This is a genomic window from Echinicola shivajiensis, assembly GCF_018642165.1.
GTDB classification, from domain to species: domain Bacteria; phylum Bacteroidota; class Bacteroidia; order Cytophagales; family Cyclobacteriaceae; genus Echinicola; species Echinicola shivajiensis.
On the sequence record NZ_JAHHZM010000005.1, the window covers coordinates 230,686 to 442,767 of the forward strand.

Genomic DNA, 212,082 nt, shown 5'->3' on the forward strand with positions numbered 1-212,082 from the left:
CTAGGGGGATGAAGCAAATAGCTGATTTTATCGAACCTTTTAGAAAAATGTGGGATGATCGTTTTAATAGTCTGGAGGCTGTAATGAAGAAACACCAATCAAAAAAATAGTAGATGATGGAACAAAAAACCAAAATTATAGCCCTGGAGGGCAAGCAAGAATTAACGATTACAAGAGAATTTGACCTTCCTGTTGATTTACTTTATAAAGCCTATACAGAAGCGGAGTTTGTAGCAGAGTGGATGGGTACTAAAGTCACAAAACTGGAAAATAACAATCATGGGAGTTACCAATTTGAAACTATTCATGATGGAAAAGTAGTGTTTAAAACCAATGGCACTATACATAAAGTTGTGCCCAATCTAGAAATAGTAAGAACCTTTGAAATGGAGAATATGTCCATTGGGGTACAATTGGAGTTCTTGAATTTTGAAAGCATTGGCAAGAACAAAAGTCAACTTACTATCCAAATCATCTACAAATCAGAGAAACATCGAGCAGAACAATTGAAAATGCCATTTGCCTATGGCTTAAATATGGCTCATGGCAGGCTCCAAGAAGTTTTATCCAAATTAAATTAAACAGCAATGACAAAAAGAAACAAAATTATCTATTGGGTGGCCACGGTATGGCTATCATTAGGGATGCTTTCAACCGGAATCGTCCAGTTAATAAACATGAAGGAAGAAGTAGCTACTATGAATATATTGGGGTACCCTACCTATTTGTTGACTATTCTAGGAATATGGAAAATTTTAGGTGTTTTAGCTATACTAACTCCTAAATTTCCACTTTTAAAGGAATGGGCTTATGCAGGTTTTTTCTTTGTAATGACGGGCGCAATAGTTTCTCATTTAGCCGTTGGGGATGAAATGGTGACTTTTTTTGGTCCCACTTTACTTGTAGTCCTGACAATTGTCTCTTGGTATTATAGACCAGCCAATAGAAAATCACATAAAAACAACGATGAAGGATTTTTTGCTGCGAATTGATGATAAGTTAATCTAGAATTTACTGGCTTATCAAGGTGTTTTTCTAAAGTTTATGGACAAGAGAAGGCGCTTTTGGAAGCGGAAAAACTGAAATTATATGGGTACAACCAGTATCATGAATTAATGGGATATTTATATGCCCAATCAAACACTTTTAAGGCAATTGAGCATTATGAAAACGCCGTTAAGCTCACTAAATTCAAAACAGGAAAGAGGACTTTGACAAAGGAAGTCAAACGTTTAATTGGTAAAATGCAAAATGATGCCGAGAAAAATGAGTAGTTTAAATGGGCTAAAAAAAGCAGTAATTACTTTATTGGAAAACTGATTTTTTGAGCTTCAATGAATATAATCTTTGTGAGTAGAGCCTATGGCAAATTTTGGAACTTTAGAAAGAATAGCTTTGGCATTTCCTGAGGTTACTTTAGAGCCTCATTTTGAGAAAATATCATTTCGAATAAAGAAGAAGATATTCGCTACTTATGATGAAAGGAATCATAGAGTTACGGTAAAATTATCGAAAGTTGATCAGGATGATTTTTCTTCACTAAGTTCAAGTATTTGTCAAGTAGACAGTAAATGGGGAAAACAAGGTTGGACATTAGTTGAACTGTGTGAAATTAGTGAAGAATTGCTGTCAGAAGTATTAAGAAAAGCATACCGAGAAGTAGCACCAAAAAAGCTTTCGGAATCAGTGCAAAAGAATGGAAAATGAATGGGAATTGACGGTATTATGTGAACAAGACCTGGACAATATTTGGCCTAATCTTGTTCACGGTAGTTTGAGCAGTTTAGACACATAAGCCGAAATCTAACCCTTCGATTTATATGTGTAGCTTCTTTAATTGATATCCCTTTCCTGTAAATTAAATACGGTTCCGGCGGGATCTTGAATCCAATGCATATTGTTTGGGAGTTCTTCAAGTTCGTCACATGTTTCCACACCATTTGCTTGCAAATAGTCGGTAGCTTCTTCTATGCCAGGAACCGTAAGTTGTAGCCAGGTTTCTGAGTGGGTATAGTTGTCGACGCAATCCAGCCAAATGGTATTATTGCCAAATTTTACCTCATGAGTTTTTGATACTGTTGGGTTGCTAATCGGTTTTTCTTCCACTTCCAGCTTCAGAATATCCCTGTAAAAAGTAACCGTCTTTTCATATTTGCTTTTTGGGATTTTTATTGCAATGTTAATTCCAGCTTCAAATTTCGCATCCATGATTGTCGTTTATTTTGAGTAATTATTGCTTTAGGTTGATTGCCTGTGTTTTAAAAATCAGTTTACAATTTCAGGGTTGAAAACGGGGCATCGGTAAACTTACCGCTAGCATCACCAGGGTTGGGCTTCGAAGCATTGGTGTTAATGCCACTAAGTTCAAAATGCCCTGATACCAGTCCTTCGATAATACCGTCTTCGTCTTTGGTGATGGACAGTTTTGTAATTGTCAGCGTGCCGCTTTTTGTATGAATGTCATTGTCCATACCTGCACCTGAATTAAGACCTCCCTTTGGCTCTGTTCCTCCAATCAATCCCGTTCCGACCCCTTTACATCCACCGGGATTGTCCAAGCAATCCATGTCTTCCGCAAATAATGCGATATGCACCAGGTTAAAGGTTTTTGGGGCCTCATCCAATGTTATATCCTGATCCGTGTAAAGAGTGAAGTCAGCAGTTGTTGACTGTGTATCTGGACCATCCAAGCTCATACTAATGGCGACACTGTACATTCCATCCTTATCTAGTGAAAGTTGATGTAGTGAAAAATAAACCTGCTCGGAAGGCCATTCATTGCGCTGACCACGAAAAGTAAGTTCGTAGCTTCCATAAGCTTCCTCTTCATAATCCCCATAATCCCCATAATCCTCTTCATCATAATCCTCCTCGATATAGTCTTCATCAATATATGCCTCTTCTGAATTTTCTTTTTGGTTTGAGGAGCAGGCGCTTATTCCGATGACCATTAGAAAAGCCCAGGCAATTGTTGAAATTATAGATTTTACATTATTCATTTTTATAGTTTTGTTTAGTTTACATCGAGAAAATTATTCGTCCCACATTCTGAGGATAATACATATCAGTTTGGTAGATAATAAATACATTTCTGATTCCATTTGTCGGTGAGTGATTTTCTGCCCCAATTTTACACTTCCTTGTCATTTAGAAATCTGCCCATTCATAATGAATCATTAACTACAAATACCAGTATTTCATTAGACCTGCTAAATCTTATATTATTAAACTTTCCATACTAAAAGTCTTCAAGCTTATTTTCCTTTCTGGAGTCAGGCAGAAAAATAAGTAGTCTGTTAAATTTGGGCTAAGCCATTACCTAATGATCATTTCCTTTCACCGTATATGGAATTAAGAAGGATTTTAATCCAAAATGAATTTTCAATCACTAGACGAAAAATCGATTAGAAAAATTACATGTTTTGCAAAATTAAATTTATTTATAATAAAACTATCATTAAATAAGGCTTATTTTAGTTATAAAATATCATAAAAAATAAATAAAATTCCTGTAAGATGAATTCGATTTTACTTATTTGAGTAAGTTGCTTAGGAGTAAAATGAATGTTTTCCCAAGTGATATGGTAGCTAAAAGGAAGGGGTAGCGAGAACATACAGCGAAAGTCCAATTTTTGTTTGATGGTTGCTCTTTATGTTCTTTTATTCAGTGTTAAGGTATTTTTTTATAGCCATCATGAATCATGTCACAATTTAGCTTTCGGGCTGCTGAAGCGGCCAAGAGTTTCCGGCACAAACACAGGTATTCCTGCTTTGCCCTCAATTATCCCGTTGCCACTTGGTCTTGATTGCCCTCAAGTTGTATTATGTACCATAATTAATTTCTAAGCATTAAATCGAAATATTATGGATATCAAGAACAGAAATATTGATACTGCTGATTTGGGAATTAAAAGAAAGATAATTGGTTCGATCTTCTCCGAAAATATCGTCTTTGACGGTAAGCAACATCGAATCGCTCCGGTGAACGAATTCTTTCGAGCTATCTATCAGATTAACAGTATGATAGCCTATAAAAAAAATAAGTCCAAAGTCGAAAAAATCAACTTTGGACCGAGTTGTTGACCCACTAGGGCTCGAACCTAGACTCTTCTGAACCAAAATCAGACGTGTTGCCAGTTACACCATGGGTCAGTAATTTGTTTGTTTAAGACCTCGTTTGCCTTAATTGTGGTACAAATGTAGGGGCTTTTTTCTTTAATGCAAACCCCCTTTAAAACTTTTTTAAAGACTTTTTTGTAAGTCCCTTGATTTCAGTAGAAAAACTTTACAAGGGACTTACAGGGTCTTTTAGCTTATTGATGTGAGGCAACCCAGTTTTTGGCATTGACAAATGCCTCAACCCATGGGCTGATTTCTTCAGCTTTTCTGTTGGCAGGATAATTTGGCCAGTTCCAAGGGAACAGGGCACGCTCAATATGTGGCATGATGGCTAAATGCCTTCCGTCTTGAGAAGCCAAGCCTGCTACTGCATAGTCAGAACCATTTGGATTTCCTGGATAGGCTTCATAGCTATAAGTCATACCAATATTATAAGCTTCTTTTTCCTTAGGTAATGAGAACTTACCTTCTCCATGGGCTACCCATACACCTAATCTTTGTCCTGCAAGGGAACCGAACATTACGGTATTGTTTTCAGGTATGTCTACATTCACAAAAGAAGACTCGAATTTATGGCTTTCATTGTGGAGCATTTTAGGTTTTACATCATGCTGGCGATTGATCAATCCCAATTCTACCATCAGCTGGCAACCATTACAAACTCCTAAGCTTAGGGTGTCAGGACGTGCATAGAAATTGTCCAATGCAGTCTTGGCCTTTTCATTATAAAGGAATGCTCCAGCCCAGCCTTTTGCTGAACCAAGAACATCAGAGTTAGAGAATCCACCCACAAAAACGATCATATTGACATCTTCAAGGTTTTCTCTGCCTGAGATCAAATCTGTCATATGAACATCTTTGACATCAAACCCTGCTAGCCATAAAGAGTAAGCCATTTCACGGTCTCCATTTACCCCTTTTTCACGGATAATGGCAGCCTTAATGCCTGAGTATCCTTTTCTGTATGGATTAAGCTTAAAGGCGTCAAATGAGCCTTCCCAATCTTTAGCAAAAGAGAAGGAAAGTGCTTGGTTTTTATAATTGTCAAAGCGGTCTTTGGCTAATTTGACCCCACTTTGTTTTTGATCTAATAGGAATGAAGATTTGAACCAGGTGTCTCTGTGTTCAGCAACATCCAAGATTAGGTCAATACCTTCTAGCTCTACTTTGCCATCAAGGGTAACAGTGGCAATATTTTTAAAGCTGATTCCTGCCGCTTCCAATTGCTGTGATACCTTAGCATGGTCTTTCACCTGAAGGACAACACCAGGATTTTCACTGAATAGTGCTTTTATCAAGTCTTTTTCTTCCAATTGCTCTGGCTGAACTTTCAATCCGCATTTTGTAGTAGGGAAGGCCATTTCCAATAGCACGGTAATCAAACCACCTGAAGAAATATCATGTCCTGCAAGGATATCACCTTTTTCGATCAATTGCTGAATAGCTGCAAAGGCTTTGGCAAAATAGGCACTGTCTTTTACAGTAGGAGGAGTATTGCCCACTTTATTAACTACCTGAGCAAAGCTACTACCGCCTAGTTGAGCGCTGTCTTTGGAGAAGTCAATGTAGATCAATTTACTGCCCTCTACAGGCTTTAAATCTGGGGTAACCGTTTTACGGATATCAGAACATTCTCCAACACTGGAGATGATTACAGTACCTGGAGAATATACCGTCTTTCCATCAGGATATTTCTGGGTCATGGAAAGTGAATCTTTACCAGTTGGGATGTTAATGCCCAAGTCGATGGCAAAATCACTTACTGCTTCTACTGCTCTATAAAGACGATCGTTCTCTCCTTCATTTTTGGCAGGCCACATCCAGTTGGCACTTAAGGAAACACCGCTCAATCCATCTTCAATTGGCGCCCAGATCAAATTGGTCAATGCCTCAGCAATAGCTAATTTTGAACCGGCTTCAGGATTGGCCAAAGCCGCTACAGGAGCATGCCCAATAGAAGTGGCGATACCTTTGGTTCCTGTATAGTCCATGGCCATTACAGCCACGTTGTTCAATGGAACCTGGATTTCTCCAGTGGTTTGCTGTGTAGCTACTCGTCCGGTTACAGATCTGTCTACTTTATTCGTCAACCAGTCTTTACAAGCGACAGCTTCCAATTGAAGTACTTCTTTAATGTATTTTCCAAGCTCAGCATTTTGATATACAGGCTCAGAGAAATTGCTGACACTTTTCTTATCGGTAAGAATAGTTTTTGGAGAACTTCCAAACATATGGGAAAGGTTCCAGTCAACTGGCTTCTCACCGGTTTTCATATTTTCAAACTTGAAGTGCATGTCTCCAGTAGTCTCGCCAACTACATAGAATGGGGCACGTTCACGTTCTGAGATTTTCTGTAAGGTATCTACATCCTTTTCCCCAATCACCAATCCCATTCTTTCCTGGGATTCATTTCCAATAATTTCCTTGGCAGATAGGGTAGGATCACCGACTGGTAATTTGTCTATATTAATGGTTCCTCCAGTTTCTTCTACCAATTCAGATAGACAGTTAAGGTGACCACCTGCTCCATGATCATGTATGGAAATAATAGGATTATGGTCATTTTCTGCCATGGCACGGATGACATTGGCTACTCTTTTTTGCATTTCTGGGTTAGAACGCTGGATCGCATTCAATTCGATGGAATTACTGAACTCTCCGGTGTTTACTGAAGAAACTGCGCTACCACCCATTCCGATACGGTAGTTGTCCCCCCCCATGATGACTACTTTGTCACCTTTTACTGGGGTGTTTTTAAGGCTGTAATTCTCTCTGGTAAATCCAATACCACCTGCCAACATGATCACTTTGTCAAAGCCATATTGCTTGTCGGCTTCTTCATGTTCAAAGGTCAGTACACTACCAGAGATCAATGGTTGGCCAAACTTATTACCGAAATCACTGGCTCCATTTGAAGCTTTTATCAGGATATCCATTGGTGTTTGGTACAACCAATTTCTCTCTTTTAGGTCTTTTTCCCAGCTTCTTCCAGCTTCACTCCTTGAATAAGAGGTCATATACACGGCCGTTCCTGCCAATGGAATGGAGGCCGTTCCACCTGCCAGCCTATCCCTGATTTCTCCACCAGAACCAGTGGCTGCGCCATTGAAAGGCTCTACAGTGGTAGGGAAATTATGGGTTTCAGCTTTTAGTGAAAGTACAGTGTCAATGGTTTCGGGCTGGAAGAAATCCGCCTTGTCCTGAGACTTTGGAGCGAACTGCTGCGCTTTAGGCCCTTTGACAAAAGCCACATTGTCCTTATAAGCCGAAACGATTTTATTAGGATGCTTAACGGAGGTTTTTTTGATCAATTGGAAAAGCGTATTTTCTTTTTCTTTTCCATCAATAATAAAAGTACCGTTGAAGATTTTATGTCTACAGTGTTCTGAGTTTACTTGGCTGAAACCAAATACCTCACTGTCTGTTAAAGGTCGGTTTAAGCTTTTGCTTACTCCTTCTAAGTATTCGATTTCCTCCTCACTAAGGGCAAGACCTTCCTTTTCATTATAAGATTTAATATCAGTAATGGATATTACTTTCTGAGGTTGAAGGTCGATGGTGAAGATGTGCTGATCAAGGCCATCATAACTGGCTTGTAGCATTGGGTCAATGCTGCTGTTCTCACCTTGAAGTGTGAATTCTTCAATTCTGATAATGCCCTGAATACCCATATTGGTAGCAATTTCTACTGCATTGGTAGACCAAGGGGTAATCATTTCTTTTCGAGGGCCCGCATATTTGCCTTCCACCTTTTCCTGACTTAGCTGTTGAGCTTCTCCAAATAGCCAGGAGAGCTTTTCAAGGTCAGTAGGAGCAACAGGTTGGTTGGCTTCTAAAGCGTAAATGGTATTCTTTTGAGGGGATTGGAAAAAGAGAATCATGTCCGTGTTTATTGGATGACCATAAATTAAGGAGCAAAGGTACACAAATGCTCGAAAAGAATAAATTAAATTTTATTTGGGAACAGTTTTTTTATTACCAAGGAAATAATTAGCTGTTTGGAATTTAGCTGCTCGTATAAAACACAATTATAAATTGATTTAATGGGGCTCTTTTTGAATGTATTAATAATAACAATTTGGCAGTTTCTTAAAAAAACACTCGTTAAAGTGTGAGGCTTTAGGTCGGTAAATAATAGGATCTGATTATCCGTTATGATGCCAGTAACCATAAATCCTTTGCTCAAGTGGTCGGAAGACTGAAGTAATTGATACTTTCATCAAAAGGATCGTTTCGATTCCTTTTTAACATTTACTGGTGCAATTGCGGATATACATATAATAGGATTAATTTTTGGGGTTTTAGTTATGTTGAAATAACTCAATTTATAATTAAGCGAATGGATAATATCAAAAAAATAACATCGAATAATTATAGTTTGGAGCTTGGGTTTTTTAATTTTGCCATGTCATTTGGTAGAAAGTGATGTATTGATCTGAGATTATTAGTGAATTTCAGAATTCCTTGCTCGATTTTGAACAGGTTTTGTTCGGTAATAATACACTTTGAGATCTAGTTTTTTTCTTATGTAGTTGAAAGTCAGTGTTTAATGAGTGAAGTAAGGTTTTTGTTAAGAAAGTTCTTGCCTTCAAAATTAAAACTCTGGAAACTTTGATCTTTCTTAAAGTTTCCAGAGTTTTGCATGGAATTAATAAAAAAGCCAGTTTGACTTGGAGACTAGAGATAAAATAATTGATGTAGCGAATGAACAGTTTATCCATTTAGGGGTAAGGTATGTGACCATGGATGATATTGCCCGAGCAGCAGGCGTATCAAAGAAGACTATATATCAAGAGTTTGATGATAAAGGACGCTTGGTTTATGAGTCTTTTAAGAGAAGTATGGATAGGGATAAGGCTTTTTTCGAGGACCTTCATAAAGAGGCAAGTTGTCCAATCGAGCATTTTGTCCTTGTATCCAAATATATCAGAACAAGGTTTTCCAAAATTAATCCATTGGTTTTTGGTGAAGTACAGCGGTATTATCCAGAGTCCTGGAGGCTGTTTCAGGATTTTAAGAATAACTGTGCTGTTAGAACCATCACGGAAGTGATTAACAATGGTAAAGAAAGAGGGTATTTCAGGAGTGAAATCAATGCAGATATACTAGCAATGATTAGGATGGATCAGATTTCCGGCATTTTTGATCCTAGCAGATTTTCTCCTTCGGAATATAATATTTTAGATGTACAAATGGCGGTAATGGACCATTTTATCCATGGTATACTTACCGATAAAGGACGGGAATTATTCTATAAAATAAATAATCAGGATTAACTCATGAGTAATAAAATCAGCATATCCCTTTTGGGAGCAATAATGACCTTGTTTCTAACAGGGAAAACTTTTGCACAAGAAGTCCTGGAGTTCTCCTTGGATGAAAGCATCCAGTATGCCTTGGAGAATAATGCAAATTCTAAGAATGCACTTTTAGGAACTTATGCGGCAAAGGCTTCAGTAGGTGAGAGGATTGCAGAAGGATTTCCTCAGATAAATGGCTCGATGGATTTTACCAAAAACATTTCGATTCCTGTGATGTTTTTACCCAATGAAGGTCCATTTGAGGATCCAGATAATCCTGCAGATGTAGTACCAGTTCAATTTGGTGTAAATTATCAAAGTGGGATTGCATTGAGGGTCGACCAGATGATTTTTGATGGATCTTATTTTGTAGGCTTAAAGGCTGCTAGAACTGTTAGGGAACTGAGTGAATATGATAAAGAGAAGACAGAGAATGATGTAATAGAATCGGTGAAAAAGGCCTACTTCACTGTTCTTGTAAACAAAGAGAGAAAGACTTTGGTAGAAGCCAATAAAGCAAGGATAGATACTTTGCTGAGGGATACCAAGGCGCTTTATGAAGAGGGCTTCGCGGAAAAACTCGATGTAACCAGAATCCAAGTTCAGCTGAACAATATAGAGACCCAGCTGGATAAGATCAATGCTTCTACAGAAATCAGTAAGCAGTTGCTGAAGATTCAAATGGGATTGCCTCTGGATACAGAGGTGGTGATTTCTGAAACCCTTCAGGAACTTAATCGTCCTCAGGAGATTCAAGGACTTTTGAATAATAATGGTTACAGAAGGGTAGAAGTTGATCAGCTACGGACCAACTGGGAATTGACACAGCTGGACTTAAAGAACAATACGGTTCAGTATCTGCCAACCCTCAATGCCAATTTAACTTATCAGAGGAATGGAGCTGGCCAGCACTTTAATACTGTTTGGGACAGCAACAATTGGTATACAGGTGCATTTCTGGGCTTTAGTTTGAACGTGCCAATTTTCGATGGATTGGCCAAAAGCAAAAGGATCCAGCAAAACAGGATCCAGCTAGAGCAAATAGAAAATCAAATGGTGATGTTGGAGGATAATATTGAAGTGGAGCGTTTTCAGGCAAGAACTACGCTTCGAAATAATCTGAAAACTCTTGAAGTACAAAGAGAGAATATGGAACTGGCCCTTGAGGTTTATAATATCACCAAGATAAAATATTCCGAAGGTGTCGGATCCAATTTAGAAGTGGTACAAGCTGATTCCGATTTGAAAGAAGCGGAAACCAATTATTATAGTGCGCTTTATGATGCACTGATTGCAAAAGTTGATTTAGAAAAAGCATTAGGAATTTTAAGATGAAAAAATACTATTACCTAAATAAAGATATGAAGACCTTTTCCAAATTATTATTGTCAGCAATGACATTACTTGCTTTTTCCTGTGGGGAACAGGAAATGGATCTTGCAGCAAAGAAAGCACAACTTGCTGAATTAAAGACCGCATATCAAGACCTAAAGGGGAAGATAAAGAATCTTGAGCTGGAAATAGCAGAGGAAGATACTGCATTTGCAAAAAGTAATAGGAAATCTATTTTGGTAACGACTACCAGTTCTCAAAACGAAGATTTTGAACATTTTGTAGAGGTTACAGGATCTGTTCTTTCCAAGAAAAATGTGAACATCAGTGCTGAGGTTTCTGGAAGAATCCAGGAAATTCCGGTAACCGAAGGCATGAGAGTTAAGAAAGGTGATGTATTAATGACGGTAGATGATGAATCTATCGAAAACAGTATAGCTGAGCTGGAAAAGCAATTGGAGCTGGCAACTATTTTATATGAAAAACAAAAGCGTCTTTGGGATAAGGAAATAGGTACTGAAGTACAATACCTGGAAAGCAAAAACAGGAAGGAAACCTTGGAGAAAAACCTAACTTCCCTTAAGACGCAGAAAAGCAAAGCAACTGTGACGGCACCATATACCGGAACAGTAGAGTCCTTGATGGTTCGTTTGGGAGAATTGGTTCAGCCCGGAATGCCTATGATCAACTTTGTTGGTGAAAGCGATCTGTATATTGAAGGTGAAATTTCAGAAGCCTATGTAGGCGTTTTGGATAAAGGTGATTCAGTAGAGGTTTATTTTCCTTCTTTAGATAGGGGGTACGCCAGTAAGGTGACCGCTATTGGAGCGATCATCAACCCGAATAACAGAACTTTTAAGGTAGAAGTAAATCTTCCAAAAGCAGACCATGTGAAGCCAAACATGGTGGCTGTGCTTAAAATCAAGGATTATGAGAGGAAGTCTGCTGTAACTGTTCCTACCAATCTTATTCAACGTGATAACAAGGGAGAATATGTTTATGTGGTGAATCAGGGAGAGGCTGACAAAAAGTATATAGATAAAGGTAAATCCTTCGGTAGGAAGACTGAGGTCATTGACGGACTTTCAGGAGGCGAGGCTTTGGTGGACAAAGGCTTCAGAGAAGTATCAATAGGTTCTAAATTAGAAATTGTTGAAGAATAATTATGTCAGATCAACAAGGAAATAAAAAGAAAGTTGTCAGGGAATTTGGTTTGTCCTCCAGCTCGGTGGACAATAAGACCAGTGTGATCATCCTAGCCCTGATCATTACTTTTATGGGCTTGAATGCCTATAATACTATGCCTAAGGAAAGTTTTCCTGAGATTGTTATCCCTACTGTGTACGTGGGGACCAGCTATCCAGGGAACTCACCTGTGGATATGGAAAACTTGATCACAAGGCCCATAGAAAAGGAATTAAAGTCCCTAAAGGATGTCAAGAAGATCAATTCCACATCGATTCAGGATTATTCGACCATTATTATTGAATTCAATCCGAATGTAGATATTTCGCGGGCCCTGCAAGATGTAAAGGATGCGGTGGATAAGTCCAAGAGTGAACTTCCAACAGATTTGGATCAAGATCCGAATATTTTTGAGATGGACTTTTCGGAGATGCCTATCATGTTTGTAAACCTTTCTGGGAATTATTCCCAAGAGGAGCTTAAAAATTATGGTGAGTACCTGGAAGATGAAATAGAAGGTTTGCCGGAGATTTCTAAGGCAGATTTGACGGGAACGATTGATCGTGAAATCAGGGTAGATGCGGACCTCTATAAAATGGAGGCCATGAAGGTCAGCTTCAGTGATATTTCTGATGCCATATCTTCTGAAAACGTAACTATTTCAGGTGGTAATATTCTGAGTGGAGATTTTAGAAGAGCCCTAAGGATCACAGGGGAATTTGCTGATCCTTCGGAGCTGAACAATATCATTGTAAAAAGTGAAGGGGGCAATATTGTTTATCTTAAAGATGTCGCAAGTGTTCGTGACACTTATAAGGAGAGAGAAAGTTATGCAAGGGCTTCAAAGCTTCCGGTAGTAACCATTAATGTGGTGAAGAGGGGAGGGGAAAACCTTTTGGATGCCAGTGATAAAATCAAGGAAATTATAGAAAAGGCAAAGGCCAATCGCTTCCCTTCAGACCTGAAAGTCAGCATTACCAATGACCAATCCAAGGTGACCAGAAGTATGGTTTCCAACTTGGAAAACAGTATTATTTCAGGTGTGATCCTGGTAGTAGTGGTTTTGATGTTTTTCCTAGGCTTTAGGAATGCACTCTTTGTGGGGATCGCCATACCGCTTTCCATGTTCATATCCTTTATGATCTTGAATGCTTTTGGTGTAACCCTAAACATGATGGTATTGTTCTCCATGATCCTTGCTTTGGGTATGTTGGTTGATAATGGTATTGTGGTAGTGGAGAATATATACAGGTTGATGCAGGAAGGAAAATCGCCTATTGTGGCAGCCAAAGAAGGGGTTGGAGAAGTGGCTTGGCCAATTATTACTTCAACTGCAACCACTGTGGCAGCCTTCGTTCCATTGGCCTTCTGGCAAGGAATCATGGGTGAGTTTATGAAATACTTGCCGATTACATTGATCATTGTATTGTCGTCTTCATTATTTGTGGGCTTGGTGATCAATCCAGTGGTGACATCTATGTTCATGAAAATTCAAGATTTGGAGAGGATCAAGCCGAAGAAGAAATCTTTTGCCATTGCGGGAGCGTTAATGACCATTGCCGTGATATGCTATTTGACAGGGGTTTATATAGTGGCCAATGTTATGGTATTGGCAACCATTATCACTTTGATGAATGCCTTGTTTATGAAAAATGCCATCAGGTGGTTCCAGGTAGTTTTCTTGGTGAAGTTGGAAGAGCTTTATGAAGCAACTTTGAAATATGCCTTGGGCGGTAAAAAACCATATTTGTTCTTTTTTGGGATGTTTGGTGTTTTGGTTTTCTCTTTGGTCTTGTTAGCGGTAAGGGCTCCGAAAGTAGAGTTTTTCCCAAGCAGTGATCCAAATTATGTCAATATCTTCATTGAGTATCCAATAGGAACAGATATAGAGGCTACCAATAGTTTTAGTAAGAAAGTGGAGAGTGAGATCTTAGAATTGATTGAACCACATAAGGATATAGTTGAGGCCTTTATTGCTCAGGTGGGTGAAGGTACCAGTGATCCTTCAGAAGGACCAAGCATGGGCGTGACGCCTCATAAGGCGATGCTGACAGTGAGTTTTGTGGAATACCAATATAGAAATGGTAAAAACACCTCAGACATTATGCAGGATCTCCGTGAAGCCATGGCAAAATATCCAGGTGTTCAGATTACCGTAGATAAAGAACAAAACGGGCCTCCTGTAGGTAAGCCTATTAATATTGAGGTAAGTGGAGAGAACTATGAAAGTCTTGTAAGTGAGGTGGAAAAAATTAGAGGTTTTATCAATGCATCGGGTATCCGTGGTATTGAGGAACTTAAAATGGATTTGGAAACAGGCAAGCCAGAGTTGATCGTAAATATTGATAGGGACAAGGCCAGAAGATTTGGTCTGTCTACCTATACCATTGCCAATGAATTGCGTACAGCCTTGTTTGGCCTGGAGGTTTCTAAATACAAAGAAGGTGAGGATGATTATCCAATTGAATTAAGGTTGTCAGATGAGTTCCGCTATGACGTTGATGCCTTGATCAATAAGAAAATCTACTTTATGGATAAGTTCGGTAATAAGAAACAAATTCCAATTACCTCAGTGGCCAATTTGGAATATAGTTCTACCTATGGTTCTGTGAAGCGTAAGGATTTGGATAAAGTGATTACCATTTATTCCAATGTGGAAGAAGGCTATAACGCTAACGAAATCAATGAAAGCATCAGGACTTTGTTAGCAGATTATGAATTACCAGATGATATAGATATTAAGTTTACAGGTGAGCAGGAAGAGCAGGCAAAATCAATGGCCTTTTTGATGAATGCCATGATCATTGCTGTAGCCGCGATATTCTTGATCATTGTAGCACAGTTTAACTCCTTGATGACGCCATTTATTATTATGTGTTCTGTTTTATTGAGTACCATTGGGGTATTCTTGGGACTTTCCATTTTCAATATGGATTTCGTAGTGATCATGACCGGTATTGGGATTATTTCTCTGGCTGGGGTAGTGGTGAACAATGCTATTGTGTTGATTGACTATACCAATTTGGTTAGGAAAAGAAAAAGAGCAGAATTACAGCTAAGTGAAGATGAACATTTACCGTATTCTGAGGTAGTAGGCAGTATTGTAGAAGGTGGTAAAACCCGTTTGAGGCCAGTGTTATTAACTGCCATTACGACCATTCTGGGCTTGATTCCAATGGCTATTGGGATGAACATTAACTTCTTCTCATTGCTGTCGTCATTTGATCCGCAGTTTTATGTAGGAGGGGATAATGCAGATTTTTGGGGTCCGATGGCATGGACTGTAATATTTGGGTTAACCTTTGCTACCTTTTTAACGTTAGTAATAGTACCTGTCATGTATTTATTGGCAGATAAGATCAATATAGCTATTCGCAAAAAATAGTTTATGTAGATTTATTTAAAGGTTGGTGGTTTTTTAAGTGTTAAAACCTCTGGGGCGTTGTCCCAGAGGTTTTTATTTTTCACTTATTTAGGTACAAAATCTGGCAATAAGTAGATTATCGGTAAGGAAAATAATGAATCAAGGAGTAGTTCTATGGGCAATTGATATTTGCTATGAATTTTGGATAGTTTATACAAGAAATAGGCAATGTTCCTCACTTCTCTGGACTAGCTTCTAATTAGACTTTTATTGCTTTGTTTTATGCGTTAGTATAATCAGTGCAATACCACTTGAAGCCCAGTCTTAATTTTTAACATATCAGGGCACAGCCCGTAGTATCACATTCCATAATTTTTCTTTATGTAGCTATTCAATTGACTTTTGCTTTAATCTGATAGCTGGCTATTTGATACCAGGTACTATGTCTCAGACCTCAAATTTTCCACATGATCGAAAGCAACTAATCTTCGAGTTTTTTATACTTCACCGAACAACCTTCAATACATACACTAGTCTTGGGGTTTAAGATCATATAATCTTTTTCAAAAATTACGGTATAGGTAAAAGGATTAATTTGATTTTCACCGAGATCTTCACAGGCATAGGTGAAGGTAAGTTCATCGGCAGTTAAAGTATAGGAGCCAGAATTGCAGGTGAAAGCCTCTGTTGCAGAAAAGCTGCCATCATTTTTAAAGGAAATGCTATGTCTATGTCCATTTTCTATTTCTTCAGTAATCGGCGGTCCGCCATAACTGTAAGTGTGTTCAACCGCTTCCCAAGTTCCTGGAAGTCCTTGAGGATTTTTCTGATATGAACTTTCTCCCCCAATAATATTACAGCTGAAGAAAGTGAATGCTAGCAGAATAAAGTATACGAGTTTCATAATTATCTAAGTTAAAAAGTTTGAAGTCAGTTTTCGTCTAGACGAGAAGATAGCTTATAATGAGACACCAATGTCATTGAGCCAAGTCGGATAAAAAACTAAAGGACAGATTTGATATGAAAATATATCAATGTTTAGCAATTCAATTTGTAGGAGAAAAAGTTGATTTCTTTCCTGGATGGAGATAAAAATGTTTGATGAAAAGAGATAAAAAAGAGGCTGTCTCAAATTTTGCCAATTCGACTTTAGGAGAAATCTCAAGATTTACTTTTGCTGTAAATCAATTTTTGAGATTCTTCCTTATGTCAGAATGACACAATAAACAGACAAATGAGACAGCCCCATTTTTTCATTGTATTTCTTCCGTCGAATTTTCGATAATGAATTTATTGTTTTCCCGATTGATGTCTGCCATCCTTTGGCTCGGGTCAATCTCTATACTTTTGATATCGCTAATGTCTTTTTCAAGGACCACTTCCGTAGTGATATTGGTCCATGGCCATCTTTGAGTTTTGATTCTTTTTGGCATTCCCGCTTCTTCGGGCTTGCTTCCCCTTTGGATGACCAAAGGTAGGTAAACCATTTCCTGAGAACCATTTTGATAAGTGATTACCAAGTCAACAGGCATTGGCATTAAACCATTTCTTTGAAGAGTAATTTGGGTATTCTTTCCAGCCTCTTCCACTGAGGTAATCGCATAATCGATGGTTTTTGTGCTGTTTACCCAGTACTCTTTATACCAGTCCAGTTCGAGTCCGCTTTGTTTTTCCATTACCCGAACGACATCATTTGTCTTTGGGTGCTTAAATTTCCACTGATTAAAATAGTTCAGCATGCCTTTATCACGATTCTCCTCACCGATGATATAACCCAATTGGACCAGGAATACGGCTCCTTTGGAATAGGCGGCAGATCCATATGCATAATTGCTGTGGTAATGATCCGCATGGGTGGTCATAGGTTCTTCTTTTCCTGATTTGGCCAATCTTTCATAACCAGCATAAGAACCTCTTTGAGGGAATTCAGAAGGAGTTTCTGAGAAAATATTGGCCATGGTCTCATTGGTGGCAAAAGTAGTGAAACCTTCATCCATCCATGGATAAAGCGCTTCATTGGAACCCAATACTCCTTGAAACCAACTGTGGGCCATTTCGTGAATCATTACGCCTACCAAGCTAGGTAAGGTTCTTTCACCAGTAATTAAAGTGGACATAGGATATTCCATGCCACCATCACCACCTTGGATCACTGAAAACTGCTGATAAGGATACTGGCCAAAGTGCTCACTAAGGTATTCCATGGACTTTGGTGTGTATTCCTTTAGTTTTTCCCAATTCTCAGCTGTTTTTCCATTTTTGATATATAAATGGTGAATGGTAATTCCATTATCCGTCAGAATTTTGTCGTGGGTGAATTTAGGATCTGCTGCCCACATGAAGTCGTGAACTTGTGGGGCTTTGAAATGCCATGTTAGATTTTTTCCTCTAGGCTGCTTTACTTTTTGACCTTTATCCTCATAGCCATAACCAATTTCATCTGGATTTTGCAAATAACCTGTTCCACCAAGTATGTAAGATTTGTCGATGGTGATTTTAACATCAAAGTCACCCCATATTCCATAAAACTCTCTCCCAATATATGGGTTGGCATGCCAACCTTGGTCATCGTAATTGGCCATTTTAGGATACCACTGGGACATGGAATAGCGGACACCTTCTTTATTGTCCCTGCCTGATCTTCTGATTTGTAAAGGCACTTGTCCTTTGAAATCCATTTCAAAGTTTACGGTGGTATTTGGGAGGATAGGCTCATCAAGTTTTACTTCCAGAATGGTACCTACATGTTCAAAATCCAATTTTTTGCCATCCATTTTTAGAGAATTGACCTTTAGGTAGCCTATCTCGTCTGGACTTAGTTTAGAAATTCTATCTTTTACCCTTCCATCAGGATCTTCGATGGTTCTGGATCTAATGTCCATCATGGAATTGGGCTGGAATGCATTATAGTATAGGTGATAGAAAACCTTATGAAGGGTGTCGGGTGAATTATTAGTGTATTCAAGGTTTTGCTGTCCCTCGTACTGGTTTTTTTCGACGTCCATTTCGACGTCCATTTCATATTTTACGGCTTGTTGCCATCGGCTGGTTTGGGCATTTGCCTCCAATAAGGAAAGGCAGCAGCTTCCTACCAAAGCAGTTAACAAAAATAATCTCATAGTTATAAATTTTTCCAAAAGTAAAATAAAAACTAGGAAAGACCTAAACCGCTTATCAAAGCTTTAAGAAAGGGAGTATGTTGATCCGTTCAAGGGATTATTCAGTGATTTCGCTGGTGTTTGGGTTGATTAGGGGCACCCTACTGAAGGTCGCTTTAATAGGGTAGTGGTCTGAATAATCAACTTCCTGTAGCGTGTTGAATTGTATTGGGGTGAGTGATTTAGAATAAAAGATGTTATCGATTCTGAGAAAAAATAAAACCCTGTTAAAGGTGAAACCAAACCCTCTCCCTACAGATTCGAAAGAATTTTCTAAAATGGATCTAAGGGTAAAATAGGTATAACTATAGGGGACATCATTAAAATCTCCCATTAAAATAACAGGGTAAGGACTTAGACTGATATGCTCTTTCAAAACATTGACTTGGGAGGCCCTGCTGACCATCCCCTTATTGAGTCTCCTCCAGGTTTCTTTGTAATTTTCCTTTATACCATCAATATTGTCCAGTTGATCAGCAGGTATGCTCATTGATTCCAAATGAACATTGTAAACCCGGATAGTATCTTTGTCTATTTTGAGGTCAACAAACATCGCCCCGTTATTTCTTTTATTATCGAATATTTTTCCCTCATTAATGATGGGATATTTGGAGAATATGGCGAGACCAAAAAACCTTTTTCCAGTCCTTCCGTCCACAGATTGGGTGGAATAGTGGTATTTCCCCTCATTACTGATCATTTTAAGTGCATTTCTGGCTGGAGTTGTATGATCTTGGAAGAATTCCTGGAAGCCCATGATATCAACATCCTGCTCTCTGATCCAGTTATATATGTTTGAGGTAGCCTTTGGATCATTGGCTTTGTACTTTTCATAAGTGAACATGTGGGCATTATAGCTCATAACAGTAATCCCTTCACCAGATTCGTTTTTTTCATTCATTTGAAAAGTGACGCCAAAAAACTTCCAACCAAGTAAAATAGCAATGAGCGGTAGAATAAATGTTTTTTTCTTGCTCAAGACCAATATCACCAGAAGGATAATATTCAGTAGAAGGACTAAAGGGATCAATACAGGTACAAGCCCTGCATAAGGCAACACTTCAGGTGAAATATTGACTCCGAAAAAGAGAATGATAGATACTGAAAAAAACAGAAATACCAGATAGCGCATAGCGTAAAGACACGTAAATGTTAGCGAAAATAGGAGATGATTAAGGGAATAACAAACATTTTAGCGCATGTATAAGCAATTTTGGTGCAAGTTTTTTTCGGTTTGTTCAATTGGGGAGGCTGTTTTGAACAAAGACTTTTTGAAATTTTGTTGATGAGAGAGAGTATATTAATTATTTGGGCAAAGTGAAATCTTTTTGGGATTAGGATAAGAATTTGAAAAAATGTTTAAATTCGTTTAAAATCAACGATAACTAATATATGAAAAAGTCTAATACTTTATTTTTAACGCTGTTTGCATTGGTTAGTGTCTTTTTGGTCAGTTGTGGAGCTAAGGAGGATAATAAAGAGTCGGATGGTCTTGATGGCGTAGAGGAAATGGCAATGGAAGAGGAAGAAAGGGCAAGTCCTTTGAAAAAGGATGAAGGCATGATAGGGGATAAAAAGATAAGTATTCAATATGGTGCTCCATCTGTCAAAGGCCGAGTGATTTGGGGGGATTTGGAAGCATATGGAGAAGTTTGGAGAACTGGAGCAAATGAAGCTACATATATTGAACTTCCTGAAGATGTAGTAGTGGAGGGACAGCCATTGGCCGCGGGAAAATATTCTTTGTTTACCATACCACAAAAAGAAGGGGATTGGACGGTGATTTTCAATTCAGAGTGGAATTTGGAACATGGCCATTATCAATACAAAGAGGAAAAAGATATTTTGCGGGTGCAGGTTAGTCCACAGTGGCTTGAAGAAAACCAGGAGCAGTTAAAAATTACAGTAGAAGAACCTGGATTAGTAGTAAGATGGGAGAAATTATTATTACCAATTGAGATAAAATGAAAATATGGAAATTAGATTTCAAGCCTTAAGTCATGGACTTAGGGCTTTTTTAATGCGCTAATATTTCAATTTTATCAGCTGATTTGATGGAATACTGCAAAAAAGAAGATTATATTAGAATTGTTAGTGATATATTAAAACCTAATAATTTGTAATGTGGAATATTACTATAATTCAATATTGTTTTCCCTTATTGATCTTTCCTACTTTTTCCATTGATGAAAAAGTAGGCAAAAAATCTAGGCTATGGAGCATTCTTCAAATTGTGTGAGTTTTGATTTCAACTAAGATTTATTTGCCTCAATTTGATTTTGTGCCAATTGCTGGAGCCTAAAAATGAGTGGATCTCGCTCGTATACTTCACGAGCTAACTCATTTTCTTAACCCCTCCATCAACTGTCTCAAAACCGAATACTCCAAAGGCCAATAATGAGGGATTTCGTTAAGTATTTGTCCCTTAAATACTACACGTGAAGTTCTGAAGACTTAATTTATTAATGGTAATACCAATCATTGGGTTAGGATCAAATCGAATCTCAATTAGTGATACAAACTATGAAGTATTTTGGCTTTTTAATAGTGTTTATTTTTACTTTGGTGTTAGCGGTAGGTCTTTCTATAAAGCTAGGTCCCGTTCCTCCTCTGGGCTATCTATTGGACCCGTATCATGGTTTTTGGCAAAATTCTTACAGCGAAGATGAGAAGGTTGATAAGAGTGTAAAACTTAAAGGCTTGAATGGAGCGGTGACAATTAATTACGACGAAAATCTTATTCCCCATATTTTTGCTGAAAATGAGCATGACCTAATGATGGCACAAGGCTATGTTACCGCAAAGCACAGACTTTGGCAAATGGAGTTTCAGACAAGGGCAGCAGCAGGCCGTATTTCGGAAATAGTGGGGCCAGTGGCCTTGGAGTTTGACCGTATGCAAAGAAGAAAAGGCTTAGTATATGGTGCTGAAGCAGGGTTGGAATATATAAAGGCCAATGATCCCCAGACGCTAAACTTGATACAGGCCTATGCATCTGGCGTGAACCAGTATATCGATCAGATGGATTTGGGTGAACTACCCGTAGAATATAAAATTCTTGACTACCGTCCAGAAGCCTGGACTCCATACAAAACTGTTTTATTGCTGAAGTATATGGCAGATATGCTTGTAGGTGATAAGGATATAGAGTATACCAACCTTAGAAAGGCACTAGGAAAAGCAGGGATGGACAAGCTTTTTCCAGACTATCCAGAAGACAATGATCCTGTGATAGAGATGGACAAAAAGTGGGCATTCACTCCCCTTGAAGTTCTTAGGCCAGAAGGCTTAGAGTATCCTGATTTTTCCATTTTAAAAGACCCAATTCCAGATCCTGAGCCAGGCATTGGTTCCAACAATTGGGCAGTTTCAGGAGCTAAGACCCAGAGTGGAAATCCAATTTTGGCCAATGATCCGCATTTGGGATTGAATTTGCCTAGTCTTTGGTTTGCACTTCAACTAAGGACCCCAGAATTCAAAGTAAAGGGAGCCTCTTTGCCAGGGGCGTTGGGGATAATAAGCGGATTCAATGAAGCAATTGCTTGGGGGGTGACTAATGCGACCAGGGATGTGAGGGATTGGTATTCTATAGAGTTTAAAGATGAAAATAGACTGGAATACCGCTATAATGATCAGTGGATTCAAAGCACTCATAGAATCGAAGAGATAGCTGTGCAGGGTGACTCTGCCTTTGTGGATACGGTGGTTTATACCCACTATGGCCCTGTAGTATATGACCACAGTTTCATGCCCAATAATCAAAAAGTGAATTTTGCCCTAAAATGGACCGCATTGGATGGATCGAATGAGCAAAGAACTTTTTTGGGCTTAAATAGAGCAAAGAACCATAATGATTATATTCAGGCACTGGATAGTTTTACTTCACCAGCCCAGAATTTTGTTTTTGCAAGTAAGGAGGGAGATATTGCTATGAAGGTTCAGGGTAAGTTTCCATTGAAATGGCCAGAGCAGGGGAAATACCTTATGGATGGTAATGATCCAAGATATGAATGGAAAGGTTATATTCCGAATGAGCAAAACCCTGCAACTTTAAACCCTAATAGAGGTTTTGTGAGTTCTGCAAACCAGTATTCGGTAGGGCCGGATTATCCCTACTATATATTTGACAATAGCTTTGAGGAATATAGAAACAGAAGGATTAACTCCAGATTGATGGGAATGCAAAATGTCTCTGTAGAGGATATAAAGAAGCTACAGTTTGACGATTATAATTTGCATGCTGCCGAGGTGCTTCCAGTTATGCTGAACTATTTGACAGCAGACACTAGTCAGGTCTTTGAAAGTCCGGCTAAGGAGATAATAGATACTTTATCCCGTTGGGATTTTTATGCTGATCCCGAAAAAACTGCACCAGTGCTATTTGATATTTGGTGGGAAAAACTTAGAAACAGTGTTTGGGATAAACTTTTAAAATTCAAAGGCACCATAGTTTTACCGGATAATTACCGTACAGTCAAATTTTTAGTAGATATGCCTAATGATACCATTTTTGATATTGCTTCAACAAGAGCTAGAATTGAAACTGCCAATGACCATATTGAAAGTACTTTCTATGAGACAGTGGAGGAATGGAATGAACTGAGGGAAGAAGACCAGGATTTGAATTGGTACCGATATAAGGGGACCAGTATATTGCATTTGGTGCCCAATTTTACAGCATTTAGTAAAACAAATATCAAAACTGGAGGAGGGAAAAGTATCATTAATGCCACGAGCAGTAGACATGGTGCCAGTTGGAGAATGGTGGTTGAGCTAGCTGATGAGATAAAAGCTTTTGGTGTTTACCCTGGAGGACAGTCGGGAAATCCAGGGAGTAAATTTTATGATAATATGATTCCACTTTGGGCAGAAGGAAAGTATCTTGATTTTGGGTTGAGAGAGGAAAATCAAGCTGAAGGTTTATTGTTTTCTACTAGATTGATTCCTAAAAATTAATAATATGAAGTTAGTAATATACTTAATAGCATTTGCTTTTGTAACAATGGTTTTGAGCCACCTATTAGGATATTGGCTGATGATGGTAGTCTGGGCAATATTGGGGGCAGTATTTGGAGGAGATGGCACACTTACATTTTTCTCGGCCGCACTTGGTGTAGGGCTGGCTTGGTTTGGACAGAGTGTATGGATCAGTCTTGGCACAGGCTCTCCTTTACCGGATATGATGGGAGAAATCATGCAACTTGGCGGAAGAGGGGTGGTGATGGCGCTTACTGGCCTTATTGGATTTTTGATAGGAGGTTTCAGTGCCTTGACTGGCAATCGATTTAGAAAGTTGTTTGAAAAGAAGAAGACTTATTATTTCAATTAATAATTATCCAATTACTTCCAGGAATTTCCTTGGTACATTGACCATCACTGTTTGGTGAATACTAGGTACTCGTATTATAAAGTAATCTTGGTTTCCTTTTTGGATACATTCCCCTTCAAATCCTTGAAGAGGTCCTCCCAAGATTTTGACTTTTTCCCCCTCTTGAATTTCAGAGCTGTCCACTTCCACGGCTACACCAGTATTTACTATCCTTTTGATAGCCTCGATTTCTTCTTCCCTCACCCTAGCATGGGTACCTGAAAAATTAACAAATTTTACCGCTCCCTGAACTTGCAAGGCCTCCCAGAGTTTGTTCTGTTCGATTTTTACAAAAATATAGCCATTAAAAAGAGGACGTTGGACTTTTTTCTTACGGTCACTCCATTGCCTAATTTCTTCTATAATAGGAAGGTATACTTCAATATTGTTTTCTTCCAGCCTTTTAGCTACTTTTTTTTCAGCTCTTGGGGCCGTGTACATCACAAACCAATTCTTTTCCGAATCCATATTGTCGCATTTTAAAAACACAAAAATACATAATAATAGGTTGTATCGACAAACATTTTTAGGCGCTTTATGATTTATCGTTGAAAGGAATTAACCAATTTATTATCTTTTTTAGATATAGGCTGTCTAGAGAGTCTTGTGCTTTAGCGGGAATTAATGGGCTCAATTGGCATGCTTTGCGGCTAAAGCGCTCAACTAAGGTGTTCCTGACCCCGGGATGAACCCGGGGTTAATATCTTTCAGCCCCTTCAGGGCTGTTTATGATTGTTTCTTATGGATTTAGGTAGCTGAAAATTCAGATCGGATATTTAATGATGGTATTAATACCCGAAAGGATTATGTTGATTAACATAATTAATGAGTTGGTATATAATTGAAACTTTGTTGACGGTAAATTGATTGAGAATCTTTATTTTAAGGTTTGCATTGCATTAACCCGAAATAAGCAATAGGATTTCTATTACGAACCGAAACCACTTTAAAATCAGTCGCTTTGCTTCTGTTTTCGACATCGACATAGCGGTGCTATGCCTCAGTCTCCAAACAGCCTGATTTTCTTGTGTTTTCAGCTCTTCCCGACAGTGGTCGGGACAGGCTATAACGAGTCCTATTGCTCAATTCAGGTTTTAATTTTGTATATGACTTTTGATTTCGGTGATTATGCAATTAATAAATGCTATTTTTAATTTCTAATTTGAACTGTTAAATATGAAGATTACTGTAGTAGGAACCGGTTATGTAGGCCTTGTCTCCGGGGCTTGTTTTGCTGATGTTGGGATTGAAGTTGTATGTGTAGATATTGATCAGAAGAAAATTGATAAACTGAAAAATGGGATAATGCCCATTTATGAGCCTGGATTGGAAGAAATCGTTGTGCGGAACTATGAAGGTGGGCGTTTGAAATTTTCCACCAATCTTGGAGAGGCCATTCAGGGATCAGATGTTGCTTTTATTGCAGTTGGGACCCCTCCGGGGGAAGATGGATCAGCGGATTTGAAATACGTGCTGGCTGTTGCTGATGAAATAGGTAAGACCATGTCTGACTATATAGTGGTGGCGACAAAAAGTACTGTGCCAGTCACTACAGGCTGTAAGGTGCAAAAAGCCATTCAGGATGCTTTGGATCAAAGAGGCAGTTCTTTGCCATTTGCTGTTGCTTCCAATCCAGAATTTTTAAAGGAGGGCGCAGCTGTTGAGGACTTTTTGAAGCCTGATAGGATCATTATCGGGGTAGAGGATGAAAGGGCAGAAGAGATTATGAGAAGGTTGTATAAACCATTTCAGTTGAGTGGTGATAGGATAATCTATATGGACATTCCCTCTGCAGAGATGACCAAATATACAGCCAATGCCATGTTGGCCACCAAGATCAGTTTTATGAATGATATAGCCAATCTTTGCGAGTTGGTGGGTGCCGATGCCAATATGGTTAGAGCTGGAATTGGTTCTGATCCAAGGATTGGTAATAAATTTATTTATCCCGGCGTTGGCTATGGAGGAAGTTGTTTTCCAAAAGACGTGAAGGCCATTGTCAGGACAGCCAAACAGTATGGTTATGATTTGAGAGTTTTGCAGGCAGTGGAGGATGTAAATGAAGATCAAAAGCATGTTTTGGTAAAGAAAGTCAAGCAGCATTTTGGTGATGATCTAAGCGGAAAAACCTTTGCCATGTGGGGCTTGAGTTTTAAACCAAATACTGATGATATGCGTGAGGCGCCAGCTTTGGTTATTATTGATGAGTTGAGGGCTGCTGGCGCAAAGGTGAAGGCCTTTGACCCAATTGCGATGGAAGAAGCCAAAGAGGTGTATATTGGAGATAAGGTCACCTATTGCAAAGATTCTTATGAGGCTTGTGTGGATGCTGATGCTTTGTTATTGGTGACAGAATGGTCCCAATTTAGAATTCCAAGTTGGAGTGCTTTGGGCAAGTTGCTGAATAATAAAGTGGTCTTTGACGGCAGGAATATATATGACCGCAAATACCTTAAGGAGTTAGGGTTTACTCATTATGGTATTGGGGTTTAAGAAGTCGAATCGTGGACTGGTGAATTGTCGAATTGTGGGGTTGTTGAATTGAGGAACTGTTGAAGTGTCGAGTTGTTTAACTGTTGTTTCTAAAAGCTAGTTTTATGAAATTTGATTCCTATTCATTAGAGAAGCTTGAAGTAGGGCAGTTAAGGAAAGAAGAGAACTCAATGTAGAATTATGAATTATTAATGAGGAATGGGTAAATATTAGGGCTGGAAAAAATGTAATTGTTGAGAAAACTTTTGCTTTCAGTGAGAAAATACTGGATATCTACTTTGAGCTCAGTAATTAGAAGCATTACCGTCTAGCGGAACAAATTGTGGGAGCAGGAACATCTGTTCTAAAACCGAATGCTCCAAAGGCAAAAAAAATGGATTGGGTTGGATATTTCGTATTTCTTAATGCAAGCATAAAGTTGCAGATAGAAAGGTGTTTTAAAATACATTTGTATTTAAATATAGAATATAGAAAATGGATATTAGTTCTCAACCGAGAATTTCAGGGAAAAAGATATTAGTTACTGGAGGAGCGGGATTTATAGGTTCCAACCTAGTAGATGAATTATTGCTACAGGGTAATGAGGTAGTTTGTTTGGATAATTTTTCTACCGGGAAAAGAGAGAATTTGGTTGAAGCCTTAAAGTCTAAGCAATTTACACTGATAGAAGGGGATATCAGAAACTATGAGGATTGCCAAGAGGCAGTAAAAGGTTGTGATTTAGTCTTTCATCAGGCAGCTTTGGGGTCCATCCCAAGATCCATCGCTGATCCGATGACCAGTACAGATGTGAATATCGGTGGTTTTGTTAAAATGCTGTTTGCATCTTATGAGGCTGGAATAAGGAGATTTATTTATGCGGCTAGTTCGTCGACTTATGGTGATCATCCTGATTTGCCCAAAGTAGAACATAAGATTGGCAATGCTTTGTCACCCTACGCCATTACTAAATATGTAGATGAATTATTTGCCACAAACTTTACTGATACCTATGGAATAGAAACAATCGGATTAAGGTATTTCAATGTTTTTGGGAGACGACAAGATCCAAATGGTGGGTATGCTGCGGCAATTCCCAAGTTTTTAAGTTTGTTGATCCAACATGAGTCTCCAAAAATCAATGGAGATGGGACTAATTCAAGGGATTTTACCTATATCGATAATGTTATTCAGGCCAATATTTTGGCAGCTGAAGTACCAAGAGAGCAATTGGTAGAAAGGCTTTCTGCTTATTATAGTTCAATTGGTCGTCATTTTAAGGGAACTAAGGGAATTTCAGAGGTATTCAATGTAGCCTTTGGAGAAAGGGAAAACCTGAATAATTTGGTAAACAATTTGAAAGCTAATTTGTCCTCCTTTGATCCAGAAATTGCTAGTGTTGAAATTGTTTATGGACCTAAGAGAAAAGGAGATATTCCCCATTCTCTAGCATCCATAAAGAAGGCTAGAGAAGTTTTAGGCTATCAGCCTTTATATAATTTGGAGCAAGGATTGTCCAATGCTTGTGATTGGTATTGGAATAATATTAAAGCAAGAATAGATGTTTAATGCTTTTTGTAAAAATAACTTTTTGGAAATATGAAGATTATTAATGTAGTATTATCGGGAGGTGTTGGAAGTAGATTATGGCCACTTTCAAGAAAGAGTTGCCCTAAGCAATATTTGCCGATTTTTGAGGGCAATACTTTATTCCAAAAAACTGTACAAAGGAACCAAGCTTTTTGTGAGGAATTGATGGTCGTTGGTAATAAAAATAACTATATGTTATCAAGAAAAGATTTGGAAGGTCTATCTATAACAAATTATATAGAAATTGTTGAAGCTTGTCGAAGAAATACTGCTGCAGCGATTGCTTTTGCTGCATTGTCCTCAGATGCTGAAGATATTCTTTTTGTAACTCCTTCCGATCATTTAATTGATACAGGAAAAGAATATTCCACTAGTGTGAAACGAGCAATTGAATTAGCCCAAGAGGATTATATTGTTACATTCGGGTTAAAACCAGACCATCCTGAAACCGGCTATGGATATATTGAATCTGAGGGTGAGGAAGTGAAAAGTTTTAGGGAAAAACCCAATTTGGATACGGCAGAAAGGTTTTTGAAAAAAGGAAATTTTCTATGGAACTCTGGGATGTTTTGTTTTAAGGCTGGAATATTTCTGGAAGAACTAGGAAGGTTTGAACCCAAGGTGTTGAAAAATTCCAAGATTGTAATTGAAAGTGCCAAAGATGTTTTCTTGGACTACGAAAAATCATTAAAAATCCCCTCTACATCAGTTGATTTTGCCGTGATGGAGCGTTCTACCAAAATTAAAGTGGTTCCTTCAGAATTTGCATGGTCAGATATGGGCTCATTCGAATCGGTTTTTGAGTATTTGGTCAATCATGGTTATCAATCTGATGAGAATGGCAATATGGTCATCGGTACGGAAATACATACAGAGTTTGTAGGAATGAAAGATACCATGTTTATCCAAACCAAGGATGCTATTTTAGTATTGCAGAAAGAAAAGGCGCAGGACGTGAAAAAAGTATTTGAGAAGTTGGAGAAAGAAAATCCTGATTTAGTGAATTAAATGAGGCTTAAAGCAGAATGCCGAAAGTCTAATGTCTAAAGGGATATTGCTATTCGACTTTTGTAAAGTCGAATGAGAAATAAAAGAGGATTTAAAATCCTCTTTATTATTATTTCCAGATTATAAATCTGGAAAAGCAAAGAGATTCTCTGCCTTCACTGATTAGGTTTGCTATAAGATGACGAATATTAATTCTCGATACTTCGGGGGGCTCAGCAATCGGAACTCTCTCTTATATCTACATTATCCTGATTCATCTTGGCGGATAAGTCGTAGAGGTCGTTTCGATGGTTGTGAGGAAAAGATTACTAGTATATATGTGATTTTTCAAATAGACTCTTCGCAAGGCTCAGAGTGACAAAATTGTTTTTTACAATTTAAAATTATTCAAATTACAGGATGAATTAATTTTAATGAAAGTGAGTATCCAATTTCTGAGATGGATTTATTGAAATAAAGGAATTTAAATGATGAATATAAATATAAAACAGCTCACGCAAATAGCCGTCAGGGCAGCCAAGGCTGCTGGAGAGGAGATTATGAAGGTCTATCAATCGGCTGATTTTGGATTGGAATATAAAGCCGACGTTTCACCTTTGACCAAAGCGGATAAGGCAGCCCATAAAGTGATCATGGAAGAGCTCGAAAGAACAGGTATTCCAGTTTTGTCTGAGGAGGGAAGGGATATTCCATATGAGGAACGCAAATCTTGGGAATATTTTTGGATGGTGGATCCTTTAGATGGAACTAAAGAGTTTGTCAAAAGGAATGGAGAGTTTACGGTTAATATCGCTTTGATCCATAAGGGGATGCCTATCATTGGTGTCTTATATGCACCGGTATTAAAATGGATGTATTGGGGGAACAGCATAGAGGGAGCATGGAAGCAAGAAGGGGAGAATATGCCGTCTAAATTAGAATTAGATAAGGAGGCAGAAGTAAAAACCATTGTGGTGAGTTTGTCCCATCAAAGTCAGGAGACCAAAGCGTTTTTAGAAGATTACCCTGATGTAGATGTAATCAATATGGGTAGCTCCTTAAAGTTTATGTTATTGGCAGAAAACAAAGCTCAGATTTATCCCCGCTTTGCTCCAACCATGGAATGGGATACGGCAGCTGCACATGCGATCCTTTTGTCTCTCGGAGCGGATGTTTGTAGAATACCCGAAAAAGATAGCTTGGTGTATAATAAAGAAAATCTATTGAATCCATTTTTTATCGCAAGGGTCAGATAGAGTTAATAGGAAGTGGGAGGCGAGAAGGAGAGATTCCAAAAGAGAGTTTAGAGACTCCTATAAAATTCTAGGTCCAAGTCAATGTTGGATAGAGACTTGACTGCTTGAGGAGTAGGGGATTGGGGTTTGAATATTTGTGAATGCTTATTGCTTTATGGCTCATCTAGATGCCGAAGGTTTAAAGTTTAAACCTATTCGACTTTTGCAAAGTCGAACAATAATAAAAGAGGATTTTAAATCCTCTTTTATTATTGTTTCCAGATTATAAATCTGGAAAAGCATGGCATTACAAATGCCCAATATTTAAAGGTCCGCATTGCAAATGCGGAGCAGCTTATTTAAAGATTTAGATCAGCACGGAGATCCTTCACTTCTTTCAGGATGACAAGGGTAATTATTCCAAAAACAATTTTTTGTTTATATATCATGCTCATTTATTGGTGAGATCAGTTTTTATTAATATTGCAATCAGGCTGTGAAAATATTACCATCTAGCGATTTTAAACGGAGTTTAATAAAAATATAGAAAAAGTTTGGTGCTTTTGAAAGCACTGAGTACTTTTGGTGCTCATTACGGGAGAGCTTTCTTTTTATGCTAGATTCTTTAATTACTTCCAAGACCAGATTGCGACTTTTGGTAAAGTTTTTTATCAATGCAGACAACCATAGCCATCTCCGTGGTTTGGCGGAAGAATTTGGAGAATCTACCAATGCCATAAGAAAAGAATTGAATAATTTGTCCGAAGCAGGTTACCTGCAAAAAGAGTCTGAAAAGAACCGGATCAGCTATAGCGCCAATACCCAACATCCCTTATTCGGGTCCTTGCAGGATATTATCCGTAAGTATTTGGGCTTGGACACCTTGGTGGAGGAGGTGCTCGATAGGATGGGAGATGTGAGCAAGGTAGTCTTGACGGGTGATTATGCCAATGGTTTGGACACCGGTACCATTGATATCGTGATTCAAGGTAATGCAATGAATGAGGAATACCTCGACAGTTTGGGTAATCGCATAGCCGACCTGATCAATCGTAAAGTTAATTTTACGGTTTTGGCAGAAGATTATCAAACTGGCATAGTTTTATATAATAAAGCAGCCGAGTAAGGAAGAATATTTCCCTGCTCTTTTTTATTGCCCTTTTTGCTAAGCACAGGATGTGACTGACCGGGCGAAGCTGTGGGTGGAGGGGAAAGCGCAAGGCTAAAAGCCGAATGCCGAATGCCTGAAGAAAGGAGTCTAAAGCTGAAGGGCGAAGGCTAATAGAGAAGGCCGAATGCCGAAAGATTAAGGCTAAATACTCATAAATCTAAAATAATATAAATGTACTTGATTAATGAGTGAGCGGCATTTTAATTTTAAAGAGCTTAGGGTTTGGCAGAAATCAATGAATTTGGCTGAATATTGTATAGAGCTTGTTGAAGGGTTGAATACTCCAGGAAAGCATTTTAGATTAATTGAACAGTTCGAATCTTGTTCGGCTTCTGTTCCACAAAATATTGCAGAGGGGAAAGGTAGAAATACAGATAAGGAATTTAAGCAATTCCTCTATTATAGTCGCGGATCATTATATGAAATGGTGACACTTGCTAATCTTTTCCACAGACGAAATTGGATTACAACAGCGCAACTCAATAGAATAGAATCGGAAGGGTTGGAGATAGCCTCAATGCTAAAAGCGCTTATAAATGCAATCTAAACGAGCCTTTCATCTTCGCTTATATTTCAATTATAGTAACAGGCTTTCGGCCTTAGGCCTTTGTCATTAGACTGTTTTACAATTTAACAGTCCTCCAATTCGACAGTTCGACAATAACACCATTCCTAATTATACATTTAACATTCATCATTCCTAATTAACAAGGTATGCTCACATATATCAAATCATTATTTTTAATTTTTGCCCTAATTCTGTTAGCGAGCACGCTACACGCCCAATCCCTATCCAATATCCAAAATATCAAAGTAGATGAGCTTTCTGATGCTCAGATAACTGCTTTGGTACAAAGGGCGGAGGAACAGGGGATCTCTAAGTCCCAGATACCTACTTTGGCTCAAGAAAGAGGTTTGTCTGCTATGGAGGCCAATAAATTGGCTACTCGGATAAGCCAGTTGAACGGAGGTGGAAAATTATTGGAAAATGAAGGATTACCCGGATCAATTACCCAGCGGGAATTTATTGCTCCATTGGGACAGGAGGAGAACTTAGCTAATGCTAAGTTAACAGAAGAGCAAAAGAAAATATTTGGCTTTGGTTTGTTCCATAATAAGCAATTGAACTTTTCTCCAAATCTAAATATTCCTACCCCTCAATCTTATGTAATTGGAACTGGAGATCAGTTATTGATAGATGTATATGGGGATTCCCAACAGTCTTATAGTTTGACGGTGAATCCAGAGGGAAGGGTGTATATTCCTAATGTAGGTCCAATTGCTGTAGGAGGAGCTAGTATATCAGCGGCTAAGGCAAGAATCAAGAAGGAATTGAGTAGTATTTATTCAGATTTGAACAGTTCCAATCCTCGCACTTTCCTGCAGATCCGCTTAGGGAATATCCGTTCCATTCAGGTGTCCATGACTGGGGAATTGGCGCATCCTGGTACTTATACCTTGCCTTCTTTTGCTTCGGTATTTAATGCCTTATATGCCGCAGGAGGGCCCAATGAGGAAGGTTCCTTTAGAAATATCAAAGTATACAGGGATTCCCGTCAGGTAGCTGAAGTGGATGTATATGAGTTTTTGATGAATGGAAATCAAGAACAGAATATCCGCTTACAGGATAATGACGTGATTATTGTACCTGCTGCGCAGACTAGGGTAGAAGTTCAGGGACCGGTAAGAAGACCAGGTTTATTTGAAATCCAGCCGGATGAGGATATTAGGGATTTGATCAACTATGCAGGAGGCTTTAAAAGCCAGGCTTATACTCAACGTATCGGGGTGAGAAGGCTTTCTGATGATGCTAGAAAGGTGGCCGATGTAGCCCAAGAGCAGTTTGAAAGCTTTAAGGTGCAGGATGGAGATATTTATTTGGTCGGAGAAAAACTGAACCGTTTTGAAAATCGGGTACAGATATCCGGTGCGGTTTATCATCCAGGGGAATTTGCCTTAATAGAGGGCATGACGGTTAAAGATTTGATCGAAAAAGCAGAGGGTTTAAGAGGCGAGGCATTTCTAAATAGGGCTACCCTATATAGAACCCAAGATGATATGACTTTGGAAATTGTCCCAGTGGATGTCAATGCAGTAGTTAACGGTACGGCTCAGGATATTCAATTGCAAAGGGAAGATGTATTGCATATCCCCAGCAAATATGATATGAATGAAGAGTATTATGTAAAGATTTCCGGTGAGATCAATCGACCTGGGGCCTTTGCTTTTGCGGAGAATATGACTGTGGAGGATTTGGTATTGAAAGCAGGGGGATTTAAGGAATCCGCTTCTGACGCTTATATTGAGGTGGCCAGAAGAGTAAAGGATAGAACCGATGGACAGATCGCGGAAATTTTTACGATTGATATTGATAAAAATCTGGAGATCAATGACGCAGATAAGGAAGTGGTTTTGCATCCTTTCGATCATGTGATCATTAGAAAAAGTCCGGGTTTTCAAAGGGAGCAACTGGTAAGGGTTGAGGGAGAGGTGAACTATCCAGGCCAGTACACTATTTCCACTGCCACAGAACGTATTTCTGATCTATTAAAAAGGGCAGGAGGGATTAATCAATTTGCCTATACCAAAGGAGCTACTTTGATTAGGCGTACGGAGTTTTATCGTCCTCAAAGTGATAATGAGATCAAATCAGCCGAATTAAGGGAAGTGAAAAATAATTTGATTAAAGAGGATGGTAAGAATACGGAGGCAGAAAATAATATTCTTTCAAGGATCGATGAGAAAATAGGAGAAAGAGGAGGGGACTTGGCCAATCAAAAAGGCTTAGCCTCAGGAGAGTTTAAAATTAATAGAGTTAGGGAAGTAGCTGAATCTGATAGTTCCAGGGTGGCTGAGGTAGAGTTTAGGACGCAGGAATTGATTGGCATCGATTTGAATTATATTATGGAGCATCCCGATTCAGATCAAGATCTGATTTTACAGGAAGGGGATGTGCTAAGTATTCCTAAGGAATTGCAGACTGTAAGAATGCGAGGAGAAGTATTATTCCCCACCTCATCTCGATATGTCAAAGGTGATGCTTTTAAAGCATATATTTCCAAAGCTGGTGGATTTACCGATAATGCCCGAAAAGGGAAGGCCTATGTAGTCTATGCCAATGGGGATGTGGCTAGGACCAAAGGATTCTTGTTCTTTAAAAATTATCCAAATATAGAACCAGGAGCAGAAATTATAATTCCGCAAAAGCCAGAAAGAGAAGGAATGTCAGCCACTAATTGGATCGGTTTGGCTTCCAGTATGGCGACTTTGGCGATTTTGATTGATCGGTTGGCGCAGTAGCCACACGTCACTCCGAGGCTTTTGGATAGTGGCGAGAGGAGAAAGCCGTGGGAGTCTCGTATTTGGGATAGTGATTCGAGTACTCGATAATTGTGATTTGGGATTCGAATAATAGAGATTAGAATAATAGGAATCTGGTATTTGAGCAATCCGGATTTGTGATTGGAGATTTGGGGATTGAGATTTGAATAATGGAGTATGGTTTTCCAATTAATAATTAACAAGGAATAAATATGGGGTCTTATACATCGTTTGAAGAATTGAAATGCTGGCAGGCATGTGATGAACTCAAGCGGTATATAAGAGAGGAAGTATTAACAAAATTGCCTAAGCATGAACGATATGAATTGTTCAGTCAATTATTAAGAGCTAGTAGATCAGCTACGGCAAATATAGCAGAAGGCTGGGGTAGGTATCATTTTAAAGAAAATATTAAATTTTTATTGAATGCCCGGGGATCTGTAGCTGAAATTTTAGATCATGCTTTGGAAGCCAAATCTTGGGATTATATCGATGATGTAATTTTAATCCAAATTAGAAAAGACTGTGAAAAGTGCCTTCAATTAATCAATGGATATATTCGATATTTAAGAAATCAAAATGAAAGACAGTGACTCATTGGGATTGGAGTAATTGATATTGGGGATTGGAGTAATCGGGGATTGAACGCCGAATCCCGAATAGCAAATCTCGAATAACATTAACAATAACCTTGTCATAAGAATATTATCATAAAATATGAATAACGATTCAAATAATAACACCGCTCCGCCAGCTGACGACGAAATCGACCTACTTGCCTTAGCCAAAACCGTTTGGAATCAACGGAAGCTCGTTTTCCGTATCGTGGGACTTTTTGTAATCCTGGGTTTGCTGGTGGCCCTACTTTCTCCTAAGGAATATACAGCTAGTGGAACCTATTTACCCCAAACTTCTGAAGGAGGAAAAGGGGGAGGCTCTTTGTCTGGTTTAGCCTCCTTGGCTGGAATTAATTTAACTAATATTAATGGTGCTGAAATTCCACCCAGCCTTTATCCTAAGATAATATCAAGTATTCCTTTTAAAAAAGAAATGTTAAAGGCTCCTTTAAAGTTTGTGGGAATTGATCATTCAGTGACTTATCAGGAATATTACGAAGACCATTATTCGCCAGGTATTGTGGGTTTAATAAGGCAGTATACTCTTGGTTTACCAGGATTGCTCGTTAAAGCCATTAAGGGAACGGAAGAAAGGAATATAGCTAGTGAGGTTGAAGGCGAACAAATCATTAAAGTTACTCAGAGAGAATTAGACCATTTTAAAAGGTTGGGAGAGCAGCTCAGCATATCTTTTAATGATCAAGAAGGTTTTGTTCAGCTATCAGCCATAATGCCTGAGGCAAAGGCTTCTGCTCAATTAGCTAAGTATGCTGAATACTTATTGCAGAAAGAAATAATTAATTTTAAAATTAAAAATGCATATGAGCAATTAAAGTTTACAGAGGAGCGCTATGAAGAAAAGAAAAAGGAGTTTGAAGCTATACAAGCTAAATTAGCCCAGTTTAGGGATAGGAATCAAAATATAAGTAGCGCAGTAGCGCTTAATCAATTGGAAAAATTGGAAGCAGAATATAATTTGGCCTTTTCTGTCTATTCTGAATTGGCCAAACAACTGGAACAGGCTAAGCTTCAAGTAAGCAAGGATACACCGATCTTTTCTGTTATCCAGCCTATTAGCATACCAGCGGAGAAGTCTGCTCCAAGAAGGCCGTTGATTTTAGTGGTCTTTACTGTTGTAGGAGCAGTTTTGGGCTTAGGGATAGTGTTCGGTTCAGAATATTTGTCTAGTATTAAAGAGGAGTGGGAAAACGTTTAATATATTAACTAATCCTCTGTAAAACAGTCTGATAAGTTTGTTATTTACTTAGTTGGAAATAAGATTATAAAAAAACACCGATAATTGATAGAATATATGAATACACCACTTTTACCTTTAAATCAATCTAAAATAGCCGTGATTGGTTTGGGCTATGTAGGTTTGCCTTTGGCCGTAGAGCTGGCAAAGCATTACCCTACTGTGGGCTATGATATTTCTCCCAAAAGGATTAAGGGATTAGAAGAAGGGCATGATTTTACCTTGGAGGTAGAGGATGAAAAGTTACAAACTTCTTTGGTGAAGTCTTCGATTGATTTGGATCAAAAAGGGAAAGGTTTTTTACCTGCTAATGCCATTACAGCCATTTCATCCTGCAATATCTATATTGTAACGGTACCTACCCCAATCAATGAACATAAGACTCCCGATCTTCAGCCATTGATATCAGCCAGTACTATGTTAGGGAAGGTACTGAAAAAAGGAGATGTGGTGATTTATGAATCTACTACTTATCCGGGTTGTACAGAAGAAGATTGTGTCCCAGTATTGGAAAGGGAATCAGGATTACGGTTTAATGAGGATTTCTATTGTGGATATTCTCCTGAGCGAATTAATCCTGGCGATAAGGTGAATACTTTGACCAAAATCACAAAGGTAACCTCAGGTTCAACTCCTGAAGTAGCTGATTATGTAAATGAGCTATATGCCTCTATTATCGAAGCCGGTACTTATAAAGCTTCATGTATTAAAGTTGCCGAAGCTTCTAAAGCGATAGAAAATGCCCAAAGGGATGTTAATATTTCTTTTGTCAATGAATTAGCCTTGATATTTGACCGTCTGGGCATAGATACCAATGAAGTTTTGGAAGCTGCTGGAACCAAATGGAATTTCTTAAAATATAAGCCCGGCTTAGTAGGAGGACATTGTATAGGTGTAGACCCCTATTATTTAGCCCATAAAGCAGAACAAACAGGATATCATCCAGCAGTAATTCTTTCTGGTAGAAGGGTGAATGATAATATGGGGATGTTTGTAGCCAATAAGGTGGTGAAATTAATGATCCATAAGGGAAAGACCATTAAAGGAAGTAAGGCCTTGATATTGGGATTTACCTTTAAAGAAAATTGTCCTGATATCCGTAATACAAGGGTAATCGATATATACAAAGAACTTAGCCAGTTTGGCTTGGAAGTGGATGTATATGATCCATGGGCTTCCAATGAAGAGGTCCAGGAAGAATATGGGGTGTCATTAACAATTAAAGAAAATCTAGCTAAGTACGATACCATTATTTTAGCGGTAGGACATAAGGAATTTTGTGATATGGATTTGGAAAGCATCAAATCCAACGGCCGTACGGTACTATATGATACAAAAGCTTTTTATGCGAAAGAGTTGGTTGATGGCAGATTGTAAAAACTAAAATATTAAGAAAAAACAATAAGATGATGTTAAATAATAAATCGATTTTAATTACAGGAGGAACGGGGTCTTTAGGAAAAGCTTTAACGAAGCATATTTTTACTAAATATCCAGATGTAAAAAGGGTAGTCATTTATTCTAGAGATGAGCAAAAGCAGTTTCAAATGGCTCAGGAATATCCGAATCACATATACCCTCAAATTCGCTTCTTTATAGGAGATGTAAGGGATAAAGAAAGACTGGTAAGGGCATTTCAAGGTATTGATTATGTAATTCATGCAGCTGCGATGAAGCATGTTCCTATCGCTGAGTATAATCCCGATGAATGTGTAAAAACGAATATCGGAGGCGCTGAAAATGTAATCCATGCAGCGTTGGAAACAGGGGTTCAGAGAGTGGTCGCTTTGTCAACAGATAAGGCTTGCGCTCCTATCAATTTGTATGGAGCAACAAAGCTTACTTCTGACAAGCTGTTTATAGCAGCAAATAATATAAAGGGAAACAACCCTATTAAATTTTCTGTTGTTAGGTATGGTAATGTGATGGGATCCAATGGATCTGTAATCCCTTTCTTTATCAAGAAACGTAGTGAAGGGAAATTGCCTATTACTGATGTGAATATGACTAGATTCAATATTTCTCTACAGGGGGGAGTGGATATGGTCATGCATGCCATGGAACATGCGTGGGGCGGAGAATTATTTGTTCCAAAAATACCTTCCTATAAAATCCTAGATGTTGCAGAAGCGATTGGACCTGAGTGTGAAAAACCCGTGGTTGGAATTCGTCCCGGAGAAAAGGTGCATGAAGAAATGATTACAGCTTCGGATTCATTTTATACCTATGACTTGGGGAAATACTATGCCATTATTCCATCGACTCCAAAGTGGGAAGTAGATGAGTTCGTTAAAACGTTTGATGCCAAAAAGGTACCGCTTGGATTTAGGTATAATTCTGGAGAAAATGAGGAGTGGGAAACAGTAGAGTCTTTGAGAGAACTCATAACTGAACATGTTGATCCAACTTTCTCTGTTGAATTAAAGGAAGCTTAAGGAAATAGGTGAAATTCTTTTAGATAATTATTATGAGTCAGATCATTCCTTATGGAAAGCAGTTTATAACTGATGAAGATATTCAGGCGGTGGTAGAAACCTTGAAGTCTGATTACCTTACTCAGGGACCGAAAATTGCAGCCTTTGAACAAGCATTTGCGGAATATGTAGGAGCTAAGTATGCAGTGGCTGTTTCAAACGGGACAGCTGCTTTGCATCTAAATGCTATAGCCTTAGATATTCAACCTGGAGATAAGGTAATTACTACTCCCATTACCTTTGCTGCAAGTGCAAATTGTGTTCGCTATTGCGGAGGAGAGGTTGTTTTTGCAGACATAGATCCGGAGACCTATTTGCTGGACATAAAATCAGTAAAACATTTACTTGAAAACTCGCCAAAAGGAACCTTTAAGGGAATCATCCCTGTGGATTTTGCGGGTAGGTCTGTCAATTTGGAAGAATTCCGAGGACTATGTGATGAATACGGTCTATGGTTAATGGAAGATGCCTGTCATGCTCCTGGGGGGTACTTTGTGGACTCAAATGGAGTGAAACAATCTTGTGGAAATGGAAAATTCGCAGATTTGGCCATATTTTCCTTCCATCCTGTAAAACATATTGCCGCAGGTGAGGGGGGGATGATAACCACTAATGATGAGAAGCTTTACCAAAAATTATTGGCGCTTCGTACCCACGGTATTGTTAAGAATGATAGTTTATATACCAATAGCATTGAGTTTTCCGGAGGGAAAGACAACTATCCGCTTTGGTATATGGAGATGCAGGAGTTGGGGTATAATTACCGTCTAACTGATTTTCAGGCAGCACTAGGTCTAAGTCAACTTGGTCGTGCCAATGAAGGCGTGGAAAAGAGAAGACAAATTGCAGAAAGATATTATGAGGCCTTCAAAAATGCTTCCTTTTTGATTGGACAATCAGGGGTAGTGGAAGGGCACGCCTACCACCTGTATGTGATAGAGGTGGAGGATAGGCTTGGTCTATATAACCATTTGAGAGAAAAGCAGGTCTTTGCACAAATCCACTATATTCCTACTCACTTAATGCCATACTACAAACAGTTTGGATGGAAGGAAGGGGATATGCCCAATGCTGAGCGATACTACAGGAACTGTTTGTCCCTTCCAATGTTTCCATCTTTATCTTTAAAGGATCAGGAAAAAGTAATTGGAGCAATTGATGAATATTATGGTTCATAAATTAGCAATTGGGACTGTTCAGTTTGGTCTTGATTATGGGATCTCAAATAAAAGAGGAAGAACAAGTTTGAATGAAGTTCGGGAAATTCTCTCTTACTGCGATGAAATTGGGATTAACACATTGGATACCGCATCAGCTTATGGGGATGCGGAATCTATATTAGGAAAAATAGGAATAGGAAAGTTTAAATTAATATCTAAGTTTTTATTTAATAATAGCTCCGAAGAGTTCAAAAATCAATTAAAAACTACATTGTTTAAGTTAAAAGCCTCTCACCTATATGGGTATCTGTTTCATAGGCCCCTTTCTGCTTTGGAAAATAATTGGGAGTGGGACGAGCTACAAGCCTCAAAAGATGCAGGACTAATTGAGAAAATTGGTTTTTCTTTTAATGAACCGTTGGAGTTGGAAAAAATTATGGATAAGGGATTTCTACCTGATTTAATTCAAGTTCCGTATAGTTATTTGGATAGAAGGTTTGAAAAATATATGATTGCCTTAAAGGAGAAAGAAGTAGAAGTTCATACCAGGTCATGCTTTTTGCAAGGGTTGTTTTTTATGGATCCCGATTTTTTGCCTACTTTTTTTAACCCGTTATATAAATTTCTTTCAGAGTTTAAAGACAGTGCGTATAATCATGGAAGTTTATTGAAATTTGTTGTTGAAAGCCCGTACGTAGACAAAGTTGTTCTTGGAATTGAAAATAAGAGGCAATTACAAGAAAATATTGAATCTATGCTTAAAGCTAAAGTTCCAGATCTTTTAGTTCCAAATCTAACTAATGATATATTAATGCCTTCGAGGTGGCCAAATACAAAATAATGATTAAAACATTCGATTTATCGGGAAAAGTGATTCTCTTTACTGGGGGATATGGGTATTTAGGTAAAGCTGCTGTAGATTCCCTTGCATTTCATGGTGCAAAGGTTTATGTGTTAGGTCGTAATGAGGAAACTTTTTTAAATAGGTTCTCCTCTAAGGAACAGGTTCTTTTTGAACAAGCAGATATTTCAAGTACCAAGTCAATAAGCGAGGCTTTTCTGAATATTCATAATGCTGAAGGTAAGATAGATATTCTGGTAAACAATGCATTTTATTTATCTGGGCAGTCACCTGAAGAAATGGAGGATAAGGAATTTTCGGATGGGATTGAGGGAACTTTGAATAGCGTTTTTAAATGTATACGTGAAATAATTCCCTATTTTAAAAAGGCAATAGGAGGGAAAATAATCAATGTTTCCTCAATGTATGGAATGGTTGCTCCAGATTTTGAAGTTTATGAGCACTTTCCTGAATTCCTAAACCCTCCTCATTATGGTGCAGCAAAAGCAGGGGTAATTCAGCTAACTAAGTATTATGCTTCCTATTTAGGGAAATTAGGAATTAATGTAAATGCTATAACACCTGGCCCCTTTCCTTCAGAAAAAGTCCAAGTTAATGAAGGATTTGTTAGGGAGTTGGAAAACAGGACCTTACTAAGGAGAATTGGAACTCCTGAAGATTTAGCAGGCGCATTTGTGTTTTTATCATCGGATGCATCAAATTATATAACAGGACAAAATATTGTTGTTGATGGTGGATGGACTTCTAAATAATATGAATATTGGTTTTGTCATCCAAGCTCGGATGAAATCCACAAGATTGCCACATAAAGTTTTAATGCCACTTCCTTTTCCTGATGGAAAACCAGTATTGTCTCATATTTTAGATGCTATTGGAGCAGAGTTTGGAAAGAATCAAATAACTGTTGCTACCTCTGTAAATGAGTCAAATTTGATTTTAGAGCAGTTTTGTGAAAAACTTAATATAAAATGTTTTAGAGGCAGTGAACACAATGTATTGAGTCGTTTTATTCGCATACAAGAATGTGAACAATATGATCATATTGTTCGTTTAACTGCCGATAATCCTATTGTTGATGGTCAGGAGCTAAAACGAATTGTATTATGGCATATTAAGGAAAACAATGATTATTCAAATACAGTGGGGCTCCCTTTGGGAATGAATTTTGAAATATTTAAGGGGCAGGCTATAATTGATTCTCAAAAATATGTGCAAAATCAATTTGAAGAGGAGCACGTAACTCCTATTCTTAAAACTCATGATTGTTTTAAGTCGGGGAGTCTTATTTGCGATAATGATCTTGTTCATCATAGAGCAACAATTGACACTGTAAATGACTTTATGCAAATGAATTTAATCGTTCAAATTGGTAATTCCCAGAAATTAAGAGGGTTAGAATTAATCAGGTATGTAGGTGAAAAACACCCATGGGTTTTCGAGGGAAATAAATTTGTTTTTCAGAAAAATGGAAATTCTGATATAAATCAAGAATTATCCTCAGCAATAGATTTGCTCAAAAAGTTGGAGTATAATAGAACTATAGAGATTCTAGAAAGAATAAATAGAATCTAATTGGGATATGGTTATTGAGAAGTATAAAGTTTTAGGTGAAAATCAAACTTATTCTAGGGGTTCTTTAAGTATCACTCCTATTCGCCATAAGGATAGGTTCGACATAATGAAATGGCGGAATGAACAAATCTATCATTTGCGTCAGTCTAAACCTTTGACAAAAGAGGGACAAGACAATTATTTTGTTAATGTGGTTTCTAAACTATTTGATCAAGAGCAACCGGATCAATTATTATTTTCCTATTTAGAAGGTAATGAATGTATTGGTTATGGAGGCTTGGTTCATATCAATTGGCTTGACAAATATGCTGAGATCTCATTTATCATGAAGACGTCACTGGAAAAAGATTGTTTTGAATTTCATTGGGCCAGTTTTTTATCAATGATTGAAAAAGTTGCATTTGATCAACTTGGCCTTCATAAGATATTTACCTATGCATTTGACTTAAGGCCAAGATTGTACACTGCTCTGGAAAGTCAAGGATTTGAAAAGGAGGCTATATTAAAGGAACATTGCTTCTTTGAGAGCTCATTTATTGATGTGGTTATCCATGCCAAAATTCAACCACAAAAGGTGCTTAGAAATGCAACTCCTGAGGATGTGGAAGTAACCTTTAAATGGGCAAATGATCCTATAGTCCGAAAATACTCTTATAATCAAGATCCAATAGAAAGAACCAGCCATGATAAATGGTTTAGGGTTAAGGTCCTATCCAATGATTGTGAATATTATGTGTTGGAATTAAATAATAAACCTGTTGGTTCTATCAGGTTTGATATTGAAAACTCGGGCAAGATGGCCAAGATAAGCTATTTGGTGGATAGTGGCCATACTGGAAAGGGACTAGGGAAATATCTTTTAGAGGCAGGTGTTAATAGATTTAAAGCCAATATACTAGGTATCCAAAAGGTTTATGGCTATGTCCTTAAAGAAAATATTCCCTCGTTGAAAATCTTTCAAGGAATGGGTTATGAGATAGGCTGTGAAAATGAATCAGAAATTAAATTTGAATTGACTTTATTATGAGAATTGGTAATTATAAAATAGATAGTGATTCTTCTGTTTTTATTATTGCGGAATTATCTGCAAACCATAATGGCAGCTTGGAAACGGCACTTGAAACGGTCAAAGCGGCGAAAAGGGCAGGGGCTGATTGTATCAAATTACAAACCTACACAGCGGATACCATAACCATCAATTCTAAGAAGCCTGATTTTTTGATTCAAGGAACGATATGGGAGGGTAAAAATTTATATGAACTATATCAAGAAGCGTATACCCCGTGGGAATGGCATAAAGCCATTTTCGAAGCGGCAAAAAGTGAAGGTTTATTATGTTTTTCTTCTCCCTTTGATCCAACATCAGTTGATTTTCTGGAATCGTTAAATGTACCAGCCTATAAAATAGCTTCATTTGAAATCACGGATATTCCATTGATAGAATATGTAGCCTCAAAAGGAAAGCCTGTCATTATCTCTACAGGAATCGCCACTGAAGAGGATATTAGATTAGCTTTAGATGCTTGTAGAAGAATGGGGAATGATGATCTTGCGTTGTTAAAATGTACATCAAGCTATCCTGCACCTATAAATGAAGCCAATATGGTTATGGTAAAAGATATTGCTGAGCGGTTTGGTGTAATTTCTGGCCTATCTGATCATACTATGGGAAGTACGGTTCCAGTTGTAGCCACCTGTTTTGGGGCAAAGATTATCGAAAAACATTTTATTTTGGACAGGTCGATTGGCGGTCCAGATGCTTCTTTTTCCATGAATGAGGAAGAGTTTGCCCAGATGGTAAAAGCAGTAAGAGAGGCGGAATCTGCGATTGGTTTGGTTTCTTATGAATTGACTGATAAGCAGAAAAAAGGAAGGGACTTTAGTCGCTCTTTGTATGTGGTCGAGGATATTAAAGAAGGAGATTTGATAACTGAGAAAAATGTAAGAAGTATTAGGCCAGGTTTTGGGTTGCACCCAAAATTTTTTAAAGAGGTAATTAATCAAAAAGCTGTCAGGTATGTGGAAAAGGGAGAGAGATTTTCGATGAATATTATCCAATGAGGCCGTTATATTTGGTTTTAATTTTACTTGCAATCCGGTATGAGGTTGGGCGAGCTCAGACAGTGGAAATAACTGATCCTGTCGTTATATCAACTATAGGTTCTTCAAGGGCAACTGCGTATACTGATTCCAATAAAATTGTAGAAACCGAAACATCTTTATTTGTTTTATCTCTTGATTATATTGATAGAAAATTTTCTTTACTTATTCGAGAATTTGATAAGGGTAAAAAGAAAATTGTCACAGAACATGTTTTAGATAACAATGTAAAAGATAATCATGGAGGAGGGGCAATAGTTATCGATAGTAACGGAACTCTTCATGTAGTTTATGGTCCTCACCATGGTCCCTTTAGATATGTAAAGTCAAAAAATCCTTTTGATATTTTAAGTTGGGATGATTTCGTTGAGATTGGAAGTCGTATGACCTATCCATCTCTATCAGTGGATAAAGAAAATAATTTGTATTTATTAGGAAGGCAATCCAATCCCAATGGAATATGGAGCATAAACTTATTTACTAAAACGGTGGGAGGTGGCTGGTCCAAAGGAATTAAATTAATAGAACCTAATTATTTTTCAAATAAATCTAATTTAAATCGATCCTCCTATATTAGAACTTATAAATCATTAATTATTGATTCAGAGGGGGCTATTCATGTAGTTTTTAAAATGTATGAATACCTTCCAAAAGGTATGAAGAATGCTTTTTCTGATAGAAAAAATGGAGTGTCATATATGTTAGGTTACATGTATTCTGAAGATAAAGGAAATACTTGGAAGAGTGAAAAAGAGAACGTTGAAATTCCAGTGAGTCCAGATAATGTTGAATTGATCGATGGAAAAGATAATCCCGAAATAGCTGATTCATATTTAAATATTTCTAATTTAGCTATTGATAGCTTAGGAAGACCTTGGGTGACATATTCTAAGGAGTATAAAGATTCTACGGATTTTTTTGTTGCGTATAGAAATAACTTTACTTGGGTAAAGCATGAAATAAATGTACCTAATGGATATGTTTTTGGAAGCAGTGGTGTTTCTATTATTAAGGATAAAGCATATATTCTTTCAAACTTTATTTCAAAAGAAAGGTATCATAGAGACAGGCTATGGGGGCATAGGGAAAACAGGATAATATCATTATCCCTTGATTTAAAAAACCTTACTGTTAATAAAATTTTTATTGAAGAAGAGCCATCATGGCTTCCATCAATGATTCAAGGTTTTAATACTACAACACATCCTTGGTGTATATATACATCCGGACTCAGTGGGGATTCTTTGACAAAAGTGAAACTGCATAAGATAGATTAAGTAAGTGGTTTTTAGCATAAAAAAAATAAACCTAGAAAAGTGGGGGTTTTTGTTGATCATTTTAATAGCTGGACTTAGTACCATTCTTCGACCATCAATTGAAAGCAACATTACTTTATTTAGGGTGCTTATTCCTTTCTTATTTTTGTTCTTGTGGTTAAAGAAGAGAAACGACATTATTAAATTTTTCTTAATAACTACTTTATTATTTATGTATTCTTTTTTTGTTTCTGAATACATTAGTAAATATTCAAGATTTGATGTTGTTTTCTTTTTCTATTATATAATTATTTTATTTTATTATTTGTTCGTAAAGTACTTTGTTGATAAAGTTGGAATAGATTACATATATAAGTTTATAAAACTACTTTTCAAGGTAATGGTAGTGCTAGGGTTCATCCAATTAGCTTTTGGGGGAGTGTATTTTAATACTCAGGCAAGGTTGCCTGCAGTTAATATTTTTTTTTGGAATGAAAACGAATTCTCAGCTGTTTTGGGAGGATGCATTCTTCTATTTTATTTAGGGGAGAAGGGTAAAATTAAATTTTTGTGGATAGCAGCGGCGTCATATTTGATATTACATAATGGGGCAAGATTAGTCTTACTTTCTATAATTTTATTTTTTTTAACAGAGATTTTACTTAAAATCCCTATTTTTAAGAAGGGATACATAGGATTTGGGATATTGTTTGGAGTAGTTATACTAGTATTTCTTGGTATAAAAGATGTGGAATTAGGACCAGGTCTTAGTTTACAAGAAGTTTTGCTATACCCTTTAAATCAAATAGCAAATTTGGAACCTGTATATAATGTTGGGTCAATAAATAATAGGTTAAATGCGGTTATTTATGGAGTTATTGAATTAAAGAGATCTTATTTTTTGGGAATTGGCCCAGGTAATTCTATTCCCATGATGGTAGAAAATATTGTTCCCGGAACTGAAAAGTTCACGGCTTATAGCATGCATAATTTTATTTTTCAGATAATTACTGAATTAGGAATATTAGGGATGACATATTTAATTTGGCTTACTTTTGTTGTAATCAAAGCAATTAAGTCAAATGATGTTTTCCCTTTAGGAACAAAGGTTGTTTTTTATATTTCCCTTTGCTTATGTATTACACTTTTATCAGGACCTCATTCCAATTACTTCTTTCAGTTTATATTTTTTTATTCAATATTTTTTTTCAGAGATTATGAAGAAAAAGGACATATTAAAGTTGAAAAGAAAATTGCAGTTTATTGAGCCCAATAAAGAATATTTATGCTTGATGATGTTATAAAAAATATAGAGAAAGAATATTCACTAGAATCAGTTAAGGTATTGAACGACCCTATTTGGCCGGTTTTAAGGTTGAAGTTACTTGAAGAGCTCAGAAAAAAGAATGGAATGGGTTCAAGAAGTATTCAGATAAATGGATCTTTTTTTAGGCATTTAGCGAAGAATTTGTTTTATGGATTTGGTGATCTATTGAAAATAAAAAATGCCGAGTATATTTTTTTTTCATCCTCAGATAGACGGAAAAAGTTTGAGGGACTTTATCATGACAGAGTAATAGAAGACGCATTGGTTAGCTTAGATAATGCATTTGAAATTGAAAATCCATTCCCTTCCGGCATTCATTTTAAAAGAGGTCAAATACCAACAAGACATATAATAGGGCAATCAATTTTCTACGTAGGAGTCAATCTATTTGAGAGAATTTATGGTAAAAAGATTAAAATTGAGAATGAGAATATCTTAAAGGATATTTTAAAAGAGTATAATGTGAATTTGGACTACCGGGGTTTAACAAGAAGATTCTTAGGTCAGTATTATTTTATGAGGTTTTTACTTCGAAGATTAGATCCTAAAATTGTTTTTTTTGTTTACTCAGGTTCTTCATATGGTTTCATCAAGGCTTTGAAAGAAAAGCGTGTTCCTGTTGTGGAAATTCAACATGGAATTATTAATGAGAGACACCTGGCCTATAATGTAAATACAAATTTGGGGACGAATCTCTTTCCTGATTATCTGTTTACTTATGGGAATCAAGAGTTAAAGATTTTCGATGAGAGTAACTATTTCATCAATAGTGATAATGTAGTTCCAATTGGGTACTCTTTCTTGGAAAAGTATAATAAGAAAAGCAAGGAAATTACAAAGTTTGAGGAGCAATTGAGAAAAAGGGGGTTCACAAAATTGGTTGCAATAAGCTTCCAAGAGCCTTTTGAAAAGCAATTAATTGATTTTGTAAATAATGCCATTAAGTTTGATGAAAGAATTGCTTATATTTTATTTTTGAGAAGTGAAAAGTATCAATTAAGCACCTCAATACATCGTAATATAATAATAGCCAATAAATTCAATATTTATGAAGGGCTCCAGATTTCGGATTTTCATGTAACCATTAACTCTACATGTGCACTTGAGGCCTTTTCGTTTGGTGTAGAAACCATTTTATTGGATATAGAAAATCAAGCTTCCACGTATTATGGTGATAAGCTTAAAGGTTTTAAGAGTGTCTCATTTGTGTCATCCCCTAAGGAGCTTGCTGAAAAAATAAATGTACAGCCTTTTGTAAGCAAAGACGAAATTTCTGAAGAGGGGAAAGAGTTTTTTGTTACAGGCTTCCGAGAAAATTTCATACATGAGACAAAGAAGATTTTGGAAGGTAAGAAAAAAGATTTTGTCAGAAATTAGAATCCATATATCACCGTTTTCAATATCTCTTGTATGGTTTGATCTATAGTTCCATGGTTTCTTTGATTGAATTTTTTATTCCTTCCTTTATCCAATGCTTTTGTTTTAAGTGTTTTAGGAACTCAATCATGCTAAATATTTAATACTATCTCGTACTAATTAATCGGTTTTCAGAGAATTACTTAATATAAAGATTTGAACTGGTTTACCGTATTTAGAGGAAAAAAACATGTTGGCAACCGTTAATAGATTGAAATCATCCGCTCTCGTTAAGGATTCCTTAATTTATGGATTGACCAATGCCCTCTATTCGGGGCTTCCAATTTTGATTTTGCCCTTATTGACCAAGATCCTTTCTCCTGTGGACTATGGCATGGTGGAATTTTACAGGAATCTGTCTTTGGTACTGATTCCGGTTTTGGGTCTGAGTACTGTGCAGTCTATTATCCGTTTTTATTATGACTTGGAGGAGACGGATTTTAAAACTTTTGTAGGGAATATCGTTTCGTTACATTTTGTCAGTGCGGCACTAGGAATGTCCCTGCTTTACCTTTGTACATTTTTCATAGAAAACACCTATTGGTGGATCATTTTTTATTGTATTATTTTCTTTTTGTTCAATCAACTGATAGAAATTCAGTTATCCATTTTTAGGGCAAAAAAACAGGCCAGATCCTATTTGATGCTGCGTGTTTCATGTATTGTATTGGATTTGTTCCTTCTTTTTATTTTTTATTTGTACAGAGATCAGTTTGACTGGACTTATCGTGTATTGCCCAATGTTTTGGCTGCTATTCTGGTTGGCTTATTGACGATTGGTATCCTATATAAGCAGGGCTATTTGTTGAAAGGCAATAAGAGGCTTCTGAAATTGTCCCTTTCCTATAGTTTGCCCCTGATATTGCATATGGTTTCCGGCTATATCCTTAATATCGGTGACAGGTTTTTTATCCTATATTTTTTGTCTGAAGAAGATCTTGGAAATTATGCCGTGGCTTACCAATTGGGAATGTTGGTTAATTTTCTATATACTAGTTTTAATTTAGCTTGGCTACCGACTTTTATTGAAATGATGAAGGGCAAAAAGCATGAGCAGATACATAAAATCAGAAAGGCCACTTATTTGGCTGTGATTTTTTTTAGTATGTTTATTATCGGTTTAGTACAGTTTTTGTTGCTTTTTACCGATATTTTTGACAATTACTCAATCCAGTTCAACTTGGTCATCATTATCTCAGTTGCATATGTGTTTATGTCATTTTACCGCTTCGAATCGAATTATTTCTTTTATGTGAAAGATACCAAAAGCCTATCGGTGATCACCCTGGGAGCAGCCCTAATAACCATCCTTTTAAATGTCGTGCTGATTCCACAAATTCATTTGTATGGTTGCGCTATTGCCACCTTGGTAGCGGGGATATACATGTATGTGTTTGTAGTCATGAAAAGCAGAAAATATGAGAAAAGTACTGAGAAGATTTAAGAAGTTGTTTTTTAAGACGGTTGCCTACCTACTATCCAAGAATGCTAGGGTCTTTGACATCCATATTCATGGGCTTTCCATATTTACCTCCAACACTTTTTTTGGGAGCAATGCGAATTTTAATGGTTGCAGGATATATGGGAGCGGTAAAGTCAGTTTTGGAGATAATTTTCATTCCGGCAAAAACCTGAGGATCCTGACCACTTACCATAATTATTTGGGGGCTAGAATACCCTATGACGAAACGGTGATTACCAAAGATGTTGCTATCGGAGATAATGTGTGGGTAGGATTGGATGTCATTATTTTGGCCGGTGTCACGATTGGAGAAGGAGCTATTATTCAAGCTGGTAGTGTGGTGTCCAGCAATATACCCCCTATGGGCATCGCAGGGGGGAATCCTGCCAGGGTATTTAAGGAAAGAGATTCAGCTAAATATTATAAACTTAAGGAACAGAAACAATTCTTTTGAAATCATGAAAATAGATCTAATAGCAGGAGCGCGGCCTAACTTTATGAAAATAGCACCGATTATCGATGCTATTAAAGAAGCTCAAAAAAGTGGTGAGGAGATATCCTTTAGGTTGATCCATACCGGTCAGCATTATGACAAAAATATGTCGGGAAGTTTTTTTGAGCAGTTGGGCATTCCCGAGCCAGATGTGAATATGGGAGCAGGAGGGGGAAGCCAAGCCGAACAAACCGCTGCTATTATGGTAGGCTATGAAAAATTGCTTCAGGAAGAGAAAGCTGATTTATGTTTGGTGGTGGGGGATGTGACTTCTACCATGGCCTGTGCCATTTCTGCTCAGAAACTTCATGTACCTGTAGCCCATGTGGAGGCAGGAATCCGGTCGGGGGATTGGTCCATGCCGGAGGAAATCAACAGAATGGTGACCGATAGTATTACCAATTATTTCTTTACTACCTCAGAGGTGGCCAACCAGAACCTCAGGAGATCAGGAATAGAGGAAGACAGGATATTCTTTGTGGGCAACACGATGATCGATACCCTATTAAAGCATAGACCTAGGTTCCAGAAACCAGCAGTTTGGAATGAAATCGGTTTGGAGGAAGGTAATTATTTTGTAATGACTTTGCACCGTCCTGCCAATGTGGATCAGGAAGAAAAGCTCAAAGAGTTGATCGACGAAATTGTGAATCATTCAAATAGTTTGCCTTTAGTTTTTCCGGTTCATCCCAGGACCAGAAAAATGCTGGAGAATTTAGGCATATCGCATGAAAGACTGCATATGGTGGAGCCCCTTGGGTATTTGGAGTTTAATTATTTGGTCCAAAGGGCCAAGTGTGTGGTGACGGATTCGGGAGGGATTACTGAGGAAACGACCGTGATGGAAGTGCCTTGTATGACACTTAGGGACAATACTGAAAGGCCCGAAACCATTACCCATGGAACCAATGAGCTTTTAGGGACTGATCCAAAAGCCATTGCTCCGGCAATGCAGAAATTGTTTTCCGGAGATTGGAAAAAAGGTAAAGGTATTGAAAAGTGGGACGGTAATACTGCGGAAAGAATCATCCAGGCTATTGTAGAAATTTACAAAGAAAAACCGATTGCATCCAGTTCCCTTTATTAAAACTGAGCATAGGTGCTGGCTTAAACCGGGGGTATACTCCTGAGCTACCTATGTGGATTAACTTAAGTATTTGTAATGAAGATATTGTTTTTAACGGATAATTTTCCACCAGAAGTCAATGCTCCTGCCAATAGGACATATGAGCATTGTAAGGAATGGGTAAAAGAGGGAGTAGAAGTAACCGTCATCACCTGTGTGCCAAATTTTCCTAAAGGGAAAGTTTATGAAGGGTATAAAAATAAACTCTATCAAACGGAGGAAATTGATGGAATTAAAGTGATAAGGGTCTGGTCCTATATCACTGCCAACGAGGGATTTGTAAAGCGGATATTGGATTATATCAGTTATGCCTTTATGGCTTTTTGGGCGGGATTGTTTGTGAAAACGGATTTGATCGTTGCGACTTCCCCTCAGTTTTTTACAACGATTTCCGGATGGTTTTTGTCTTTCTTTAAGAGGAAAAAGTGGGTGATGGAAGTCAGGGATTTATGGCCAGAGTCCATCATTGCAGTAGGAGCGATGAAAAAGAACTTATTTATCCATTTTTTTGAATGGTTAGAAGTTAAAATGTACAAATCCGCTGACCATATTGTGGTGGTGACAGATACATTTAAACGGAAAATTATAGAAAAAGGAATTGATGGTAATAAAATCAGTGTTTTTAAGAACGGAGCAAATTTAGATTTGTTTAAGGAGTCGGAAAAGCCTGCTTATTTATTGGAAAAGCATCAACTAGAAAATAAGTTTATATTTGCCTATATCGGTACCCATGGTATGGCCCATGGCCTTCATTTTATTTTGGACAGTGTTGGAGAGCTACAAGACTCTCATCCAAATCTATTATTTTTATTTATGGGAGATGGTGCTGAGAAGAAAAAATTGTTGGCTAAAGCAGAACAAAATAAACTTAAAAATGTATTGTTTTTGGATTCGGTCTCTAAAAAGGAAGTGGTTGATTATTTGAACTTGATGGATGTGGCTTTAGTAAATTTGAAAAAAAGCGATACTTTTTTAACTGTAATCCCTTCAAAAATCTTTGAAGCAGCTGCAGTGAGAAGACCAATTTTATTGGGACTTGAAGGGGAGACAAAGGGAATCATAGAAAGTTATGATGCGGGGGCATGTTTTATCCCTGAGGATAAATATACCTTTTTGGAAAAAGTAATTATGATATCCAACGATGAAAATAAATACTATGATTACCAGGTTGGTTGTGAGAGACTTGCCCGGGATTTTGACAGAAAGAAGCTTGCAAAAGGGCTATTAAGGAATTTAAGGGAAGTTGTAGCTTAAATAAGGGGACTGCTCAATATTCTTCTCTATAATGAAATGTGATTACTTGATTAGATTTATTAAGGTATTATTCGTTTTGGTTCTTTTAATTCAAGGAACGACCACGCTGTTCGGTCAATCTATTCTTGCAGGAATGCCGGTATTTGAGGAAGCTATGCGGAGGAAACAATTATTGGGGGAATTGGATTCGGGTATTAGTTTTAATATTCGACCACTTCAGCCATCTTTGTTTTATAGTAATGAGGTGTATAAGGATTATACAGGTTTTCAAATAGGTAGCACTTTAGGACAAAAAAATGGAAATGTAGATAAAAAGTACATCAGCTATTTACCATTAAGAAATACCACTGCTTATAATTCAGGAAGACCCTATGGTTGGGGCAATGGTACCATGATTCCCAATGTGGGTTTCCAGAATTTGGTAACAGGAGGTATAGCGGGTAAATTCCATTTTATCAATATACAATTGATGCCTGAATGGGTATGGGCACAGAATAGTTCCTATTTCGGATATCCCAAGGATTTTTTGGGTTCCACCAACAGCGCACAATATTATTTATGGAATAATAGCGACACACCGGAAAGGTTTGGGGAAAACAGTTATTCCAAATTTGGTTTAGGGCAATCCAAAATTAGCCTAGGATATGGAGCCTTTGAGATTGGGGCATCAACGGAAAATATTTGGTGGGGACCTGGGCAATTTAATGCTTTGATCTTTTCCAATAATGCCCAAGGGTTTTCCCATTTAACTTTAAATACCACCAAGCCAGCAAAGACATTTTTGGGGTCTTTCGAGGGGCAGATAATTATGGGAAGGCTGGAACCATCAGGTTATGCACCCAGCCAGTGGGAGGAATTGAATGAGCAATATTTTAATCCTTTATCAGAAGACTGGCGCTATTTAAATGGGATGAGCATAAGTTATCAACCTAAGTGGGTGCCTGGTTTGTTTCTTGGGTTAAATAGGACCTTTCAACAATATAATGAAGATAAAGGGAATTCCTTTGGAGATTGGTTTCCCATCTTTGAAACCTTTACCAAGAGTAGTCTTTTTAATAATGGTAACTCAGTTGATTATGATGGGAAGAGGCAGGATCAACAAGTTTCGGTTTTTGGAAGATATTTGTTTACCAAGGCAAATGCAGAGCTATATTTTGAATATGGTCGAAGGGATCATGCCTATACTGCTAGAGAGTTTGTCATGAACCCTGAACATGCGAGAGCTTATTTATTAGGATTTAATAAGCTTTTTGAACTTCCCTACCCTAATAAATTAATTCAACTAAGGGCTGAAATGACTCAGCAGCAAGAATCAGTGAATCGGTATATAAGATATATAGGATTAGGAGGGGGAACTTCTTGGCATACACATTATCAGGTAAGAGGCTTTACTCACTTAGGTCGACCATTAGGTGTAGGGATAGGAACTGGAAGCAATGTGCAAACTGTAGAAGTATCTCTGATAGATAAATTGAATAAATACGGCATACTATTAGAAAGATTGGCCAATCACCAGGACTTTTATTATAAAGGATTGGGATATCAAGACGAGCGTCAGCCTTGGGTGGATTTATCTCTTGGTTTCTTATTTGATTATCAGTGGGATCGATTTATGCTCAGCTCGCGCTTACAATTTATCAATGGGATGAACTATCAATGGCAGTTGTATGAAAATAGTACGGAGGAGTTTCCTGTTGGGAAGGACAAGTTCAGTGTGTTTGCTCAGGCGAATTTGATTTATTTGTTGAAGTAGATATGAGACTTGAGACGCTAGATTTGAGAGTGAGCCGAAAGCCGAAGGTCAAAGGCCGAAGGGATGGAAGGCAACGTTAAACAATTAATATAACGAACATTATCCCAGCGGCAATCCCGAATCCCAATTATCAAATAACTAGTTAAGCAAGCTATCTAGGTATCATATGTGGAATGTCGTTATGTTTGGCTATCCTTTTCGAAGGGACTTTTACTGGATGCGGGATTGCCGTGTCTTCTCTTTGATCGTCCTACCATTGACGTGAATAAAATGTCCCCGAAAGTAATCGGGGCAGGCTAGGCTGACGATAGGAAGAATCTCTTCCAGTAACAATTAGCTTTAGAGATCCTTCCTTTGTCAGGATGACATTGATTTGAAGCTCTCGGTATACAGTTCTTTTATATTTGAGAAAATGTAGACCTCTAGAAGGATTAACATTTCGATAAGCTCAATGTCCAGAGTTCGCAATGACGTTTTTTCAAATAAATAATTCGCAAGCCTGTCTTCTGTCAGTTATATCCAACTTTCTAACCTTAAATAACAAGAGACCCTAATAAATAGAAATAAATATGAATTCAATCAAACCAACATTATTGATTTTAGCTGCGGGGATGGGCTCGCGGTATGGGGGGAATAAGCAAATCGATGGCTTTGGCCCTAATAACGAAACCATTTTGGAATATGCCATTTATGATGCCATCCAGGCCGGTTTCGGCAAGGTGGTCTTTATCGTAAGGGCAGAAATCCTTGACCTGGTGTCTGAGCGCTTTTTAGATAAAATCCAGGATCAGATCCAGGTGGAATTTGTCATCCAGTCCCTCAGCAGTCTAGTACCTGCAGCTTATCAAAATTCTGAAAGAACCAAGCCCTATGGTACTGCCCATGCGGTTTTATGTGCAAAGGATGTTATTCAAGAACCTTTTGCGGTGATCAATGCGGATGATTTTTATGGTAAGGAAGCCATTGATCAGTTGGGCGAATACCTAGGGAGTGCTCAAGAGCCAAATAAGCACTGTATGGTGGGCTATGCCCTTAAGAATGTACTATCTAAACATGGCACCGTAAATCGTGGCGTGTGTACATCCAATGCAAATGGTGAGTTGACCGGAATGACGGAAAGAGAAAAGATAGCCAGGGAAGGGGAGAAGGTCATCAGTAGGATGGGTGAGGATGTTTTGGAGATTGATGAAAGAACTCCTGTATCTATGAATTGCTGGGGATTCCAGCCATCATTTTTTGAGGAGACGGAAAAAAGATGGTATCAATTCCTAGAGGAAAATAAGGAAAACCCAAAAGCGGAATTTTATATCCCTACCGTTGTGAATCAATTGATTGAGAAAGGAAAGGCATCTGTGAATATCCTAGAGGGAGGCAAAACCTGGTTTGGGGTAACCTACCCTGAGGATAAGGAGTCTGTAGAGGAATCTTTAAGGGATTTGCATCAAAAAGGAGTTTATCCTGAGCAACTTTGGAAGAAGGAAACGGTTATAGAGGAATAGTCTAATGCTTAATGTCTAAAGCCGAAAGCTGAAATCCTAAAGCCAAAAGAAGGAAGGCCGAAAGCTGAAGGTCTAAAGAGAAAAGCCTAATGCTGAAGGCCTAAGGCAAAAAGATATAAATAATCACTAAGCCATCTCATTAATTTGGGGTGGCTTTTTTGTTTTTATGGAAATAATGGAAGTTGAGAAGAACCATTCTGATTGTTTGGAATTATAGCAAGCAATGGGATTTTGCAAACTTCTGTCCAAGATATTGCATTCACATTTCTCTTCAGAAGGGTAATTTGTTTGACAGTAAATTCTTTCTTAAAGGGAATTGGGAGTAATAACGCTTTGGCTATTTCGAAATTTTCTGGTGATAGACCTCTCGCAACAGTCACATGGGCCGTTCCACTTTTTGTCTTTAAGCTGTGGTGAATTTCGGTAACTAACCTGTTATATAATGCTTGGAATATCATGGAACCCAAGTTTAGGGATTCTTCCTGACTGGTCTGTATGAATATGGTGCTTGAACTTTCCCAAGCACTTAATCCATCTAATCTTACTTTGAAGGATGATACTTGTTTTAACTTATGTCTTAACCTTTGAATTATAAGGTCTTGATGTTTTTCTTGCATTGAGAAAGCAGAAAATGTGATATGCGGAACACTATAGGCACTTGGAAAAGTGCCTATAGTGTTTTTTAAATATTGTTTTAATTGAATGATACTATCTTCACAACATTCAGTATTGGCGACAATCATATATTCAGATGGGAGAATTAGACTTGAATAGTTCATAGAATATATTGGTTAATTGATTACTTACTAAATATAATAAATGTTTGTTTTGTAAACTAATTAATGTTTGTTTTATAAACATTTGGAGTAGCTGTTTATAAATAGAACTCAACAATAATTACTTTAATTTTGCTTTCTATTTCGTGATTGTTATAGCCCAGAATGAAAGCCCCTAATAATTATTTGCTTGTATTTTCAATTAATTAATGGTAACATGCGTGTGCTTTTTTTCTGATTAAGTAGAAAAGACCTAGTAATCCTAAATAACCCATTGATGAATTTTGTAAAAGCGGATGATGAGCTGTGGCGTTTGATTGCCGAGGGAGATGAGAAGGCGTTTTCATTTGTCTATGATAAATATGCAAAAGAACTCTATAAGTATGGGCGTAGGTTTACAGGTGACACTGACTTAATCAGTGATGTTTTACAGGATATTTTTGTCCATATTTGGGAGGCTAGGGAGAAGCTTTCCATTCAAAAATCAATTAAGTTTTATCTATTCTCGTCCCTGAGAAGGGAAATCATTAAAAGGATCAATAGGTCCTACTCTGGAGAATCCTTTGATGAATTTCAGCATAAAATGTCCTGGAACGAATCATTTGAACAAGTGCTGCTCCAGAACCAAATTATTTTTGAAAGAAACCATAAGATCACTGAGGCATTGGAAAGCCTTCCTTCACGCCAAAAGGAAGCTATACACTTAAGGTACCTGGAGGAAATGGATTATGAAGATATCTCTGAACTTATGGGCGTTAAGATTACCACCTTATATAATTTGATATTTACAGGACTGAAAACCCTAAAAGAAAAATTGCCAAACAGGAAAATGTTGATTTTTTTATTGCTTCTTTTATTAGGGAATGTGTAGTGAAAACATTGATTTTATAGGTTTTTGTTAATGAAATAATCTCATTTTTGAGAATAGCGTAAAGTTGAATTATTTTTTAAATTTTTCTGTGAGATTCTCCCATTATTTGGCTCTTCCCTGTAGAAACGCAGCATTGCCAAATGATAGAAAACGAAAAATTAGATGACTTTCTAAAGCAGCCAAGCTTTAAAAATTGGGCTTTTAATAAAGATCCCAAAGATTATAAGCTTTGGGAGGATTGGATTAAAAATAATCCTTCCAAAGCAAATTTGGCGTTAAAAGCAAAAGACATTCTGTTGGAATTAGATATTGTGGGTTCTGAATGGAATCAAGAATTACACGAGGAAACCTATGCCAAAATAAGGCAACGCATTAGCGGGAATGATAATAAAGTCAAGAATATTAATGTCAATGTACATCCTATTTCATGGAATAAAATCGCTGCATCAGTCCTCATATTGATTGCGTCAGGTTTCATTTTATTTTTCGCTGCGAATACATGGCTTAATGGTAATGAAGAAAACAAGCAAAATGAATCTGAAGTACTTGCCCTGAAGGTAAGAAGTAGTCCAAGTGGTCAAAAGCTGAAAGTTAAGTTGCCTGATGGTAGTATCGCTTATTTAAATTCTGATAGTGAGGTCAAATATGGACAAGACTTCGGAATATCCAATAGGGAAATTTTTCTGGTTGGTGAGGCCTTTTTTGAAGTGAAACCCAATAAGGATCTACCTTTTAAAGTGCATAGCAATCAGGTTATTACTAAGGCCCTAGGAACCTCCTTTAATGTAAATGCCTATTGGAAAGACCAAGTAAATGTTCAGCTAGCTACAGGGAAGGTACAGGTTTATCAAAGCTCAGATGAAAATAATGGTGTGATGCTCTTACCTGGAGAGGAGGCTGAGGTTTCAGAGGAGAATATTTTCAATAAGTCATCATTTAATCTAGATGAGGGCTTCTTATGGAAGAAAGGCGTGTTGGATTTTCCGAAAATAGACTTTGATAAGGTGGTCGTTACCCTGGAAAGGTGGTATGGCGTTGATATTGATGTTCAGAATTTTCCTCAAGATGAAAGTTTGAGGGTATCAGGAAGATTTCAAAATAAACCCCTTTTTAATGTACTGGAAAGTTTGTCCTATTCGATGGGATTTGAGTATGAGATTGATCAAAAACAAGTAACAATAAACTTTAACCCTATAAAATAATAAGCGATGAAGGATCCCTGAAATAACCAAAAAAAAGAAGCCAATGATATCTGAAAATACCATTGGCCTATGATGTTGGCAAATAGCTAAGTTTCTCAGGCTAGGACTATTTGCTGATGTTCTAATGCTAATTAATTAACAATAAAACACCCTCTAATTTATGAAAAAAACATTACATGCACTATGTATGATAGGAAAATACTATCTATATGGGTTTGTGTTTCAGCTGCTTTTTCTTAACCTTATTTATGCAGCACCATCTAAGGCGCAGGAATCATTGGATCTCAAAAAAGTCCATCTCAGCCTTGATCTGAATAAGGTTTCACTTGATGAAGCGTTTTCTGAAATTAACAAAAGAACCCAGTTTGAGTTTATCTATAATCCTACTTTAGCCGAGTCTTCTTCTCCTGTTACCCTTCAGGTGAAAAACCAGTCCTTGGAAAATGTTTTGCTTGAATTGGCCAGAACCCACCGCTTGGCTTTTAAGCAGGTAGATAATAATATTAGCGTCAAGAAGATCGCAAGGAATAAAATCTCTGTCAGTATTGAAGTGGACAAAAAAGTCACGGGAACTGTTGTTGACGAGGAGGGGATTCCTATTCCCGGAGTCACGATAGTTGTTATTGGAACAGCTGTGGGTACAATAACAGACATAGATGGTAATTACTCTATTAATGTTCCGGATAATGGAAAGTTGAAGTTTAGCTTTATTGGCTTTGCTAGCCAAGAAGTAGAAGTAAACAATCAGTCAATAATAGATATCGTCCTTAAACTTGACTTGTTAACCTTAAATGAAGTATCGATAGTAGGTACTTCCATGAAAGCGTCCGACCTAACCGGAGCCGTGGTAAATGTTAATGAAGAAAAGCTTAAGGAAAGGCCTGTTACCTCTATTAATGAAGCCTTACAGGGACGTGCTGCTGGTGTTTATATCCAGAACAATCCACAGCCAGGTTCAGATGCGGGAATCAGAATTCGTGGAAATAATTCCCTTCAATATGGTGGGAACCCAATCTATGTGGTGGATGGGATTATCATGGACAGGGATTTTAATATGATCAACCTGAATGATGTGGCGTCCATCAATGTTTTGAAGGATGCTTCAGCAACTGCCCTGTATGGATCCAGAGGGGCAAATGGTGTTGTGGTCATTACTACCAAGAAAGGTAAGTCGGGAGAAGGAAAGGTCAGTTATGAAGGATGGTTTGGTGTTCAGGATTTTGTGAATGAATCATTGACCTTGGGAGCCAAAGACATGTTTGAACTCAGAATAGATGCTTTGGAAAATGCCGCAAATGTAGGAGGAGCCTATTATGCCGCCAATCCTAATGCTAGCAAGGATGATTTTATTAATGATGAACTTTTGGGTCCTGGCAAATTGTGGTTTGCAGACTATGAGATCGAGTCTTATAATAATGGACGTAATTATAACTGGCTGGACGCAGTTACCAGATCTGCCATGCAACAAAACCATACCATCAGTTTTTCCGGGGGAAGTGATAAAGGAAATTACTATTTAAGTTTTGGTTATGTAGATCAGGAAGGGCTGGTAGAAAATTCCGCTTACAAACGCTATACTGGCCGTATCAATGCCGAGCAAAACATCAAGTCTTGGCTCAAAGTAGGAACGAATACGACCTATTCAAAGAGCATGGATGAATTTGTGGACGGTAAGGTTTTTGGTGTAGCAAGTGTAGCTAATCCATTATTGCCCATTAGTACCGATTCACTTTACTTGGCTTGGGGAAACAATTGGGATATCAATATGGAGAATCCCCTTAATTCCTTAAGGATCAATAAGGATAGGTCAAAGAGTAGAATCCTGACATCCAACTATATCAATATCAATCCTATTGAGGGACTGAATATCCGTTCGACTATATCAATGGATGTCATAGACCAGGAATATTATGAATACATTCCTAGTGATATTCAGCAAGCATTCAGGGACTCATTTAGGGGAAGGGCCATTCATAACCTGGATCATGCTTCTAATTACCAGTGGGACAATTCTATTAGTTATGAAAAGCTGATCAATAATAAACACCTGATCAATGCGCTTGTAAGCACCAGTATGATCAAAAATCAATTTAAATACACCAATGTGAGTGCAAGGGACTTCCCAACGGATGATTTTGGTTATTATAATTTAGGTGCAGCCTTCGATAAGGAGAATTTTAATCTTGGTTCCAATTTGGTACAATCAACCATCATGTCCTACTTGGGAAGACTAAATTATGAATATGATAACAGGTATTTGATTACGCTCACCAGTAGGCTTGATGGTTCTTCAAAGTTTGCAAAGGGAAATGAATGGGGTGTATTCCCTTCTGTGGCCTTTGCTTGGAACTTGGCCAACGAGGAATTTATGACAGGCCAATCTTGGTTAGACCAGGCCAAATTTAGAATTGGATATGGTAGTGTAGGAAATCAGAACATACCTGACTATGCCTACTTTAGCCTTTATAACCCGGTTTATTCCAATGGAAATGTTTCATTTAATTCTACTGGATTAAGAGGTACCACAGCATTGACTTGGGAGAAGCAAGACCAGTTCAATATCGGAATCAATGCAGGGGTGCTTAATAACAGAATCCAGTTTACTGCCGATTATTTCAATATCGTCAACTCCAATTTATTGGTAAGAAGGTCGCTTTCTACTTTGACAGGGTACAGAGAGGCAATTGAAAATGTCGGTGAAATGAGAAACAGGGGATTTGAATTTTCTGTTGACGCCAAATTGATCGACCAAAAGGAACTTTCTTGGAATGTTTCTGGCAATATTTCTTTTGACAAGAACAAAATAACCCAACTATATGGGGATGTAGATGCCATATATAGCTTCGGTGGGTTTACAGGAACTGACATCCAAAGAGAAGGAAACTTCTTCCTCGGGGAGTCCATTAATACCATTTATATGTGGGAATTTGATAGGATAATCCAAGAGGAAGATATGGAGTATGTGAACTCCTTATCCCTACCAGGAAAAACCCTCAAACCAGGCGATATACTTCCAAAAGATCAACAAGCAGAAGGAGAAGAAGGTCACGGGGTAATCGATGAAGATGATAGGGTGATTATAGGAAAAAAAGATCCTAAGTTCTATGGTGGATTCTCTTCAAATATAATGTTTAAGAACTTTACGCTAAACGCAGTATTTACTTATTCATATGGGGCAAAGAGAGTTAGCGGATTCTATGAAAGCCTAATGAGTGGAACAGGCTATGGTGCTACACATAAGGATATGCTGGATCGCTGGACTCCTGAAAATACGGATACTAATATCCCAAGAGCAACTTACGACAACCCAAGCAGGTTTTCAGCTGGAGAGACTTCATGGGGAATTCAAGATGCTTCTTACTTAAGACTAGCTACGCTGTCCTTAGCCTACGATTTTCCACAAGAGCTGATATCCAAGATAGGATTGAGCAACTGTAGGGTATATACAACCGGTAATAATTTGCTCACTTGGACAAAATACAAGGGATATGATCCTGAAAATGGTGACTGGTACCCGACAGCAAGAATGTTTGTCCTTGGGCTTAACCTTGGCTTTTAAGGCCTAAGGATTGCCAGTAGGCTCTTTTTGAGCATTGTCCAATTTATATACCTTAAAAAATTAGATCATGAAAAATATAAGCTTAGCTATATTATATACAGCTATACTGTTCATAAATGTTTCCTGTTCCGAATTTTTGGTGGAGGAACCCAAAACACAACTTACCGAAGAACAAGTATATAGCGATGAAGAGAATATTCGATTGTTGATTTCCGGACTCTATCTGCAATGGAGGAATACCAAGCAGGACAGAGGAGGCTTTATGTTCAATCTGGGTACTGATGAAGCCAAACAGGGTGGTCAGCAGGTACAGGAAAATAATGTGCAGGCAGCTCTGGATAAATACAATGGGGCATTAAATCCCGCCAACTCCTCTCTAGCGGAACAGTGGAGTAAAAGATGGCCAGTGGTAAGTGCTGCCGCAAAGGCTATTTATTATGCCCAATCGGATGAATTGAAAGCGCAGGCAGCCTTTATCAGAGCAACCTTAAACTTTGAATTGGCGATGCTTTGGGGACCTATTCCAATTATTGATATCGAGAATCTCCAAGAATCAAGGCAACCATTGAAAGATGTGTTTGAGTTTATTGTTGCAGATCTTGAGTTTGCTGTCGAACACTTAAATGATACTGAGGAGGATCCGAAAATCCCTACTAAGGGAGCAGCTGAAGCATTGTTGGGGAAAGTATACCTTTATGCTCCAATCGAGTCTGAAGTGAGGGATTATCAGAAAGCGATTACTTATTTTGATAAAGCTATTCCGAGATATGGTTTGGTGGATAATTATGCAGATTTGTTCAATACCACCATTAACCAAAATACATCAGAATCAATTTACGCTTTTCAGTTTGTAAATATTTATCCAGATAATAATATGGCACAGCATCACGCTGGTTCAAGAGCTGTAGCTGATGTGGATAATAACACCTATTTCGGAGGATACGATCTTATCCTTCCAACAGCTTATTATCATAAGGATATTGATGAAGGAGGAATATGGGAACCTGGTGATGCCAGAAAATGGGCCAGCATCAGGTATGATTTTACCCTGCCTGATGGCAGAGTCCCTTCCATCACATGGACAGGACAACAGGATGAACTAGAGCCCCATACCAAGAAGTTTGAAGATTCCAGAACACAGGGAGTCCAAAATTTCTGGTACTCTGGTGGACTGATCTATTATTTAAGACTAGCTGATATTTTGCTTTGCAAAGCAGAATGTATGAATGAACTAGGGAGAACAGCTGAAGCAGTACAACTTGTAAATTCTACCGTTAGGACAAGGGCATTTGGAGGAAGTCTTCCAGCTGAATATACTTGGTCTTCCAGTATGTCCCAAAGTGAATTTCGAGATAATATTCTCGATGAAAGGATGAGGGAATTGGGATTTGAAGGTTGGAGAAGAATGGACCTGATAAGGACGGGCAGCCTGGTTGAATTGGTAACAGAAAGGAATCCATGGGCTCAGGCTTCTGGAACCATGGCAGCATATCATAACCTATATCCTATTCCAGAGTCAGAAATCAAGCAAAATGAATTGATTAATGAAGAGGACCAAAATCCTGGCTATTAAAGAAGAATAATTAGTGGGGCCATTTGACAGGGCCCACTAATTATTCTTTTAGAAAATTCCTGTCTTTTGGTGGGGCTTGAGAGGCCCTAAACATCAATATTAGTATTTTGGATGCTTTTAATAATACCTGAAAAATAAGGTAAACGGAACTTTTGTGCCTATTCCCCGACAGCATCCCTACTTAGTTATCTTTAAATTTAAAATTAAACCAATGATTATTTCGGTTAATAGAACCTTCATTGCCTTATTCGGACTATTTCTTGTTGCTTTTGGTAGGGATGCCTATGCCCAGAAAGCGCTATATCTGCCTGTTGAAACAACTAATAATGCGCTGATTTTGGCTGTCTCACCAAAAAATGATCTTAGGGTCGCTTATTATGGGAGAAAATTAAATGATTCTGGCGATTACGAGCAGATCTTAACACAGTATAACCAAACAGGGGACTATTCTGAAGTTTTGGATGCGGCATACACTCCTGCTGGAACCCAGAATTTAATGGAACCAGCTGTTTCTGTCGTTCATTATGATGGGAACACTTCTTTGGCCTTGAAATATGTGGAGCATGAGAGTGAAACAATTGATGATAATGTTTCCTTGCTGCATATTACCCTAGAAGACCCTGTCTATGATTTTAAGGTAAGATTATTTTTCAAGTCCTATAATAAGGAAGATATAATAGAGCAGTGGACGGAGATTTTACATAATGAAAAGAAGTCTGTTAGACTCACGAAATTTGCATCAGGAAATCTATATTTTCGAAATGCCCAATATTATTTGACCCAGTATCAGGGAGATTGGGCCAAAGAGATGAATCCTGAAACAAGTCTATTGACTCACGGGTTGAAAACCTTGGATTCCAAATTGGGAACCAGGGCAAATTTATTTCAGCCTTCTGTATTTATGGTAGCCATGGACCAGCCAGCAACAGAAACTGAAGGAACTGTTTTGTTTGGCGCTATGGAATGGAGCGGCAATTTTAAAATAGATTTTGAATTAGATTACCGTGATAATTTGAGATTGATTGCTGGGATGAATAATTATGCATCCGAATATGAACTCAAGCCCAATGAAGTTTTTGAAACGCCAAAATTCTTGCACACCCTTTCACATAATGGCAAGGGGGAGGCAAGTAGAAATTTGCACTCTTGGGCAAAAGATTATAAAATTCTAGATGGAAATGGCAGCAGACTGACGCTACTGAATAACTGGGAAGCTACTTATTTCGATTTTAATGAAGAAAAACTTTTTGAATTATTAGAGGATACCAAAACGCTTGGTGTTGATCTTTTTCTATTGGACGATGGATGGTTTGGAAACAAATACCCTAGAAATAATGATGATGCTGGATTGGGAGATTGGCAGGCAAATAGAAAGAAATTACCTAATGGGGTAGCCTCATTAGTAAAGGAAGCATCTAAAAATGATGTGAAGTTTGGAATTTGGATAGAACCAGAAATGGTTAATCCAGAGAGCGAGCTGTATCATAAGCATCCTGATTGGGTGATCAAACAACCGAAACGTGATGAGCACTACTTTAGAAATCAACTGGTGCTTGATCTTAGCAATCCCGATGTACAAGATTTTGTTTTTGATGTGGTAGATGAACTTTTTACAGAAAATCCAGATCTGGCTTATATAAAATGGGACTGTAATGCGGTCATTTATAATGCTTATTCCGATCACCTAGATAAGCAAAGCCATCTTTATATCGACTATGTAAAAGGACTTTACAATGTTTTGGAGAGAATCCGACAAAAATACCCTGTAGTTCCGATGATGCTATGCTCAGGAGGTGGAGGAAGAGTGGATTATGGTGCCCTGCAATATTTCACGGAATTCTGGCCTAGCGATAATACCGATCCAATGGAAAGGATTTTTATGCAATGGGAATATTCGTATTTCTATCCATCAATCAGTGTTTCTAACCATGTAACAGAATGGGGAAAGCAACCACTCAAGTTCCGCGTTGATGTAGCCATGATGGGGAAACTCGGATTTGATATTGTTATTGGGGACCTTGAAGGTAATGATCTCAAATTCGTGCAAGGTGCGGTAAAAAATTATGATGAAGTAAAGGATATTATTTGGCATGGGGATCTTTTTAGACTTTCAGATCCAAAGGAAGAAGCAGTAGCCTCATTGATGTATATAGACGAAAGCAAAGATCAAGGTATCATATTTAACTATTTGGTAAACAACAGATATGATCAGGGAAGTAAAAGGCCGATTAAACTTGCTGGGCTGAATCCTAACAAAAAGTATTTGATCAAGGAGATTAATTTGTATCCCGGCAGTACTTCTTATATCAACTCAGAAAAGACATTTTCCGGGGATTTTTTAATGAAGGTAGGCTTTAATCCCAGAGTGAGTAAGGGGAGAGAAAGTGTTGTCCTGAAGATTGAATCAGTTAGGTAATTTATCACACTATATTTATGACTTTTATGAAAGATAAGATAGTATTTCTTTGCTATACCTTGCTGGCATCTTTTCTCTGGTGCGGATGTGAAAATGAGATAGAGAACCAGTGGAAAGTGGCCTCTCCCGATGGGGATTTAGTGACTAGAATTTCTGTGAACGAAGAAGGGAAGCTTAGCTATAGGGTATCCAAAATTAATGGAGAAGTAGAAAATGTGATGCTTGAACCTTCCCCTTTGGGCTTGGTGAGAAATGATGGGCGTTTTGATCGACTGGAGTACACTGGTGTCAAATCTGTGGAAATTGTCAATGAAGACTATTGGCTCAAAACAGGAAAGCAATTAAAGAACAACAATCATTATAATGAGCTGTCCCTTCAGTTTTCTAATGAAGCTGGAAATGCTCTTAATGTGGTTTTTCGTGCTTATGATGAGGGAGTAGCATTTAAGTATGTTTTTCCAGAGAATGGAAATGAGCTGGAATATACTTTGGAGGAAGAGCTTACAGGCTTTGATCTTCCTAGTGGAAATGCTTTTTTACAAGCCTATGATTCTGCTACTGCCTATGCACCTGCATATGAACGAAATTATGGTAAGGCCATCGAAATAGGTACTGATGCTCCAGGAAAGGAAGGGTGGTGCTTTCCTGCCCTTTTCGAAATCAATGGGAATTGGCTGTTGCTGTCGGAGTCCAACTTAAAAGAAAACTTTCATGGATCCCATATTAAACCAAAAGCAACTAACGGTTTGTATGAAATTACTGGCCCGGAAGAAGAGGAAGCATTTGGATATGGCCAAGCAAAGGCGAGTTCCAAGTTGCCATGGGAAATGCCTTGGAGAGTAATGATGATCGGCGAGGAATTGGCTGATATTGTCGAGTCAAATTTGATAAACCACTTAGCTGATTCATCAAAGATTGGCAAGGCGGATTGGGTAATTCCAGGAAGGGCATCTTGGGCTTGGTGGTCAGGTTATCTTGATGGCTCCAATGACTCTCCTGAGAAGCTCAAACATTTTATTGATTTTGCCCAAGAAATGGGATGGGAATATTCCTTGATTGATGCAGGGTGGGACTATAGGCCTGGCTTTAACTTGGAGGAAATCACTCAATATGCAGCAAATAGGGGAGTAGGCCTTTTATTATGGTACAATTCAGGAGGTCCTATTAATAGAGTAAATGCTGGCCCGCGAGATATGATGTTTGATCCTGAAATCAGAAGAAAAGAAATGAAACGGATTTCTGATTTAGGGATTAAGGGAATAAAAATAGATTTCTTCTCAAGCGATAAGCAGGATTTTATAAAGCTTTTTAAAGGAATCCTCAGAGATGCGGCTGAATTTAACCTTCTGGTGAATTTTCATGGATGCACCATTCCAAGGGGCTGGGCAAGAACCTATCCAAACATGATTTCTTACGAAAGTGTAAAAGGATCTGAAGCTTATATTTATCATTCGGATTTTGAGAAGAACTCACCGGTGCACAATACTATTTTACCATTTACACGAAATGTAATCGGTTCTATGGATTACACACCGGTGGCTTTTTCTACCCAGCAGGTTCCCCATAGAACTAGTTTTGGTCATGAGCTGGCACTTTCAGTGGTTTATGAATCGGGGATTATACACTTTCCTGATACTCCTGAAGTCTACCAATCACAACCTACAGAAGTCCTTGAGTTTTTAAAGGCCATTCCGGCAGCTTGGGATGAAACCCAGTTTTTGGGAGGGTACCCTGGTAAGGATGTCCTGATAGCCAGAAAAAAGAACGAAGCGTGGTTTGTGGGAGGTATAAATGGAGAAGATAAGAAGAAGGAATTTTCTGTTCCATTGGATTTTTTGGATAATGAAGAATATGAAGTACTGGTTATTTCAGACGGAAAAGATCCTAAGCATTTTGAAGTGAAGAGGGAAGCATTAAATGCGGCTAATGAAGTGATAGTTGATGTGCTTCCTTTCGGAGGATTTGTAATGAAGATCATTCCTTCCAATAATTCGAATTAAATCATTGACCAATGAGCAATCTAAACCTATTACAATTGTTGACCATAAATGCCAATATACTCGGGAAGCCAAGGGGAATTCCTGAGTGTTTTTCAAAGGTCCTTTTCGAAAGACTATGCGTTCGGAGTTTCCTTTTGATTGGTCTAGTAAGTTTAATGGCAAATCAGGTCATTGGCCAAGAGTATGGTCTGGAGTTCGAAAATGGTTCATTATTAAACGGTGCTTCAGTACAACAGTGCAGCTCATGTTCCAATGAAGGACAAGTTGGCAATATTGGTGGAACAGATAATGGAACTGTTGTAAATACTGTTGAGGTGGATAAGGCAGCGGATTATGAGCTTACTTTATATTACAGTTCGGGAGATCCCAGATCAGTTTTTTTAACTGTCAATGATCAAAACCCTATCCAGGTTAACTGTGCCGCATCTGGAGGTTGGTCCACACCTGGGAGTACTACGGTATTGATCAGGCTGGAAGCTGGATCAAACACTTTGAAGTTTGATAATCCAAGTAGTTGGGGCCCAAACTTGGATAGGGTAGAAATATTGTTGGGAAAGACCTATAGCATTTCAGGGAAAGTGACAGGTCAAGAAGGTGGAATTGCCGGCTTGGAAGTTCAGCTAAATGGGTATCTGTCATCCAATGTATATACTGATGAAGACGGCAATTATTCTTTCGCAGATCTACCGGCAAACAGGAATTTTACCATTAGCCCAAGTTCGGAAGATAATCAGTTTGTTCCAGTGTATTTGAGCTATCCAAAATTGGAAAATGATCAAGTTGATCAGGATTTTCAAGCTGTTGAACATTGTACTGATTGTCATTGGGACTTTGGTTTTGGAGATAATGGACGCATAATTTACGATTCGGAAATCGGAACTTTTGATATCCAGCTAGGTGATGATAAGATTCTAGAAAATGTACTAGCTGAGGTGATTAATAATGATATTCGAATAGGGTCTCAAAATTTTAGTACAAGAACTGTAAAAGAAGAAGAGTGGTCAGATGATCTAGGAAGTGGGCATAAGTGGATAGTTTCCCATATCGATGAGCATCTTCCGACTATGAACCAAATATTTTATTGTTACGAGAATAAAGACTTTATACTGTTGGAGGTAGAGCTGGAAGGGGAGAATCTAAGCAGTAACTATATGGCTCCGATTGTTACCAATACTGGGGAAGTACCTGGTGTAGGAAGTATGAGAGCGCTTTCTATTCCATTTGATAACGATGGTTTTGTTAGGTACCAATCAGAAAGGCTTCTTCCTCAGTCTAGAACTGTAAGCTCTGAGGTAACGGCAGTCTATGATAATGTGACAAGAAGGGGATTAGTGATCGGTTCTGTAAATCAAGAAAAGTGGAAATCCGGAGTCATTGTAAATGGCCATGACAACCATATCACAGAACTCATGGTTCATGGGGGATTTTCCGATCCAAATATCACTAGGGACCATAAGGAACACGGGAAATTTGAAGGAAATCAAATCCGCTCTCCCAAAGTAATGGTAGGCCTTTTTGATGACTGGAGGGATGGAATGGAGGAATTCGGAAAAGCCATTGTGACTGAGCAGCCCAAATATGTTTTTGATTGGGTAGAACCAACACCTTTTGGCTGGAATAGCTGGGGGGCAATCCAGACAGATTTGAGCCTTGACAAAGCTAAAAAAGTAGTGGACTTCTTTAATGAACAAGTTCCTGGGTTTAGAAGTGGAGGCACTGCATATATTGATTTGGATTCGTATTGGGATAATATGGTAAGTGGAGGATTGGAAGGTGATTTTAGTAAACTGATAGAATTTGTTAGGTACTGTAAAGACAGGAATTTGAAAGCCGGAATTTATTGGGCTCCCTTTGTGGATTGGGGAAAAAGCAATAGGAAAGTAGAAGGCTCATCCTATGAATATAATGAGGTATGGACGAAGGTAAATGGAGGTTATCATGATTTTGATGATGCCAGGGCAATGGATCCAACACATCCAGCAACTAAGCAAAGAATTGACCTGGTCATTGATAAATTCATCAAGTGTGGCTTCGAGATGGTGAAAATTGATTTTATAGGACATGCAGCTGTTGAAGCAGATTCATTTTATGACCCTGAAGTGAAAACTGGTATGCAGGCATTTCACCAGGGAATGCAACATTTGATTGATGCAATAGATGACAAGATGCTTGTTTATGTCGCTATCAGTCCAAATTTAGCAACCGGTAGGTATGCTCATTCCAGAAGGATAGCCTGTGATGCCTATGCTGATATCAATGCAACAGACTATACCCTCAACAGCACCACATATGGTTGGTGGCAAAGTGAAATCTATGATTTTATAGACGCAGATCATATGGTGTTTGGCCAAGCTTCATTTGGAGAGAATAAAGCAAGGTTCAACTCCGGAATTATCAATGGCACACTTATAACGGGAGATGATTATTCCAAATCTGGTCCCTGGACAACAACTGCTGTTAATTTACTTCAAAATCAAGAAGTACTGGATATTGCTAAAGATGGTAGGCCATTCCGCCCCTTGGAAGGGGATAGTCATTTGGGAGCGAGTGAGGTATTTGTAAAAGACATGGATGGACTAAATTATGTGGCTATTATCAATTATGGGGGTACTAGCAAAAATTACAATATCTCTTTGGAAAGACTTGGGATTCCTAATGGGGAATACGCAGTAAAAGACTTGTATTCTGGGAAATATAATTTGGTTACCAAAGGTCAACTTGAAATTCAAGTGGGCGCAAAAAATGCAACCTTGCTTAGGTTTGATGAGGGTTTAATAAATGCAACTCCTATTGAACGCAAGGACTCTAATGCATTGATCTTTCCAAATCCGGTGTCGGACCTATTGAATATCCGTTCCGATTTTGATATCAATAAAATCAAGCTTTTGGGACTCAATGGGGAGATTGTCCTTGAAGTAGAAAATGTTGATGAAAAAAAATGTGAGGTTAATATTGAGCATGTCGGTAAAGGGATCTACATAGTTTATTTGGAAGGATTCAATGGATTAGCTGAAATCCATAAGCTCATTAAGAAGTAGAAGGCCACTTCCTCTAAGTCTTTATGGATATTCTAGAGATGGCCATTTAATCAAACTGGCAAGAACTAAAAAGATGCTTGTTTTTAAGAGGGGGATTTGTGGGGAGAAAAGCAAAACCCTTTGTAAATCATTTGTTTACAAAGGGTTTTTGGTGTGGAGCTGGCGGTATGTGGATCGAACTCTTTTTGGGATGAAATGGAAATGATAGAGAAGCTTATGGTTTTGGGGAAGTTTGGAGAGGAGCCACTATAGTTTGTTGTAAACGTAAGGTCCTTTTATTCTTACTCATTGGTGTGTTTTAAAGGTGAATAATCTTCTATCTTAATTTCATCTATTGATCTGTCGACCATTGCTGAATTAAAAGATAATGACCCCTTGTAATCAAATGCCAGAAAACGATGAATAGAAAGAAGGATGTGAAAATAAATTATTACAGGTATAGTTATTTAAATGCCCATATTTTTTAGTGAATACCTTTAATTAGTAAATAAAAGAAAATGAGAGGAATGTATTGATAAATAAAACTCTTTTGAATAAAAATTGTGGTAAATTGAAAGATTTGTCAGAACCCCTTTTCCTCTGAATATTTAATATAGCGTTTGTTTTATTACAAATGTTAATATGATAAATTTCAAAGTTGTAGCTTACAGTTTCTTCATGCTTTTAACAATTATAAGTTGTGAAGAGGCTTCTATAAAATCTGACTTTTCCAATAGAAATGATAGTGAATCATTAGTTGATTTGTCAGTCAAGAGAAAGGGAATGGTCTGGGTAAATGGTGGAGATTTTTATATGGGAACTAATGATAAAAATTCCTATCCTCAGGAAAGACCAGCTATAAAAAAAATCGTCGAGGGGTTTTGGATGGATCGGACTGAAGTGACCAATGCAAGTTTTAAAGAATTTGTTTATGAGACAGGATATATAACAGTAGCGGAAAGGAAACCAGACTGGATGGAATTGAAGAGAAACCTCCCAGAGGGAACAAGTAAACCAGATGATTTACTAGTACCAGGCTCTCTGGTGTTTGAAATGCCTGAGGATTCAGTAGGTTTGAATGATATATTATTATGGTGGAAATGGGTGCCCGGAGCTAATTGGAGAAATCCTGAAGGTCCTGGAAGTAATATTGAAAACAGAATGAACCATCCTGTTGTCCATATTGCCTTCGAGGATGCAGAAGCCTATGCAAAATGGGCTGGAAAGAGGTTGCCTACTGAAGAAGAATGGGAATTTGCTGCTAAAAGTGGGAAATTAGAAAATTCTAGGTATGCTTGGGGCAATGAGTTTAGACCAAATGGAAAAATCATGTCAAATACCTTTCAAGGAAATTTTCCCTATGAAAATTGGGTAGAGGATGGTTTCGAAGCAACAGCCCCTGTGATGCAGTTTCCTCCCAATGCTTTAGGACTTTATGATATGATAGGCAATGTATGGGAGCTTACAGCCGATTGGTATGATGCCCTTGCCCTTATGCGAATTTCCAGGGATCTTCCCGCACTAGATACTAACTTGTCTAAATGTTATAACCCTGAAAACCCTAACGCCATTGAGAAAGTGATTAAAGGAGGATCATTTCTATGTGCAGATGATTATTGTGTGAATTATAGGCCTAGCGCAAGGAGAGGGCAAGATATTTATTCTGGCACCTCTAATATTGGATTTAGGTGTGTTGCCAATTGAATCAAGTTAATTTCTAGAAATAAACACCCCTCTTTCAAATATACCGCCCTAAACTTCTGCTAAATTAAAAGTAAGAATGAGAGGAAATTTAAGTTAAAAAAAAAATATGGCATGTCACCTTTAAAATAGTCATAGTGGAATTGATACCAAACGCTGATTGTGGGATAGATGGAGAAAGTATGCCTTTATGAAAATATGAATCTGTCAAAATGCCCAATGATATTTTTGAAAAGCCTGTAATACCGAATACTCATATATTTTGAATAATTATTCATAAATGGATAGTCTTTTTTCATAGAGATTAGGGTGTTAATTTATTTATAACCCAAAATCCATTTATTATGAATCTTTTAAAAAAGTGGGCCATAGCGATTGTGTTGGCTTTATTGAACTTTTCCTGTTTGTCTTCGGGTAGCGAGCCTGTTGAAGCGAATCAAGTTTATGCTGCTGCTGCCAAGTTTTCGGTTGAGAAGGAATACAAAGGCAATCTTGAAATTGTACTGGGTGATGTAAAACAGGCCTTTATCAAGGAGAAACTCTCAACTAAGGAGCAAATTGAGAATTTGGTAAAGGGGTTCAAGTACGAATTCAAAGTGGATGGGATTAGAATTCCAATTTTTCCGGAAGGACATATGAAAAAAGAACAGCGTTTTCTTTTACATTATTTAGTAGCCAGATGCAAGGCTGAAAAATTATTGCTTTTTGCCAATCCTGCAAACCATTTGGGAGGGGTAAGAATTGCTAACGGAGATTTAAGCAATACAAACTCAGTAAAAGGTGACATGGCCAAAAGTGATCAACTAATCCAAGTAATAAAAGATTTTTCGGAAGAGTACGAAGTTGATTTTATCTCTCCATTTAATGAGGATAACAGTCCTGATGGAGCATGGACTGTAGCTCAAATCAATGATATTTATGCTAATTTATATGAAAATGTAAATGGTGCCCAACTTGTAGGATCTGATGTATGGGGGATTCCTGCCGGAATAGAGTATTTGGACAAAACAGATATCCTTCAATATGTAGCCGTGTCCACCACCCATAACCTAGGTTTTAACCATGGAAGATGGCAGGAGTTTATCAACAAATCTAATGGCCTTCCTGTTTGGGATTCCGAAACCAATATGAATAAAAAATTCCCTGATAGAGCCAGAAGGATTGAAGCAGCTATTAATAATGGAGTAGATGGCTTAGTGCTTTATAATTCATGGAATATGATCAATTTAAACACTGGAGAGATTGGACCAAATGGACAGCAATTCAGGGATTACTATTTAAAATAAAATATATCTACAAAGAGTATGTGGCCTGACATTTTTGAAGTTAAAAGCATCTCAAATGGCAGGCCTTCTTGTGTGTTTTTTGCAATTTAATATGATCGAAATCATTTGGATAAAATGCCAGTTCGATTGACAAAGGAAATAAAATACATTCTTAATCCACCTATTTCAGCAATGGCGCACCTTTGATGTATAATTAATATTCTTTGATTAAATTTTAATAATGAATAAAATCTCTTCAGATTAATTTTGAGATAGGTTCTAAAAACAGTTTGCCCAAAATGAGTTACCAAAAGATCGGTTTGATAATATTTTTATTTCTTGTTTTTGCATGTTCAAATCCTAAGACTGAATCCAAGAAGTTTCCAAACTCATCTCTCCAAGAAGTATCTTTCGAAGAGGTGGTTTTAAAGGACGATTTTTTTCAACCAAAAGCTAAAGTGGTGGGAGAAGTCACTATTCCCCATCTTTTGGATATTGCCGAAAATCAGGGAAAAATAGATAACTTCAGGATTGTGGCTGGCGAAAAGCAGGGAAAGCTATCTCTTTATAATGCACCGGATTCTGATGTGTATAAATTAATAGAGGCTGCAGCTTATTATTTGCACCAATTTGAAGACCCCGATCTTGAAAACCGCATAGATGAAATTATCAGGGTGATTTTAGCTGCCCAAGCTGAAAATGGTTACCTGCATACTCAGTATATGTTGGATTTTGATGATCCGGCAGCTCCCTCCAGGGACAATAAGAAAGTAAAGACTTTCGGATTTGGACCCGAAAACCAATGGGAGTCGCTCAGTGACAATTGGCCTTTCGCCTACAGCCAGCTTTATTGCGCAGGTCATTTAATGGAAGCTGCTGTAGCTTACTACCGTGCTACAGGCAAAAGGGATTTTTTGGATGGAGCCATTAAGTTTGCTGATTTGATTGTTAAGGTGTTTGATGAGGAGAAGGTAAAAGGATACGCCGATCATCCTCAGGTAGAAATAGGTTTGATGAAAATCTATGAGTTAACTGAAGACAAACGATATTTGGATATGGCTGACCTTTTTAGCCGCTATGTGCGGTTTAGCAGACCCGTGGATTTACATCAGGAATTAAATGTTTTGCCATTGCAGGAACAAACCCAAGCCTATGGGCACTGTGTTCGCACAGCCTATATTTATTCAGGAGCTACCGATGTGGTAAGAGCGAAAGGAAGCGATGATTTAAAAGAGGCCTTAATGGCTATTTGGGAGAATGTGGTTTCTTCTAAAATGTATGTTCATGGGGGAACGGGTAATGGTACTCATGCCGAACAACATGGAGAATCTTATGATCTTCCCATTAGAGCAACTTATTCTGAAACATGTGCTAATATCGCCCAAGGGCAATGGAACCACCGTCTTAATCTTTTGACAGGAGAGGGCAAGTTCCACGATATAGTGGAAATAGAAGCTTTTAACTCGGCATTGTCTGGGATAAGTCTGGACGGTAAACACTATTTCTATTCCAATAAACTAAACTTGGATATGGATAATAGGAAGAACCAGCACACCGGGGTGAGAAGTTCTTATTTGTTTTGTTGCCCTTCAAAAGTCCCCGGCTTCGTAGCAGGCATGGGAAGGTGGATATATGCAAAAGGCAATAATGAATTGGTAATTAACCAATACATAGGTAGTGAAGTGAAAACCACCCTTTCCGAAGGGGAAGAGATTTCCCTGGAATTATCAACTGATTATCCATTTGGGGGAGAGGTCAAAATTCATATTAACGAGGCACCAGAAGGAGAGTTAAACCTAAAATTGCGTATTCCTTCATGGAACCGAAGCCAAGATTTTATTCCCAATAGTCCTTATAAATTTAAAACACCTAATGAAAATAATGGAGGTTTTGAATTGGCCATTAATGGGGAAGAAATTAAGTTGCCAAAACAGGAAAGTGGATATTTGATATTAAGTAGGGCATGGAAAAATGGAGATGAAATACAGCTTTTATTCAACATGCCTGCCCGTAAAATATATACTAGTCCAGAATTAAAGGCCAATTCTGGTAGGGTGGTACTTTCCAAAGGCCCACTGGTTTATACTCTTGAAGGACTGGATAATGATTTTGACCTGAGGGAATTTGTCCTTCCAGCATCCCATCAAATAAGCAGTCAATATGATCCTGAAATATTGGGAGGTACCGTGGTGCTTTCTGGTCATGGAATAGCAGAAGGTAAGGAAGTTGAGTTTACAGCTGTTCCTTATTATTTATGGCAAAATAGGGGTGTTTATCCTTTAAGAACAATAGTCGTGGAGAATCCGGAAAAGGTCCGTGAAGAAATTGAAAAAGAAGAAAAACTCAATACCAATGGTTAATCAGTTAAATACTAAATATTGGTTAAATCCTTGTTTTGGCTTCGTTCTGGTAATGATGTTTTTTTGGGCTTGTTCAGAAAAGAATGCTCCAGAATCCAGCAAAGATGAATTGTACCCTTATGCAGTATTTCAAGCAGTTCCTTTCAGTGAGGTAAAGATCAAGGATAGTTTTTGGAGTCCAAAAATTGACACTATAGCCCAAAAAACGCTTCCACTTGTCTGGAACTTGGCCAAGGCCCAGGGACGCATGGAAAACTTTAAAATTGTGGCTGGTCTGTCAGATAAGGAATACGCCATTCGAAACAGCCCCGATGCCCCTGTTCATAAGTTAATTGAAGCAGCTGCATATACTTTAACCAATGCGGAAAATCCAGGTTTGGAAGCTGCAATCGACAGTATTATCCATATAATGGAGTTGGCTCAATCTCCAAACGGTTATCTCCATACCCAGTTTATGCTGGACAAGGATGATCCTCGGGCACCCACCAAAAAGAAGGCCATCAAAACTTTTGGTTTTGGAAAGGAGGATCAGTGGAAGTCAGCATATACGGAATGGCCCCATGGTTACAGTCAGCTGTTTACTGCTGGACATATGTTTGAAGCGGCTGTAGCATATTATAGGGCCACTGGTAAAAAAAGCTATTTGGAGATGTCCATAAAACTTGCGGACCATTTGCTTGACAAATTCCAAGATGAAGAATTTCTAAAAAACTATGCTGATCACCCGGAGGTGGAAATAGGCTTGATGAAATTGTATGAGGTGACAGGCAAGCAGGAATATGTGGGTTTGGCGAATAGGATCAGCCGTCATGTGAAATTTGTTCGGCCAGTGGACCTCAATAAAGAGCAAGCCATTTTGCCATTAGATCAGCAGAGGGAAGCTTTTGGACATTGCGTGAGGACAGCTTATGTCTATTCAGGGGCTACTGATGTGGTGATGGCCACTGGGGATAAGGAACTGGAAAAAGCCATGCACAGCTTATGGGACAATATTGTGGGCAAAAAAATGTATATCCATGGTGGAACTGGCAATGGCTCATCAGCTGAGCAACATGGTTTTGATTATGATCTACCCATTTATCCAACCTATAGTGAGTGCTGTGCCAATATTGCTCAGGGCCAGTGGAATCACCGTATGAATTTATTAACAGGGAATGCTAAGTATGCAGATTTGTTGGAGCATGAAATGTACAATGCCGCCCTTTCGGGAATCAGTCTTGATGGACAGAAGTTCTTTTATTCCAATAAACTTAATGTAGGTCTCGAAGGACGGAAAGGAAAACACGGAGGTGTTAGGGAAACCTATTTCTTTTGTTGCCCCTCTAAGCTTCCGAGCTTTGTTTCAGGAATAGGGAAGTGGATTTATGCTAAATCACATAATACTTTGGTTGTAAACCAGTACGTAGGTAGCAAATTGGTTACCAGGGTTGGAAAGGATGATTTTAGAATGAAAATGAAATCTGCTATCCCTTGGGAAGGAAGCGCTGAACTGACAATTGAACAGCCTACTTCAAAGGAGATGACCCTTAAGCTGAGAGTGCCAAGTTGGGTGAGATCGAATCAGCCATTTCAGGATGGACTGTATTATTTTGAAAGAGATTACAAAAACCAATTTGCCATCATGTTAAACGGGACCGAAATGTCTCAGCCGAAGATTGAGGAAGGTTATATCAGCATTACCAAGAAATGGAAAAAGGGAGATCAGGTCACTATTTACTTCAATATGCCTATTAGAAAAGTACTTTCAGATCCCAAACTTGTCTTCAATAAGGGGAGAGTAGCCTTGATGCGCGGTCCTTTGCTTTATTGTTTAGAGGGGGCTGACAACCATTTTGATGTTACAAGGTTCGTGCTTAATGAAAACCAAGCTGTGGAGGCAGGTTATGATGATGATCTATTGGGAGGAACTGTTGTCTTGACCGGTTTAGGTAGTGTTGCTGACGATAATGTGAATTTTAAAGCCATACCATACTTTTTGTGGCAAAACAGAGGCATCCATAAAATGGCTACCCTTTTGATTCGAAATCCTAAAGAAATCTATCAAGAAGATGATTCACTTAATAATGAACACAATACGAATGGCTAAAGTTAGAATTATCCAAAATAAGGGTTTTAGGAGTTTATGGTATGTCTTTGTTCTTCTGTTGATGGCATCAAATGAGCTGTTAGCTCAAGAAAAGACCAATGTAATCGTGTTTATAGCTGATGATCTAGGATGGGAAGACATAGGTGTCTATGGAAATCCTTCAGTTCATACACCTAATATGGACAGACTGGCTAAAGAGGGGATGATGTTCAACCGTTTTTTTCTAACAGCAAGTTCTTGTAGCCCAAGTAGATCAAGTATTTTGACAGGCTTGTATCCTCATAGTACAGGGGCGATGAACCTACATGAAAATATGTCTCCAGATGTTCCATTATTGGTGGAGCCCCTTAAACAGGTAGGCTATTTTAATATGCTTGTGGGCAAATCACATGGAACGAATAACAAGGATGTTTTGGGGAAATTCGACTATGTGGACAAGGTAAACTGGGCCAGGCCTTGGGAGATGGGGAATATGTGGTTGAGGGCGCTGGAAAACCGACCAAAAGATCAGCCTTTTTTTCTATGGGCAGCATCCATAGATCCTCATAGACCTTTTGGCCAAGGGGAATATCCTTATTTTCATGATCCGGATAGTATTATGCTGCCATCTTATTATCCAGACCTACCGGAAATTAGAAAAGAACTGGCTGAATATTATGATGAGATCAGCCGTTTTGACCATCATATTGGAATGGTGCTGGATCAATTAGAGAAAGAGGGGATTCTAGAAAATACCTTGATCATAGTTTTAAGTGATAATGGAAGGGCATTTTCTCAAGCCAAAACCAGAATAAATTCTCCTGGCTTGAAATCACCCCTGATCATCAGGTATCCCAAAATGATCCATGCAGGCAGTGAATGTAATGCCTTGGTAAGTGCAGTGGACTTAAGCCCAACCATTTTAGACTTTGTAAATACCGCTGAGCTACCAGGGGCCCAAGGCAAAAGCTTTTTGTCTTTGTTGAAGGGGGAAAAAGATGTTTTCAGGGAATATGCCTATGGGGAACATAACTGGCATTCCTTGAAGGCTTTTGAAAGGGTGGTCATCACCGATGACTATATGATGATAAAAAACTGGCTACCAGAATTTGAAGCTTCCGGTCCCGGAGATGTGGTTCGAGAACCTTCCTATCAAGCTATGAGGAAATTGTTTGAGCAAGGTGGGTTAGCAGAGAAATTTTCAGACTCTTTTATCAGTCCCAGACCTGCTATGGAATTGTTTGATTTGAACAAGGACCCTCTGACCTTGTACAATTTGGCTGGTTTAAGTGCTTATCAAACCGAGCTAAAAAGCTTGGTTGCCGAGTTGGAAAAGTGGATGAAAAACACCGGTGATGAATTCCCTGGAGAAGCTGCATTGAAGGGGGATTTGATCGATAGGAGATCAGGACAAAAACTGGATTAGACATTAACTTAATAAATAAAATTCAATCAAACAGAAATAATGAAGAATAAAATACTGGTGGTTTTGGCCCTTCTTGCCCTTATAGCAAATTATCAAAACGCTCAGGCTCAATCCAATGTCCCCGCTCCATTGTATGTGGACCCTAATTGGCATGGCTCCTGCGATCCTGAGGTTATTTATAATCCTGCTGATCAGTATTATTATATTTATTATACCTCAAGAAGGCCTCTACAAGAAAATACATATTTGGGAACGCCTCTGGGGGTAATTCGTTCCAAGGATTTATCGGAATGGGAGTTTTTGGGCTATTGTAAATTTGATGGACTGGGCGGAACGAAAAATGCAGAAGCTACCTACTGGGCACCAGCCATAGTAGCACACGATGGAGAACTCCACATGTTTGTGACATGGAAGCCTGATTATGAATTGATCAATAAGTCCTACTATGGTGGTCCGGGAAAAATTATTCATTATAAAACCAGTCAAAAAGATCCTGTGAATGGTTGGGAAAGGATTGGAGAAGTACACAATCCTGCTTTAAATTCAATTGATGCAACGGTATACAAAAAGGATGGTAGCTATCATCTGTGGTACAAAGCCAAAAGACCTAAAGAAAAAAATAAGCTTTATCATCTTTCATCCAAAGATATGCTGAATTGGGAAGATGAGGGCTTTTCAAAAAGTGATGTTTTCAATGCGAGTGCTACCGGTTCGGGGTTTGAAGAAGCGCCTTATGTTTTTAACTGGAAGGGAAGCTACTGGCTGATTACCGACCCGCATAAGGGGCTTTTTGTTTATAAAAGTAATGACGCTGAAAACTGGAAATTTCAAGGAACGATTTTGCTGGAGGATGGCAAAAGAAAATGGGATAATACGAGAGCAAGGCACCCAAGTGTTACAGTAATCGGTGATAGGGCATTTATATTTTATCATGTGGAGCCTTGGAGAGAGTACAAAGGACAACCAGCTACCAAACAGCCCCTGCCAAATCGGAGGTCTGCCCTGCAAATGGCAGAGCTGAAAATTGAAAACGGGGATTTGGTTTGTGACAGGGATTTAGAAATCAAATTGCCAGAAATCGCAGAGTAAATCAGGAATGAAAAACCTATATAAAATAATTGGACTATTATTAATAGGTCTTCTTGGCTGCTTTGAAGTTGCCCAAGCGCAGGAAAAGCCTAATGTAGTCATCATTTTTATTGATGATATGGGATTTGGGGATTTGTCCTCTTTTGGCAACCAAGTAGTTTCCACACCCAATATGGATGCTTTGGCAGATAGGGGTTTGAAGCTAACCAACTTTTAGGTGAATTCGCCAATTTGCTCCCCTAGTAGGACAGCTTTAAATACCGGGATGTACCCCCTAAAGTACAAAATTCATTCTTATCTGGACGATAGTCAGAAAAATGCCAATAGAGGAATGAACAATTGGTTGGATGCAGGTTCCGAAAACTATGGCCAAAGTATTCAAGAGGAATGGTTATCGTACCGGTCATTTTGGTAAATGGCACCTTGGTGGAGGCTGTGATGTCGGTGATGCTTATTTACCTCAAGCATATGGTTTTGATCAATCTCTGGTGAGTTTTGAGGGGCTTGGTGACAGACTTTTATTTAAGAATGATGGGCTATCCAATGCGAGTGGTAAGTTAGGTAAAATATGTCGATATATTTTGGAGATAGCAATTAAGAATACCGACTACAGAGTTTGGAATCCTGGTGTCAATATTAAACCCAACCATGTGGTGCTGTTATCCCAACTTAAGAGTTTGAGTTAAATTCAGCATTATTGGCATCTGCTCCCACCTATATGGATATAGGTGATTTTAAAAAGAAATATAATAGGCTGATTCTTTTTGAATCAGCCTATTTTTTAGGCAAAATGTGAATTATGCATTTTGATATACTCTCTTGTTCTTTTAGAAATACAGAAATCAAAATTTTGGAACTCATTCCAGCTTAAGGATTCAAGAAAATAAAAGCATAGCACTATAGCCTGGCGCTGAAAGTTAAACGAACTCACACTTTTTTCTATTCTAAAAGGCAGTTTTTTGAACTCTTGATATTTGATTTTTTACTAATAACAGTATTTAAAATTGCTTAAGTAGTTGTTAATCAGTGGTTTTGTTGATGTGAATAATAACTTAGACTATTTGAATAGATATTAATAAGACTTGGGGAGGGTATTTTTTAAGATTGTATTATCCCAAAAAGAATAAGTTGCTTATGGGGTCTATAATAGAAGAGTTAGAAACCTTAAAAATCCAGAATAATGACCAGACTAAGAAAGCCTTTTTTATCGCTGCACCAAAGGGTAGATCCTCCCTCCAAAAATCAATTAAAACAAATATCATATTAGATTTTTCCTGAAGTCGAAAAGCTTTTAGAAAGATAATTAACAATCTATAACCCTATAACATGAAAAAAAATATACTAAAGCCCAGTTCGTGTATTTTACCTTCAAGTAAGTACAAAGGACTGCGATGGTGTGCTGTATTTGGAATGTCGCTTTTCATGCTAGGTTCTGTTCAGGCAAAACCTAGTGTTATAAAGCATCCCGACGCAGTTGAAAAATTGAATGCAGAAGTAACGGTAACTGGAACCATATTAGATGAATTTGGTGAACCAATGATAGGTGTAGCCATATTAGAGAAAGGTACTGGAAAAGGAACGGTGACGGATATAGATGGGAAATTTTCCATTGATGTAGATGAGAACTCCTCCTTATTAGTTCGTTTTATTGGCTATAAAACCCAGGAAATAAATGTAGCGGACAGCAATAGTAGCTCCATTGAGATTACTTTAGAGCCGGATGTTGCCAATTTGGAAGAAGTAGTGGTGGTGGGATTTGGTGAGCAGACCAAACAGACTTTGACCGGAGCTGTGGGAACAGTGAAGGGTGAAGATTTACAGCGAGTAGGATCTGTGAACACCATTTCTGAAGCACTTCAAGGGGCTATGCCTGGGTTGACAGCTGTCAATAGTGGAGGAAAACCAGGTTCTGATGCTGCAGAGCTTTTTATTCGTGGGCGTTCATCATGGAATGGAGATTCACAACAACCCTTCACACTTGTTGATGGAGTTGAGAGGGATATCAATAATCTGGATCCCAATGAGATTGAGTCAATTTCTGTATTAAAGGACGCCTCGGCAACTGCAGTATATGGTGTTCGAGGAGCCAATGGGGTAATCCTTATTACCACCAAACGAGGCAGAGCAGGTAAACCTACTTTTAATTTCTCCAGCAATTTTGGTGTGAAACAGCCCACGGCAACAGCTTCGAAAGCGGATTATTTGACCGCTATGGAGATGTTTAACGAGGCGGCAACCAATGACAGAAACTGGGACCAGTTGATTCCCCAATCTACCATGGATGCTTGGAGGGAAAACTGGGATAGCAGGGGGGCGTACAATCCCTATTTTCCAGAAGTGGACTGGTATGATATGTTACTGGGTACTGGCTATGAACAGACCTACAACCTAAATGCCAGAGGTGGGACAGAATTTGTAAAATATTTTGTATCCCTAGGTTATCGAAATGATGGTGATGTTTATCAGACCGAAGAACAGGAAGAATATGACCCTGCATTTGGGATGAAAAAGTATAACTGGCGCTCGAACTTTGATTTTGATTTCACCAAAACCACCCAGTTTAGCGTGAATTTCTCCGGTAATTACCGTACCAGAACTCAGCCGGGCTATCGGGTAGACGGTGGTGGAGAAGATGGATATGGGCAGGCTCAGTTTTTTAATAAGCTTTATCAATCACCCACCAATTTGTTTCCAATTTCTTATGATGATGGTACCTATGGGGATTCCCCTTCTGGTGCGCATAATGTTTTTATGCAAATTAACGAAGGAGGACAGCGTACATATAATTATTATCAGGGCTTTTATGATGCCGAACTCAAGCAAAAACTTGATTTTATAACCAAAGGTCTGAAAGCTAAAGCCAGCGTCAGCTACACTTCTTTCTCTAATTATGAGAGACAAATCCTAAGAGGCGGAGTAGGAGGAAGTGATGCTGGTTTCAACAAAATCCGGTATTCAAGGTCTTATGATTATGCTAATCCTATTGAAGGTCCCAATGGTGAATTGACGTATCCAATTATTACTGAAGTTCGTTTTCCTGGCCCTGAAGCACAAGAGGGACCAGTTAATTCAAACCTGCCACAATTATATGGATATAATAGGAGATTGAATTACAGATTTCAGACAGATTATAAAAGAAAGTTTGGTGACCATACGGTAAGTGGAACTGCCCTGATGTGGAGACAGCAAGATACAGGTAGGGAAGGTTATCCAAGTAAAAGGGAAGAATGGGTAGCCAGAGCCAATTATTACTATAAGGATCGCTACTTGTTGGAAGTAAATACGACTTATTCTGGATCAGAAAAATTTGCCCCAGGTTTACGCTTCGGAATGTTTCCTTCGTTTGCCACAGGTTGGGTGGTTTCAGAAGAACCTTGGGTAAAAAATGTAGCGGGTACGTGGTTGGATTTTTTTAAAGTAAACTACTCCTATGGTGTGGTAGGAAGTGATGGTGGGCCAAGATTCCAATATGCCCAAACCTATAATTCTGGAGGTAATATAAGATTGGGGTATGAAAATAACACCAATTATGGGCCTCTTTATAAAGAAGGTACGCCTGCTAACCCAAACTCAACTTGGGAAACCAGTACCATGCAGAACCTATCTTTCAAAATGGATCTATTGGAAAGACTGAACATTTCTTTGGATTTCTTTAAAGAAGATAGAGAGGGGATTCTCATGCAGAGAAGGACACAGCCAGCCTGGTATGGTACTTCAAGTGTTGCTACTGGGAATATTGGAGCTACCAAGAACCGAGGTTACGAAATTGAGATTGGTTGGAATGATAAGATTGGAGCTGATTTCAGCTACTATGTCAATTTTAATACTGCTTATGCCGAAAACCGAATTGTTTACAGAGATGATCCAAGGTTACTGGCCGATTATCTAAAGGAAGCTGGTAAACCGATTGGATGGCAGTCCCGGCTATTGGCGGGAGGAAATTATCAAAGCTTAGATGATATCTATAATGGTCCAACACCCACTCATGGTGTGGCCCAGGGAAGTTTGATTGCAGGAGATTTGATGTTTGTGGATTATAATGGAGATGGAGTGACGGATTCCAATGATCAGGTAGCCATGAAGAATGTACAGTATCCATGGAGAACTTACGGATTAAACCTTGGATTTAACTATAGAAATTTCGGAGTGAATGCCCTATTCTATGGCGTAACGGATGTGGGGTATAATTTCCCAGGCCTGTTGTATTGGGATTTTGACAGTGGATTTATTCAGGCCCAGCCTGATGTGACTTCAAGGTGGACCCCTGAAAATAGTGGAACTGCAGCCAAGCCTGCCTTACACCTTTCTAATGGACACAATAACTCAGGTAGTACGCTTTTGTACATGGATGGGTCCTATATAAGGTTGAAAAATGTAGAAATCAATTATCGCGTAAATACCGCCTATCTGAAGAGATTGGGACTGAAAAGTTTCCAGCTGTATGCCAATGGAAACAACCTGTTTACCTGGTCAAAACTAAAGGATAATAGAATTGATCCTGAAACAAATGGAACCGGGACCTATCCGGTGGTCAAAAGGTATAATCTAGGTTTACGTGTTTCCTTTTAAAATTTTATAGAAATGAGAAAAAATAACCTATATATATTTATTCTTCTTTTTGGATTGTTTTCCTGCGAGGAATATTTGGATGTTTCCCCGGATTTTGGAATAGCAGAAGATGATGTTTTTTCAGAATATCAATCTGCCAGGGGCTATTTGGACAACTGTTATGATGTATTGTATGATATGCATCACTGGCGTTCCCAGGAATTAGATAGAACCAATATCAATGGGCTTTCTGATGAAGCAGGAACCTTGTATAGAAACAATTTGAATCAGGTCATCAATACAGGTTCTTGGATAGATAAGCAAGGAGTAGGAGAGATTGGCTGGGGAGGCGAAACCAATTTTGACAGAGGCTCTATTATTTCCAATGCTTTTTTTGCTATTAGAATTGCCAATAAGGTGATCGAAAAGGTGGAAGAAATTCCGAATTTAAGTCAATCACAACACGATGAGCTTTTAGGGCAAGCATACTTTTTCAGGGCTTGGTATTATTTCCAAATCATTCAGCGATGGGGAGGCATGCCCATTCTTGACAAAGCTTACACTCCAAGTGATGATTTGGATCTTCCCCGTGTGACTTATTCCGAAAGTTCTGAATGGTTGATTTCAGACTTGGATAAAGCCATCAACCTATTGCCACATAAATGGAATGATAATGAATTTGGTAGAGCAACCAAAGGTTCTGCAATGGCAGTGAAATCCATGGCCGCACTATATGCTGCAAGTCCACTAATGCAGAATGGATTGGAAAGTATTCAATATCGGGATTATGGTCAGGAGTGGTCAAAGAAAGCAGCGCAATACGCTCATGAGGCAATCAATTATGTAAATAGCGGTACTGGTGGAACGCGTTATCGTTTGATGGAGGGTGAAGAATATAAGAATATCTTTTACCATGAAAGCATTAATGCAAGTGACGAATCACTTTGGTTTAATTTGGACGGCGGACGTCGTGGTTCAAGAAGAGGTTTAAGATGTAATTATATTCCACAGTTTTTTTCTGGCGGTACTGGAAACGATGCAACGGCATTTTCCGGTCCAACCCAGAATATTGTGGACAAGTTTGAGGTGATCAATGATGGACAAGCCTACAGTATTGATGATCCTAGGTCAGGATATGACCCCCAAAATCCTTATGTCAATCGTGATCCAAGGTTCTATAATAATGTGATAGTTCCCGGTGAAGAATGGGGATTAAACAGTGCTGGTAAACAATTGTACCAGGAATTATATGTAGATGGAAGGGATTACAATATTACTACAACAAGCACCCATACACGTACTAGACAATTGACTGGGTATATGTGTAAAAAGTTTATTTGGCCTGAATGCAATCGCTTTTTTGAGCAATATGATAAATATCGGATCAATCATATTTTCATTAGGGTTGCCCAAGTTTATTTGGATTATGCTGAAGCAATGAATGAAGCTTATGGACCGAATTCGGATCCAAATGGTTATGGACTTACGGCGGTAGAAGCTATCAATGTGGTCAGAAACAGAGTAGGTATGCCAGATGTTCTAGCAGAATTTACAGGCTCGAAAGAAATCTTCCGTGATAAAATCAGAAATGAAAGAGCTGTCGAGCTGTTTTGGGAAAACCACCGTTGGCATGATCTGAGAAGATGGATGATTGCAGAGGAAGTATTCTCCAATCCCATTCAAGGTGTAAGGGCTTTTCCTCCCTCAGGACATAATAAAGTGCAGGATAAAAGTTCATTAGACTTCAATTATGAAGTAGTGGATTTGGAAACAGAACAGCGGGTATTTGGGCTTAGGTACCATTGGTACCCTGTAGCGCAATCCGATGCACAAAACCTCTTTAATTTCCAACAGAATCCAGGTTGGTAATAGCTGATCCTAAAAATGAAATTGAGATGATATTATATAAGTTTAAAACCATATTAATGACATTTGTACTTTTCTCCTTTTGCTCCATAGGCTATGGACAGCAAGAGAAGGGAAAGGCCGCAATGAATCTTCATTCACGCATCGTAGACAGTGAAGGAAATCCATTAAAAAATGTACAGATAACCCTAGGTGAAGGATTGTTGCAAACCAATACAGACGTTAAGGGAGAGTTTTCCCTGAAAGTTGCTCCTAATGGCACTCTCCTAATTTCCGCGCCTGGCTATAAAGATGTAATCATCAAACTTAGCGAGGGGGATTTTGCAGATGAATTGGTGTTGGAAAAGGACCTTGCCTTTGCCTCAAAAAGGGATATTGTGGGTTTACCTGCAGCGATCCAAACGACTCAAAGGGAATTGGTAGGTGCTGTAGGCAAGATTTCAGGGGAAGTATTGGAGAAGCAACCCTCTATAGTTTTTCAGAATACCCTTCAAGGAAGGATAGCTGGTTTGACGGTACGCAATAATGCAAATGGTTTGGGAAACAACTTGGCTGATTTGTATGTGCGGGGATTGGCTAGGGAAGGAGATAATGCTGCTTTGACCATAGTGGATGGTATTGAGCGTCCTATTGAATACCTTAATCCTGAAGAAATAGAAAGTGTGCAGGTTTTAAAGGATGCTAGTAGTAAAATACTTTATGGTCCTCGTGCAGCCAACGGTGTAGTCATGATTACTACAAAAAGAGGCTTGGCTAATACGAAGGTTATCAAAGCTTCTGCAGAATATGGGGTGAATATGACCACCAGATTGCCCGAATACCTCAACAGTGCCCAGTATGCAGAAATGTATAATGAGGCCAGAGGAAATGATGGTTTGTCTCCTTATTACTCACAAGCTGATATCGATGGGTACAGAAATTCTACCGGTGAAAATGATTTGCATTATCCCAATGCAGATTATGTGGATTATTTTCTGCGCTCTACTACGCCATTTAGAAAGGCAAATATTGAATACACAGGAGGGACTGAGGATACGCGATATGCTCTTTTGTTAGGGTATGTAGGAACAGAGGGAGTGGAAAAAGTAGGAAGAACACCTGAACAGGACCGTCTGAATATCAGAGGGAATCTGGATATACAGGTAACGCCTTCTTTAAGTGCTTTTATTGATGGAAATGGAATAATTGAAAGTAGAAGCTGGGGCAAGTTAAATCAGGATCAGGTTTTTAATGAGATCAAGACAAACAGGCCAAATGAATATCCCTTTGTGATCAATGATCCTAATTTTGGAGGAGAAGAAGGCCAGTTGGGAGTGGAAAGAATTCCACCTCTAGGAGGAAGTTACAAAAGACCGGGAAGCCTTTATGGCGATATGGTTTATGGAGGTTTTCAGGAGTATCAGTTTTTCTATGGACAGACCAATTTTGGGTTGAACTTAAAAATGGATGCCATTACACCTGGACTTTCTGCCAAAACCGTTGTGACTTTTGATAGCTACCAATATCATGCAGCTGATCAAATCAATAATCCAGTAAGGTATGCGCAGAAAACAGTGGTAGGGCCAACAGGTATGGATAGCACTGCTTATGTGCAATTGCAGCAACGTGGTATCTCTGGAAATAGAAGTGAAAGAGGAGACAATATCAGTAGAAACATTGGTTGGATGTCCAATATCAATTATGACAGGACTTTTAACAAACATTCGCTAAAAGCCAATTTGTCCCATTTTTATTACTTCAGTGAGAATAGCAATAACCGCCAAAATACGGCCAATTCAAACAGCTTCTTGAGAGCGGCTTATGGTTTTGATAACAGGCTTTATTTGGAGGCTACTGGAGCGGTAATGGGAAGTAATAGATTTGCAAAGCAAAATAGGTATAAGTTCTTCCCCGCGGTAGGTGCTTCATGGATACTTTCTGAAGAAGGTTTCTTAGCGGAGTCTGCTGCCATTGATTTTCTGAAGTTTAAAAGCAGTTATGGAATCATAGGCTATGACAGGGCTACCAGTTTCTATCTCTATGATACGCGCTATTACAATAATGGAAACGTGTCCTTTGGAGAGAGAAACCAGAACAACCAAGGTAGAACAGGTTTTGATAATTTCGGGAATATTGATCTTACCTGGGAGACCTCTAGGGAGTTGAATGTCGGACTTGAAGGCTTAGCCTTTAATAACAGCCTTCAATTTGAAGTGAACTATTTCAACGAATACCGCTCAAATATCATTTTCAACAATCCCAATTCTGTTTTTTCAGATCTAAACGGATCATTGAATATTCCTTTGAATTTAGGGGAAGTATCCAATCAAGGCGTCGATGCAGCCGTGAATTGGCTCAATACTTCAGGGGATTTGACATACACTTTTGGTGCTAATGTACTTTTTGTAAAAAACGAAGTGAAAAGGACGGATGAGGTGATGCACCCTGACGAATATATGAGAAAAACAGGACAGTCAACTGATGCCATATTCGGATTGGTGGACAATGGACTATACAAGGATCAATCAGCTGTAGAAGCTGGACCTTTCCAATCTTATGGACCTTATGGAGTGGGCAATATAGGCTACCAAGATCAAAATGGAGATGGTATGATCGATGATCGGGACAGAATGGCCATCGGTAATACTTTTCCTAGAACTACTTTGGGCGTTAATTTAGACTTGAATTATAAGGGATTTGGCCTGTTTGTGCTAGGTACATCTGAATTAGGTGTGAACCGCATGCTGGATAACAGTTACTTCCGAAATGATAGTGAGGATAAATATTCCTCATATGTATTGGACAGGTTCCATCCAGTTAATAACCCAAATGGTTCAGTACCTGCTTTGACTACTTATGTTGCAACCAATGACTTCAGAAATTCTACCTTCTGGTTGGCTGATGCTTCTTTTTTCAGATTGAAAAATGTGGAGCTGAGCTATAGCATGTCGAATGGGGCTTGGCTAGTGAAAAATGTGAAATTCTACGTTAGGGGAACCAACTTGTTTGTGCTTTCTAAAATAAAGGATCTGGATCCTGAAGTGCTCAATGCGGGCGTAGACAATTATCCGGTATTCAGAACAGTGACTGGCGGTGTATCAGTAAGTTTCTAAACCCAAAATGAAAATGAGAATAAATAAAATATATAAAAATATAACCTTGTATTCTGTATTGACAGGTAGCCTGTTTTCCTGTAATATGGATTTAGAGCCCGTATTGGATAATACATACGGGGAGGAATATGCCTTTGGTCTTCCAGATCGTACGGAAGGGTTTTTGATGAATGCTTATGCCAATGTGCCCAATACATTTGTGGCTGAATATGGTGGAGACTTCCTGGATGTAGCCACGGATAATGCGGTGACCAATGCTTTTGGGAGTGACCTTTACAGGGTTGGGGCAGGGGCTGTGAATCCCCAAAATAACCCAGTTGGGAATTGGTCAAATGCTTATAACCAGTTTAGGAACATTCATATTTTTCTGGAAAATGGTTTGGGAGATAATATTACCTATAATTTGACCGACCCTGATGCAGACATGACCAAAAGGATGAACCTAAAAGGGGAGGCTTTCTTTTTAAGAGCTTGGTGGGGATTTACTTTATTAAAGCAGTATGGTGGCAAAGCCCAAAATGGTGAAGCATTAGGCTATCCAATAGTACTTTCTTCCCAATCTTTTGAGGATGCTGCAGAATTGGAGAGAATCAAGCGAAACACCTATGAAGAATGTGTGGAACAGATCATGGAAGACTTGGATTCTGCCTATTTGTATCTTCCCGAAGAGTATACTGGAGGGGACCCAATTTTAGGCAATCAAAACATTGGTAGAGCAGACCGTAAGACTACCTTGGCTTTGAAATCCCGACTTTCTGTATATGCTGCAAGTCCAGCTTACCGATCGAATGAGGTGACGGTGATTAATGGTATGGGAGATTTTACTGTTGTAAACCAAGCAGCATTTGAAGAAAAATGGGTGGAAGCAGCTCAGCACGCGCAAGAAGCAATTGATCTAATAGGGAATTTTTCCAGTCTTAAAACAGGGGATTTCAATAATAACAATACTCCAAATGAATTTATTTGGAGGAAATACCAAAATAATAGGGACCTGGAAACCAAGAATTACCCAATCTCTGAATTTGGTACAGCGAGGACTAGCCCTTCGCAAAATTTAGTGGATGCATTCCCTATGGAAAATGGTTATCCGATAAATGACCCCCGCTCCGGTTTCGACCCTCAAAATCCATATGAAGGAAGGGATCCGAGATTGGAACTGACGGTTTTTTATAATGGACAAAACCTAAATGGCTCCAATTTAGAAATATATGAAGGTGGAAAGGACTCTAAGACAGGAAATCAAGAAAATACCAGAACAGGTTATTACCTCAGAAAATGGTTGTCTGTCCAGAATGGCTTATTGGATCCTGTAAATCCAAGCAATGACCACCATTACCATGCGCTCATCAGGAAAACCGAGATTTACTTGAATTTTGCGGAAGCTTCAAATGAAGCATTTGGGCCTACAGTAATTGGTCCTGAAATGAACCAATCTGCCGTGGATGTGATCAAATCTATCCGTTCAGCAGCTGGTATCAAAGACAACAGTTATGTGGATGAGGTAGCAGGAATGGGAAAAGAAGCATTCAGGGATTTTATCCAAAACGAGAGGAGACTTGAATTGGCTTTTGAAAACCAAAGGTACTTTGATATGAGAAGGTGGATAATGCCGCTCACTGAGCCTGTAAAGGGAACAGAAATCAATATGGATGAGGAAGGAAACCTTTCTTTTGAGAGCAAGGAGGTAGAGAAAAGAAGATTTGACAATGTTAGGTATTACTACTTGCCACTGCCATATGACGAGCTGGTAAAAAGCCCTCAGATGATCAATAACTTGGGTTGGTAGGAAATTTAAATTTGAAAAGCATGAGACATAATAAAATAATATTCGCATTGGCACTTCTGATCACAGGATTTTATTCCTGTGCGCCATACGAAGAGTATATTGAGGATTTTGATTACTCTATTGTCTATTTCGGTACACAAAAACCTTTGAGAACCATTGTGGCCTATGATAATATGGAATTCAAAGTGGGGGTGGCTCTTGGTGGAAAGAGAACCAACCCGGTAGATGAATATGCCGAGTTTGAAATAGATCCCTCCATACTGGATGATGAAAACCTTACTGAAGGAAATGAATTTGAATTGCTGCCAGCATCCTATTATTCTTTGAGTGATGAAAATAGAATGGTGATACCAGCAGGGGAGTTTATAGGAGATATCACGGTAAGTTTGGATAGGGAGGCTTTTACCCAAGACCCTAACGCAACCAGCAATACATACGCGCTGCCGATCAGGATTTCAAGCAGCTCTTTGGATTCTATTGCATCAGGTAGTTTTGATGAAGGTGGTAATGTGATCAATTCACCTAAAGACTATACCATCCTTGTGGTGAAATATATCAGTGCATACCATGGGACCTATTATCATAAAGGGACGCAGCAGGAACTTGATGAAAATGGGGAAATAATTGATGAAATCGTATATAATAATGATGACCTTATCAAAAATGGCACTTGGGCACTGGAAACGGTGAGCAGAAATCAAGTGCTTACCCCACAGATAGGGAATAAGCAAAATGGAAATATGATTTTGACTGTGGATGAAGGCAGTAATACTGTAAGCTTTAGAACAGAAAGTGAACAAATAGAAAACCTTGAAGGTTCGGGTACTTACAATGAAGAAGAAAGGGCATTTTACCTTGATTATTCGTTTACCCGAAATGGAAAAAACTTTGCTGTTAAAGATACTTTGATCATTAGACAGGCTCCTGAGCTTGACTTGGGTTTTGAGGAATGGTAAAATGATTGATGACAATAATTAAAGGGCTAAGGGAACGGATCCCCTGGCCTTTTTTTATTCACATTGATATCCTTGATTATAGAAATAATGAAAAATACCAATAAATTAATTTTATCAATAGGAGGCAGTTTGCTGTTTCTGTTCTTCAGTATTGTGGCTACCAATGCAAAGGATCCTGATAGGAAAAAGGCTGAAAGGCCCAATATTTTATTCTTGGTAGTGGAAGATACTTCACCCTACCTTTTTCCTGCCTATGGAAATACTTCCATTAGTACACCTAATATTGATTTCTTGGCGGAAAATGGGGTGACCTTTGACAATGCCTTTTCCAATGCGCCATATTGCTCTCCAGCAAGGTCTTCCTTGATTTCGGGGAGCTATGCAACCACTTATGGGACAGATTATCACCGGAATAGCATGGTCGTACCTCAAGAGTACTTCTTTCCTCAATATTTGAAAAATGCAGGTTACTATACGGTTAATGCAGGAAAAACAGACTATAATATTACTAGGGCAGTTCAAAAAGTCAATTATCCAAAAACATGGGATGGGCTGAGTGGCTACAGGAGTGATGATGGTTCTCAGGCCAACGAAAGTTATAATAACCCAGAAAGAGGGAATAGGCCATTCTTTGGGCAATTTAACAATCATACCACTCATATGAGCAGAATGACTTCAGTGACCGTGGATGTGAGAGCGCCTGTCAAACTGGATATGAATAACCTCCTGCTTCCACCACATCTTCCTGACCTTCCTGAGGTGAGAGCAGACTATGCCTTGCACTTGGAAGGTGTTCAAGATACAGATAAGTGGGTTGGGGCATTTTTGGATGATTTAAGAGAAAAGGACTTATTGGAAAATACCTTAATATTTTTCTTCTCTGATCATGGAGGCTGTTTGCCAAGAGGGAAGGCTTTTCCATTTGAATCAGGAATGAAGCCTGCATTGATTGTCTATGCACCAGAAAAATGGCAGCACTTACTTCCAGCCCAAGTAGGATCGCATAGTGGACAAATAGTTGAATTTTCGGATTTTGGCCCTACTTTACTGAGTATTGTTGGAGAGGAGATTCCAGGACATATGCAAGGAAAGCCCTTTATGGGAGAATTTGCTCAAAAAAGAAAATATGCCCACGCCTTTAGGACCAATACAGAAGATCATTTTGATCCTTCTAGAGTAGTGGCAGATGAACAGTATTTTTATATTAAAAATTATACACCCTATAAAAGACATGGCATAAAACAGTCATTTCAGTGGGGAATGCCTGCACAACAGGCATGGGATGATTTTTACTACCAAGGCAAGGCTTCTTTTCCCTTTAGAAGTTATTATGAAGTCAAGCCAAAGGAATACTTGTTTGATATGAAAACAGATCCATATGGCTTGAACAACCTTGCCCATGACCCTTCTTATCAAGAAAAACTCCAAGAGCTTAGGCAAGAAGCTTCATCACATATTAGAAGGAGTGGGGATCTTGGCTTTTTTCCAAGAGATGTAAGAGATGAATTTACCAAGGAAGGAATATCCCTATATGAATGGATTAGGGAAAGTAAGTATGATTTGGCCAGTTTACATGAATTGGTTGAAAGAGCCTCCTCCCCTCAGTCGGGAGATGAAGAATATTTTATGGGCTTGCTCAAAAGTGAACGACCAGAAGTAAGGTGGTGGGCACTTTCTGGATTGGCCTATATGAATTTGACAGAGCCCAACAAGGAAGTAGGCAAAGCAATTTACTCCCAAATAATTTCTGAGCCATATGAAAGTGTCAGGGCCATTGCTGCAGAAGCTATTGTGTACAGTGGCTATGAGCAGGGCTTAGAAATGATGATGGCTGATGTGTCGGAAGGAAATATTTTTGCAGCTTCTTCACTGGAGAATATTGGGGAACTTGCCAAACCTAAATTAGAGGAAGTAAAGGAATTGGCCATTTCAGCCAAATCAGGTAGGATTCGTTTCCAGATGAGAAGTGTATTAATTGATTTTGGACTAATGGATATGGACCAGCTTTTTGAGAAAAACCAAATATCAGGTTTTGTAAAAGGACATAAACATCGAGTGGCCCATCCCATTCCAACATTACCCTAGTTTTTATTAAGGACCAAGATTCAATGAAAAGAAAGAAATCAAATAAATTATTTAGTTCAGTACTGGCTTTAGTGAGTTTTATGAGTTTTGGATTTCTTCAAGCTCAGGAAGTCATTAAAGCTTCATTGGAAGTTATGGAGGATAAGGGGCATCCTATAGAGATGGGGGCCAGTGGTTTCAATGTGCGTATTGCAGATAAAGTATGGGGGTATACCCATCCCGATTTTAGGGAGGCAGTTCATTCGCTACATCCAGGATGGCTACGTTATTTTTCAGGTACTATGGGAGATGCATTTAGTGCGGCCACTGGGGAATATAATTTGGATTATGCCATGATGATGGACCATCAAGAGCAGTATTTCAAGGGAAATAAATTTGTAAACGTAAAGGGACCTCACCGGATCATTGATCTTTATCATTTGTTGGGAGAAGTGCAAGGAAAGTTGGTGGTGACCATCAATGGTTTCACAGAGACTCCCGAAATGACAAGGGTCTTGGCGCAATTCTGCAAGAATAATAATATTGTGGTGGATGCGTGGCAGTTCTGTAATGAACCTTATTTCTATGTTCCTAACCGGAACCGTTACTGGTGGAATGATGGCTATGACTATGCCCAAAAAATGAAACCCCATGCGGAAGCCATTAAAGAAGTATTCCCAGATGCAAAAATGGCTTTAAACTTTACATGGGATGGTATTTGGGACTTTATGAAAGAAATTCACCAATATCAGGAGGAGCAAGGTGCCTATTGGAATGTTTTTTCCAAGCACTCCTATGCTCCCCATGTGGGGGGAAAGGAATCTTTTGACCAAGCAATGAAAAGGGCCAATACAAAAATTGCTGAGGTCACCTCTCCCGAGGCGATGAAAGAAATAGAGGATTATACGGCGCCAGGAATTCCATTATTGATTACGGAGTTTGGAGTTTGGAATAGACCCTTGAATGGCATTTATTCAGCCATCTACAATGCAGAATATACCTTAAGGCAGTTGGCTCATCCCAATGCTTTTTTGATAGGCTCCCATGAGATCAGTAATAAAGCAAGGCCCAAGAAGAATTTGAATAATAGGGTACTGGAAGCATTTGAAAAGGGGGAATCTATTGATACTGATAAATTGAGAACTGGTGTTGAACTGGATGATGAAGGGAAATCTTTGAAAATTTTACATCATGCCATCAATAACTCGTATAAAGTATTGCCTGTAAAGGTAATAGGCACCCAAAAGGTAGAGGGAATGAAAGGAGAGGAGCTTGAATCAGTTTATGCTATGTATTTTGTAGGAAGCAACGGATCGGATTATTTGGCTATTACCAATAGATCCGGTCAGTTTTACCAGTTTGATCAACCCCAAATATTAAGGAATGAAGCCAGAGATTTTAATCATCAATATATTTGGTCCCCAAAAGCAGAAAACCAAAATGTATCTATTAATACTGAAGAGCATGTTGAAGGTCCAATGATAGTAAAACCTTTTTCTGTAAATCTTTTTGAATTTGAAAGTCAAGGACAAAAAATCCCACTAGAAACACGCATCTATAAAACAGAAGTACAAAATGATGGGGTTAAACTAACCTGGTGGGACAGGCCAAATGCCACAGCCTATGAAGTGGTGAAAATTGATGAGGAGGGACAATTAGAAAGTAAAACAATAGCGAGGAATGAATTATTATGGAAGGGTTTGGAAAAGGGGAAAAGTTATAGCTTTGAGGTGGTCACAAAAATAGATGAACGTGAAAGTAGACCTTCTAATATTGTGAATATTGATTTTATAGCACCTTCAAAACCAGAGATATTTAAATTGAGCAAGAGAGGATCTTCTATTACTGTATTTTGGCACAGTGTTCCTGGAGCTACTGGATATAATTTGGAACTTCGAAGTTCGGATGGGGATATTCACCAGCACTATGATGCACGTAATGTTTTTGGATATAGGTTATCAGGATTGGAGCCCAACAAGAACTACCAAATAAAATTGTCAGCTTATAATGGTCTTGGAAGCAATGGGAAAGAGGAAGTAAGAAATGTTTATTTGCCTGAAAACATTCCTCTTCCTGCAAGGAATATTTCTGCTACTGAAACTATTGATGGAAAGGTGTTTTTGCAGTGGATCATTCAGGATACATTAAATACAGATACAAAATACAATGTCTATAGGGGGAGAAAACCTCATGAGTTTGAGCTGTATGCTGAGAATATTTCAGGTAATCAGTTTGTAGATGAAAATCCCAGTGTAGAAAAAAACTTCTTCTATACCGTGAAATCAGTTTTAGGATCAGAGGAACTTGCCTTCTATCCTAATATCGCCACGGTAATAAAAAAAGATCCTTCTTATACAATGGTGATAGATGAAGTTAGTCAGGATGATGAATCTTTTAAAATCAAGGTGGAGATGGAAAATGTGGACATAGATAAGACTTGGGAATTTGGAGTTATGCTAGACGATGTATCTTACCTTAATCTTGAAAGCAAGGCTTTTAAGTCCAATGATATTAATCATGATGGTTTTGAAGTAATTATACCAAAAACCAAACTGATTAAGGGCAGATCCTATAGCATTAAAGCCTATGCAAAATCTAGAAAGGGAGAATTGAATTCATTACCCCCTTTTAATACCTTCAAGGTAAATTAAGTGGTTTAGATTCAGTCTTATATTCAAGAGTTTTATTAATCGCCCAGTTATAAAAATTGGGCGATTTTTGTTACCTTCAAGCTTGGTTTATATTAAAAATACCCTAAATGACTGCCTCTAAAGTAACCAAAGGATTCTTTTTCCTTATTTATTTAATAGCGCCAATTTTAGTCTGTGCAGATCAACAAAGTCCATTTGAGATGCAGTTTTCCTATCTTTCCTCTGAAGATGGCTTAGATACTGATGAGTGTAATTTTACTTTTCAGGATAAGCATGGTTTTCTTTGGGTTGGTACAAATGAAGGAATTTTTAGATACGATGGATACGACCTCATCAATTTGGACCAATTGACCAAAGGAGGGCAGGTTTCAAAACTGAAATATTTCGATGCGGTGGAAGGCGTTTCTGATGATCTTTGGTTTGCAACTTCCAAGGGAATACTACATTATCAAAGAGAGAGTAAAACAGTTAATTATATAAAAAAAACTGAAGAGGTAGATTTGGAAATTGGGTGGAATAGCATTTCCTGTACCAGTGACGGAGTATTATGGCTGGGTGGATTTGACGGCTTGTTTTCATATGACACAAAGTACCATGTTATAGAAAAGCACCATGTAAATTTGGGAGACAGAAAAATAAGCCCAAGTGTACGGGATATTGTGGTGGATGGGGATCAATTATGGATTGCTACTTGGGGAAATGGCTTAGGAAGATTTGACCTAAAAACCAGGCATTACGAGACCTTTAAAATATTTAATAGAGGAAATAATGTAAGTAAATACAATATTCTATATACGCTTCATCTTGATTCCAAAGGTCAAATATGGGCAGGTACTTGGGATGGAGGATTATATGTGGTCAAACCAAATTCCGATAAAAAACCTATTATTAAAAAATGGTTCAACCGATCCGCTAAAGATGCCAATTGTTTAATAGGCAATATCATCTATGATATTGAAGAGGATGCCAAAGGAAATATATGGGTTGGAACGCCCTATGGTGTGAGCATTTTGGAAAAAGGAGATTTTAAGCAACCAAAATTTTATAATTTTTCTCATTCGGTAAAAAGTAGAGCGCTGAATAATAATGAGGTACGAGGGATCTTAAGTGATAAAACCGGCCTGATTTGGTTAGCTACTTCAGGAGGGGGGATAAATAAAATTCAACTGAAGGATCATTTATATCATACTTATGGAATCACACAAGTGGATTCATTAAAGAAAAGCCAGTCAGTATTTAGTTTTGGAAAAGACAATAAAGGAAGGCTATTGGTAGGGGTACAAAGTTTAGGATTTGGTGTTTATGATTTAGAAACGTCCCGTTTTAGACATTTTTCAGAATATCCAGAATACAAGTCCTTAACAGACTTGAATATTAATACGATTAAAAGTTTTAATTGGGATACTAAAGGAAATTTATGGTTAGGAACAAGGTATCGTGGCTTGGTGAAGTACAGCCTTGAATCAGGTGAATATTATAGTATCAGTAATGGTATTGCTAATCAAACCTATTCTATCAGGACGGTAAATAAAGTTAAATTAGATTTAAATGATAATATATGGCTGGTAAGTAATGATGCATTTTATCAGGTCATCCAAGGTCAAAGCAATCAATTTAAAGACTTTAAAGTCAAAAAAATTGATATAATAAGTAAGGGGACTAAAAATATTATCAATAGTAGGCCACAAGACTTTGATATAGATAATAAGGGATATATTTATTTAGCTACCATTGATGGTGTAATTTGGAAGTCAGAAAATAGTATTTATAATTATTCAGGTGAGATTCGATTCGAACCATTACTGTTAAACCATAACAGTCGCAGGATTGATGTTGTGTATGCGGATGATGTGGGTAATGTGTGGCTTGGTGGAGATAGTGGTATTCAGGTTTATAATACTGGAGAGGGGCTTGAACTGAATGAATCCTATCTTTCTGAAATCAGGAATTTGAAAGTTTATTCTTTGTTGGAAGAGGATGAGAAAATAGTGGCTTTGTCCAATAAAGGATTGGCTATTATTGATTTGAAAGACGGGCAAAAAAAAATTAATTTATTGACTAGTGATGATGGTCTCCAAGGAAATGTTTTTATAAAAGGGGCTATATTTAAACAAGGACATCAATTTTTTGCTGGAGGACATAATGGCTTTAATGTCTTGGATATTTCTAAGGTAAAATTTGATGAAACAGTACCTAACATCAATTTTACTTATGTCAGCACTACAAAAAATGACTATTACAATACAGGAGATTTTACCTCCGAATCCCCGTTGCTGGTGCACCATGATGATAATGCGATAACCATTACATTTGCGGCTTTGGATTTAAGGAATTCTGATAACCTATATTATGCCTATAAGTTAGAGGGACTCGATCAACAGTGGAACTATGTTTCTTCAAATAATAGGACGGCTACTTATGCCAATTTGAACCCTGGCGACTATAGTTTTTTGGTCAAGTCTACCAATGCAAAGGGAGAATGGGGAGGAAACCAGAATGTATTGCCCATTTTTGTAGAAACAGCTCCCTATCTAACTTGGTGGGCATACAGTATTTATACTACCATTGTTTTGGGGATTTTGTGGGGGATTTTTGTTTTATACAGTAGACAGGCCAAGGCCAAGGAAGATCTGCGTGTGGAGTCTGTGGAAAGATCAAAGTCTGAAAAATTGAACCATTTCAAACTGCAGTTTTTCACCAACCTTAGCCATGAACTGCTTACACCCCTATCGGTTTTGATGGTGGTTGCCCAAAAGTGGACATTAAACGAGCAAACTGAAAACCGTAAAGAAGTAAAAATATTAAACAGCAATGTGCACAAGCTTCATCAGCACATTAAACAAATGCTTCATTTCCGAAAAGCAGAAACAGGAAACATGACCCTTAACTTGAATGAGGGGAATGTTTCAGTGCTTTTTGATGAACTCTATGAAAATTATAGTATGGTGGCGGCTGACAAGGAGATTCAGCTAGACTTTGATATTGAAAAGAACATCGTGGGCAAGGTGGATTTGGAGAAGATTGAGATGGTAGCCAATAACCTGGTTTCCAATGCAATAAAATACACCGGCAAGAACGGAAGGGTGAAAGTTTCCCTTGCAAAGCATGAAACAGCTGCCCATGGCGAAATATATATTAAAGTGGCGGATAATGGCAGGGGAATCCCCAAAGAGCATTTGGAAAATATCTTTAACCGGTTTTATAGGTTATCTGTTCAGGATCAGTTTGAAGATGGGCTGGGTATTGGCTTGGCACTGACCAATCATCTGGTTGATTTACAATCTGGAAAAATCAGAGTGGAAAGTGAAGTTGGAAAGGGAACTGTGTTCCATGTGTATTTACCTTTAAAGGGGTGTAATGAACTTTCTAGCAAACCTTTGTCCTCATTTTTCCAAAATGCAGAAATAGAGGTTTTGAACCTTGAACCTAAAGCAAAGTTTGGGGATCTTTCTGAAATTAAATATTCGGGTAAAAGGATCCTGGTTGTAGAGGATAATGCGGATTTTTTGGTGCTGGTAGAAACCTATTTGAGTCAATATTATAAGGTTTTGACTGCAGAAAATGGTGTCGAGGCATTAGAAATTGCCAATAATAATGAAATAGACCTTATTGTTTCGGACTTGACCCTCCCCGAAATGGATGGCTATGAACTGTGTAGGAAAATAAAATCGGATGTGAATACCAGCCATATTCCATTTGTGGTAGTGACTGCCAGGATTGAGGACCATGAAAGGCTGATTGGTTATGAGTCAGGAGCAGATTCTTATTTGACTAAGCCTTTGGATTTGAGGGTACTGATTTATCGCATGGAAGCCTTGCTGAAGGGGAGGGAAAAAGTGCATGATGAATTTAATACAGGCGCTTTCCTTGAGCCCAAGAAAATAGCAACTACTTCAATCGATGAGGACTTTCTGATGAAAGCCAAGGAAATCGTGGAGAATAATATTTCTGAGCCAGACTTTACAGTAAAAATATTATGTGAAGAGTTAGGAATGAGCAATTCGATGTTTTACCGAAAGATCAAGGGAATACTTGACCTTACGCCCAATGAATTCATTAAGAATATCAGACTTAGAAGGGCCGCCCAATTATTGGGAAATAAGGAAATCAATATTTCTGAGGTGGCTTATATGACCGGTTTTAATGATCTTAGTTATTTTGGGGTATGCTTCAAAAAACAATATGATGTTACTCCTAGTGTCTTTCAAAAGGAAGTCAGCCAATCCAACTATGAAAATGCAGGTTGAGGAATATATGACTCAAATGGGAAATGGAAATTTACAGTAAGGTCTTTTTTATATAAAAAGGCCTTTTCTTGTGAAATGGGGTGTGTTAATTAATAATTAATAGTATTTGAATAGATACTAATAATCGAATATCCCAATCAAGACTACATTTGATTGGTTAACAATAACAATTCAATAAACCATGAAATATACATTGACCAATGCTTCCAAATCTTTGTTGGTGGCCACACTGGGAAGCTTCATTCTGTCCAGCTGTTCAGGAAATAAACAGGCTGAACAGGAAAGAGAATCCCTTAACAAACCTAATATTATTTATATCCTTGCCGATGACATGGGCTATGCGGATATGGGGGCTTACGGGCAGAGTAAAATCGAAACCCCCAACCTTGATAAATTGGCTGCTACTGGGATAAAATTTTTGAATCACTATACTGGAAGCACCGTCTGTGCACCTTCTAGGTCTGCATTACTAACAGGTCTACATACAGGACATACGCCTATCAGAGGAAATAAAGAATATCAGCCAGAAGGTCAGGAAGCTATGCCTGATTCGGTATTTACGATTGGCGCGATGATGAAAAAGGCAGGCTATGTGACCGGTACTTTTGGTAAATGGGGTTTGGGATTTGTAGGTACTTCTGGGGATCCTAATAATCAAGGAATGGATTATTTCTTTGGATATAATTGTCAACGTCAAGCCCACCGATATTATCCAGACTATCTTTGGGAGAATGACCAAAAAGTTACGTTGGAGGGCAATGGATGGATAAATAAGGAAACCTATGCCCAAGATGTAATCCATGAAAAGACACTGGCCTTTATAGATCAACATAAGGATGAACCATTTTTTATGTATGTACCATTGGTCGCTCCCCATGCTGAGTTAGCCTCTCCTGATACAGCGACCATTAATAAATACCGTGAGAGATTCGGTGAGGAGAAAGCCTATGTAGGGAGAAAAGGTGCTGACTATGGAGAGGACTTGGTGATAGGTATGTACAAGTCCCAGGAATATCCTCGTGCAACCTATGCAGCTATGGTGGAAAGGATCGACCAATATGTGGGAGAAATCATTGAAAAACTGGAGGAGAATGGATTGACAGAAAACACTATCATCATGTTTGCCAGTGATAACGGTCCGCACCAAGAGGGGGGCAATGACCCGGATTTTTTTGATTCCAATAACGGTTTTAGGGGTTATAAAAGAGATTTATATGAAGGAGGAATCCGCACTGCTTTTGTAGTAAAATGGCCGGGGAAAGTTGAAGCAGGTAGTCAAACAGATCATGTATCAGCCTTCTGGGATGTGTTGCCGACCTTTGCCGATATTATTGGTTACGAAGAATTGCCAGAGCTTGATGGAATTTCATTCTTGCCATCTCTACTTGGTGAGAAAGAGCAAAAAGAACACAGCCATTTGTATTGGGAATTTGTGGAGCAAGGAGGAAAACAGGCAGTGCGCAAGGGGGATTGGAAAGCAGTTAAGCTAAAAGTGAAGAAGGATATAAATGCACCTATCGAGCTGTACAACTTAAAAAATGATCCCGGAGAAGCACATAATATAGCTTCGGATCATCCAGATGTGGTAAAAGAGATGAAGGCTTTGATGGAAACTTCTCATGTTACCAATCCAACCTTTCCTTTGTTTGCATCTGAAGGGGATGAAGATCAAAATTTATTCATTGTAGATTAAATTTCCCTTTTGATGATCTGTAGAACAAAAATGACCATGCTCTTAGTGTTGGTAGCTTCAGCATTAAGAGCACAGGTGGTAGATTGGCAAAACCCCAATATTGTTGGGCTGAACAAAGTGGCCCCTCATGCCAGTTATATACCATTTGAATCGACCAAAAAGGCCTTAAATGATGGGGTGATATATTCTTCATTGGTGAAATCTTTAAATGGCACTTGGAAATATAAGTGGGTGATGAAACCATCAGAGAGACCTGAGGGGTTTCATGAGACAGACTATGCGACCTCGAGCTGGGACAATATCGATGTGCCTGGGAATACGGAAATGCAAGGGTTTGATGTGCCCATTTATCTTAATCATCCCTATGAGTTTACCAAAAATCCCAATCCACCAAAAGTGCCGAATGATTGGAATCCTGTAGGATCCTACAAACGGAAATTTACGGTTCCTGAGAATTGGGAAGGCAAAAGGGTAGTCATCCATTTTGGCGCTGTAAAGTCGGCTTTTTATATCTGGGTCAATGGCCAAAAGGTAGGTTATTCCCAAGGTTCGAAAACTCCTGCAGAATGGGATATTACTGATTACTTAGTGGAGGGTGAAAATGATCTTTCTGTTCAGGTTTTTCGTTTTTCAGATGGCTCCTATTTGGAAGGTCAGGACTTCTGGCGTTTGAGTGGCATTGAGCGGGATGTGTATTTGTATGCCACCCCAAAAGTATATTTAGCTGATTATTTTGTAGAGGCAGGATTGGATGATGACTTTCAAAATGGAATTTTGGACTTGTCCATTAAAATGGTAAATGTGTCTAATACTAATAATGGGCAGTTGGTGATATCCCTTGTGGATGCTGATGGAAAGGAGGTATCCAAAAATCTTCAAAAGGCTTATAAAATGGGCAGAGGCAAAACACAAGAAATTGATTTCCATATAGAGGTATCCAATGTCCAGGCCTGGTCCTCGGAGATTCCCTATCTCTACCAATTGCTGATCAAACAAAAAAATCAGGATGGAGAAGTATTACAGGTAATCAAACAAAATATTGGCTTTAGAACAGTTGAAATCAAAAATGCTCAGCTCTTGGTCAATGGACAGCCAATTTTGGTTAAGGGAGTGAACCGTCATGAACATGATCCCAAATTGGGACATTATATCAGTAGGGAGAGAATGGAGGAAGATGTGAAATTAATGAAACAGTTGAATATTAATTCAGTGAGGACTGCACATTATCCCAATGACTCCTATTGGTATGAACTCTGTGATCGATATGGTTTATATGTGGTGGATGAGGCCAATATTGAATCTCATGCAATGGGGGCTGCCAAGCAAAGGGAGTATAGACATGAAAAGCATATTTCAAATGATCCAGCTTGGGGAAAAGCCCATTTGGATCGAGTGGAAAGAATGTTTGAAAGGGATAAAAATCATGCTTCTGTTATTATTTGGTCCTTGGGCAATGAGGCTGGAGATGGAATCAATTTTCAAGCGGCTTATGATTGGTTAAAAGCCAATGATAACCGTCCTGTCCAATTTGAGCAAGCCAACCTGAAAAGACATACAGATGTCTTTGCCCCTATGTATATTTCCATGGAGCTGATGAAAAATTATGCTATCCAACCCAATATTTACCGCCCTTTGATCCAATGTGAATATGCACATGCTATGGGAAATAGCTTGGGGAATTTTCAGGATTATTGGGATTTGATAGAGTCTTATGATGCCCTTCAGGGAGGTTTTATCTGGGATTGGGTGGATCAGGCTTTTTATAAGGAGACAGCGTCTGGTGAGCAATATTTTGCCTTTGGAGGTGATTTTGGGCCAGATTCCCTGAGAAATGACAATAATTTTTGCATTAATGGACTGGTAGGAGCAGACAGGAAACTTAATCCGCATGCTCACGAGGTGAAAAAAGTTTATCAGAATTTTAAAGTTCAGCCTATTAATCTGGAAAAGGGTGAGTTTTTGATTTCCAATGAAAATTTCTTTAAATCTTATAAGGAAAATGAATTGAAATGGGAATTGCTTGAAAACGGTAGTGTGGTAGATCGTGGGAAAACGGATTTGGATATTGAGGCTAGGGAAAGTAAGCTGATTACAATACCATTTTCGAGTGAAAGAGCTATTGGAAAGGAGTATGCAATTAATTTTTATTTGGTCAATAAATCTCCGTCAATTTGGGCAGAACAAGGACATATTATGGGTGGTGAACAATTTGTGTTCAACGTAAAACATCAAAATATGGCCAACAGTTATGAACCTGAAAAGGGTAAATTAAATGTGGAAGATTCTGGTACTGCAATTACTTTAAAAGGGGATGGATTTATGATCAAATTTGATCGGGAACTCGGAGAAATAAGCAGTATCAATATTATGGGAGAGGAACTTTTAAAGCAAGGGCTAAGGCCGGACTTTTGGCGCTCTCCTGTGGATAATGACTTTGGGAATGGTATGGTCAAAAGGGAAGGTTTTTGGAAGGAAGCAGGTAATCAAAGAATAGTTGAAAACGTGGATCTTGAAAAGATGAGTGAGGGAGTTTATCAGATCCGAGTTTATAATTTGATTCCAGAGGTTGAGGCCAAGTTTAATACCAGTTATACGATCAATTCAGATGGAGAAATAGATATTGAAAATGCCTTCTTAGTGGCTCCACATATCAAAATTCCAGATTTACCAAGGTTGGGCATGCAGATGAGATTGTTTAGTGAATTTGACCAAGTAGACTGGTATGGAAGAGGACCACATGAAAACTATATTGATAGAAAATCCTCTGCTTTCATTGGAAAGTACCAAGCATCAGTAGACGAGTTGTTTCATCCTTATGTACGGCCCCAAGAAAATGGCTATCGAACGGATACCCGAGTATTGAGCTTGACAAATTCTAGAGGCAAGGGAATCGTTATTATTGGCCAGCCTCAAATTTCATGGTCAGCATCCTTTTATGATCGGGAATCTTTCAGCCAAAAAAGTAAAATGGATGTGCGGCATACTGTGGATATGAAAAGACAGGACCATATCAACCTTAATGTGGATTATATGCAGATGGGAGTTGGTGGAGATAATAGCTGGAGGGCTTTGACCCATACCGAATATAGAATACAGCCACAAGATCATTATTATGCGTTTACAATAAGGCTTGTGAATAGTGATCAAAATTTTGAGGAGATTTTATCTGATGTGGAAATGAGGGTGAAAGCCAATGTAGCCGATAAAAATATAGACAATTATTACCATGAAGAATAACCTGTTAAACTCTATATTGATACTTCTATGGGCTGTGGGATTGATATCCTGCGCCCATCAGGAGAAAACTTTAGTTAATGATAGGCCCAATGTAATCCTTATCAATGTAGATGATTTGGGCTGGAAGGACTTGGGATATATGGGAGCGGAATATTATGAAACTCCTAATATCGATCGATTGGCGGAACAGGGGGCAGTATTTACCCAAGCGTATGCTGGAGCTGCGAATTGTGCCCCAAGTCGTGCAAATATGTTGACAGGTAGATATGGAATGAGACATGGTGTATATACGGTACATCCAGCGGATAGGGGGCATCCAAAGACTAGGCGACTTATTCCTTCCCATAATGAAAAATTCATTCCATCAGATATACCTACCATGGGACATCTTTTCAAGTCAAAGGGATATAAAACAGGGACCTTTGGAAAGTGGCATGTGTCAATGGATCCTCATGAGTATGGTTTTGATGTCAATATAGCAGGAGGACCTCAAGGGAATCCAGGCAAAGGGGGGTATTTCAGTCCCTATAATGTGGATCATATTGAGGCAGAAAAAGAAGGTGAATACCTAACTGACCGATTAACTGATGAGGCTGTTCAGTTTGTATCGGAAAATAAGGATAGACCATTTTTCCTTTATCTTCCGTTTTATACTGTTCATGGCCCTCTGATGGCCAAAGAAGAAGATTTGGCGAGGTTTGAAAATAAAAAAGGAAAGCCAGGGAGGGACAATGCCACTTATGCTGCCATGATATATAATATGGATAAAAATGTGGGTAAGCTTTTGCATGCCGTAGATGCCATGGGTTTAACGGATAATACAATTATAATTTTTACTTCTGACAATGGTGGAATCAGGGCTACGAGTCATCAGGATCCGCTAAGAGCGGGAAAGGGAAGTTATTATGAAGGAGGAATCAGGGTTCCTCTTATTATAAGTTGGAGAGATGAAATTGATCCTGTTGTAATTGAAAGCCCTGTCAGTCAGATGGATTTCTTTCCTACTTTGCAATATGTTCTTGGGGCAGAAGAGTTTGAAGTGGATGGGGAAAATATTTATCCACTGCTAAAGGGAAAGGAACAAGAAGAAAGAGATCTGTTTTGGCATTTTCCCATTTATCTCCAAGCATATAAGCCTCAGGAAGACCAAGCTAGGGATCCACTGTTTCGTACCAGACCCGGTTCGGTTATCCGCTCTGGTGACTGGAAGCTGCATCAGTATTTTGAAGATGGCGGGATAGAACTGTATAACCTGAAAGAGGATATCGGTGAAAAAAACAATCTTGCTGCAGAATTTCCAGATATAAAGGAAGCTCTTATGGAGAAGCTAAACCACTGGAGGACCGAGCACAGGGCTCCTGTTCCGAATGATGAGAACCCGCAGTTTGATGCAGCTTTTGAAAAGAAGAAAATAAAGGCATTGATAGCAAACTGATGGTTTATGAACTTAAGGTCTACTGTTTCATTTTAATAATGGAATAGTATTGCTTTATACGAAATACAAAAATCCCTTTACTTATAATTCAAAAAAGACCATTGAGAACGGATTTTATTATGGGTTTATTTCTGATCTTGTAGATTTAAGAAGAACTGATCAATTCCCAGGCTCTCATTTTACAGAAGATCAATTAATCAATAATCTAATTGGAGATGAAAAGTACAGGCATTTCAGAAAGTTGAGGTACATGTCATCAAACCACGAAGGTTCCCTGTTAAAAATCAGGTTTATATAAAAACCTTTTTCGTTCGTCTTTCTACTAAAAGGAAATAAATTTTACCATATAATTTTAGAAACATTGGATACGGAAGAGGCTACCTTGATCTGGCACACGGAAATAATGGTTAATGGAGGAGGAATTTCACAATCCCTGTTTGGAAAAAGACTAGATGAGGTAGAATCGGACCTTTAATTTATAGAAGATAAGGGAAGCTTTTATTGAAAGTTCCCCGGAAATGTTCAGTAGGCTAAACCATGATTATTCGGATCCAAGAAAGGGATATATCCTTTGGAAAGGGGCAATTGGAAGAACGGCTGGTTTAGTTTTTCTCGTTTGGTATAAATGTCTATTGATGTGAAAAAAAATGTTTAAAAAGTGAAATTCACATGTGGTTCGACTCTCTTTAGCTTAGCTGGAGGGATTGGTCGAACTTTTAAGAAGTAGTTGGTTTTTTGAATGATATTGTTAGTAATTTATTTTTGGCACGAATTAACAGAGGCTCGTGAAATTATAAAGATGTAAACGTTATACTGTAGTAAAATAGAGGTTTATTTATATGTTTTTGTTTTTTAAATAAAAAACGAGGTGAATTTTTACCTCGTTTTTGTGTTGTGGAGCTGGCGGTACGTGGATCGAACTCTTTTATGGAAGAAATAGAAGTGATGGAGAAGCTTATAGTTTTAGGGGAATTTGGAGAGGAGCCACTATAGTTTGTAGTAAGTGGCTCTCCCTTTGCCCTGTTTTTTGATAAGGTCTTGGTCTACCATTTCAGTGAGAATTTCGTAAGTTTTTGTGTTTTTTAAGTCCAATAAAGCCGTAGCCTCTTTTCTTGAGATTTTTCCTTTTTCAAGAAGGTATAAAAGGATGGTCTGTTTTTCTTTCTCTAATCGTTCGTAATCGTTCGTAATCGTTCGTAATCGTTCGTGATTCTGTCTTATTGGTTGGTTTTGCTCAATGCTTTCCTTTGAGGATATGGTTATTTGTGGTCGAATAAATTCAATGTCAAAATAGTCATTCTTCTCTTGGATTGTTGGGGACTGAAGCCCATAGCTTTTACAAGTATTGATGATCCTGTTAATTCCACTTCCCCATTGCTCAATCAAACCTAGCTCCTTAAATACATTTGCCAATACTCTGTTGCGAACTTCACTGCGACCATTAAAAATATCATCCATGGTTATATTATTGGGCAAGCTACCAGGCGTACTATATTTACAATGTCATCATAAATGCCCACTTTGATATCCCTGCCTTGGTTGACATAGTCCCGATGAATAATCGCATTGACCAAAGCTTCCCTTAAGGCGACCAAGGGGATTTCATATTTTTCATCCCTGTATAGCCCTCTTATTTCGGCTTGAAGGTTGATATGGTTCAATACAAAATTTTGGGTGTTTTCAAGAGTGGTAAAAATATCCCCACTATATTCCTTTTTATCAATAAAAGTCTCCATGGTAGTTCCTTTAAAGCGGGCACATTTTATGGTAGAATGTGGAAGTTTCCCTAGAATAATCATTAAGGCATTTGAGGGATATATTTTATCATTGGAGGTTTTTATCAGCTTTAGGTTTTCTAGTTTCTCATTATTTAAGGGTTTACCAACTTGTTTGAATTTATCAAGTAGAGGGGACAAGTCAAGTTTATTGAGTTCAAGATCGTAATATACTTCCTCATCATAGCTTATATGATGTTTTTGACGTTCAAGCTCTGCAATTGTAGCAGGATCTGCAAGACGGTTGGTAGCACCAATTCTAATATAGCATCCTTCTTCCCTTCCTTTGTTTTTAAGGTAATAGGGTTTTTGGTTTCCACGTACGACTTCAATAACCAAGACAAGTTTGTTGTCTATGTTTACACTGTAGATATCAGGAATAATCCCAGGGAAACAACTGTCAGAAATAATCGATGCAATCTTATCCTGTATTTCAAATAAAATGGCATCATCAATTCCAACGATACTTAATTGATCAGTCACTCCAATGATCAGTTTGCCACCACTTGTGTTTGAGAAAGCCACTATTGTTTTAGCGATACTTTCATTTTTTGGAAGGCTTTCTTTTAATTCGAGCGTTTTACTTTCTCCTTTTTGAATTTGATCGATTAAGAGCATTTTTCTACTGTGACAGTTATACGGAACTTTTTGGATGGATATAGATAGGCAAATTAACTAAAAGCTTAAAGAATAATAAAGTAATCTTGATTTCTTAACTTCCCCTATCGCTTGAAATCTATATTATGTGACATTTTGAAGTCATTGGCAAACAGAAAAGGATATCAAAGAAATTTATGGGGAATTTTGTAATCACTTATTCAGAATCGGATAAACTGGAAATATTCAATGGGCTCTTTAAGGGTAGGTCAGATGTTTTCGCTGTTCGCTGGGAGAAGGGAGCCAAAGCCGGATATATGCCCGCATACCATTATGATCCCTATATGTATCGACGCCATAAACGTAATGGTGGTACATTCAAAACCTACAAGGACAAAAGCTATATCCCGTTAAAAGGCATTGAAGTTCTGAAGCATCTTAATGGAGAACACCATATCGGTATTTACCCTCTTTTACAGGACAATACTTCCTGGTTTATTGCTGCCGATTTTGATGGAAAAAATTGGGAAGGGGAGTGCAAAAAAGTAATGGGGCTGTGTAAATCCAAAAACATTCCTTCATATCTTGAAAGATCAAGATCCGGAAATGGAGGGCATATTTGGATATTTTTCGCGAGCCCTTATCCTGCAAGAAAAAGTAGAAAGATGCTTGTCCATCTATTAAAGGAATCCCAATCGATTTCTGAATTTGATAAATTTTCCAGTTTTGACCGGCTGTTTCCAAATCAGGATTATCTATCCGGGAAAGGGCTTGGTAATTTAATTGCGCTTCCCTTAAATAAAGCCGTTTTGGAAAAAGGAAATGGTGGTTTCCTGAATGATGATATGGAACCATATCAGGACCAGTGGACTTTCCTGAAATCCGTCAAAAAGATTTCAGTGGACCGATTAGATGCCTTATATAACGAATTAACATTGGTCAACCATGGATCAAGCTCCTCAGATTTCAATACTTCAAAGAAGTTATTGATCAAACTGAGTAACAATATTCGACTCAATAAGTCTGCAATTACAACAGAGTTAACTGATTTTTTAAAGGAAGAACTGAATTTTTCCAATTCAGCCTATTTCGTAAAGAAGAAGGTTGGACGAAGCACCCATGGTACGCCATCTCATTTCCGTTTGATTGATGAAACCGAAAATAATGTTGTCATCCCCAGGGGTATTATGGGTAAGTTGGTGAGGTTTTGTACAGCCCAAAACATTCTGTTTGAATTTAAAGATGAAAGAAAACTACAACCGAAAATCTCCTTTAACACCACTTTTAAACTAAGGGAACATCAGGAGAAAGCAGTCTCTGGAGCGGAAAAGAAGCAGTTTGGGATTATTGTGGCTCCCCCTGGTACAGGAAAGACAATAATAGGTTTACAGATAATAGCCAATAAGAAACAACCAACACTTATTATCGTCCATCGGAAACAACTTATGGAACAATGGTTGGAAAGAATCCAGTCTTTTATGGGATTAAGGAAGGTTGAAATAGGAAGAATTGGACAAGGGCGTGCTAAAATCGGTGAAAAAGTAACCGTTGCAATGTTCCAAAGTCTGGCCAAGTTTTTGGACAAACCTGAATCAAGTGAATATTATGACGCATTCGGTACGGTCATAATTGATGAATGCCACCACATATCAGCAGAGAGTTTTCGGAACAGCTTGTCCAAGCTCTCTACTTTCTACCTGTATGGGCTGACGGCGACACCATTTAGAAAGGGAAATGACGGGAGGCTCATTTTTATTTATCTGGGTGATGTAATTGCCAGTATTGATCCCAAGGAAATCAAAAACTACCGGCCTGCAACGGTGAAAGTGAGGAAGACCGCCTTGCAAGTACCGTTCAATCCAAAAACTGATAGTTTTGAGACACTTTCAAAGATATTGGTGAACGATTCAGCCAGAAATCAGCTCATCATCAAAGATGTTATAAAAGAGGTGAATGAAGGGGGAAGTGTAGTGATTATTACAGAAAGAAGAGAGCATATCGCTACGTTAAACCACTATTTGAAAGGGGTTTTTGAAGTAATCACTTTGAGTGGGGAAGATAATGAACGTAGCCGCAAGGGGAAATGGGGCCAGATATCCAGAGGAGATTTCCAGGTCTTGATTACTACCGGACAGTTGATGGGGGAAGGTGTGGATTTGAATAACATATCAAGGCTGTTTTTGGTCTATCCTTTTTCTTTCAAGGGCAAACTTATCCAATATATAGGGAGGGTTCAGCGCTCCGAACTGGCTCCTGTGATATATGATTATCGGGATTATTTGGTTGATTATCTTGATCGTTTGTTTTTGAAGAGGAATACCTATTATAGAAAACTTAAGAAAGAAGCCGACTTGTTTATGGATCTAAGCGAATCTGGAGAAATGAGTGCTGTCACCATCGACAAGACAGTTAAAATTGCATTGGACAAACTGGATTTCAGGTATGGTAGCATTGCCTTTAATTATCCTGTGCAAGAACTCAATACAGAAATTGAATTTGAACTTGAAAATGAATACGTCCGTCCTGAGATTGAAGTATTAAAACCCTACTTCTCGAAGTCACTAAAAATGAAGTATGCCAATGTGGAGATTTTTGCTGAATTTGAAAATGGAATGTTAGTGGCCCAAAGAGCTGAATCCGAAGATTTGGGAAGAATTAATCAAGATACCATTGAGAGTGTCAGGTTTCAGTTTGCCATCGATGAAATTAAAAATGATCCAAATCATCAAAATGACAATAGGGCCACTTCTGATCTTGAAGGTTTAAGAAAATCCAATCAATTTCCTGGCTCTCATTTTACCGAAGAGCAACTGACCAATAACCTAATTGGAGATGAAAAGTATAGGCATTTCAGACAACTGAGGTACTTGGCATCAAAACACGAAGGTTCATTGTTAAAAATAAGGTTTATATTAAAACCTTTTTCATTCGTATTTCTATTAAAAGGTAAGAAATTTTACCATATCATTTTAGAAACCTTGGATACAGAAGAGGCTACCTATATCTGGCACACAGAAATCATGGTTAATGGAGGAGAGATTTCGAAATTGATGGTTTGGAAAAGACTGGATGAAATAGAATCGGACCTTCAGTTTATAAAGGATAAGGGAAGGCAAGCCTTTATTCTGAGCTCCCCGGAAAGTTTCAGTAGGTTAAATCATGATTATTCGGATCCAAGAAAGGGATATATCCTTTGGAAGGGGCAATTGGAAGAACGGTTGGTCTAGTTTTTTCTTTTGATATAAATGTCAATTGATGTGGAAAAAAATATTTAAAAAGTGAAATTTACATGTGGTTCGACTCTCTTCAGCTAAGCTGAAGGGATTGGTCGAACTTTTAAAAAGTAGTTCGTTTTTTGAATGATATTGTTAGTAAATTGTTTTTGGTATAAATTGGCAGAGGCTCGTGAAATTATAAGGATGTAAACGTTATACTATAGTAAAATAGAGTTTTATTTATATATTTTTGTTTTTTAAATAAAAAACGAGGTGAAATTTCACCTCGTTTCTGTGTTGTGGAGCTGCAGGGAGTCGAACCCTGGTCCAGATAGGGAAACACCGTACCGTCTACATGTTTAGTCACCTGTTGGGTTTTCGTCCCAGGGCTGCTGGATGACACAGCTACCTTTGGGCTTAGCTATTTAAATTTCGCACTGTATTAATAGCATCTCCAGCGCTAGACCTGACAAGTCGACACCCCAGAATCAGCTCTGCCAAGTCAGAGAGCTGCGGGATGTGGCCGGGGAATTACTATCGCAACTCAACCCTTTAAGCAGTATCAATCCCTAATGGGTTTGATTAGGCAGCCATGGCGTAATTAGATTCGCCAATTATAGATCATATGAATTATTCACGGACGTACATACTCCACCCGACATGCGAGCCCAGTCCTTACACCTACTGTCAAAACCGGTCAGCCCCATTTCTCAAGGATGACAAAAATAGCACAAAATTCGTTCCCATTAAAGGGATTTTTGGTCCTTTTATTCAGAGGTAGAATTATTCTTATAGGCCTTCATGAATGCTATGCATTTCCATCGATGTAAAGAGCCAAATAGGCCTATGGAGCTTCCTTCAAATTGATTTATTATCGTTTTGAGAATATTTCTTATGCTCAATTTTTCAAAACCGGAAGCTCCAAGGGCTTGCCCTTAAGGGTATTGATTTTCTTTACGTCTTATATAGCTTTAAAACCGAAGCTTCAAAGGGTTATTAGTTATTTCAAAGAGCTCTTTTGTCCTCATAACTATTTGAGAAGTTCTGGAAGGTTATAAAAAGAAAACAGGGCAACCTATTGGCTACCCCATTTAACCCACATATGTCTTTATTGCAAGTGAAATTTTATTGGGAGGGCCATTTTTACTCTGACAGGTTTGCCTCTTTGTTTGCCCGGTTCCCATTTGGGAGCATTTTCAAGTACTCTCACGGCTTCTTCATCACAACCTCCTCCAATACTCCTTGCCACTGTAATGTCCTGAATGGAACCGTCTGTATTTACAACAAAATATAAGTAAACTGTTCCTCCTATTCCCATGCGCCTGGCTAGAGTAGGATATTTAAGGTTTTTATTCAGGTATTTAGCCCAGCCTTCCAGTCCTCCAGGTGGCTGGGGCATGGTTTCGACAACCTCAAATATCTCCTCTGCTTTATCATTTACAGGCGGAGCTTCGGCCAATACGAATTCCGGTATTTTGACTTCTTCTGGTAAATTGATATCAAAACTTTCATCGATTTTGTCTATGATTTCCTCTTCGTCAGGTACCTCTTCGATTTCAGGTTGCTCTACTTTGGGCGGGATAGGTGGTTCATGGACAGTGATGGGAATATCAAGCGGAATGTCAAAATCGCCAGTTTCAGGATTCAAGTTCATTAGGTTGGCTTTAGAATAGGATTTGAATTCAAAGGCGGCCAATACTAATGCTACACTTATCAATAGTCCTATATTGAAAAACAATCCATATTTTCCCCTTAGGTCTGCTTGGGGAGTTTTCTTTGCTTCCATGGTCATGCTTTTTATGGTGAATGATCTCTTAATTGAGGTGCATACTGATCCCCTTATACCAAGTAGTTAGTGCTACTTAGGATTTGAAATCAGACCTGCAAGTACCCGGGTAAGCTTTGTGCAGTCTTTTGCTCAATATTACATATCTAATATAGAAAGGTTTAGTTAAAAAACTAATTAAATAGTTTAAAAAGAATATTTTGATTTTTTATTTGGAGGGGGAAGGGATTTCTATTGCTGGATATCAAAAAAAAAAGACTGCCATTTCTGACAGCCTTTTCAAATTATATCTTTAAATACCGATTAGCTCAATTTGAATCGGATAGGTAGTCTCATTTTTACCCTTACTGGTCTACCTCTTTGTTTTCCAGGTTCCCATGCTGGGGCATTTTTAACTACTCTCATGGCTTCTTCGTCACAGCCACCGCCGATACCTCTCAAGATACCAACATCTTGAATAGATCCATCAGTGTTAACTACGAAAACCACGTATACTGTACCTTCGATTCCCATTCTTCTTGCCTGAGTTGGATACTTAAGGTTTTTGCTCAAGTATTTGTTCCAACCTTCCATTCCACCTGGAGGGGTAGGCATGGTTTCTACCACATCAAAGATCTCTTCAGCTTTTTCCTCAACAGGAGCGTCAGCAATAACAACTTCTTTGATTACTGTTTCTTCCTGAACGTCCACGTCAAAATTTACTTCGATCTTTTCTTCAATCTCTACCTCATCAGGGATTTCCTCGATGACAGGTTGCTCTACTGGTGGAGGCGGTGGAGGTGGTTGTTCCGTGATCGGAATATCCAATAGTTCCTCGAAATCGTCTTCCACTGTTCCCAAGTCCATCAGCTCACCAGCGTCATAGGACTTGTATTCGAAAGCAAACAGCGTAAGACCAACGCTGACCAATAGACCTAGGTTCAGGAACATTCCTGACTTTTTGGTCAAATCAGCTTTTGGTGTCTTTTTAGCTTCCATAGTTAATACTCATATAAAGGTTAATAATTCTTGCTCTATTTTAGCGATAACAATTCTAACCATTTATTTTTATTTATACAAGCTTACTTTTCTTCTTGTATAAAATATAAAAACAAACAGTACCCATTAAGCTTCCCGCTAGATTGGCAATAATATCCGTAAGGTCAAAACTCCTGTTCGGAACTAATTGCTGCATCTTTTCAGCTAATATAGCAAAAATGACGCCCAAAACTAAGTGATTAGTGATAAATCTTTTAGTTATAATGTTTTCATCATTGCCAATTACTGCCCTGTTCCACAAGAACAAGAGCCCTCCAAATAGGCTGAAATGGACCATTTTGTCTAGACCAGGTATTTTTGGGCCCTCAGGTAATTGATCCCCGGGAGACATGATCAGTAGTAATAACATGACCAACCATAGCAAAGCGGGGAGAAAGCGATCGCTAAAGTAATTTTCTTTATTCACCTACCAATTCAGCATATTCTTCAGCTGAAAGCAAGTCGGAAGGTAATTCGTTTTCAAACTTCACTTTGATCATCCATCCCTCTTCATAAGGAGATTCGTTTACCAATTCAGGAGATCCTTCCAATTCTTCATTGAATTCGATAATTTCTCCTTCCAATGGCATAAATAGGTCGGATACAGTCTTTACTGCTTCTACTGTACCAAACACTTCTCCTGTCTCGATAGTTTCACCAACAGTTTCTACTTCTACATAAACGATATCGCCCAATTCTCTTTGGGCAAATTCTGTTACTCCGATAGTAGCAGTGTCACCTTCGATTCTAACCCATTCGTGGTCTTTTGTGTACTTTAATTCTTTTGGGAAGTTCATATTCTTTATTTAGGATTAATCAAAACCAAAAATACAAGCTTTCCCCAAATGATAAAACCTATTGGCCTAAATTAAATCGTAATTGTCCACCAAATGCAGTAGAACTTCTTCTATAGGCCGTGGTGATTTTTGGATCATTGACCGTACGGTCAAAATACAGGGAAACTTTTAGGTTTTGGTTGATGATATATCCCACTGTTGGACGGATCTGTAAGTTGAGGTTTCCATTGGTAACAGTGCTGCCTTCTTCAATCTTTCTCTGAAGGGTTTGCGTGTCCACAATACTTGTGCTGACCCTAATTTCAAGGTCATTGTTCAAAACTTCCTGCTGTCCCTGGATCTTAAAAGGAATTTTAACTCCAGATTTGGTATAGCCAAGATCAAACCTAAAATCATGACTGCTTTGCTCAGTTACCTGTGCATTGGAGAAGTTTAGGCCAATATTTCTTTCTGTATTGTATTCAAAAGAAATGTTCATCCTGCTTTTGGTCAGTACATCAATGCCTACTAATGGAGCAAATCTTTCTGAAATGACCACTTGGTTGAAAATATAGACAGGGATATAACTTCCAAATTCATCAGTGATACTGGCCAGTGGATATTGCTGTAGGTTATTGTATAATTCAAGCCCAGATTGATATAGCAATGAATTGGAGAAATTGCTCACATCATATGAAGAAGTGTAATTATGGGTAAGGTTGATTGAGCTGAAGTGTTCCTGGAATACTGCCAACCTGGAAAGACCTCTGTATTCCACCCTCCAATTTGGAAGAGGGAACTTAGGGAAAGGACTTAAATCTATATCTTCTGCAGATTTACCTGAATAAGCTGCAAGGAAGGAAGGCACGAGCACATCCTGACCATTTAGGTTATATTCACCACCTGGATTTAAAGCCTCCAGTCTGGATTTGATGACCGGTCTGTAATTCTCGAAATTACTGAACAAAGGAGAGTTGTTCTGGTCATCATTTTTGGCAAAGGCTGTTTTGATGATATTATAACTGATGCTATAAGCGCCCAAGCGATTAGGATTGATGGAAATATATTTGTCATCCATTTCACTGTCGCGCCTAAATATTTCAGCATATTGCCCTGTTTCCCGCTTTCGCATATCCAATGTAATGCGTAAATCCTTGATTGGTTCTAAAATGGCGTTTATCTGAAGGTTCTTTACCTGGTTTTGCCGGAAGGTCTGAGTCAACTCAGTACTAGGGGCCATGAGACCTTGGTTGGCCAGATCATATCTAATATCAGCGTTTTGGCTACCGAATATGAAGCCAAGTCCTGGATTCATAAAGCTTCTGTCCAATCCAAATAAACTGGTGTTTTCCATATAACCCGGAAGGAAAGTGCCTTCGGTAATGCTATAACGACCAGATACCTCTTTAAGCATCATGGCAAACTTCAGGAAGCCATTAAAGAATCCATCTGTTTTAATGGTATCCTGGGCCTGTCTTTGCCCCGGGATGGAAGGTCGCTTAGGGGTGTTGAGCACCCGGAGTTTGGTGACCTTATTGTACAGCTTGATCATGTCCAATTTTCCAGTAAAGGAACGGTCCCTAGTATTTTGAATGACATTACCTAAGGTGTCCTTTTGACCTATGGACCCCGTCAACCAGCTATAAGTAGCTTCATAGCGGAAATCAGTGCTAATCCAGTCAAGGAAAGGAACCTTTTCCGTAGGGATATGATAATTGGTCACCAAGGAATGGTTATAGTTGGTAGTCCTACCAAATTTTCTAAGGTTAGTTCGGACGGAGTCTCGTTTTGCTTCCGTATCCAAGTCTCCTTCTGGTTCATCAACAAGCGCATTTACCCTGGCTGTATAATCAAAGGAAAGGTTATTGGTCAGATCCCAGTTAAGGCTATAAAAGCGATTGATATAATAACTCTTTTGGAATAATGGCGCGACATTTTCAATGGTGAGCTGATCATTCCGGTATTGGGTCCTCATAAATCGCCTGTCCATATCTATTCTGGCCGTCATCAATGTTGGGGCAAGATTCAGGTTGAAGTCCTTGATCAATTGTAAATAAGGACTGCCCATTTTTTCCGAGTTTTTAAAGGGCTCAATTAGTACTGGCTCTGGCGAATAGCTGTAAGCTATATTTCCTCTATAAGTCTCAAAAGTATAGTCCTGCGTGTTGATATTGCTTTGCTTTACTAATCCATAAGCATAAGAAAAGGAGAAATTGGACAGGTCATAAATTCTGTTTTTGTCATTGTCTTCCTTCTTGATCTTACGCACATTGGTAAAACTGATATTCCTTCTTTTTACCTGATCGAGCACCAGCTCTTTATATGCTTCCCTTTCTGCATCTGTCCTGAATTTGGATAAGGCAAGTTCAAAAGGAACATCTGGATTGAGCGGGTCATATTGAGGCTTGGTAGTGGCATTTTCCATACTGACGTACATTGGGATGCTTACCCTCAATGCCTCTGGCAATAAGCGGTCTACCTGTACATTGGCAGAAATATCATATTGTGTGCTGGATTCTCTGGACCTTTGGGAGAGCCTAGTCTCCAGTCCTCCAAATCCAAAGGTGTTGTGTCGAATAGTAGAGGAGATGGTTGCCACATCAGCAATCTGGGCATTCAATCTGGCATTGGCGGCCCAGCCTGAAGATTTATTGAAGTCAACTACCCTCAATTCATTGGCCCAGATACAGATGGATTTGCTTGCCCCGCCAGTGGAAGAAGGGTTTCTTACTCCAATCATCAACCCCTGTACATAATTCAATTCAGGACGACCTACAACAGTTACCTTATACTGTCTGATTTGGGAAGTATAAGGTAAGTTTTGAGGAGATTGGTTATTGTCCCTTTCAGATTTTACACCTACTATCTCATCAATTCCAATATTGATCTCATTCAGCTCGGGCCATATTTGCTGCGGATCACGGGTGCCAGTAGGTGTGATGTATAAAGGAACCTCTATTTCATAATAGTTGTCCGTATAATCTGTTCCCAATCTCAAAAACGCACTTATTTCTCCATCTTCAGCATCTTCACTATCGGCATGGAAGAACATTTTTAAGCGGCCATATTGTACCAAGTCCAAGTTGACATTCTTGAAAACGGCCCTGGCATCTCGGCTTTGCAAGTTTTCCACGCATAGTCTTAGGGATTGCTCATTTAGTTGTCTCTCTACTGTAGAAGTATTGTCCCTGTCCCTGATTATTCCAGGAGGCAGGACATAAGGGCTTTGGTTGGCATTGCCTTGGCTGTTTTCCTCGATATTTACTACTCCTACTGTCAGGTTGGATACATCTGGTTCAGGTACTTCAAATAAACCTCTTTCATACAGTGACTCTTGGAATGTTCTCCATTGGCTGCCCACCATCTGGAACTTGGCCATTCTCAATACCACAGGCTGCTCAAAATCGGTAAGGTAAGTTCTTACGAATCGCATTGATTTGAAACCTGTTATGTCTCCCTGAACATTGTCAGGTTGTCGAACAGGGATTCGGAACAGGTACCAGTTTACTTCATCCCCATTTTCATTATGTGTAACCTTGTCCACAATATTGTTTTGACCAACGATCAATTGACCAGGCCGAAGATCTACCTCATATTCATAATAATTTTCAATCTCATTGATCGTATTATCATTGTTCAGGTCTTCATTATCCGGCTTATTGGAACCGGAAGGGGTGTAAGGTAGATTGGAATTTTCTATAATGGGGGTATTGTTTTCAAGGCCATTGAAGTATTTGTAACGCTCTAGAATCTTAATGTTTTGTTGGTCCAAATCATCCCCCAGATAATACTGAAACTTATCCGCTGAAGGATCATCTTCAATTTGCGCGTAAATATCAGGGTCCACATTTAATCGGTTAAGGTAGCGGTCTGCAAAGTAAGTGACTTCATCTTCACTACTGAGTCCATCCAAACCTACGTCTTGGTTAGGCCGGGCCTCAGGTGAATTATCAAAACCTGGAGTAAGGTACTGTTGGCTGGTTACTCTACCCCATTCATTTTCGTTGGTGGCATTGGGATCTCCATCAGCAGGCAAGCCATTTTCAAAAGCATGTCTACCATCCATCATTACATCCTCAGAGATTTCCCCAAGGTTGATCATTAGTTTACCACCAGTGGTGTTGTTTTCATTGAAAACTCCATCCAACACCCGGCCGTTTTCACCAGAAATGAAAGGGTCCATCAACCAGAATTCTATGTACTCAATATTTGTCCTATCGAAATCCACATCGGAGGTGATGGCTCTAGTAATGCCTCCGTAATTATCTTCTGGATTAGGAAGTAGTCCTCGACGGTCAAGATTGGGATTGTAATTGTACATGCCTCTTTCATGTGGGAAATAGGCCAGTTCAAATAAGGGTTCAGGGGTGACAATTACATCTCTATCCCTTTGCGGGAATATTTCTTGAGGAATAACCCTTCTTACGTAATGGTTTTTTCTGTCCTCGGAATTGATGTTGTCAGGTACGCCTTGGCCACTTTCTCGGTAAAAAACATTGTCAATATTGTACCATGCCAATCTAGCTCTCCTGTAAGCATTCCCAAGCCTGTCTTCGGTTTGCATGCTTAGATCAAAGCGATCATCCTCGGTGCGCGGAGTAGCTGAAAGCTTCCAGTTTTGTGAAGCACCACCCAAACTAAAAGGAGTTACTGCAGTTTCAAAATCATCAATATAGGAAGCTCCTTCTCCATTTACCTTATTAGAAGTACCGGGAATCAACTGGGCAAATTCCCCATTGAAGGTAATCAGGGACTTTTCCTTAGTGTCAGTAAATGGAAGTACATCGGCTAATTTGGTTAGCCATCTGGATTCGTCACTGTAATTGACATCTAAGCCCCAAAGGCTATTTTTTATGGTTTCGCTTCCAGTACTGATACGGGTGATATTTGGCCTTTCATTTAGGTAAAGGAAAGTACCCCCAATATTGAATTTATCATTGAACAAATAATCGAATCGGGTACCTAGTAAGCTTCTGGTTTGGAAGGAAACAAGATCCGCTTTTTCAAAACTAATGGATATGCGTTTTCCTGAGGAAAGGATTCCCTCGTTAATAATGACCACTCTTCCTATATTATAATCCACCGTATAATCCACGCCTTCGGTAAGAGGAATATTACCAGCCCTTACTAAGACGGAACCTTCAGAAATATTCAGTCCAGGCAGCATGATTTCAGATGAAGACCCTGCAGTCAAGCTTCCCTTCAAATAATATTTGTTGAGCCTGGTTACCAATTCTGCATCAGCTTTGGTGGTACGGTAAAGCGTGTCATAAACAAATTTATCCTTGAGGCTTTCCTCGTTAGGAAGGAAATTTTCACTTAATGTTTGCCCAAATGGTTCCAAGACAGGGAAGATCAACATGCCCTTTTCTGGCAGTATGGTCAAACCTGGCACGAAATCAAAATTACCATCAGGCTGAGGGTCATTTTGTGGGTTAAGGTTGTCCAGTTTCATTAACCTGATCAATGGAACATCTTTTACTTGTTCTCCTTCTAATAAGCTCGGGTTATCCAACCCTGTCCGGTCATCCCTATATATTACCTGCAGCTGGAAGCCCGTTTGTTGGATTTGATTGGCATTGAAATTATAGATGTTTTTCATCATCAAGTCCCAAGTAGGAACATTGACATTGATTCTTGCAGGTCTTAATAATTTCAGGAATAACACATCTGATTCAGCACGGTTTTGATAGTCTTCAGACATTTCACCCACTTTATAGGACTGGCCATTATAGGTGTACTCAAAGGAGATGGCAACTACCTCATCATTTTGTAATTTCCTGTTTAAGCTTAAGTATCCTAATTCCTTATGGAATGTGTATTCATTTTCTGCAAGCTTTCTTGCCCCATTGACTTGGGTGAAATCAGTACCTTTTACAAGATTAAGGTCATTTTCTATGGCCGTGGAGGCATTGTCATAAGGTCTAAAGGATGGATTTGATGTAAGGGTTTTGAAAAGCTGGTTGGCATCATTACTTGCTGGGCTTCCAGGGACACCAGTCCCAATACTTGGGTTTTCTGGTTTATAGATTCTTTGGCCCTCACCCAAGTCCATAAAGGCCACAAAGTTTCTCAGGGTTTCTGTGTTATTGGCCCTGTTCATAATATAAACTTCTACCCTTGTGACGTTTACACCAGAAAGGATTTGCGGTAATCCTCTTAGCCATCTTTCGTAATTTTCCCTAAAGAAATGGGCCAAAAAGAAGTGTCGGTTATCATCATACTCTGAGGCCCTGATTTCGAAAGGTCTACCTTGACCACCGCCTTCAATGACAATCTCATCTCTTCTGCCCCTTTGTGTAGACGCTACAGAAGTCATAAATAGCTTACCAAATTGCAACTGGGTTTTGACCCCAAAAAGGTTTTGAGCACCCTGGATAAGGCTATTTTGAACAGGCATGCTCACATTACCAATCTCTATACTTTTGACAATGTCTTCTTCAAACCCCCTATATTCAACCTTGAGTTGGTTTTCAAAGTCAAAGGAATTATTGCTGTCAAAATTGGCATTAATCTGCATTTTTTGTCCCAGGCTTCCATTGACACTCATTTGGATTTGCTGATCAAAGTTGAAACCACCATTTTGTTGTTGCCTAATGGGAATGGAAGGGTTGTCTATTCTTCTGAAAATTCCCCCAAAGTCCAGGTTGACGTATCCTGTTGGGGTAATATTGATTTCACTGCCTCCAAACAGCCTGTCAAAGGTTGGGCTCATGGTGATAGGGGGGATCAAGCCTCTACCGCTTACTGCACTTTCTCCATACATGCCTCGGGACCGGTTTCTCCAGTACTCATGACGCATGCGTAGCTCTTGGATTTTTGAAAATTCTTCAAAGTTGAAATAATAGCCAGGTGCCACATCCGTGGAGTCCAACTCATCATAAACCTTATAATGAATGGTGGAATCCATTTGTACCTCTACTTGCTTTTCAGCAGGCCCAGATTGGTAAAAAGGAGACTTACGGTTTTGGAATGGAGATTGACTTGGAAATAGTGGATTAGTCTCAAAATTATCCCAAAGCAAGAAAGAAGGTAATGTTCTTCTTTTGTCCAAAGAATCCACCAAATTCGGTACAGTATCCTGAACGACATTTTGAGCGGTCGTCTCGTTAGAAAACAAGAAAATCGCTGCTAACAACAAAGTAATTGTTGTATAAAAGTAGGTTGGGTTACTTGTTGAGAAAAAGTAATGTCTCACTGTAGTCAAACTTGAATAAATTAAGTTGACCTTAAAGATGCTTTAATTAATTCTTCCAAAGAAATTTCTGTGCCGCTTTTTTTCAAAATTGTATTGATATTTTTTTCTGCAACAGCTTTGGTAAAACCTAGGGTTAATAGTGCCTGTAAAGCCTCCTCTTTGACGGCATTGTTCTGTTGGATGAAACCTGAAGGAGCAGTAATTGAGCTTTCAATGCCTTCTTTTTGAATTTTATCTTTCAGCTCCAATACAATCCTTTGAGCTGTCTTGGCACCAACGCCTTTTACTCTTTGAATAGTCTTGTGGTCGTCATGAATAATGGCTGCACTCAATTCATCCACATTTAGTGAGGATAAGATCATCAGACCAGTATTGGGACCAACACCACTGATGGAAATTAGTAATAGAAAAAGCTTTTTTTCTTGCTCTTCCTTAAAGCCAAAGAGTGTATGGGAATCTTCTTTGATATGTAAATGAGTGAGGAGCATTATTTGCTCCTCATCCTTTACTTGGGAATAGGTGTTCAAGGATATCTTGACATGGTAGCCTATTCCATTAATATCTATGACCACATAGGTTGGGTCTTTGGTAACTAATCTTCCTTTTAAATAATCTATCATACTTTTTCGTGACTTTGTGCATCCACCACTGCTATGGCAACCATATTTACAATCTCCCTGATGGAACTACCAAGCTGTAAGATATGGACTGGTTTGTTCATTCCCAAAAGTATTGGCCCGATAGCTTCTGCATTACCAATTCCTGCCACCAGCTTATAGGCAATGTTTCCTGAACTCAAATTAGGGAAAATCAGTGTATTGGCTTTTTTGCCTGCAAGGGCACTGAATGGATAATTCTCTTGCTGGATTTCTTCACTTAGTGCCACATTACCCTGCATCTCACCTTCTATGACCAAGTCTGGGAATTTTGCTTTTGCTTTGGCAGTGGCCAAAGCGGTTTTAGTTGGAGTGTTTCCTTTTGCCGAACCAAAGTTAGAGTAGGAGAGAACTGCCACCCTAGGTTCCATATCAAAGAAACGGACTGCCTCAGCAGTCAATCCAATGATTTCCACCATTTGATCTACCGTTGGGTTAACGTTTACCGTGGTATCTGCAAAGAAGAAAGGTCCTTTGTCCGAATTCATGATATACATACCCGCCACTCGATCCACATCCTTTTTCACTCCAATCACATGAAGAGCAGGAAGGATCGTTTTGGGATAATCCTTGGTCAAACCTGAGATCAATGCATCAGCTTCACCAAGTTCTACCATCATAGCTCCGAAATAATTTCGGTCTCGCATCAATTTTTGGCCTTCAAAAGGTGTTAAGCCTTTTCTTTTACGTTTGTCATAAAGGATTTTACCGTAGCGTTCCAGCCTTTCTGGATCTTCAAATGGGTCAATAATTTGAACATTGTCCAGTTCAAGCGAGTTATCGGCAATCAGCTTCATGATGGTTTCTCGGTGGCCAAGAAGTATAGGTTCACCTATTTTTTCATCAATAATTAGCTGGGCTGCTTTAAGTATTTTGCGGTTGTCTGCTTCTGCAAAAACAATTCGCTTAGGATTCTTCTTGGCTCTGGAAATTACTCTGGACATCAATCGCTGATCAATACCGATTCTTTCCTGTAGCTCAAGTTCATATGCTTCCCAATCCGTAATAGGGTTTTGAGCAACTCCGGACTCCATTGCAGCCTTCGCCACTGCTGGGGCAATGGTCGTAATTAGTCTTGGATCCAAGGGTTTAGGTATCAAATATTTTCTACCAAACCCCAGTTGATCATCGCCATAAGCTTTGTTGACAATATCCGGCACAGGATCTTTGGCTAATTTGGCAATGGCATGGGCAGTTGCCAATTTCATTTCTTCATTGATGCCGGTGGCCCTTACGTCCAAAGCCCCCCTGAAAATATAAGGGAATCCTAAGACATTATTTACCTGATTGGGATAATCCGATCTACCAGTCGCCATGATCAGGTCTTCTCTGGTAGAAGTGGCCAATTCATAAGCAATTTCTGGGTTAGGATTGGCCAAGGCAAAGACTATAGGGTTTTCAGCCATTAGTTTGATTTGCTCTGGGGAAACGATATTTCCTGCGGAAAGCCCCAAAAATACATCAGCCCCCTTCATGGCATCACTAAGATGGTGAAGATCATTACCTGGATAGGCAAATTCTCTTCTAATGTCATCCAAATCTTCACGATCTGCAGTGATAACACCTTCCTTATCTACCATGACAAGGTTTTCCTTTTTCACGCCAAGGGATATATAAAACCTAGTACATGAAATGGCAGCAGCCCCAGCACCTAGGACCACTAGTTTAATATCTTCGATTTTTTTATCGACAATTTCCAGGGCATTGAGTAAAGCGGCACCGGAAATGATTGCCGTGCCATGCTGATCATCGTGCATGACAGGGATTTTCATCTCTTTTTTTAGGGACTGCTCTATCTCAAAACATTCAGGAGCCTTGATGTCCTCAAGATTCACTCCGCCAAATGTGGGTTCCAGGGATTTAATGATTTGGATAAGCTTTTTGGGGTCTTTTTCATCAATTTCAATGTCAAAGACGTCAATGCCAGCAAATTTTTTAAAAAGCACACCTTTTCCTTCCATTACTGGTTTGCCAGCTTCTGGACCAATATCCCCCAGACCGAGAACAGCTGTTCCATTGGAAATTACAGCCACCAAATTACCTTTGGCGGTGTACTTATAAACATTCTCTTTTTGAGCGGCAATTTCTAAACAGGGTTCTGCAACACCTGGTGAGTAAGCTAGCGCCAGATCCAACTGACTAGATAAAGGTTTGGTGGGAACTACTTCAATTTTTCCCGGACTTCCTTGGCTATGATATCCAAGCGCGTCCTCTTTTCTGATTTTAATCGCCATGCTAAGCTATATATTGGATTTATTATTGAGCAGCTTCCGGGAATTTCGTGGCCAATAATATGGTCTCTATTTCCCTAAGCGCTGATTTGTGGGTTTCATTAGGATAATAAAGGAAACCTTCCATATAGTATAGTTTCCCTCTTTTTTGGTCAACTACAATATAGGAAAGAAAAGACCCGCCCATGCTAATATTATTGGTTCTCCATTGCCCGCGCATTTCAAGGGCATATTTTCCATCTACTTTAATATCCCTAAATGAAGGAATAATTTGGGTCTCGGTTTTAAGATAAGAATTCGGTTTTTCTGGATCTCCAAAAATCCTTTCCTTAAGAATTTGGTCACGGAACTGAATAATATTTTCAGGGAATACTTGCTCTTCAGAGGTATAGTCTGTTTCGTAAAAAAATAGGCTGATATCTGCTCTTTGGGTGTTTGGTGTAGGTTGTCTCAACCACATAAAATGGTCTTCTTCCTTAACAAATTGGTATGAGGCAGGAATTTTAAGGTCAAGGTTGAATTTTTCCTTTGCCTTGGTTTCAATAGCTCCATTTCTACGATTAAAAATGGCTGTGCTCAATCTGTTTCTTTCTCTTACCTCAAAAAGGTTTTGAAGTTTCCCCTTGTTTTTATTCAAGTTATTAACCAATTCTTCCTCATTGTTTCCAAAAAGGTAAATGACTTCCTGGCCTTGGGCGTATTCATCTTCATTCCTGATCATAAATAAGGAGTTATCCTCTAGGGCCTTTTCCTTGGATTGAGGGCTAAATTGAGCACTAATCATTCTGCTGCCAGGTTTTTTGTCATCAAATGTGGTGACATAGACAATATTATAGGCCATTTTTAAAATCCTAGTCATGGTCCTAGGGTCTACTTTTCGAATATCGAAAATGGTTTCTTCCCTTACCAAGCCTTTGATGTCTTCCTCGAATACATTCTCTAGCGCATCCTTTACAGGCCCTTTATATTTTAGGGAGTCTATGACCAATAATATCTCACCATGACCTCCTCTGGCCTTGGGTTTATTGCTTCCTGATTCACTTTTAAGGTTTTCACAACTTGAAATGATGACCGTAAATACTATAGCGGCGGCTAATATGAATATTCTTTTCGTAGACATTTTTCGAATGATTTGGTTAAGGACTGATTACAATTTATAAAAATATGTGGGAGGGTGAAAGTTATTATTAAAAAATTAGTTATGAACTTATTACCCAATAATCAGTTTTTGTCCTGGCTTGATCTTATTGTTATTTAGCTTGTTTAGCCTTTTGATTTCCTCTATGCTAACGCCTTCCAATTTTCGGGCAATTAACCATAAAGAATCACCAGGTTGTACAATATAAGTTTTTGGATTACCCGATAGGCGAGTGGCATCCTGTTTTGCCTTATTGCTTTCAGCAATTTGTTGGTTGAAAGCCTTAGGGTTTTGATAAATGGTCAATTGCTGACCAATTTTAATATTATTGGAATATAGACCGTTCCAAGCTTTTAGGTCGGAAACAGAAGTGCCATATCTACTGGCGATCCTTCCTAATGCATCACCTCTTTTTACTTTATAAATAAACTTTTCAACAGGTTCTTGTTCTTCCAGGGGCTTTTCCTCTTGAATGCTTGCCAATAATCTTTCTTCCCTAATGTTAAGAGAATCTATAATCCATCCTTTGTTTTCAGCTAGATAGTTAGCTTGGTTTTTAGGAACTCTAAGGGCTATATTTCTTTGTGAATGGGGAATCTTATTTTTAATGATTGATGGATTCAAAAATTCAAGATCTTCCAAACAAACACCTGAAACTTCTGCTAGTTTTTCTAGATCCATTTCTGCATTAAAATGGACTTTTTCGTGGGCAATAGGGAAGGTGCCGTCTTCAAGGATGAGATTATGTTCATCCGCATATTTGAAGACATACATGATTGCTTGGAATTGGGGGATATATCCTCTTGTCTCTCTTGGAAGTCTATTATAGATTCCCCAGAATGTACGTTTACCTCCAGACCTTCTGATAGCCTTTCTGACATTACCAGGGCCACAGTTATATGCTGCCAGTGCCAACTCCCAGTCGCCAAACATCCTATGTAGTGCTTTGAGATATTTGCAGGCTGCCTCAGTAGCCATTTCCGGATCCATTCTTTCATCAATGTCTCTAGAAACATTTAAGTCATAAACTCTACCAGTGGCTGGCATAAACTGCCATAGCCCCATAGCGCCTACTCTAGATTTGGCCTTTGGGTTTAATCCTGATTCTATGATTGCCAGGTACTTGATTTCATCTGGCATACCATGACGTTTAAGTGCTTCTTCAAAAAGAGGGAAATAGATTTCCTTTCTGGCCAGGGTCATTTTAGAGTATTCCCTGTTCCTTACTGTGAAATAATTGATGAAAGCAAAGATGGTTTCATTTAGCTCAAAGGGCATTCCCGTATCCATTTTTCGAACCCTATTATCCACTTCGTCATAAGTGAAATCAGGAATAAATTCGTAATCATAGACCGGTTCAATTGTTACCTCATTATCAGCTTCAATGAAACCACCTTCCTGTTGACCTTGAGCAATGGTAATCACGACACAGTTTATCAACAGGGATAATAGTGTATATAATTTCCAGTTTCTCATGGCCATAATATATTATTGATTTTTAATTTTAATTAAGTAATCTGCAAAAGCGTAAAGTTCCGATTCTTTAAAAGAGTTGGTTATCACCTGTAGCCCTATCGGCAATCCCTTTTCATCAGTTCCATTAGGAATAGAAATGGCAGGAACGCCAGATACTGAAGCTTGAACAGTGTACAGATCTTCCAGGTACATTGCCACTGGATCATCGCTATGCTCTCCAAACTTGAACGCTGTAGATGGAGTGGTAGGCATAACAATATAATCAAATTTATTTAAAAGATCCTCAGTAAACTCTTTGATTAATCTTCTGACTTTTTGCGCTTTAGTAAAGTAAGCATCATAATAGCTGGCACTTAATACGAAAGTTCCCAGCATGATCCTTCTTTTCACTTCCTCTCCAAAACCTTCCGATCTGGTCAGCTTGTACATGCTTTCCAGGTTATGGGCATTAGGAGTCCTGTAACCATATTTTACGCCATCAAATCTAGAAAGGTTTGAGCTGGCTTCGGCAGTGGTCAGGATATAATAAGTAGGCAACACATATTCAAGTAGCGGGAAATCCACTTCTTCTACATGATGACCTTCTTCTTTTAGCTTATTGAGTACATCAAGGGTATGTTCTTTGATCTCTGGCTGTAAGGCTTCAGATTCAATGGTCTCTTTCAAATAGGCCACTTTAACTGGTTTTTTTAATTCCAGCTGTTGGCTATAAGCAGGGACTTCTTTTCTGGAAACAGTGCTATCATTGTCATCAGGTCCTGCTATGACTTCCATGACAAGGGCATTGTCCTTAACATTGGTAGAGAATACCCCAATGGTGTCGAAGGATGATGCATAAGCGATCAAGCCGAATCTTGAAACCCTGGAATAGGTAGGTTTAATCCCAACAATACCTGTAAAAGCCGCTGGCTGTCTTACAGATCCACCTGTGTCCGTTCCGAGAGAAGTGGTACAAAGATTGGTTTGCACAGCAACAGCAGACCCTCCAGATGACCCCCCAGGTACACGCTCTTCATCAAGTGCGTTAAGCACTTTTCCGTGAACCGTATTTTCATTGGAAGATCCCATACCGAACTCATCACAGTTAAGCCTGCCAATAATAATGGCATCTTCGTCGATCAGTTTTTGAACAGCTGTAGCGGTAAATTGGGATTGAAATCCTTCAAGAATTTTACTGGAAGCATTGACTTCATGGTCTGCATAGCAAAGGACATCTTTGATGCCGATAACCATTCCCGCCAGTTTTCCAGCAGTTCCGTTTTGGATTTTTTGATCTACTTTTTCTGCTTGCTCTAAAGCAGATTGCTCATAAACTTCAACGAAGGCGTTTAAATGCGCCTTCGTCTGAATGTTCTTGAGATAATAATTGACTATCGCTTTACAGTCAGTTTCCTTATTTTCAAGCGATATTTTTATTTCGTCGAAAGAATGGAATTTTTCCAATGGTGGTAATATTTAGCTTTTCTTCTTACTTTCTCCTTTAATTCCTTCCTCAATATCATCCTGAATCTCTTTGGTAGCATCTTTGAATTCTTTGATGCCTCTGCCCAATCCTTTTGCTAATTCAGGGATTCTTTTAGCTCCGAAAAGAAGGATGATCACTAGGATAATTACCACCAAGGAACCGCCTCCTATATTTTGAATGAAACCCAATGTAGTCATGATAAGCGAATTTTAGTTTTTTAAATCGTTACAAAGATATAATTGTGACTTACTATCACAAAGGAATAATGTACAGTTCTTTATATTTTCGTAATCTTTTTTGTAAAGATACTCATATTAAAGGATAAATGCTTATTTCCCCGTCAGCCAAATGGAAGGATTCATTACTTTTAATCCTTTCCAAGTCTGGAAATGAACTTCTGAAACCCCATTATTGCCAGTGGAAACTTCCCCAATTTTGTCATTTGCTTTCACTGTTTCTCCTGATTTTACAGCAATGGTCTTTAAGCGGCTATACATGGTATAATATTCACCGTGACGGATAATGATCGTTCCGCCCATTCCTGGCACGGTGGATATTTTGGTGATCACACCATCAAATACCGCTCGGACATTTTCATTGGGGCTGGTTTGGATGTCCACGCCGTCATTGGTGATCATAATGTCTTTCAATGTTGGGTGGGCATGTTTTCCATAGCCTCTCGAGATAAAGCCTTTGGCAACTGGCCAAGGAAGTTTTCCCCTGTTCTCAGCAAATGAACTGGACAAAGCTGCCGCTTCTGGGGTCAAAGGCATGCTGCTACCTGCTGTCTTCTTGGTGGTTGTATTGGCTTTCTTGGCTTCGGCTTCAGCTCTCCTGATCTCTTCTTCGATCACCTTACGGATCAAATTGTTCAGTTCTTCCTGTTGTTTTTTAGTTTTTGCGATATCCTCTCGGATTTCCTTTTCTTTTGCTGAGAGTGAACTCACTATGCTTTGTTGCTCTTTTCTGAGTTTGTCAAGCTCAGTTTTTTGACTTTGCTCCTCGTTTAGAGCAGCCTCTTTTTGCCCTTTTTTGGATTCCAGTTCCTGCTTTTGTTCTTTAAGATCTGCATTGACCTTGAGGATTTGATCTACCTGTTTCTCCCTTGCATCGCTATATTGCTTGAGGTATCTCAAGCGCATGTAGAATTGTTTGAAGTTTTCAGAACTGAAAATAAATGATAACACAGTTACACCACGATTCAGCTTGGATGATACATATATCATCTGGGCATATTCTTCTTTCAGGGTCTTTAGATCGTTTTCCAAAGAACTGATCATCCCTTCTGTTTCTTTAATCTCTCTATTGAGCAATAATACCTCACTATTTAAGGTCTTTATGAAATTGCTTCTAGTTTCTAACTGTTTGTTGACCAGGTTTAGTTCATTTATAGTATTTTTCTTTCTTGCAGAAGTTTTCTTCAAGATCTCATCAAATTCCTTTAATCTTTTCTGAACCTCGGCTTTTTCCTTCTCCAGTTGGGCACGGGTTTTCCTAGTTTGAGCCTGGATTTCTGCTGGCCCAAGCAAAAACAAAAAAGCAGTAAATAATATTAAGACCAGATGAAAACTATGCTTCATAGATTAAAAATTATAGGGGAATGAAAGTGGCGTATTACTAAGGTCTACTTTATTGACTTCCATATTGACCAAGGTAGATTGAAGTTTGTCCGATTGTTGTTGGATCAGCATGGTGATGAGTATTTTATGGGCAAATGGCTGGCCTTCCAAGTCCTCAAATTCAGGGTAGACTGCAGTGAGTTTACCTTTGTGGTATCGAGAGGATGTGTTCAGTTTTTCCACTTTACCATGTTGTGCACCTATCACTGATTCATATATAATGTCATCTCTTCTTTGTGTAAGTTCAAAAGTTTTTCCTACACGGACAAGTCTGTCCCTATAGCTGACCTTGTTGGGTATATTGGCAAACAGGATGTTCTGAAATAGGTTCAAGGAAATTCTCAATCCGTAGGTATTTTGGAACTGATCATAGCTTAGGTTAATGTCCTGTCCATTGATACGGTCCTTGATTTTGATGGATTCTGTGGTGATTACACCCCTTACGGCTTCTATACCTAAGCCAGGGCTTACACTAAACCAAATGATACTATCTTTTTTTGCTCTTAAATTTAAAGTCCCTTTGGTAGTTTTGCCATTTTGCTCCTCTAAGACCACTCTTGCTTTTGCACTGAGGTAATTGAAATCAAAATAAGAAGGGGTAAACTCCTTCATGGTTTCATCAGAGGAATAAAGATTGGTTTTTCTGGCACAACCTGCTAAAAGAACCAGGGCAGCTATAAAGCTTAGTAAAAAGTATTTACTCATAGTATTTTATGTCCTTGATTTTTTTGTTCAATACTTCGCTGATATCGTTTAAGCTAAGGGCCTTCTTCCAATATTTTAAAGCTTCGTTCTTTTCTCCTAAGTGAAATAGAATATCTCCATAATGCTCCAACATAACGCCACTAGGTTCCTCTTCATTGTCTAGAGCTCGCTCCATATATATTTTAGCCTGTTCATAATTTTCCATTTGGAACAAGACCCAAGCATGGGTATCCAAATAGGTCGCATTATTAGGAAATTGCTTTACTAGGGTATTAGACATTTTAAAGGCCTTTTGAAGGTCTTTTTTCTCCAATGAAAGGAAATAGGCATAATTGTTCAGCACATGTTCATCATTTGGAGTTTGCTTCAAAATGCTGTCATAAGTGGCATAGGCCTCTTCATTTTTGTCCAAGGCATGATAGGTGTCTCCAAGCTGGCCCATGATCATGAGATCCAATTGGTTGTTCAGTCCCTTGTTTAGCTCTTGGCTTTTAAGCAAAGATTGTTCCGCTTCCTTGTGCTTATTAAGGGCCAATTTGGTAGTGCCATGGAAGAACCAGAATTCAGGCTTTTCTTCAAAGACATCAACACCTATAGTGGTGTATTTTTCTATTTCTTCGAAATCCTTACCCAGTTCAAACATTAAACTGATAATGCTTTGCAGTACTTTTGGATCGTTCTGATTTAGGCTGATGGATTTTTGATAGTAGGAGAGTGCTGTCTCATTTTTTTTGTTAAATAGTGCTCTGTCCCCTAATACGGAATATACTTCAGCATCTTTTGGGTTTCTTAAGATCATTAATTGCCCCAAGCTGTCCAATAAGTTCTCTCTTTCCTGGGTTTTAAGGTCTTTCTGGATAATGTCAGAATATGTTTGGGCTTTGACTTTTCCCTCAAGGTCTGGGTTGTCAAAACCTTTGTACAACTGTACCTGAGCTTCATTGATTTCTCCCTTTTTCTTCAATAAAGTATAGGAAGCCAGGTTTAGATCTCCTTGATTGGGGTATTCTTTCAGGGATTTTTGCACTACAGCCAAAGCTTGGTCGGTGCGGTTATTATTAAATAACATTTCCACTAATGCCAATACATACCTTGAATTTCCAGGATTGGCCTCTATCAGTTTTTCACCTTCTTTTACCGCAGACCCAAGATCATTGTTTCTAAGGTAAATTCTTTGCTTTTGAACCGAAAGCTGTTCGAGCACCCCATAATATTCCTCAGCTTCATCCAAAGCCTGAAGTGCCTTGTCGAATTGCTGAGTGCCCAAATAGATGGAAGCCAATTCGAGGATATATTGTTGGTTTTTATCGGAGCTTTCAATAAGCGATTTGAGGATTTCAGCTGCTTTCTCAGGCTGATTTTGCTTAGTGTAAACCTCTGCCACCAATAAATGATAGTATTTATTGTTAGGGTCAGCTGCTATGGCTTTTTGCCCATATTCCAGTGCATCCTCATTTTGGTTGGCCCTGGAAAGGATTTCTGCCAATTTGAAGTTGATGGCTCCAGCATTGGGGGTTAGTTCATGTGCCTTGCCAAAATAAAAATAAGCTTTTTCAAAATCCTCCAACATCATGTGCTTTTCACCTTCAATAAAAAGGCGGTCGGCCATAGCTTCTTTTTTTTGCTGTTTTTTACTTTTACGCGAACTTGATTTTTGTGCCAATGATTCATTAGCAATGAAGGTCGTGGACAGTAAAATGGCAAATGGGAAGATATATTTGTGTATGCTTTTAAAACTCATGCTTTGAATAAGTCAAATTGGTCTGGAACGGGATTAAGTCCTATACTAGAATTTTACAAACTTAATGCCTTTTTGGTTCACCAACTAATAGTCCCGGAAGTAAAATGATCAATATCAGGACTTTCCTGTACTGCCATATCCGCCAGCACCTCTTTCTGTTTCAGAAAGATCGCCTGCTTCTTGCCATTGAATCTGTTCATGCTTGGCTACGACCATTTGGGCGACTCTTTCACCGTCTTTGATTTCGAAGGTTTCTTTGGACAGATTGACGAGTAGTACTTTTATTTCTCCTCGGTAATCAGCATCTATTGTGCCAGGGCTATTCAAGACGCTAAGCCCATGTTTATAGGCCAAGCCACTTCTAGGCCTGATTTGGGCCTCAAAACCTGCAGGCAATTCCATGTATAGACCAGTCCCTACCAATACCCTTTCCAAAGGCTCCAAAAGAATGTTTTTCTCAAGATTGGCCCTTAAATCTAAACCGGCAGACAGAATGGTTTGGTATTCCGGTAATGGGTGTTTTGATTGATTGATTACTTTTACTTTCATGGAATTTTGAATTTTAAATAAAGTCAAAGATAGGGGGTTATTTTTATTTTGAAGGAATGCTTAAGGTGAAAAATAGGAAATACCTTTTTTATCTGATTTTACCAGCTATTTGAATGGAATGAATGGTATTTATTTAGAGGATTAGTGAATATAATAATTTTGGTATCTTTTATTTTATTGCTTTTTAACCTAATGGACTGGATCGTAACCGGTGAATGGGATCTTTTGATTTTGAAGTGATTTTAATGCAGTATTAGTACATTTGCCTTAAATTAGTAACCATTTTAATCTTTAGTTAATTAATTGTTTAGCTTTTCATTTTAGTTATGTTTGAATTGAGAAATTGTATTTTGATCTTTTTTTATCTGGTAAGTTTTTTAGTGCAAGGACAGCAGGTCGTAGGCCAGTCCTCTATGGATGTCAATAGTGGGGTAAACTGTGTTAGAACTATTGATTGGACCCGTTTTGAGGATAGATCTAAAACTTCTCCACAAAAAGAATTGATTGGTAAAATTTTACTCAATGCGAATAAATACGCCCTGACTACTTGGTGGAAGAAACGCGGCTTTTCCGGATCAGCCACAGAAAAATATTTAGACTTGAATGGGACTTCAGAACATAGGATACGTCCTGTAGCAGCTGAGGCAGAGGCATTGGCAGCTTCTTTGAGAATGGGACTTTATGATAGTTCGCTTACGGGAGTGACAAAGGAGGAGGCTGAAGCTAAAACTATTCAAATGATTCGTAGCTTGGCGCATAGCCATTTGGCCAATTCTAAAGATGGATGGGGTAGAAAATGGCAATCCGCTTTGTGGGCTGGATATACCAGTTTTGCTGCGTGGATGATGTGGGATAGGCTGGAAGAGGAAACTCGTGTTGAGGTAATGGCAATGATTTATGATGAATGTGACTGGGTCTTAGGAGATAAAGGTTTGCCAGGTATAAAGACCTATCAGAACCTTAATGGGAAAATTGTTAGCCCAGGAGACACTGGGGCTGAGGAAAATGCTTGGGATAGCCTTATTCTTACGGTGGCCTGCGCCATGATGCCTGAGCATCCTAGTCATTCTGAATGGATGAACAAAATGATTTTTCTGAATCTCAATGCACTGGCTAGTCCGAGTGATTTGGAATCCAGGAAAAGATATAATGGTAAGCCATTGAACGAATGGCTGGTCGGTACCAATATCAATGAGGATGGCACCATAGTGAATCACCACTTTATTCATCCTGACTATATGACTTCTCCTTTTGAATTTAATCCCATCAAGTTTTTTTGGTTGGCCAAGCAGCCTGCGCCGAAGGCAATGCGAAGAAATGTCGACTTAATATTTAATGCATTTACGGAAAAGGAATTTCATGAGGGAGATAGTATAACTGGAGGTGTGGTTAAATCTCCAGGAGGAACTATTTATAAGCCAAACTCTGGGGATATTTTTTATCCTTTAGGAACGGACTGGGGAGAAGGGAGAAGAATGAATTTTGTTTCCTTCAATAGTGCCGTAGCTGCTTTTTCAGATGATAAAAATATGAAAACACAGGCAGCGGAATGGCTGTTAAAACAAGGGGAAGTAGTATTGGATATGCAGACTCGCTTTGATGATGGCCATACTTATTTGGATAAAAGTGAGGATAGCTATGCTTCCCGTGAAGAGTGGGTGGCAGATAAGGCTACTACAGCTTATATTATTGAAGCACTTAAACTATTGGGCCGACCAATGTACACCAACAAGAAATTTTAAGAGTAAGTAACAAAATACCCTAAAGTGTTATTTTTTGATTTTTTGTAAGATTAAAGACAACTCTCTTTTTTCCAAAAAGGCAATCAAAATAACAAAAGCGACTACCAGCAGATTCCTTAGCAAGCTGGTCAATATCAAGGAATCCATATTTAAATAATAGCCAAGATAGGAGAATGCAAAAGCTACGATTAAATAGAAAACCCCTTTTTCTATTTTATATGGAATAGGGTAATACTTCTGGCCAAAATAATAGCACATGATAGACATAACCAAATAGGTAGCCAATGTGCTCATGGCCCCACCTGTATAGCCAAACCTTGGAACCATAAAAAAGATAACCAAGATAGTTACAATAGCTCCAGTGAAAGTGATATAAAAGCTGTATATGGTCTTGTCCGTAATTTTAAACCATATGCTCAAATTAAAATATACCCCTAACAACAGATATCCCATCAATAACATCGGGACAATATTGGTGGCCGCCTGATAACCTTTATTACCAAGGATTATTGGGGAGATTATATTGAGGTTTACAGCCACTAAAATCATTAAGGTGGCGCAAAATATGATGAACCAGTGCATTACAGTGGCATAAAGCTGTGGGCTATTTTTGTCCTCACTCTTGGAGAAGAAAAATGGCTCAGCGGCATATTTAAAGGCCTGAATGATCAGGTTCATGAATATGGCCAGTTTAAAATTGGCTCCAAAAATACCTCCAGCCTCTCTGGCACTTAGTCCAGGGTAAAAATTTTCAGGTAAGAGGTATTCAAATAGAAATCTTGAAAACACTTCATTGGTGACTCCTGCCAAGCCCATAAATAACAGGGGAAGGGCATAATGCCACATGGGACCTAGGATACTTCTTTCCAGGCTCCATCTGAATTTACCAGAAAGGGAAAAAACAACTGGAATGATCAGGGCATTGGCCAGTAAATTGGATAGTAAAATATAATCGACTCCCCAATCCGGATGGTAAATAGAATCAACCCAAGGCTGTAAAAAGAGTAGATAATCTCCACGGTGAATATGGAAGAATATTACAATGAACAAAATATTGAAGCCTACATTGAGCAGGATGTTCAAAAGCTTGGTCATGGCAAACTTTATGGATTTATTTTCGACCCTTAATTTGGCATAAGGAATGGCCAAGATGGCATCAATGGTCAATATCAAGGCTGTCCACTTGAACAAATAAGCCTTGCCCGGGTAATCCATCCAAAGGCTAATGGGCTCTGCGGAAAGATATAATAGCGCTCCCAGAGATAGAGAAGTGGTAAGAATCAGGGATTGGACATTATTATAGACTGTTTGGGAGCTTAGTCCTTTGCCTGTAGAAAACCGGAAAAAGGTGGTTTCCATCCCGTAAGTGAAAATGATATTAAAGAAAGCAATAAAGGCGTATATTGATGTGAAAGATCCTAAGTGCTCCTTAGATAGGTAACCTATATAAAGCGGGAGAAGAAGGAAATTAATGACCCTGCCCAGAATGCTACTTATCCCGTAAATGGCGGTTTGTCCCGCGAGTTTTTTGAGATTGCTCATGGATTAGCAGCAAAGAATTGCTTATTCTCCTTTAAAGTTGGGTTTTCTTTTTTCTAGAAAGGCAGTGGTACCTTCATTATAGTCTTCTGATTTTACACATCTGGCAAAGCTGTTGGCTTCCATAAGATACCCGTCTTCGTTATTGGTGTAAACGGCGTTGACACAATCTACTATCATTCCAAGGGCGAGAGGGGCTTTGGTCATGATTTTTTGAAGGATTTCTTCCGCTTTTTGAATGGCTTCGTCCTTATTGCTGGTGACATAGTTGACCAGGCCAAGCGCCTTGGCTTCTTCTGCTCCGATCATTTCACCTGTCATGAGTAGCTCATTGGCTTTTCCTCTACCAATTAAAATAGTTAATCTTTGCGTGCCTCCATATCCAGGGATGATTCCAAGATTAACTTCTGGTTGGCCAAATTTGGCGTTGGCAGATGCGATACGCATATGGCAGGCCATCGCTAATTCACATCCTCCGCCTAGGGCAAAACCATTAACGACAGCTATCACTGGTTTATGACATGATTCAATCAAACTGTAAACTTCCTGTCCGTTTTCAGAAAACTTCCGGGCATTTAACTCATTCAATTCGGCAATTTCATTGATATCAGCACCTGCAACGAAAGCTTTTTCACCAGCTCCGGTAAGGATTACCGCCCTGATGGATTTGTTGTCGCTTACTTCGTTGAAGATATTTTTCAATTCCTCAAGCGTATCAAAATTGATTGCATTGAGTTTGGGCTCCCGATTGATGGTGAGGTATAAGATGCCATCCTTATTTTCCGAAAGAATATTGGTAGTTTCAGCCATGCTTTAAAACCTATGTTTAAATTCAAATATACGAGGTGGTGTAGCAAAGACAAAGTAAACCTAACAAAAATGAATCCGTATGATAGCTTGTGCCTGATATCCTGAGGATTGAAATTCAATAATTCATTTGGCTTTTTATTTGAAATAGTCATTTTATTATCAATCAGGTCTGACAAAATTTTATATTTTTGTATCACATTTTGAAACCTCAAATCTATAATAATATTACGTATGTCATCCAAAAGAAAAATAACCGTAGCTTACGGAGACGGAATCGGTCCAGAAATCATGAAAGCCACGCTGGGGATTTTGGAAGCAGCTGGAGCAGATATCGAAACTGACGTCATTGAGATTGGAGAGCAAGTCTATCTTAAAGGAATCAGCTCAGGTATAGAACCAAAAGCTTGGGATTCCCTAAGGGAGTCTAAGGTGTTTTTGAAGGCACCTATTACCACTCCACAAGGAGGAGGATTCAAGAGTTTGAATGTGACCACAAGAAAGACATTAGGACTTTATGCTAATGTGAGGCCTTGTAAGGCATTTTCTCCCTATATACACACGCACTTTCCTAAGACAGATATGGTGATTATTCGTGAAAACGAAGAGGATCTATATGCTGGGATTGAGCACAGACAGACGGATGAAGTTTATCAGTGTTTGAAATTGATTTCCAGACCTGGTTCAGAGAAAATCATTCGTTATGCATTTGAATATGCCAAGAAAAACAACAGAAAGAAAGTAACCTGTATGACCAAGGACAACATTATGAAGTTGGCCGATGGTCTATTCCATAAGGTATTTAATGAGGTTTCCAAAGAGTATCCAGATATCGAAGCGGATCACAAGATCATTGATATTGGAACGGCTTTGATTGCTGATAAGCCAGAAATGTTTGATGTGATCGTTACCTTGAACCTTTATGGGGATATAATCTCTGACGTAGCTGCCCAGATTACCGGGTCAGTAGGTTTGGGAGGTTCTTCCAATGTAGGAGAAGATGTAGCGATGTTCGAAGCGATCCACGGTTCTGCTCCTGATATAGCAGGGCAGGATATTGCTAATCCATCAGGTTTGCTAAATGGAGCAATCATGATGTTGGTACATATTGGACAGCCTGAAGTTGCGGCATTGATCAGTAATGCTTGGATGAAAACTTTGGAGGACGGAATTCATACGGGAGATATTTACCAAGAGGGAGTTTCTTCTAAGTTGGTAGGCACTCAAGAGTTTGCTCAGGCGGTAATTGAAAGATTAGGTCAAAAACCTGAGAATATGACTCCAGCTAGCTTCAAGAAAAACGAAGATGGAGACGACAATATGGGAGCCATCAAATTGACAGAAAGAAAGCCATGTGTTAAAGATTTAATTGGATTGGATGTATTTATCGATTGGAAAGAAAACGATAGAGATGCCAATGTAATTGGTGATAAACTTAGATCAGTGGATGCTGATGGTCTTAAAATGCAATTGATTACGAACAGAGGTGTGAAAGTGTATCCTGATGGTATGAAAGAAACTTTCTGCTCAGACCACTGGAGGGTGAGGTTCTTTAATGCCGACCAGAGCACGATTACCCATGGTCAAATTTTAGAGGTTTTGAAGCAGGTGGAAGCACTTGGTTTTGACTTTATTAAAATAGAAAATCTATACACCTTTGATGGTGAATTAGGCTTCTCTCTTGCTCAAGGAGAATAAAGATCTTTATATTTTATTAGAAAGGGAAGTGATTATCACTTCCCTTTTTTTATGCTCTTATCTTTTTGATAGATCTGTAGTCAAAAATCTCAAATTAACGAGAGAGGTGAAACACTTTGTTTTGCCTGTTCTATTTGAAAGTATTTTTAATATATTTCTCGACTGGTTTTTTTTAAAGGGTTTTGTTTTTTCTCTTCTTTCAAATTTGGTTGTGCTAAACTAAGTGAATTAAATTACCCTCTGGATAAGTTAACCAAACAGATTTTAATTAAAATAGTTGAATTAAGGATAAATAATTATGCCAAGAAATTTTGTATGCCTTTTGGTGGGGCTTCTTTTATGGAATGTTTCCTTATCATCAGCAAATGGAAGGAATTTAATTGAATTGTCGAGTCCAACAAATAAGCTTGAAATTATAATTCAGGACATTGATGGGTTTCAACAAATTGATATTTATACTTCTGCAGAAAGGCTGATGGGAGTGCAAAGTGGGAGGTTTGTTTTCCAGGAAGGTGAATTAGAAGAAAGGTTTATTATCTCCGAAGTAAAAATGCGTAGCGGAAATGAAGAATGGAAGCCAGTTTATGGTGAGAAAAACAAAATTTCAAATCATTACAATGAAAAGGAAGTGACCTTGACTAGCCAATCCAATCCAAATAAAACCATGAAGCTTATATGCAGGGTTTATGATGAAGGTATTGCTTTTCGATATGTTTTTGAAAGTGGTTTTCAGATAGGGGATAAAATAATAAATGAATCCACTAGGTTTGATTTGGATAATAATTATGCCGCTTGGATTACAGCAAAGTCCCAAGGGGAATATAAAAAGGAAAATTTAGAGGATCTAAAGGGACTTGCGGAAAGGCCTCTTGTGATTGAGAGGAATTCATCCTCGTATTTAGCAATTGGAGAGGCCGCTCTAGTGGATTATGCAAGAATGAAACTAAGCAAATCAATTGAAGGGAATTATTCTTTAGTGACCAAACTTGATGGTGATGTAGTGATTTCTGAAAGAAGTTTTGCCACTCCTTGGAGATTTGTAATGCTTGGGGAGAGTCCTGGGGAACTATTGGAAAACAATTATTTTGTACTGAACCTTAATGATCCCAATCAATTGGAGGATGTTTCATGGATCAGGCCTGGAAAGGTGCTCAGAGAAGTGACGCTTACTACCCAAGGGGCTATGGCAAGTATTGATTTTGCTGAAAGACATCAAATCGAGTATGTGGAATTTGATGCAGGCTGGTATGGGCCTGAATATGATGATGCATCTGACGCCACCACGATTACTGTAGATCCGAAACGTTCACCTGGGCCTTTGGATTTAAAGAAGGTGATTGATTATGCAAATAATAAAGGGATTGGGGTCATTTTGTATGTGAACAGAAGGGCTTTGGAACAACAACTGGACGAATTGCTTCCCCTGTATAAATCTTGGGGAGTGAAGGGGCTAAAGTATGGTTTTGTGAATGTAGGTTCACAGAAATGGACTACTTGGCTTCATGATGCTATTAGAAAAGCTGCGGAATATCAATTGATGGTAGATGTTCATGATGATTATCGACCAACTGGATTTTCTCGAACCTATCCCAACCTCATGACCCAAGAAGGAATTCGTGGAGATGAAGAAAGTCCATCAATCGAACACAGTCTAATTACCCTGTTTACCAGAATGCTTGCCGGTGCAGGGGATAATACCAATTGCTATTTTGCTGAGAGGGTGACGGCTGAAATGGGTGGAAAGGCAGGGCAGATGGCAAAATCGATACTCCTTTACAGTCCTTGGCAATTTGTCTATTGGTACGACCGACCAATAGGTTCTCCAAATAAAACGGGTGGAGCTGGTTCAAATGATGCATTTATTATTGAAGGAGATGACCTGGATTTTTTCAAATCATTGCCTACAGTTTGGGATGAGACCAAAGTGCTTGAGGGAGCAATAGGAGAATTTGCTACCATTGCCCGTCGAAGTGGAGAGGATTGGTACATAGGCTCCTTGGCCGCAAAAGCAGGGAGGAGTGTGGAAGTACCCATGACCTTTCTTGACAAAGGAGAAGAATATGAGGCAGAAATTTATTATCAGGGGAAGCAGGATTTAAATGAAAATAGAGTAAGTAAGAAAAATGCTTTGATTAGTAGGGATACTATATTAAAACAGGAATTGGAAGCTGATTCCGGGTTTGTAGTAATTCTTAGAAAAAAGTAGAGATGAGTTTCCCATGTAGATTAATTGGATAGTTGGATTTCTTTTTTACCATGAACCTTCTTGATTATTTTCCATAAAAAAGAAGGTTCAAATTATGTTGAGTTCAAGGATTAGATTTTCTTTTAAAATTATTTGCATCTGAGACATTTTTGAGTTTGCTTTCGTATAAGTAAGGAACCTAAATTATACTCTTATGAAAAATGCTTTATTTTTATTCTTGTCCTTGTTTGTTTTTGGAGCTTGTTCTGAGGTAGGGGAAGATCCAGAAATTATTATTGATCCCAGCATATCATTTGTTGCAGGGGATTGGGAGTTAATTGATGTCAAGGGGGGCTTTAAAGTGGAAGATTCCCCAGAACCTGAGGAGTTAAACCGAACAGACATCTATACTTTTACCAATGAAGGTACTTTTATAAAAACTGTGGATTATGAGGGTTTTCATGCTGAGGCAACAGGTACTTATTTGATAAAAGAGGTTTCTGAGGAGTTTGAAGAAGAATATGTTGGGGTTGTGGTGCTTTCCTTTACAGGTGGTGATGACATAGCTTATAATTGTACTAGCCAGGATATAGAGAAAGAATCGCTATATATCTCAAAAGAAGGACAACTGGCTAATATCAGCTGGGCACCATGTGATGGGCTTTTCATGTATTACGGGAAGAAAAAATGAAATGGTTGGACTTTGTTTTTAAAATATGAAAAAGCTAAAGCTGGTTTTACTTTCTATGGTTTTAGCTTTATGCTTTTTTAGTTGTAAAGAGGAGTTTGAGCCAGCTGCTGCTATTCAGGGAGAGTGGGAGCTTATCAAAGCAAATAGTGGCTGGTCAGGCGATATCCCTGCAGGCGAACTTGACTATTCTGAAACGTATATTTTCAATAAGGATGGTTCTTTTGTGAAAAAACGTGAAGGAAAAGACGAAAGTTTTCAGATTAGTGGTAACTACACGTACGAGCAGGCTGAGATAACAGATTCAAGTATGGCACGTGTCTACATGACCTTGGATTATACCAATGAAGTGAATAGGGCCTGGCTTTGTAGTGAGGAAAAAGAAGAGTTTGTGTTGACCCATCAAGGTGAACTTTTCAAAAGTTGCCCAAATATGGCAGATGGGCCAATTTACTATTTCAAGAAAAAATGAATCAAAAAAGCCTGTTTAAAATTAATTAAACAGGCTTTTGAATTATTAAGAATGTTGATGTCAATTAAGCATCTTTTTTAGCCATTCTTGTTCTTTCTCCTTCGTCAAGGTAGATTTTTCTCATTCTCATGCTCTTAGGAGTGATCTCCAAGTATTCATCCTTTTGGATATATTCCATAGATTCTTCCAAAGAGAATTTCTTAGCTGGAGCGATTTTAGAGTTATCATCTGAACCGGAAGCACGCATGTTGGTCAATTTCTTACCTTTCTGCACGTTGACTACGATGTCATTGTCTCTAGAGTGCTCACCAATTACTTGACCACCATAGATTTCCTCGCCTGGATCCACAAAGAATACCCCTCTATCTTGCAATTTATCAATCGCATAGGCAGTAGTTGGGCCAGATTCCATTGAGATCAAAGAACCATTGGTCCTTCCTGGAATTGGGCCTTTGAATGGTTCGTAAGCTATGAATCTGTGGTTCATGATGGCTTCACCTTGGGTAGCAGTAAGCACATTGTTTCTCAATCCGATCAAACCTCTAGAAGGGATTTGGAATTCCAAGTGCTGAAGATCTCCTTTTGGCTCCATCACCAAAAGTTCACCTTTACGCTGAGTAGCCAATTCGATTACCTTACCAGCAGTAGTTTCAGGAACATCCACAACCAATGATTCGATTGGCTCATGTTTAACTCCATCAATTTCTTTATAGATAACCTGAGGCTGCCCTACTTGCAATTCATAACCTTCTCTTCTCATGGTCTCGATCAATACTGACAAGTGAAGGATGCCACGTCCGAAAACGATGAATTTGTCTTCATTATCAGTAGTTTGAACTTTAAGAGCAAGGTTCTTTTCCATTTCTTTGAAAAGACGGTCTCTCAAGTGACGAGAAGTTACAAATTTACCTTCTTTACCGAAGAACGGAGAGTTGTTGATCGTGAAGAGCATGTTCATGGTTGGCTCGTCGATCGAAATTCTTGGAAGTGGTTCTGGATTTTCAAGATCAGCAATGGTATCACCGATTTCGAAATCTTCAATACCTGTGATAGCACAGATATCACCCGCATTAACTTCCTGTACTTTATTTTTACCTAGTCCTTCAAATACATGAAGTTCTTTGATTCTTACTTTCTTGATTGATCCATCGGCCTTGCAGAGGGAAACTTGTGCATTTTCCTTCAAGGTGCCCCTTTTTACTCTACCAATGGCGATTCTTCCCACAAAGTTGGAATAATCCAAAGAAGTGATTTGCATCTGAGGAGTTCCATCTTCGATCTGTGGAGCTGGAATATGTTCAATGATGGCATCCAGTAATGGAAGGATAGAATCAGTTTGTTCTTTCCAATCAGGCCCCATCCAGTTGTTCTTAGCAGAACCGTACATGGTAACGAAGTCCAACTGCTCTTCAGTGGCATCCAAGTTGAACATCAAGTCAAATACAGCTTCATGTACCTCGTCAGGACGACAGTTTGGCTTATCTACCTTATTTACTACCACAATAGGAGTAAGGCCAAGATCCAAAGCTTTGCTCAATACAAATCGTGTCTGAGGCATTGGTCCTTCGAAAGCATCTACCAATAGGATTACCCCATCAGCCATTTTCAACACACGTTCCACTTCACCACCAAAGTCGGCGTGACCGGGAGTATCGATAATGTTGATTTTAGTGTCTTTATATCTAACTGATACGTTCTTAGAAAGAATGGTAATTCCTCTTTCTCTTTCCAAGTCGTTATTATCAAGGATCAAGTCATCAAACTGCTGGTTTTCACGGAAGATTTTAGACGCGTGAATGATTTTATCCACGAGTGTAGTTTTGCCGTGGTCAACGTGTGCGATAATCGCGATGTTACGAATATTCTGCATGGTAAGAATTAAATTAAGTTGCAAAAGTACGAAGAATATTCGGTATTATGGTTAAGGGAATGTAAAGTTTATTGAATCAGGGATTTAAAAATAGCTTGTGGAATGGATCTTATTATTCAAAAAGTTATTCATGCTTGAAATGGACTGATATTTATGTTCCATATAATTGTTTTAAATGAGAAGTGTATTGAGGTGATTTTTTGAATACTTCTGGTTGGACGATTGCATTGATGGTTAACTAGGGAGATGAAATTAGCCAAATAAGCAGAGGAAATAGTCTAATTGTTTAGGTGGGGATAGGCTGAAAACTTAAGTGAATTTATATAATAGTCTGATATTTATAAGATATCAGCGTTGTAATTGGTATAGTTTTTGGAATATATAAATCTGAATTCAAACCATTTATATAGGATGTTTCGTATAGTATGAGTAAATATTTTGTAATCTAGCGAAGGAAAAATTCTATAATATGTGGGAAATAAATAATTATTCTATATATTTATAAACTACAAAATAGTAGTTTTGAAATGCAAATTAATTGTTTTTTAGAAGTCGGAGTGACCGGCAGGAGACACGCAAGTGTATGAAATGTAACTGTTTTTAATTGAGGGTACTTAAAACCTGTAGTCATGAAATATTTGATTAAAATTGAGATTAATGATATTGAGTTTCAGATTCATACTGAAGCTGGTAGCGAAAGAGAAGCCAAAGATAATGTTTGGGAAATCATTAGGCGGAGAACCTCTTTAAAGTCCATAGAGAAGGAAGCTATGGGCAATGAAGAAGTTGCTTCATTAGGTCAAAAATTAGCTGAAGGGATCAGAAGTGTATTGTTGTTGTGATCTGAAGTTCTAAAGGTGTTTTATGTGTGAAATTTACATTTTGTAATTGAGAGAGAAAAAAATCTGGTAGACTTTAATGTCAGGTCATATCATTATATATGGTATGGCCTTTTTTTTGCCCTAGAGAATTAAAAGCAAGAGATATCTAATCGTGATACTCTAGGTTTGTCAATGCAATTTTTTATTTACCCAAATGAATTGTGCCATTCAGGGCAAAGTAATTATCGGGATCATCCGTGCAACTTAGATAATGCAAGTATTGAAAGACATGGGGTCAGCTTAGATAAATTTTTCTCTTAATTGGATAGATTTTTTACCTTTGGGCAAAATTTAGCATTCATGAGCATCCAGAAACCAACTTTACCAAAAGGAACAAGAGATTTTGGGCCTAAGCAAATGGCAAGAAGAAACTATATTCTTGACACCATTAAGGCTACTTTCAAGCTGTTTGGCTACCAGCAACTAGAAACGCCATCAATGGAAAACCTATCTGTATTGACTGGTAAATATGGGGATGAAGGAGATCAGTTGCTGTTTAAAATATTGAACAGTGGGGATTTTTTGAAGAAGGTCGGAACTGAAGATTTGGAAAAAGGGCCCAATCATGTTTTGCCTAAAGTGGCAGAGAAGGGCTTAAGGTATGATTTGACCGTTCCTTTTGCTAGGTATGTAGTTATGAATAGAAATGAGCTGACATTTCCATTTAAGCGTTTTCAAATCCAGCCGGTATGGAGAGCAGATAGGCCGCAGAAAGGGAGATATAGGGAGTTTTACCAATGTGATGCAGATGTGGTTGGTACAGATAGTTTGATTTGTGAGGCTGAAATCCTTTTAATGATAAGGAGGGTTTTCACTCAATTGAAGCTTAATGATTACGATATAAAGGTTAATAACCGTAAGGTTTTAACTGGAATTTCTGAGGTTATTGGCGAACCAGGAAAAGAGGCTGAACTGTGTGTTGCTATCGATAAATTGGATAAAATTGGCTGGGAAAAGGTTCAAGAAGAATTGCAGCAAAGGGGCTTTACGGGTGAGGCGGTGGCTAAATTGGAACCAATCATTGATTTAAAAGGAAATAACCAAGATAAGTTATCCTTCCTAAAAGAGTTTTTGAGTTCAAGTGAAGAGGGGCTGAAAGGAGTGGAGGAGTTAGAAGAAGTGCTTGCGATTTTGAAGCATTTAGGAGAGGATGAAAAGCATGTAGACTTGGACGTTGTGTTGGCCAGAGGGCTATCTTATTATACAGGAGCGATATTTGAAGTTAAGGTAAATAATGTATCCATTGGATCAGTGAGTGGTGGTGGAAGGTATGATAATCTTACCGGAGTATTTGGCCTTGAAGGAGTTTCAGGAGTAGGATTTTCCTTTGGAGTTGACAGGATTTATGATGTATTAGAGGAGCTGGATTTATTTCCTGACGATCAAATGCAATCCACATCTGTGATGATAGGTTATTTTGATGAGGAAGGTAGGAATTATGGTTTGAAAGTTTTGAATCAGCTTAGGGCAGCTGAAATAGCCACTGAGATTTACCCTGATTATGCCAAGGTGAAGAAGCAGTTTAATTATGCTGATAAAAAACAGATTCCATTTGTAGTGATGATTGGATCTGAAGAGATAGTTCAAAATATGGTTGCCCTTAAGAACCTCAGTACGGGTGAGCAAACAATGCTCAGCCTAGAAGACGCCATTCAGGAAGTTAAGAATAATTAAGTCATTGACTATATTATAGAGGATTTAAAGGCATTATCCATTTTAAAATTACTTAGGGGTAATTTATCTTTTGTATTTCAATAAAGAAACAGCTGATAGGTGCATTACCCCTTTATTTTTGACCTGTTTCCAGATATTGGGATTTTAAGCTATTTGCACCAAGCTTGAAATTTTGTTTGGCTACTTTTTTGTTTAAAGAAGGGCTACAGGAGTGATTGGTTTGGTGTAAATATTTGGTTTTTGTGTGTTATTTGGAATAACATTCTAAGGTTCAATTCTGGAGTGTTATTTTTAACATTTTCAATGTTTAAAATAGTTCTTCCAAATAGGTTATATTTGGGACTAAAATAATTAGCTGAGATATGTTTGATTTTATGAATATCATGAATAAGGTGAAGGAAGCTCAGGCCAAGATCAAAGAAAAGCAGGCCGAGTTAGTTCATCTTACTGCAGAAGGAGAAGCTGGTGCAGGAATGGTTAAGGTTGTTGTTAATGGCCATAGAAAAGTATTGGATATTGTTATTGACGACAGTCTTTTTACACCTGAGGACAAGGATATGTTGAAAGATTTGATTGTGGCTGCGACTAACAAAGCATACGAAACTATAGAATTACAGATCAAAGAGGAAATGAAAAAGGCCACTGAAGGCATGATGCCAAATATTCCAGGGATGGATTTTGGCAATATGGTTTAATGAAAAAGGCGGCTATTGTCATACTGAACTTTAATGGGAAGGAAATGTTGGAGAAGTTCCTTCCCATTATTATTCAAAACAGCAGTTTTGAGATTATAATAGCTGATAATGCTAGTACTGATGAATCAGTAAATTTTTTAAAGTCCCAATTTCCCCAATTGCGTACTATTGCTCTTGCCTCCAACCGTGGTTTTAGTGGTGGGTATAACGAAGCCTTGGCTAAAATTCAAGGAGAGTTTAAGTATTATATTCTGCTAAATTCTGATGTAGAGGTCAGTCCAGATTGGGATGTTAAATTAATAGATTGGCTTGATGCCCATACCGAATATGCTGCGGTTCAGCCCAAGATCCTATCTCAACAGACTAAGGAGTTCTTTGATTATGCTGGAGCTGGAGGAGGATATATTGATCGATTGGGCTTTCCATTTTGTAGAGGTAGGATATTGAATACTATTGAAAAGGATCAGGGGCAATACAATGATGTAGTCCAGGTTGATTGGGTTTCAGGAGCTTGTTTTGCGATTCGTGCTAAAATATTTCATGAATTGGGCGGGTTTGAAGATGCTTTTTTTGCCCATATGGAGGAAATAGACTTGTGTTGGAGAATGAATCTGCATGGCTATAGGCTAGGCTATGTGGGTCTTGTAAGTGTTTTTCACGTTGGTGGAGGGACACTTTCTAGAAATAGTCCTTATAAAACTTATCTTAATTTTAGGAATAACTTATTGATGCTATATAAGAATTTTAGCTCTTGGGGATTTTTTAAAGTGATGCTGATAAGGGTGTTTTTTGATCTTACTGCTATTCTATATTTGTTTTTGGGAGAAAAAACCGATCATGCCAAAAAGGTAATTTCGGCCTATATTGACTTCTACAAAATGAGGAATCAAATCCGAAAAACGCCTCCTTTGGCATCAAAATTGCCTTTCCAAAATGCCGGTAAAAAAGTCTATTCAATCATAATGGCTTATTACCTAAAAGGGAAAAAAATATACACTCGGATTTAGTCAAAAAGAATAGGGTTATTACTCTTTCTGAAATACTTTCGGACTTTCATCATCATTGCCATGACCACGTAAATGATCACTGGTGAGCCAAGGGTGATAAAGGAAGTATAAATAAAGAACAACCGAATGCTGTCGATAGGGAAATTAAGTCTTTCACCTAGCTTGGAACAAACACCAAATGCCCTGTCTTCAAAGAATATTTTCAGTTTTTCCATTTTTATATGATTTAATTAAAGTGATAAAAGTAGTGAAAATATAATGAATATTCCAATAAATCAGCCCATGCTGAAACAGATTATGAAACATTCTTATAAGTATTTAATACTTTGTATTACAGTGGTTTTCTCTGCCTGCAATACGCGTTCCATTTTTGATAAGGCGGGTCAGCCTAAAATTTCAGTGGACAAGGATCCCTTGGTTTTACATAAGGATTCCATTCAGTTTACCTTGAAGGCCAGTATACCTGGGGGACTCGTGTCAGAGAAAAGTAACTATACACTTTTGCCTGAATATGAATATGGTGAGGGGGCTTTGCCTTTGGAGGAAATAGAACTTACTGTGGAAGATTTGGCCGGAACGGGACAAGGTGTGGAAATAATAAAGAAAATGTCATTTCCCTATATGGATGGAATGGACCGTGGTAGACTTAGGATAAAAGGCTTGATGGAAGAGGTTGAATCTGGAAAAAGTTATACTACACCATATATTGAATTGGCAGAGGGTATTATCAGTACGCCAAAGTTAAGTAGAGTAGGGCAATTTGCTCCTGGTGAAAATATTCCTGAAGTAGGGGCTTATATGAGTTTTGAAGGGGAGTTTGGGAATATGTCTTCTCACGAAACTTCATTCTTCTTTACCAAAGAGGGAAGTAATGTAAATTCTTCTGTTCATAATGATGTTTTTGAAGAGCAGTTGAAAGAACTTGTTGCCAAGGATGAAGAGATCAATCAGATTTTAATAAGTGGAATGGCTTCTCCTGATGAATCAAACTATGATTTATTGGCTGCAAAACGTGCCCAAGCTTTAGAAGTTTATATAAAGGAAGCATTGGTAGATGCAGGATATGGCTTTGAAACGAATGATATATCATTTGAATTGATAAAAAAAGATCCTGATTGGTTAATGTTTAGATACCTTTTGAGGACCTTTGATAAGATTGATATGAATGAAAGGGATAAATATTTTGATATTATTTATTCTGATGAAACATATAGTTCCAAGGTGATGGCCATGAAAGAACTGCCCTCTTATAAACAGTTTTCAAGGGAGAAATTCCCTGAAATGCAAATGGCTCAAATTGCATTTATGACGGATAAAGAACTTCGTGATGACCCTGAAATTTCTGCTTTGTCCAATAAATATATTAGTGGCACTGCCCAAGGAGATGAGCTTACAGAGGCTGAATTGGCAAGGGCTGCTGAGTTTAACCCTGGATTGAACGAAAAGCAAATATTATATGAGGCGATGTTGGCCAAACGTGGTTCCGCATTGGCATTTAATAATCTTGGTGTGGTTTACCTCAACCAAGCTCATCGAATGATAAAGGTAAGTGACAAGAACAGGAAGGTGAATGAAGCTATGAAGCTTTTCAGGATGTCAAATGATATTAAAAAGAGCGCTCATGCTACCCATAATATGGGACAGGCCTATTTAATGTGGGAAGATTATGGAGCTGCTTATTTGGAAATATCGCAAGCAAATGCCATTTCCAAGGATGATCCTGACTTTAATAGTTTCAATGAAGGAAAAAGAGGCGCCATAGATATTATTAGGGGTGATTATAAACTGGCAACCCTCCGTCTTAATAAAGCTCCTGCAACAGCTACCAATCTATTTAATAAAGGATTGGCCTATTATTTAGCCCAAGAATATGCTGAGGCTGGGGTAGCTTTTGAAGAGAGTGCCCTCCAGAATATGGAGTTCGGATATGCGTTTTATGGCTTGGCCATGGTAGCAGCTGAAAACAACGATGAAGAGAGGTTGTACGAAAACCTCCAAAAAGCAGTACAAAGGAGTCCTTACCTAAAAAGAAGGGCCGCCACGGACATGGAATTTGAAGATTATTTCTCAAAACCCGAGTTTAGGGAAGCGATAAGATAATAAAAGAGACAATTATTAAAAAGCACTTCACAACCGATGAGGTGCTTTTTTGTTTTTGCACTTACGAAAAAAAATATTGTTATATCGATTTAGTTGTTTAAAAAAATAGTATAATGAAAAGTGTTTTTTCTGTCTAAAATTTTCTAATTTTCGTCGCAATGATCACTTTACAGTTAAATTAATATGTCAAATAGAAGAAAATTCCTCAAAAATACATTAATGTCATCGGCACTAATTCTGCCTAGTTCCTTGACTTCAAATTTATCATTTGGAGCTATTGGAAAAAGGGAAAAGCACAAGCCATTGATTCTATCTACTTGGAACCATGGTATGGCAGCCAATGATAAGGCTTGGGAAGTCCTAGGTGAAACTGGTAATATTGTGGATGCAGTGGAGCAGGGAGTGATGGTGACAGAGTCAGACCTGACAAACTTATCTGTGGGATTACAAGGATTACCAGATAGAGAAGGTATAGTTACATTAGATGCTTCTATTATGAAGGGAGATGGTTCATGTGGGTCTGTATGTTTTGTGAGACAGGTGAAGCATCCTATTTCACTGGCAAGAAAAGTCATGGAGGACACGCCACATGTAATGCTGGCAGGTGAGGGAGCTCGTCAGTATGCCATGGAATTGGGGATGCCGATTGAAAAAGAAGAAATGAGTCCTGCAGCAAAGAAAGCTTACGAAAAATGGAAGGAGAAATCTGAATATAAACCTATTATCAATATTGAGAACCATGATACCATTGGAATGATTGGTATGGATAAAGATGGTAATTTGGCTGGATCATGCACAACCAGTGGCTTGGCTTATAAGATGCATGGAAGGGTAGGTGATAGTCCTATCATCGGTGCCGGATTGTATGTTGATAATGAAGTAGGTGCCGCAACCGCAACTGGTTTGGGAGAATCAATCATCAAGGTTTGTGGTAGTTTTCTTATCGTAGAATTGATGCGTCAGGGAAGGACTCCTCAGGAAGCTTGTGAAGAAGCTGTTAGAAGACTGATCAAGAAGAATAAGGGAATAGAGGGGATACAGGCTGGTTTCTTGGCAATAAATAAAGATGGGGAACATGGAGCCTATGCGGTTCACCCTGGCTTCAATTATGCCATGCATCATAAAGGAGGAAAATCATTGGTTGATTCAAAAAGTAAATTTTAATAGATATGTCTTCGTTGATCTTAGAGGCTCCGGTTTTTACTGTGGAGGCAGCACTGAAGGCTGCTGAATATGGTATTGACAGGTTGGAGCTATGCGCTGATTTTCTGGAAGGAGGCGAGACTCCTAGTGCCGGTACCCTCAAACTTATTAAGGAAAAGGTAGATATACCTGTTTTTGTTATGATCAGGCCTCGTGGTGGAGATTTTGTTTACACCAATGAGGAACTTGAAGTAATGAAAGAGGATATCAAGGTGTTGAAGGGGCTAGGTGCTGATGGATTTGTTTTTGGTGTGTTGACCCCAAAGGGAGAGGTAAATATCGGTGCCTGTGAGCAATTAATTGAAGTTACCGGAGGATTGCCATGTACTTTTCATAGAGCATTTGATGCCTCCAGAAACTTGGAGAAATCTCTGGAGGCGGTAATAGAATGTGGATTCCGTAGGATACTTACATCGGGTGGAAAAAACACTGTTACAGAAGGTATGGACATGATAAATAATTTGCTGGAGAAAGCTGGTAGCCGCATTGTGATCATGCCAGGAGGAGGAATGAACCCTGATTTAGTTGAACCTCTCTCCGTGTCTGGGAATCTTAAGGAAATTCATGCTAGCTGCAAGGTTTGGAGAAACTCTTATAGTGATTACTGGAATAAGGACTTGGTCTTAAGTTCTGTACCTGCATACCAGGATAAAGTGTTGTCAGTGAGTAAAGAAGAAGTTGAAAAATTCTTAAAAGTGATAAAATAAAACCGGAGATATGATTTTGCCGATAATTTCAGATTTGGTAAAATAAACCTGTGTTTAGAACTAACTGAAGGTGGTTTTACTAGCAGAAAGCTGGTGAAACCACTTTTTTTGTTTTTTGAGTAATCTAATGCCCGAATATTATAACTAATTGATTTAGGGTAAAAGTGTCAATTTTTGGTAAATATATAGAGTTGTAGCAATAATGTAATTTACCTGTTTGTCATTTTTTAATGTTGGGAAATTGTGTAGATGTTTTTTAAAATTTTGATTAAAAGCTATTTGTTGTTATATTATTGGGTACACTAAACCCGAAAATTATGGTAAAAAGCTTTCAAGGAGTCAGGCTAGCAGAGCCAAAGAAGTCCCCCGCGCAGGCCGTGTTGGTCCAAGATCATATGAGTACCAATCTTATTACCTTTCATCCTGATGACCCTATCGATTATGTAATTGATACCCTCACCCAAAAGAAGATATCAGGAGCTCCTGTAGTGGATGATTTCCAAAATCTAGTAGGAGTGATATCTGAAGTGGATTGTTTAAAAGAGATTATAAAAGGAAAGTATAATAATACACCAAGAATAGCAGGAAAGGTAAGAGAGCACATGAGTAAGGATGTCATTACCATGGATCCTGAGCTTACCATTTTTGATGCTGCCCATAAGTTTCTAGAACTTAAAATCAGAAGATTCCCGGTCTTAAAAGAGGGCAAACTCATTGGACAAATTAGTTTGAGTGATATTATAAGGGCTATCCCAAAACTTAAGTCCACAACTTGGTAGTTTACTTTAAAGTAAACTACTTTTTTATATATAGCCTACCAGCTTATAGACCACAATCCCAATCCATTCTTTAAATAACTTATGCCAAATGACAATACCCTCTGGAACAGGGGTGAAAAGTGATTTGAAAGTTAATTTCATATCATGGGAATAATAGTCCACGGGGAAGGCTTTGGTTTTTATACCTACTTTGTCAAAGCACGCCTTGGCTCTGCTCATGTGGAATGCTGAAGTGATCAATAAGTGCTCGTTATCTATTCCAAAATCTGAGTTTACTAATAATTCCTTGGCGAACAACGCGTTTTGGCGAGTATTGACAGCTTTATTCTCTATGATGATATCTTTAGAGGGAACCCCTGCGAAGATCATGAAATCAGCTAAAAGTTGTGCTTCCGTATTGGAGTTGGTCGGGTTAAGACCTTGTCCTCCTGTGATGAGGATGTGTTTTATCTTGCCCATTTTATAAAGTTGCATTGCATGGGTTGCCCGGTCTGCTCCCTTATTGAAAAAGGTCCGGTCGTAAGCGGTCTTATCTAAATTGGTAACTCCTGTTAGTACTATTCCCAACTCATATTCCGGCAGGTCGGCAATTGGTTCAAAATCGGGTTCCCAAGAACTCATCACTGCATTTGAAATAAATTGGTTGGAAAAGAAAAGCAGTAAAATTATTCCAGCGATTGAGAGTGTTTTTCCTATAGCTTTTCTCCTGAGAAAATAACCTGTAATCAATAGAAGAATGACAATAGTAAGGGGCATTGCTAAAAATGTCAGAAATTGAGCTAGGTAAAAGAACATAGGATTGAAGATTCGTCTGATAGTAATTCAAAGCATGAAATTAAGGTTTAATATTAATTTAAACCTATTTCATTAATTAAATATGACAGTCTATGTCCTTCATTTTTATAATCCGAAAAAATACTATTGTTTTGTCTAAATTGTTTGAATGTACATGGATGATAAGCCCTTTATTATTTATAAGTCCTCTGCCGGTTCTGGTAAGACCTACACGCTGACCCTGGAATACCTAAAGCTGGCCTTGGCAAATGAAACTGCCTTTAAGTCTATTTTGGCGGTGACCTTTACCAATAAGGCTACCCAAGAGATGAAAAGTAGGATTTTAGAAGAACTTGCCAGGCTAAAAAGGGAGGTGAATCCCAATGAGTTTTTGGATCAGGAGCTGATGCAGCATTTGAAAATGAATGCTCAGGAACTTCAAGAGCAGGCTGCTAAAGTCCTCAGCTCAATTTTACATGATTACGCCCAGTTCTCTGTCAGTACCATTGACAGTTTTTTCCAAAAGGTGGTCAGGGCATTTGCTAGGGAAATAGACCTTCAAGCAAAGTTTGATGTGGCTTTGGATCAGGAGGCTATACTTGAGCAGGTAGTAGACAGGGTAGTGCAAAACGTTCTCGAAGATCAATATTTGCATAAATGGTTGGTAGATTATGCTTTGACCCAAATTCAAAACGGTAAGTCTTGGGATATAAGGACCAATATCAAATCCTTGGGAAGAGAGATTTTTACTGAGAATTTCAAACAGTATCAACAGTTTATCAGGGAGTTTCTAGCGGAAGAAGAGAATATTGAGGCTTTTAAGAAGTATTTGGAGCAGAGAAAAGAGGAAATCATTGATGGTGCTTTGGAGCTGAAAAAACAGGCCAATGAGATCAGACAGCAGTTTGGGTTGGAATGGGCTGATTTTTCCAGGGGCTTTGCAAGTAAATTTGATAAACTAGGAATAAAAGAGGATCCTGTTCCAGAATTGACTGGGCCACAAAAGGAAATGGTGCATGATGAATCCAAGTGGGCTACTAAAAGCAGCAAGCTAAGGGATGCTATATTTTCAGCATATCATGCTGGATTGGGGGAAATGTGGGGTAAATTGATTCCTATGAGGGCTGAATGGTTGACTTTTGAGGCCATTAATAAAAATTTTTATGCCTATGGATTATTTAGGAATCTTTTGGATGAGTTGAGAGAATTCAAGGATGAGGAAAACCTTTTGATGATTTCAGATGCCAATGATTTTCTAAAAGAGATTACCAGAGAAAATGAAGCGCCATTTATTTATGAAAAAGTAGGCAATCAATATCGACATTTTCTGATAGATGAATTCCAAGATACCTCAGGCTTTCAATGGGAGAGTTTCAAACCACTTTTGGAAAATTCTTTGGCCCAGGGAAATAAAAACCTTTTGGTTGGAGATGTAAAGCAGTCAATTTACAGATGGAGGGGAGGAGATATGAAGTTATTGTTGGAAAAAGTAGAGGAAGACATCGGCGCTAGACAAATAGCTGTCGAAAACCTGGATACCAATTACCGTAGTTTGCCAAATATTGTTGATTTCAACAATGCCTTGTTTAAACGACTTCCTGAGCAGTTGCAATTAAGCTTTTCCAAGCAGATAGGCTTTGATGGTGGGGAAATCCTGAGTAAAGCCTATGAAGATGTAGCCCAAAAGGTTTCGGGGAAAAAGTCTGCAAGTTCTTATAAGGGGAAAGTCCGCATGGAATTCTTGGAAGAAAGTAGAGAGGAAGAGGTGAAATTCAAAGATAAAGTGGTCGAAAAACTTCCTGAAATGGTAATGCAACTTCAGGATAAAGGTTATGATCCAAAGGATATCGCTTTTCTGGTCAGGAGAAAAAGTGAGGGAGCTATAATTGCAGATGCCATGATGGCCTATAAATCAGAAAACCCTGAGCTAAAGTATAGTTTTGAAGTTGTTTCTGATGAATCCATGTTTTTGGACAAGGCCGCCACCGTGAAGGCATTGGTTGCTGGATTGCAGTTTCTGTTGGATCCAGAGGATAAGGTTCCTTTTCAAACGATGTGGTTTTACTGGTGTAGCTTACACAAAAAGGAAATAGGCCATGATATCTTTGGGGATGAAGCCCATCCAGCATGGTTAAGTGAGAAAATAAGAGATTTTGAATCAAAACAAGCTCGGCTTAGTCAACTTCCATTGTTTGAAATGGTGGAGGAACTGATCGTTTTATTGGATTTTTATGAGCTGAAGGAAGAGTTGGCCTATATTTCAGGTTTTAAAGAAGCAGTATATGATTATGTGCTTAATAGCAGAGCCGATTTGGTAGGTTTTCTTGCTTGGTGGGAGGAAAATAGGTCCAAACGTACAGTGAAAATTCCTGAAGGACATAATGCAATGTCCATCATGACCATCCATAAATCCAAAGGTCTTCAGTTTAAAGTGGTGCTCATGCCATTTTTGAGTTGGGAGATAGTGGATTTTAAAAAGGACAATATTATTTGGTCTCCATTTAAGGACTCATCCCATAATGTGCAGGCTATTATTCCCTTGACTTTAAGGAAAGAATTATCCGAGTCTGTATTTCAACCCATTCATGAGGAAGAGGTTACAATGTCTTATTTGGACACCTTGAACATGATTTATGTGGCCTTGACTAGGGCTGAGGAGGTGCTGTGGAGTTTGAGTCCTTTTAAGATTTTAAAGACAGCCCCATCCTTAAACCCCATTGAGAATAATATTAAACTTATTTTTGAAAATGGCGGATTAAAGACCAAAAATGAGGATTTGAGTGAGTTTTATGACCCCGAAACAAAGGTTTTTGATTGGGGGGAATGGCCTGAAACTGCGGAAAAAGGTGAGGATTTGTTGAAATCTCCCATGGAGCAGTTTTCATGGAAATATAGGGATTGGACGGATTTACTGAAAGTGAAGAAATATGCGGCTGATTTCAGTAAGGAGGGACTAAGCCAAAGACAAAAAAGAAATTTTGGATTGTTGATCCATGAATTATTAGAGCAGTCTCAAAATAAAAAAGGGGCTTTTAGTTGCTTACAATCCTACTATTTTGAAGGTAGGCTGGATATGGACGAAAAGTTGATTGTTGAGGAGCAACTGGAAAAGCTGTTTTCCAATAAAACTTTTAATGATTGGTTCGAGGGCCCTGGAGAAATGTTGACAGAGCAGGGGGTTATTTTGCCAGGAGGTAGACAAAAAAGGCCGGACAGGGTGATTTTATTGGATAATAGCGCTACTGTTGTTGATTTTAAAACTGGAGAGGAAAAGGATCAATATTTCAAACAGGTGAAAGAGTATATGATGCTGCTTGAGGAATTGGGACATATGGCTGTAAAGGGTTATTTGTGCTATCTGGAAACAGGGAATATCATTGAAGTAAAATAATATGCAGGGATTTCTAAAAGATACTGCCAAGGATTTGCTGGATAGATATCCAGACCTAAAAGAAGTGACGATCATCCTTCCCAATAGAAGGGCAGGCTTGTTTTTTACCAAATATCTTGGTCAATTAATCAGCCAACCAATGTGGATGCCTGCTGTTAGAACAGTGGAAGACTTATTTTATGAGTTGGCGGGGCAGCGGCCGACCGATCAACTTAGCCTTATTTTTGAACTATATAAGGTGTATAAGGAGTTGCAGCCAGATCCTGAACCATTCGATAGGTTTTATTATTGGGGAGAGATGATCCTTAAGGATTTCAATGATATAGACCAGTTTTTGGTGGATCATGAAAAGCTTTATGGGCTTTTGTCAGATATAAAAGAAGTTGAATCAGATTTAAGTTTTTTGACCAAAGATCAAATTGAGCTGATTAAGCAATTTTGGAAATCTTTTGAGAGAGAAGGTAGAGGTCATCAGGATAAGTTTCTCCGGTTTTGGCAATTATTAAGCACCTTGTATGATAGGTTTCAAGAGGAGTTGAATGTTGCTGGTTATTCTTATTCAGGTAAGTTGTACCGAAAGGTCGTTGAGCAATTGGATGCTCTTGAGCAACCGTCTAAGCATTATGTTTTCGTGGGATTTAATGCCTTTACCGCTACTGAAGAAAAATTGATAAAGCATTATGTGGCAAATTTTGGTGCAGAGGTCTATTGGGATTTGGATGCTTATTATACCCTAAATCCGCAACAAGAGGCAGGTCTGTTCTTCAGGGATTATCGAAAGGATAAAATACTTGGGCGAACCTTTGCAAAGGAACTACCCAATAATATTGTTTCCAATCCAGCCAAGATCAAAGTGTATGTGACCCCGTTGAAGGTTAATCAAGCCAATTTGGTAGGCCGAATTCTTGATAAGGTAATGCCAGGTGAAAACTTGGAAGAAACCGTTGTGATTCTCCCTGATGAGCAATTATTGTTTCCTGTGATGCACCAATTACCTGAACATATAGATCGGGTCAATGTGACCATGGGGTATCCAGTAAGAAATGCTCCTGTCTACGCCTTTTTGGAGTCTTTATTGGATTTACAACGCTATGTTAAGGTAGAGGATTCTAAGATATATTTCTATCATCAAGTGGTTAAGGATTTACTTTCTAGCACCTATTTGAAGTCAGGAAATGAAGCTTTTGTCAAAGAGTTACTGGGAAAAATCCAGAAACAAAACCAGATTTATATAAGCCAAGATGATTTAGCGGTAGGGGGAGAGTTTTATCGACTAGTGTTCCAACGATTATCTCCAGATCAGCTTTTTGATTATTTGGAATCCTTAATGATCGGTTTGGCAAATCGGCTAAAGGAGGACCCTCTACAGGGCAGTTATCTCTATCAATGCCATAAACAATTGGTGAGGCTAAAAGAAATTTTTCAATCCCAATCAGATATAGCGTTTAACCTAAAATTCTTTATAAGATTATTTAGGCAAATATTTAAGGAAGTCAGATTGCCCTTTGAGGGAGAACCTCTGGCAGGCTTGCAGATTATGGGGGTTTTAGAATCCAGAAACCTTGATTTCAGAAGGGTGATCATAGCCAATATGAATGAAGGGAGCTTTCCGCCCTCAGCAGCCCTGAATTCCTTGGTACCTTTTAATCTAAGAAGGGCATTTGGCTTGCCTGTTCAGGAGCAGAATGATGCCATCTATGCGTATACTTTTTATAGGTTGCTTCATAGAGCGGAAGAGGTGCACATGGTTTATTCTACAGCTGCAGACCAAGGTAAAGTAGGGGAGAAAAGCCGTTATATTCAGCAAATGATGGCTGAAATGGGAGTTGATATTGAGGAAGAAGTGGTGTTTGTCCCTGTAGATCTTCAGCAGTCAAAAGAGATCAGTATTGCTAAAACTCCCGAAATCAGTGCGATTTTGGAAAAGTATGCGCTGCAGGAAAATGGAAAGTCTGTGACAGCCTTTTCTCCATCTGCATTGAGTGTATGGCTAGACTGTAGGCTGAAGTTTTATTTCCAGTATCTCGCCAATATCAAAGAAAAGGAAAAAGTAGAGGAGGAAGTTAGTGCTTCTGTATTTGGGAATTTAGCTCATTATAGCCTGGAGTTTCTTTATAAGGGCTTTATGGAGAGAAAGCAAAGAAAAGTGGTCGAGAAGGAAGATTTCGAACAGTTGTCCAAATATATCTTCCCTTCCATAGAAAAGGCAATTCGGGATTTTTATCATCTAGATGAAGCTGCTGATACGAAATTGTCCGGCCAAATGGCTATTGTGAGGGATGTCCTACAAAAGTACATTAAAGCTCTTTTGGAGCTGGATAAGGAGGGCGCGCCATTTGAGTTGGTGAGTTTGGAAAAGGATATGCATTATCAGGCAGAAGTGCCTGTAGAGGTAAATGGCCGTTCGTACGAAATCGTCATTAGAGGGATTATAGATAGGGTAGATAAGCAAGGTGGAGTGGTGCGTTTGATTGATTATAAATCTGGAAAAGATCAGAAAGAGTTTCCTTCTGTGGATTCATTATTTGACCGGGAGCATCCTAAGCGGAATAAGGCTGCTATGCAGACCATGATTTATGGTATGTTATATCAGAGAAAGTTCCCTGAAAACCGATTGGCACTCAAGCCTGCTATTTATAATTTAAGAGAAATATTTAGCAAAGATTTTAATCCTTATTTGCAATTGAAAGAGGGTAGGAGTAAGGCTGAAGAAGTAAATGATTATCGGGATTATCAGGAAAAATTTGAGCAAGGACTTAAAGGTTTGCTTCAGGAGATTTTTGATTTGGAGGTTCCTTTCAGTCAGACAGAGGATTTGGATAAATGCCAATATTGTCCTTATAAGCAAATTTGTGGAAGGTAATATTCCAAGAAAAAATTGAATGGTTATAGGCCGGAAAAAATCCTTTTTCCGGCCTTGTTTTTTATTAGGTTTTCCAATTGTTAAATTTCAATTTTTTGAATCTTTTCGTGAATTTCTGGTATGGCCATGACGGCTGCTGAACCATACCATTCAAGTAACTCCATGGTCAAAACACCGGTTTTGACCGCAGGGTCTTCATTGGTCAATTCCTTTGCTTCCTCCAGGTTGTCTACATCAAAAAGGAAAATTCCACGGAGCTCGCCATCACCAAAAAAAGGACCTGCCAAAACCAATTTTTTTGCATCTACCATATGTCCAATATGAGCCATATGTCCTTCCTGAATTTTGTCTCTTTCTTCATCGGAATAGTTTGCTACATCTGGTCCTCTTTTTAGTAATGCCATGACATATTTTTTCATTCCATAGTCATCGGCTTTATATTTTTCTGCAAGGTCAGGGTCATATTTTTCCTGACCAAATGCTGCCAGATGCAGCACCAATAATAAGGGTATTATTACAATTAGTTTTTTCATGATTTACAGGGTTTATATATGAAGTTTTTACTATTGAGTGCTGGTAAATATTTTATGGTTAAACAGGTATAAATAACCTATTGTTGTTTTTTGCTTTGAGTCCATTTAACAGGATTTTCTAAGGTCTTATTCTCTCCCTATAATAGGAGAAAAATAGCAGAGGATCTTTACTAGGAAAAATACCTAATAGTTTTAAAAAAAGGAAGGTAAATGTTGTGCTTTTTTCTATCCCTTTTTTACGGAACATTGCTGGGGATTTGATGAACAGTAATTACAGAATTATAGCTTTTTGTTTGTGTCAAATTGGGGCGGAAAGGAGGGGGCTTTTTATGGGGATACAGCAGGTGATAGAAGGGAGGATTTTCTAAGGAATTGATAAGAAACAATGGGGTTGGCTCAAGGGTGAAGTGGTTTAATTGATGGACGAATAGAGGTGGGTAAGGAGGGAAAAACAGTCAAAAACGGATTAAATAGCAATAAATACTGCTTTTAGAAATGTTGGGGAATACCAAAGGATGAATTGTTTTAGTGGAATTTATTAGGTTATAAAATAATTTAATTGATTTAGTATAAAGTATTGATAAAAAGAATATTAAAATAATTTTAGATAAAACTAAATAAGTTTAAGCTAAATAATTTAGGTATGTCTAAAACAAAATAAGGGTTTGTTATCAGGTTTTGGGTGGCCTATTTTTGGAGATATTTTTTTATCTTAGTTGCTTACTCAAAAGAGGAATGAAATCTAGTTTTAGAATCCCCTTAATTTATATTTTAATAGGAAGTGCCTGGGTGGCTTTTTCCTCATTTTATTTGGGAGAAATTTTAGAAGAAATCGGAGTTGCCAAGTATGTTTGGTTTGAGGTATTCAAGGCCGTCTTCTTTGTGATAGTTTCAGGTGTGTTGATTTACTTTTTGGTGGATCGTGCTTTGGTGCGTGAGCGTAATCTATGGAGTAGTTATTTTTCCATGTTTATGTACAGCCCCATATATAAGTGGTTAGTCCGAAAGGAAGAGCAGACGATCTTTGCAGTAAATCTTATAGCAGAGCAAAATTTCGAATCGGGCAGGATTGGTAAAAAAGACCTGGAATTTAATGAAGTCATTTCCCTGAGTGAGGAAGATAATGCAAGGATTTTTAGTGAAGGAAACTGTCTGATTCAGGATGTGAAAGTGAAGGATAAAAACGGGAATATCAGGGTACTCGATTTGTATACTATTCCTCTCAAAAAGGATGCTAATGAATTCATTGTTATTACGGCTGTGGATAATACAGACTTGAGAAAAACCTTAAAAGAAAAGACACAACTTAATACTGATTTAAGACAGCAAAATGACTTGCTGAAAAAGTATTCATATATGAATTCCCATAACCTCAGAAGGCCGCTTTCAAACATACTTGGAATAATTAATTTGATTGATTCAAATGGTAAGAAATCAGAAGATATTATAAACTTACTCAAGCAATCTTCTGAACAACTAGATATAGAAGTAAGAAAGATGAATGATATTTTAAATAAAGATAATCTACAGGTAGAAATGTCAGATGGAATAAAAGGTGGCCAAATCAAATCCGTGCTTGTGGTGGATGATGACAAGGTACAACATATGATTAATAGGAGGATTCTACTTAAATGCAATCCTGATCTAGAATTGCATTTTTTTGATAATCCAATTGAAGCACTGGACTGGATAAAAAACAATTCGGTTGACAAACTTTTGTTGGATATAAATATGCCTGAAATGAAAGGCTGGGAATTTTTGGATCATCTAATTGAGTTGGGAATATATGTAGATGTAAAAATGCTTTCCTCTTCTATAGATCCCAGAGATGAGGAAAAAAGCAAACAATATGATATGATTAGTGGTTTTCTGACGAAGCCACTAAGGAAAGAGGCCTTGGATGATATCCTTTAGAATTTAAATTATCCAGATTATATAAAGCCTAATCTATCTAAAATTATTAGTTTCGCACTTTCATTTAATTTCTATGGCTGATAAATCAACTAAAAACGAAAATATCATAAGCCCCAAGATAGATAAAATGCTGCTGGCACTGACGGATGCCTTTGCTTTTGTCAAAAGATTCTTTGTGGAGGTTTGGTTGCCTCCATATGAATTTAAAGAAGTAATCCGACAGTGTTATAAGATAGGCTATAATTCTTTGGCCTTGATTTCTCTTACAGGTTTTATTGTTGGGATAGTATTTACAAATCAATCCAGGCCTTCCTTATCGGAGTTTGGAGCTACCTCATGGTTGCCTGCATTGATTTCAATAGCTATCGTTAGGGCCATGGGACCTTTGGTGACAGCCTTGATTGCTGCTGGAAAAGTAGGCTCGAGCATAGGTGCTGAAATAGGTTCCATGAAAGTTACTGAGCAGATAGATGCCATGGAGGTGTCTGCAACCAATCCTTTTAAATTTTTGGTAGTAACCCGCGTACTAGCTTCTACATTTATGATTCCTATATTGGTGATGTACACAGATTTTGTGGCCCTAATGGGGGCATTTTTATCGGTGCATAGTAAAGAGATGGTTAGCATCAATACCTTTTTTGTTCAGGTATTTGAAGCTATTTCCTTTTTGGATATATTTTCCTCTATCATTAAGTCACTTGTTTTTGGTTTTACAATCGGAATAGTGGGTTGTTATAAGGGGTATCATTCCTCTAAAGGAACAGAAGGTGTCGGAAAGGCAGCCAATGCAGCAGTGGTCTTGGCCATGTTCTTGATCTTCATTGAGGAGTTGTTGGCATTACAGATCGTTAACTTTTTGAGAATGTCATAAGCTATGAGGGAAAAAGTAGTAGAGGTAAGAGGCCTTAAGAAATCATTTGGAGATCTGGACGTACTGATGGGGGTTGACCTTGATCTTTACAAAGGAGAGAATGTTGTTGTGCTGGGAAAATCTGGTACGGGAAAATCCGTTTTGATTAAGATTATGGTAGGACTGCTTACCCAAGATGAAGGAACCATGAATGTTTTAGGTGATGAAGTTTCCAATCTTACACCGAAGCAATTGAATGACCTTAGGTTAAAAATTGGATTTTCCTTCCAAGCAAGCGCCTTATATGATAGTATGACTGTAAGGGAGAACCTTGAATTTCCTTTGGTGAGAAATGTGAAGGGACTTACCAAAGCTGAAAAGAATAAGATGGTTGAAGAGGTTCTAGATGCTGTAGGGCTTTTGCAAACCATCAACCAAATGCCTTCGGAACTTTCCGGTGGGCAAAGAAAGAGAATCGGTATAGCGCGGACTTTGATCCTAAAGCCAGAAATCATGCTTTATGATGAACCAACTGCTGGTCTGGACCCGATTACCTGCAGTGATATCAATAATTTGATAAATGAGGTGAGGGAGAATTTCAATACATCCTCTATCATTATTACCCATGATTTAACCTGTGCAAAAGATACAGGAGATAGAGTGGCGGTATTATTGGACGGCGTGTTTGGCGCTGAAGGAAAATTTGAGGAAGTTTTCAATAATCCTCAAGATCAAAGAGTGAAATCATTTTATGACTATAATTTCATTGTGTAATGAGAAATGATAATAAAAAATCAGTAATTGTTGGGATCTTCGTGTTGATTGGGATCATTATTATGGTTACTGGCATCCTGACTTTGGGAGCCCAGCAAAAGGTTTTTGTAAAGAGTTACAAACTGAAGGCCGTTTTTGATGATGTTGCCGGACTTCAACCTGGAAATAATATTTGGTTTTCAGGTGTGAAAATTGGTACAGTTTCCAAAATTCGATTTTATGGAGATTCCCAAGTGGAGATCGAAATGAATGTGGAAGCCAATACCCAGGATTTTATTCGTAAAGATTCAAAGGCAACCATTAGTTCAGATGGATTGATAGGAAATAAAATTATAGTTATTTATGGAGGTACTACTCAAGCGCCTGCAATAGAAGATGGGGATCGATTAGAGGCTGTTATGCCACTGGATACGGATAGTATGATGGAAACTCTTCAGGAAAATAATGAAAACTTAGTGTCCATTACAAATGACTTGAAAGTACTTACCGGAAAAATCGCTAATGGAGAAGGAATTGTTGGGGCAGTGCTTACAGATAGCTTGTTGGCTGAGAATTTTAGAAATATGGTGGCTAATCTAGAGCGAACGGCTGCCAATAGTAACGAATTGACCGCTGACCTCAGAAAATTTTCTTCCAGTTTTGAAAAGGAAGGTACTTTGATATATGAGCTGGCCAATGATACCAGTATCTTTGCAAGTTTGAAAAGCTCAGCCAGTAAATTGGAGCAAACTACTGAAGAGGCTTCCACAGCTGCTTCCAATATCAATGAGGCGACCGGAAAGCTGAACTCCACTGATAATGCCCTAGGAATGTTATTAAACGATGAGGAGTTTGCAGCATATATAAAAGAAAGCCTTGCCAATGCAGAAGTAACCACTGAATTATTAAATGAAAATCTTGAAGCCTTGAAATATGCTTGGATCATGAGAAAGGCGCATAAAAGAAAAGAAAAGGCTGAAGCTAAGGAAGCAGAAGCTGCGGCAAAAGAATAGTAGAAATTAACATATTAAATGAAAAGAGGGTGTCTTTGTACATCCTCTTTTCATTTAAATGGATTTTGGAGGAGTTAGGATTATCAATCATTTTTGTGCAATGATTCCAATATTTTATTCAGAACTCAATTCCACTAATTATTTTTTCTTTAGCCTCCATTTTGTCTTTATGGTCAGCTTCTAATTGTTCATTCTCCACTGATTTATCCAATACCAGTTCTATACTGATAGGAAAATGATCTGAGGCGATAGAAGGTTGAACCTTTAATTTTTTTACCTTGAAATGCTTGCTGACAAATATATGGTCCAATGGCCATCTCAGCATCGGGTATTTGGCATGAAATGTATTGTACATACCCCGACCTCTTCTGGGGTCTCCCATACCACTGATTTTTAGAAAGAGTTCTGTAGTATAGCTCCATGCAACATCATTTAAATCACCCATAATAATACATGGCTTATCATATTCCTTTGCCTTTGCACCGACCAATAGAATTTCAGCATCACGTTCGGTACTATGTGTGTTCTCTCCCGGGACAGGTGGGGTAGGATGAATGCCATAAATCCTTATCAGTTGATGACCTAAGTCTAAATCTGTAAAAATTGAAGGGACCTCATCGTCAATTAAGTAATGGATGGAAGTGTTTCTTAAAGGGATTTTAGAATAAAAAAGAAGCCCATAAGTATTGTTCATGGGGATTTCGATGCAGTGTGGGTAATCTGTCTTAAGAATTGAAATGGCATCTGCCCAATTTTGATCCGTTTCAACCAGCATAAAGACATCAGGTGCTTGTTTTTTGATAAGATCTAGACATTTTGTATACTCTCTATTGTACTGATAAACATTTCCAGTAAGGAGTGCGAGCGTTGTTTTTTCATGCTTATTGGCAGATTTTACCATTTTGGGACTGAAGGGGGAATAGGGGATTATTTGCTTTAAGAGGTAAAAAAAGACTAGGATAAGTATAGTCAAAATCCCAAAATCCACTTGGCTTAAATTACTGTAATCTTCAAAAGACCAAATAATTATCAATGTTAATGTCAATATAAGCTTTTGGAAGCGCGGATAGTCAAAAACTCGAAAAGTCCAATAGTCTTTTTTTACTAATGGCATGAGACTTGCGCATATAATCAATACTGAAAAAACATATAAAACTACTTTCATCTGATCATTGAATTCAGGTACTTCTTTGAGCATTTTAAGGGATGCAGTTCCCCTTTGTTAATGAACTACAATTAACGAAAAATACTTAATTTAAGGAATCAATCTGTTTTATGGTAGTTATTAATATGTAAGTCTTTTTAACCAAATAACCATTAAACACATGTTACTAGATCCATATAGTATTAAAAGCAAGCTTGAATCTGCAAAAGGGGACTTTACTTATTGGAGTTTGGAGAAGCTTCAAGAGCAAGGTTTTAAGATTGACCAACTTCCTTTCTCCATCAGGATTCTTTTGGAAAATACCTTAAGGAATTTTGATGACTTTGCAATTACCAAGGAACATATAGAAACATTATTAAACTGGAATCCTGAGCCAAGCGATAAGGATATTCCTTATAAGCCAGCCAGGGTTTTAATGCAGGACTTTACTGGAGTGCCCGCTGTAGTGGATATTGCTTCTTTAAGGGCTGAAGCAGTTAGAAAAGGGAAAGACCCGAATAAAATCAATCCGCTTATACCTGTGGACCTAGTGGTAGACCATTCTGTTCAAGTGGATTATTTTGGTACCAATTATTCCTATAAGAAAAATGTGGACGTAGAATACGAAAGGAATGGTGAGCGGTATGAGTTTTTGAAATGGGCCCAAAAGTCCTTTGATAATTTTTCCGTAGTTCCTCCTGGAATGGGAATTTGCCACCAGGTCAACTTGGAATATTTGGCTCAGGGAGTCATTAGCAGGGATGGTCAGGTTTTTCCCGATACATTGGTAGGAACAGATTCCCATACCCCGATGGTAAACGGTATTGGTGTAGTAGGATGGGGAGTTGGAGGAATTGAGGCAGAAGCAGCTATTTTAGGTCAACCCATTTATTTTATCATGCCAGAGGTGGTGGGATTAAAATTAACAGGGAAATTGCCATTGGGTACAACAGCTACGGATATGGTATTGACCATTACTGAGTTATTGAGAAAACATGGTGTAGTAGGCAAATTTGTCGAAGTCTTTGGGCCAGGTTTGGATCATCTTACTGTCCCAGATAGAGCGACCATTTCCAATATGTCTCCTGAGTTTGGATGTACGGTGAGCTATTTTCCAATTGATGACCGTACACTGGATTATATGTCTAAGACTAATCGCCCAAAAGATCAAATAAAGCTGGTGGAAGATTATGCAAAAGCCAATATGCTTTGGAGAGAAAATGAGGAATCTATTCATTACAGTAGTATTGTTGAATTGGATTTAAGTACTGTTGAGCCTACAGTTTCGGGCCCTAAGCGTCCGCAAGACAAAATATTGGTAAGGAATTTCAAGCAGAAGTTTGGAGAGCTATTAGAAGAAGTGCATGGAAGGGAGTATATCCCAATTGATAAGAGAGACAAAAGCCGCTGGTTTGGAGAAGGGGGTAGTCAGCCTGCTCAAAAACCAGGAGAGCTGCCAAAGGATGTAGAAATAGCTGCTAAAACCAAAAATGGTCTAAAAACAGTAGAAGTGAGGATCAATAATGAGGAATTTGCCCTTTCGGATGGTAGCATAGTCATTGCAGCGATCACCTCTTGTACCAATACATCCAACCCAAGTGTCATGATAGGAGCTGGACTGGTAGCCCAAAAGGCCCGAGAACGTGGCTTAGACGTGAAACCTTGGGTGAAGACTTCTCTTGCACCAGGTTCCAAAGTGGTGACTGATTATTTAGAATCTTCCGGACTCTTGGATGATCTGGAAGCATTAAGATTTCATGTGGTAGGCTATGGTTGTACTTCTTGTATTGGTAATTCAGGACCTTTGCCAAGACATATTGCACATGCTGTGGAAGAAAATGATTTGGTGGTGGCTTCTGTTTTGTCTGGCAATAGGAACTTTGAAGCCAGAGTACATCCACAAGTGAAGATGAATTACCTAATGTCACCTATGCTGGTAGTGGCTTATGCTTTGGCGGGAAGGGTAGATGTAGATTTGAATAAGGAACCGCTAGGTTATGATCCCAATTTAGAGCCAGTGTATCTTAAGGATATCTGGCCCAGCAATGATGAGATTTTTGAGGTAATGGGCAAGGTGCTCAGCCCTGGGGATTTTGAGAAAAACTATGGGGAAATATTTGAAGGAAATGAACAATGGAAAGGGTTAAATGCCCCCAGTGATCAGGTTTACCAGTGGTCAAGTAAGTCAACATATATCAAGGAGGCTCCATTCTTTAAAGGAATTTCCAGTGAGGTTCCCGAGCCCGTTGATATTCTAAATAGTCATGTATTGTTGAAATTGGGCGATTCTATTACCACAGATCATATTTCTCCTGCTGGATCATTTGCAGCAACTTCTCCAGCAGGTAAGTACCTAGTTGGGAGAGGAGTGGAGAAGAAAGACTTTAATTCCTATGGTTCCAGGCGCGGTAATGATGAAGTTATGGTCAGGGGAACCTTTGCCAATGTGAGAATCAAGAACCAATTAGCCACACAAGAAGGAGGTTATACAACTTATATACCTTCTGGCGAAGAAATGACTGTCTTCGAAGCAGCAGAAAAATACATTGAATCGAATACGCCCTTGGTAGTTTTGGCAGGTAAGGAATATGGAAGTGGTTCCTCAAGAGATTGGGCTGCAAAGGGAACCAATCTTTTAGGAATCAAGGCGGTTATTGCAGAAAGCTATGAAAGAATTCACCGCTCTAATTTGGTGGGAATGGGCGTATTGCCTCTTCAGTTTTCAAAAGGCCAAACCTCAGAGAACTTGGGTTTGGATGGAAAGGAAAAAATCAGCATCAAAGGAATCAGCAATGGGCTTAAGCCTCTGAAGAAATTACAGGTGGAGGCCGAAAAGGAAAGTGGTGCTAAGGTCAACTTTGAGGTGGTTTGTAGATTGGACTCTGAGATAGAAGTGGCTTATTATAAAAACGGTGGGATTCTACATTACGTCCTTAGACATTTTCTAAAGCAGGATTGATGTTCATATTTTATGACTTCTGATGATTGACCACAGGTAAACATGGATAGACATAGATAAAATTAAAAAGAGCTATTTTGATTGTTGTCTTACTTATCTGTGGTTAAAAATTATATTGACACTATGATAAATATTATCCTCTTCCTAATCATCAACTTATGGACTTTCCTATGGGGAGGGAAGGGTAATGTTGAGCTCAAAAAGGAAAAGGTATTTCATATATATGAGGAGTCTTTTTCATTTAAGTCGTCTGATAATCAGGTTTTAATGGGTACGCTAAGTGTTCCAAGTAATATCAACAATAGTTCTATTGAGAAAGCGGTGATTTTAGTATCTCCTCCACTTCCGATTTCAAGGGATTATGGTGGATTATACAGTGATCTGGCCGATATTCTTCTAAGAAATGGCATTGCAGTGCTGAGGTATGATAACCGATCGTTTATTGACCCTGATTTAGCTAGAAAAAAAGACTATACCATGCATGGACAAGCAGTTGATGCAGAGATGGCTTTTTTTGCATTGAGTAGTGACCGACGTTTTTCCAATGCAACAATAGGACTGATAGGACACAGTGAAGGAGGGGCAGCTGTAGCTATTGCTGCTTCACGAAATAGAGCGATTGATTTTGTGGTTTTGATGTCTACCCAGGGAATTGCAGGTGATCGGCTCAGTTATTCTCAGTTTTCGGGGGCTTTGGAGAAAATCTACAGAGGCAATGAAGAAATTAAAGAAGCCATGCTTTCGTCCGTTAGGGAGACTATCAAAATAATAAATAAGAATGAGGATATAGCAACCATGCATGGTCAGCTTAAGGAAAGCAAGCGGTATTTTTATGAGAAATATGCGGACAAAGACCCAAAGCTTTTCGGAAACCTTGATAAGACCTACAAGATGGATTCTATCCAATGGCTCAACCCACACAGGATAGCTTATATTCAATTTGAGCCTGGATTATATTATCCAAAAATAAGCTGTCCTGCCCTGGTAGTCTATGGAAAGATGGATGAAAAGTTACAGTGGGAGGAGAATATGGAAGGTATAGAGAGCCTGTTTAAAAGCAGTTCAAAAAGTAATTACCAAGTGATATTGTTGGACAGCATCAACCATTCATATAAGCAGGCTCAGCCTTCGGATAGTTTGAACTTCCTGCTTGGGATCAGTCAAGAAATGCCAAAAAGTAAGAAAAGAGCTTATTCAAAGGAATCATTTGCAGAAGTAGCCAAATGGATAAACAGGGAGTTTTGAAAGGTGTAGTGAAATTGATTTTTGGAAAATCTGTATATCCGCTATTCCACCAGTAAATATTACCCTTCAAAACATTCTCTCAAAAATGACACATATTGTACAGATAAAATTAATTAAATCCGTGGAATTCGTGAGAAATAAAGCTACTGGTGTGAAAACGGATAATCATATTGGAAAACCTTCAAATCCCATAAAACTTTAGTTGAAAATTATTTAATCTTGAATAAATAGGAATGGAAAATTATTCTGTACTCTATTTAGTGTATAAAGGGTTTGATTCGATGCAATAGTTTAGATTAATTTTGTGCAGAGTAAATTTTTGAATCTTATTATTAACCTAAACTTGAAAGAATATATTTTTTACGCCCGATATAAATCTTATTTTTGCTCACTAGACCTTAATTAATGAAACCAAAATGGGTAATTAATCCGACTTTGAGATTTTTTATTCATAAACCTGTCCTCTTTGAGACAGGGGTTCCATGTGACCAATTAAATCATAAACCAACACATGAAAAACATCAATCCAACCCAAACAGGAGCCTGGAAGAAACTTAGCCGCCTTTCTGAAGACCAAAAGGGGCAAACTATCAAATCACTTTTTGCAGATGCATCACGATTTGATCAATATTCCATCAAATTTGAGGATATTTTACTTGATTACTCTAAGAACAGAGTAGATGCCAAAGTGATGTCCACACTTTTTGAATTGGCCAAGGAGACGGATTTACCATCTGCCATTGAAGCCATGTTTGCTGGTGAGCATATTAATCAAACAGAAAACCGTGCGGTATTGCATACTGCATTAAGAAACCGTTCTAACAGTTCCATTAAAGTGGATGGAAAGGACGTGATGCCTGAGGTAAATGGGGTATTGGCGCAAATGAAGGAATTTGCCGATAAAATCAATGCAGGAGAATGGAAAGGCTACACGGGTAAACCGATCAAATCTTTGGTCAATATCGGTATTGGCGGTAGTGATTTGGGGCCAGTAATGGTGACTGAAGCATTGAAACCTTACCAAAATGAAAATTTGGATATCCATTTTGTTTCCAATGTGGATGGTACACATATCGCTGAAACTTTGAAAAAGGTGGATCCTGAGACCACCCTATTCTTTATTGCTTCTAAGACTTTCACCACACAAGAAACCATGACCAATGCGCATTCTGCCAGATCTTGGTTCTTGGAGGCAGCAAAGGATGAATCAGCTATTGCCAAGCATTTTGTGGCCTTGTCTACCAATGCTGAGGCTGTGGCTGCCTTTGGAATTGATACCAAAAACATGTTTGCTTTTTGGGACTGGGTAGGGGGAAGGTATTCCCTTTGGTCAGCTATTGGATTGCCTATTGCCTGTGCCATTGGTTTTGACAACTTTGAGAAATTGCTAGAAGGAGCACATGCCATGGATAATCACTTTAAGGGAACTGAACTCGGGTCAAACATCCCGGTGATTTTGGCTTTGATCGGTATTTGGAATACCAATTTCCTTGGTGCATCTTCTGAGGCTATTCTTCCTTATGACCAGTATTTGCACAGATTTGCGGCATATTTCCAACAGGGAAATATGGAAAGTAATGGTAAATATGTTTCCAGGAATGGTGAGAAGGTGGATTACACTACTGGTCCGATCATCTGGGGAGAGCCAGGTACCAATGGCCAACATGCTTTCTATCAGTTGATCCATCAAGGCACTCATTTGATTCCTTGTGATTTTATTGCTCCTGCTATTTCTCATAATCCAGTTGGTGATCACCATGTGAAGTTATTGTCCAATTTCTTTGCTCAAACTGAGGCATTGATGAATGGCAAGTCTTTGGAAGAGGTGAAGGCTGAACTAAAGGCTGCAGGGAAATCTGAAGAGGAGATTGCAAAATTGGCACCTCATAAAGTATTTGAAGGAAATCGACCTACCAATTCCATTTTGGTAAAACGTGTTGATCCTTATACTTTGGGAGCTTTGGTAGCCATGTATGAGCATAAGATCTTTGTTCAAGGTGCTATTTGGAACATTTTCAGTTTTGACCAGTGGGGAGTTGAATTAGGTAAAGTTTTGGCGAAAAATATCCTTCCAGAATTGGAGGGGGATGAAAAAGTAAGCTCTCACGATGCTTCTACCAATGGCCTGATCAATGCTTACAAAGCCATGAGGTAATTAGAATTATTATATTGATTAGAATATATGGCCCGGCAATTTGTCGGGCTATTTTTTTGACCATAAAAATATATGTATCAATTTATTATAAATATTGACTTTGGTTTAAAACTATGATTCCAAGAGAGTTTATATACTTGATTCACCATTATTCCAAAGCAAAAGCCATATAGCTATCCCCGGATTTTGCCCCGAGTTTTCCGCCTCCGCAAGCAATCACGATAAACTGCCTTCCATTTACTTCGTAGATACTCGGTGTAGCAAAACCTGCAGCGGGCAGTTCATATTCCCAAAGTAGCTTTCCATTGGCTTTATTATAGGCCCGGAACTTTCGATCAGGCGTGGCAGCAATAAACAACAATCCACCAGCGGTTACTACTGGGCCACCATAATTTTCTGAGCCTGTCTTGATTCCTTTTTCTTTAAACGCATCTATTTCACCTAATGGGATTCTCCATTCAATCTCTCCAGTTACCATATTTACAGCGTTTAAGGTCCCCCATGGAGGACTGATGCCAGGCAAACCCTCTTTGGTTTGGAATCTATTATAACCAGTGATATTATATGGGAGATTTAAAAAGGAGTTAACCTCGATCGGTTCGGCTTCAAATTCTTTTTGCTGAATGGATTTTAAGTCAAGGATAAATGAAGCAAGAGCAATGGATTCTTCTTTTGAGATCATGTTGAAAGCGGGCATCATTCTCCTTCCTGTATGGATCAATTCTGTAAAAGCATCTTGGCTTAATTTTTCATTGGATTTTAAAATTGAAGGATTGTTCCCAGAACCTTTTCTGTCAGGTCCATGACAGGATATACAATATTGATTATACAGCCGTTTACCTGCTTTAAGATAGTTCTCGGTACCTTTGGTTTCCATGTCCACTTCTCTGGCTTGTATCAGCCAAGGAACCTCATTGGCATTTACATAGAACAATTGTGACTCAGGGTCAAATGCAGGTCCTCCCCACTCAGCACCTCCATCTAGACCTGGGAATACTATGGTTCCTTGCAAGGAAATTGGGTTGTACATATTTCCATGCCTGCTGGACAAGTATCTTTTCTTTAAGTCCTCATAAGATGAGTCGGGAACTAAATGGTTTAAATCTTCTTCCAGAAAATCTTGTCTTGCAAAAGGCTTGGGGAAACTTGGAACGGGTTGCGTCTTTGATAGTTGTTCTCCCGCCAAATCGGTATCGAACGGCACAGGGATTTCTTCAATAGGATATATAGGTTTTCCCGTTTCCCTATCCAAGAGAAAAATGTTACCGTACTTGGTAGGTTGGGCCACTACATCTACCTCCTTATTTCCATTTATCTTGATGGTAATCAGTGAAGGGGCTGTGGGTATGTCTTTGTCCCAAATATCATGGTGCACGGTTTGGAAGTGCCACTTGTAATTTCCGGTGGCAGCGTCCAAAGCCAGTATGCAGTTGGCAAAAAGGTTATCTCCTTTTCTTTTTCCTCCATAAAAGTCGAAGGACGCCGAACCTGTAGGAGCAAACAAAAGGCCCCTTTCTTCATCTAAACTGAAGCCTGCCCAAGAATTTGCTCCGCCGATGTGGCGGTAAGCGGTGGAGTCTTCCCAAGTTTCATAGCCAATTTCCCCAGGCCGAGGTATAGTATGGAAGATCCAGGCTTGCTCTCCGGTACGGACATCATAAGCCCTAATATGGCCAGGTGCTGCATCACTTCCTTCTGAGACACGCGAGCCCAAGATCAATAGGTCCTTATAGATAATGCCAGGAGATGTGGCCGTGACATACAAATCGCCTACATCTTTTCCTAATCCCTCATGGAGATCAATTTGGCCTAGATGGCCAAATCCTTCATCCAATTTTCCTGTAAGGGCATTGATGCAGAAGAGTGAAGAACTGGCCACATAAAAGATCCGCTGCTCTTTTTCATCTTTCCAATAAGTGACCCCACGATTATTGTTGAGGATAAAGCGAGTTTTGTCTGACATCCCGTTATCTGGGTTTTTAGGGTCAAAAATCCATTTTTCCTGTCCTGTGGAGGCATCCAGGGCAAATAACTTTTGTTGGGGAGAAGTGGCATAGAGTATTCCATCGACAATGATCGGGTTGCATTGAATCTGGGAATTGTTGAGAGTATCAGCATCCTTGGTGTGGTACACCCAAGCTACTTTTAGCCGCTGAACATTGGAGGTGTTGATTTGGTTAATTGTGCTGTAACGTAAGTTTTCTTTAGAGCCTCCGGTAACTTCCCAAGTGTTATGCTCTTTTTTTGCGCAAGCAAAGAGGCTCAAAAATATAAAAATTACAAGTAGGTCTTTCATGGTCTATTTTCTCTAAAATAGAAATAAAAAATCATTTGGCATAAAGTTCTTTGGAGGGGTTGAACTTAAGTCAATCTCTGCTTTATTGTTGGTTTTGATAGGTATGCAGAATGCAAATTCTATTTATGTAAAGTAAATTGAAACGGATATAAGCCCTAAGTAAGGGCTAATTGATTGAGAATAGCGGTATGAAGTTTTAGACTTTATGGACCCCATTTTTATTCTGCCACTATATTCCTATTGGAAATAAGTTCCTTTTTGAATTGATTCGCAAGGGTTTCACTAAAGGCGATAGCTTTTTCTTTGTTTTTGAATTTCTTAATAGTGATGCTTTTGCGAGGAGTTTTACTAAACATGCATATCTCATAATGATAACTTTCATTCGTGTAAGATCTATTTGATCTACTGCGATAGATCATGCTGCTTTTGCCGTTTAGTACTGCGATAAAAGGTAATGCATCCATTGAAGTCCATTTGCCACTTTTGATACCTAAAAAGCTTCCATATTCTCTGATCAGATTTCTGCTTTTATTTATTTGTACACCATAATGACTGCTCCAGAAAAATGATCCTACTAGAACCAAACTGATTCCAGATATGGGCGTTTTAAATGCCGCTACTGATCCTGCTAGGGTTAAGATAATTCCAACAATTACAATGGGTATGGCAAATAGAAATCCAATTCTATAATTTTTCATTATGTCTTAATCCTCTTATCGCTTATAAAAATGAAACCTTTTTTAATATAGCTTAAAAACTTCCATTTACTAATGGGATCACCTTAATTATCCAAAACTATTAAACTTAGGTCATATTATAGCTTAATGCACAACAATGATCTTTTTGTTTCAAAAAGCATCCAGTTTGGAGTTTCTGAATTTATTGACTCTTATTTAATTTAGGAGCTTGTAACATGAATCAAATGCGAACAGGACTTAATTGTAAGGTTCAGGAGTTCTCATATAATTGACTTATCTCATTCTACTTTGGTAAATGCAGGGCAATTATTTAAATGCCCAAAGTTATCAGGTGTTTTACTTTATGATAGGTGAGGGCGGCCCGAATACATTCTTTTAATTCTTCTTCTGGGAGTTTTTGGTCTATTTGAAAAACTATGGCCCTTTTACCCTCAAATTGAAATTTGTCTTCGAAAACCAATTTAAAAGTTTCAACCAATCTACTGGTGCATTTAAAATACATGGCGTATTGATCAGGGGATTTTGCTTTCCAGTCCATCCTTAGTGTGCTGCCCTTTTTGCAGATGTAGCTTGGCTCTCCCCATCTCAGGGTTTCCTCTAGTTGGTCAATACCTTCGATTTCTTCAGCTGTTTTGATGACCAGTTCTCTTAGGCGCTGCATTTTAAGTCTTACAAAGTCAGGATATTGGTCAAATACAACTGTAACTTCAGGGTTTGTTATGAGTTTCAATTTACTTCTGGTTTAATGATATGAATAAGTTAACCTGTCAATTTGGTCCAGTTGGTATTGATTAATCTAATGGACCTTGATCAGCTGAGAAATTGATAAGTATATTTCCGCTCTTTTGTCCACTCATGACATAATTATAAGCCTCTTTAATTTCCTCAGGCTGATAATATCTGTCAATGACCGCTTTAAACTTGTCTTTCTCCATAAGCTGTTTGACAAATAATAAGCTTCTTTTACAATTTTGTGGAACTGGAAAGATCACCCTTTTGCCTTTCTTAAACTTTGTAATCAATGGCAAGTAAAGGTTTTCAGCATTTGGTCCAAGTTCTGAGGAAATATAAATGCCATTTTCCACAAGCAGCTTTTTGCATTTCCCGAAAGAACTCTTTCCAACAGCATCAAAAATAAAGTCATATTTTTCCTTATCTATTTCAGTGAAATCTTCCTTTTCGAAATTATAAATTTTGTCAGCGCCAAGTGATTTCATCAATTCTATATTTTTTGAATTGCCTGTCGCCGTAACATATATTCCTTGACTTTTTAGAATCTGAAGCGCAGCAGAGCCAATTGCTCCAGTTGCGCCATTTACTAGGACTTTGTTTCCCTTTTTGAGATGAACTTTATTAACAAAATTATAGGCATAATGAGCTCCTTCTGCAGAAGCAACAGCTTCTTGGTAGCTAATATTTTCTGGAATCAGGCAAACCGCTTTGTTTTCATTTATTGTCATAAACTCAGCCTGAGAAGCTAGCCCTTCGTCATTTAAGCCCCAAACCCGGTCTCCAACTTTGAAGTTCTTTACGTTTTGGGCAATTTCTACCACCTCTCCAGCAAAATCAGTTCCGGTGACTTTTGAAGAGGGTTTAAATAAGCCAGTAAAAAATCGAATGGCAAAGGGTTTTCCGGTTAATATTCCACAATCAGTTCTGTTAACGGTAGTAAAATGAACTCTTATCAATACTTCCCCTAAGGAGGGGACTGGTTTTTCAAGCTTGCTTATTTGGAGGACATTACTGTCTCCATATTGGTTTCGAGTAATTGCTTTCAAAGCTTTTTTAGTTAATGGCTTATAAAGTTACAAGAACGGCCATGTTTCTGGTTAAGGCAATAGAAAATATTGATTTTATTATAATATATCAGTATTGGAATACTTTTGATATCAAGGCAAGTTTAGTATTCACATTTAACAAAACCTATGAATTCAACTTTTTGGAAATTTAGATGGTTATCCGATGATTTAGAAAAAAGTAAAGCCGAGCTTCTAACTCGGCTTTACTGATAATGTTTTGAATATTGAGGGTGCAACTTATCTAATCCCTGATATGACCATCACCGCGAATGATCCACTTATAGGAAGTAAGCTCTTCCAAGGCCATAGGGCCTCTGGCATGCAGTTTTTGGGTAGAAATGCCTATTTCAGCCCCTAGACCAAATTGGGCCCCATCTGTAAAGGCAGTGGAGGTATTGGCATAGACTGCGGCTGCATCAACAGATTTGAGGAAAATGTCCAAAGCTGCTTGGTCTTCTGCTACGATAGCCTCACTATGTTTAGAGCTGTGTTTGGCAATGTGTTCCAAAGCAGACTCCAGTGAAGGAACAGTTTTGATGGACATGGTCATGGCCAGAAACTCCGTTCCAAAGTGTTTATCTTCCGCTTCAAATAATAGCGCTTTAGGATAGCTTTCTTTTAACACCTCATAAGCAGCTTTGTCAGCAAAGACTTTTACCTGCTTTTCTCCCAATGATCGGGCAATTTTTGGTAATTCTTCCAGCTTATCCTGATGGATTACTAAACAGTCCAAAGCGTTGCAAACGCTCACCCTTCGCGTTTTGGCATTGGTAATGATTTTGGCTGCTTTTTCGATATCTCCGGATTTGTCCAGATAAGTATGAACTATACCTGCACCAGTCTCAATGACAGGTACTTTGGAATTATTTCTTACAAAATTGATCAGTCCCTGGCTTCCCCTTGGAATGATGATATCTATATAATCTACCGCTTGCAGCATCTCAGCAGTGGCTTCCCTGTCAGGAGGTAGTAAGGCTACTATATTAGGATCAATACCGTTTTCCTTCAGTACTTGGTGAATCAGTTTGACAATGGCTGTATTTGAATCATGGGCGTCACTGCCTCCTTTAAGGACCAAGGCATTTCCTGATTTCAAACAAAGGCTGAACACATCAAAGGTTACATTGGGTCTGGCTTCATATATAATTCCGATTACTCCCAGAGGAACGGATACCTTTGTTAATTTCAGCCCGTTTTCCAAAGATTTTTCCGACAAGGTCCTGTTCAGTGGGGAAGGGAGTTTGACCACATTTAAGATATCTGCAGCAATCGCTTCTATCCTTGCTTTGGTAAGTTTGAGCCGGTCATATTTTGGATCTTCCGGGTCCATTCTTTGCAGATCCTTTTCATTGGCAGCCAATATTTCTGGGATGTTTTCCCAAGTTAATTGGGCAAGATCATCTAATGTTTTATTGATTCTATCTTCTGAGAGCAATGCAAGTGATCTGCTGGCTTTATTTACTTTTGAGAATGTATCGTTCAAATTCATAATTATTGATTGTTGTGATGAAGGTAGAGGTAATCATAATGGATTATAGGTTTCTGATTACTCTGACCTATTTTTTCGGAAGCTACTTTAGCGCCGTATGCAGCCTTACCAAGTCCAATTTTCCTGCCATCTTCACTGATTATTCTGATAATTTCACCTTTTATAAAGTCACCTTTTACCTTTAAAACCCCAATTGGGAGTAAACTGGTAATCTTGTTGGATTTTAGTGCATTTTCTGCTCCGCTGTTGATGATCAGCTCACCCTTTGAATAATGGTCACTATGGGCAATCCACTTTTTGGGGTTGAGCTTGGCCTTGGAAGGTTCAAAGTAGGTACAACGTAGGGTCTTATGATAATAGTCAACAAGCACATTTTCCCTCTTGCCATTGGCAATTATCACTCCAATACCCAGATCGGCAGATTTTTTGGCCATATTCATTTTGGTCAGCATTCCACCCCGACCAAATGAGGACTTGCTGGAAGATATATAACTGCTCATAGAAGGAGATTTTGCCCCCACATGTTCGATTAACTCAGAGTCAGGGTCATTAGGGTGTCCCTTAAAAATACCGTCTACATTGCTCAGTATGACCATTTCCTGTGCATCCATCATGGCTGCCACTAATCCTGCCAATTCATCATTGTCCGTAAACATCAGCTCAGTGACTGCCACTGTATCATTTTCATTGATGACTGGAATGATATTGTTTTTTACCAATCCTTCCAGGCAGTTTTTCATATTGAGGTAATGCTTTCTATCCCTGAAATCACTTTTGGTGACCATTATCTGTGCTATGGGAGTTTGACGATTACCAAAAAGGGATTTATAGGAATTGATCAGTTCTATCTGACCGATAGCGGCAAGAATTTGTTTTTGAACAACCTGATCAGTTTTTTCCTCAAAAACTGTTGACTTTCGTCCAAAGGCTACTGCCCCAGAAGAGATCAATACAATTTTTACCCCTTGTTCTCGAAGGTAAACCATTTGATGGACAAGGGCTTCCATACGTGATTTGTCGGGTGATCCATCTGCCTGAGTTAAGACATTAGAACCTATTTTAATAATGATTGTTTTTCCCTTGTGCTGTACCATATACTGATTATCAAACCGAAACCAAAAATAATAAGGATTATCAGATAGTGCTATGTTTTTTATTATTGAAATGCGGTATTTCATAAAAGTATATACTTTCTAAAGGCAAAGGGAAGTCCTCAGGAATGGCAGAGATTTTCACAGAGAAATTGTTGAATATGAAAGGTTATAATAGCTTTATTTGACTAGAAAAATCAATGTATTTTCTTTATAGATAAAATATATCTGTGCAAATCAGAGAAATCCGAGAGCCTTAATTTTTAAGAAAGAATCTACTTTTCGATATAGAAAAAAAATGTCTCTCACAGATTCCACGGATTTTCACGGAAAAAGTGCTGATAGGTATTATTTACAAACCTAATTAAGGTTTTCTAATGATTACCCTACAAAAAGATCCGTGTAAATCGGAGAAATCCGTGAGCCTTAATTTTTAAGAAAGAATCTACTTTTCGAGATAGAAAAAAAATGTCTCTCACGGATTCCACGGATATTCACGGAAAAAGTGCTGATAGGTATTATTTACAAACCTAATTAAGGTTTTCTAATGATTACCCTACAAAAAGACCCGTGTAAATCGGAGAAATCCGTGAGCCCTTAATTTCTAAGAAAGAATCTACTTTTCGAGATAGAAAAAAATGTCTCTCACGGATTCCATGGATCTACCTGGCGTCAGACAAGTTTTCACTGAAAGATTAGTCTTGTAAACTAATTGACAATTCTGATCAAGGTTTTTCTGTCAATAAGTGAATCGGAATTGAAGTTTATGAGGAACCCTATTGCTTTGTTGGCCAATTTAAGATAGGTGAGTAGCTGCTTTTTATGGACATTCAGTAGATTTTCTACTGATTTAATTTCCAAAATAACTTTGTTTTCAACTAGTATGTCCAATCTGAACCCGATCTCTAATGATGTGGATTTGTATGTTACGGGAATAGACATTTGAGATTCTACTTTTAAGCCTGCTTCTCTGAGTTCATATAATAATGCAGCCTCATAAACACTTTCAAGTAATCCAGGGCCTAATTCAGCATGAACTCTATAAATTGCGCCCCTTATTGCATAAGTTAAATCGTCCGTTGTTTTCATAGATTAAAAAATTGTTTCATTACTAAAATATAAAATCCGTGCAAATCAGAGAAATCCGTGAGCCTTAATTTTTAAGAAAGAATCTACTTTTCGAGATAGAAAAAAAATGTCTCTCACGGATTTTCACGGAAAAAGTGCTGTATAGGCATTATTTACAAACCAAATTAAGATTGTTTAATGATTACCCTACAAAAAAATTGTGCAAAATCAGAGAAATCCGTGAACGCTTGATTTGAATTTAGTAGTCAACTTCTTGAGCCAATGGAGAAGTCTATATCCACTATACTAAATCAAAATATATCAGATAGTAAGTATTGAAACCCAATCATTAATGGGGTTTGACCAAGATTCAGAATCCCGCTAAGGTTTGGATTAATAGGAAATTGGTGCTAATATTCATTTTGTTTTTGTTACTAGGAGGCCAATAGGCTTATTTAAATCGTTAAAGAACCACCTAATCTTATGGGGCAATTAATCATTGATTTTAGTAATTGGATATGGGGATGGCCACTGCTTTACCTTTTATTGGGCGGGGGAACTCTGCTATTTCTTTATTCTGGACTGATCCCTTTTAGGGGATTTGCACATGCCATGAAAGTGGTAGGTGGGAAATATGATGATCCAAATGCTAAAGGGGATATTACTTCCTTCCAGGCATTGTCTTCAGCCATAGCCGCGACAGTTGGATTGGGTAATATCAGTGGAGTAGCATTGGCGATTAGTACTGGTGGGCCAGGAGCTATTTTCTGGATGTGGGTGTCTGCTTTCGTTGGAATGGCTACCAAATACTTTACCTGTACTTTGGCGATCATGTACCGAGGAAAAGACAGCGCAGGACATATTCAAGGTGGTCCAATGTACGTGATAGAAGAGGGGATGGGCAAGAAATGGAAACCCTTGTCCATTATTTTTTGTGTCGCAGGGATTATGGGCTTATTGGCTATATTTCAGGCAAACCAGCTGACGGATGTTTTAAGGATAGTGATGCTAAAGCCTTATGGGCTTGACCATGGGGCCAGTACGCGTTGGATCTTGGGGATTTCAATGATGATATTGGTTGCGGTAGTCATTTTAGGTGGAATTAAAAGGATCGCCAATGTGGCTTCCAAACTTGTTCCTTTTATGGTCAGTCTGTATTTTATCAGTGTTGTGCTGATCTTGGTGCGGTTTAATGACCAGATTATATCTTCATTATTGTTTATTGTTGAGGATGCCTTTTCCGGTAAGGCTGTTCTTGGAGGATCAGTAGGGGCGGTAATTATTACTGGAGCTAGAAGAGCTGCTTTTTCCAATGAGGCAGGGATCGGTACAGCACCTATGGTCCATGGAGCCTCCAGAAATGAGGAGCCAGTGAGGGAAGGCTTGATAGCCATGTTGGGCCCCTTTATTGATACGATAGTAGTATGCACTTTGACTGCATTGACGATTATGGTTACTGGTGTTTGGGAATCTGGAGAAAAGGACGGTGTGTTGATGACCCTTTCTGCCTTTGAAAGTGGTATTCCAGGCCTGGGTAAATACTTTTTAATGGCTGCAGTACTGGTGTTTGCCTTGTCTACCATGTTTACCTATAGCTATTATGGGCACAAGTGCTTCAATTACCTTTTCGGTGCAGATAAGGCAGATTATTATAATTATTTCTATTTGGTCACCATAGTGGGAGGGGCAGTGGTGTCCTTGCAAGTGGTGATGAGTTTTGTAGATGGTATGTATGCTATAATGGCCTTTCCAACCATGATTTCAGCGGTTTACCTTTCTCCAAAGGTCATTGCTGCAACCAAGGATTATTTCAAAAGAATGAGAGAGATGGATATATGAACATCCTAATTGCTCCTAATGCATTTAAAGGAACCATAAGGGCCGACCAGGCAGCTAAAATTATCAAAGATTGTCTTGGAACCATTGATTCCAATTTTGATATTCAAACAAGTCCCATTGCCGATGGAGGTGATGGGACTTGCTATTTACTGGCCAACCAATTGGGCTGGGAAGCTAAGGAATCCATTGCTTTAAATGCTGTAGGAAGACCTAAGACAGGTGTTTTTTATTTGAATAAAAGTCAAGATAAGGCCATGTTGGATGTTTCCACCGTTAGTGGTTTGGATGGCTTGAAGCCCTTTCAGGTGGATGCACAGTTGAGCAGTACTTATGGTACAGGAGAGCTTATTGTTGAAGCCATTAATGAAGGAGCTGATGAAATAATACTTGGACTTGGAGGCAGTGCCACTGTGGATATGGGAACAGGTATTTTAAGGGCCTTGGGCTATATATTTCTTGATCAAAATGGCAGAGAAATCTCTTTGTTTGGTACTGGGTTTTTATCAAAAATAGCTCATATACAAGGGCCTGTTATAAAAAGATCAATTAGGTTTGTTTGCTTATGTGATGTGGACAACACTTTTTTCGGTACAAAGGGAGCGATTCCTGTTTTTGGACCACAGAAGGGGATAGCTCTTGAGGATATTTCAGCATTTGAGGAATCAGCAAAAAACGTTTTTCAGCTTTTGCAGAAGAAGTCGAAAGGAGCTTTAGTGGATAGGGAGGGCTTTGGAGCAGCAGGTGGGATTGCCATGGGCTTGAGTGCCTTTTTTCCAGTGGAGATAAAATCCGGAGCTCAATATTTTTTTGATCAGGTAAATATGCTGGAGAAGGTGAGGGAAGCAGACTGGGTGATCACGGGAGAAGGCCGATTTGATAGCCAATCAGCAGGAGGGAAGGGGAGCTATGAATTACTTCAGCTGGCTAAGTCTTTGGGAAAAAAATGCCTAATCATTACTTCGGGAGAAAAAGATGAAGCCCTGGAGAGTGGCTTCGATGATGTGATGCTATTACCTGAACTGGATTTTAGTCAAGATAATTATGAGAATAAAGCTATAGAAAATCTAAAAAAGATGATACAAGAATTCTCTTGGAGTACCCTATTTGAAACCAAAAAATAAGAGGTTGCTTCCTAAACAAACAGCCTCTTGAGCATTAACTTTTTATTTCTTCTCTACCATCTGCATGAATAGCAAACCTCCCCCTTTCTTTTGGATGGGTAGGTTCGTGGTTTGGCCATGGCCATCCACCAAATTGGGTAGTCTGGAAATCCTTTATGGCCTCGTGAATTTCCTGATTGCTGTTCATTACGAATGGACCATGTTGTACGACAGGTTCATTGATAGGCTTACCCTGTAAAAAGAGTAATTCAGCTGGCTGATCTCCATTCACAAAGGTGATTTCCTTTTCAGAATACAAGTCTATGGAATGTCCCTCTGGTAGTTCGAAACCTTCTGTCTCCAGTTGACTCCCTTTGTAGAAAAACAAGCTCCTGTTGATGCCTTCTTCTGTTGCAGGAAGGGTCCAGGTGGCATGGGCATCCATTTTAATGGTCCATATGGCTACATGGTTATCAGGGTTTGCAGCCCATGAATCAGGGTTTGGGGCAGGTGCTTTAGTTTCACCAATTTGTCCAGCAATTACCTTGATTTCTGTTTTGTTGCCATTTTTGTCTACTTCATTATGATAAGGAATAGTGTCAGCCCATAGCATTTTAAAATGTGGAGGCACATTTTTGCTGGCTTTGGGAAGATTTAACCATAATTGGAAAAGTAGCAAAGGGTTCTTTTTATCTTGGTTGAGCAGAGGAAACATTTCACTGTGCATTACCCCTTTACCAGCTGTCATCCATTGTACATCTCCTTCTCCAAATCTACCAGCAGCACCCAAGGAATCGGAATGGTCAGCCAAGCCCCTTTCCACTAGCGTAACTGTTTCAAAGCCCTTGTGGGGATGTGCTGGAAATCCAGGGACTTTAGAACCATGGTACATTCTCCAGCCATCTTTAATAGTGAAATCCTGACCTATATTTCTTCCTTCCAAAGAAGCTTTTGGGCCTAGGTTTTCATTGCCCTCGGGATAATCATCCAAATGATAAGCACAAAACAAGAATGGATCTTGCGTCTGCCATTGGAAGCCTAATTGTCTGATTTTTTTTATTGCTGTATCCTTCATGATATCCTCCTGGATTATTAATTAATGTAGTTGAATTTAATGTATATACATTTATTTTGAAGAAAAGGTTTCATTGATTTTTGCTTATACATCTATTTTATTGAACATCAATAGTTTGTGGTCTTATTTTTCTGCTTTGAATTTATCGGATATGGATTTTAACTTTTGGTCAATTTCATCCCTACTTATCCATTTTCCTCTGACCATTACACCAAAAGGATGTTCCATATTTCTGATATCCTCCAATGGGTTTTTGTCCAACAAAATCAGGTCAGCACTTGCTCCTTCCTTGATTTCTCCAAATTTCCCTGCTTGGTTAAAGTATTGTGCCGGGTTGATTGTGCCGATCTGTAAAGCCTCCAAGGGAGTTAAGCCAGCATCAACCATGACTTGGAGTTCATGTTGGATCGAAAAGCCGGGAACATTGAAAACTTGGGGTGCATCTGATCCCAATAATAAGCCTTGGCCATTATCATGTAAGGATTTGATCAATAGTTTTCTGATGTGCATGAATTTTTCCCATTGTTCAGGATCATAGTCTTCACCCTCAGTAAGGCTTACTTTGCTTTTAGTCCAATTTTCAATTACTTCAGGAGCCATATACTGCATTTCTGGCTGATTGGCCAAAGAATCAGCTGGAATAGGGGAGAACCATCTTGTGAAAAGACTTTGGGTAGGAACTACCCAAACTTTATTTTTTGATGACATTTCAACAAGTTCTGGTATAAGGCTGGTATCTGCCAAAGAAGTGAAGTTATATCCGAAAAATCCATTTTCACTGGGGTTGACCTCCAATGATTCAGGAACCAAACCTTCCAAAAATCCATCGACATGGTCTATACTGGCATATTTACTTTCCAAAGCATGCCTGATCCCCACCAAAGTAGAAACGTGTCCAGCGAAGGGAATTCCTACTTCATGTGCCGTTTTTACTATCTCATCAAATACATGTAATCGGATTCCTGGATGAAGCTTAAGGAAATCATAACCCTCTTTTTGGAAGTTTGTCACCATGCTTTGGGCCTGTTCGACAGTAGTGACACTATTGCCATTTAGGGAGGGGCTGGAAGTATAGATTCTTGGGCTTAAAATGGCCATGCTATCTGCTTTTTCCTTTAGTGTTAAATGAAGAGGATGACCTAGCATACCTCTAATAGTAGTGACACCGTTGGAAAGGTACAGGAATAAGGTTTCTTCCATCTGGGGATCATTCCAAATTACTGAAGGAATATGTGCATGCATCTCTGCAAGTCCGGGAACCAGGTATTTACCCTCTCCATTAATTAGGATAGCATCCTTAACTGTTTCTGCACTCGGTGCTAAGATGCTTTTTATTTTCTGGTCTTCTACTATTACTTGTGCTTTTTCAATATCCCCAGTTCTGATATCGATAAGGTTTACGTTGGTGATTACCTGAATATTTCTATTGGATTCAGCTTGTTCCTTATCTTGGTTTTGGCAGGCTGCAAGACTTTGGAAAGTCAGCAAGAGCATGAATAATCTTAAAAAGCTTTTCATAGGAGTTTGAGTTGTTCCTAATAAAGCTACTTTATTTTTATCTTATTGAAAAACAGTATGATTATATAATCACTGAACTTTATTTAATATTGTTGAACAAAAGTCATTATGTGGTTTCTGAGGTTTGAAGCAAGATTTTTCCAATATGTTTGGAGCTTTCCATTAGTTCATGAGCTTCTGAGGCTTTTTCCAAGGGATAGGTTTTGTAAATAACAGGTTTAATTTTTTTTCCGAACAAAGGCCAGATGTGTTTCAGTAGATTTTGGGCTATTTTTCCCTTATAAGCGATGGATTTCGGTCTTAGGGTGGAACCTGTTACAGTCAATTGATTTTTCATCACCCTCATCAAATCTATTTCTGCAATTTTGCCTTTCATGGCGTTGATCATTACCAATCTTCCTTGGGGTTTAAGGATATTAATATTTTTGGATCCATAATCTCCACCGATCATATCCAGGATAATATCCACACCATTTCCATCCGTATATTCCAATACTTTTTCCTCAAAGTCCTCCTCTTTATAATTGATGGCTAAGTTTGCTCCAAGGGACTCACAAATACTGCATTTTTCTGCTGATCCAGCAGTAACTATTGCTTTCCCGCCCATAGCGGTGACCATTTGGATCGCAGTAACGCCAATTCCGCTAGTCCCACCATGAATAAGAACAGTTTCGCCTTGCTCAAAATTGGCTATATCGAAAACATTGTTCCAGACAGTAAAGAATGTTTCAGGAAGTGAAGCTGCATCGATCAAGGACACACCTTGAGGAATGGGCAGGCATTGAGCAGCAGGTGCACAAACATATTCTGCATATCCACCGCTAGCAACTAATGCGCATACCTCATCTCCAATTTCCCATTGTCCGACATCAGGGCCTTTGGCAGTAATGGTTCCAGAAACTTCCAAACCGGGTATATCTGCTGGGGCATCAGGTGGAGCTGGGTAAAACCCTTTTCTCTGGATGATATCAGGTCGGTTGATTCCCGCTGCTTTCACCTTTATCAATACTTCATGGGCTCTAGGTTTTGGAATATCCTTTTCTTGGATCTGAAGGACTTCAGGTTTGCCAGGCTTGCTTATGATGACTGCTTTCATACTGGATAATTAAATCTTTAATAAATATAAGTGATTAAGAATAGAGGCTAAAAGAATCGTGAGGAAGATTAGGCCAATTGGGGAAGGAGAAAAAAAATATTGATGTGATTGATTATTAAGGAAATGAGAGAATTATTTTCTTTTTATTAATATTTAATGATCAAAATTTCATATTAAACAAAATTTTGAGGAATGAAGTGTTTATTTATTATTTGTGTTATGAAAATCATGTTTTTGTAGGATAAAATGTTAGTTGTTTCATTGGTGAATAATAATATCTTTGTTTAGTTATGTTTTAATTAAAAAACCACTGAGAGTCGTATGGAACAAGTTATCTATGTAGTCCCCGCACTGGGGATTTTGGGTTTAATAGTCATGGCCATCAAATCAGCCTGGGTCAATAAACAGGCCAATGGTGATGAGAATATGTTGGAGTTAGCAGGACATATCGCCAAGGGGGCCATGGCATTTTTAAAAGCAGAGTGGAAGGTTCTGTTCTACTTTGTAATTATAGCTGGGATTATCTTGGCCTGGTCAGGTACCTTGGTAGATAATTCCACTCCAATAATAGCTGTTTCCTTTGTTTTGGGTGCTTTTTTGTCGGCTTTTGCAGGATATATAGGGATGAATATTGCCACAAAGGCCAATGTAAGAACCACCGAAGCGGCTAAGACCAGCTTGGAAAAAGCCTTAAAAGTGTCCTTTACCGGCGGTTCAGTGATGGGATTGGGAGTAGCAGGATTGGCAGTTTTGGGAATGGGATCATTGTTCATTGTTTTTTATAATGTATATGTGGTCAGTACAGGAGGTGATGTGAATGGCCTGGACATGGAAAAGGCATTAGAGGTACTTGCCGGATTTTCCTTAGGGGCAGAGTCCATTGCTCTTTTTGCGAGAGTTGGAGGAGGTATTTATACTAAAGCGGCTGATGTGGGAGCTGACTTGGTAGGAAAAGTGGAAGCAGGTATTCCTGAAGATGATGTGAGGAATCCAGCTACCATTGCTGATAATGTGGGAGATAATGTGGGAGATGTAGCGGGAATGGGAGCCGACCTTTTTGGCTCTTATGTAGCCACAATTTTAGCTTCCATGGTATTGGGAAGAGAAATAATATCCAACGATAATGTAGGGGGGATTGCCCCAATTTTATTGCCATTGCTAATTGCAGGGATTGGGCTGGCATTTTCCATTATAGGTACATTGTTTGTAAAGATAAAAGATGAGAATGATAGTGTGCAAGCAGCCTTGAATAAGGGGAACTGGATTTCCATTATCCTAACAGTAGCGGCTTCTTATTTTCTTATAGATTTTTTATTGCCTGAAGGTGATCTCAGAATGATGAGAGAAGGTTCTCCCACTTTTACCAAAATGGGTGTTTTTGGAGCGGTTTTTATCGGCTTGATTGTGGGTGCATTGATGAGTATGATAACAGAATATTATACTGCTATGGGACGCAGGCCGGTTAATAGTATTATTAAACAGTCTTCTACAGGCCATGCCACTAATATCATTGGCGGTCTATCTGTTGGGATGGAGTCTACTGTGTTGCCAATTATGGTACTGGCATCAGGGATTTATGCTTCCTATTGGAGTGCAGGTTTATACGGAGTGGCCATTGCGGCTGCAGGTATGATGGCAACTACAGCCATGCAGTTGGCCATTGATGCTTTTGGGCCTATTGCTGATAATGCCGGTGGAATAGCTGAAATGTCCGGATGTGAAAAGAAAGTTAGAGAAAGAACAGACATTCTGGATGCAGTAGGGAATACCACTGCAGCAGCGGGTAAGGGCTTTGCGATTGCATCTGCTGCATTGACTGCTTTGGCCTTATTTGCCGCTTATGTTGGTCTTGCAGGGATTAGTTCTATCGATATCTATAAGGCAGATGTGCTCTCAGGTTTATTTGTTGGAGCGATGATACCTTTTATATTTTCTTCATTGGCCATAGCTGCCGTTGGTCGTGCGGCCATGGATATGGTCAATGAGGTAAGAAGACAGTTTAGGGAAATTCCAGGAATCATGGAGTATAAGGCCAAGCCTGAATATGACAAGTGTGTGGAAATTTCAACCAAGGCATCCATCCGTGAAATGATTGCTCCAGGAGCAATAGCCTTGCTTGCACCTATTATCGTGGGCTTTAGTTTTGGCCCAGAGGTATTGGGTGGTGTTTTGGCCGGAGTGACCGTGTCAGGAGTTTTGATGGGGATTTTCCAAAATAATGCTGGGGGTGCCTGGGATAATGCCAAGAAATCATTTGAAAAAGGAGTTGAAATAAACGGACAAATGGAATATAAGGGATCAGAACCGCATAAGGCTTCAGTGACAGGAGATACCGTTGGAGATCCTTTTAAAGATACTTCAGGGCCGTCAATGAATATTTTGATTAAGCTTACTTCCATTGTTTCCTTGATTATCGCGCCTCATATTTCGGAAGTCGATCATCATAGCATGGGAAATATTCCACAAGAGGAAAAAATAATTTATGTGGATGAAGCGAAAACTGAAATGACTGCTTTGGTGGAAATTAAAGATAATCAAAAGCCAATGAAATGATATTATCTGAGTATAAGTGAAAAAAATATCTGAATAATTATTTTTATAAAGCCTCGAAGTTCTTTCGAGGCTTTTTTATTTGATAGGCAATATTGGATAGGGGCGTCTTTTTTAATAAATGACAATTATTTTAACGGTTTGCTTATTCGCTATTTATTTATAAAATTGAAGTATTATGTTTTGAATGATTTACGGTAACAGGATGATCTGTAATAATATTCTGTTTTTTACTTTTATTTAGAAATATTGTTTTACAACAATTTTAATTATCTACAAACGTAATTCAAATGAAAAAAGTGTTTACGAAATTGTTACTTACGGTTTTCGTTTTCTTCTTGGTGCTACAGGCTTTTGCACAGGATACTACGATCAGTGGTAAAGTAACTACAGCTGATGGCGCCACTCCTTTGCCAGGAGTGAGTGTGCTATTACAGGGGACTACAATTGGTTCAGTGACGGACTTAGATGGAATGTATTCAATGGATATTCCAAGTGCTCAGGGGACCTTGGTCTTTTCCTATTTAGGCTTTGAAACTCAAACAATTGAGATCAATAATAGGTCCACCATAGATGTATCCATGGTGGAGGATGTTTCCGAATTGGGTGAGGTGGTAGTAACGGCATTTGATATTGACCAAAGTGCCAAAAGCTTAGGTTATGCTGCCCAAGTGGTGGACGCAGATGAAATTACTAAAACTAGACAGCCTAATTTAGTAAACTCTCTTCAAGGCCAAGTGGCAGGTGTTCAGATTACCAGTTCAGGAGGGGCGCCAGGACAAAGTGCCAGGATTGTAATCCGGGGTGTCAACTCTTTAGATCCAAATGCGGATAATCAGCCCCTATTTGTAGTGGATGGAGTTCCAATAGATAATTCAACAGTGGAGGCTACTGGGGCCCCAAGAGGAATGACCAATAGGGCCTCTGATATTAACCCCAATGATATTGAGTCCATGTCTGTGCTTAAGGGTGCAGCAGCCACAGCTCTTTATGGCGTTAGAGCTGCCAATGGTGCGGTAATCATACGTACCAAAAGGGGTAAGGCAGGAGAGGTCAAGGTTAATATCAACAGTTCTGTAGGCTTCGAGGAGCTCAACAGATTGCCTAAACTCCAAGATCTTTATGGTCAAGGATTTAGTGGAGAGTACGATCCGACAAGTTTTTGGCCTGCTTGGGGAGCTCCAATAGCGGAGGTTGCGCAAACCGTGCCTGGTCATAAATATCAGGATAACTGGAATAGGGCTTTTGATACTGGAGTACAGATTGATAATAGTTTAAGTATTTCTGGAGGTAGTGAAAAAGCCACTTTTTATGGTTCATTTGGCCGATTGGATCAGGATGGTATTATACCATTCAGTGGTTGGGAAAGAACTACTGCAAAACTTTCCGGTACAGTGACTGCCAGTGAGAAATTTAATTTTGGAGGTTCCATTAACTATACCAATTCAGGAGGAGACAGGGTTCCTCATGACCGGTTTATGGAGAGGATGATGTACTGGGCAGAGACCCAGGATGTCAGGGATTATATCAATCCAGATGGAACCATGAAAACCTATGGAAATACCAATCCGATCTATGATGCACGTTTTGCTACCTATGAAGATAACGTAAATAGGGTAATAGGTAATATCAACCTTAACTATAGTCCATTGGAATGGCTGAGTTTCTCCTATAGGTTGGGAACGGACTTTTATAGTGATAGTAGAACAGAAATAACACCAGGTCCCATGGGGATTGATGGTGAACTCCCCTTGAGTTCGTTGGGATTTATGGAAGAAACCAGGATCAACAGCAGGGACCTTACTTCCAACTTCTATGTGACCTTGAAAAGACAATTTAGTGCAGATTGGAATGTTATTATGAGACTGGGAAATGATGTTTTTGAAAGGAAGTTTGATAGGGTGGCCTTGAGTGGTACAGGTTTTGTCATTCCAGGATTTTATAATGTTAACAATACCTCACAGGTTTTTGCCAGTCAATCAAGTAGTATTAGAAGGCTTGTCGGTTTCTATGGAGATTTAACGGTTGATTATAAAAACTTTTTATTCCTGAACTTGACAGGCAGAAATGATATTTCTTCCACTTTGCCCAAGGATAATAACTCCTTTTTCTATCCATCTGTCAACTTGAGTTATGTGTTCAGTGAAACCATGTCATTGCCCGAATGGTTAACCTTTGGTAAAATCCGTGCATCTTGGGCTGAGGTGGGTAAAGACACCAATCCACATATCTTAGGAGCAACATTTGTGTCACCTAGCGTTTTCCCATTGGATGGCCAGGTTGGGTTTAGCCGAAATAGCACATTTGGAGATCCATTACTGAAGCCAGAGTTAACTTCATCGATAGAGTTTGGTGCGCAATTGGCCTTTATAGATGGTAGGATAGATTTGGATGTGACCTACTATAAATCCAATGCAAAGGATCAGATTATACCGGTTCCAATTTCCGATGCAACTGGCTTTAGTTCTTATATCACCAATGCTGGCGAGATCCAAAACTCTGGAGTCGAATTTGTGGTAGGTGCTGACATCATAAGATCAGAAAACTTTACATGGCGTGCATCTCTCAACGCGGCAATGAATAATAATGAGGTAAAAGGCATTAGAGAGGGGATTGATGAGATTATTGTAGGAAGTCAGTTTGGGTATGGCGGAAGTACCGTAACCATGAAATTGATTGAGGGTGAGGCATATGGTAATATTTATGGGACTAGTTACCAGAGGTTTGGAGCTGATGAGGAAAGTCAATTTGCCCAAACAGGCCTGCCCATGATTATTGCTGATAATGGTTTTCCTGCCAGGAATGCCAATCAACTTATACTGGGAAATGCAGTTCCAAAATGGATAGGAGGGCTTCGCAACGAATTTAATTACAAAAACTTCGATTTAAGCTTCCTGATTGACTTTAGGGCAGATGTGGAGCAGTACAATCAGTTTGATAATTTCTTGTCGGCTTTTGGTAAGAATGACTATACCGAGGCTAGAAATGATATCATTGTTTTTGATGGAGTGCTTTCTGATGGATCGCCCAATACCCAAGAAGTATGGTTGGGACAGGGTGTTGGACCTGATGGAAGGGACTATGGGGCTGGTTATTGGAGGAATACTTATAGGACTATAAGTGAAAATTTCGTACAGGATGCCAGTTTTATCAAACTACGAAATGTCACTTTGGGCTATAATGTGAATCCAAGGCTATTGGAAAGTACCCCTTTGTCTTCGATTAGAGCTTCCATAGCAGCTAACAATATCATTCTTTATACTCCTTGGGATGGTTTTGACCCAGAGTCATTTTCTGCTGGAGCAGGTGGTAACGCTATTGGTTTCACCGGTTTAGGTTATCCAGGTGTTCAAAGCTTTTATTTTACATTGAATTTAGGATTCTAAGAAATGACAGGAACTATGAAATTGAGCTATAAATTAAAATCTATACTTGGAGCTGTTTTAGTATTTCTTGCCAGCTCATGCGAGTCTTATTTGGATGTAAATGAAAATCCAAATAATCCACAGGATGCTCCCATATCAGGGCTGATGACAAATGTGACCTATCAATCAGCATTGAATGTGTTTGCTGTTGGAGATATTACTTCCAATTATGTACAATATTTGGCATCTCCCAATCCGGCTAGTGCATCAGATACTATGGAGCCTGTAAGCTATAGTGGTACTTGGTTTGATCTATATAATGTGATGACGGATTTATATGTGATGATAGGAAAGGCAGAGGAGTCAAATGCAAGACATTACTTAGGGGCTTCGCAAATTTTGATGGCCTTGAATTTAGGCATGGCTGTTGATATTTTCGGAGATATTCCCTTTTCAGAAAGTTTTAATTTTGAGACTGTAACACCAGTTTACGACAATGATGAGATGCTGTATGGTCAGGTTTTAGGTTACCTGGATCAGGGAATTCAAAACCTACAGGGAGAAACCACCATTTCCATTGGAGCAGATGATTTTATCTACAATGGAGATATCGATAAATGGATGGCCTTTGCTTATATGTTAAAAGCAAGGTATATGATTCATATGAAAGGTGGAGCAGGCTATAATGCGAGCGAAGTATTATCAGCGGTTGATAATGCTTTCCAGTCAAATGATGATAATGCACAGGTATTCTTCTTTGAACAGAGTTTTAACCCTTGGGCTGATGTGGCTATAGATAATGCCAACTTGTTTTTGGGTGGATGGATTTCAGAGCAGTTTATTCAAGCCTTGGATGGGACTTCCTATCCTACGGTTGATCCAAGGTTAAAGTTGATGGTAGGAACAACCAAAGATGGTGAATTCATAGGCACAGTAAATGGAGCAGGTAGGGGGAATGCACCTGAGCAGGGAGCAAGGTCTACCTTGGTAGAAGACCAATATTATACCATGATCACTTCTCCTTTACTGATAGGAACCTTTGCTGAGCAAAAGTTTATTGAGGCGGAAGCTGCTTTTGATACAGATAAGGGTAGGTCTTATCAGGCCTATTTGGATGGAATTACTGCACATATGACCATGCTTAGTGTGCCTCAGGCTGAAATGGATGCTTATATGGCTGATCCAAGTGTTAGTATGGGCGTAGGGGCATTCACCTTGGCAGATATTTTCAAGGAAAAATATGTAGCCTTATTCCTTCATCCCGAAACATGGAATGATGCAAGGAGATTTGATTATGCCTATCAGGATATGACAGTGCCAGAAAACCTCAACACTGATTTGAGTGGGCAGTTTATCAGAAGATTGGCTTATCCAGATAGTGAAAAGAGTAGAAATGGAAATAATGTGCCAGATGTAAGCCTGTTGGACAGAATTTTCTGGGATGCTAATTAATTAAAGCTAAAATCAACTTAAATCTCCCGTTTAATGCGGGAGATTTTTTATTTATCCTATATTTTAGTTCTATGAGGAAATTAATATTTGCAGCTATTATTTTTTGCGCTTCCTGTACAGTTCAACAGGTTAGAAAATCTGTCAGGGATTCGGAAGTCTTTGATCAGGGATTTACTGGATTTATGCTATATGATCCTGTAAAGGATAAGGTGCTTTTCGCTTTGAATGAAGACAAGTACTTTACGCCTGCATCAAATACCAAAATGTTTACTTTCTATGCTGCTTATAAGGTTTTGGGAGAGCATGTAAATAGTTTAGATTACTTGATTAGTGGTGACTCTTTGGTTTTCTGGGGGACTGGAGATCCTTCTTTATTTCATCCTGATTTCGAGGATAGTTCAGTAGTAGACCTGTTGGGAAAAACTGATAAACAACTGTTTATGGCCAATAACTTTGATGAGGTAACTGCTTATGGTTCTGGATGGTCTTGGAATTGGTACAACTACTACTATGGCCCTGAACGGTCTGCCATGCCCATATATGGGAATATTATCCGTTTTATGAAAGCCACTGAAGAAAAGGAAATGGCTTATACACCTAGCTTTTTTAGGCAGCATATAATAGAGAACAAAGGCTTACCTGCGAGGGATTATAGCATTATCAGAGATAAGAACAGGAATGAGTTCAGTTATTACCTGAAAAATGCCTCGTCGGAATTTGAAACTGATAAGCCCTTTGTGACCTCTGCTGAATTAACTGCAGAAATGTTGGGAGATCAACTAAATAGGGATATTAACCTGATAGATTATGCTCCTTTTAAAGACCTCCCCCACGAAAAATTAAAGGGGATTGCAGCCGATTCACTTTATAAACAAATGCTAAAGATCAGTGATAATTTCCTTGCAGAACAGTTGATGGTTTTGGTTGCTGATGAACTTTTTGATTCGTTGGACATGGAAGCCGCCATTGATTATGTGAAAAAGGAATATTTGATGGATCTGCCAGATGAGCCACAATGGGTAGATGGTTCGGGACTTTCCAGTCATAACAAGTTTACTCCTAGAAGCATTATCAAGCTTTTGGAAAAGATCAGGGCGGAGGTTCCAGAGGATAAAATATATGCCTATTTTCCGTCAGGAGGTGAGTCTGGGACGATAAAATCTTGGTACAAGTCTGATGATGAACATCCATACGTATACGCTAAAACAGGAACCTTGAGTGGAGTACATTGCTTAAGCGGTTATCTGCTGACCAAAAGTGGAAAGACCCTTTACTTTAGTTTTATGCACAATAATTATCTGATCAGTTCCAATGAACTCAAAAAAGAAATGGAAAAGATCCTATACTATATTCATACAAAATATTAACATTAGAAATTAATCACTGAGCCAATAATTTGTTGGCATTACCTCCTCAAAATACCAAGAATATGAAAAATCAAATCCCTTTTATTCTCATCTTAATAATGACCGTTATTTCTTGTGGTGACCCTAAAAAAGAAAAGAATGGTATTGAGGGTTTGAAAGTCTTAAAAAGGAGTGTTCAAGATACCTTGAATACTGTTCAAGGGGATTTTGCAGTAGCTTTTAAAATGGTTGGTAATGACTCCATCAGTCTTTATATCAATGAAAAAGAGAATTTTCATGCGGCTAGTACGATGAAAACTCCGGTAATGATTGAGCTTTATAAGCAGGTTGAAAAGGGATCAATAAGTTTGGATGACTCAGTGATGGTGATCAATGAGTTTAAAAGTATTGTGGATGGGAGTCCCTTTAGCATGGATATTTCAGTTGACAGTCAAGAGGGACTTTATGGGGAAATTGGCCAAAAAACCACCTACAGGGAACTTAATTATGATATGATTACCAAAAGCAGCAATTTGGCTACCAATATTTTGATTGATCATCTAGATGCGAAAAAGGTTAATCAAAGTATGCGAGATCTGGGAGCCATGGATATTCAGGTCCTAAGGGGAGTGGAGGATTTGAAAGCCTATGAGTTGGGGATGAGCAATACTACCACCGCTTATGATCTAATGTTGATCATGGAAGCTATTGCAAAAGGAGAGGCTGTGAGTCAAGATGCCAGTAAGGAAATGATAGCGGTGCTTAAAGACCAGCATTTTAAAGAGCTCATTCCCGCCAAATTACCTAAAGAAGTGATTGTAGCCCATAAGACAGGATCTATAACAGGGGTTAGACATGATTCGGGTATCGTTCAGTTACCTGATGGTAGAAAGTATGTCCTGGTGTTACTGTCAAAAAATATGGAAAACCCGGACAAGGGAGTTGATGCCATGGCCGAGGCTTCCAAAATGATATATGATTATGTGATGAGTTTAGATTAGGGTTTGCCTATAGACTCAAAAGAAAGTTCCTAAATTCTTCACTGTCAAAATTACTCATACCTTCTTGTCGGAAAACCATTTTGCCCTCGGGACTGATGACCATAGTAGTTGGTATTGACTCATGTTTAAAGGAGCTATTAAGTCCGTAACTAGCATGTACCACAGGGAAAGTGAAGGCTTTGTCCTCTATGTATTTTTTGGCTTTATCAATATCTTGGTCTAGGTTAACCATTAAAAAGGCAATATTCTCTTCCTCTTTTAATTTTTCTTGTAATGAGGCAATATGAGGCATTTCTGCCCTACAGGGGGGACACCAAGTGGCCCAAAGGTTGATAAATATAGTTTTACCCCGATAAGATTCCATGTTAACCGGATTACCATTGAGGTCTTTGAATTGTGCCAAATAGTTGAAATCCTCCAACAACTTTTCTTCCTTGTCCACATTGGGAGTAAACAAGCCGGTGGCCAATACAACAGATTGAATTTTCCCCATTACCGGAGTATGCCAATCCATCAAATAGAGAAATCCAAATATCCCTAAAATGATGGCCCAGCTTTTTAATTCTTTTTTCCAATTCATAAATACTCGATTGTAGTAATAATACCCTGTAGAAGCAAAGGTAAGCTTTTAGAAATTCAAAGTTTCAAAAAGCAGAACCCCCTCTTTTCTTGATTTACAGGTAAAGTTATATTTTGATTTACAATCCCTTAGTGACAAGCATCACAATAAAAACAATTTCCTTTCAGAAAACTGTACGATAAACTTTAAATTGCAGGCCTTAAGCAAGACATTTATTTATCTAATTATATATGAATATCAATCATTATCTAAAGATAGCCGAAGAGCTTAATATCAAACACAAGCAAGTGTCTGATACCATTGAATTGTTGGATGAGGGGGCTACGGTACCATTTATTTCCAGATACCGGAAGGAAGTAACCGGTTCCTTGGATGAGGTGCAGGTAGCAGCCATTAGGGATCGTGTACAGCAGCTTCGTGACTTAGATAAAAGGAGAGAGGCCATCCTAAAATCCATCAAGGAACAGGAAAAACTGACCCCTGAGCTGGAGGAAAAGATCAATGCAGCAGAAACCATGTCTGTATTGGAAGATCTTTACCTGCCTTATAAACCAAAGAGAAGAACCAAGGCAACCATTGCCAAGGAAAAGGGATTGGAGCCATTGGCAACTAAGGTTTTCGAACAAGAGTCAATTGATCTGGAAGGAGAGGCCAGTGCCTACATAGATGAAGAAAAAGAGGTAGCCAATGTGGAGGAAGCCTTACAGGGTGCTCGAGATATCATAGCAGAATGGGTGAACGAAAATGCTGAGTTAAGGAAGAAAATGCGTGATTTGTTCATTAATGAAGGGCAATTTGTTTCCAAGGTGATCCCAGGAAAAGAAAACGAAGCCATCAAGTATAAGGATTATTTTGATTGGGCAGAGCCAATCAAAACAGCTCCTTCTCATAGGGTTTTGGCCATGAGAAGGGGGGAAAAGGAATTATTCTTGATGTTGGATTCTTCACCTGAAGAATTGGACGCGCTGGCTTTGATGGAGAGAATGGTGGTAACGGCCAACAATACCAGTTCAGAGCAAGTGAAGTTGGCTATCAAAGACTGTTATAAGCGTTTGATGAAACCTTCCATGGAAACAGAGGTTCGTTTGTTTACCAAGAAAAAAGCAGATGAAGAGGCCATCAAAGTATTTACAGAAAACCTTCGTCAATTATTGCTTGGTGCTCCTTTGGGAGAAAAGTCGGTGATGGCTATTGACCCGGGTTTCAGAACTGGATGTAAATTGGTGTGTCTTGGACCTCAAGGACAGTTATTGCATTATGATGCCATTTTCCCACATGAGCCACAAAGAAAAGTAGCTGAATCCGGAGCTTTGGTGAAGCACTTGGTTGAAAAGCATCAGGTTCAGGCTATTGCCATTGGGAATGGTACGGCCGGTAGAGAAACTGAGCAATTCATCAAGTCTTTAGGACTTCCAAATAGTGTATTGGTGGTAATGGTAAATGAAAGTGGCGCTTCAATCTACTCTGCTTCAGAGGTGGCCAGAGAGGAATTCCCTGACCATGACCTAACAGTAAGAGGTGCAGTTTCTATTGGAAGAAGACTAATGGATCCATTGGCTGAATTGGTAAAAATTGACCCTAAGTCTATTGGTGTCGGTCAATACCAGCATGATGTAGATCAAAATGCTTTAAAGAATTCTCTTGATGATACAGTGATGAGCTGTGTAAACGGTGTAGGTGTGGAGGTTAATACTGCATCCAAGCAGTTGTTGACCTATGTGTCTGGTCTAGGCCCATCTTTGGCTCAAAACATAGTTAATTACAGAAATGAAAATGGTCCTTTCAAAAGCCGTGAGGAAATCAAAAAGGTACCTAGGTTGGGAGATAAGGCTTATGAGCAAGCAGCTGGTTTCTTGAGAATCAGAAATGCAGAAAATCCATTGGATAGAAGTGCTGTTCACCCAGAACGATATGAGTTGGTAAGTAAAATGGCTGCCGATATTGGAGCAAATCTTAGCGACTTGATCAATAACGGTGACTTGCGTTCAAAGGTAAACCTAAAGAACTATGTAACTGATACCGTTGGTTTGCCAACACTCCAGGATATCATTGATGAATTGGCCAAGCCAGGAAGGGATCCAAGGGAAACTTTTGAGGTGTTTAGTTTCCAAGAAGGGGTGAATGAGATGAAAGACCTTAAAGTTGGAATGAAACTTCCGGGTATCATCACCAATATCACCAATTTTGGTGCTTTCGTGGATGTTGGAGTTCACCAGGATGGATTGGTGCATTTGAGCCATTTGGCTGATCGTTATGTTTCTGACCCAAATGAAGTGGTTACTGTAAACCAAAAGGTAGAGGTTACCGTGGTTGAAATTGACCTGAACAGGAAGCGTATTGGTTTGAGCATGAAGTCAGATCCTTTTGCTGAACGCGGAAAAGGTAAAACTGGTGGAGGAAACAGAGAGAGGAGAAGAGAGCGAGAAAAAGAGCCAGAGGGAGATTTGGCTGCCAAGCTAGCTATGCTGAAAGGGAAATTTGGAAAGTAAAATTTAAAAATCCGGTCATTTTTGACCGGCTTTTACTTTTAAAAATTATACCTGGCGCTGATCAATACAATCCTGCTTTCCCAATTGTTTCTGAATTCTTGATAGAAGTCATTTGATTGGTTATAACCACCAAAGTTGGAAGTATTGAAAACATCTCTGACACTAAGGGATAGACTACCTTTTTCTTCAAAGAAATTTTTTAGCAGGGTAGCGTCTACGCTATAGCGCGCAAAATCCCTTCCTTGTGCTTCTACCTCAGGTGATTCATAGTCACCTACTAATTGTAAGTTCAGTCCATAAGGTAATTTAAAGCTGGTTGTGATTTTGGATACCAGCATAAAACCATCGCTGACAAATTCTTCTCCAATATTGGAGCCGTCTACTTTGCTATAATATGCTGACACGCTACCATTGACATTCCACCATTCTGTAATATCTGCAATTCCAATAAATTCAAGCCCATAAGCATCACTTGAATTAAGGTTCTCAGGTTGCATATAGGATATCCCATCTTCAATAACGGTGATATAATCCAGTACTCCATTGGTATGTCTATAAAACATATTGGTGGTTAAGCTGGAGTTCTCGAAGTTGGCCATATGTCCAATTTCAAATGAATCAATCATTTCTGGTTCAAGATCTGGATTACCTCTTCTGACACTGAGAGAATCAGTAATATCAGGAAAAGGATTTAATCTCCAGGCTGTGGGTCTGTCTATCCTTCTACTATAGGTGAATTTAAAGGAGTTTTTTTCATTCAGTTTATATAGCGTTTGAATACTAGGGAACAGGTTCAGGTAATCCTGTTTATTAAGTTCATTGGTATTATATAATAATCCTTCCACATGTGTATGTTCAGCTCGGGTGCCAAGGGTATAATCAAATTTGTCGGAAGTTTTGGAGTAGATAAAGTAGGCTGCTTGTATTCTATCCTTGTAAAGGAAATGATTGCTGACATCAGGGTTTTCTACAAAGTCATTTTCACTTTCCGAAAACTCAAAGAACCTGTAGTCATTATCAAACTTCCTAAAGGTTGATTTCAGACCCATTTCTAATTTTACCTTATCATTAACAGGGTGGACATAATCAGCTTGAACTACAGTTGTATATCTTTTTTCATCCGTCAGCGCTTTTTGCCTGCCATTTAGGTCTTCAGGTAGAGGTTCAGAAGCATCCCTGTAGATATCAATATTTTGGATTTTGTACTGGTTTTGATAGGAATTGTTGGCACTAACCTTGAACTCCCTGTTTTTATCATCAAAGGTCCTTTCGTAGATCAGTGCATTGTCATAGCCATCATCAGCTTCTGATTCGATGTTTTTTCTGACATATTCCAGAATAATATCACCAGTTGGCTTATCGGTCAATTGGGAGTAAAGCGTTCTGTTATCATAATCGTCTCCTATAAAATACACCCCTTGGTAGCTTATTACATTGTTTCCAAAATAATAATCCGCCCCATAATTTAGGTTGTGGTTTATTCGCTTATTTGTGGACTGGGTATTTTGATTGAGCAATTCATTGTCCTCATAGATTTCCCTGAAAACTGTTCTATTTCCTACACCTTTCCAATCCCTGTAATTATAGCCTCCATAAACATTGAATTTGGCAGTTGTATGGTTGATTCTTGCACCCGTGTTAAAGCGGTTTCTAGTTCCATAAGTGATTTCAGCACCCCCATGTGTACCCATATTTTCTCCTTTTTTAAGAATAATATTGATCACTCCACCCTCGGCCTCTGCGTCATATCTTGCATTGGGATTATTAATGATTTTTACCTGGTCAATAGCACTTGCCGGAATTTGATCAAGATTTTTGGTGAGAGAGGAGTTCCTGCCATTAATCAATACGTTGGTTGAGGAACTTCCTCTTAGAGATATAGAACCATCTTCAGATACGCTGACTGAAGGTGTATTTCGTAATAGGTCCAATAATGTTCCCCCGATATTGGCAAGATTATTATCAGGAGTGATGACAATTCCTTCTACATCTGTGCGCATGGGGATGGAATTTGATTTTACAACTACCTCATCTAATTGCTGGTTTTCTGAAACAAGTGAAATTTTTCCCAAATCCGTATTTGACTGAAGACTGATTCCTCCGAGAACTTTATCTTCAAAACCAATGAGAAAAATTTTAACATCATAATTTCCCTTTTCTGTTGCTAGTTGGAAATTTCCATTTTCGTCAGATTGGGTGTGAATAATGCTTTTGTCTGTCCCTGACTCAAATAGAGCAACTTGGGCAAATAGTAAGGGTTCTTCGGTGTTTTTATCAACAATCCTTCCCTTCAGGCTTATTTGCGCCTGTGAAGTAATGACAATTGCTAAAAATGAAATCGTAAAAATGGTTTTAGATAGGCTCATTAGGTTCTTTGGTTTATATTATATCAACTGATATCGACCTAATAGTGTTGGGTTTATGATGGAATTTTAGATTAATGGAAGAATAGACTGATTTTCGGCTAAATAAGGTAGGGAGGATGACTTAAGTAAAAACGGTAAAAAGCACTTTGATGGTATGGTTAAGAAAAATAATTGAATTCACGACATTTAGTGTCGTGAAAAGGTTTTTAATAAGAACTTAATATTGTTTATAAAATAAACTTTTTCTACTTTAGTGAAAGTAAATTAAAGTAATAGGATATGACAACTTCAGCAAAAATCAGGATCGTAAGCAAGCAACTGGCTTCAGGTAATCATCAGGTGAAATTTTATGTGGATGATGAAGTGCATCCAAAATATGGGTACTTGCTGGTTAGCGGTAACCGGGCTGTTGGAGATGTGATTCAGGAAATCAGAGAAAGGATAGATATGATGGAAAGATCCAGAATGGATCTAAACCGCTTTTCCTTTAAAAATAACTGGAGGGACGATCATAATTTTTATCTTTACAGCGCATAAATAGTTGGTAATGGTCTTAGGGAAAAACTTAAAATATCTCCGGAAGTCAAAACAGATGACCCAGGAAAACCTTTCCGATCAGTTGGGGGTTAAAAGAACAATGATATCTGCATATGAGGATGGCCGGTCAGAGCCTAAGCTTTCTACCTTAAAGCTAATTGGTGATATTTTTTCTGTTTCCTTGGATGAATTATTGTATCATGATATTGAGGAGAAGGGCAGAAGGGCTACCCAGAAAAAAGAAATCAAAATTTTGACGGTTTCGCTGGACCAAGAGGAGAATGAAAATATCACCATGGTACCCCAGAAAGCATCTGCGGGTTATTTAAATGGATATGCAGATCCAGAGTATATGCAACAATTGCCACAATTCCACTTGCCTAATTTGAGCAAGAATATTACTTATCGGGCTTTTGAAATCAAAGGTGACAGTATGCTTCCTTTGCCATCTGGCACTGTGGTCATCGGAGCTTATGTGGAGCAGCTTACAGATATTAAGAGTGGAAATACCTATATAATGGTTACGGATACCGAAGGGGTAGTGTATAAAAGAGTGTTTAATTATTTGGAAGAAAATGGCAAGCTGTTTTTGGTTTCCGATAATGAACTGTATAAGCCCTATGAAATACCAGGAGAAGATGTCAAAGAAGTATGGGAGGCAAAGGCTTTTATAAGTACTGATTTTCCCAGTCCTAAGGATAAGTCCAAACCAACATCATTGGAGGACATAGCGGCTATGATTGCTGACTTGAAACATGCAATTTTACCAAGCAAGTAAATTCTTTCTTAAATAGTAGAAAGTTTATTTTTTAGCTTATACTTAATATAAGTGATCCTCAAACTTGATTGATTGTCATTTTTAATTTTTGCTAAGGCAACGTTTGTGATAAGAAAGTTTTTTAGGTTAATCCTACACATTTCATCTATTCAATGGGTGTTTTGTTGATCTTAATTATTGAAATAACTTTTAATTCTTATCTGAATAATTGTAAATGGGTATTATTTCCCGGTTAAATTCCATTCAATTCTTTAAAAAAACAAATACGGTCATCACCAAATACAACCATTTGAAAGATATATTTTTAAAAAAAATAGTTTAACTTAAATTATATATGTGAAAATATTATATTTATGTCCCAAGATTTTAAATAATATGTTTCATGAAGAATAATAGAAGGTTTTTTCTGAAAAAGCTGGGTTTGGCAGGGGCTTCTGCTGCTGTGGCTCCCATGGTTTTTGCAGAGGAGAATAAAAAGTTTGATGTTATAAAGAGGGCGAGTGAGGATTTTGCGGGTAAGACAATTAATGTTGCTTTGATTGGAGCAGGGGGGATGGGGACTGAAGATATGAATACAGCTCTTCAAACTCCTAATATAAAAATGGTGGCTGTTTGTGACCTTTATCAAGGTAGGTTAGATGGTGCTAAAAAGAAATGGGGTGATCATTTATTCACCACCATGGATTATAAGGATATTTTAAAAAGAAGAGATGTGGATGCGGTGATCATTGGGACACCAGATCACTGGCATAAGCAGATAAGTGTGGATGCCCTGAAGGCAGGGAAACACGTATACTGTGAAAAACCTATGGTTCATTCTGTTGAGGAAGGTCATGAGGTAATTGATGCTTGGAAAAACTCAGGTAAAGTTTTCATGGTTGGTAGCCAAGGGCTCTCTTCTTTGGGTAATGAAAAGGCACGAGAATTGTTAGCCGCTGGTGCAATTGGAGATTTGATTTATGCAGAAGGTTTTTGGGCGCGAAACTCAGCTGCAGGAGCTTGGCAATATAATGTGCCTGAAGATGGAGATGAATCCACTGTTGACTGGGGTAAATTTGTTTCGAATACCCAAAAAAGGGATTGGGATCCGTTGAGGTTCTTTAGATGGAGAAATTATAGGGATTATGGTACAGGTATGTCGGGGGACTTATTTGTTCACTTGTTTTCAAGTTTGCACTATATTACCAATTCTTTAGGTCCTACTAAGATTTCTTCTATGGGAGGATTAAGGTATTGGAAAGATGGACGTGAGGTACCTGACGTTTTATTGGGAACATTTGATTATCCTGAATCTGAGCAACATCCAGGTTTCAACCTTTCGCTAAGGTGTAATTTCAAGGATGGAACCAGTGGCACGACCTACCTGAGAATTGTTGGAACTAAAGGTTCTATGGATGTGAAATGGGAGGAAGTTGTAGTGAAGCTCAATAGCAATGATTTGGGAGATGATCCTTTTTTGGCAGCACAGGCAAAGCTTAATGGTGGTGTTGAAGAGAAAAGAGCTGAGATTGTTCCCCCAAGAGAAATGGTTTATAAAGCAGAAAAGGGGTATAAAGGAGCGCATTATGATCATTTTTCTAATTTCTTTGGAGCAATCAGAAATGGTGGCACAGTAGTAGAGGATCCTGTGTTTGGTTTCAGGGCAGCAGCTCCGGCTTTGCTTTGTAATGATAGCTTTTTTGAAGATAAATTTATTAAATGGGATCCAGTAAATATGAAATTGGTTTAAACACAATATATATGAAAAAGAAAACACTAAGTATTTTTGCATTAGCAGCTATTTTGTCTGCATGTGGTGGTGGTAAAGAAGCTTCAACTGAAGCGGAAGTTGTGGAAGTAGAAGCAGCAGAGGAAGTGGCTGCCGTAAATTCACTTACTTCGGAGGAAAAATCTGAAGGGTGGCAATTATTGTTTGATGGAAAAAGTGCAGATGGTTGGAGAGGTTATGCTGCCGCAGACCTTCCTTCTGGTTGGATTATTGAAGATGAATTATTCGTAGCCCTTGGAAAGGGAGGGGATATTGGTGGTGATGTGGTTTATGGCGCTGAAGAATTCGGCGAGTTTGAGTTGAAGCTAGAGTGGAAAATTGCAGAAGGCGGTAACAGTGGTATCTTCTATCATATTGTTGATGAGGAAAAGCATGATGCTCCTTATTATACAGCTCCCGAATATCAGGTAATTGACCAAATTGGATTTCCTCAAAAATTAGAGATGTGGCAATCCATCGGAGCTGATTATGGTATGTATACACCGGATTTTGAAGGAGCGGTTAAACCTGCCGGTGAATGGAATACGACTAGAATTGTCTTTACTGAAGATAAAGCTGAATATTTCTTGAATGGAAAGAAAACAGTTTCTTTCGACCCTTGGTCTGATGATTGGAAGAAAAGAAAGTCAGAAGGAAAATGGAAAGATTATCCTGATTATGGAGAGGCAAAGTCTGGTTATATAGGATTGCAAGATCACGGTGCTAAAACTTGGTATAAAAACATTAAAATTAGAAAACTATAAAAATGAAAAGAATTCAGCGTTATTTATTAATTATCCCGGTTATCGTAGCATTGACAGCTGCAGGTGTGGTTGCCAAGAAAATCAAATTATTTAATGGCAAAGATTTGTCAGGATGGACTGTTTATGGTACTGAGAAATGGTATGTAGAAGATGGCCTTTTAATTTGTGAAAGTGGTCCTGACAAAGGTTACGGCTATTTGGGTACCAACGAAGATTTCAAAGATTTTGAATTGGAATTGGAATTCAAGCAGGGGGCAGATGGTAATAGTGGTGTTTTTATCCGCTCTTCAGTAGATGGAACTAAAGTTCAAGGATGGCAAGTAGAGGTGGCACCTCCGGGTCATGCTACTGGTGGAATCTATGAATCATATGGTAGAGGTTGGTTAATCAAGCCGGATCCAGAAAAGGACAAAGCCTTGAAATTTGGTGAGTGGAATAAGATGAAGATCCGTGTTGAAGGAGATAGAGTTATTAGCTGGTTGAACGGAACTGAAATGGTTGATTTCTCTGATGCTAAGATTGGAGAAGGAGAAGGAGGGATTTGTTTGCAGATCCACGACGGTGGTGGAATTAAAGTTGCGTGGAGAAATATCAAATTAAGGAAATTATAATCCTTTCTAAGCCCCGGATTCGGGGCTTATTTTTTTGTCTAATTTTTTATGCTTGCTTTTCAATACTTTAGCTAATAAGTCCGTTTTATTTTGAAGCAGGCCCTTGCCACAGAGAAAACCTTTCTTACCTTTGTCATCCTGTTGGACGGACAGGGCCGGTTTACCGGGGTGTTTTGAGGTGTTTAGCTATGCAAGTTTTTGGTTTACAGGGCTTAAGAAATATTTTAAAATAAATGTTTTTTAAGAATGAAAAAGCCATTAAATTTGCAGACCCAAAAGAGGGAAGGGAAGTATATCCGGCCAATTAAAAAGGTTGAAAAAACTTTCAAAAACATTTTAAAAAAGTGTGTTGAAAAACAAAATAAATTCCTCACCTTTGCAGACCCAAACGGGGGAAGCTGAAATTGAAAGCGTTGTTAGAAGGTATTTTTTCGGGATAAAGTTCTGGAAAAATTAATTCTGGAAACGGTTTGTAAAATAAAGTTCTTTTTCGGAGCTTTGCAGACCCGAAAGGGAAAGCGTCCGGCCTGAAAGCAGGCAGGGGTAAAAAAACACAGGGGATCCGGCCATTGGCGGCCCGGTTTCACAAAGTCGGCGAAAGCGCCGTCGGACAAGTTCATTGAAGTATTGTAAGACGATAATAAGATACGACCAAGGTCGGTAAGGAAAAGAAGAGTTGCCTACTTCGGTAGGCACGTCAATAGAAACTTTACAATGGA

General features: G+C 38.6%; 147 protein-coding genes, 1 tRNA gene and 1 other RNA gene (1 of these 149 only partly in view). 102 read left to right on the forward strand and 47 right to left on the reverse strand.

The genetic code is table 11. The annotated features are described in order from the left end of the window. The 5 genes from KMW37_RS11175 to KMW37_RS11195 form a co-directional block, all read left to right on the forward strand. Positions 1-110, forward strand: the end of a protein-coding gene (locus tag KMW37_RS11175) for an ArsR/SmtB family transcription factor (RefSeq protein WP_215224707.1). It extends 214 nt beyond the left edge of the window; the window shows 110 of its 324 coding nt (coding positions 215-324); its start codon lies beyond the left edge, outside the window; the stop codon is at positions 108-110. Between the two features lie 6 nt (positions 111-116). Then, entirely contained in the window at positions 117-581 is a 465-nt protein-coding gene (locus KMW37_RS11180) for an SRPBCC domain-containing protein (RefSeq protein ID WP_215224855.1), read from the forward strand. 6 nt (positions 582-587) lie between these two features. Then, positions 588-992: a DoxX family protein gene (locus tag KMW37_RS11185; RefSeq protein ID WP_215224708.1), complete on the forward strand. Its 405-nt coding sequence runs from the start codon at positions 588-590 to the stop codon at positions 990-992. A gap of 72 nt (positions 993-1,064) precedes the next feature. Next, the gene (locus KMW37_RS11190; protein ID WP_215224709.1) at positions 1,065-1,274 is read left to right on the forward strand and encodes a hypothetical protein; all 210 of its coding nucleotides are present in this window, start codon (positions 1,065-1,067) and stop codon (positions 1,272-1,274) included. 88 nt (positions 1,275-1,362) lie between these two features. After that, complete coding sequence (locus KMW37_RS11195) at positions 1,363-1,707, forward strand: MmcQ/YjbR family DNA-binding protein (RefSeq protein ID WP_215224710.1); 345 nt, start codon at positions 1,363-1,365, stop codon at positions 1,705-1,707. 126 nt (positions 1,708-1,833) lie between these two features. Here the strand turns inward: KMW37_RS11195 and KMW37_RS11200 are convergent, their stop codons facing one another. Continuing rightward, positions 1,834-2,208, reverse strand: a complete 375-nt coding sequence (locus KMW37_RS11200; RefSeq protein WP_215224711.1) for a VOC family protein — start codon at positions 2,206-2,208, stop codon at positions 1,834-1,836. 62 nt (positions 2,209-2,270) lie between these two features. After that, entirely contained in the window at positions 2,271-2,999 is a 729-nt protein-coding gene (locus tag KMW37_RS11205; RefSeq protein ID WP_215224712.1) for a hypothetical protein, read from the reverse strand. An 865-nt stretch (positions 3,000-3,864) separates the two neighbouring features. Here KMW37_RS11205 and KMW37_RS11210 point away from each other — a divergent pair. Next, positions 3,865-4,083 (forward strand): hypothetical protein, encoded by a 219-nt coding sequence (locus KMW37_RS11210; protein ID WP_215224713.1) that lies wholly within the window; start codon positions 3,865-3,867, stop codon positions 4,081-4,083. Here the strand turns inward: KMW37_RS11210 and KMW37_RS11215 are convergent. Together KMW37_RS11215 and purL are read right to left on the reverse strand one after the other, a co-directional pair. After that, positions 4,080-4,152 (reverse strand) — tRNA-Gln (locus KMW37_RS11215). The genes KMW37_RS11210 and KMW37_RS11215 overlap by 4 nt on opposite strands. A gap of 161 nt (positions 4,153-4,313) precedes the next feature. Then, positions 4,314-8,000, reverse strand: coding sequence for a phosphoribosylformylglycinamidine synthase (gene purL, locus KMW37_RS11220; RefSeq protein WP_215224714.1), 3,687 nt, complete (start codon positions 7,998-8,000; stop codon positions 4,314-4,316). A 789-nt stretch (positions 8,001-8,789) separates the two neighbouring features. Here purL and KMW37_RS11225 point away from each other — a divergent pair. From KMW37_RS11225 to KMW37_RS11240, 4 genes are read left to right on the forward strand one after another with little or no spacing between them, the layout of a single operon-like run. Further along, positions 8,790-9,395, forward strand: coding sequence for a TetR/AcrR family transcriptional regulator (locus KMW37_RS11225; RefSeq protein WP_215224715.1), 606 nt, complete (start codon positions 8,790-8,792; stop codon positions 9,393-9,395). Between the two features lie 3 nt (positions 9,396-9,398). After that, positions 9,399-10,754: a TolC family protein gene (locus KMW37_RS11230; protein ID WP_215224716.1), complete on the forward strand. Its 1,356-nt coding sequence runs from the start codon at positions 9,399-9,401 to the stop codon at positions 10,752-10,754. Then, positions 10,751-11,914 carry an efflux RND transporter periplasmic adaptor subunit gene (locus KMW37_RS11235; protein WP_246581448.1) on the forward strand — a complete coding sequence of 388 codons (1,164 nt, stop codon included), beginning with the start codon at positions 10,751-10,753 and terminating at the stop codon, positions 11,912-11,914. Before KMW37_RS11230 ends, KMW37_RS11235 begins: the two co-directional genes overlap by 4 nt. Before the next feature lie 2 nt (positions 11,915-11,916). After that, complete coding sequence (locus KMW37_RS11240) at positions 11,917-15,321, forward strand: efflux RND transporter permease subunit (RefSeq protein WP_215224717.1); 3,405 nt, start codon at positions 11,917-11,919, stop codon at positions 15,319-15,321. A 460-nt stretch (positions 15,322-15,781) separates the two neighbouring features. On the opposite strand, the gene KMW37_RS11245 is transcribed toward KMW37_RS11240, so the two are convergent. From KMW37_RS11245 to KMW37_RS11255, 3 genes are all read right to left on the reverse strand, one after another. After that, complete coding sequence (locus tag KMW37_RS11245) at positions 15,782-16,204, reverse strand: META domain-containing protein (protein ID WP_215224718.1); 423 nt, start codon at positions 16,202-16,204, stop codon at positions 15,782-15,784. 349 nt (positions 16,205-16,553) lie between these two features. Next, positions 16,554-18,419 carry a M1 family metallopeptidase gene (locus tag KMW37_RS11250; protein WP_215224719.1) on the reverse strand — a complete coding sequence of 622 codons (1,866 nt, stop codon included), beginning with the start codon at positions 18,417-18,419 and terminating at the stop codon, positions 16,554-16,556. Positions 18,420-18,516: 97 nt separating this feature from the next. Beyond that, entirely contained in the window at positions 18,517-19,590 is a 1,074-nt protein-coding gene (locus KMW37_RS11255) for an endonuclease/exonuclease/phosphatase family protein (RefSeq protein WP_215224720.1), read from the reverse strand. 260 nt (positions 19,591-19,850) lie between these two features. Here KMW37_RS11255 and KMW37_RS11260 point away from each other — a divergent pair, with 260 nt between their 5' ends. The 3 genes from KMW37_RS11260 (at position 19,851) to KMW37_RS11270 (ending at position 23,787) form a co-directional block, all read left to right on the forward strand. Next, on the forward strand, positions 19,851-20,426 hold the full coding sequence (locus KMW37_RS11260; RefSeq protein WP_215224721.1) for a DUF2911 domain-containing protein: 576 nt from the start codon (positions 19,851-19,853) through the stop codon (positions 20,424-20,426). Positions 20,427-20,981: 555 nt separating this feature from the next. Beyond that, positions 20,982-23,414: a penicillin acylase family protein gene (locus KMW37_RS11265; RefSeq protein WP_215224722.1), complete on the forward strand. Its 2,433-nt coding sequence runs from the start codon at positions 20,982-20,984 to the stop codon at positions 23,412-23,414. A 4-nt stretch (positions 23,415-23,418) separates the two neighbouring features. Then, on the forward strand, positions 23,419-23,787 hold the full coding sequence (locus tag KMW37_RS11270) for a hypothetical protein (protein ID WP_215224723.1): 369 nt from the start codon (positions 23,419-23,421) through the stop codon (positions 23,785-23,787). Positions 23,788-23,790: 3 nt separating this feature from the next. Here the strand turns inward: KMW37_RS11270 and KMW37_RS11275 are convergent, their stop codons facing one another. Continuing rightward, entirely contained in the window at positions 23,791-24,294 is a 504-nt protein-coding gene (locus KMW37_RS11275) for a UpxY family transcription antiterminator (protein ID WP_215224724.1), read from the reverse strand. Between the two features lie 708 nt (positions 24,295-25,002). Here KMW37_RS11275 and KMW37_RS11280 point away from each other — a divergent pair. From KMW37_RS11280 to KMW37_RS11405, 26 genes are all read left to right on the forward strand, one after another. Further along, positions 25,003-26,319: a UDP-glucose dehydrogenase family protein gene (locus tag KMW37_RS11280; RefSeq protein ID WP_215224725.1), complete on the forward strand. Its 1,317-nt coding sequence runs from the start codon at positions 25,003-25,005 to the stop codon at positions 26,317-26,319. Positions 26,320-26,793: 474 nt separating this feature from the next. Further along, the gene (locus KMW37_RS11285) at positions 26,794-27,867 is read left to right on the forward strand and encodes an SDR family NAD(P)-dependent oxidoreductase (protein WP_215224726.1); all 1,074 of its coding nucleotides are present in this window, start codon (positions 26,794-26,796) and stop codon (positions 27,865-27,867) included. A gap of 30 nt (positions 27,868-27,897) precedes the next feature. Then, entirely contained in the window at positions 27,898-28,896 is a 999-nt protein-coding gene (locus tag KMW37_RS11290) for a mannose-1-phosphate guanylyltransferase (protein ID WP_215224727.1), read from the forward strand. Between the two features lie 467 nt (positions 28,897-29,363). Beyond that, positions 29,364-30,131 (forward strand): 3'(2'),5'-bisphosphate nucleotidase CysQ, encoded by a 768-nt coding sequence (gene cysQ, locus KMW37_RS11295; protein WP_317195566.1) that lies wholly within the window; start codon positions 29,364-29,366, stop codon positions 30,129-30,131. Between the two features lie 592 nt (positions 30,132-30,723). Next, on the forward strand, positions 30,724-31,236 hold the full coding sequence (locus KMW37_RS11300) for a helix-turn-helix domain-containing protein (RefSeq protein WP_215224728.1): 513 nt from the start codon (positions 30,724-30,726) through the stop codon (positions 31,234-31,236). Between the two features lie 229 nt (positions 31,237-31,465). Continuing rightward, on the forward strand, positions 31,466-31,828 hold the full coding sequence (locus tag KMW37_RS11305; RefSeq protein WP_215224729.1) for a four helix bundle protein: 363 nt from the start codon (positions 31,466-31,468) through the stop codon (positions 31,826-31,828). A gap of 167 nt (positions 31,829-31,995) precedes the next feature. Continuing rightward, positions 31,996-34,581 carry an SLBB domain-containing protein gene (locus KMW37_RS11310; protein ID WP_215224730.1) on the forward strand — a complete coding sequence of 862 codons (2,586 nt, stop codon included), beginning with the start codon at positions 31,996-31,998 and terminating at the stop codon, positions 34,579-34,581. A 233-nt stretch (positions 34,582-34,814) separates the two neighbouring features. Beyond that, complete coding sequence (locus KMW37_RS11315; protein WP_215224731.1) at positions 34,815-35,195, forward strand: four helix bundle protein; 381 nt, start codon at positions 34,815-34,817, stop codon at positions 35,193-35,195. A 124-nt stretch (positions 35,196-35,319) separates the two neighbouring features. After that, entirely contained in the window at positions 35,320-36,435 is a 1,116-nt protein-coding gene (locus KMW37_RS11320; RefSeq protein ID WP_215224732.1) for a Wzz/FepE/Etk N-terminal domain-containing protein, read from the forward strand. A gap of 96 nt (positions 36,436-36,531) precedes the next feature. After that, complete coding sequence (locus KMW37_RS11325; protein ID WP_215224733.1) at positions 36,532-37,851, forward strand: nucleotide sugar dehydrogenase; 1,320 nt, start codon at positions 36,532-36,534, stop codon at positions 37,849-37,851. A 32-nt stretch (positions 37,852-37,883) separates the two neighbouring features. Continuing rightward, complete coding sequence (gene pseB / locus KMW37_RS11330; protein ID WP_215224858.1) at positions 37,884-38,909, forward strand: UDP-N-acetylglucosamine 4,6-dehydratase (inverting); 1,026 nt, start codon at positions 37,884-37,886, stop codon at positions 38,907-38,909. A 32-nt stretch (positions 38,910-38,941) separates the two neighbouring features. Beyond that, positions 38,942-40,126 (forward strand): UDP-4-amino-4,6-dideoxy-N-acetyl-beta-L-altrosamine transaminase, encoded by a 1,185-nt coding sequence (pseC, locus tag KMW37_RS11335; RefSeq protein ID WP_215224734.1) that lies wholly within the window; start codon positions 38,942-38,944, stop codon positions 40,124-40,126. Continuing rightward, on the forward strand, positions 40,107-40,949 hold the full coding sequence (locus tag KMW37_RS11340) for an aldo/keto reductase (RefSeq protein WP_215224735.1): 843 nt from the start codon (positions 40,107-40,109) through the stop codon (positions 40,947-40,949). The genes pseC and KMW37_RS11340 overlap by 20 nt, the downstream gene beginning before the upstream one ends. Next, positions 40,931-41,722, forward strand: a complete 792-nt coding sequence (locus KMW37_RS11345) for an SDR family oxidoreductase (RefSeq protein WP_317195567.1) — start codon at positions 40,931-40,933, stop codon at positions 41,720-41,722. The genes KMW37_RS11340 and KMW37_RS11345 overlap by 19 nt, the downstream gene beginning before the upstream one ends. Further along, positions 41,700-42,542, forward strand: coding sequence for a cytidylyltransferase domain-containing protein (locus KMW37_RS11350; RefSeq protein ID WP_215224736.1), 843 nt, complete (start codon positions 41,700-41,702; stop codon positions 42,540-42,542). The genes KMW37_RS11345 and KMW37_RS11350 overlap by 23 nt, the downstream gene beginning before the upstream one ends. A gap of 7 nt (positions 42,543-42,549) precedes the next feature. After that, a complete protein-coding gene (locus KMW37_RS11355; RefSeq protein WP_215224737.1) occupies positions 42,550-43,569 on the forward strand; it encodes a GNAT family N-acetyltransferase in 1,020 nt (339 codons plus the stop codon). Then, a complete protein-coding gene (gene pseI, locus KMW37_RS11360; protein ID WP_215224738.1) occupies positions 43,566-44,603 on the forward strand; it encodes a pseudaminic acid synthase in 1,038 nt (345 codons plus the stop codon). The genes KMW37_RS11355 and pseI overlap by 4 nt, the downstream gene beginning before the upstream one ends. Then, positions 44,600-45,919 carry a BNR-4 repeat-containing protein gene (locus KMW37_RS11365; protein ID WP_215224739.1) on the forward strand — a complete coding sequence of 440 codons (1,320 nt, stop codon included), beginning with the start codon at positions 44,600-44,602 and terminating at the stop codon, positions 45,917-45,919. Before pseI ends, KMW37_RS11365 begins: the two co-directional genes overlap by 4 nt. A gap of 211 nt (positions 45,920-46,130) precedes the next feature. Further along, positions 46,131-47,165, forward strand: coding sequence for an O-antigen ligase family protein (locus KMW37_RS11370; RefSeq protein WP_215224740.1), 1,035 nt, complete (start codon positions 46,131-46,133; stop codon positions 47,163-47,165). Positions 47,166-47,183: 18 nt separating this feature from the next. Then, positions 47,184-48,602, forward strand: coding sequence for a hypothetical protein (locus tag KMW37_RS11375; protein ID WP_215224741.1), 1,419 nt, complete (start codon positions 47,184-47,186; stop codon positions 48,600-48,602). A gap of 229 nt (positions 48,603-48,831) precedes the next feature. Continuing rightward, complete coding sequence (locus tag KMW37_RS11380; protein WP_215224742.1) at positions 48,832-50,085, forward strand: lipopolysaccharide biosynthesis protein; 1,254 nt, start codon at positions 48,832-48,834, stop codon at positions 50,083-50,085. After that, positions 50,060-50,557 carry an acyltransferase gene (locus KMW37_RS11385; RefSeq protein WP_215224743.1) on the forward strand — a complete coding sequence of 166 codons (498 nt, stop codon included), beginning with the start codon at positions 50,060-50,062 and terminating at the stop codon, positions 50,555-50,557. The genes KMW37_RS11380 and KMW37_RS11385 overlap by 26 nt, the downstream gene beginning before the upstream one ends. Positions 50,558-50,561: 4 nt before the next feature. Next, positions 50,562-51,683 (forward strand): non-hydrolyzing UDP-N-acetylglucosamine 2-epimerase, encoded by a 1,122-nt coding sequence (gene wecB, locus KMW37_RS11390; RefSeq protein WP_215224744.1) that lies wholly within the window; start codon positions 50,562-50,564, stop codon positions 51,681-51,683. 75 nt (positions 51,684-51,758) lie between these two features. Beyond that, a complete protein-coding gene (locus KMW37_RS11395) occupies positions 51,759-52,976 on the forward strand; it encodes a glycosyltransferase family 4 protein (protein WP_215224745.1) in 1,218 nt (405 codons plus the stop codon). A 46-nt stretch (positions 52,977-53,022) separates the two neighbouring features. After that, the gene (locus KMW37_RS11400; RefSeq protein WP_246581450.1) at positions 53,023-54,729 is read left to right on the forward strand and encodes a capsule assembly Wzi family protein; all 1,707 of its coding nucleotides are present in this window, start codon (positions 53,023-53,025) and stop codon (positions 54,727-54,729) included. Between the two features lie 569 nt (positions 54,730-55,298). Beyond that, entirely contained in the window at positions 55,299-56,228 is a 930-nt protein-coding gene (locus tag KMW37_RS11405; protein WP_215224747.1) for a nucleotidyltransferase family protein, read from the forward strand. 164 nt (positions 56,229-56,392) lie between these two features. Here KMW37_RS11405 and KMW37_RS11410 read toward each other — a convergent pair whose 3' ends face one another. Further along, entirely contained in the window at positions 56,393-57,007 is a 615-nt protein-coding gene (locus tag KMW37_RS11410) for a 2'-5' RNA ligase family protein (RefSeq protein WP_215224748.1), read from the reverse strand. A 274-nt stretch (positions 57,008-57,281) separates the two neighbouring features. On the opposite strand from KMW37_RS11410, the gene KMW37_RS11415 reads away from it, so the two are divergent. The 26 genes from KMW37_RS11415 (at position 57,282) to KMW37_RS11540 (ending at position 109,123) form a co-directional block, all read left to right on the forward strand. Then, entirely contained in the window at positions 57,282-57,875 is a 594-nt protein-coding gene (locus tag KMW37_RS11415; RefSeq protein WP_215224749.1) for an RNA polymerase sigma factor, read from the forward strand. Positions 57,876-58,015: 140 nt separating this feature from the next. Beyond that, a complete protein-coding gene (locus KMW37_RS11420; protein WP_215224750.1) occupies positions 58,016-59,077 on the forward strand; it encodes a FecR family protein in 1,062 nt (353 codons plus the stop codon). Between the two features lie 160 nt (positions 59,078-59,237). Then, on the forward strand, positions 59,238-62,636 hold the full coding sequence (locus KMW37_RS11425; protein ID WP_215224751.1) for a TonB-dependent receptor: 3,399 nt from the start codon (positions 59,238-59,240) through the stop codon (positions 62,634-62,636). A gap of 67 nt (positions 62,637-62,703) precedes the next feature. Beyond that, on the forward strand, positions 62,704-64,209 hold the full coding sequence (locus KMW37_RS11430; RefSeq protein WP_215224752.1) for a RagB/SusD family nutrient uptake outer membrane protein: 1,506 nt from the start codon (positions 62,704-62,706) through the stop codon (positions 64,207-64,209). A 211-nt stretch (positions 64,210-64,420) separates the two neighbouring features. After that, positions 64,421-66,625 (forward strand): alpha-galactosidase, encoded by a 2,205-nt coding sequence (locus tag KMW37_RS11435; protein ID WP_215224753.1) that lies wholly within the window; start codon positions 64,421-64,423, stop codon positions 66,623-66,625. A gap of 26 nt (positions 66,626-66,651) precedes the next feature. Continuing rightward, entirely contained in the window at positions 66,652-68,625 is a 1,974-nt protein-coding gene (locus tag KMW37_RS11440; protein WP_215224754.1) for a glycoside hydrolase family 97 protein, read from the forward strand. Positions 68,626-68,636: 11 nt separating this feature from the next. Beyond that, positions 68,637-71,663: a T9SS type A sorting domain-containing protein gene (locus tag KMW37_RS11445; RefSeq protein WP_215224755.1), complete on the forward strand. Its 3,027-nt coding sequence runs from the start codon at positions 68,637-68,639 to the stop codon at positions 71,661-71,663. Positions 71,664-72,320: 657 nt separating this feature from the next. Further along, positions 72,321-73,346: a formylglycine-generating enzyme family protein gene (locus tag KMW37_RS11450; protein WP_215224756.1), complete on the forward strand. Its 1,026-nt coding sequence runs from the start codon at positions 72,321-72,323 to the stop codon at positions 73,344-73,346. A 341-nt stretch (positions 73,347-73,687) separates the two neighbouring features. Then, positions 73,688-74,629 carry a hypothetical protein gene (locus KMW37_RS11455; RefSeq protein ID WP_215224757.1) on the forward strand — a complete coding sequence of 314 codons (942 nt, stop codon included), beginning with the start codon at positions 73,688-73,690 and terminating at the stop codon, positions 74,627-74,629. Between the two features lie 278 nt (positions 74,630-74,907). Next, positions 74,908-76,968 carry a glycoside hydrolase family 127 protein gene (locus tag KMW37_RS11460; RefSeq protein ID WP_215224758.1) on the forward strand — a complete coding sequence of 687 codons (2,061 nt, stop codon included), beginning with the start codon at positions 74,908-74,910 and terminating at the stop codon, positions 76,966-76,968. Beyond that, complete coding sequence (locus KMW37_RS11465; RefSeq protein WP_215224759.1) at positions 76,961-79,054, forward strand: glycoside hydrolase family 127 protein; 2,094 nt, start codon at positions 76,961-76,963, stop codon at positions 79,052-79,054. Before KMW37_RS11460 ends, KMW37_RS11465 begins: the two co-directional genes overlap by 8 nt. Beyond that, positions 79,047-80,459, forward strand: a complete 1,413-nt coding sequence (locus KMW37_RS11470; RefSeq protein WP_215224760.1) for a sulfatase family protein — start codon at positions 79,047-79,049, stop codon at positions 80,457-80,459. Before KMW37_RS11465 ends, KMW37_RS11470 begins: the two co-directional genes overlap by 8 nt. Positions 80,460-80,498: 39 nt before the next feature. Continuing rightward, positions 80,499-81,548, forward strand: coding sequence for a family 43 glycosylhydrolase (locus tag KMW37_RS11475; RefSeq protein ID WP_215224761.1), 1,050 nt, complete (start codon positions 80,499-80,501; stop codon positions 81,546-81,548). Positions 81,549-81,555: 7 nt separating this feature from the next. Then, positions 81,556-81,765, forward strand: a complete 210-nt coding sequence (locus KMW37_RS22535; RefSeq protein WP_215224762.1) for a sulfatase-like hydrolase/transferase — start codon at positions 81,556-81,558, stop codon at positions 81,763-81,765. A 148-nt stretch (positions 81,766-81,913) separates the two neighbouring features. Beyond that, a complete protein-coding gene (locus tag KMW37_RS22540) occupies positions 81,914-82,234 on the forward strand; it encodes a hypothetical protein (RefSeq protein WP_215224763.1) in 321 nt (106 codons plus the stop codon). Positions 82,235-82,874: 640 nt separating this feature from the next. Next, positions 82,875-86,117: a SusC/RagA family TonB-linked outer membrane protein gene (locus KMW37_RS11490; RefSeq protein WP_215224764.1), complete on the forward strand. Its 3,243-nt coding sequence runs from the start codon at positions 82,875-82,877 to the stop codon at positions 86,115-86,117. Between the two features lie 12 nt (positions 86,118-86,129). Beyond that, complete coding sequence (locus tag KMW37_RS11495) at positions 86,130-87,965, forward strand: RagB/SusD family nutrient uptake outer membrane protein (protein ID WP_215224765.1); 1,836 nt, start codon at positions 86,130-86,132, stop codon at positions 87,963-87,965. Positions 87,966-88,021: 56 nt separating this feature from the next. Beyond that, positions 88,022-91,054, forward strand: coding sequence for a SusC/RagA family TonB-linked outer membrane protein (locus tag KMW37_RS11500; protein WP_215224766.1), 3,033 nt, complete (start codon positions 88,022-88,024; stop codon positions 91,052-91,054). Between the two features lie 13 nt (positions 91,055-91,067). Next, complete coding sequence (locus KMW37_RS11505) at positions 91,068-92,840, forward strand: RagB/SusD family nutrient uptake outer membrane protein (protein WP_215224767.1); 1,773 nt, start codon at positions 91,068-91,070, stop codon at positions 92,838-92,840. 20 nt (positions 92,841-92,860) lie between these two features. After that, the gene (locus KMW37_RS11510) at positions 92,861-93,796 is read left to right on the forward strand and encodes a BT_3987 domain-containing protein (protein WP_215224768.1); all 936 of its coding nucleotides are present in this window, start codon (positions 92,861-92,863) and stop codon (positions 93,794-93,796) included. 87 nt (positions 93,797-93,883) lie between these two features. Continuing rightward, positions 93,884-95,881, forward strand: a complete 1,998-nt coding sequence (locus tag KMW37_RS11515) for a sulfatase family protein (protein ID WP_215224769.1) — start codon at positions 93,884-93,886, stop codon at positions 95,879-95,881. Positions 95,882-95,904: 23 nt separating this feature from the next. After that, positions 95,905-98,511 (forward strand): fibronectin type III domain-containing protein, encoded by a 2,607-nt coding sequence (locus KMW37_RS11520; protein ID WP_215224770.1) that lies wholly within the window; start codon positions 95,905-95,907, stop codon positions 98,509-98,511. A gap of 107 nt (positions 98,512-98,618) precedes the next feature. Next, a complete protein-coding gene (locus KMW37_RS11525) occupies positions 98,619-102,758 on the forward strand; it encodes a hybrid sensor histidine kinase/response regulator transcription factor (protein WP_215224771.1) in 4,140 nt (1,379 codons plus the stop codon). Positions 102,759-102,939: 181 nt separating this feature from the next. Further along, positions 102,940-104,451 carry an arylsulfatase gene (locus KMW37_RS11530; protein WP_215224772.1) on the forward strand — a complete coding sequence of 504 codons (1,512 nt, stop codon included), beginning with the start codon at positions 102,940-102,942 and terminating at the stop codon, positions 104,449-104,451. Between the two features lie 12 nt (positions 104,452-104,463). Then, positions 104,464-107,688: a glycoside hydrolase family 2 TIM barrel-domain containing protein gene (locus KMW37_RS11535; protein WP_215224773.1), complete on the forward strand. Its 3,225-nt coding sequence runs from the start codon at positions 104,464-104,466 to the stop codon at positions 107,686-107,688. Then, on the forward strand, positions 107,678-109,123 hold the full coding sequence (locus tag KMW37_RS11540) for a sulfatase (protein WP_215224774.1): 1,446 nt from the start codon (positions 107,678-107,680) through the stop codon (positions 109,121-109,123). Before KMW37_RS11535 ends, KMW37_RS11540 begins: the two co-directional genes overlap by 11 nt. Positions 109,124-110,110: 987 nt before the next feature. Here KMW37_RS11540 and KMW37_RS11550 read toward each other — a convergent pair. Then, positions 110,111-110,581, reverse strand: a complete 471-nt coding sequence (locus KMW37_RS11550; protein ID WP_215224775.1) for an ATP-binding protein — start codon at positions 110,579-110,581, stop codon at positions 110,111-110,113. Between the two features lie 2 nt (positions 110,582-110,583). Continuing rightward, positions 110,584-111,516 (reverse strand): AlbA family DNA-binding domain-containing protein, encoded by a 933-nt coding sequence (locus KMW37_RS11555; protein ID WP_215224776.1) that lies wholly within the window; start codon positions 111,514-111,516, stop codon positions 110,584-110,586. A gap of 176 nt (positions 111,517-111,692) precedes the next feature. Here KMW37_RS11555 and KMW37_RS11560 point away from each other — a divergent pair, with 176 nt between their 5' ends. Beyond that, positions 111,693-114,722 (forward strand): TOTE conflict system archaeo-eukaryotic primase domain-containing protein, encoded by a 3,030-nt coding sequence (locus KMW37_RS11560; RefSeq protein WP_215224777.1) that lies wholly within the window; start codon positions 111,693-111,695, stop codon positions 114,720-114,722. 285 nt (positions 114,723-115,007) lie between these two features. Here the strand turns inward: KMW37_RS11560 and ssrA are convergent. From ssrA to dut, 16 genes are all read right to left on the reverse strand, one after another. After that, positions 115,008-115,415, reverse strand: a transfer-messenger RNA (tmRNA) gene (ssrA, locus tag KMW37_RS11565). Positions 115,416-115,818: 403 nt separating this feature from the next. Next, entirely contained in the window at positions 115,819-116,496 is a 678-nt protein-coding gene (locus KMW37_RS11570) for an energy transducer TonB (RefSeq protein WP_215224778.1), read from the reverse strand. 303 nt (positions 116,497-116,799) lie between these two features. Beyond that, positions 116,800-117,474: an energy transducer TonB gene (locus tag KMW37_RS11575; protein ID WP_215224779.1), complete on the reverse strand. Its 675-nt coding sequence runs from the start codon at positions 117,472-117,474 to the stop codon at positions 116,800-116,802. A 73-nt stretch (positions 117,475-117,547) separates the two neighbouring features. Beyond that, entirely contained in the window at positions 117,548-117,940 is a 393-nt protein-coding gene (locus KMW37_RS11580) for a VanZ family protein (RefSeq protein ID WP_317195568.1), read from the reverse strand. Then, positions 117,933-118,310, reverse strand: a complete 378-nt coding sequence (gcvH, locus tag KMW37_RS11585; protein WP_215224780.1) for a glycine cleavage system protein GcvH — start codon at positions 118,308-118,310, stop codon at positions 117,933-117,935. The genes KMW37_RS11580 and gcvH overlap by 8 nt, the downstream gene beginning before the upstream one ends. 58 nt (positions 118,311-118,368) lie before the next feature. After that, positions 118,369-125,427: a T9SS outer membrane translocon Sov/SprA gene (gene sov, locus KMW37_RS11590; protein ID WP_449506039.1), complete on the reverse strand. Its 7,059-nt coding sequence runs from the start codon at positions 125,425-125,427 to the stop codon at positions 118,369-118,371. A gap of 80 nt (positions 125,428-125,507) precedes the next feature. Further along, positions 125,508-126,107, reverse strand: coding sequence for a Holliday junction branch migration protein RuvA (gene ruvA / locus KMW37_RS11595; protein ID WP_215224782.1), 600 nt, complete (start codon positions 126,105-126,107; stop codon positions 125,508-125,510). Continuing rightward, positions 126,104-128,377 carry an NADP-dependent malic enzyme gene (locus KMW37_RS11600; protein WP_215224783.1) on the reverse strand — a complete coding sequence of 758 codons (2,274 nt, stop codon included), beginning with the start codon at positions 128,375-128,377 and terminating at the stop codon, positions 126,104-126,106. Before KMW37_RS11600 ends, ruvA begins: the two co-directional genes overlap by 4 nt. 22 nt (positions 128,378-128,399) lie before the next feature. Then, positions 128,400-129,494, reverse strand: a complete 1,095-nt coding sequence (locus tag KMW37_RS11605; protein WP_215224784.1) for a DUF4837 family protein — start codon at positions 129,492-129,494, stop codon at positions 128,400-128,402. A 90-nt stretch (positions 129,495-129,584) separates the two neighbouring features. Beyond that, entirely contained in the window at positions 129,585-130,988 is a 1,404-nt protein-coding gene (locus KMW37_RS11610) for a lytic transglycosylase domain-containing protein (protein ID WP_215224785.1), read from the reverse strand. A 12-nt stretch (positions 130,989-131,000) separates the two neighbouring features. Next, the gene (gene gatA, locus KMW37_RS11615) at positions 131,001-132,431 is read right to left on the reverse strand and encodes an Asp-tRNA(Asn)/Glu-tRNA(Gln) amidotransferase subunit GatA (RefSeq protein WP_215224786.1); all 1,431 of its coding nucleotides are present in this window, start codon (positions 132,429-132,431) and stop codon (positions 131,001-131,003) included. 12 nt (positions 132,432-132,443) lie between these two features. Then, complete coding sequence (locus KMW37_RS11620; protein ID WP_215224787.1) at positions 132,444-132,650, reverse strand: Sec-independent protein translocase subunit TatA/TatB; 207 nt, start codon at positions 132,648-132,650, stop codon at positions 132,444-132,446. A gap of 132 nt (positions 132,651-132,782) precedes the next feature. Continuing rightward, positions 132,783-134,033 (reverse strand): murein hydrolase activator EnvC family protein, encoded by a 1,251-nt coding sequence (locus KMW37_RS11625; protein ID WP_215224788.1) that lies wholly within the window; start codon positions 134,031-134,033, stop codon positions 132,783-132,785. 3 nt (positions 134,034-134,036) lie between these two features. Then, the gene (locus tag KMW37_RS11630; protein WP_215224789.1) at positions 134,037-134,777 is read right to left on the reverse strand and encodes a DUF4292 domain-containing protein; all 741 of its coding nucleotides are present in this window, start codon (positions 134,775-134,777) and stop codon (positions 134,037-134,039) included. After that, positions 134,770-136,518, reverse strand: coding sequence for a tetratricopeptide repeat protein (locus KMW37_RS11635; protein WP_215224790.1), 1,749 nt, complete (start codon positions 136,516-136,518; stop codon positions 134,770-134,772). The genes KMW37_RS11630 and KMW37_RS11635 overlap by 8 nt, the downstream gene beginning before the upstream one ends. A gap of 114 nt (positions 136,519-136,632) precedes the next feature. Further along, a complete protein-coding gene (gene dut / locus KMW37_RS11640) occupies positions 136,633-137,067 on the reverse strand; it encodes a dUTP diphosphatase (RefSeq protein WP_215224791.1) in 435 nt (144 codons plus the stop codon). Between the two features lie 326 nt (positions 137,068-137,393). Here dut and KMW37_RS11645 point away from each other — a divergent pair, with 326 nt between their 5' ends. Beyond that, positions 137,394-138,809 (forward strand): hypothetical protein, encoded by a 1,416-nt coding sequence (locus KMW37_RS11645; RefSeq protein ID WP_215224792.1) that lies wholly within the window; start codon positions 137,394-137,396, stop codon positions 138,807-138,809. A 27-nt stretch (positions 138,810-138,836) separates the two neighbouring features. Here the strand turns inward: KMW37_RS11645 and KMW37_RS11650 are convergent, their stop codons facing one another. Next, a complete protein-coding gene (locus tag KMW37_RS11650) occupies positions 138,837-140,351 on the reverse strand; it encodes a polysaccharide biosynthesis C-terminal domain-containing protein (protein WP_215224793.1) in 1,515 nt (504 codons plus the stop codon). A gap of 21 nt (positions 140,352-140,372) precedes the next feature. Next, positions 140,373-141,158 (reverse strand): enoyl-CoA hydratase/isomerase family protein, encoded by a 786-nt coding sequence (locus tag KMW37_RS11655; protein WP_215224794.1) that lies wholly within the window; start codon positions 141,156-141,158, stop codon positions 140,373-140,375. Positions 141,159-141,389: 231 nt separating this feature from the next. Between KMW37_RS11655 and KMW37_RS11660 the strand changes: the two genes are divergently transcribed. The 4 genes from KMW37_RS11660 (at position 141,390) to KMW37_RS11675 (ending at position 146,198) form a co-directional block, all read left to right on the forward strand. Next, positions 141,390-142,853 (forward strand): NADP-dependent isocitrate dehydrogenase, encoded by a 1,464-nt coding sequence (locus KMW37_RS11660; RefSeq protein WP_215224795.1) that lies wholly within the window; start codon positions 141,390-141,392, stop codon positions 142,851-142,853. Positions 142,854-143,151: 298 nt separating this feature from the next. Further along, positions 143,152-145,059 carry a glycoside hydrolase family 97 protein gene (locus KMW37_RS11665; RefSeq protein WP_215224796.1) on the forward strand — a complete coding sequence of 636 codons (1,908 nt, stop codon included), beginning with the start codon at positions 143,152-143,154 and terminating at the stop codon, positions 145,057-145,059. Positions 145,060-145,252: 193 nt separating this feature from the next. Next, positions 145,253-145,729, forward strand: a complete 477-nt coding sequence (locus KMW37_RS11670) for a hypothetical protein (protein ID WP_215224797.1) — start codon at positions 145,253-145,255, stop codon at positions 145,727-145,729. A 25-nt stretch (positions 145,730-145,754) separates the two neighbouring features. Further along, positions 145,755-146,198, forward strand: a complete 444-nt coding sequence (locus KMW37_RS11675; protein WP_215224798.1) for a hypothetical protein — start codon at positions 145,755-145,757, stop codon at positions 146,196-146,198. Positions 146,199-146,262: 64 nt separating this feature from the next. Here KMW37_RS11675 and typA read toward each other — a convergent pair whose 3' ends face one another. Next, complete coding sequence (typA, locus tag KMW37_RS11680) at positions 146,263-148,068, reverse strand: translational GTPase TypA (RefSeq protein WP_215224799.1); 1,806 nt, start codon at positions 148,066-148,068, stop codon at positions 146,263-146,265. Between the two features lie 629 nt (positions 148,069-148,697). Between typA and KMW37_RS11685 the strand changes: the two genes are divergently transcribed. The 4 genes from KMW37_RS11685 (at position 148,698) to KMW37_RS11700 (ending at position 152,325) form a co-directional block, all read left to right on the forward strand. Then, entirely contained in the window at positions 148,698-148,910 is a 213-nt protein-coding gene (locus KMW37_RS11685; protein ID WP_215224800.1) for a hypothetical protein, read from the forward strand. Positions 148,911-149,249: 339 nt separating this feature from the next. Then, positions 149,250-150,623: a histidine--tRNA ligase gene (hisS, locus tag KMW37_RS11690; protein ID WP_215224801.1), complete on the forward strand. Its 1,374-nt coding sequence runs from the start codon at positions 149,250-149,252 to the stop codon at positions 150,621-150,623. 362 nt (positions 150,624-150,985) lie between these two features. Next, on the forward strand, positions 150,986-151,318 hold the full coding sequence (locus tag KMW37_RS11695; RefSeq protein ID WP_215224802.1) for a YbaB/EbfC family nucleoid-associated protein: 333 nt from the start codon (positions 150,986-150,988) through the stop codon (positions 151,316-151,318). Beyond that, complete coding sequence (locus KMW37_RS11700; protein ID WP_215224803.1) at positions 151,318-152,325, forward strand: glycosyltransferase family 2 protein; 1,008 nt, start codon at positions 151,318-151,320, stop codon at positions 152,323-152,325. Before KMW37_RS11695 ends, KMW37_RS11700 begins: the two co-directional genes overlap by 1 nt. Here KMW37_RS11700 and KMW37_RS11705 read toward each other — a convergent pair. Beyond that, positions 152,322-152,540, reverse strand: coding sequence for a PspC domain-containing protein (locus KMW37_RS11705; protein ID WP_215224804.1), 219 nt, complete (start codon positions 152,538-152,540; stop codon positions 152,322-152,324). The genes KMW37_RS11700 and KMW37_RS11705 overlap by 4 nt on opposite strands. 82 nt (positions 152,541-152,622) lie before the next feature. Here KMW37_RS11705 and KMW37_RS11710 point away from each other — a divergent pair, with 82 nt between their 5' ends. From KMW37_RS11710 to KMW37_RS11725, 4 genes are all read left to right on the forward strand, one after another. Continuing rightward, complete coding sequence (locus tag KMW37_RS11710) at positions 152,623-154,425, forward strand: tetratricopeptide repeat protein (protein ID WP_246581451.1); 1,803 nt, start codon at positions 152,623-152,625, stop codon at positions 154,423-154,425. A gap of 183 nt (positions 154,426-154,608) precedes the next feature. After that, complete coding sequence (locus tag KMW37_RS11715; RefSeq protein ID WP_215224806.1) at positions 154,609-155,589, forward strand: isoaspartyl peptidase/L-asparaginase family protein; 981 nt, start codon at positions 154,609-154,611, stop codon at positions 155,587-155,589. A 5-nt stretch (positions 155,590-155,594) separates the two neighbouring features. After that, positions 155,595-156,335 carry a copper homeostasis protein CutC gene (locus tag KMW37_RS11720; protein WP_215224807.1) on the forward strand — a complete coding sequence of 247 codons (741 nt, stop codon included), beginning with the start codon at positions 155,595-155,597 and terminating at the stop codon, positions 156,333-156,335. Positions 156,336-156,652: 317 nt separating this feature from the next. Beyond that, the gene (locus tag KMW37_RS11725) at positions 156,653-157,114 is read left to right on the forward strand and encodes a CBS domain-containing protein (RefSeq protein WP_215224808.1); all 462 of its coding nucleotides are present in this window, start codon (positions 156,653-156,655) and stop codon (positions 157,112-157,114) included. Between the two features lie 24 nt (positions 157,115-157,138). On the opposite strand, the gene KMW37_RS11730 is transcribed toward KMW37_RS11725, so the two are convergent. Next, positions 157,139-157,909: a YdcF family protein gene (locus tag KMW37_RS11730; RefSeq protein ID WP_215224809.1), complete on the reverse strand. Its 771-nt coding sequence runs from the start codon at positions 157,907-157,909 to the stop codon at positions 157,139-157,141. 154 nt (positions 157,910-158,063) lie between these two features. Here KMW37_RS11730 and KMW37_RS11735 point away from each other — a divergent pair, with 154 nt between their 5' ends. Next, positions 158,064-161,279: a UvrD-helicase domain-containing protein gene (locus tag KMW37_RS11735; RefSeq protein WP_215224810.1), complete on the forward strand. Its 3,216-nt coding sequence runs from the start codon at positions 158,064-158,066 to the stop codon at positions 161,277-161,279. A 1-nt stretch (position 161,280) separates the two neighbouring features. After that, on the forward strand, positions 161,281-164,142 hold the full coding sequence (locus KMW37_RS11740) for a PD-(D/E)XK nuclease family protein (RefSeq protein WP_215224811.1): 2,862 nt from the start codon (positions 161,281-161,283) through the stop codon (positions 164,140-164,142). Between the two features lie 80 nt (positions 164,143-164,222). Here KMW37_RS11740 and KMW37_RS11745 read toward each other — a convergent pair whose 3' ends face one another. Further along, on the reverse strand, positions 164,223-164,675 hold the full coding sequence (locus KMW37_RS11745; RefSeq protein WP_215224812.1) for a YciI family protein: 453 nt from the start codon (positions 164,673-164,675) through the stop codon (positions 164,223-164,225). 735 nt (positions 164,676-165,410) lie between these two features. Between KMW37_RS11745 and KMW37_RS11750 the strand changes: the two genes are divergently transcribed. The 4 genes from KMW37_RS11750 (at position 165,411) to KMW37_RS11765 (ending at position 169,205) form a co-directional block, all read left to right on the forward strand. Further along, positions 165,411-166,589, forward strand: a complete 1,179-nt coding sequence (locus tag KMW37_RS11750; protein WP_215224813.1) for a response regulator — start codon at positions 165,411-165,413, stop codon at positions 166,587-166,589. Positions 166,590-166,716: 127 nt separating this feature from the next. Continuing rightward, positions 166,717-167,460: an MlaE family ABC transporter permease gene (locus KMW37_RS11755; RefSeq protein ID WP_394369619.1), complete on the forward strand. Its 744-nt coding sequence runs from the start codon at positions 166,717-166,719 to the stop codon at positions 167,458-167,460. A gap of 3 nt (positions 167,461-167,463) precedes the next feature. Then, positions 167,464-168,213: an ABC transporter ATP-binding protein gene (locus tag KMW37_RS11760; protein WP_215224815.1), complete on the forward strand. Its 750-nt coding sequence runs from the start codon at positions 167,464-167,466 to the stop codon at positions 168,211-168,213. After that, positions 168,213-169,205: an MlaD family protein gene (locus tag KMW37_RS11765; protein WP_215224816.1), complete on the forward strand. Its 993-nt coding sequence runs from the start codon at positions 168,213-168,215 to the stop codon at positions 169,203-169,205. Before KMW37_RS11760 ends, KMW37_RS11765 begins: the two co-directional genes overlap by 1 nt. 118 nt (positions 169,206-169,323) lie before the next feature. Here the strand turns inward: KMW37_RS11765 and KMW37_RS11770 are convergent, their stop codons facing one another. Beyond that, the gene (locus KMW37_RS11770; RefSeq protein ID WP_246581452.1) at positions 169,324-170,403 is read right to left on the reverse strand and encodes an endonuclease/exonuclease/phosphatase family protein; all 1,080 of its coding nucleotides are present in this window, start codon (positions 170,401-170,403) and stop codon (positions 169,324-169,326) included. Between the two features lie 127 nt (positions 170,404-170,530). On the opposite strand from KMW37_RS11770, the gene acnA reads away from it, so the two are divergent. From acnA to pgi, 3 genes are all read left to right on the forward strand, one after another. Continuing rightward, positions 170,531-173,308, forward strand: a complete 2,778-nt coding sequence (acnA, locus tag KMW37_RS11775; RefSeq protein WP_215224817.1) for an aconitate hydratase AcnA — start codon at positions 170,531-170,533, stop codon at positions 173,306-173,308. 123 nt (positions 173,309-173,431) lie between these two features. After that, positions 173,432-174,553, forward strand: a complete 1,122-nt coding sequence (locus KMW37_RS11780) for an alpha/beta fold hydrolase (RefSeq protein ID WP_215224818.1) — start codon at positions 173,432-173,434, stop codon at positions 174,551-174,553. Between the two features lie 511 nt (positions 174,554-175,064). Beyond that, entirely contained in the window at positions 175,065-176,708 is a 1,644-nt protein-coding gene (gene pgi, locus KMW37_RS11785; protein ID WP_215224819.1) for a glucose-6-phosphate isomerase, read from the forward strand. Positions 176,709-176,856: 148 nt separating this feature from the next. On the opposite strand, the gene KMW37_RS11790 is transcribed toward pgi, so the two are convergent. The 7 genes from KMW37_RS11790 to KMW37_RS11820 all read right to left on the reverse strand — a co-directional run bounded on the left by KMW37_RS11790 (position 176,857) and on the right by KMW37_RS11820 (position 185,170). Then, positions 176,857-179,004 (reverse strand): outer membrane protein assembly factor BamB family protein, encoded by a 2,148-nt coding sequence (locus KMW37_RS11790; RefSeq protein WP_215224820.1) that lies wholly within the window; start codon positions 179,002-179,004, stop codon positions 176,857-176,859. Between the two features lie 218 nt (positions 179,005-179,222). Beyond that, the gene (locus tag KMW37_RS11795; RefSeq protein ID WP_215224821.1) at positions 179,223-179,702 is read right to left on the reverse strand and encodes a hypothetical protein; all 480 of its coding nucleotides are present in this window, start codon (positions 179,700-179,702) and stop codon (positions 179,223-179,225) included. A gap of 310 nt (positions 179,703-180,012) precedes the next feature. Continuing rightward, positions 180,013-180,432, reverse strand: a complete 420-nt coding sequence (locus KMW37_RS11800) for a DUF1801 domain-containing protein (RefSeq protein ID WP_246581453.1) — start codon at positions 180,430-180,432, stop codon at positions 180,013-180,015. A gap of 61 nt (positions 180,433-180,493) precedes the next feature. Next, on the reverse strand, positions 180,494-181,480 hold the full coding sequence (locus KMW37_RS11805; protein WP_215224822.1) for an NAD(P)-dependent alcohol dehydrogenase: 987 nt from the start codon (positions 181,478-181,480) through the stop codon (positions 180,494-180,496). 262 nt (positions 181,481-181,742) lie between these two features. Next, positions 181,743-182,990 carry a glutamate-5-semialdehyde dehydrogenase gene (locus KMW37_RS11810; protein WP_215224823.1) on the reverse strand — a complete coding sequence of 416 codons (1,248 nt, stop codon included), beginning with the start codon at positions 182,988-182,990 and terminating at the stop codon, positions 181,743-181,745. Between the two features lie 2 nt (positions 182,991-182,992). After that, entirely contained in the window at positions 182,993-184,084 is a 1,092-nt protein-coding gene (gene proB / locus KMW37_RS11815; protein WP_215224863.1) for a glutamate 5-kinase, read from the reverse strand. A gap of 705 nt (positions 184,085-184,789) precedes the next feature. Beyond that, complete coding sequence (locus tag KMW37_RS11820; RefSeq protein ID WP_215224824.1) at positions 184,790-185,170, reverse strand: GxxExxY protein; 381 nt, start codon at positions 185,168-185,170, stop codon at positions 184,790-184,792. A gap of 462 nt (positions 185,171-185,632) precedes the next feature. Here KMW37_RS11820 and KMW37_RS11825 point away from each other — a divergent pair, with 462 nt between their 5' ends. Continuing rightward, positions 185,633-186,988, forward strand: a complete 1,356-nt coding sequence (locus tag KMW37_RS11825; protein ID WP_215224825.1) for an alanine/glycine:cation symporter family protein — start codon at positions 185,633-185,635, stop codon at positions 186,986-186,988. Then, on the forward strand, positions 186,985-188,109 hold the full coding sequence (locus KMW37_RS11830) for a glycerate kinase family protein (RefSeq protein WP_215224826.1): 1,125 nt from the start codon (positions 186,985-186,987) through the stop codon (positions 188,107-188,109). The genes KMW37_RS11825 and KMW37_RS11830 overlap by 4 nt, the downstream gene beginning before the upstream one ends. A 34-nt stretch (positions 188,110-188,143) precedes the next feature. Here the strand turns inward: KMW37_RS11830 and KMW37_RS11835 are convergent, their stop codons facing one another. The 3 genes from KMW37_RS11835 to KMW37_RS11845 all read right to left on the reverse strand — a co-directional run bounded on the left by KMW37_RS11835 (position 188,144) and on the right by KMW37_RS11845 (position 191,777). Further along, positions 188,144-189,163 (reverse strand): pirin family protein, encoded by a 1,020-nt coding sequence (locus tag KMW37_RS11835; protein ID WP_215224827.1) that lies wholly within the window; start codon positions 189,161-189,163, stop codon positions 188,144-188,146. A gap of 123 nt (positions 189,164-189,286) precedes the next feature. Beyond that, positions 189,287-190,681: an amidohydrolase family protein gene (locus tag KMW37_RS11840; RefSeq protein ID WP_215224828.1), complete on the reverse strand. Its 1,395-nt coding sequence runs from the start codon at positions 190,679-190,681 to the stop codon at positions 189,287-189,289. A 106-nt stretch (positions 190,682-190,787) separates the two neighbouring features. After that, the gene (locus tag KMW37_RS11845) at positions 190,788-191,777 is read right to left on the reverse strand and encodes an NAD(P)H-quinone oxidoreductase (RefSeq protein WP_215224829.1); all 990 of its coding nucleotides are present in this window, start codon (positions 191,775-191,777) and stop codon (positions 190,788-190,790) included. Between the two features lie 321 nt (positions 191,778-192,098). Here KMW37_RS11845 and KMW37_RS11850 point away from each other — a divergent pair, with 321 nt between their 5' ends. The 5 genes from KMW37_RS11850 to KMW37_RS11870 all read left to right on the forward strand — a co-directional run bounded on the left by KMW37_RS11850 (position 192,099) and on the right by KMW37_RS11870 (position 201,491). Continuing rightward, positions 192,099-194,330, forward strand: coding sequence for a sodium-translocating pyrophosphatase (locus KMW37_RS11850; protein WP_215224830.1), 2,232 nt, complete (start codon positions 192,099-192,101; stop codon positions 194,328-194,330). A gap of 287 nt (positions 194,331-194,617) precedes the next feature. Continuing rightward, entirely contained in the window at positions 194,618-197,713 is a 3,096-nt protein-coding gene (locus tag KMW37_RS11855) for a SusC/RagA family TonB-linked outer membrane protein (RefSeq protein ID WP_215224831.1), read from the forward strand. Positions 197,714-197,728: 15 nt separating this feature from the next. Beyond that, positions 197,729-199,144 carry a SusD/RagB family nutrient-binding outer membrane lipoprotein gene (locus KMW37_RS11860; RefSeq protein ID WP_215224832.1) on the forward strand — a complete coding sequence of 472 codons (1,416 nt, stop codon included), beginning with the start codon at positions 197,729-197,731 and terminating at the stop codon, positions 199,142-199,144. Positions 199,145-199,215: 71 nt separating this feature from the next. After that, positions 199,216-200,511, forward strand: coding sequence for a D-alanyl-D-alanine carboxypeptidase (locus tag KMW37_RS11865; protein ID WP_215224833.1), 1,296 nt, complete (start codon positions 199,216-199,218; stop codon positions 200,509-200,511). Between the two features lie 62 nt (positions 200,512-200,573). Beyond that, positions 200,574-201,491: a serine hydrolase gene (locus KMW37_RS11870; protein WP_215224834.1), complete on the forward strand. Its 918-nt coding sequence runs from the start codon at positions 200,574-200,576 to the stop codon at positions 201,489-201,491. A 7-nt stretch (positions 201,492-201,498) separates the two neighbouring features. Here the strand turns inward: KMW37_RS11870 and KMW37_RS11875 are convergent, their stop codons facing one another. Beyond that, positions 201,499-202,071, reverse strand: a complete 573-nt coding sequence (locus KMW37_RS11875; RefSeq protein ID WP_215224835.1) for a TlpA family protein disulfide reductase — start codon at positions 202,069-202,071, stop codon at positions 201,499-201,501. A gap of 230 nt (positions 202,072-202,301) precedes the next feature. Here KMW37_RS11875 and KMW37_RS11880 point away from each other — a divergent pair, with 230 nt between their 5' ends. Next, on the forward strand, positions 202,302-204,560 hold the full coding sequence (locus KMW37_RS11880; RefSeq protein ID WP_215224836.1) for a Tex family protein: 2,259 nt from the start codon (positions 202,302-202,304) through the stop codon (positions 204,558-204,560). 38 nt (positions 204,561-204,598) lie between these two features. On the opposite strand, the gene KMW37_RS11885 is transcribed toward KMW37_RS11880, so the two are convergent. Further along, positions 204,599-206,926: a TonB-dependent receptor family protein gene (locus KMW37_RS11885; RefSeq protein ID WP_215224837.1), complete on the reverse strand. Its 2,328-nt coding sequence runs from the start codon at positions 206,924-206,926 to the stop codon at positions 204,599-204,601. A 279-nt stretch (positions 206,927-207,205) separates the two neighbouring features. On the opposite strand from KMW37_RS11885, the gene KMW37_RS11890 reads away from it, so the two are divergent. From KMW37_RS11890 to KMW37_RS11915, 6 genes are all read left to right on the forward strand, one after another. Beyond that, a complete protein-coding gene (locus KMW37_RS11890) occupies positions 207,206-207,463 on the forward strand; it encodes a hypothetical protein (protein WP_215224838.1) in 258 nt (85 codons plus the stop codon). Between the two features lie 10 nt (positions 207,464-207,473). Further along, a complete protein-coding gene (locus KMW37_RS11895) occupies positions 207,474-208,241 on the forward strand; it encodes an XRE family transcriptional regulator (RefSeq protein ID WP_215224839.1) in 768 nt (255 codons plus the stop codon). 382 nt (positions 208,242-208,623) lie between these two features. Continuing rightward, positions 208,624-209,970: a Gfo/Idh/MocA family protein gene (locus KMW37_RS11900; RefSeq protein WP_215224840.1), complete on the forward strand. Its 1,347-nt coding sequence runs from the start codon at positions 208,624-208,626 to the stop codon at positions 209,968-209,970. An 11-nt stretch (positions 209,971-209,981) separates the two neighbouring features. Next, positions 209,982-210,752: a 3-keto-disaccharide hydrolase gene (locus tag KMW37_RS11905; protein WP_215224841.1), complete on the forward strand. Its 771-nt coding sequence runs from the start codon at positions 209,982-209,984 to the stop codon at positions 210,750-210,752. Positions 210,753-210,754: 2 nt separating this feature from the next. Next, a complete protein-coding gene (locus tag KMW37_RS11910; protein WP_215224842.1) occupies positions 210,755-211,363 on the forward strand; it encodes a 3-keto-disaccharide hydrolase in 609 nt (202 codons plus the stop codon). 246 nt (positions 211,364-211,609) lie between these two features. Beyond that, positions 211,610-211,765, forward strand: coding sequence for a hypothetical protein (locus KMW37_RS11915; RefSeq protein WP_215224843.1), 156 nt, complete (start codon positions 211,610-211,612; stop codon positions 211,763-211,765). A 51-nt stretch (positions 211,766-211,816) separates the two neighbouring features. On the opposite strand, the gene KMW37_RS11920 is transcribed toward KMW37_RS11915, so the two are convergent. Continuing rightward, positions 211,817-212,082: hypothetical protein (locus KMW37_RS11920; protein ID WP_215224844.1), on the reverse strand; the 266-nt coding region annotated here is incomplete at its 5' end.

Coding starts and splice junctions, on each gene's coding strand:
- KMW37_RS11180 (WP_215224855.1), top strand. CDS start 117: ATGGAACAAAAAACCAAAATTATAGCCCTGGAGGGCAAGCAAGAATTA.
- KMW37_RS11185 (WP_215224708.1), top strand. CDS start 588: ATGACAAAAAGAAACAAAATTATCTATTGGGTGGCCACGGTATGGCTA.
- KMW37_RS11195 (WP_215224710.1), top strand. CDS start 1,363: ATGGCAAATTTTGGAACTTTAGAAAGAATAGCTTTGGCATTTCCTGAG.
- KMW37_RS11200 (WP_215224711.1), bottom strand. CDS start 2,208: ATGGATGCGAAATTTGAAGCTGGAATTAACATTGCAATAAAAATCCCA.
- KMW37_RS11205 (WP_215224712.1), bottom strand. CDS start 2,999: ATGAATAATGTAAAATCTATAATTTCAACAATTGCCTGGGCTTTTCTA.
- KMW37_RS11210 (WP_215224713.1), top strand. CDS start 3,865: ATGGATATCAAGAACAGAAATATTGATACTGCTGATTTGGGAATTAAA.
- purL (WP_215224714.1), bottom strand. CDS start 8,000: ATGATTCTCTTTTTCCAATCCCCTCAAAAGAATACCATTTACGCTTTA.
- KMW37_RS11230 (WP_215224716.1), top strand. CDS start 9,399: ATGAGTAATAAAATCAGCATATCCCTTTTGGGAGCAATAATGACCTTG.
- KMW37_RS11235 (WP_246581448.1), top strand. CDS start 10,751: ATGAAAAAATACTATTACCTAAATAAAGATATGAAGACCTTTTCCAAA.
- KMW37_RS11240 (WP_215224717.1), top strand. CDS start 11,917: ATGTCAGATCAACAAGGAAATAAAAAGAAAGTTGTCAGGGAATTTGGT.
- KMW37_RS11245 (WP_215224718.1), bottom strand. CDS start 16,204: ATGAAACTCGTATACTTTATTCTGCTAGCATTCACTTTCTTCAGCTGT.
- KMW37_RS11250 (WP_215224719.1), bottom strand. CDS start 18,419: ATGAGATTATTTTTGTTAACTGCTTTGGTAGGAAGCTGCTGCCTTTCC.
- KMW37_RS11255 (WP_215224720.1), bottom strand. CDS start 19,590: ATGCGCTATCTGGTATTTCTGTTTTTTTCAGTATCTATCATTCTCTTT.
- KMW37_RS11260 (WP_215224721.1), top strand. CDS start 19,851: ATGAAAAAGTCTAATACTTTATTTTTAACGCTGTTTGCATTGGTTAGT.
- KMW37_RS11265 (WP_215224722.1), top strand. CDS start 20,982: ATGAAGTATTTTGGCTTTTTAATAGTGTTTATTTTTACTTTGGTGTTA.
- KMW37_RS11270 (WP_215224723.1), top strand. CDS start 23,419: ATGAAGTTAGTAATATACTTAATAGCATTTGCTTTTGTAACAATGGTT.
- KMW37_RS11275 (WP_215224724.1), bottom strand. CDS start 24,294: ATGGATTCGGAAAAGAATTGGTTTGTGATGTACACGGCCCCAAGAGCT.
- KMW37_RS11280 (WP_215224725.1), top strand. CDS start 25,003: ATGAAGATTACTGTAGTAGGAACCGGTTATGTAGGCCTTGTCTCCGGG.
- KMW37_RS11285 (WP_215224726.1), top strand. CDS start 26,794: ATGGATATTAGTTCTCAACCGAGAATTTCAGGGAAAAAGATATTAGTT.
- KMW37_RS11290 (WP_215224727.1), top strand. CDS start 27,898: ATGAAGATTATTAATGTAGTATTATCGGGAGGTGTTGGAAGTAGATTA.
- cysQ (WP_317195566.1), top strand. CDS start 29,364: ATGATGAATATAAATATAAAACAGCTCACGCAAATAGCCGTCAGGGCA.
- KMW37_RS11300 (WP_215224728.1), top strand. CDS start 30,724: ATGCTAGATTCTTTAATTACTTCCAAGACCAGATTGCGACTTTTGGTA.
- KMW37_RS11305 (WP_215224729.1), top strand. CDS start 31,466: ATGAGTGAGCGGCATTTTAATTTTAAAGAGCTTAGGGTTTGGCAGAAA.
- KMW37_RS11310 (WP_215224730.1), top strand. CDS start 31,996: ATGCTCACATATATCAAATCATTATTTTTAATTTTTGCCCTAATTCTG.
- KMW37_RS11315 (WP_215224731.1), top strand. CDS start 34,815: ATGGGGTCTTATACATCGTTTGAAGAATTGAAATGCTGGCAGGCATGT.
- KMW37_RS11320 (WP_215224732.1), top strand. CDS start 35,320: ATGAATAACGATTCAAATAATAACACCGCTCCGCCAGCTGACGACGAA.
- KMW37_RS11325 (WP_215224733.1), top strand. CDS start 36,532: ATGAATACACCACTTTTACCTTTAAATCAATCTAAAATAGCCGTGATT.
- pseB (WP_215224858.1), top strand. CDS start 37,884: ATGTTAAATAATAAATCGATTTTAATTACAGGAGGAACGGGGTCTTTA.
- pseC (WP_215224734.1), top strand. CDS start 38,942: ATGAGTCAGATCATTCCTTATGGAAAGCAGTTTATAACTGATGAAGAT.
- KMW37_RS11340 (WP_215224735.1), top strand. CDS start 40,107: ATGAATATTATGGTTCATAAATTAGCAATTGGGACTGTTCAGTTTGGT.
- KMW37_RS11350 (WP_215224736.1), top strand. CDS start 41,700: ATGGTGGATGGACTTCTAAATAATATGAATATTGGTTTTGTCATCCAA.
- KMW37_RS11355 (WP_215224737.1), top strand. CDS start 42,550: ATGGTTATTGAGAAGTATAAAGTTTTAGGTGAAAATCAAACTTATTCT.
- pseI (WP_215224738.1), top strand. CDS start 43,566: ATGAGAATTGGTAATTATAAAATAGATAGTGATTCTTCTGTTTTTATT.
- KMW37_RS11365 (WP_215224739.1), top strand. CDS start 44,600: ATGAGGCCGTTATATTTGGTTTTAATTTTACTTGCAATCCGGTATGAG.
- KMW37_RS11370 (WP_215224740.1), top strand. CDS start 46,131: ATGTATTCTTTTTTTGTTTCTGAATACATTAGTAAATATTCAAGATTT.
- KMW37_RS11375 (WP_215224741.1), top strand. CDS start 47,184: ATGCTTGATGATGTTATAAAAAATATAGAGAAAGAATATTCACTAGAA.
- KMW37_RS11380 (WP_215224742.1), top strand. CDS start 48,832: ATGTTGGCAACCGTTAATAGATTGAAATCATCCGCTCTCGTTAAGGAT.
- KMW37_RS11385 (WP_215224743.1), top strand. CDS start 50,060: ATGAGAAAAGTACTGAGAAGATTTAAGAAGTTGTTTTTTAAGACGGTT.
- wecB (WP_215224744.1), top strand. CDS start 50,562: ATGAAAATAGATCTAATAGCAGGAGCGCGGCCTAACTTTATGAAAATA.
- KMW37_RS11395 (WP_215224745.1), top strand. CDS start 51,759: ATGAAGATATTGTTTTTAACGGATAATTTTCCACCAGAAGTCAATGCT.
- KMW37_RS11405 (WP_215224747.1), top strand. CDS start 55,299: ATGAATTCAATCAAACCAACATTATTGATTTTAGCTGCGGGGATGGGC.
- KMW37_RS11410 (WP_215224748.1), bottom strand. CDS start 57,007: ATGAACTATTCAAGTCTAATTCTCCCATCTGAATATATGATTGTCGCC.
- KMW37_RS11415 (WP_215224749.1), top strand. CDS start 57,282: ATGAATTTTGTAAAAGCGGATGATGAGCTGTGGCGTTTGATTGCCGAG.
- KMW37_RS11420 (WP_215224750.1), top strand. CDS start 58,016: ATGATAGAAAACGAAAAATTAGATGACTTTCTAAAGCAGCCAAGCTTT.
- KMW37_RS11425 (WP_215224751.1), top strand. CDS start 59,238: ATGAAAAAAACATTACATGCACTATGTATGATAGGAAAATACTATCTA.
- KMW37_RS11430 (WP_215224752.1), top strand. CDS start 62,704: ATGAAAAATATAAGCTTAGCTATATTATATACAGCTATACTGTTCATA.
- KMW37_RS11435 (WP_215224753.1), top strand. CDS start 64,421: ATGATTATTTCGGTTAATAGAACCTTCATTGCCTTATTCGGACTATTT.
- KMW37_RS11440 (WP_215224754.1), top strand. CDS start 66,652: ATGAAAGATAAGATAGTATTTCTTTGCTATACCTTGCTGGCATCTTTT.
- KMW37_RS11445 (WP_215224755.1), top strand. CDS start 68,637: ATGAGCAATCTAAACCTATTACAATTGTTGACCATAAATGCCAATATA.
- KMW37_RS11450 (WP_215224756.1), top strand. CDS start 72,321: ATGCTTTTAACAATTATAAGTTGTGAAGAGGCTTCTATAAAATCTGAC.
- KMW37_RS11455 (WP_215224757.1), top strand. CDS start 73,688: ATGAATCTTTTAAAAAAGTGGGCCATAGCGATTGTGTTGGCTTTATTG.
- KMW37_RS11460 (WP_215224758.1), top strand. CDS start 74,908: ATGAGTTACCAAAAGATCGGTTTGATAATATTTTTATTTCTTGTTTTT.
- KMW37_RS11465 (WP_215224759.1), top strand. CDS start 76,961: ATGGTTAATCAGTTAAATACTAAATATTGGTTAAATCCTTGTTTTGGC.
- KMW37_RS11470 (WP_215224760.1), top strand. CDS start 79,047: ATGGCTAAAGTTAGAATTATCCAAAATAAGGGTTTTAGGAGTTTATGG.
- KMW37_RS11475 (WP_215224761.1), top strand. CDS start 80,499: ATGAAGAATAAAATACTGGTGGTTTTGGCCCTTCTTGCCCTTATAGCA.
- KMW37_RS22535 (WP_215224762.1), top strand. CDS start 81,556: ATGAAAAACCTATATAAAATAATTGGACTATTATTAATAGGTCTTCTT.
- KMW37_RS22540 (WP_215224763.1), top strand. CDS start 81,914: ATGGCCAAAGTATTCAAGAGGAATGGTTATCGTACCGGTCATTTTGGT.
- KMW37_RS11490 (WP_215224764.1), top strand. CDS start 82,875: ATGAAAAAAAATATACTAAAGCCCAGTTCGTGTATTTTACCTTCAAGT.
- KMW37_RS11495 (WP_215224765.1), top strand. CDS start 86,130: ATGAGAAAAAATAACCTATATATATTTATTCTTCTTTTTGGATTGTTT.
- KMW37_RS11500 (WP_215224766.1), top strand. CDS start 88,022: ATGACATTTGTACTTTTCTCCTTTTGCTCCATAGGCTATGGACAGCAA.
- KMW37_RS11505 (WP_215224767.1), top strand. CDS start 91,068: ATGAGAATAAATAAAATATATAAAAATATAACCTTGTATTCTGTATTG.
- KMW37_RS11510 (WP_215224768.1), top strand. CDS start 92,861: ATGAGACATAATAAAATAATATTCGCATTGGCACTTCTGATCACAGGA.
- KMW37_RS11515 (WP_215224769.1), top strand. CDS start 93,884: ATGAAAAATACCAATAAATTAATTTTATCAATAGGAGGCAGTTTGCTG.
- KMW37_RS11520 (WP_215224770.1), top strand. CDS start 95,905: ATGAAAAGAAAGAAATCAAATAAATTATTTAGTTCAGTACTGGCTTTA.
- KMW37_RS11525 (WP_215224771.1), top strand. CDS start 98,619: ATGACTGCCTCTAAAGTAACCAAAGGATTCTTTTTCCTTATTTATTTA.
- KMW37_RS11530 (WP_215224772.1), top strand. CDS start 102,940: ATGAAATATACATTGACCAATGCTTCCAAATCTTTGTTGGTGGCCACA.
- KMW37_RS11535 (WP_215224773.1), top strand. CDS start 104,464: ATGATCTGTAGAACAAAAATGACCATGCTCTTAGTGTTGGTAGCTTCA.
- KMW37_RS11540 (WP_215224774.1), top strand. CDS start 107,678: ATGAAGAATAACCTGTTAAACTCTATATTGATACTTCTATGGGCTGTG.
- KMW37_RS11550 (WP_215224775.1), bottom strand. CDS start 110,581: ATGGATGATATTTTTAATGGTCGCAGTGAAGTTCGCAACAGAGTATTG.
- KMW37_RS11555 (WP_215224776.1), bottom strand. CDS start 111,516: ATGCTCTTAATCGATCAAATTCAAAAAGGAGAAAGTAAAACGCTCGAA.
- KMW37_RS11560 (WP_215224777.1), top strand. CDS start 111,693: ATGGGGAATTTTGTAATCACTTATTCAGAATCGGATAAACTGGAAATA.
- KMW37_RS11570 (WP_215224778.1), bottom strand. CDS start 116,496: ATGGAAGCAAAGAAAACTCCCCAAGCAGACCTAAGGGGAAAATATGGA.
- KMW37_RS11575 (WP_215224779.1), bottom strand. CDS start 117,474: ATGGAAGCTAAAAAGACACCAAAAGCTGATTTGACCAAAAAGTCAGGA.
- gcvH (WP_215224780.1), bottom strand. CDS start 118,310: ATGAACTTCCCAAAAGAATTAAAGTACACAAAAGACCACGAATGGGTT.
- ruvA (WP_215224782.1), bottom strand. CDS start 126,107: ATGATAGATTATTTAAAAGGAAGATTAGTTACCAAAGACCCAACCTAT.
- KMW37_RS11600 (WP_215224783.1), bottom strand. CDS start 128,377: ATGGCGATTAAAATCAGAAAAGAGGACGCGCTTGGATATCATAGCCAA.
- KMW37_RS11605 (WP_215224784.1), bottom strand. CDS start 129,494: ATGTCTACGAAAAGAATATTCATATTAGCCGCCGCTATAGTATTTACG.
- KMW37_RS11610 (WP_215224785.1), bottom strand. CDS start 130,988: ATGAGAAACTGGAAATTATATACACTATTATCCCTGTTGATAAACTGT.
- KMW37_RS11620 (WP_215224787.1), bottom strand. CDS start 132,650: ATGACTACATTGGGTTTCATTCAAAATATAGGAGGCGGTTCCTTGGTG.
- KMW37_RS11625 (WP_215224788.1), bottom strand. CDS start 134,033: ATGAAGCATAGTTTTCATCTGGTCTTAATATTATTTACTGCTTTTTTG.
- KMW37_RS11630 (WP_215224789.1), bottom strand. CDS start 134,777: ATGAGTAAATACTTTTTACTAAGCTTTATAGCTGCCCTGGTTCTTTTA.
- KMW37_RS11635 (WP_215224790.1), bottom strand. CDS start 136,518: ATGAGTTTTAAAAGCATACACAAATATATCTTCCCATTTGCCATTTTA.
- dut (WP_215224791.1), bottom strand. CDS start 137,067: ATGAAAGTAAAAGTAATCAATCAATCAAAACACCCATTACCGGAATAC.
- KMW37_RS11645 (WP_215224792.1), top strand. CDS start 137,394: ATGTTTGAATTGAGAAATTGTATTTTGATCTTTTTTTATCTGGTAAGT.
- KMW37_RS11650 (WP_215224793.1), bottom strand. CDS start 140,351: ATGAGCAATCTCAAAAAACTCGCGGGACAAACCGCCATTTACGGGATA.
- KMW37_RS11655 (WP_215224794.1), bottom strand. CDS start 141,158: ATGGCTGAAACTACCAATATTCTTTCGGAAAATAAGGATGGCATCTTA.
- KMW37_RS11660 (WP_215224795.1), top strand. CDS start 141,390: ATGTCATCCAAAAGAAAAATAACCGTAGCTTACGGAGACGGAATCGGT.
- KMW37_RS11665 (WP_215224796.1), top strand. CDS start 143,152: ATGCCAAGAAATTTTGTATGCCTTTTGGTGGGGCTTCTTTTATGGAAT.
- KMW37_RS11670 (WP_215224797.1), top strand. CDS start 145,253: ATGAAAAATGCTTTATTTTTATTCTTGTCCTTGTTTGTTTTTGGAGCT.
- KMW37_RS11675 (WP_215224798.1), top strand. CDS start 145,755: ATGAAAAAGCTAAAGCTGGTTTTACTTTCTATGGTTTTAGCTTTATGC.
- typA (WP_215224799.1), bottom strand. CDS start 148,068: ATGCAGAATATTCGTAACATCGCGATTATCGCACACGTTGACCACGGC.
- KMW37_RS11685 (WP_215224800.1), top strand. CDS start 148,698: ATGAAATATTTGATTAAAATTGAGATTAATGATATTGAGTTTCAGATT.
- hisS (WP_215224801.1), top strand. CDS start 149,250: ATGAGCATCCAGAAACCAACTTTACCAAAAGGAACAAGAGATTTTGGG.
- KMW37_RS11695 (WP_215224802.1), top strand. CDS start 150,986: ATGTTTGATTTTATGAATATCATGAATAAGGTGAAGGAAGCTCAGGCC.
- KMW37_RS11700 (WP_215224803.1), top strand. CDS start 151,318: ATGAAAAAGGCGGCTATTGTCATACTGAACTTTAATGGGAAGGAAATG.
- KMW37_RS11705 (WP_215224804.1), bottom strand. CDS start 152,540: ATGGAAAAACTGAAAATATTCTTTGAAGACAGGGCATTTGGTGTTTGT.
- KMW37_RS11710 (WP_246581451.1), top strand. CDS start 152,623: ATGAAACATTCTTATAAGTATTTAATACTTTGTATTACAGTGGTTTTC.
- KMW37_RS11715 (WP_215224806.1), top strand. CDS start 154,609: ATGTCAAATAGAAGAAAATTCCTCAAAAATACATTAATGTCATCGGCA.
- KMW37_RS11720 (WP_215224807.1), top strand. CDS start 155,595: ATGTCTTCGTTGATCTTAGAGGCTCCGGTTTTTACTGTGGAGGCAGCA.
- KMW37_RS11725 (WP_215224808.1), top strand. CDS start 156,653: ATGGTAAAAAGCTTTCAAGGAGTCAGGCTAGCAGAGCCAAAGAAGTCC.
- KMW37_RS11730 (WP_215224809.1), bottom strand. CDS start 157,909: ATGTTCTTTTACCTAGCTCAATTTCTGACATTTTTAGCAATGCCCCTT.
- KMW37_RS11735 (WP_215224810.1), top strand. CDS start 158,064: ATGGATGATAAGCCCTTTATTATTTATAAGTCCTCTGCCGGTTCTGGT.
- KMW37_RS11740 (WP_215224811.1), top strand. CDS start 161,281: ATGCAGGGATTTCTAAAAGATACTGCCAAGGATTTGCTGGATAGATAT.
- KMW37_RS11745 (WP_215224812.1), bottom strand. CDS start 164,675: ATGAAAAAACTAATTGTAATAATACCCTTATTATTGGTGCTGCATCTG.
- KMW37_RS11750 (WP_215224813.1), top strand. CDS start 165,411: ATGAAATCTAGTTTTAGAATCCCCTTAATTTATATTTTAATAGGAAGT.
- KMW37_RS11755 (WP_394369619.1), top strand. CDS start 166,717: ATGCTGCTGGCACTGACGGATGCCTTTGCTTTTGTCAAAAGATTCTTT.
- KMW37_RS11760 (WP_215224815.1), top strand. CDS start 167,464: ATGAGGGAAAAAGTAGTAGAGGTAAGAGGCCTTAAGAAATCATTTGGA.
- KMW37_RS11765 (WP_215224816.1), top strand. CDS start 168,213: ATGAGAAATGATAATAAAAAATCAGTAATTGTTGGGATCTTCGTGTTG.
- KMW37_RS11770 (WP_246581452.1), bottom strand. CDS start 170,403: ATGCTCAAAGAAGTACCTGAATTCAATGATCAGATGAAAGTAGTTTTA.
- acnA (WP_215224817.1), top strand. CDS start 170,531: ATGTTACTAGATCCATATAGTATTAAAAGCAAGCTTGAATCTGCAAAA.
- KMW37_RS11780 (WP_215224818.1), top strand. CDS start 173,432: ATGATAAATATTATCCTCTTCCTAATCATCAACTTATGGACTTTCCTA.
- pgi (WP_215224819.1), top strand. CDS start 175,065: ATGAAAAACATCAATCCAACCCAAACAGGAGCCTGGAAGAAACTTAGC.
- KMW37_RS11790 (WP_215224820.1), bottom strand. CDS start 179,004: ATGAAAGACCTACTTGTAATTTTTATATTTTTGAGCCTCTTTGCTTGC.
- KMW37_RS11795 (WP_215224821.1), bottom strand. CDS start 179,702: ATGAAAAATTATAGAATTGGATTTCTATTTGCCATACCCATTGTAATT.
- KMW37_RS11810 (WP_215224823.1), bottom strand. CDS start 182,990: ATGAATTTGAACGATACATTCTCAAAAGTAAATAAAGCCAGCAGATCA.
- proB (WP_215224863.1), bottom strand. CDS start 184,084: ATGGTACAGCACAAGGGAAAAACAATCATTATTAAAATAGGTTCTAAT.
- KMW37_RS11820 (WP_215224824.1), bottom strand. CDS start 185,170: ATGAAAACAACGGACGATTTAACTTATGCAATAAGGGGCGCAATTTAT.
- KMW37_RS11825 (WP_215224825.1), top strand. CDS start 185,633: ATGGGGCAATTAATCATTGATTTTAGTAATTGGATATGGGGATGGCCA.
- KMW37_RS11830 (WP_215224826.1), top strand. CDS start 186,985: ATGAACATCCTAATTGCTCCTAATGCATTTAAAGGAACCATAAGGGCC.
- KMW37_RS11835 (WP_215224827.1), bottom strand. CDS start 189,163: ATGAAGGATACAGCAATAAAAAAAATCAGACAATTAGGCTTCCAATGG.
- KMW37_RS11840 (WP_215224828.1), bottom strand. CDS start 190,681: ATGAAAAGCTTTTTAAGATTATTCATGCTCTTGCTGACTTTCCAAAGT.
- KMW37_RS11845 (WP_215224829.1), bottom strand. CDS start 191,777: ATGAAAGCAGTCATCATAAGCAAGCCTGGCAAACCTGAAGTCCTTCAG.
- KMW37_RS11850 (WP_215224830.1), top strand. CDS start 192,099: ATGGAACAAGTTATCTATGTAGTCCCCGCACTGGGGATTTTGGGTTTA.
- KMW37_RS11855 (WP_215224831.1), top strand. CDS start 194,618: ATGAAAAAAGTGTTTACGAAATTGTTACTTACGGTTTTCGTTTTCTTC.
- KMW37_RS11860 (WP_215224832.1), top strand. CDS start 197,729: ATGAAATTGAGCTATAAATTAAAATCTATACTTGGAGCTGTTTTAGTA.
- KMW37_RS11865 (WP_215224833.1), top strand. CDS start 199,216: ATGAGGAAATTAATATTTGCAGCTATTATTTTTTGCGCTTCCTGTACA.
- KMW37_RS11870 (WP_215224834.1), top strand. CDS start 200,574: ATGAAAAATCAAATCCCTTTTATTCTCATCTTAATAATGACCGTTATT.
- KMW37_RS11875 (WP_215224835.1), bottom strand. CDS start 202,071: ATGAATTGGAAAAAAGAATTAAAAAGCTGGGCCATCATTTTAGGGATA.
- KMW37_RS11880 (WP_215224836.1), top strand. CDS start 202,302: ATGAATATCAATCATTATCTAAAGATAGCCGAAGAGCTTAATATCAAA.
- KMW37_RS11885 (WP_215224837.1), bottom strand. CDS start 206,926: ATGAGCCTATCTAAAACCATTTTTACGATTTCATTTTTAGCAATTGTC.
- KMW37_RS11890 (WP_215224838.1), top strand. CDS start 207,206: ATGACAACTTCAGCAAAAATCAGGATCGTAAGCAAGCAACTGGCTTCA.
- KMW37_RS11895 (WP_215224839.1), top strand. CDS start 207,474: ATGGTCTTAGGGAAAAACTTAAAATATCTCCGGAAGTCAAAACAGATG.
- KMW37_RS11900 (WP_215224840.1), top strand. CDS start 208,624: ATGAAGAATAATAGAAGGTTTTTTCTGAAAAAGCTGGGTTTGGCAGGG.
- KMW37_RS11905 (WP_215224841.1), top strand. CDS start 209,982: ATGAAAAAGAAAACACTAAGTATTTTTGCATTAGCAGCTATTTTGTCT.
- KMW37_RS11910 (WP_215224842.1), top strand. CDS start 210,755: ATGAAAAGAATTCAGCGTTATTTATTAATTATCCCGGTTATCGTAGCA.
- KMW37_RS11915 (WP_215224843.1), top strand. CDS start 211,610: ATGAAAAAGCCATTAAATTTGCAGACCCAAAAGAGGGAAGGGAAGTAT.